This is a genomic window from Williamsia sp. Y844, assembly GCF_056786475.1.
Map to the genome: position 1 here is coordinate 114,966 of NZ_JBXCJB010000001.1, position 229,615 is coordinate 344,580.

The 229,615-nt window shown below is 63.8% G+C and carries 220 protein-coding genes, 2 tRNA genes, 3 pseudogenes and 1 riboswitch (2 of these 226 only partly in view); of the genes and pseudogenes, 86 read left to right on the forward strand and 139 right to left on the reverse strand.

Annotation, left to right across the window (positions count from 1 at the left end):
- Positions 1 to 66: the 5' portion of a circularly permuted type 2 ATP-grasp protein gene (locus tag AC1TQG_RS00570; protein ID WP_482135018.1), read on the reverse strand. 1,722 nt of this gene lie to the left of the window's left edge; 66 of the gene's 1,788 nt are visible here — the first part of the coding sequence; the start codon lies at positions 64 to 66; the stop codon falls past the left edge of the window.
- 169 nt (positions 67 to 235) lie between these two features.
- On the opposite strand from AC1TQG_RS00570, the gene rpsT reads away from it, so the two are divergent.
- Positions 236 to 496: a 30S ribosomal protein S20 gene (gene rpsT, locus AC1TQG_RS00575; protein ID WP_482135019.1), complete on the forward strand. Its 261-nt coding sequence runs from the start codon at positions 236 to 238 to the stop codon at positions 494 to 496.
- A gap of 158 nt (positions 497 to 654) precedes the next feature.
- On the opposite strand, the gene holA is transcribed toward rpsT, so the two are convergent.
- From holA to AC1TQG_RS00640, 13 genes are all read right to left on the reverse strand, one after another.
- On the reverse strand, positions 655 to 1,626 hold the full coding sequence (gene holA / locus AC1TQG_RS00580) for a DNA polymerase III subunit delta (protein ID WP_482135020.1): 972 nt from the start codon (positions 1,624 to 1,626) through the stop codon (positions 655 to 657).
- Positions 1,627 to 1,763: 137 nt separating this feature from the next.
- Positions 1,764 to 3,176, reverse strand: a complete 1,413-nt coding sequence (locus AC1TQG_RS00585; RefSeq protein WP_482135021.1) for a ComEC/Rec2 family competence protein — start codon at positions 3,174 to 3,176, stop codon at positions 1,764 to 1,766.
- Entirely contained in the window at positions 3,173 to 4,210 is a 1,038-nt protein-coding gene (locus AC1TQG_RS00590) for a ComEA family DNA-binding protein (RefSeq protein WP_482135022.1), read from the reverse strand. Before AC1TQG_RS00590 ends, AC1TQG_RS00585 begins: the two co-directional genes overlap by 4 nt.
- A 188-nt stretch (positions 4,211 to 4,398) precedes the next feature.
- Positions 4,399 to 5,247 (reverse strand): DegV family protein, encoded by an 849-nt coding sequence (locus tag AC1TQG_RS00595; RefSeq protein WP_482135023.1) that lies wholly within the window; start codon positions 5,245 to 5,247, stop codon positions 4,399 to 4,401.
- Positions 5,244 to 6,026 carry a diglucosylglycerate octanoyltransferase gene (gene octT / locus AC1TQG_RS00600; protein WP_482135024.1) on the reverse strand — a complete coding sequence of 261 codons (783 nt, stop codon included), beginning with the start codon at positions 6,024 to 6,026 and terminating at the stop codon, positions 5,244 to 5,246. The genes AC1TQG_RS00595 and octT overlap by 4 nt, the downstream gene beginning before the upstream one ends.
- Positions 6,027 to 6,036: 10 nt before the next feature.
- Positions 6,037 to 6,753 (reverse strand): histidine phosphatase family protein, encoded by a 717-nt coding sequence (locus tag AC1TQG_RS00605; RefSeq protein WP_482135025.1) that lies wholly within the window; start codon positions 6,751 to 6,753, stop codon positions 6,037 to 6,039.
- A complete protein-coding gene (gene rsfS / locus AC1TQG_RS00610; RefSeq protein ID WP_482135026.1) occupies positions 6,746 to 7,165 on the reverse strand; it encodes a ribosome silencing factor in 420 nt (139 codons plus the stop codon). The genes AC1TQG_RS00605 and rsfS overlap by 8 nt, the downstream gene beginning before the upstream one ends.
- Entirely contained in the window at positions 7,162 to 7,818 is a 657-nt protein-coding gene (gene nadD, locus AC1TQG_RS00615; protein ID WP_482135027.1) for a nicotinate-nucleotide adenylyltransferase, read from the reverse strand. The genes rsfS and nadD overlap by 4 nt, the downstream gene beginning before the upstream one ends.
- A gap of 23 nt (positions 7,819 to 7,841) precedes the next feature.
- Entirely contained in the window at positions 7,842 to 9,239 is a 1,398-nt protein-coding gene (locus AC1TQG_RS00620; RefSeq protein ID WP_482135028.1) for a vWA domain-containing protein, read from the reverse strand.
- A gap of 5 nt (positions 9,240 to 9,244) precedes the next feature.
- On the reverse strand, positions 9,245 to 10,126 hold the full coding sequence (locus tag AC1TQG_RS00625) for an AAA family ATPase (RefSeq protein ID WP_482135029.1): 882 nt from the start codon (positions 10,124 to 10,126) through the stop codon (positions 9,245 to 9,247).
- Positions 10,127 to 10,185: 59 nt separating this feature from the next.
- Complete coding sequence (locus AC1TQG_RS00630) at positions 10,186 to 11,451, reverse strand: glutamate-5-semialdehyde dehydrogenase (protein WP_482135030.1); 1,266 nt, start codon at positions 11,449 to 11,451, stop codon at positions 10,186 to 10,188.
- A gap of 71 nt (positions 11,452 to 11,522) precedes the next feature.
- Complete coding sequence (locus AC1TQG_RS00635; RefSeq protein WP_482135031.1) at positions 11,523 to 12,314, reverse strand: crotonase/enoyl-CoA hydratase family protein; 792 nt, start codon at positions 12,312 to 12,314, stop codon at positions 11,523 to 11,525.
- A gap of 43 nt (positions 12,315 to 12,357) precedes the next feature.
- Complete coding sequence (locus AC1TQG_RS00640) at positions 12,358 to 12,852, reverse strand: urease accessory protein UreE (protein ID WP_482135032.1); 495 nt, start codon at positions 12,850 to 12,852, stop codon at positions 12,358 to 12,360.
- A 318-nt stretch (positions 12,853 to 13,170) separates the two neighbouring features.
- Here AC1TQG_RS00640 and AC1TQG_RS00645 point away from each other — a divergent pair, with 318 nt between their 5' ends.
- The 10 genes and pseudogenes from AC1TQG_RS00645 to AC1TQG_RS00690 all read left to right on the forward strand — a co-directional run bounded on the left by AC1TQG_RS00645 (position 13,171) and on the right by AC1TQG_RS00690 (position 23,943).
- Positions 13,171 to 14,214 (forward strand): Dyp-type peroxidase, encoded by a 1,044-nt coding sequence (locus AC1TQG_RS00645; protein ID WP_482137212.1) that lies wholly within the window; start codon positions 13,171 to 13,173, stop codon positions 14,212 to 14,214.
- A complete protein-coding gene (locus tag AC1TQG_RS00650; protein WP_482135033.1) occupies positions 14,211 to 15,017 on the forward strand; it encodes a family 1 encapsulin nanocompartment shell protein in 807 nt (268 codons plus the stop codon). The genes AC1TQG_RS00645 and AC1TQG_RS00650 overlap by 4 nt, the downstream gene beginning before the upstream one ends.
- Positions 15,018 to 15,466: 449 nt before the next feature.
- A complete protein-coding gene (locus AC1TQG_RS00655) occupies positions 15,467 to 16,768 on the forward strand; it encodes an acyl-CoA dehydrogenase family protein (protein WP_482135034.1) in 1,302 nt (433 codons plus the stop codon).
- Positions 16,768 to 17,784: a phosphotransferase family protein gene (locus AC1TQG_RS00660; RefSeq protein WP_482135035.1), complete on the forward strand. Its 1,017-nt coding sequence runs from the start codon at positions 16,768 to 16,770 to the stop codon at positions 17,782 to 17,784. The genes AC1TQG_RS00655 and AC1TQG_RS00660 overlap by 1 nt, the downstream gene beginning before the upstream one ends.
- Positions 17,781 to 18,557, forward strand: coding sequence for an enoyl-CoA hydratase-related protein (locus tag AC1TQG_RS00665; protein ID WP_482135036.1), 777 nt, complete (start codon positions 17,781 to 17,783; stop codon positions 18,555 to 18,557). Before AC1TQG_RS00660 ends, AC1TQG_RS00665 begins: the two co-directional genes overlap by 4 nt.
- Positions 18,558 to 19,067: 510 nt before the next feature.
- Positions 19,068 to 19,247, forward strand: a pseudogene (locus AC1TQG_RS00670) (ferredoxin); the annotation flags it as partial.
- A gap of 65 nt (positions 19,248 to 19,312) precedes the next feature.
- Positions 19,313 to 20,662 carry a cytochrome P450 gene (locus AC1TQG_RS00675; protein ID WP_482135037.1) on the forward strand — a complete coding sequence of 450 codons (1,350 nt, stop codon included), beginning with the start codon at positions 19,313 to 19,315 and terminating at the stop codon, positions 20,660 to 20,662.
- Positions 20,663 to 20,744: 82 nt separating this feature from the next.
- On the forward strand, positions 20,745 to 22,013 hold the full coding sequence (locus tag AC1TQG_RS00680; protein ID WP_482135038.1) for an amidohydrolase family protein: 1,269 nt from the start codon (positions 20,745 to 20,747) through the stop codon (positions 22,011 to 22,013).
- A gap of 65 nt (positions 22,014 to 22,078) precedes the next feature.
- Positions 22,079 to 23,053 (forward strand): NADPH:quinone oxidoreductase family protein, encoded by a 975-nt coding sequence (locus AC1TQG_RS00685; RefSeq protein WP_482135039.1) that lies wholly within the window; start codon positions 22,079 to 22,081, stop codon positions 23,051 to 23,053.
- Positions 23,054 to 23,160: 107 nt separating this feature from the next.
- Positions 23,161 to 23,943, forward strand: coding sequence for an enoyl-CoA hydratase/isomerase family protein (locus AC1TQG_RS00690; RefSeq protein ID WP_482135040.1), 783 nt, complete (start codon positions 23,161 to 23,163; stop codon positions 23,941 to 23,943).
- Between the two features lie 67 nt (positions 23,944 to 24,010).
- Here the strand turns inward: AC1TQG_RS00690 and AC1TQG_RS00695 are convergent, their stop codons facing one another.
- From AC1TQG_RS00695 to AC1TQG_RS00705, 3 genes are all read right to left on the reverse strand, one after another.
- Positions 24,011 to 24,286 carry a hypothetical protein gene (locus AC1TQG_RS00695; protein WP_482135041.1) on the reverse strand — a complete coding sequence of 92 codons (276 nt, stop codon included), beginning with the start codon at positions 24,284 to 24,286 and terminating at the stop codon, positions 24,011 to 24,013.
- A gap of 88 nt (positions 24,287 to 24,374) precedes the next feature.
- Positions 24,375 to 25,136, reverse strand: a complete 762-nt coding sequence (locus AC1TQG_RS00700) for an SDR family oxidoreductase (RefSeq protein ID WP_482135042.1) — start codon at positions 25,134 to 25,136, stop codon at positions 24,375 to 24,377.
- 14 nt (positions 25,137 to 25,150) lie between these two features.
- On the reverse strand, positions 25,151 to 25,909 hold the full coding sequence (locus tag AC1TQG_RS00705; protein WP_482137213.1) for an SDR family NAD(P)-dependent oxidoreductase: 759 nt from the start codon (positions 25,907 to 25,909) through the stop codon (positions 25,151 to 25,153).
- A gap of 472 nt (positions 25,910 to 26,381) precedes the next feature.
- Between AC1TQG_RS00705 and AC1TQG_RS00710 the strand changes: the two genes are divergently transcribed.
- From AC1TQG_RS00710 to AC1TQG_RS00730, 5 genes are all read left to right on the forward strand, one after another.
- Positions 26,382 to 27,959 (forward strand): ABC transporter substrate-binding protein, encoded by a 1,578-nt coding sequence (locus tag AC1TQG_RS00710; RefSeq protein ID WP_482135043.1) that lies wholly within the window; start codon positions 26,382 to 26,384, stop codon positions 27,957 to 27,959.
- A gap of 192 nt (positions 27,960 to 28,151) precedes the next feature.
- On the forward strand, positions 28,152 to 28,943 hold the full coding sequence (locus AC1TQG_RS00715) for an SDR family oxidoreductase (RefSeq protein WP_482135044.1): 792 nt from the start codon (positions 28,152 to 28,154) through the stop codon (positions 28,941 to 28,943).
- Positions 28,944 to 29,040: 97 nt separating this feature from the next.
- Positions 29,041 to 29,976, forward strand: a complete 936-nt coding sequence (locus AC1TQG_RS00720) for a TIGR03619 family F420-dependent LLM class oxidoreductase (RefSeq protein WP_482135045.1) — start codon at positions 29,041 to 29,043, stop codon at positions 29,974 to 29,976.
- Between the two features lie 34 nt (positions 29,977 to 30,010).
- Complete coding sequence (locus tag AC1TQG_RS00725) at positions 30,011 to 31,498, forward strand: aldehyde dehydrogenase family protein (protein WP_482135046.1); 1,488 nt, start codon at positions 30,011 to 30,013, stop codon at positions 31,496 to 31,498.
- Positions 31,495 to 32,700, forward strand: a complete 1,206-nt coding sequence (locus tag AC1TQG_RS00730; protein ID WP_482135047.1) for a CaiB/BaiF CoA transferase family protein — start codon at positions 31,495 to 31,497, stop codon at positions 32,698 to 32,700. Before AC1TQG_RS00725 ends, AC1TQG_RS00730 begins: the two co-directional genes overlap by 4 nt.
- 49 nt (positions 32,701 to 32,749) lie before the next feature.
- Here AC1TQG_RS00730 and AC1TQG_RS00735 read toward each other — a convergent pair whose 3' ends face one another.
- From AC1TQG_RS00735 to AC1TQG_RS00750, 4 genes are all read right to left on the reverse strand, one after another.
- On the reverse strand, positions 32,750 to 33,484 hold the full coding sequence (locus AC1TQG_RS00735) for an alpha/beta fold hydrolase (protein ID WP_482135048.1): 735 nt from the start codon (positions 33,482 to 33,484) through the stop codon (positions 32,750 to 32,752).
- A 157-nt stretch (positions 33,485 to 33,641) separates the two neighbouring features.
- Entirely contained in the window at positions 33,642 to 34,310 is a 669-nt protein-coding gene (locus AC1TQG_RS00740; RefSeq protein ID WP_482135049.1) for an HNH endonuclease family protein, read from the reverse strand.
- 22 nt (positions 34,311 to 34,332) lie between these two features.
- The gene (gene recG, locus AC1TQG_RS00745) at positions 34,333 to 36,636 is read right to left on the reverse strand and encodes an ATP-dependent DNA helicase RecG (protein ID WP_482137214.1); all 2,304 of its coding nucleotides are present in this window, start codon (positions 36,634 to 36,636) and stop codon (positions 34,333 to 34,335) included.
- Complete coding sequence (locus AC1TQG_RS00750; protein WP_482137215.1) at positions 36,633 to 38,285, reverse strand: DAK2 domain-containing protein; 1,653 nt, start codon at positions 38,283 to 38,285, stop codon at positions 36,633 to 36,635. Before AC1TQG_RS00750 ends, recG begins: the two co-directional genes overlap by 4 nt.
- Positions 38,286 to 38,524: 239 nt before the next feature.
- Between AC1TQG_RS00750 and rpmB the strand changes: the two genes are divergently transcribed.
- Together rpmB and AC1TQG_RS00760 are read left to right on the forward strand one after the other, a co-directional pair.
- Positions 38,525 to 38,716, forward strand: a complete 192-nt coding sequence (rpmB, locus tag AC1TQG_RS00755) for a 50S ribosomal protein L28 (protein WP_036517975.1) — start codon at positions 38,525 to 38,527, stop codon at positions 38,714 to 38,716.
- 2 nt (positions 38,717 to 38,718) lie between these two features.
- Complete coding sequence (locus tag AC1TQG_RS00760; protein WP_482135050.1) at positions 38,719 to 39,537, forward strand: enoyl-CoA hydratase/isomerase family protein; 819 nt, start codon at positions 38,719 to 38,721, stop codon at positions 39,535 to 39,537.
- A 96-nt stretch (positions 39,538 to 39,633) separates the two neighbouring features.
- On the opposite strand, the gene AC1TQG_RS00765 is transcribed toward AC1TQG_RS00760, so the two are convergent.
- Genes AC1TQG_RS00765 through AC1TQG_RS00775 form a run of 3 tightly spaced genes read right to left on the reverse strand, consistent with a single transcriptional unit; the run spans position 39,634 to position 41,862 of the window.
- The gene (locus AC1TQG_RS00765; RefSeq protein ID WP_482135051.1) at positions 39,634 to 40,314 is read right to left on the reverse strand and encodes a uracil-DNA glycosylase; all 681 of its coding nucleotides are present in this window, start codon (positions 40,312 to 40,314) and stop codon (positions 39,634 to 39,636) included.
- A 6-nt stretch (positions 40,315 to 40,320) separates the two neighbouring features.
- A complete protein-coding gene (locus tag AC1TQG_RS00770; RefSeq protein ID WP_482135052.1) occupies positions 40,321 to 40,842 on the reverse strand; it encodes a gamma carbonic anhydrase family protein in 522 nt (173 codons plus the stop codon).
- A 42-nt stretch (positions 40,843 to 40,884) separates the two neighbouring features.
- Positions 40,885 to 41,862 (reverse strand): thiamine-phosphate kinase, encoded by a 978-nt coding sequence (locus AC1TQG_RS00775; protein WP_482135053.1) that lies wholly within the window; start codon positions 41,860 to 41,862, stop codon positions 40,885 to 40,887.
- Between the two features lie 124 nt (positions 41,863 to 41,986).
- On the opposite strand from AC1TQG_RS00775, the gene AC1TQG_RS00780 reads away from it, so the two are divergent.
- Both AC1TQG_RS00780 and AC1TQG_RS00785 read left to right on the forward strand, forming a co-directional pair.
- Positions 41,987 to 42,235: an Lrp/AsnC ligand binding domain-containing protein gene (locus tag AC1TQG_RS00780; protein WP_482135054.1), complete on the forward strand. Its 249-nt coding sequence runs from the start codon at positions 41,987 to 41,989 to the stop codon at positions 42,233 to 42,235.
- A complete protein-coding gene (locus tag AC1TQG_RS00785; protein ID WP_482135055.1) occupies positions 42,232 to 42,774 on the forward strand; it encodes a DUF3515 domain-containing protein in 543 nt (180 codons plus the stop codon). The genes AC1TQG_RS00780 and AC1TQG_RS00785 overlap by 4 nt, the downstream gene beginning before the upstream one ends.
- Positions 42,775 to 42,859: 85 nt before the next feature.
- On the opposite strand, the gene AC1TQG_RS00790 is transcribed toward AC1TQG_RS00785, so the two are convergent.
- Complete coding sequence (locus AC1TQG_RS00790) at positions 42,860 to 43,855, reverse strand: NAD(P)H-dependent glycerol-3-phosphate dehydrogenase (RefSeq protein ID WP_482137216.1); 996 nt, start codon at positions 43,853 to 43,855, stop codon at positions 42,860 to 42,862.
- 124 nt (positions 43,856 to 43,979) lie between these two features.
- On the opposite strand from AC1TQG_RS00790, the gene cofC reads away from it, so the two are divergent.
- Genes cofC through AC1TQG_RS00805 form a run of 3 tightly spaced genes read left to right on the forward strand, consistent with a single transcriptional unit; the run spans position 43,980 to position 47,789 of the window.
- Positions 43,980 to 44,675: a 2-phospho-L-lactate guanylyltransferase gene (gene cofC / locus AC1TQG_RS00795; protein WP_482135056.1), complete on the forward strand. Its 696-nt coding sequence runs from the start codon at positions 43,980 to 43,982 to the stop codon at positions 44,673 to 44,675.
- Between the two features lie 7 nt (positions 44,676 to 44,682).
- Positions 44,683 to 46,884 (forward strand): RNA degradosome polyphosphate kinase, encoded by a 2,202-nt coding sequence (locus AC1TQG_RS00800; RefSeq protein ID WP_482135057.1) that lies wholly within the window; start codon positions 44,683 to 44,685, stop codon positions 46,882 to 46,884.
- Positions 46,881 to 47,789 (forward strand): NUDIX hydrolase, encoded by a 909-nt coding sequence (locus AC1TQG_RS00805; protein WP_482135058.1) that lies wholly within the window; start codon positions 46,881 to 46,883, stop codon positions 47,787 to 47,789. Before AC1TQG_RS00800 ends, AC1TQG_RS00805 begins: the two co-directional genes overlap by 4 nt.
- A 78-nt stretch (positions 47,790 to 47,867) precedes the next feature.
- Here the strand turns inward: AC1TQG_RS00805 and AC1TQG_RS00810 are convergent, their stop codons facing one another.
- From AC1TQG_RS00810 to leuC, 3 genes are all read right to left on the reverse strand, one after another.
- On the reverse strand, positions 47,868 to 48,488 hold the full coding sequence (locus tag AC1TQG_RS00810) for an HU family DNA-binding protein (protein WP_482135059.1): 621 nt from the start codon (positions 48,486 to 48,488) through the stop codon (positions 47,868 to 47,870).
- A 130-nt stretch (positions 48,489 to 48,618) separates the two neighbouring features.
- A complete protein-coding gene (leuD, locus tag AC1TQG_RS00815; protein WP_482135060.1) occupies positions 48,619 to 49,245 on the reverse strand; it encodes a 3-isopropylmalate dehydratase small subunit in 627 nt (208 codons plus the stop codon).
- Positions 49,246 to 49,270: 25 nt separating this feature from the next.
- Positions 49,271 to 50,713, reverse strand: a complete 1,443-nt coding sequence (gene leuC / locus AC1TQG_RS00820; protein WP_482135061.1) for a 3-isopropylmalate dehydratase large subunit — start codon at positions 50,711 to 50,713, stop codon at positions 49,271 to 49,273.
- Between the two features lie 71 nt (positions 50,714 to 50,784).
- On the opposite strand from leuC, the gene AC1TQG_RS00825 reads away from it, so the two are divergent.
- Positions 50,785 to 51,504, forward strand: coding sequence for an IclR family transcriptional regulator (locus AC1TQG_RS00825; protein WP_482135062.1), 720 nt, complete (start codon positions 50,785 to 50,787; stop codon positions 51,502 to 51,504).
- An 86-nt stretch (positions 51,505 to 51,590) separates the two neighbouring features.
- Positions 51,591 to 52,091, forward strand: coding sequence for a pyridoxamine 5'-phosphate oxidase family protein (locus tag AC1TQG_RS00830; protein ID WP_482135063.1), 501 nt, complete (start codon positions 51,591 to 51,593; stop codon positions 52,089 to 52,091).
- Between the two features lie 506 nt (positions 52,092 to 52,597).
- Here AC1TQG_RS00830 and AC1TQG_RS00835 read toward each other — a convergent pair.
- The 5 genes from AC1TQG_RS00835 to AC1TQG_RS00855 all read right to left on the reverse strand — a co-directional run bounded on the left by AC1TQG_RS00835 (position 52,598) and on the right by AC1TQG_RS00855 (position 56,033).
- Positions 52,598 to 52,670 (reverse strand) — tRNA-Glu (locus tag AC1TQG_RS00835).
- 29 nt (positions 52,671 to 52,699) lie between these two features.
- Positions 52,700 to 52,771, reverse strand: a tRNA-Gln gene (locus AC1TQG_RS00840).
- A 101-nt stretch (positions 52,772 to 52,872) separates the two neighbouring features.
- Positions 52,873 to 54,345 carry a glutamate--tRNA ligase gene (gltX, locus tag AC1TQG_RS00845; RefSeq protein ID WP_482135064.1) on the reverse strand — a complete coding sequence of 491 codons (1,473 nt, stop codon included), beginning with the start codon at positions 54,343 to 54,345 and terminating at the stop codon, positions 52,873 to 52,875.
- 47 nt (positions 54,346 to 54,392) lie between these two features.
- Entirely contained in the window at positions 54,393 to 55,220 is an 828-nt protein-coding gene (locus AC1TQG_RS00850; RefSeq protein WP_482135065.1) for an alpha/beta fold hydrolase, read from the reverse strand.
- Positions 55,221 to 55,223: 3 nt separating this feature from the next.
- The gene (locus tag AC1TQG_RS00855) at positions 55,224 to 56,033 is read right to left on the reverse strand and encodes a fumarylacetoacetate hydrolase family protein (RefSeq protein WP_482135066.1); all 810 of its coding nucleotides are present in this window, start codon (positions 56,031 to 56,033) and stop codon (positions 55,224 to 55,226) included.
- Positions 56,034 to 56,161: 128 nt separating this feature from the next.
- Between AC1TQG_RS00855 and AC1TQG_RS00860 the strand changes: the two genes are divergently transcribed.
- Positions 56,162 to 57,367 (forward strand): MFS transporter, encoded by a 1,206-nt coding sequence (locus AC1TQG_RS00860; protein WP_482135067.1) that lies wholly within the window; start codon positions 56,162 to 56,164, stop codon positions 57,365 to 57,367.
- Between the two features lie 110 nt (positions 57,368 to 57,477).
- On the opposite strand, the gene AC1TQG_RS00865 is transcribed toward AC1TQG_RS00860, so the two are convergent.
- Positions 57,478 to 58,491 (reverse strand): 3-isopropylmalate dehydrogenase, encoded by a 1,014-nt coding sequence (locus AC1TQG_RS00865; RefSeq protein ID WP_482135068.1) that lies wholly within the window; start codon positions 58,489 to 58,491, stop codon positions 57,478 to 57,480.
- Positions 58,488 to 60,083: a phosphoglycerate dehydrogenase gene (gene serA / locus AC1TQG_RS00870; protein ID WP_482135069.1), complete on the reverse strand. Its 1,596-nt coding sequence runs from the start codon at positions 60,081 to 60,083 to the stop codon at positions 58,488 to 58,490. The genes AC1TQG_RS00865 and serA overlap by 4 nt, the downstream gene beginning before the upstream one ends.
- A 271-nt stretch (positions 60,084 to 60,354) precedes the next feature.
- Here serA and AC1TQG_RS00875 point away from each other — a divergent pair, with 271 nt between their 5' ends.
- Complete coding sequence (locus AC1TQG_RS00875; RefSeq protein WP_482135070.1) at positions 60,355 to 61,017, forward strand: S1 family peptidase; 663 nt, start codon at positions 60,355 to 60,357, stop codon at positions 61,015 to 61,017.
- 177 nt (positions 61,018 to 61,194) lie between these two features.
- On the opposite strand, the gene ilvC is transcribed toward AC1TQG_RS00875, so the two are convergent.
- The 3 genes from ilvC to AC1TQG_RS00890 form a co-directional block, all read right to left on the reverse strand.
- Positions 61,195 to 62,196, reverse strand: coding sequence for a ketol-acid reductoisomerase (gene ilvC / locus AC1TQG_RS00880; protein WP_482137217.1), 1,002 nt, complete (start codon positions 62,194 to 62,196; stop codon positions 61,195 to 61,197).
- Positions 62,197 to 62,279: 83 nt separating this feature from the next.
- Positions 62,280 to 62,783, reverse strand: coding sequence for an acetolactate synthase small subunit (gene ilvN / locus AC1TQG_RS00885; protein WP_482135071.1), 504 nt, complete (start codon positions 62,781 to 62,783; stop codon positions 62,280 to 62,282).
- Positions 62,780 to 64,726 carry an acetolactate synthase large subunit gene (locus AC1TQG_RS00890; RefSeq protein WP_482135072.1) on the reverse strand — a complete coding sequence of 649 codons (1,947 nt, stop codon included), beginning with the start codon at positions 64,724 to 64,726 and terminating at the stop codon, positions 62,780 to 62,782. Before AC1TQG_RS00890 ends, ilvN begins: the two co-directional genes overlap by 4 nt.
- Positions 64,727 to 65,050: 324 nt before the next feature.
- Here AC1TQG_RS00890 and AC1TQG_RS00895 point away from each other — a divergent pair, with 324 nt between their 5' ends.
- Both AC1TQG_RS00895 and ilvD read left to right on the forward strand, forming a co-directional pair.
- A complete protein-coding gene (locus AC1TQG_RS00895; RefSeq protein ID WP_482135073.1) occupies positions 65,051 to 65,497 on the forward strand; it encodes a PH domain-containing protein in 447 nt (148 codons plus the stop codon).
- Positions 65,498 to 65,601: 104 nt separating this feature from the next.
- Complete coding sequence (ilvD, locus tag AC1TQG_RS00900; protein WP_482135074.1) at positions 65,602 to 67,449, forward strand: dihydroxy-acid dehydratase; 1,848 nt, start codon at positions 65,602 to 65,604, stop codon at positions 67,447 to 67,449.
- Between the two features lie 103 nt (positions 67,450 to 67,552).
- Here ilvD and AC1TQG_RS00905 read toward each other — a convergent pair whose 3' ends face one another.
- Both AC1TQG_RS00905 and AC1TQG_RS00910 read right to left on the reverse strand, forming a co-directional pair.
- Entirely contained in the window at positions 67,553 to 69,136 is a 1,584-nt protein-coding gene (locus AC1TQG_RS00905) for a succinic semialdehyde dehydrogenase (protein WP_482135075.1), read from the reverse strand.
- 168 nt (positions 69,137 to 69,304) lie between these two features.
- Entirely contained in the window at positions 69,305 to 70,336 is a 1,032-nt protein-coding gene (locus AC1TQG_RS00910) for a DoxX family membrane protein (RefSeq protein WP_482135076.1), read from the reverse strand.
- A gap of 106 nt (positions 70,337 to 70,442) precedes the next feature.
- Between AC1TQG_RS00910 and AC1TQG_RS00915 the strand changes: the two genes are divergently transcribed.
- Positions 70,443 to 71,585 (forward strand): PQQ-dependent sugar dehydrogenase, encoded by a 1,143-nt coding sequence (locus AC1TQG_RS00915; RefSeq protein ID WP_482135077.1) that lies wholly within the window; start codon positions 70,443 to 70,445, stop codon positions 71,583 to 71,585.
- A gap of 82 nt (positions 71,586 to 71,667) precedes the next feature.
- On the opposite strand, the gene gatB is transcribed toward AC1TQG_RS00915, so the two are convergent.
- Positions 71,668 to 73,170 carry an Asp-tRNA(Asn)/Glu-tRNA(Gln) amidotransferase subunit GatB gene (gene gatB, locus AC1TQG_RS00920; protein WP_482135078.1) on the reverse strand — a complete coding sequence of 501 codons (1,503 nt, stop codon included), beginning with the start codon at positions 73,168 to 73,170 and terminating at the stop codon, positions 71,668 to 71,670.
- 191 nt (positions 73,171 to 73,361) lie between these two features.
- Here gatB and AC1TQG_RS00925 point away from each other — a divergent pair, with 191 nt between their 5' ends.
- Genes AC1TQG_RS00925 through AC1TQG_RS00935 form a run of 3 tightly spaced genes read left to right on the forward strand, consistent with a single transcriptional unit; the run spans position 73,362 to position 76,398 of the window.
- Positions 73,362 to 74,591, forward strand: a complete 1,230-nt coding sequence (locus AC1TQG_RS00925) for an ABC transporter substrate-binding protein (protein WP_482135079.1) — start codon at positions 73,362 to 73,364, stop codon at positions 74,589 to 74,591.
- Entirely contained in the window at positions 74,588 to 75,610 is a 1,023-nt protein-coding gene (locus AC1TQG_RS00930) for a FecCD family ABC transporter permease (protein ID WP_482135080.1), read from the forward strand. The genes AC1TQG_RS00925 and AC1TQG_RS00930 overlap by 4 nt, the downstream gene beginning before the upstream one ends.
- A complete protein-coding gene (locus tag AC1TQG_RS00935) occupies positions 75,607 to 76,398 on the forward strand; it encodes an ABC transporter ATP-binding protein (RefSeq protein ID WP_482135081.1) in 792 nt (263 codons plus the stop codon). Before AC1TQG_RS00930 ends, AC1TQG_RS00935 begins: the two co-directional genes overlap by 4 nt.
- Positions 76,399 to 76,474: 76 nt before the next feature.
- Here AC1TQG_RS00935 and AC1TQG_RS00940 read toward each other — a convergent pair whose 3' ends face one another.
- The 3 genes from AC1TQG_RS00940 to AC1TQG_RS00950 form a co-directional block, all read right to left on the reverse strand.
- Positions 76,475 to 77,509: an ATP-dependent 6-phosphofructokinase gene (locus AC1TQG_RS00940; protein ID WP_482135082.1), complete on the reverse strand. Its 1,035-nt coding sequence runs from the start codon at positions 77,507 to 77,509 to the stop codon at positions 76,475 to 76,477.
- Positions 77,510 to 77,631: 122 nt separating this feature from the next.
- Positions 77,632 to 78,285 (reverse strand): response regulator, encoded by a 654-nt coding sequence (locus AC1TQG_RS00945; RefSeq protein WP_482135083.1) that lies wholly within the window; start codon positions 78,283 to 78,285, stop codon positions 77,632 to 77,634.
- A gap of 28 nt (positions 78,286 to 78,313) precedes the next feature.
- Positions 78,314 to 79,573, reverse strand: coding sequence for a sensor histidine kinase (locus AC1TQG_RS00950; RefSeq protein WP_482135084.1), 1,260 nt, complete (start codon positions 79,571 to 79,573; stop codon positions 78,314 to 78,316).
- Positions 79,574 to 79,737: 164 nt separating this feature from the next.
- Here AC1TQG_RS00950 and AC1TQG_RS00955 point away from each other — a divergent pair, with 164 nt between their 5' ends.
- Positions 79,738 to 80,352: a hypothetical protein gene (locus AC1TQG_RS00955; protein ID WP_482135085.1), complete on the forward strand. Its 615-nt coding sequence runs from the start codon at positions 79,738 to 79,740 to the stop codon at positions 80,350 to 80,352.
- Between the two features lie 11 nt (positions 80,353 to 80,363).
- Entirely contained in the window at positions 80,364 to 81,578 is a 1,215-nt protein-coding gene (locus AC1TQG_RS00960) for an alpha/beta-hydrolase family protein (protein WP_482135086.1), read from the forward strand.
- Positions 81,579 to 81,637: 59 nt separating this feature from the next.
- On the opposite strand, the gene gatA is transcribed toward AC1TQG_RS00960, so the two are convergent.
- Together gatA and gatC are read right to left on the reverse strand one after the other, a co-directional pair.
- On the reverse strand, positions 81,638 to 83,131 hold the full coding sequence (gene gatA / locus AC1TQG_RS00965; RefSeq protein WP_482135087.1) for an Asp-tRNA(Asn)/Glu-tRNA(Gln) amidotransferase subunit GatA: 1,494 nt from the start codon (positions 83,129 to 83,131) through the stop codon (positions 81,638 to 81,640).
- Positions 83,128 to 83,427 (reverse strand): Asp-tRNA(Asn)/Glu-tRNA(Gln) amidotransferase subunit GatC, encoded by a 300-nt coding sequence (gene gatC, locus AC1TQG_RS00970; RefSeq protein ID WP_482135088.1) that lies wholly within the window; start codon positions 83,425 to 83,427, stop codon positions 83,128 to 83,130. The genes gatA and gatC overlap by 4 nt, the downstream gene beginning before the upstream one ends.
- Positions 83,428 to 83,602: 175 nt before the next feature.
- Here gatC and AC1TQG_RS00975 point away from each other — a divergent pair, with 175 nt between their 5' ends.
- Together AC1TQG_RS00975 and AC1TQG_RS00980 are read left to right on the forward strand one after the other, a co-directional pair.
- Positions 83,603 to 83,944 (forward strand): YbjQ family protein, encoded by a 342-nt coding sequence (locus tag AC1TQG_RS00975; RefSeq protein WP_482137218.1) that lies wholly within the window; start codon positions 83,603 to 83,605, stop codon positions 83,942 to 83,944.
- 74 nt (positions 83,945 to 84,018) lie between these two features.
- Positions 84,019 to 84,687, forward strand: a complete 669-nt coding sequence (locus tag AC1TQG_RS00980) for an ACT domain-containing protein (RefSeq protein WP_482135089.1) — start codon at positions 84,019 to 84,021, stop codon at positions 84,685 to 84,687.
- 49 nt (positions 84,688 to 84,736) lie between these two features.
- Here AC1TQG_RS00980 and AC1TQG_RS00985 read toward each other — a convergent pair whose 3' ends face one another.
- The 8 genes from AC1TQG_RS00985 to AC1TQG_RS01020 form a co-directional block, all read right to left on the reverse strand.
- Positions 84,737 to 85,288 carry a YdcF family protein gene (locus AC1TQG_RS00985; protein WP_482135090.1) on the reverse strand — a complete coding sequence of 184 codons (552 nt, stop codon included), beginning with the start codon at positions 85,286 to 85,288 and terminating at the stop codon, positions 84,737 to 84,739.
- 123 nt (positions 85,289 to 85,411) lie between these two features.
- Positions 85,412 to 86,746 carry a cation:proton antiporter gene (locus tag AC1TQG_RS00990; RefSeq protein ID WP_482135091.1) on the reverse strand — a complete coding sequence of 445 codons (1,335 nt, stop codon included), beginning with the start codon at positions 86,744 to 86,746 and terminating at the stop codon, positions 85,412 to 85,414.
- A 304-nt stretch (positions 86,747 to 87,050) separates the two neighbouring features.
- On the reverse strand, positions 87,051 to 87,866 hold the full coding sequence (locus AC1TQG_RS00995; RefSeq protein WP_482135092.1) for a metallophosphoesterase: 816 nt from the start codon (positions 87,864 to 87,866) through the stop codon (positions 87,051 to 87,053).
- Positions 87,866 to 88,588, reverse strand: a complete 723-nt coding sequence (locus AC1TQG_RS01000; RefSeq protein WP_482135093.1) for an HAD family hydrolase — start codon at positions 88,586 to 88,588, stop codon at positions 87,866 to 87,868. Before AC1TQG_RS01000 ends, AC1TQG_RS00995 begins: the two co-directional genes overlap by 1 nt.
- A gap of 2 nt (positions 88,589 to 88,590) precedes the next feature.
- Positions 88,591 to 89,709, reverse strand: a complete 1,119-nt coding sequence (locus AC1TQG_RS01005; protein ID WP_482135094.1) for an ABC transporter ATP-binding protein — start codon at positions 89,707 to 89,709, stop codon at positions 88,591 to 88,593.
- Entirely contained in the window at positions 89,706 to 90,584 is an 879-nt protein-coding gene (locus AC1TQG_RS01010) for an ABC transporter permease (RefSeq protein ID WP_482135095.1), read from the reverse strand. The genes AC1TQG_RS01005 and AC1TQG_RS01010 overlap by 4 nt, the downstream gene beginning before the upstream one ends.
- A complete protein-coding gene (locus tag AC1TQG_RS01015; protein ID WP_482135096.1) occupies positions 90,581 to 91,459 on the reverse strand; it encodes an ABC transporter permease in 879 nt (292 codons plus the stop codon). The genes AC1TQG_RS01010 and AC1TQG_RS01015 overlap by 4 nt, the downstream gene beginning before the upstream one ends.
- 8 nt (positions 91,460 to 91,467) lie before the next feature.
- Positions 91,468 to 92,463 (reverse strand): extracellular solute-binding protein, encoded by a 996-nt coding sequence (locus tag AC1TQG_RS01020; RefSeq protein WP_482135097.1) that lies wholly within the window; start codon positions 92,461 to 92,463, stop codon positions 91,468 to 91,470.
- Positions 92,464 to 92,866: 403 nt separating this feature from the next.
- Here AC1TQG_RS01020 and AC1TQG_RS01025 point away from each other — a divergent pair, with 403 nt between their 5' ends.
- From AC1TQG_RS01025 to AC1TQG_RS01035, 3 genes and pseudogenes are all read left to right on the forward strand, one after another.
- The gene (locus AC1TQG_RS01025; protein WP_482135098.1) at positions 92,867 to 93,715 is read left to right on the forward strand and encodes a DeoR/GlpR family DNA-binding transcription regulator; all 849 of its coding nucleotides are present in this window, start codon (positions 92,867 to 92,869) and stop codon (positions 93,713 to 93,715) included.
- 33 nt (positions 93,716 to 93,748) lie between these two features.
- Positions 93,749 to 94,670: pseudogene (locus AC1TQG_RS01030) on the forward strand (alpha/beta hydrolase fold domain-containing protein).
- A 96-nt stretch (positions 94,671 to 94,766) separates the two neighbouring features.
- Positions 94,767 to 95,078 (forward strand): hypothetical protein, encoded by a 312-nt coding sequence (locus AC1TQG_RS01035; RefSeq protein WP_482135099.1) that lies wholly within the window; start codon positions 94,767 to 94,769, stop codon positions 95,076 to 95,078.
- A 30-nt stretch (positions 95,079 to 95,108) separates the two neighbouring features.
- Here AC1TQG_RS01035 and AC1TQG_RS01040 read toward each other — a convergent pair whose 3' ends face one another.
- From AC1TQG_RS01040 to ligA, 9 genes are all read right to left on the reverse strand, one after another.
- Complete coding sequence (locus AC1TQG_RS01040) at positions 95,109 to 95,786, reverse strand: HAD family hydrolase (RefSeq protein ID WP_482135100.1); 678 nt, start codon at positions 95,784 to 95,786, stop codon at positions 95,109 to 95,111.
- Entirely contained in the window at positions 95,783 to 96,538 is a 756-nt protein-coding gene (locus tag AC1TQG_RS01045) for an ABC transporter ATP-binding protein (RefSeq protein ID WP_482135101.1), read from the reverse strand. The genes AC1TQG_RS01040 and AC1TQG_RS01045 overlap by 4 nt, the downstream gene beginning before the upstream one ends.
- Positions 96,538 to 97,512 carry an ABC transporter ATP-binding protein gene (locus tag AC1TQG_RS01050; protein ID WP_482135102.1) on the reverse strand — a complete coding sequence of 325 codons (975 nt, stop codon included), beginning with the start codon at positions 97,510 to 97,512 and terminating at the stop codon, positions 96,538 to 96,540. The genes AC1TQG_RS01045 and AC1TQG_RS01050 overlap by 1 nt, the downstream gene beginning before the upstream one ends.
- On the reverse strand, positions 97,509 to 98,318 hold the full coding sequence (locus AC1TQG_RS01055; RefSeq protein ID WP_482135103.1) for an ABC transporter permease: 810 nt from the start codon (positions 98,316 to 98,318) through the stop codon (positions 97,509 to 97,511). The genes AC1TQG_RS01050 and AC1TQG_RS01055 overlap by 4 nt, the downstream gene beginning before the upstream one ends.
- Before the next feature lie 98 nt (positions 98,319 to 98,416).
- Entirely contained in the window at positions 98,417 to 99,352 is a 936-nt protein-coding gene (locus tag AC1TQG_RS01060; RefSeq protein WP_482135104.1) for an ABC transporter permease, read from the reverse strand.
- A gap of 112 nt (positions 99,353 to 99,464) precedes the next feature.
- Entirely contained in the window at positions 99,465 to 101,045 is a 1,581-nt protein-coding gene (locus AC1TQG_RS01065; RefSeq protein ID WP_482135105.1) for an ABC transporter substrate-binding protein, read from the reverse strand.
- Between the two features lie 122 nt (positions 101,046 to 101,167).
- Positions 101,168 to 102,532 carry a metallophosphoesterase family protein gene (locus AC1TQG_RS01070; RefSeq protein ID WP_482135106.1) on the reverse strand — a complete coding sequence of 455 codons (1,365 nt, stop codon included), beginning with the start codon at positions 102,530 to 102,532 and terminating at the stop codon, positions 101,168 to 101,170.
- Between the two features lie 183 nt (positions 102,533 to 102,715).
- A complete protein-coding gene (locus AC1TQG_RS01075) occupies positions 102,716 to 103,708 on the reverse strand; it encodes a MurR/RpiR family transcriptional regulator (protein WP_482135107.1) in 993 nt (330 codons plus the stop codon).
- 40 nt (positions 103,709 to 103,748) lie between these two features.
- Entirely contained in the window at positions 103,749 to 105,899 is a 2,151-nt protein-coding gene (gene ligA / locus AC1TQG_RS01080; protein WP_482135108.1) for an NAD-dependent DNA ligase LigA, read from the reverse strand.
- Between the two features lie 91 nt (positions 105,900 to 105,990).
- Between ligA and AC1TQG_RS01085 the strand changes: the two genes are divergently transcribed.
- Positions 105,991 to 106,395 (forward strand): MmcQ/YjbR family DNA-binding protein, encoded by a 405-nt coding sequence (locus tag AC1TQG_RS01085; RefSeq protein ID WP_482135109.1) that lies wholly within the window; start codon positions 105,991 to 105,993, stop codon positions 106,393 to 106,395.
- Between the two features lie 88 nt (positions 106,396 to 106,483).
- Positions 106,484 to 106,744 carry a GlsB/YeaQ/YmgE family stress response membrane protein gene (locus tag AC1TQG_RS01090; RefSeq protein ID WP_482135110.1) on the forward strand — a complete coding sequence of 87 codons (261 nt, stop codon included), beginning with the start codon at positions 106,484 to 106,486 and terminating at the stop codon, positions 106,742 to 106,744.
- A gap of 120 nt (positions 106,745 to 106,864) precedes the next feature.
- On the opposite strand, the gene AC1TQG_RS01095 is transcribed toward AC1TQG_RS01090, so the two are convergent.
- The 7 genes from AC1TQG_RS01095 to AC1TQG_RS01125 all read right to left on the reverse strand — a co-directional run bounded on the left by AC1TQG_RS01095 (position 106,865) and on the right by AC1TQG_RS01125 (position 113,941).
- The gene (locus AC1TQG_RS01095) at positions 106,865 to 107,878 is read right to left on the reverse strand and encodes a uroporphyrinogen decarboxylase/cobalamine-independent methonine synthase family protein (protein ID WP_482135111.1); all 1,014 of its coding nucleotides are present in this window, start codon (positions 107,876 to 107,878) and stop codon (positions 106,865 to 106,867) included.
- On the reverse strand, positions 107,875 to 109,014 hold the full coding sequence (mnmA, locus tag AC1TQG_RS01100) for a tRNA 2-thiouridine(34) synthase MnmA (protein ID WP_482135112.1): 1,140 nt from the start codon (positions 109,012 to 109,014) through the stop codon (positions 107,875 to 107,877). The genes AC1TQG_RS01095 and mnmA overlap by 4 nt, the downstream gene beginning before the upstream one ends.
- Complete coding sequence (locus AC1TQG_RS01105; protein WP_482135113.1) at positions 109,014 to 110,225, reverse strand: cysteine desulfurase family protein; 1,212 nt, start codon at positions 110,223 to 110,225, stop codon at positions 109,014 to 109,016. The genes mnmA and AC1TQG_RS01105 overlap by 1 nt, the downstream gene beginning before the upstream one ends.
- Positions 110,144 to 111,199, reverse strand: a complete 1,056-nt coding sequence (locus tag AC1TQG_RS01110) for a lysophospholipid acyltransferase family protein (RefSeq protein WP_482135114.1) — start codon at positions 111,197 to 111,199, stop codon at positions 110,144 to 110,146. Before AC1TQG_RS01110 ends, AC1TQG_RS01105 begins: the two co-directional genes overlap by 82 nt.
- Positions 111,196 to 112,005 (reverse strand): GNAT family N-acetyltransferase, encoded by an 810-nt coding sequence (locus tag AC1TQG_RS01115; protein ID WP_482135115.1) that lies wholly within the window; start codon positions 112,003 to 112,005, stop codon positions 111,196 to 111,198. Before AC1TQG_RS01115 ends, AC1TQG_RS01110 begins: the two co-directional genes overlap by 4 nt.
- A 142-nt stretch (positions 112,006 to 112,147) precedes the next feature.
- Positions 112,148 to 113,104, reverse strand: a complete 957-nt coding sequence (locus tag AC1TQG_RS01120; protein ID WP_482135116.1) for an electron transfer flavoprotein subunit alpha/FixB family protein — start codon at positions 113,102 to 113,104, stop codon at positions 112,148 to 112,150.
- A gap of 51 nt (positions 113,105 to 113,155) precedes the next feature.
- Complete coding sequence (locus AC1TQG_RS01125) at positions 113,156 to 113,941, reverse strand: electron transfer flavoprotein subunit beta/FixA family protein (protein ID WP_482135117.1); 786 nt, start codon at positions 113,939 to 113,941, stop codon at positions 113,156 to 113,158.
- Positions 113,942 to 114,166: 225 nt separating this feature from the next.
- Between AC1TQG_RS01125 and AC1TQG_RS01130 the strand changes: the two genes are divergently transcribed.
- Genes AC1TQG_RS01130 through AC1TQG_RS01140 form a run of 3 tightly spaced genes read left to right on the forward strand, consistent with a single transcriptional unit; the run spans position 114,167 to position 117,871 of the window.
- On the forward strand, positions 114,167 to 114,970 hold the full coding sequence (locus AC1TQG_RS01130; protein WP_482135118.1) for a class I SAM-dependent methyltransferase: 804 nt from the start codon (positions 114,167 to 114,169) through the stop codon (positions 114,968 to 114,970).
- Between the two features lie 41 nt (positions 114,971 to 115,011).
- Positions 115,012 to 116,547 carry a 1,4-alpha-glucan branching protein domain-containing protein gene (locus AC1TQG_RS01135; RefSeq protein ID WP_482137219.1) on the forward strand — a complete coding sequence of 512 codons (1,536 nt, stop codon included), beginning with the start codon at positions 115,012 to 115,014 and terminating at the stop codon, positions 116,545 to 116,547.
- 31 nt (positions 116,548 to 116,578) lie between these two features.
- A complete protein-coding gene (locus AC1TQG_RS01140; protein ID WP_482135119.1) occupies positions 116,579 to 117,871 on the forward strand; it encodes a glycosyltransferase family 4 protein in 1,293 nt (430 codons plus the stop codon).
- A gap of 28 nt (positions 117,872 to 117,899) precedes the next feature.
- Here AC1TQG_RS01140 and AC1TQG_RS01145 read toward each other — a convergent pair whose 3' ends face one another.
- Positions 117,900 to 118,655 carry an acyltransferase gene (locus AC1TQG_RS01145; RefSeq protein ID WP_482135120.1) on the reverse strand — a complete coding sequence of 252 codons (756 nt, stop codon included), beginning with the start codon at positions 118,653 to 118,655 and terminating at the stop codon, positions 117,900 to 117,902.
- A 102-nt stretch (positions 118,656 to 118,757) separates the two neighbouring features.
- Here AC1TQG_RS01145 and AC1TQG_RS01150 point away from each other — a divergent pair, with 102 nt between their 5' ends.
- Positions 118,758 to 120,095, forward strand: a complete 1,338-nt coding sequence (locus AC1TQG_RS01150; protein ID WP_482137220.1) for an outer membrane protein assembly factor BamB family protein — start codon at positions 118,758 to 118,760, stop codon at positions 120,093 to 120,095.
- 17 nt (positions 120,096 to 120,112) lie between these two features.
- On the opposite strand, the gene AC1TQG_RS01155 is transcribed toward AC1TQG_RS01150, so the two are convergent.
- The gene (locus AC1TQG_RS01155; protein ID WP_482135121.1) at positions 120,113 to 121,303 is read right to left on the reverse strand and encodes a class I SAM-dependent methyltransferase; all 1,191 of its coding nucleotides are present in this window, start codon (positions 121,301 to 121,303) and stop codon (positions 120,113 to 120,115) included.
- Positions 121,304 to 121,339: 36 nt separating this feature from the next.
- Between AC1TQG_RS01155 and AC1TQG_RS01160 the strand changes: the two genes are divergently transcribed.
- Complete coding sequence (locus AC1TQG_RS01160) at positions 121,340 to 122,074, forward strand: HNH endonuclease family protein (protein ID WP_482135122.1); 735 nt, start codon at positions 121,340 to 121,342, stop codon at positions 122,072 to 122,074.
- A gap of 68 nt (positions 122,075 to 122,142) precedes the next feature.
- On the opposite strand, the gene AC1TQG_RS01165 is transcribed toward AC1TQG_RS01160, so the two are convergent.
- A complete protein-coding gene (locus AC1TQG_RS01165) occupies positions 122,143 to 123,108 on the reverse strand; it encodes a class I SAM-dependent methyltransferase (RefSeq protein ID WP_482135123.1) in 966 nt (321 codons plus the stop codon).
- A 46-nt stretch (positions 123,109 to 123,154) separates the two neighbouring features.
- Entirely contained in the window at positions 123,155 to 123,943 is a 789-nt protein-coding gene (locus tag AC1TQG_RS01170; protein WP_482135124.1) for an enoyl-CoA hydratase/isomerase family protein, read from the reverse strand.
- 46 nt (positions 123,944 to 123,989) lie between these two features.
- Here AC1TQG_RS01170 and ligD point away from each other — a divergent pair, with 46 nt between their 5' ends.
- Positions 123,990 to 124,955 carry a non-homologous end-joining DNA ligase gene (ligD, locus tag AC1TQG_RS01175; protein ID WP_482135125.1) on the forward strand — a complete coding sequence of 322 codons (966 nt, stop codon included), beginning with the start codon at positions 123,990 to 123,992 and terminating at the stop codon, positions 124,953 to 124,955.
- A 291-nt stretch (positions 124,956 to 125,246) separates the two neighbouring features.
- The gene (locus AC1TQG_RS01180) at positions 125,247 to 125,642 is read left to right on the forward strand and encodes a hypothetical protein (RefSeq protein WP_482135126.1); all 396 of its coding nucleotides are present in this window, start codon (positions 125,247 to 125,249) and stop codon (positions 125,640 to 125,642) included.
- 41 nt (positions 125,643 to 125,683) lie between these two features.
- Here the strand turns inward: AC1TQG_RS01180 and AC1TQG_RS01185 are convergent, their stop codons facing one another.
- The 9 genes from AC1TQG_RS01185 to ctaD (AC1TQG_RS01225) form a co-directional block, all read right to left on the reverse strand.
- Complete coding sequence (locus tag AC1TQG_RS01185; RefSeq protein ID WP_482135127.1) at positions 125,684 to 126,499, reverse strand: NUDIX hydrolase; 816 nt, start codon at positions 126,497 to 126,499, stop codon at positions 125,684 to 125,686.
- On the reverse strand, positions 126,496 to 127,326 hold the full coding sequence (locus tag AC1TQG_RS01190) for an ABC transporter ATP-binding protein (RefSeq protein WP_482135128.1): 831 nt from the start codon (positions 127,324 to 127,326) through the stop codon (positions 126,496 to 126,498). The genes AC1TQG_RS01185 and AC1TQG_RS01190 overlap by 4 nt, the downstream gene beginning before the upstream one ends.
- Before the next feature lie 70 nt (positions 127,327 to 127,396).
- Positions 127,397 to 127,861 (reverse strand): cupin domain-containing protein, encoded by a 465-nt coding sequence (locus AC1TQG_RS01195; protein WP_482135129.1) that lies wholly within the window; start codon positions 127,859 to 127,861, stop codon positions 127,397 to 127,399.
- Between the two features lie 92 nt (positions 127,862 to 127,953).
- Positions 127,954 to 128,661 (reverse strand): SDR family NAD(P)-dependent oxidoreductase, encoded by a 708-nt coding sequence (locus tag AC1TQG_RS01200; protein WP_482135130.1) that lies wholly within the window; start codon positions 128,659 to 128,661, stop codon positions 127,954 to 127,956.
- A 160-nt stretch (positions 128,662 to 128,821) separates the two neighbouring features.
- Positions 128,822 to 129,613, reverse strand: coding sequence for an aminoacyl-tRNA hydrolase (locus AC1TQG_RS01205; RefSeq protein WP_482135131.1), 792 nt, complete (start codon positions 129,611 to 129,613; stop codon positions 128,822 to 128,824).
- Positions 129,614 to 129,615: 2 nt separating this feature from the next.
- Complete coding sequence (serB, locus tag AC1TQG_RS01210; protein ID WP_482135132.1) at positions 129,616 to 130,878, reverse strand: phosphoserine phosphatase SerB; 1,263 nt, start codon at positions 130,876 to 130,878, stop codon at positions 129,616 to 129,618.
- 1 nt (position 130,879) lies between these two features.
- Positions 130,880 to 132,649, reverse strand: coding sequence for an aa3-type cytochrome oxidase subunit I (gene ctaD, locus AC1TQG_RS01215; protein WP_482135133.1), 1,770 nt, complete (start codon positions 132,647 to 132,649; stop codon positions 130,880 to 130,882).
- A 39-nt stretch (positions 132,650 to 132,688) separates the two neighbouring features.
- Positions 132,689 to 134,470 (reverse strand): aa3-type cytochrome oxidase subunit I, encoded by a 1,782-nt coding sequence (gene ctaD, locus AC1TQG_RS01220; protein ID WP_482135134.1) that lies wholly within the window; start codon positions 134,468 to 134,470, stop codon positions 132,689 to 132,691.
- A 186-nt stretch (positions 134,471 to 134,656) separates the two neighbouring features.
- Positions 134,657 to 136,438, reverse strand: a complete 1,782-nt coding sequence (gene ctaD / locus AC1TQG_RS01225; RefSeq protein WP_482135135.1) for an aa3-type cytochrome oxidase subunit I — start codon at positions 136,436 to 136,438, stop codon at positions 134,657 to 134,659.
- A gap of 258 nt (positions 136,439 to 136,696) precedes the next feature.
- Here ctaD (AC1TQG_RS01225) and AC1TQG_RS01230 point away from each other — a divergent pair, with 258 nt between their 5' ends.
- Positions 136,697 to 137,674 carry an ABC transporter substrate-binding protein gene (locus AC1TQG_RS01230; RefSeq protein WP_482135136.1) on the forward strand — a complete coding sequence of 326 codons (978 nt, stop codon included), beginning with the start codon at positions 136,697 to 136,699 and terminating at the stop codon, positions 137,672 to 137,674.
- A 103-nt stretch (positions 137,675 to 137,777) separates the two neighbouring features.
- Entirely contained in the window at positions 137,778 to 138,269 is a 492-nt protein-coding gene (locus AC1TQG_RS01235) for a beta-class carbonic anhydrase (protein WP_482135137.1), read from the forward strand.
- Positions 138,270 to 138,282: 13 nt separating this feature from the next.
- Here the strand turns inward: AC1TQG_RS01235 and AC1TQG_RS01240 are convergent, their stop codons facing one another.
- Both AC1TQG_RS01240 and AC1TQG_RS01245 read right to left on the reverse strand, forming a co-directional pair.
- Entirely contained in the window at positions 138,283 to 139,656 is a 1,374-nt protein-coding gene (locus AC1TQG_RS01240) for a DUF2252 domain-containing protein (protein WP_482135138.1), read from the reverse strand.
- 123 nt (positions 139,657 to 139,779) lie between these two features.
- The gene (locus tag AC1TQG_RS01245; RefSeq protein ID WP_482135139.1) at positions 139,780 to 140,733 is read right to left on the reverse strand and encodes a GlxA family transcriptional regulator; all 954 of its coding nucleotides are present in this window, start codon (positions 140,731 to 140,733) and stop codon (positions 139,780 to 139,782) included.
- A 143-nt stretch (positions 140,734 to 140,876) separates the two neighbouring features.
- Here AC1TQG_RS01245 and AC1TQG_RS01250 point away from each other — a divergent pair, with 143 nt between their 5' ends.
- Complete coding sequence (locus AC1TQG_RS01250) at positions 140,877 to 141,509, forward strand: isochorismatase family protein (protein WP_482135140.1); 633 nt, start codon at positions 140,877 to 140,879, stop codon at positions 141,507 to 141,509.
- A gap of 221 nt (positions 141,510 to 141,730) precedes the next feature.
- Here AC1TQG_RS01250 and AC1TQG_RS01255 read toward each other — a convergent pair whose 3' ends face one another.
- The 8 genes from AC1TQG_RS01255 to zapE form a co-directional block, all read right to left on the reverse strand.
- Positions 141,731 to 142,309, reverse strand: a complete 579-nt coding sequence (locus tag AC1TQG_RS01255) for a hypothetical protein (protein WP_482135141.1) — start codon at positions 142,307 to 142,309, stop codon at positions 141,731 to 141,733.
- A gap of 63 nt (positions 142,310 to 142,372) precedes the next feature.
- Positions 142,373 to 143,722: a DUF2252 domain-containing protein gene (locus AC1TQG_RS01260; RefSeq protein WP_482137221.1), complete on the reverse strand. Its 1,350-nt coding sequence runs from the start codon at positions 143,720 to 143,722 to the stop codon at positions 142,373 to 142,375.
- A gap of 106 nt (positions 143,723 to 143,828) precedes the next feature.
- Positions 143,829 to 144,623: a DUF427 domain-containing protein gene (locus AC1TQG_RS01265; RefSeq protein ID WP_482135142.1), complete on the reverse strand. Its 795-nt coding sequence runs from the start codon at positions 144,621 to 144,623 to the stop codon at positions 143,829 to 143,831.
- Positions 144,624 to 144,736: 113 nt separating this feature from the next.
- Positions 144,737 to 145,735: a class 1b ribonucleoside-diphosphate reductase subunit beta gene (gene nrdF / locus AC1TQG_RS01270; protein ID WP_482135143.1), complete on the reverse strand. Its 999-nt coding sequence runs from the start codon at positions 145,733 to 145,735 to the stop codon at positions 144,737 to 144,739.
- 55 nt (positions 145,736 to 145,790) lie between these two features.
- On the reverse strand, positions 145,791 to 147,995 hold the full coding sequence (nrdE, locus tag AC1TQG_RS01275; RefSeq protein ID WP_482135144.1) for a class 1b ribonucleoside-diphosphate reductase subunit alpha: 2,205 nt from the start codon (positions 147,993 to 147,995) through the stop codon (positions 145,791 to 145,793).
- A complete protein-coding gene (nrdI, locus tag AC1TQG_RS01280) occupies positions 147,971 to 148,501 on the reverse strand; it encodes a class Ib ribonucleoside-diphosphate reductase assembly flavoprotein NrdI (protein WP_482135145.1) in 531 nt (176 codons plus the stop codon). Before nrdI ends, nrdE begins: the two co-directional genes overlap by 25 nt.
- An 84-nt stretch (positions 148,502 to 148,585) precedes the next feature.
- Positions 148,586 to 148,837: a glutaredoxin-like protein NrdH gene (nrdH, locus tag AC1TQG_RS01285; protein ID WP_482135146.1), complete on the reverse strand. Its 252-nt coding sequence runs from the start codon at positions 148,835 to 148,837 to the stop codon at positions 148,586 to 148,588.
- A 304-nt stretch (positions 148,838 to 149,141) separates the two neighbouring features.
- Positions 149,142 to 150,089: a cell division protein ZapE gene (gene zapE / locus AC1TQG_RS01290; protein WP_482135147.1), complete on the reverse strand. Its 948-nt coding sequence runs from the start codon at positions 150,087 to 150,089 to the stop codon at positions 149,142 to 149,144.
- A gap of 41 nt (positions 150,090 to 150,130) precedes the next feature.
- On the opposite strand from zapE, the gene AC1TQG_RS01295 reads away from it, so the two are divergent.
- Positions 150,131 to 150,694 carry a TetR/AcrR family transcriptional regulator gene (locus tag AC1TQG_RS01295; RefSeq protein WP_482135148.1) on the forward strand — a complete coding sequence of 188 codons (564 nt, stop codon included), beginning with the start codon at positions 150,131 to 150,133 and terminating at the stop codon, positions 150,692 to 150,694.
- Between the two features lie 104 nt (positions 150,695 to 150,798).
- On the opposite strand, the gene AC1TQG_RS01300 is transcribed toward AC1TQG_RS01295, so the two are convergent.
- Positions 150,799 to 151,395 carry an NADPH-dependent FMN reductase gene (locus tag AC1TQG_RS01300; RefSeq protein ID WP_482135149.1) on the reverse strand — a complete coding sequence of 199 codons (597 nt, stop codon included), beginning with the start codon at positions 151,393 to 151,395 and terminating at the stop codon, positions 150,799 to 150,801.
- A gap of 220 nt (positions 151,396 to 151,615) precedes the next feature.
- On the opposite strand from AC1TQG_RS01300, the gene AC1TQG_RS01305 reads away from it, so the two are divergent.
- Positions 151,616 to 152,221 carry a TetR/AcrR family transcriptional regulator gene (locus AC1TQG_RS01305; protein WP_482137222.1) on the forward strand — a complete coding sequence of 202 codons (606 nt, stop codon included), beginning with the start codon at positions 151,616 to 151,618 and terminating at the stop codon, positions 152,219 to 152,221.
- Between the two features lie 16 nt (positions 152,222 to 152,237).
- Here AC1TQG_RS01305 and eccB read toward each other — a convergent pair whose 3' ends face one another.
- Positions 152,238 to 153,674 (reverse strand): type VII secretion protein EccB, encoded by a 1,437-nt coding sequence (eccB, locus tag AC1TQG_RS01310; protein WP_482135150.1) that lies wholly within the window; start codon positions 153,672 to 153,674, stop codon positions 152,238 to 152,240.
- A 100-nt stretch (positions 153,675 to 153,774) separates the two neighbouring features.
- On the opposite strand from eccB, the gene eccE reads away from it, so the two are divergent.
- Positions 153,775 to 155,448 carry a type VII secretion protein EccE gene (gene eccE / locus AC1TQG_RS01315; protein WP_482135151.1) on the forward strand — a complete coding sequence of 558 codons (1,674 nt, stop codon included), beginning with the start codon at positions 153,775 to 153,777 and terminating at the stop codon, positions 155,446 to 155,448.
- Here eccE and manA read toward each other — a convergent pair.
- From manA to AC1TQG_RS01330, 3 genes are all read right to left on the reverse strand, one after another.
- Positions 155,442 to 156,674, reverse strand: coding sequence for a mannose-6-phosphate isomerase, class I (manA, locus tag AC1TQG_RS01320; RefSeq protein WP_482135152.1), 1,233 nt, complete (start codon positions 156,672 to 156,674; stop codon positions 155,442 to 155,444). The two genes, eccE and manA, sit on opposite strands and share 7 nt — an antisense overlap.
- A complete protein-coding gene (locus AC1TQG_RS01325; RefSeq protein ID WP_482135153.1) occupies positions 156,674 to 157,774 on the reverse strand; it encodes a hypothetical protein in 1,101 nt (366 codons plus the stop codon). Before AC1TQG_RS01325 ends, manA begins: the two co-directional genes overlap by 1 nt.
- A gap of 98 nt (positions 157,775 to 157,872) precedes the next feature.
- Positions 157,873 to 159,267 carry a phosphomannomutase/phosphoglucomutase gene (locus tag AC1TQG_RS01330; protein ID WP_482135154.1) on the reverse strand — a complete coding sequence of 465 codons (1,395 nt, stop codon included), beginning with the start codon at positions 159,265 to 159,267 and terminating at the stop codon, positions 157,873 to 157,875.
- Between the two features lie 128 nt (positions 159,268 to 159,395).
- Between AC1TQG_RS01330 and AC1TQG_RS01335 the strand changes: the two genes are divergently transcribed.
- Positions 159,396 to 160,613 (forward strand): phosphatase PAP2 family protein, encoded by a 1,218-nt coding sequence (locus AC1TQG_RS01335; RefSeq protein ID WP_482135155.1) that lies wholly within the window; start codon positions 159,396 to 159,398, stop codon positions 160,611 to 160,613.
- Here AC1TQG_RS01335 and AC1TQG_RS01340 read toward each other — a convergent pair.
- Positions 160,534 to 160,959, reverse strand: coding sequence for a DUF3499 domain-containing protein (locus AC1TQG_RS01340; protein ID WP_482135156.1), 426 nt, complete (start codon positions 160,957 to 160,959; stop codon positions 160,534 to 160,536). The two genes, AC1TQG_RS01335 and AC1TQG_RS01340, sit on opposite strands and share 80 nt — an antisense overlap.
- 75 nt (positions 160,960 to 161,034) lie before the next feature.
- Here AC1TQG_RS01340 and AC1TQG_RS01345 point away from each other — a divergent pair, with 75 nt between their 5' ends.
- Positions 161,035 to 161,541 carry a metallopeptidase family protein gene (locus AC1TQG_RS01345; RefSeq protein WP_482135157.1) on the forward strand — a complete coding sequence of 169 codons (507 nt, stop codon included), beginning with the start codon at positions 161,035 to 161,037 and terminating at the stop codon, positions 161,539 to 161,541.
- A 175-nt stretch (positions 161,542 to 161,716) separates the two neighbouring features.
- Here the strand turns inward: AC1TQG_RS01345 and AC1TQG_RS01350 are convergent, their stop codons facing one another.
- Complete coding sequence (locus AC1TQG_RS01350; protein ID WP_482137223.1) at positions 161,717 to 161,950, reverse strand: WhiB family transcriptional regulator; 234 nt, start codon at positions 161,948 to 161,950, stop codon at positions 161,717 to 161,719.
- A 488-nt stretch (positions 161,951 to 162,438) separates the two neighbouring features.
- On the opposite strand from AC1TQG_RS01350, the gene cofD reads away from it, so the two are divergent.
- Genes cofD through AC1TQG_RS01365 form a run of 3 tightly spaced genes read left to right on the forward strand, consistent with a single transcriptional unit; the run spans position 162,439 to position 165,384 of the window.
- On the forward strand, positions 162,439 to 163,461 hold the full coding sequence (gene cofD / locus AC1TQG_RS01355) for a 2-phospho-L-lactate transferase (protein WP_482135158.1): 1,023 nt from the start codon (positions 162,439 to 162,441) through the stop codon (positions 163,459 to 163,461).
- Positions 163,454 to 164,821 (forward strand): coenzyme F420-0:L-glutamate ligase, encoded by a 1,368-nt coding sequence (locus AC1TQG_RS01360; RefSeq protein ID WP_482135159.1) that lies wholly within the window; start codon positions 163,454 to 163,456, stop codon positions 164,819 to 164,821. The genes cofD and AC1TQG_RS01360 overlap by 8 nt, the downstream gene beginning before the upstream one ends.
- A complete protein-coding gene (locus AC1TQG_RS01365) occupies positions 164,818 to 165,384 on the forward strand; it encodes an NUDIX hydrolase (protein WP_482135160.1) in 567 nt (188 codons plus the stop codon). Before AC1TQG_RS01360 ends, AC1TQG_RS01365 begins: the two co-directional genes overlap by 4 nt.
- A gap of 25 nt (positions 165,385 to 165,409) precedes the next feature.
- Here the strand turns inward: AC1TQG_RS01365 and glgC are convergent, their stop codons facing one another.
- A complete protein-coding gene (glgC, locus tag AC1TQG_RS01370; protein WP_482135161.1) occupies positions 165,410 to 166,627 on the reverse strand; it encodes a glucose-1-phosphate adenylyltransferase in 1,218 nt (405 codons plus the stop codon).
- A 158-nt stretch (positions 166,628 to 166,785) separates the two neighbouring features.
- Between glgC and glgA the strand changes: the two genes are divergently transcribed.
- A complete protein-coding gene (gene glgA, locus AC1TQG_RS01375) occupies positions 166,786 to 167,955 on the forward strand; it encodes a glycogen synthase (RefSeq protein ID WP_482135162.1) in 1,170 nt (389 codons plus the stop codon).
- Here the strand turns inward: glgA and AC1TQG_RS01380 are convergent.
- From AC1TQG_RS01380 to dapE, 11 genes are all read right to left on the reverse strand, one after another.
- Positions 167,928 to 168,764 carry a putative RNA methyltransferase gene (locus tag AC1TQG_RS01380; RefSeq protein ID WP_482135163.1) on the reverse strand — a complete coding sequence of 279 codons (837 nt, stop codon included), beginning with the start codon at positions 168,762 to 168,764 and terminating at the stop codon, positions 167,928 to 167,930. The genes glgA and AC1TQG_RS01380 overlap by 28 nt on opposite strands.
- Before the next feature lie 41 nt (positions 168,765 to 168,805).
- Complete coding sequence (locus AC1TQG_RS01385) at positions 168,806 to 168,973, reverse strand: DUF3117 domain-containing protein (protein ID WP_023963302.1); 168 nt, start codon at positions 168,971 to 168,973, stop codon at positions 168,806 to 168,808.
- Positions 168,974 to 169,105: 132 nt separating this feature from the next.
- The gene (locus AC1TQG_RS01390) at positions 169,106 to 169,426 is read right to left on the reverse strand and encodes a DivIVA domain-containing protein (RefSeq protein ID WP_482135164.1); all 321 of its coding nucleotides are present in this window, start codon (positions 169,424 to 169,426) and stop codon (positions 169,106 to 169,108) included.
- Positions 169,427 to 169,444: 18 nt separating this feature from the next.
- Complete coding sequence (locus AC1TQG_RS01395; RefSeq protein WP_482135165.1) at positions 169,445 to 170,203, reverse strand: acetoacetate decarboxylase family protein; 759 nt, start codon at positions 170,201 to 170,203, stop codon at positions 169,445 to 169,447.
- Complete coding sequence (locus AC1TQG_RS01400) at positions 170,200 to 171,099, reverse strand: SDR family oxidoreductase (RefSeq protein ID WP_482135166.1); 900 nt, start codon at positions 171,097 to 171,099, stop codon at positions 170,200 to 170,202. Before AC1TQG_RS01400 ends, AC1TQG_RS01395 begins: the two co-directional genes overlap by 4 nt.
- A 135-nt stretch (positions 171,100 to 171,234) precedes the next feature.
- Positions 171,235 to 172,251, reverse strand: a complete 1,017-nt coding sequence (locus tag AC1TQG_RS01405) for a glucosyl-3-phosphoglycerate synthase (RefSeq protein WP_482135167.1) — start codon at positions 172,249 to 172,251, stop codon at positions 171,235 to 171,237.
- Entirely contained in the window at positions 172,248 to 173,126 is an 879-nt protein-coding gene (gene folP / locus AC1TQG_RS01410) for a dihydropteroate synthase (RefSeq protein ID WP_482135168.1), read from the reverse strand. The genes AC1TQG_RS01405 and folP overlap by 4 nt, the downstream gene beginning before the upstream one ends.
- Before the next feature lie 64 nt (positions 173,127 to 173,190).
- Positions 173,191 to 174,909 carry a long-chain-acyl-CoA synthetase gene (locus AC1TQG_RS01415; protein WP_482137224.1) on the reverse strand — a complete coding sequence of 573 codons (1,719 nt, stop codon included), beginning with the start codon at positions 174,907 to 174,909 and terminating at the stop codon, positions 173,191 to 173,193.
- Between the two features lie 156 nt (positions 174,910 to 175,065).
- Positions 175,066 to 175,605 (reverse strand): LOG family protein, encoded by a 540-nt coding sequence (locus AC1TQG_RS01420; RefSeq protein WP_482135169.1) that lies wholly within the window; start codon positions 175,603 to 175,605, stop codon positions 175,066 to 175,068.
- Positions 175,602 to 176,381: an LOG family protein gene (locus AC1TQG_RS01425; protein ID WP_482135170.1), complete on the reverse strand. Its 780-nt coding sequence runs from the start codon at positions 176,379 to 176,381 to the stop codon at positions 175,602 to 175,604. The genes AC1TQG_RS01420 and AC1TQG_RS01425 overlap by 4 nt, the downstream gene beginning before the upstream one ends.
- Before the next feature lie 62 nt (positions 176,382 to 176,443).
- Complete coding sequence (gene dapE, locus AC1TQG_RS01430; protein WP_482137225.1) at positions 176,444 to 177,541, reverse strand: succinyl-diaminopimelate desuccinylase; 1,098 nt, start codon at positions 177,539 to 177,541, stop codon at positions 176,444 to 176,446.
- A gap of 103 nt (positions 177,542 to 177,644) precedes the next feature.
- Here dapE and AC1TQG_RS01435 point away from each other — a divergent pair, with 103 nt between their 5' ends.
- Positions 177,645 to 178,055 carry a VOC family protein gene (locus tag AC1TQG_RS01435; protein ID WP_482135171.1) on the forward strand — a complete coding sequence of 137 codons (411 nt, stop codon included), beginning with the start codon at positions 177,645 to 177,647 and terminating at the stop codon, positions 178,053 to 178,055.
- Here AC1TQG_RS01435 and AC1TQG_RS01440 read toward each other — a convergent pair.
- Positions 178,037 to 178,765, reverse strand: a complete 729-nt coding sequence (locus AC1TQG_RS01440; RefSeq protein ID WP_482135172.1) for a helix-turn-helix domain-containing protein — start codon at positions 178,763 to 178,765, stop codon at positions 178,037 to 178,039. The genes AC1TQG_RS01435 and AC1TQG_RS01440 overlap by 19 nt on opposite strands.
- A gap of 121 nt (positions 178,766 to 178,886) precedes the next feature.
- Between AC1TQG_RS01440 and dapD the strand changes: the two genes are divergently transcribed.
- The gene (dapD, locus tag AC1TQG_RS01445) at positions 178,887 to 179,885 is read left to right on the forward strand and encodes a 2,3,4,5-tetrahydropyridine-2,6-dicarboxylate N-succinyltransferase (protein WP_482135173.1); all 999 of its coding nucleotides are present in this window, start codon (positions 178,887 to 178,889) and stop codon (positions 179,883 to 179,885) included.
- A gap of 93 nt (positions 179,886 to 179,978) precedes the next feature.
- Here the strand turns inward: dapD and dapC are convergent, their stop codons facing one another.
- On the reverse strand, positions 179,979 to 181,106 hold the full coding sequence (dapC, locus tag AC1TQG_RS01450; RefSeq protein ID WP_482135174.1) for a succinyldiaminopimelate transaminase: 1,128 nt from the start codon (positions 181,104 to 181,106) through the stop codon (positions 179,979 to 179,981).
- Complete coding sequence (fdxA, locus tag AC1TQG_RS01455; protein ID WP_482135175.1) at positions 181,103 to 181,429, reverse strand: ferredoxin; 327 nt, start codon at positions 181,427 to 181,429, stop codon at positions 181,103 to 181,105. The genes dapC and fdxA overlap by 4 nt, the downstream gene beginning before the upstream one ends.
- 351 nt (positions 181,430 to 181,780) lie before the next feature.
- On the opposite strand from fdxA, the gene AC1TQG_RS01460 reads away from it, so the two are divergent.
- Together AC1TQG_RS01460 and AC1TQG_RS01465 are read left to right on the forward strand one after the other, a co-directional pair.
- Positions 181,781 to 182,323: a cysteine dioxygenase gene (locus tag AC1TQG_RS01460; protein ID WP_482135176.1), complete on the forward strand. Its 543-nt coding sequence runs from the start codon at positions 181,781 to 181,783 to the stop codon at positions 182,321 to 182,323.
- 52 nt (positions 182,324 to 182,375) lie between these two features.
- On the forward strand, positions 182,376 to 182,765 hold the full coding sequence (locus tag AC1TQG_RS01465; RefSeq protein WP_482135177.1) for a rhodanese-like domain-containing protein: 390 nt from the start codon (positions 182,376 to 182,378) through the stop codon (positions 182,763 to 182,765).
- 34 nt (positions 182,766 to 182,799) lie between these two features.
- Here AC1TQG_RS01465 and AC1TQG_RS01470 read toward each other — a convergent pair whose 3' ends face one another.
- The 6 genes and pseudogenes from AC1TQG_RS01470 to typA all read right to left on the reverse strand — a co-directional run bounded on the left by AC1TQG_RS01470 (position 182,800) and on the right by typA (position 190,199).
- Positions 182,800 to 183,555 carry a hypothetical protein gene (locus AC1TQG_RS01470; protein ID WP_482135178.1) on the reverse strand — a complete coding sequence of 252 codons (756 nt, stop codon included), beginning with the start codon at positions 183,553 to 183,555 and terminating at the stop codon, positions 182,800 to 182,802.
- Between the two features lie 26 nt (positions 183,556 to 183,581).
- A pseudogene (cofG, locus tag AC1TQG_RS01475) lies at positions 183,582 to 184,874 on the reverse strand (7,8-didemethyl-8-hydroxy-5-deazariboflavin synthase CofG); the annotation flags it as partial.
- 92 nt (positions 184,875 to 184,966) lie between these two features.
- Complete coding sequence (locus AC1TQG_RS01480; RefSeq protein ID WP_482135179.1) at positions 184,967 to 185,392, reverse strand: hypothetical protein; 426 nt, start codon at positions 185,390 to 185,392, stop codon at positions 184,967 to 184,969.
- A complete protein-coding gene (gene mshB / locus AC1TQG_RS01485; protein WP_482135180.1) occupies positions 185,392 to 186,264 on the reverse strand; it encodes an N-acetyl-1-D-myo-inositol-2-amino-2-deoxy-alpha-D-glucopyranoside deacetylase in 873 nt (290 codons plus the stop codon). Before mshB ends, AC1TQG_RS01480 begins: the two co-directional genes overlap by 1 nt.
- Before the next feature lie 17 nt (positions 186,265 to 186,281).
- Positions 186,282 to 188,183: an ABC transporter family substrate-binding protein gene (locus AC1TQG_RS01490; RefSeq protein WP_482135181.1), complete on the reverse strand. Its 1,902-nt coding sequence runs from the start codon at positions 188,181 to 188,183 to the stop codon at positions 186,282 to 186,284.
- 105 nt (positions 188,184 to 188,288) lie between these two features.
- The gene (typA, locus tag AC1TQG_RS01495) at positions 188,289 to 190,199 is read right to left on the reverse strand and encodes a translational GTPase TypA (RefSeq protein WP_482135182.1); all 1,911 of its coding nucleotides are present in this window, start codon (positions 190,197 to 190,199) and stop codon (positions 188,289 to 188,291) included.
- Between the two features lie 174 nt (positions 190,200 to 190,373).
- On the opposite strand from typA, the gene AC1TQG_RS01500 reads away from it, so the two are divergent.
- A complete protein-coding gene (locus AC1TQG_RS01500) occupies positions 190,374 to 190,556 on the forward strand; it encodes a hypothetical protein (RefSeq protein WP_482135183.1) in 183 nt (60 codons plus the stop codon).
- A 26-nt stretch (positions 190,557 to 190,582) separates the two neighbouring features.
- On the opposite strand, the gene AC1TQG_RS01505 is transcribed toward AC1TQG_RS01500, so the two are convergent.
- The 4 genes from AC1TQG_RS01505 to AC1TQG_RS01520 form a co-directional block, all read right to left on the reverse strand.
- Entirely contained in the window at positions 190,583 to 190,975 is a 393-nt protein-coding gene (locus tag AC1TQG_RS01505) for a (deoxy)nucleoside triphosphate pyrophosphohydrolase (RefSeq protein ID WP_482135184.1), read from the reverse strand.
- Complete coding sequence (locus AC1TQG_RS01510) at positions 190,968 to 192,047, reverse strand: ABC transporter ATP-binding protein (protein WP_482135185.1); 1,080 nt, start codon at positions 192,045 to 192,047, stop codon at positions 190,968 to 190,970. Before AC1TQG_RS01510 ends, AC1TQG_RS01505 begins: the two co-directional genes overlap by 8 nt.
- Positions 192,048 to 193,631, reverse strand: a complete 1,584-nt coding sequence (locus AC1TQG_RS01515) for an ABC transporter permease (protein WP_482135186.1) — start codon at positions 193,629 to 193,631, stop codon at positions 192,048 to 192,050.
- A 65-nt stretch (positions 193,632 to 193,696) separates the two neighbouring features.
- Positions 193,697 to 194,722, reverse strand: a complete 1,026-nt coding sequence (locus tag AC1TQG_RS01520; protein WP_482135187.1) for a thiamine ABC transporter substrate-binding protein — start codon at positions 194,720 to 194,722, stop codon at positions 193,697 to 193,699.
- 378 nt (positions 194,723 to 195,100) lie between these two features.
- Here AC1TQG_RS01520 and AC1TQG_RS01525 point away from each other — a divergent pair, with 378 nt between their 5' ends.
- The 4 genes from AC1TQG_RS01525 (at position 195,101) to AC1TQG_RS01540 (ending at position 199,016) form a co-directional block, all read left to right on the forward strand.
- Positions 195,101 to 195,922, forward strand: coding sequence for an Rv1157c family protein (locus AC1TQG_RS01525; protein WP_482135188.1), 822 nt, complete (start codon positions 195,101 to 195,103; stop codon positions 195,920 to 195,922).
- A gap of 250 nt (positions 195,923 to 196,172) precedes the next feature.
- The gene (locus AC1TQG_RS01530) at positions 196,173 to 197,072 is read left to right on the forward strand and encodes a hypothetical protein (protein WP_482135189.1); all 900 of its coding nucleotides are present in this window, start codon (positions 196,173 to 196,175) and stop codon (positions 197,070 to 197,072) included.
- Between the two features lie 34 nt (positions 197,073 to 197,106).
- Positions 197,107 to 198,291: a lipase family protein gene (locus tag AC1TQG_RS01535; protein ID WP_482135190.1), complete on the forward strand. Its 1,185-nt coding sequence runs from the start codon at positions 197,107 to 197,109 to the stop codon at positions 198,289 to 198,291.
- Between the two features lie 8 nt (positions 198,292 to 198,299).
- Positions 198,300 to 199,016, forward strand: coding sequence for a lysoplasmalogenase family protein (locus tag AC1TQG_RS01540; RefSeq protein ID WP_482135191.1), 717 nt, complete (start codon positions 198,300 to 198,302; stop codon positions 199,014 to 199,016).
- An 18-nt stretch (positions 199,017 to 199,034) separates the two neighbouring features.
- On the opposite strand, the gene AC1TQG_RS01545 is transcribed toward AC1TQG_RS01540, so the two are convergent.
- The gene (locus AC1TQG_RS01545; RefSeq protein ID WP_482135192.1) at positions 199,035 to 200,507 is read right to left on the reverse strand and encodes a sugar porter family MFS transporter; all 1,473 of its coding nucleotides are present in this window, start codon (positions 200,505 to 200,507) and stop codon (positions 199,035 to 199,037) included.
- A gap of 257 nt (positions 200,508 to 200,764) precedes the next feature.
- Between AC1TQG_RS01545 and AC1TQG_RS01550 the strand changes: the two genes are divergently transcribed.
- The gene (locus AC1TQG_RS01550) at positions 200,765 to 201,349 is read left to right on the forward strand and encodes an HhH-GPD-type base excision DNA repair protein (RefSeq protein WP_482135193.1); all 585 of its coding nucleotides are present in this window, start codon (positions 200,765 to 200,767) and stop codon (positions 201,347 to 201,349) included.
- Positions 201,350 to 201,405: 56 nt separating this feature from the next.
- Positions 201,406 to 202,143, forward strand: coding sequence for a hypothetical protein (locus AC1TQG_RS01555; RefSeq protein WP_482135194.1), 738 nt, complete (start codon positions 201,406 to 201,408; stop codon positions 202,141 to 202,143).
- A 14-nt stretch (positions 202,144 to 202,157) separates the two neighbouring features.
- Here AC1TQG_RS01555 and AC1TQG_RS01560 read toward each other — a convergent pair whose 3' ends face one another.
- Positions 202,158 to 203,501, reverse strand: coding sequence for a WS/DGAT/MGAT family O-acyltransferase (locus AC1TQG_RS01560; protein ID WP_482135195.1), 1,344 nt, complete (start codon positions 203,499 to 203,501; stop codon positions 202,158 to 202,160).
- Positions 203,502 to 203,763: 262 nt separating this feature from the next.
- Between AC1TQG_RS01560 and AC1TQG_RS01565 the strand changes: the two genes are divergently transcribed.
- Together AC1TQG_RS01565 and AC1TQG_RS01570 are read left to right on the forward strand one after the other, a co-directional pair.
- On the forward strand, positions 203,764 to 206,031 hold the full coding sequence (locus tag AC1TQG_RS01565; protein WP_482135196.1) for a carbon starvation CstA family protein: 2,268 nt from the start codon (positions 203,764 to 203,766) through the stop codon (positions 206,029 to 206,031).
- Positions 206,028 to 206,213, forward strand: a complete 186-nt coding sequence (locus tag AC1TQG_RS01570; RefSeq protein ID WP_482135197.1) for a YbdD/YjiX family protein — start codon at positions 206,028 to 206,030, stop codon at positions 206,211 to 206,213. The genes AC1TQG_RS01565 and AC1TQG_RS01570 overlap by 4 nt, the downstream gene beginning before the upstream one ends.
- A gap of 26 nt (positions 206,214 to 206,239) precedes the next feature.
- On the opposite strand, the gene AC1TQG_RS01575 is transcribed toward AC1TQG_RS01570, so the two are convergent.
- The 3 genes from AC1TQG_RS01575 to AC1TQG_RS01585 all read right to left on the reverse strand — a co-directional run bounded on the left by AC1TQG_RS01575 (position 206,240) and on the right by AC1TQG_RS01585 (position 209,138).
- Complete coding sequence (locus AC1TQG_RS01575; RefSeq protein WP_482135198.1) at positions 206,240 to 207,034, reverse strand: CPBP family intramembrane glutamic endopeptidase; 795 nt, start codon at positions 207,032 to 207,034, stop codon at positions 206,240 to 206,242.
- A gap of 77 nt (positions 207,035 to 207,111) precedes the next feature.
- Positions 207,112 to 208,197, reverse strand: coding sequence for an NADH:flavin oxidoreductase/NADH oxidase (locus tag AC1TQG_RS01580; RefSeq protein WP_482135199.1), 1,086 nt, complete (start codon positions 208,195 to 208,197; stop codon positions 207,112 to 207,114).
- On the reverse strand, positions 208,194 to 209,138 hold the full coding sequence (locus AC1TQG_RS01585) for an SDR family NAD(P)-dependent oxidoreductase (protein WP_482135200.1): 945 nt from the start codon (positions 209,136 to 209,138) through the stop codon (positions 208,194 to 208,196). The genes AC1TQG_RS01580 and AC1TQG_RS01585 overlap by 4 nt, the downstream gene beginning before the upstream one ends.
- 118 nt (positions 209,139 to 209,256) lie before the next feature.
- On the opposite strand from AC1TQG_RS01585, the gene AC1TQG_RS01590 reads away from it, so the two are divergent.
- A complete protein-coding gene (locus tag AC1TQG_RS01590) occupies positions 209,257 to 209,829 on the forward strand; it encodes a TetR/AcrR family transcriptional regulator (protein ID WP_482135201.1) in 573 nt (190 codons plus the stop codon).
- A 35-nt stretch (positions 209,830 to 209,864) separates the two neighbouring features.
- Here the strand turns inward: AC1TQG_RS01590 and AC1TQG_RS01595 are convergent, their stop codons facing one another.
- A complete protein-coding gene (locus AC1TQG_RS01595) occupies positions 209,865 to 210,761 on the reverse strand; it encodes an SDR family NAD(P)-dependent oxidoreductase (protein WP_482135202.1) in 897 nt (298 codons plus the stop codon).
- A 171-nt stretch (positions 210,762 to 210,932) separates the two neighbouring features.
- Positions 210,933 to 211,000: riboswitch (guanidine-III (ykkC-III) riboswitch) on the forward strand.
- A gap of 21 nt (positions 211,001 to 211,021) precedes the next feature.
- On the opposite strand from AC1TQG_RS01595, the gene AC1TQG_RS01600 reads away from it, so the two are divergent.
- Positions 211,022 to 211,336, forward strand: coding sequence for a DMT family transporter (locus tag AC1TQG_RS01600; RefSeq protein WP_482135203.1), 315 nt, complete (start codon positions 211,022 to 211,024; stop codon positions 211,334 to 211,336).
- Positions 211,337 to 211,361: 25 nt separating this feature from the next.
- Here AC1TQG_RS01600 and AC1TQG_RS01605 read toward each other — a convergent pair whose 3' ends face one another.
- Positions 211,362 to 211,982: a TetR/AcrR family transcriptional regulator gene (locus AC1TQG_RS01605; protein WP_482135204.1), complete on the reverse strand. Its 621-nt coding sequence runs from the start codon at positions 211,980 to 211,982 to the stop codon at positions 211,362 to 211,364.
- 83 nt (positions 211,983 to 212,065) lie between these two features.
- Between AC1TQG_RS01605 and AC1TQG_RS01610 the strand changes: the two genes are divergently transcribed.
- Positions 212,066 to 213,412 (forward strand): cytochrome P450, encoded by a 1,347-nt coding sequence (locus AC1TQG_RS01610; RefSeq protein WP_482135205.1) that lies wholly within the window; start codon positions 212,066 to 212,068, stop codon positions 213,410 to 213,412.
- Here AC1TQG_RS01610 and AC1TQG_RS01615 read toward each other — a convergent pair whose 3' ends face one another.
- Positions 213,413 to 213,850 (reverse strand): hypothetical protein, encoded by a 438-nt coding sequence (locus tag AC1TQG_RS01615; protein ID WP_482135206.1) that lies wholly within the window; start codon positions 213,848 to 213,850, stop codon positions 213,413 to 213,415.
- A 241-nt stretch (positions 213,851 to 214,091) separates the two neighbouring features.
- Between AC1TQG_RS01615 and AC1TQG_RS01620 the strand changes: the two genes are divergently transcribed.
- Positions 214,092 to 215,504, forward strand: a complete 1,413-nt coding sequence (locus tag AC1TQG_RS01620) for a family 43 glycosylhydrolase (protein ID WP_482135207.1) — start codon at positions 214,092 to 214,094, stop codon at positions 215,502 to 215,504.
- Positions 215,505 to 215,513: 9 nt separating this feature from the next.
- On the opposite strand, the gene AC1TQG_RS01625 is transcribed toward AC1TQG_RS01620, so the two are convergent.
- Positions 215,514 to 217,523, reverse strand: a complete 2,010-nt coding sequence (locus AC1TQG_RS01625; RefSeq protein WP_482135208.1) for an MDR family MFS transporter — start codon at positions 217,521 to 217,523, stop codon at positions 215,514 to 215,516.
- 269 nt (positions 217,524 to 217,792) lie between these two features.
- On the opposite strand from AC1TQG_RS01625, the gene AC1TQG_RS01630 reads away from it, so the two are divergent.
- The 5 genes from AC1TQG_RS01630 to AC1TQG_RS01650 are packed head-to-tail and all read left to right on the forward strand — an operon-like array spanning position 217,793 to position 222,115.
- Positions 217,793 to 218,941 (forward strand): ABC transporter substrate-binding protein, encoded by a 1,149-nt coding sequence (locus AC1TQG_RS01630; protein WP_482135209.1) that lies wholly within the window; start codon positions 217,793 to 217,795, stop codon positions 218,939 to 218,941.
- Positions 218,922 to 219,995 (forward strand): FecCD family ABC transporter permease, encoded by a 1,074-nt coding sequence (locus tag AC1TQG_RS01635; protein WP_482135210.1) that lies wholly within the window; start codon positions 218,922 to 218,924, stop codon positions 219,993 to 219,995. Before AC1TQG_RS01630 ends, AC1TQG_RS01635 begins: the two co-directional genes overlap by 20 nt.
- A gap of 58 nt (positions 219,996 to 220,053) precedes the next feature.
- A complete protein-coding gene (locus tag AC1TQG_RS01640; RefSeq protein WP_482135211.1) occupies positions 220,054 to 220,779 on the forward strand; it encodes an ABC transporter ATP-binding protein in 726 nt (241 codons plus the stop codon).
- Positions 220,776 to 221,444, forward strand: a complete 669-nt coding sequence (locus AC1TQG_RS01645; protein ID WP_482135212.1) for a hypothetical protein — start codon at positions 220,776 to 220,778, stop codon at positions 221,442 to 221,444. Before AC1TQG_RS01640 ends, AC1TQG_RS01645 begins: the two co-directional genes overlap by 4 nt.
- Entirely contained in the window at positions 221,441 to 222,115 is a 675-nt protein-coding gene (locus tag AC1TQG_RS01650) for a hypothetical protein (RefSeq protein WP_482135213.1), read from the forward strand. Before AC1TQG_RS01645 ends, AC1TQG_RS01650 begins: the two co-directional genes overlap by 4 nt.
- 9 nt (positions 222,116 to 222,124) lie before the next feature.
- Here the strand turns inward: AC1TQG_RS01650 and AC1TQG_RS01655 are convergent, their stop codons facing one another.
- Positions 222,125 to 222,802, reverse strand: a complete 678-nt coding sequence (locus AC1TQG_RS01655) for a response regulator transcription factor (protein ID WP_482135214.1) — start codon at positions 222,800 to 222,802, stop codon at positions 222,125 to 222,127.
- Between the two features lie 20 nt (positions 222,803 to 222,822).
- The gene (locus AC1TQG_RS01660; protein WP_482135215.1) at positions 222,823 to 224,247 is read right to left on the reverse strand and encodes a sensor histidine kinase; all 1,425 of its coding nucleotides are present in this window, start codon (positions 224,245 to 224,247) and stop codon (positions 222,823 to 222,825) included.
- A gap of 102 nt (positions 224,248 to 224,349) precedes the next feature.
- Here AC1TQG_RS01660 and AC1TQG_RS01665 point away from each other — a divergent pair, with 102 nt between their 5' ends.
- From AC1TQG_RS01665 to AC1TQG_RS01675, 3 genes are all read left to right on the forward strand, one after another.
- On the forward strand, positions 224,350 to 225,090 hold the full coding sequence (locus tag AC1TQG_RS01665; protein ID WP_482135216.1) for a phosphatase PAP2 family protein: 741 nt from the start codon (positions 224,350 to 224,352) through the stop codon (positions 225,088 to 225,090).
- A gap of 61 nt (positions 225,091 to 225,151) precedes the next feature.
- Positions 225,152 to 225,946 (forward strand): COG4705 family protein, encoded by a 795-nt coding sequence (locus AC1TQG_RS01670; protein WP_482135217.1) that lies wholly within the window; start codon positions 225,152 to 225,154, stop codon positions 225,944 to 225,946.
- Entirely contained in the window at positions 225,943 to 226,680 is a 738-nt protein-coding gene (locus AC1TQG_RS01675) for a DedA family protein (RefSeq protein ID WP_482135218.1), read from the forward strand. Before AC1TQG_RS01670 ends, AC1TQG_RS01675 begins: the two co-directional genes overlap by 4 nt.
- Positions 226,681 to 226,738: 58 nt before the next feature.
- Here the strand turns inward: AC1TQG_RS01675 and AC1TQG_RS01680 are convergent, their stop codons facing one another.
- From AC1TQG_RS01680 to AC1TQG_RS01690, 3 genes are all read right to left on the reverse strand, one after another.
- Positions 226,739 to 227,176, reverse strand: a complete 438-nt coding sequence (locus AC1TQG_RS01680) for a carboxymuconolactone decarboxylase family protein (protein ID WP_482135219.1) — start codon at positions 227,174 to 227,176, stop codon at positions 226,739 to 226,741.
- A 19-nt stretch (positions 227,177 to 227,195) separates the two neighbouring features.
- The gene (locus AC1TQG_RS01685; protein ID WP_482135220.1) at positions 227,196 to 228,443 is read right to left on the reverse strand and encodes an amidohydrolase; all 1,248 of its coding nucleotides are present in this window, start codon (positions 228,441 to 228,443) and stop codon (positions 227,196 to 227,198) included.
- 164 nt (positions 228,444 to 228,607) lie between these two features.
- A protein-coding gene (locus AC1TQG_RS01690; protein ID WP_482135221.1) for a glycoside hydrolase family 31 protein crosses the window boundary here: on the reverse strand, positions 228,608 to 229,615 show its final stretch. It continues 1,419 nt past the right edge of the window; the window shows 1,008 of its 2,427 coding nt (coding positions 1,420-2,427); the start codon falls outside the window, past its right edge; it ends in the stop codon at positions 228,608 to 228,610.

The following is a 229,615-nucleotide window of genomic DNA, read 5'->3' on the forward strand; positions in this document are numbered from 1 at the left end:
TGGCTTGGTCCCGTTACCCCGAGATGCTCCCGCACGCTTCGAACCTGCTGATGTTGCCGCCGTCATCTGACATATGGTGCCGTAAGTGATCAATATCGGCTGACCACGGCGCGGTATTGGCTGCGTCACTATCTCTGGCCCGGTCGACAATTTGGGTCACAGTGGCCCGGCTGGTAACGTGGCTCGCTGGTGCTGACACCGAAACGACCATCTTTGAGCTAAGGAAAATACACGCGTGGCAAACATCAAGTCTCAGATCAAGCGGAACAAGACCAACGAAGCTGCACGACTGCGTAACCAGTCGACCAAGTCGGCCTTGCGTACCGCGATCCGTTCATTCCGCGAGGCCGTTGCGTCCGGCGAGAAGGACAAGGCTTCCGATCTTCTGGTTGCCACCGGCAAGAAGCTGGACAAGGCTGCCACCAAGGGTGTCATCCACTCGAACCAGGCCGCCAACAAGAAGTCGGCAATGGCATTGGCGCTGAACAAGCTCTGATGTGCCCCGCCCTTAACCGGGCATCATAACTTCAAGCTAGACGCGATCACCCTGGCGGCTCCCACGCAGTCGTCGGGGTGTTTGTTGTATCCGAAAGTTGCGTCTGACAGGCCTGAGGTGGAGGGGCTGTGGCGTGGGGCTGCTCTGCGGTGGACGCGCTAGCGACGCGGCGACGGTCGCAGATCAGCGATCTCGGCCACGGCCCGCTGCAGACTGAAGTCGGCGTCGGCAGCCTGACCTTTCACATCGCCGTTCAGCGTGGCGATCACTGACATTGCCCGCGCGATCGACGGTGCGTCCCATCCGATTGCCTGCGCCTGGACACGCTTGGCCCGGCCCTGCGTCATCCCCAACTCCGAGGCGATGGCATTCGGATTGGATTTACCCATCCCGTACACCCGCGCGATCCCGTGGATGGATTCACCGAGCGCATCGGCCACGAGCACGTGCGCAACGCCGTGATGGTGTGCCCACTGCAAGGCCTCCAGTGCTCCGGCCCGATCTCCGCCGACAGCCAGGTCGGCGACGTCGAAGCCCTTGATCTCCGGACGACCCGAGTAGTACCGCGTAATGGATTCGACGGTGACCTTGCCACCGGTGTCGGCGACCAGCTGTGCACACGCCGCCGCCAGATCGCGCAGGTTGGCACGGACCGACTCGACGAGTTTGTCGACCACGTTGCGGTTGGCCTTCACACCGAGCCGCAGGAACTCGCTGCGCACGAACGTGCCCATCTCCCACGGCGGTAACTTGGCACATTCATGGATCTCGGCCCCTGCTTTACGCAGCGCCGGAACCATCGACTTCGCGCGCCCACCACCGGAATGGCAGACGACGAGCGTGACACCGTCTGGCGGATTCTCACCCACCTCGGTGACCAGTTTCGCCGGCTCTTTCCCGGCCTCACCGGCAGCATCCAGGATGATGATCCGGTCTTCGGCAAACAGCGAAGGACTCAGCAGCTCAGCCAGTTCCGGAGCCGTCGCATCACCGGCCCGCAGCCGCGTGATCGGGATGTCCTCGGGGTTGTCGACCGTCGCACGGACTTCTGCTATCACCGCGGACGTCGCTCGTTCGGCCAGGAATTCGTCATCACCGAGGATCAGATGCACGCTGTTCACACGCCTCATCGTGCCAGACAGCTGCGACACCTCCCGACTTCCCGTCCCCGCTCACTGCTCTTGCTCCCGCGCGCTGATCTCACGCCCGCGTGCTCTGCAGACCGCGCGGGCGTGAGATTTGTGAGCGGGAGTCTGAAACGGGTTGACTACCAGAGCGTCAACGTCGCGAACGGAACGCGGCTGAGGTTTTCGGCCACCCACACCATCCACCAGAGTTCGGGGCCGGTGAACCGCGCGAGGACCGCCGCGACCGGTGGCCACATCATCGCCACCACCGCCGCGCAGGTACCCAGCACGGTGATCGGTGCCACCACCAGCGCCACCGCCAGATTTGCCACGATCGCGATCATGCTGATCTGTCCACTGATCAGCAGGACGACCGGAGTGGTCACCACCTGCGCGACCACCGCCACCGCGAGCAGTTCGGCAACACCGACCGGAACATGATGATTCCGCAGCCATTCCGCGACAACAGGTGCCAGCACGATGAGCCCGGCAGTGGCGATCACCGACAGCAGGAAGCCCGGCTGTACCGCGAAGGCCGGCCAGATCATCAGCAGCGTCATGATCGCCGCACAGAGCGCAGGCATGGCCTGCGAGCGTCGACGGATCAACAGCGCCGACAACCCCACCCCACCCATCACCGCCGCCCGGACGACGCTCGGGCTCGGCCGGACCAAGATCACGAACACCACGATGGCAATGGCTGTCAGTGCCACCGCAAGACGCGGACCGGCACCGAGCCAACGCACCCCCAGTAGCAGTGCGCCAATGATGATCGCGAAGTTGGCTCCGGACACAGCCGTCAGGTGGGTCAGCCCGCAGGCCCGGAAACTGTCTTTCAAGTCGTCACTCAATGCCGAGGTGTCCCCCAGCACCAAACCCGGCAACAGGCCTGATTCGGGCTCCCCCAGCGCCTGCGACGACACCTGCTGAAACTGCGCTCGCACCGCACCCGCCCAACGCTGATGGGCCGGTGGGCCACGGACTTTCGTCGGCGCGCCAGAGGTGGTGAGTGTGGCGACGGTCAGATCTGGCCTGCGAGGCTTCGACACCGTGAACACCGCAGATACCTGTTGCCCCGGAATCAATTCCAGCCATCCATCGATCGGGGCCAGCACGGTGGCACCGACTGTCGGGACCGAACGACCACGCACACCGACCACTGTCACCGCCACGACCACCCGGTCGGTGCGTGCGATGATCTTCGGATCGTCGGAGATCCGCACCGTGGCGGTTGCCTTGCTCCCCCGCACGCCATGATCTGCCAACGGATTCGACGCGATGTGATGCTGCCGGAGGACCATCGCCCATCCGAACCCGGCCAGAGTTCCGGCGAATCCGATCAGCAAGGGCAGCATCACCATTCGCGAGCCACGCATCATCGCGACGATCATCACGATCACGCTCAGCGAAGCCGTACCTGCCGCAGCGGCGGTGACCGGGATCGAACTGAGCACTCCCAGAGTCGAAATCAGCCAACTCCCGGCCGCAGCGGGCGCCAACCGCATGTCGAGCCGGGTGCGCATCCGACCAGTCGATGCCACAGAACCCGTCACACCGTGACCTTGCCCCGGAGTTTCTCCAGACGCCCGGGCCCGATCCCGTCGACCTCCGCCAGTTGGTCAATGGAAGCGAAGTTGCCGTTGGCCTGCCGCCAGGCGATGATCGACGCCGCGGTCACCGGTCCCACGCCGGGCAAGGTGTCCAGCTCGATCTCGGTCGCGGTGTTGATGTTGACCAGTCCCCCTGCTGCAGGTGCGGTCCCAGCCGGCGCGGAACCGGTTGGTGCAGGCGCCGCTGTCGTGGCACCGGTGCCCCCGGAACCGTCGACCGGAATCACCGCGCTGCGCATCTGCACTCCACCCTCCGGATCGGCGAACCCGACCAGGATCTGATCGCCGTCGCGAAGCGGCTGAGCCATGTTCAGCGACAACAGATCTGCGCCGTTCTTCGCACCGCCTGCCTTGCTGATGGCATCGGCCACCCGAGACTGCGGAGACAGACGGACCAGACCTGGCCGATGCACCAGACCCACCACACTGACCACGAGTTCGACTGGGGCCTGCGCACTTTCAGGAGCTGCCACACCTACACTCGCACTGGTGATCGGTGCGGCCACCCCGGCAGTTGCGGGAAAGTTCACCGGAACCTGCGGACCCGTATCGCCACTGGCAAAGGCCGTGTACAAGGCGATGGCGGTGGCGCACAGCCCCACCGCAACCAGCGCGATGGCAGCCGCCGGTGTCGAGCGCCACCGACGCTTCAGTGGCCCTTCGGGGTCAAGGTAGTCGCCCTCCTCGGCCCACCGTGGCCGATACCCGTCATCGACCCCATCGGGATCAGCGGGCTCAGGCTCGTACGACTGACTTCCATGCAACCACTGCGCCGACCCCAACCAGTCGGGCGCAGCAGGTTCAGACCGTGCCCCTTCAAACCGGGGCGCATCGATCTGCGCCGGTTCCGACGGCATCGGTTCCGACTGGGTCGGTTCGAACTGGGTCGGTTCGAACTGCCCCCACGGTGACTGCAGCGGTTCGGGTGGCGCCGCGGGTGAATCCGGTCCCGTCAAGCGATCGAGATTGCTTCTCATGGCCGAACCGTAGGAAACCGGCCCGCCACTTCACCTCGACAAAGCTGCCCCGACGCCGATCCTGTGGGCACAGCATCGAACTGTGGACAACCTCGGCATCAGCCTCCAGACGCTCCACCTATACGAAGACGCTCCACATATTTGTGGAGCATCTTCGTACAGTTGGAGCGTTTGAGAAAGAGGGAAACTCAGGGGAGGTCGATCGGGTCCAGTGATGTCGCCACCGCGATACCCACGGCCCCGCTACCCACATGCCGCGACAACACCGGACCGAAATCGGACTGCACCAGCGAGGTGATGGTCAGCTTGGACTGCAGCGCTTCGATGATCTGCGCCGCGAGATCCGGTGCCTCACAATGCTGTACACCGAGGGTCACCGGCCGCTGGTCGGCGATCTCGACACCGGAATCGATGATCTTGGCGATGGCCTTGGACGTGGTCCGCTGCTTCTCCTTGAGGACCAGCGTCCCGTCGACCACTCTCAGAATGGGCTTGATCGCGAGCGCCGAGGCAAACAATCTCGTGGTGGCGCCGATCCGTCCACTCGACCGCAAATTCTCCAGTTGCTGCACGCACAGCAGGCACTCTGTCGTCGACCCGACCCGGATCGCCGCTTCGTAGACACGGTCCATATCGGCGCCGGCTTCGGCAGTCTGCGCCGCGGCAAGGGCAGAGAACCCGACCCCGAGCCCGACCGTCCGTGAGTCGACCACCCGGATGTGGCCCTGGAACTTCTCGGCAACCACACGCGCCGAACCCCACGTGCCACTGAACCGCCGGGACAGGTGAACCGCCACCACTCCGTCGCCGTCGCTTTCCTCGACGGCACGCGCGTACGCGGCCTCGAGGTCGGCGGGTGTCACACCCGAGGTGGTCGTCTGCGGGTTGTTGTAGATGTCGGGACCGATCTCGTCGACGTCTTCCCGCAGATCGAGATCCCCCGACAAGACATGCAACGGCACCTGCCTGATGCGGTACCGCTCGCGCAGCGCATTCGGCAGGCGTGCCGAGGAGTCGGTCACTATGACAACGGTCACAGGGACACGTTAGTCGTCGGTGCATCGGGAATCGTGAGGGCGTCGGAAGTCGTGAGGGCGCCGGACACGGCGGCCTGAACAAGATCAGCCACCTCGCGGTGACAACTGAAGCCCCAGTGAATGCCGTCCGGATTTCCTTCGCCGCGGTCGAAATGCGCCGCGGTCGGCGGCATCAGATCAACGAGCGGCACCTGCGCCGCCTGCGCCCAGTCGGTCATTGCGGCCACCGTTTGTGGTCGCCCCTTGTGGACGTTGCCGTAGTAGGGACTGCGATGCGTCGACGGCAGGCAGGCCACCACCGGCAGGTCGGGCCGGATCGCGGTCAGGGCCTCGTGGATCTTGCCGAGATAGTCAGCTGTCAGCGCCGGTGGCAGTGCCAACGGCCAGCCGGTCCGGGCCAGCCGCGGCTGAAGCCACCCGTAGCCGTCACGGACGTACTGTCGCAACCACGGCGGCCGCACGTAGCGGATCTGCTCGCGCAAAGCGGTCGGCAACGGCGACGGCAGCGAATCCATCCCGCCGAAAGCAAAGACGACCGCGCTCGCCCTCGGGACCGCAGCCCAGATGTTCGGATCCTGGGTCAGTGCCCACCAGACGTCGCGGCTGGTCCAGCCGATCCGTCCGAACAGTTCGAGCTCCAGGCCCAACTCTTTGGCGACCAAGGTCGGCCAGATCCGCGGATCGTTGGCAGGCAATCCGCCCTTGGGCCCGTAGTAGGCCAGCGAATCCGACAGCACCAACAGACTGCCGCCCCCCGGCGACGCGATGTCCAGGCTCATTGCAAGCCGCTCACTGGACTGCCAGATCGGAGACCTCGGCGGACGCATTCCACACGTCGAGCCGCCAGGTGGTGTCGTTGTCTTCACCGTGCCCGCTGAGCTGGACCCAACTGGTGTTGGCCAGTCCTCCGAACAGCGGCCAGTGGCTGATGGGTAGTCCGAGCAGCCCGGCGGTCAGGGCCGCGATGGCCCCACCGTGTGCCACCAGGACAACCGGTGCGTCAGCGTTGTCGCCGCGACCCCAATCACCAAGTCCGGCAACGAGTTCCTCCACCAGAGGCATGCTCCGGCGGGCCACGTCGACGCGGCTCTCGCCACCGGGCGGGGTCCAGGTGGCGTCGTCGCGCCAGATGCGGCGGGCACCGGGCAGCAGTGCATCGACCTCGTGGTGGGTCAGCCCCTGCCACTCGCCGAGGTGGGTTTCGCGCAGCCGCTTGTCCAACCCGACCTCGAGGCCGACCTGCTCGGCCAGAGCAGCCGCGGTGTCGCGCGCCCGCCGCAGGTCCGAGGAGATGATCAGACGCGGTTCTCTGGCGGCGAGCACCTTGGCCGCGGCGGCGGCCTGCCGGATACCGAGTTCGGACAGATCGGTGTCGAGCTGTCCTTGCATCCGGCTTGTTGCGTTGTAGTCGGTCTGCCCGTGCCGAAGCAGCACGAGCCGACGCACGACCGGCGTCATCCGTTCAACGCTGGAGTCGTGTCCGTCCGGACGCAACAACTCATTCATTGTTCGAGCTTTCGGTGTCTTCGTCGTCACCGCCGGTCGCGATCACGGGGGTGTCGAGCCCTGGGATGTCGAGGACCGGGCAGTCCTTCCACAGACGTTCGAGGGCGTAGAACTCGCGCTCCTCTTCATGGAGTACGTGGATGACCACGTCGATGTAGTCGAGCAGCGTCCAGCGCCCTTCACGGGTGCCTTCACGCCGGACCGCCTTGTGGCCGGCTTCGCGCAGTTTTTCCTCGACCTCGTCAACGATGGCGCTGACCTGTCGTTCATTGTCGGCCGATGCGATGACAAAACAGTCGGTGATGACCAACTGCTCGGAAACATCGAGAACGATCACATTGGCGGCCAGTTTGTCGGCGGCCGCATGGGCGGCGACGGCGGACATGGCGACCGCCTCGGGTGACGCTGTCACAGAGTGCCTTTCGATTGGTAGAGCTTTCTCTTACTGATGTACTGCACCACTCCGTCCGGTACCAGGTACCAGACCGGCCGTCCGGCCGCCGCACGCTCGCGGCAGTCCGTTGACGAAATCGCCAACGCCGGTATCTCCATCAGATGGAGGGTATCGGGAGGGAGCTTCTGCAGATGCCTGTCCAGATGTGCTGCGCCGAGTTCGTAGCCGGGACGGGAAACCCCGACAAAGCTCGACAACTCGAACAACACTTCCCAGTCCTGCCAAGACAAGATCGATGCCAGCGCGTCCGCACCCGTGATGAAGAACAACTCCGCGTCGGGGTTCATGCGGCGCAGATCACGCAGCGTGTCGACCGTGTAGGTGTCGCCTTCGCGGTCGAGGTCCACCCGGCTGACCGAGAACCGTGGGTTGGACGCGGTTGCGATCACGGTCATCAGATAGCGGTCTTCGGGCGGGCTGACCCCGGCGTCGGTCTTGAACTTCTGCCAGGGCCGGCCGGTGGGGACAAAGATGACCTCGTCGAGACCAAAGCGGTCCGCGACCTCGCTCGCAGCGACCAGGTGGCCGTTGTGGACGGGGTCGAAGGTGCCGCCCATGACACCGATCTTCCGACCTTTGGAGGCGCGGGAGATGGGTGTCGTTTCGGGCATGAGGATTGAGTCTACTGATCAGCTCATACGGGCAGCAGGTTGGCGATCACCTTTGCCAGTTGAGAGGCGTTCCGGCATTCATGCATGTCAATCACATCCGAGTAGGTTGCGGCGATCGAGTCCCCCGAATCCCAGTTGACAGCGGCCTCCGGATTGAGCCAATAGGCATGCCTGGTGTGATCGACCATCTTGGTCAGCGCGTCGAGCTTCGGGTCGCGATAGTTGTTGCGGCCGTCCCCCAGGATGAGCAGCGCACCGCGTCGCGTCAGTGCGTCCAGATGCCCGTCGGCGAAGCCTGCGAACGCATGGCCGTAGTCGGAGTGACCGTCACGGGTGATCAGCCGGGCGTTCTTCACCATGTCGTGAATCGCAACGGCGACGTCGAGGTCGGGGCCGTCGAAGAACTCGGTCACCTCGTCCACGGTGTCGACGAACGCGAACACCCGGACCTTCGAAAACTGTTGCCGCAAGGCATAAACGAGCTGGAGAGTGAACTGGGAGAACCCGGCGACCGAGCCCGATACATCGCAGAGCACCACCAGTTCGGGGCGGCCCGGACGCGGCTTGCGTCGCACCAGATCGATCGGGACTCCCCCGGTGGACATCGATGCGCGCAACGTTTTGCGGACGTCGATCGCGCCGCGGTGGGCACGCCGCCTGCGGATCTCCAGTCGGGATGCGAGTAGGCGCGCCAACGGTGCGACGGTACGACGGACCTCGGCGACCTCGGCCGCGCCTGCGGACAGGAAGTTGATCCGTTCGGGCAGGTTCGGCACCGCGTACTGCGACACCCGTTCGCGCCCGTTGCGCTCGGCCATCCGGCGTTTGGTCTCGTTGTCGATCAACGTCCGGAACTGCCTGACCCGGTCGGCGGCGGCCTTGCGGAAGACCGGATCTCTGCCGTCGGCCTCGGTGCCGCCGCCCGCGACGGCCATCGCCGCGGCGATCCGGGCGATCAGCGTCTGCGGATCAACCGCCGACATCGCCTGATAGGTGGAGTAGGCCGAATCCCGGGTCGCCTGATATTTGCCCATCTCCGCGACGATCATCGCCGCGAATCTGGCCAGCTCCGCCTCGGATTCCGGTGAATCGTCGGCCAGGAGTTCGGCGAGGCGGTCACGTACGGCCTCGGTCTTGATCTTGCCGTCGGCGTCCCGGGTGAACGCCTCGTCCAGGTCGCCGCTGCGGTCACCGGCGCCGAGCGGGAACCACAGGTTGAAGACAGAATCGAAGACCCTGCGGTGCCCGTTGTCGTGGAGCAGCGTGCAGGCCATCCCCTCGCGGAAGCTTTCGCGGTCGAGAAGATCGAGGACCGCGGTTGCCTCCCCGGCATCGATCAGATTCGCAGGCCCGACCACGATCCCGCGGGCCCGGAGGTCGTCGACGAACCCGGTGAGCTGGGTGATGAAGGGGGCGGTCACGGCACTCAGCTCAGCTTCAGTTCCTTGAGGGCGGTGGCCACGTCCGGACGGTGCTTGAGGACGACCCCCAGGGTTTGCGCGATGAGCGCGTTGTCGATCTCTGTTCCCGGCTTCTCGCCGACGCCCAGGGCCAGCAGCGTGTTGGCCCAGTCGATCGTCTCGGCCACCGACGGCTTCTTGCGGATGTCGAGGGTGCGCAGGACCCCGATGATGCGGACGAGTTCCTTCGCGACCGACTCGGCGAGCTGGGGCACCCGGCTGGCCAGGATCTCCCGCTCACGCGCCGCGTCGGGGAAATCGATGAACAGGAACAGGCAGCGGCGCTTGAGGGCCTCGGACAGCTCGCGGGTCGCATTGGACGTCAACAGCACGATCGGTCGCCGCGCGGCGGTGACCGTGCCCATCTCGGGGATCGTGATAGCGAAATCGCTGAGGACCTCGAGGAGCAGGCCTTCGATGTCGACGTCGGCCTTGTCGACTTCGTCGATCAGCAACACGGTCGGTCCGGGCTGGGTGATGGCTTTCAGCAGCGGACGCGGCAGCAGGAACTCGTCGGAGAAGATGTCGGCTTTGGTCTCGTCCCAGCCGCGCTGGCCGGTCGCCTGGATCGCCAGGATCTGCTTGGCGTGGTTCCACTCGTAGAGCGCGCGGGCCTCGTCGATGCCCTCGTAGCACTGCAATCGCACCAGATCGGCGCCCGTGGACTGCGCGATCGCACGCGCCAACTCGGTTTTGCCGACACCGGCGGGGCCTTCGACGAGCAACGGTTTACCCAGCCGGTCGGCCAGGAACACCGACGTCGAGGTTGCCTCGTCGGCCAGGTACCCAACGCCGGCTAGCGTCTCGCGTACGCCGGGCACGTCGGTGAAACTGGGCTCTACGGCCATCGTTTTTGCTCCTGGGTATCTGGTTGGACGGGCAGCGGGTTCAGGGCCGGCGGCTTGGGCTAGCGGGGCCGGGTCTGGCCGTTGCCCCAGGCGATCCACTTGGTGGACGTCAGTTCTGGGAGACCCATCGGGCCACGGGCGTGCAGCTTCTGGGTGGAGATGCCGATCTCGGCACCGAATCCGAACTGCTCGCCGTCGGTGAACGCGGTGGAGGCATTCACCATGACAGCTGCGGCGTCGACGCGCTGGGTGAACTCCGTGGCCGCAGCCAGGTCGGCTGTGACGATCGCCTCGGTGTGGCTGGTGCCGTATCGATCGATGTGGTCGACGGCCTCGTCGATACCCGCGACGATCTTCACGGCGATGTCGAGCGTCAGGTACTCATCGGCCCAATCGGTTTCGGTGGCCGGGACCATGCCCGGTTCGTCGCCGTGGATGATCACCCCGGCGCTCTGCAACGCCTGGGTCAGTCGGGGCAACGCGGCCGGGGCGATCGCCTGATCGATGAGGACGGTCTCGGCGGTGTTGCAGACACTGGGCCGCCGGGTCTTGGAGTTGAGGACGAGGTCCTCGGCCATGTCGAGATCAGCCGCCGAGTGAATGTAGATGTGGCAGTTGCCGGTTCCGGTTTCGATGGTCGGCACCGTGGCGTTCTCGACCACTGCCTTGATCAAGCCGGCACCACCGCGTGGGATCACCACGTCGACGAGCCCGCGGGCCCGGATGAGGTGGGTGACGCTGGACCGGTCTTCCGACGGCAGCAATTGCACCGCATCGGCAGGCAGACCGGCGGCGGTCAGGGTGTCGCGCAGGATCCGGACGAGTTCGGCATTCGAACTGGCCGCCGACGACGAGCCACGCAGCAGCGCCACATTGCCCGACTTGAGCGCGATGCCGAACGCGTCGACGGTGACATTGGGGCGGGCTTCGTAAACCATGCCCACCACACCGAGCGGTACCCGCACCTGCCGCAACTGCATGCCGTTGGGCAGGGTTTTGCCCGCGATCACATCGCCGATCGGGTCGGGCAGTCCGGCCACCTGGCGCAGTCCGGTGGCGATGCCGTCGATCCGATCGGCCGTCAAACGCAGCCGATCGATCAGGCTGGCCTCGGTCCCGGCGGCCTCGGCCCTCGCGACATCTTCGGCGTTGGCGGCCAGGATCGAATCAGCCTGCCTGAGCAATGCCTCGGCGGAGTCGTGCAGAACCCGGTTCTTCTGATCGGTGGTCAGGCCCGCGAGCACGCGAGATGCGGCTTTGGCGGCGGTCGCCTGGCCGCGCACGATCTGTTCGATGTCGGCCGGAGTCGTGGTGGTGGCACTCATTTATCCAGAATAGGTGGTGATGAGATCGACGTTCTCGCCGACCGACACCTCACCGGCTTCGATCCTTGTCCTCACTCTTCGTCGAACGACCCGTGTCGACCCGCTCCCCCGGCGAACCGGGTCGCGCCTGCAAAGGTCTCTGTCGACAGTGACCTCACGCCATGGCCGTACTCGTTGAGGATGGCGTCCTCTTCACAGAGCCCTTCCTGTTCGAGCACGGAGAGCCGGTCGTGGCGCATGCAGGTCTGTGGGAACGCGGCCAGTTCGTGGGCGAGTTGCCGGGCCGCCGACACCGCTTCGCCGGCCGGCACCACCCGGTTGACCAGCCCCATCTGACCGGCTTCGCCCGCTGACACCGGGCGTCCTGTCAGGATCAGGTCCATGGCCCGCGACATTCCGATCAATTGCGGTAGCCGCACGGTGCCGCCGTCGATGAGCGGTACACCCCATCGACGGCAGAACACTCCGAGAACGGCGTCTTCGTCGGCGACCCGGAGGTCTGCCCACAACGCGAGTTCCAAACCGCCTGCCACCGCATGCCCGTCAATGGCCGCAATGACGGGCTTGGACAATCGCATTCGAGTCGGCCCCATCGGACCGTCGCCATCGGCCGCCACCCGGTTCACGTTGCGACCGGATGCCACGGCCTTGAGATCGGCGCCGGCGCAGAATGTTCCGCCCTCACCGTGCAGCACCGCCACCGACGCATCGGGATCGACGTCGAAGGCCCGGAAGGCGTCGGCCAGGGCCTGCGCTGTCACGCCGTCAACGGCGTTCCGAATCTCAGGCCGGTTGATGCTGATCATGGTCACCGGACCGTCTCGGTCCACCTTCACCGGCATAGATATCGGCGTGGATGTCATCTCGGCCACCTCCCGGGGTCGGGTCACCCCCGAACGTAGCCGGTTACGCAGTCGGCGAAAAGACCTCTGCCGCCAATCCTGCGGGCCGGTCGGGCAACCACAACTGCAGTGGCATCTCACAGGGTGCGGCCAGCACGTCACCGGGCAAGATATCCGCCGGGCGCGGCAGGGTGAGCGCGCATTCTCGCCCCTTCGAACCGATGTCGGTCGACTCCACTCGTGCAGTCGATACCCGGCCGATCAAGCGGGCCTCGGACCAGACCAGCTGCACTCGTTCGGCAGCGAAATCGACGCAGATCATCCGACGGCGTGGACCGATGGTGCGGGCTTCCACCACGCGCATCATCACCACGCCTCGCCCCGGAGTGCGACTCGGATAGACCGCGGGCGTTCCCGACAATTCGATGAGGTGTGTCATCGACAGACCGTCGACAAGAACGTCCGTCACGGTGGTGGTTGTGTGGTCGGGCCACAAAGAACTGTTGATCGGGTCCGGGATGCTCGCGCGCAGGGTCGGCAAGATCGTCGTGAGCGTCACAGATCCACCTGCTGGAGTGGGTCGGGATCGAATTCTGCACTGGGACGCGGCTTTTGATGTGGTCTCACGTCTATCGTTCTACCCATCGTCCCGGGGCTTGAATACATCGCGCACCAAGTTCTAACGATATCTTTGCGCGCCATCCCCACACGGGACATTCGACTCATGTATTCGGGACGCAGTCCGTGCACAATTGTCAGGTGGGGTGTCAACGCACCCAACGGCTCCGAGGAACGCTAACGTAATTCGGATAGGTCCATCAGCAGGCGGAAGGCAACGATCATCATCGATTCTGAAGGCCCGACACCGCAACCCATTCTGACGCGGCTACCGGAAACCTCCATCTTCCTGGTTGCCACTGTCAACGAGGGCGCCGAAGCGCAGGTCTGGGATTTCCTTTCCGGTGTCACCGGGCTCATCCGATCGGTCGCCACACGAGTTCCCGATTCCCAACTGACGTGTGTGGTCGGCATCGGGTCAGACGTCTGGGACCGACTGTTCACCGGTCGGCGGCCCGCCGGCCTGGCCCCCTTCGTCCCGCTGCAAGGTGCGGTGCACACGGCACCGGCAACAGACGGCGACCTGCTCTTCCACATCCGCGCCAGGCCCATGGACACCTGTTTTGAGATGGCCAAGCAGATCACCGATGCACTCCAGGGCGCCGTGACCGTGGTCGACGAAGTCCACGGATTCCGGTTGTTCGACATGCGCTCGATGGTCGAGTTCGTCGACGGCACCGAAAACCCTGATGGTCCCGCGGCCGTGCGGGCCGTGATCGTCGACGCCGATGATGACCCGGACTTTGCCGGTGGCAGCTATGTCTTGATCCAGAAGTATCTGCACAACATGACTGCCTGGAAGGCGGCAGGCACCGCCGAGCAGGAACGAGTCTTCGGCCGGACCAAGTGGGACAACATCGAAATGGACGACGACACCAAACCGTCCAATTCCCATACCGCGCTGACTGTCATCGAAAACGAAGACGGTGAGCAGGTGCAGATCGTGCGCTACAACATGCCATTCGGCACGGTGGGCCAGGACGAGTTCGGAACGTTGTTCATCGGCTACTCGGCCGGTCCTGAAGTGACCGACGAAATGTTGCGCAACATGTTCATCGGTAAGCCCGAGGGCAATTACGACCGGCTCCTCGACTTCTCCACCGCCGTCACCGGCAGTCGATACTTCACGCCCACCATCGAGTTTCTCGACGATCCGCCGGAGCTCCCGGCCGGCGAATCCCGGGCAACTGAAGACGAAACGAACGATCCCGAAACGATCACCACCGACACGGTCCCCGACTTGGGGTCACTTCGGATCGGCGACCTCTCCCGGCGCCGGCAGTTGACCACGGAGGAAAAATGAACAACCTGCACCGCGAACTCGCACCGATCTCTGCTGCGGCCTGGAAAGAGATCGAGGAGGAGGCGACCCGAACATTCAAGCGCAACAGTGCCGGTCGTCGACTCGTCGACGTCAACGGTCCGCACGGGTTGGAACTCGCCGCGGTCACCACCGGACGCCGCCTCCCCATCGATGCACCGCACGCTGGTATCGAAGCCAGTGCCCGGACCTCGCAGTCGATCATCGAATTGAAGGTTCCGTTCACGGTCAGCCGCCAGGCAGTCGACGACGTCGACCGCGGTGCGCAGGACTCCGATTGGGATCCGGTCATCGAGGCGGCGCGCAGCCTTGCCCAGGCCGAGGACCGCGCGATCTTCGAAGGCTATTCCGCTGCAGGCATCGCGGGCATCCGCAGCCAGGCCCCGGGCGATCCGATCAAGCTACCCAGCGATGTTCGCGAATACCCCGAGGCGATCAGCCAGGCGTTGAGCCGGCTCCGCCTGTCGTCGGTGAGCGGTCCGTACTCGTTGGCACTGAGCGCCGACGTGTGGTTGAAGGTCAACGAGACCTCCAATCATGGCTACCCGATCATCCAGCATCTGCAGCGCGTGATCGATGGCGACATCATCTGGGCCCCTGCCATTGATGAGGCGTTCCTGCTGAGCACCCGTGGCGGCGACTTCGATCTCACCATCGGACAAGACGTTTCGATCGGCTACGACTCCCACGATGCGAACGGAATCAACCTGTACTTCCAGGAGTCCTTCACCTTCCTCGTCTACACCGGTGAGGCAGCGGTTCCGTTTGTGACCACCGGTATCTGAACGGCTCCAACTCGGGCCGGCGCCGCTTCTTCGACCCGCGGCGTCGGCCGAGGTCGGTGTTGAACACCCATCGCCTCCACAGGTCTAGATCTCTGACGATTTCGGCGATCCATAATCCCTGAAATCGGTCCTCTCAAGCGGTTTCAAGATCACATTCTTGCGCCCCCATCGCTGCGTGCACGCCACTGTCCGACCACGCCGATACCGCGCAGAAACCGTGACCGCCTCAACGAGGCTCCGCGACTCGGCTCGGCTCGGCGCACGAACTTCACGTGAACGCTGCCGACCCCTTGCGAACACACAAATCACAGCAGACCGCCTGGTCCAGACCTTGCCGGTCGCTCCCGCGTGCCCATTTTCTCAATCACCAATGGAACACTCTTCCCAACTATAAGAATTGCATTCCGAACGAGCAGAATGCTATTCTCGCACGGAACGAGGAGGCCTCTATGGCATGGGATTTTGAGACCGACCCGCAGTACCAGGCGAAACTGGACTGGGCCGATGAATTTGTCCGCGCAGAAGTCGAACCACTCGATCACGCGTGGCCGCATATGCAGTTCGTCCCGCTCGACGGGGGACGTCGCAAGGCGATCGACCCTCTCAAGCAGCAGGTTCGTGATCAGGGTTTGTGGGCGACCCATCTGGGCCCGGACCTGGGCGGTCAGGGCTACGGCCAGCTGCAGCTGGCCCTGCTCAACGAGATCCTGGGCCGTTCGTCGTGGGCGCCGATCGTGTTCGGCTGCCAGGCGCCCGACACGGGCAACGCCGAGATCATCGCCCACTACGGCACCCCGGACCAGAAGAAGCAGTACCTGCAGCCGTTGCTCGACGGCGAATGCTTCTCGAGCTACTCGATGACCGAGCCGCAGGCCGGCGCCGATCCGACGCAGTTCAAGACCAGCGCGGTCCGCGACGGCGATCACTGGATCATCAACGGCTACAAGTACTTTTCATCGAACGCCAAGACCGCGTCGTTCCTCATCGTCATGGTTGTCACCAACCCTGAGGTGAGCGCGTACAAGGGCATGTCGATGTTCCTGGTCCCCACCGACACCCCGGGCGTCATCATCGAACGCAACGTCGGACTGTTCGGCGAGCCGATGGATGAAGGCACCCACGCCCTGATCCACTACGACAACGTCCGCGTCCCCGACAGCGCACTGCTCGGCGGCGAAGGTCAGGCGTTCGCGGTGGCGCAGACCCGGCTCGGCGGTGGCCGGATCCATCACGCGATGCGCACGATCGGGTTGGCGCAGAAGGCGATCGACATGATGTGCGAGCGGGTGCTGAGCCGCGAGACCGCCGGCAGCCGGCTGGCCGACAAGCAGTTCATCCAGGGCTACATCGCCGACTCGTACGCCCAGTTGGCACAGTTCCGGTTGTTCGTGCTGAACACGGCCTGGAAGATCGACAAGTACAACGATTACAAGAAGGTCCGTAAAGACATCGCCACCGCGAAGGTGGTCATGCCCACGGTCCTGCACGACATCGCTTGGCGGGCAATGCAAGTACACGGCGCCCTCGGTGTGACCAACGAGATGCCGTTCCTGACCATGGTGCACGGCGCCGCGGTGATGGGTCTGGCCGACGGCCCGACCGAGGTCCACAAGATGACCGTCGCCAAGCAGGTATTGCGCGACTACACCGGCACCGACGACCTGTGGCCCACCGAGTGGATCCCTCGCAAACAAGCTGCAGCCAAAGCCAAATACGCCGAATTTCTCGAACTCGAAGTGGGGAACCTCTGATGGACCTGATTAAGCTCGCGGACTGGATGGACGAGGCCGGACTGCCCGGCAAGGGCGAACCGCTCGAGGCCAAGTTCCTCTCCGGCGGAACGCAGAACGAAATCTACAAACTCACTCGCGGAGAACATGTTTCGGTGATCCGGATGCCGCCGACCGCCGCGCCGGCCGACCGCGATGAGGGCATCATGCGCGAATGGCGCATCATCGAGGCCCTCGAGGGCACCGATGTGCCGCACACCGAAGCGATTGCTGCTTGCTCCGACACCTCGGTCCTGGGGCGCTCGTTCTACCTGATGGGCTACGTCGACGGCTGGTCGCCGATGGACAACAAGCAGTGGAAGGAACCCTTCACCTCCGACCTCGAATTGCGAAAAGGCCTGGCATATCAGCTGGCCGAGGGTATCGCGCTGCTGTCGAAGGTCGATTGGAAGGCCCAGGGCCTCGGCGATCTGGGCCGGCCCGACGGCTTCCACGAACGCCAGGTGTCGCGGTGGACCCGATTCTTCGATCGGATCAAGGGCCGTGAACTCGAGGGTATGAGCGAGGCCACCGCCTGGCTGAACGCTCACAAGCCGATCGACTTCATCCCCGGAATCATGCACGGCGACTACCAGTTCGCCAATGTCATGTTCAAGGAAGGCGCCCCGGCCCAGCTCGCCGCTATCGTCGACTGGGAGATGGGTACCGTCGGCGACCCGAAGCTGGACCTGGCCTGGATGGTTCAGGGCTGGCCCGAGGACACCAACGCACCCGAGGCATCGAAGGCGAGCTATGTCGACCTGTCCGGGATGCCCTCGCGCGATGAGATAGTCAACCACTACTCCAAGGTGTCGGGCCGCCAGGTCGACGATCTGGACTACTACCTGGTGCTGGCCAAGTGGAAACTCGCCATCATCCTCGAGCAGGGTTTCCAGCGTGCCGGTGACGACATCAAGTTGCAGGCCTACGGCCCGGTCATCACCAAGCTGATGCGGGAAGCAGCCGAGTTCGCAGCATCGAGCGACTACAAGTCATGATCACCAGGACCGGGACAAGCGCTGACGAACTCATCACAGAGCGGCGCGGGGCTGTCCTGGTCCTGCGTCTGAACCGACCTGAGGCCCGAAATGCGATGACCAGCAGCCTGCTTCGCGGTATCGGCAGCGCCGCGCTCGAGGCAGAAGCCGACCCGGAGATCCGCGCCATCGTCCTGACCGGGACCGGCGACCGCGCCTTCTGTGCCGGAATGGACCTCCGCGACTTCGCCGACGGTGGCAACTTCACCTCCGAAGGCTTCACCCGCCTCGCTGCCGGCGGCCTTTCCGTGCCGGTGATCGGTGCCGCCAACGGCACCGCCATCGGCGGTGGCCTCGAACTGCTCCTCGGCTGCGACATCATCGTCGCGTCGTCCACAGCCGAGTTCGGGCTACCCGAGATCAAGCGCGGCCTCTTCCCCGCCGGCGGCGGGACGTCCCTCGGAACCCGCATCCCGCTGGGTATCGCCTTCGAGATGACAATGACCGGCGACTATTTCACCGCCGACCGGGCATACCAGATCGGCCTGGTCAATGCCGTCGCCGCACCGGAAGACGTGCTGGACAACGCCATTGCCTACGCCGAACGCGTCGCGGCCAACGCTCCTCTGGGCCTGGCAGCCTGCAAAGAGCTCGTCCGACTCTCGGTCACCGACGCCGCAGCCGCCGAAAAGCGGCTCGCCCAGCAGCGCGAGATCGTCTTCCGCAGCGACGACGCCAAAGAAGGCGCCCTGGCATTCATCGAGAAACGCGAACCGAACTGGCAGGGACGGTAGCACTGCGATGTGTACCGGCGTGCCCGGATAGGAACCGGCAAACAACGAACGCACCTGAGTACATGCGTCCCGTTCCCCGTGCTCCAGACAACATTTGATGACACGCAACGGGTCCGGATCAGCCATGCCCTCCCAGGCATCATCATCGCGAAACCATCGCCCGGAAATCCCTCGTCGTTTCACCAACTCTCTTGCGGTAGAGCATCTCTCGCCGAAAACAATTTGGATCGATTTCTCCGGAAACCTTCACATTCCACCCTTCCAGCGGTATGGTCTTCTCCAGATCAGTGATTTGCGTCACGGGTGCCGCGAATCCTGGCGCGTTCCCCACCATCTGAAGACATCGACCACCATGGTCCGACACAGGTTCCCTGCAAGACTGTTGCACTACAACGTTTTTCGTGTTCAGGCCCGCACCGACAGCGTCTACCGCCAGTCAACCGATGAAACCGAACGGGAATCGTAACGGTCTGAAATCGCACAATGATTCAGCTACGAATTGAGGCAATCGTGAAGGTAAAGGTCGACCCAGAACTATGCCAAGGGCACACGTTGTGCGCGATGGTCGCACCTGACGTGTTCGATCTGAGCGATATCGATGGTCATGCGACGGCAATCGACGGTGATGTTCCTGCCGATCTCGAGGAGAGTGTGCGAGAGGCTGTCCGTTCCTGCCCGGAGCAGGCAATCAGCGCCTTTTCGGGCGATCCCCAATCCGCAAACGCCGCCGGCAAGACACCAGAGAGGACAGCGCGATGAGCACCGACAACGTTGCAGCACAGACCAATCGCAGGGCACCGGTATTCCAGTTCGACCGGCACGCAGCGGACTATCGCGACAACTTCTCGAAGATCACCGAGGAGATGCAGTCCAAGTGCCCGATGGCCTGGTCTGACACCTACGACGGCCACTGGGTTGCCGCAGGTGCCGAAGAAGTCTTCACCCTCGCCCGATCGGTCGGATTGTCAAACGACAACGACATCAAGGGAGTCCGCCGCGGATACAAGGGGATCATGATCCCGACTGCGATCAGGTCGGCAGGCCGCATCCGTGGCGGCATCCTGGAAATGGATGATCCCGAACATCGCGAATTTCGCGCGATCCTCAACCCCTATCTGTCGCCCGCTGCCATCAAGAAGTGGGTCCCGATCATCGATGAGGTGATCCGAGCCAGCATCGACGAGAAGATCGAAACGGGCAGCATCGATTTCATCGATGATCTGGCGAATATCGTTCCGGCAGTCATCACGCTGGCCATGCTGGGCATCCCGGTTGTGAAGTGGACCGCCTACTGCGAACCTGTGCACGCGGCCATGTACACCCCGCCTGATTCGCCCGACATTCAGCGGATCAGTGCCCTGCACCAAGCCATGGGTGCAGACCTCCTGCTCAATCTCCATGAAATCCGGGAGAACCCGCGGCCCGGGCTCGTCGACGCGATTGTCCGCGCCACCATCAACGGCGAGAAGCCGGACGATGCAGAGCTTCTCGGCGTCATCAGTCTGCTCATTGGCGGAGGGTTCGACACGACCACAGCACTGACGTCCCACTCGATTGAATGGTTGTCACAGAATCCCGACCAACGCGAGATCCTCAGCCGGGAGCGGGACACGATGTTGGACTCGGCGACGGAAGAGTTTTTACGCTTCTTCTGTCCGACACCCGGTGACGGCCGCACCTTCTCCGAAGACGGTGAAATCAACGGCATCGAGTTCAAGGAAGGTGAGCGCCTGTTCCTCTCGTGGGCGATGGCCAACCGGGATCCATCGGTCTTCGACGAGCCCAACAAGGTCGATCTCGAACGTACAGCCAACCGGCACTTGAGTTTCGGACTGGGCGTCCACCGCTGCATCGGGTCGAACCTGGCGCGAACAGTGTTCAAGCGCATGCTCGTGGCAGTGCTCGATCGGATGCCGGACTACCACTGCGACCCAGAAGGCGCCGTGCACTACGACTCCATCGGCATGATCCAGGGCATGCGTCAACTCCCGGCCACCTTCACCCCCGGCCCGCGAATCGGCGCCGGACTCGACGAGACGCTGGTGAAAATTCAACGGATCGTCGACGAGCAGGGGCTCGCCGCACCGATCACGGCACAGAAGTAGGACCGACACAGCTCTAAGTCCACCACCTGAATTGACGAGGTTGCCGACATCTCTGCGCAACCATGGAGAGGATCGATCCCCGATGAACATTGACGACATGGTGATGGTCAGCATCGACGACCACGTGGTCGAACCTGCCGACATCTTCGAAAAGCACTTCCCCAAGCACCTCATGGACCAGGCGCCGAAACTGACCGCCAATCCACGGAACCCGCGGGTCCAGGCCTGGCAGTTCCAGGACAAGGTGGTCGGCAGCTCCGGACTCAACGCCGTCATCTCGTGGCCGAAGGGTGAATGGGGCATGGACCCCACCGGGTACGCCGAAATGCGACCGGCCGTCTACGACATGGACCTGCGCGTTCGGGACATGGACGCCAACGGCATCCTCGCCTCCACATTGTTCGCCACCTTCCCCGGCTTCGCCGGCACCCACCTGGCGAGCCTGCCCGACAAGGCCCTGTCGCTGGCGGCCTGCAGGGCGTTCAACGACTGGGTGGTCGGCGAGGTCCCCGACGCCCATCCCGGCCGCTTCATCCCGCTGGGCATCCTCCCCTTCTTCGACATCGACGAGTCGGTCCAAGAGGTCCACCGCCTGGCCGCCATGGGATGCCGGTCGATCAGTATCCCGGAGACGCCCTACGGGTCGGGCTACCCCGACTTCGCGTCCGGCTACTGGGACCCGATCTTCGCCGCATGCGTGGAACACGGAATCGTCCTGAGCCTGCACATCGGTGGCGGCTTCAGCCTGATCCAACGGCCGGAAGGGGCCAACATCGACAGCATGATGGTGTTGACACCGCTGATCTCCACCATCGCCGCAACCGACATAATGCTCAGCGGAGCCTTCCAGAAGTTCCCTGAACTCAAGATTGCCATGAGTGAGGGCGGCATCGGATGGGTCGCACCGTGGCTCGACCGGCTGGAGCGCAATATCGTCAATCAGTCGTGGACCGGATTCACGTTCCTACCCAGGGGTAAAACACCTACCGACGTGTGGCGAGACAACTTCCTCGCCTGCTACATCACCGAGCCCAGTGGTCTCAGCAACCGCAACAAGTTGGGCATCGACACCATCGCCTGGGAGTGCGACTACCCGCACTCGGACTCCACCTGGCCCCGGTCACCGGAGATCCTGAAGGCCGAGCTCGACGATTCCGAGTGCTCGGACGACGAGATCAACAAGATCACCCATCAGAATGCCGCGAACTTCTTCGGCTGGGATCCGTTCAAACACATTGCGCGCGAGGACGCCACAGTGGGCGCACTCCGTGCTCGCGCTACCGACGTCGACATCCGCGAGACGTCCAAAGAGGAATACCGCCGCCGCTACGAACTCGCTGCCACGCAGTAGCGGCCACGGCAACAGGCAATTCCCGAGCGTCGCGACGCCCCAACCGTCCAGGAAAGTGATTTCATATGCGCGCTGCAATCTGTTCGGACTACGGGACCCCCGAGACCATCACGATCGAAGCACTCCCCTCACCCCCATTGGAGGCAGGGCAGGTACGGATCCGCATCGAGTCCGCAGCCGTCAACTTCTCGGACGTACTACTGGTGGCCAACAAGTATCAGGTCACCGTCCCGACGCCATTCACTCCCGGCAGTGAGTTCGCCGGCGTGGTGGCCGAAGCCGCCGACGGAGTCGACTCGGTCGCCGTGGGCGAGCGCGTTGCGGGTACCGGGTTCGTCGGCGCCTTCGCCGAGGAGATCATCATCGCCTCCGACAAGCTCACGCTCCGCCGGATCCCGGACGGTGTAGAGACGCGCGTCGCCGCAGCCTTCGGGGTGGCCCACCGGACGGCGTACCACACGCTCCGATCGGTGGCTCACCTCAAGCCTGGCGACGAATTGATCGTTCTCGGTGCCGGTGGTGGCGTCGGAATCGCAGCCGTTCAGCTCGGCGTTGCACTCGGCGCAACGGTCACCGCAGTAGCGTCGAGCACCCAAAAGCTCGACGTGGCAGCGTCGTACGGCGCAAGCAACCTCATCAACCATCGCACCGACGATCTGCGAACGGCATTGAAGGCTGCGCTCCCCCAAGGTGCCGATATCGTTGCTGATCCGGTGGGTGGCGATCTCTCAGAGCCTGCTCTGCGGGCACTACGCCCGGGCGGTCGCTTCATCACGATAGGGTACGCATCCGGTGTCATTCCGAAGATTCCGCTCAACCTGATATTGGTAAAAGGTGTGCAGGTCAACGGTTTCCAATTCAAAGACATCCCGCCGGAAGAGTTCCGCCGAAATGAGGCCGAGCTCACCGATCTACTCGTCTCCGGGCGTGCGGTCCCGCACATCGGCGCCGAGTTCCCACTCGACAAGACCGCAGACGCTCTCCGGATGGTCGCAGATGGTCAAGCGATTGGAAAAGTGCTCATCGACCTGACTGCCTGACGTCAGTCCACACCAACAACAGTTTCGGGAAGCCCGGGAACGGTGTTCCCGGGCTTCGCCTTTGCGAGATCATCGTTCTCAAACCCAAGAATGGAGTAGGTGTACCCATGGGAGATGACTTAGGAGCCAACGGTTTACGATTCGAGCGCGACGGTTCCATCGGATGGTGCACCATCGATCGGCCGTCGGCTCGAAACGCATTCACCCCTGCGATGTATTACGGCTTGAAACGAGCGGTTCGCCTCGTCAACTCCGATCGGGACCTGGCCGCGCTGATCATCACCGGAGTCGACGACGTATTTGCACCCGGCGGCGATCTGGGTGGACGCACCGAGCCTGGTGACAACCTGCCGGAGGGCCTTTCGGGCAGCGATGTCGTACCCTTCCTGACCATCCGGGACAGCCGCGCACCAGTGATTTCCGCCGTCAACGGAATCTGTCAGGCCGGCGGACTACTGGTTGCGATGATGTCCGACATCGCCGTCGCCAGCGACCGGGCCACGTTCCGCGTGCCCGAACTGTTGCGCGGAATCCCGGACGCGACCTTCGCCGCCGCTTTGCCCGCACATGTCGGACTCGCGGCAGCACGCGATTTGATATTGTCCGCACGCAAATTCGATGCGGCGGAGGCACTGCGACTCGGGGTGATCTCCAGGGTGGTGCCGCACGAAGACCTGCGGTCGGCCGCACTCCAGGCAGCACGTGAGATATTGCAATCGGCGCCGATCGCACGAGCTCAGGTCAAACGAATGCTCAACGAGCGATACGGGCTGTTCGACTACGAGACGATGTTCGGCGCGCTCGAAACGTCGCAAGAGCCGCGCGAGGGAATGCGAGCATTCATGGAAAAGCGTGATCCGAATTGGATTCCGGCGAACCTGCCGAGCTGACACTAGAAAAACATTCGAGGCCGTCATCCGGAGATGACGGCCTCGAATACTTTTACCCTTTACCCAATCAACGCGGCTTGGAATACTCCGACTTCACAGCCATGATCCGCATTGTCGGGATCGGTCCATAACTCAGCGAATCCGACATGTTCAACTGCTTCGCCGCCGCCGCGAGATGTACATTTTCCTTCGCCTTGTGGGGATCACCCTCGAGTTCGTAGAGCGTCACCGACGGACCGCCGTCTGGATCCGCCGCCACGAGTCGAGTTCCGGCGACAAAACCGTCAAGCGCCACCACCTCCGGTATGTGGACCTCGTCGTACCATTTGTTGAATTCGTCCAATCGATCAGGATGGGAAGGATGTGATTCAACCAGCAAGTAATGCTTCATGCGAATTCCTGACTGTTAGAAGTGTTGTGAAGAAGCGACTTCAGACCCGTACAACCCAGCCGCCGTCAATGTTGAGAGTGTGGCCGGTCACCCAGTCACTGCCCGACGAAACGAGGTACAGCAGACCCGGATTCAGCTCCTCCGGTTCTCCGAAGGGGAACGGAATTGCGTGTTTGACCATTTCCTTGAGCTCCGGGGGCGATGCGATCGAGCCGGCTTCCGTGTTGACCATGCCCGGCGCGATCGCATTCACCCGAATCCCGAACGGCGCCAACTCCCGCGCCAGTGACACCGTCATGCTCACCAACCCCAGCTTGGTAACGCCATATGCCTGTGCGGCCATGAATGCACCACTCGACGACTGGTTCACGATCTTGCCGTAGCCGCGCTCCTTCATGTACGGCACCACTGCACGACTACAAAGGAGCGGACCGGTGAGATTCACTGCGAGAGTGCGGTTCCAGAGTTCGAGATCCATCATGGTGAGGGACCCTTCACCGACCACCTCTGCCATCAACCCCGCATTGTTCACCAGGATGTCGACCGACCCGAAATGATCGGCCGCGGTGGCCGCCATCTCTTTTGTACTGGCTTCGTCGCTCACATCGACACGAACAGGGAGGACGCGATGGCCTGCCGCGGACAGCTTCTCAGCTGCCGCGGTCGCGGCTTCGAGATTCACGTCAGCCAAAACCACGGCTGCACCCGCCTCGGCGAGCCCCTTCGAATACGTACTGCCAATCCCTCCTCCGGCTCCGGTGACGATGGCCACTTTGCCTTGCAACAGCTGATTATCGGTCATTGATTCCTTCTTCATCAGACTTTTCGGGTGACTCCACCGTCGACACGAATGATCGCCCCTGTGGTGAAACTTGATGCAGCACTGGCCAGATGGAGTGCTAGTGGACCGATCTCTTCCGGTCGTCCCATGCGCCGAAGTGGCACGAACGGCGCATCTTCCCCCTCGGCCGGCGCCCAAGACTTGGAGATATCCGTCCGGAAGGGACCGGGCAGAATGGCGTTGACCCGCACTGTCGGCGCAAATGCATCGGCCAATCCAACTGTCAGGGCATTGAGACCGGCCTTGGCACATGCGTAGGGCAACTCCCTGACGCTGGCGACGAGGGATCCGGCAGTACCGATATTGATGATGGAACCGCCGCCGTTCTCGGCCATGTGGGTTCCGGCGCGGACGGCCAATCTGAAGGGCCCCTTCAGATTAACTCCGAGCGTCTTGTCGTACAAGTCCTCGGTGATGTCATCGAGATTCTTGTAGGGCGGTGACATACCGGCGTTGTTCACCAGCACGTCGAGTCTGCCGAAGTGTTCGAGTGTCCGGTCGATCAGACGCTCACAGTCATCCCAATGTCCGACGTGACACGCAATCGGAAGTACCTTGCGCCCAGTCGATGCCATCACTTCGTCGGCGGCGCGCTCGCATGAGTCGAGCTTCCGGGACGCGATCACGACGTCTGCTCCCGCTTCGGCAAGAATTTGGGCAACCGCTCTACCAATGCCACGGGATCCACCCGTGACGATCGCAACTTTTCCGGCCAGGTCGTGGAGATGTTCCAAAGTGTTCACAGAGGTCAATCATGCCCGATGTGAACACGTTTTGAATAGCCCCTTTTCGGTTTTGAGAACGGAATTTACAACATCGTTCCGCCGGCCTCAGATCCCCGAAGAACCTCGCCGGTGAATTGCGTATACTAGCCATACACAACTCGATTCGGCGTCTTATCGAAACAGTTCTGTCAACGATTTCGATCCGGAATTATCGGACGAAGCAGAAAAGGCCACCTGGTACGCCGAAGTCTCGGAAAGTTTCGACTCCGCTGTTCTTTTTTTTCGAGAGTTGTGTTCTCCTACTAGGGTCACGCGCTTGATTCGGATGGTCGGCGGAGCGCACGGTTCACAGAAGAGAACCGTTGGTTCCCAGGCCCTCCCAACGAATCGTCTGTGTGGAGACTCCGCCTCACCAGTCACACCTCACACTTTTCTAGTCCGCGGTTCCTGTGGTTTCCCAACCTTTCCCGAGAGGTCGATGATGTTCCGATCCAGATACGTTGTTACTGCAGTTGCGGCGGCATGCGCCGCCACGCTGCTCCTGAGCTCTTGCGCCGGCACGGATTCCGAGAATTCTGGCTCCGGATCGGCGGCCGACGTCGGCGATCCGGTGGCGGGCGGAACGCTGCGCACGATTCAGATGGGTGAACCGCGCAGCCTGGACCCGGCCGCCTTGTCGAACACCTGGGCGCATCAGCCGATACTCGGAAACGCCCTCTACGGAACGCTGATGATCAACAATCTCGAGACACTCGAGGTCGAATACAACATGGCAACGGGCTTCGCCACCACCGATGGCGGCAACACTTTCAACCTCACGCTGCAGCCCGGACTCACCTTCACCGACGGCACTCCGCTCGACGCCGCGGCCGTCAAGTTCAACTGGGACCGACTGCGCGACCCCAACCTGGGCTCCACCGCCGTCCGACAGGCGGCACAGGTCAGCAACTCCGAGGTGGTCGACCCCACCACACTGAAAGTGACATTGGCAGCACGCAATCCACATTTCGCGCAGGGCATCTTGACGACCGCGATGAACTGGATCGCCTCGCCGGCGGCTCTGCAGAAGGGTCGGAAGGCCTTCGACGAAAACCCAGTCGGTGCAGGCCCATTCACCCTGACCAGCTGGAGCCGCCAAAACCAGATCGAACTCGAGAAGAATCCCGACTACTGGGATGCACCCAGGCCCTATCTCGACAAGATCAACATCCGCACCGTGGCCGACACCGAGCAGCGTTTCAACGCGATATCGACAGGCGGCACCGATCTCAGCATGGAGGCCAGCTGGTCCACCCTGGACAAGGCCGAAGCCGCCGGAATCTCCACCGAGATCGTGTCCGCCGGTGGCGGTCAGCTCCTCGTCATGAACTCTGCTCGCGCGCCGTTCCAAGATGAACGGGCTCGCCGGGCAGTCGCACTCGCCCTCGATCCGGAAGTGATCAACTCAACCGTCTACTTCGGTACCGGCCAGGTTCCTCAGACACTGTTCCCTGAAGGATCCCCCTATTACGCTGATATCCCACTCAATGAGCAGAACAAAAAAGTTGCCCAGGAGCTGTTCAATGAGCTTGCAGCAGAGGGAAACCCGGTCTCCTTCTCGTTCCTCGCGTACCCCACAACGGAAACGAAAGGGGCCGGCGAATCAGTGCAGGCCCAACTGAGCGAGTTCGACAATGTCAACGTCGAGGTCGAGGTCGGCGACTACGGTGCTGTCACCGCACGGGCCGGCGCCCGCGACTTCGACATGATCGTCTCGTCCGCGGTCACCCAAGATCCGGATTACGCGTTGTGGACCGCCTTCCACGGCGACTCCCCCGGGAACTTCTCCGGCCTCGATGACCCGGAACTCAACGACGCCCTCGATGCCGGTCGCCTTGCTGAAGGGACAGACGAGCGCAAGGCGGCGTACGAAACCGTTCAGGAGCGTCTCACCACATTGGTGCCGGCATCGTGGTACATCAAGGCGGCGCCTTCGGTGATGTACGCCAAAAACGTGCACGGAGTTCAGCTGTACACCCTGGGTTCACCACTGCCCGAAAAGATCTGGATGACAAACTAGCGCCCAACGCGGCACCGACCGCTCGCCACGACATCCAACTCGGTTACTCCCGCGCATTGACACTCGACGTGGGAGTAGCCGAGTTCCGGAGAGCACCACGAAGCCTTCGTGGCGATCGAACAGCGTGTCCAATCCATCAGATTCCCAGTAGTTTTCATGACACCGATGGACATCTCGAACGGAGTTCAAAGCATGGATCTATCCTCTGCGCGTCACGCATTCATAACCGGTGGCGCAAGCGGTATCGGCCTCGGAATCGCCGGTGCACTGGCCGATCGCGGCATCTCGATCACCATTGCCGACATCAACCGGAAATCGCTGGAAACGGCTATCGGATCGCGTGGGTCCGGGTTCCAGGGAGTTGCGCTCGACGTACGCGATCGCGCGGCATGGGCGGTGGCCAAGTCCAAATCCGAAGCTGCCTTCGGACCAGTCGACATCCTGGTCAACAACGCTGGAATCGGTTTCAATGGGTGCGATGTGATCGACATGGACCCGGAGACTTTCGACATGCTCATCGCCATCGATCTGACCGGAGTGTTCAACGGCGTCGCAACATTCGGCCCGGACATGCGCGCACGCGGGCGCGCACACATCGTCAACACAGCGTCGGTGATGGGGTTGCTCTCGGGCGCCCCGGGCCGGGGCGCGTACAGCGCGGCGAAGAGCGCTGTCATTGCCTTATCCGAGGCTCTGCGTACCGAAATGGCGCCGCACGGTATCGGGGTATCCGTGCTGTGCCCTGGTTTGGTGGTGTCGAACCTCGATCAGAACACGGCAACCTTGGGTGGCCATGTCACGGATGTCGGTCACAACAAGGGAACTGGGAACAGCGCCATGGATCCGGCAACAGCGGGCGACCATGTGGCCCGAGGCATAGCGCAGAATCTGCCCTACATCATCACTCACCCGCATTACCTCGACACCATCGAGAGCCGGATGGACACCATACGCACAAGTGCCGAAGCAACAAACCAGCTTTAATGAAGTCGATCCTCCACCAGGACAGCGTGTTTCGAGCCCACAACCGAATCCGGCACACGCAGCCGCTTCGCCGGAGCCCAGACAGGAAGGTACTGCGATGAACAGCGCTGCCCGCGCGTCACACGACGGCAGCAGGTCCGGTCGGCGAAGCAACGGAACTGACGCTTTCCGGCCTGCGGTCGGACTGCACTACGGTGGCACCGACCAGTCGATGCCTCTTGTCGATCTGGCCCTGGCCGCCGAGGAGCGCGGGTTCGATTCCCTGTTCTTGCCTGAACACTCACACATTCCCAGTGCGCGCCGGTCACCGTTCCCCGGTGGCGGAGAAATGCCGGAGCGTTACTTTCGTTTGTGGGATCCGCTGGTCGGACTCGCGCAGGTGGCCGCGACAACAAATCTCGTCATCGGCACCTGCGTCGCGCTTCCCGGTGGCCATGATCCGATCTCCTATGCCAAGGCGATCGCCACGCTGGATGTGATGTCGGGGGGCCGATTCGTGATGGGTGTCGGGTTTGGTTGGAACAACGACGAATCCGAGGATCACGGCTTCGCTGCGGAGGCCAAGTACGCGGTTGTCACCGAGAAGATCGAACTCATGAAGACGCTCTGGACAGCGGACGAAGCCACTTACGCGGGTGACCATGTTCGGTTGTCGCCGAGCAGGGTGTGGCCCAAACCACTGCAAGACCCGCATCCACCGATACTGCTGGGATCGCGGGCCAGTCCCATCAACTTTCGGCGCATTGCCGAATGGGGCGACGGCTGGATCCCGATGGGTAACGATGTGGTCGACACCCTCGGAACCCAACTCCCCCAGCTGCATTCGGCGTGGAATGGAGCCGGCCGGGACCTCGCGGACCTGCAGGTGGTCGTACTCCAGAAGATCCGGCCGAGCATCGGTGAGATCATCGACCGGCTCGGAGAACTGGGCGTTCACAGAGTACTCATCGACATCCCCACAGCCGGTGCGAGCACCATACTTCCGCTCCTCGACGAGGTCGCAGAAGCGGCTGCAACACAGCTTCGACAGTGATCAACCGAATGCTCGAATCCACCCAGGAGAACGTATGACATCTCAGAACATCTCAGTTCCCGACAACCCTCAGTCGGGCACTCTCGATCGGCGCCTGCTCATCAACGGAGAGCTCGTCACGACCACGCAGACGTTTGCGTCGATCAATCCCGCTACCGGCGAGCTCCTCGGTCACGCGCCGGACGCGGGTGTCGACGAGACTGAACAAGCCATCGCTGCGGCGCGGAAGGCGTTCGAAACCACCAACTGGGCCACCGACGTCGAGTTCCGCATCACGTGCCTCGACCAGCTGCACCGAGCACTGCTCGACAACATCGAGGAATTTCGCGAATTGACGATCGCCGAAGTCGGCGCGTCCCACCTCAGTACGCTCGGTAGCCAGCTCGACACACCTGTCGGGATCGTCCGCTACTACGCCGACCTGCTGCGCACGTACCCGCTGACCGAAGAGCTCGGCGAAGTCGAGATCAAGGGACAGAAGCACAACCGCTGGATCGAGAAAGAAGCCGCCGGCGTCGTTTCGGCGATCATCGCGTACAACTACCCGAACCAGCTTGCGCTGGCCAAGGTGGTTCCTGCGCTCGCTGCCGGATGCACGGTGATCCTCAAGGGAGCTCCGGACACACCGCTCATCACGCTGGCCTTGGGCGAGCTGATCGCCGAGCACACCGATATCCCGGCAGGCGTGGTGAACGTCTTGTCCTCGACTGCGGTGGAGGTGGGTCAGATGATGACCACGCACCCTGATGTCGATGTCGTCACCTTCACCGGGTCCACACCCGTTGGCGCTCAGATCATGGCGGCAGCGAGCGCGAGTCTGAAGAAGGTGTTCTTGGAGCTGGGCGGCAAGTCGGCGCTGATTGTGCTCGAAGACGCAGACTTTGCCACGGTCGCACAATTCGCGGCGTTCACAATCTGTTCCAACGCCGGGCAAGGTTGCGCGCTCACCACCCGGCTGCTCGTGCCGCGGGCCCATCACGACGAAATCGTTGCCAGGGTGGCCGGTCTGCTCGAGCATGTGCCCTACGGTGATCCGTCCGATCCGGCGACCTACATGGGCCCGCTCATCAGCGAACGCCAACGGGACAAGGTGGACGCCTTGGTCCAGCGGGCAATCGAGGCCGGCGCGACACTCGTGACCGGTGGCAAGCAGGTCAATCCCGGATACTTCTACACGCCGACACTGCTCGCGAATGTCGACCCGGACAGCGAACTCGCACAGGAAGAGGTCTTCGGCCCTGTCCTCGCAGTCATCCCGTTCGATGACGACGAGCACGCCGTGCAGATTGCCAACAATTCGAAGTACGGACTCTCGGGTGGTGTCTTGGGCGCCGACGACGACCGGGCGATAGCCATCGGCCGCCGGATCCGGACCGGGACCTTCAGCGTCAACGGCGGCAGCTACTTCTCTCCCGATGTTCCTTTCGGCGGCTACAAACAGTCCGGCATCGGCAGAGAGATGGGTACCGCCGGACTGGAAGAATTCCTGCAGATCAAAGCCTTTGCGACGGTGACCAAATGAAGCCACTCGAAGGTTTCCGTGTTCTCGAGGTAGCGATGTACGGCTTCGTTCCTTCAGCGGGCGCAGTGCTCGCCGACTGGGGGGCAGACGTCATCAAAGTCGAACACGCGGTCACCGGAGATCCGCAGCGTGGCCTTCGTCAGATCGGACCGATGAAGGTCGAGGGTGACCCCAACCCCAATGTCGAACATGCCAATCGAGGTAAGCGCAGCATCGGCCTCGACATGGGCCGACCGGAAGGCAAGGAGGTGCTGAACGAGCTCATCCGCACCTCGGACGTGTTCCTCACCAGTTTCCTACCGCAGGCCCGGGCCAGGTTCGGAATCGACGTGGACGATGTGCGCTCCGTGAACCCGAAGATCGTCTTCGCACGGGGCAGCGCACTGGGCCCGCGAGGTGTGGAGGCAGACAAGGGCGGATACGACATGACCGCCTTCTGGGCCAGAGCCGGTGTCGCCGCCACGCTCACACCTCCAGATATGGAGGGGATGGTCTTTCCGCCGGGGCCCGCGTTCGGAGACACGATCTCGGGCACAAACCTCGCGGGCGGCGTTGCCGCAGCCCTTCTCAAACGTGAACGCACGGGTGCTACGTCCGTCGTCGACGTATCTCTCTTGAGTAGCGGCGTCTGGGCCATGGGACACGGGCTCGCATTGTCGGCACACGTCGGCGAAGCGATGGTTGCTCCTGTGCCCGGTGAGCATGGCGCCCTTACCAATCCACTGTCCGGACTGTACGCCACGGCCGATGGGCGCTACCTGACCTTCGTCATGTTGCAGCCTGCCAAATTCTGGGCCGATGTGTGCCACCATATCGACCGTCCCGATCTCGCGGACGATCCCCGCTTCGCCGACGCCGCGCTGATCGCCGCCAATACCGATGTGGCAGTGACTATTCTTCGTGAAGTCCTCGCCGGCCGAACCCTGGCAGAATGGACGGAGCGTTTCGCCACCTTGGCGGGCCCGTGGGCACCGGTGCAGGATTCGTTGCAGGTGTCCAACGACGCGCAGGTCGTGGCCAATGAATATATGCTGCCGGCGGGCGAACTGACACTGGCCGCCAACCCGGTGCAGTTCGATGTCACTGCACCCGAGCTCGGCCCCGGACCCGAGTTCGCCGCCCACACCGACGAAATTCTCGCCGAGCTGGGCTTCGATTGGGATCGCATCGTCACGCTGAAAATCGCGGGCGGAGTGACCTGACCGCCCGCTCGACGACGACTTCGGCACGGTCGACGGCGGGCTGCCCCGGTCAGTCGCGGCCCGCCTCGACGATCTTTTCCGCAAGCCGAGCAGGGGCGGTGAACATCAGTTCATGGCTCCCCGGCGTCTGCACGATCCGGCACAGGCCCAACCGGCTGGAGAACCTGGGATGCCATGCGAACTCGCCGTGAGGCATGGCGGTGTCGTCGGTGCAGTTCAAGTAAGAGGCGCGTAGTTGACCGGCCGCGATGAGTTCGTAGAACTTGCTCAGCTCGAGCTTGTCCTCCAGCATCCTGACAGGGGTCGCGCAGATGGTCTCGTAGGCTCGCAACGCGACATCACGATCGGCATCATTCAGGAATGCTTCCCGCCACACATCCCACGGAAGCATAAACATGCCGTCCACCGCGAACGCTTGAGTCATTTCTCCATAATGCGCCGGAGATTCATCGTTGATGCTATTTCCGTCCGCGAGGACGAAAGCGTTCCAATAGACAAGACGTCGAATGCGTTCGGGAATCTGTTCGGCGACCTTCGAGATGATCGTGCCGCCAAAGCTGTGTCCGAGGAGAACAAAATCTGTTAGTTCACGATCATTGATGTACTGCAGCACCGAATCAACGCCATCTGCGTGCGAAGCAGTCGATTTCTCCTCGCCGAAACCGGCGACTGTCGGAGTATGCACCCGATGCCCGGCCTTCTCCAGAAACTCCACCACTGGGGCCCAATGTTTTCCGGTATGCCACGCCCCATGTACCAGCACGAATGTGTACGACTGCGCCATTGTCTTCTCCTGAACGGTTGTTTCCGGAAGAGTAAAGCAAATTTCTCTTTTGTTCCAATGAACAATCTGTCGGCGATAGACAATTTCCTACCGATTGCATTCTGCAATTCATCTATAGCAATGCAATAAATCGGCGCCGCCCGATCGCGACACCACGTCAGCAACGACGCAGTGCCGACTTCAACACCGGCACGGACAGGGCATCGAGATACAGCCCGTAGGTCCGCATCACCACCACGAACTGGGCCGCATATTGACAGTGAAATGACTCGTTCTCCGGCATCCACCGCGACGGCTGTTTGTCACTCTTGTCCTGATTCGCGTCGCCATCGACCGCCACCAGATTCGCCGGATCATTGGCAAAGCGTTGCCGCACTCGCGAACTCCAGTTCCGGGCACCCATATCCCAAGCAAAAGACAGCGGGACGATGTGGTCGATCTGAACCTTGGCGCCGGTCCCCTGCCCACGCCGGAAGACCACCCACCGACCGCTGTAGGGGCTACGGAACTCGCCGGTGGCGACTGCGCGAACGCAACCACTCGTCACCGCAAAGGTCTTGTCCTGAAGATCACGGTCAAGGATGTCGTTGCGGGTGTCGCATCCGTTGCGTGAACCACCCGCATCGGTGTCGTCCGTCCAGGCGGTACCAAAGGCGCTGCGGTCGTAGTCCGGCGCATCCGGCCGGGCGGCGAGTGCCGGAATCAGCGTCAGCTCACCGAGCAGCCGCTGCGCGTCGGGTGAGATGGCTTGCGGGCGGTTGATCGCAATCCCGACACCGGCGACCACAACAGCCGAGGCAGCAAAAACAACCAGTAACGCCCACACCCGGGCCGAGAGTTGCCCTCCGCTAGGACTTGTCCAAAAACGCCAGCCGGACCGGCCCCAGAATCGAATCGACAAGCGCTGCCATCGGTTTGTGCTCGACCAGGGTGAGGTCCGAGCTGACCACCTCGTCGGCCAGGGCCCTCGTGTCATCGATGAGGTCACCGTCGGTGAGGAGCGAGAGGAAGCGGAGCGAGGAGGTCTGACCGGACTGGAGCGAGCCAAGCAGATCACCCTCCCTTCGCTGAGCCAGATCCACGAGCGACAATTCGAACCCGTCGTTGGACGCCGCGACAGCACGCAAACGTTCCATGGCCGGCGACATATCTGCCGCACCGGTCATCAACAGACACAGGCCGGGCAACCCACCACGACCGACACGACCACGGAGCTGATGCAGCTGGCTCACGCCGAACCGTTCGGCATCGACGATCACCATGGTGGTGGCGTTGGGGACGTCGACACCGACTTCGATCACGGTGGTCGAGACCAGGATGTCGATATTGCCTGCCGTGAAGTCGGCCATCACCTGAGCTTTGTCATCGGCGTGAAGCCGCCCGTGCAGCAATTCGATTCGATACTTGCCCAGTGGACCCGTCGACAACGTGTTGAACATGTCGACCGCTGCGATGGCCGGCTCGCCACCCGCCTCACTCGATTTCTGCGCCGACTTCTGGCCGGCGGCGGTCCCGTCATCGCCGATCCGCGCACACACCACATAGACCTGGCGGCCGGCCTGCACTTCCTCGTCGACACGTTCCCACGCCCGCTGTACCCACTTCGGGTTGCCCTTGGGCACCACGCTGGTGGTGATCGGCTGACGACCCCGCGGCAGTTCCCTCAGTGTGGACGTCTCCAGATCACCGAACACGGTCATCGCGACGGTGCGCGGGATCGGGGTCGCGGTCATCACCAACAGATGCGGAACGATGTGGTCGCGGCCCCGCGATCGGAGCGTATCCCGTTGTTCCACACCAAATCTGTGCTGTTCGTCGACGACAACAAACCCCAGGTTGAAGAAGTCGACATGCTCTTGCAACAGGGCGTGGGTGCCGATGAGGATGCCCACCTGGCCGGTGACCGTCTCGAGGAGTGCGGTGCGTTTGGCCGCGGTCTTCATCGAGCCGGTGATGAGAGCGATGCGGGTGGCGCCCTCCTCCCCTTCGAGTTGACCCTCTTTGGCCAATCCACCGAGCATGTTTTCCAGCGTCCGGAAGTGCTGCGCGGCAAGAACTTCGGTAGGTGCGAGCAGCGCGCACTGGTACCCGTTGTCGATCACCCGGAGCATGCTGAGCAATGCCACCAGGGTCTTACCCGATCCGACCTCGCCCTGCAGCAGTCGACTCATCGGCGCGACCTTGGTCTGTCCCTCGGACTCCGGACGTGCCATATCTGCGGTGATCTCGTCGATGACCTCGTTCTGTCCGTCGGTGAGAGTGAACGGAAGACGTTTGAGAAACCGGTCTTCGAGCCCTCCGTCCACGTGGGGGCAGGAGGGCCCTTCCGCTCCGCGATCCACATATCTGCGCTGCGCCAGCGCCAGTTGGAGGGCCAGCGCTTCGTCGAACTTCAGGCGCGCCGATGCCTGGTCGATGTCGTTCTGTCCTTCGGGGATGTGGATCTTGCGCAGCGCCTCGTCGGCACCGATCAGTCCGCGGGCCTTGCGCTCGTCGTCGGGCAAGGAATCCTCGATCGGATCGAGATAACCCAGTACCGCGCGCACGCACTGCCAGATCGTCCAGGCCTGCAGCTTGGCAGTGGCCCGGTACACCGGTATGACGTCGCGCAGGAACTCGGAGAAATCGATTGTGCCGTCGACTTTTTCACCGCTACCGGCATCGGTCGCCAATGCCTTCGCGATGCCCTGCATCAGGGCGGAACCCACCGCGTCGTCTGCTTCGATCGACGTACCGTCTTCCGGCAGCTTCAGCCAGTTGGGGTGGGTGAGCTGCAACTCTTTGTTAAAGTACTTCACCTCGCCCGCCATCATCACGCGGGAACCCTTCGGGAGTTTCGACGCGATCCACGGCGAGTTGAAGAACGTCACCGAGATACGGAAATTCCCGTCGAAGACAACAAGTTTGGTCATCTTGCGGCGCGAGTTCCGGATCGGAATGGTTTTGCTGTCCTCGACCCGGGCGACCACCGTCAGACGTTCCCCCGGCTCGGGTTTACGTTCGCCGGACAGATCTCCCTGTTTGACGTAGCGATCCGGCACATACCGCAACAACTCGCCGACGGTGTTCACGTTGATCTGCTCGGCCAGCAGATCGGCAGCCTTCGCTCCCAACACGACATCGAGCGACTCCGACAATGCCACCACTGCTATTCGACTCCCACCTGAAGCAGTTCGCCCACCTGCCCACCAGGAAAGCTCACGAACTCGACTCCGGGGTGCACGGTGTTCACATGATGCTCGAGCTGCTCGAGCACCTCGGGATCGAGATTACGCCCGGCGAGCACACTGACCATCTCACCACCGGTACTCAGCAGGAGATCGATCAAACCGGCAGCCGCGCCGATGATCTCGGGATGGATCACGAGCACGCCATCGCCGATGAGACCCAGGTGGTCGCCGGGTTCGCAGGTTCCGGCAAATGTCAGGGTTCGTTCGGTGGCCGTGACCACGGCGCCAAATCGGGTGGCAGCGGCGGCATCGGCCATCGCGTACGCGTCGTCGTCGGCCAATTCGCCGGGATCATGCACGGCCATCGCCGCCAGGCTCTGCACCATCGAACCGCCGGGCAAGATCACCACAGACCGTTCCCGGGAGCGCGCAGCCGCAGCCACGGCAACCAGGTCCTGGGCCGGTAGCGCTCCGTTACCCATCAAGATCACGTGCGCACTGTCGACGTCGATGATCGCCTTCGCCAGCACCTCGGCATCCAACTCGCCCTCGCCACCGGTGTCGGCCCGGACAACCACGGCTCCTTCTTGCTCGAACAGCTCCGCGGCCTCGTCGCCGGTGACAACCGCGACGACCGCACGCCTGCGACGCGGTGGACGCGAGGCCTTGTCCTCTTGTCCCCGGTGCGCATCGAGCAGGAAGCAGCTGATCCTGATGTCACTCACGCGGCCGAGCGCCACGCCCGCTTCGACCGCGGCACCGGGCTGGCAAGTGTGGACGTGGATGGAAAAACGCTCGCCCGCACCGTCGTCGGCACTGTCGCCGACGATCACCACGGCATCGCCGATGTCGCCGAGTTTGGTGCGCAGTGTCGAGATCTGGTCGGCGGCGGCACCGTTGAGCAGGTACATCACCTCGAAGTCCATCTCGTCGTCGCTGTCACACGACTCACCGACCTGGTGCCCGATCCAATCCCCACCGCCGACCAACGCGCCCTGGTACCGACGGCGGCGGGTCGACACACCGGTCAGCACCTTGACGAGCTCATCGAAGATCACCAGAAGTCCCCGACCACCGGCATCCACCACCCCGGCCTGGGCCAGGACATCCAGTTGCGACTGTGTGAGCTCGAGGTCGTCGGAACAACCGTCGGCGATGGCGCGCGCCAGGTCGGCGGGGGTGGACTCGGCATGGTCGGCAGCGTTCTCCGCCGACCGCCGCAGCAGAGTCAGCACTGTGCCCTCACGAGGTTCGCTGACGGCCCGGGTCGCGGCCAACGAGCCCAGCCTCAGGCCCGCAACCCACAGTTTGTTGAAGGAGACCCGGCCCCCGATGGCATTGATCTCGGCCGCATCGGCCAATCCGACCAGAACCTGCGACAGGATGATCCCGGAGTTACCCCGGGCCTTCGCCACAGCGCCCTCGGCCATGGCCCGGGCGACGGCCGGGGTGTCGGCATCGTCGTCGAGCGCGTCAACTGCCAGAGCAGCCGAATGCATCGTGTGCAGCATGTTGCTGCCGGTGTCGGAGTCCGGAATCGGGAAGACATTCAGATCGTTGATCTCGGCACGCACCAGATCGAGGCTGGTCACGGCACCACGGATCCAATCCCGCAACACACCTGGGTCCATTGCAGGCGCCCCGACCGGATCCACCACGTGCCGCACCTCCATCTTGTGGTCTGACACACAGACTAATCTGAGAGGCCGACAGAGTCGTTCGGTGACCATCTCTGGCCAGGGGTTTGACCACCATTTGGATCACGGGCCCGGTGACAGCTATCCTTGCAGGGTTGCCCATTGGGCGTCGGCATCCGTGTCGACAACTCTGGGCCGATGACCACCTAATTTCTCATTGAAGGAGTTCGACGATGGCTGCCGTCTGCGACGTATGCGCCAAGGGCCCCGGCTTCGGTAAGTCGGTCTCGCACTCACACCGGCGTACAAACCGGCGCTGGAATCCCAACATCCAGTCCGTGCGTGCGCAGGTTGCCCCCGGAAACCGCAAGCGGATCAATGTTTGCACCTCTTGCCTGAAGGCCGGCAAAGTCGTTCGGGGCTGAGTGTGACCGAGTTGCGGTCCACTCCGACCGATTCCGACTCAGTTCAACTCATCGATGGCGTGCTCCGCATTGCCATCGCCTCAGACAAGGCCGGTAACTCGCTGGACCGGGTCTACTTCGATCGTGGCGCTGTTGCGCTGCGTCAGTTGGCCCGCGGCGAGATCAAGGCGGGTGCGGTGCTGCTCGTCGGTACCGGAGCGAATTTCTGCGCGGGCGGCAACGTCCGCGACTTCGCTTCTGCCGACGATCGTGCCGAGTTCCTGGCCGGACTGGCCGGTGACTTCCACGACTTCATCCGCGCGCTGAACTCTGCGAACGTACCGATCGTTGCCGCGGTGCACGGCTGGGCCGCAGGTGCCGGAATGAGCATCGTCACGCACTGTGACGTTGCCATCGCCGGTACCTCGACGAAGCTCCGTCCGGCATACCTCGGCATCGGACTGACCCCCGACGGCGGCCTCACCTGGACGCTGCCGCGGGTCATTGGTGCCGCACGTGCACGCGACATCATCTTGACCAACCGCGCGGTCGACGCCGCCGAGGCACTCGACCTCGGCCTGATCTCGCGTGTGGTCGAAGACGATCAGGTGCTGGTCACCGCCGAGGCTGCTGCAGCCTCGATCGCGGCCGGCCCGTGGCGCACGCTCACGGCCACGCGCAAGCTCCTGAACGCATCGGCGACCCGCTCGCTCACCGAGCAGCTCGACGCCGAAGCAGAGTCGATCGCTGCACTGTCCGCATTGCCGGACGGCATCGAGGGTGTCAACGCGTTTGTCGGCAAGACCAAGCCGGACTACGCGTCGGTCAACGCCAACAGCTGAGTCTTTGAACTGAAGCACATTCACACCTGAAAATGGCCACCTGCTTTCCGCGGGTGGCCATTTTTGTATTCGGATGCCGCCAGATCTCGGATCCGGTCAGGGTAGGCGCCAATCGATTTCGGTGCCACCCTGCTCCACCAGTGCGGCGTTGGCCCGGGAGAACGGCTTCGAACCGAAGAATCCCCGACGGGCCGACAGCGGCGACGGATGCGGCGAGATGATCGTCGCGACCCCGGGTAGCCACGGCTGCAACGACGCGGCATCCTTGCCCCACAAGATGGCAACCAACGGTTGGTCGCGGGCCGCCAATGCCTTGATGGCGCACTCGGTGACCGATTCCCAACCCTTCCGACGATGGCTTCCCGCAGCCCCCGGCGCCACGGTGAGCACCCTGTTGAGCAGCAGGACACCCTGTTTCGCCCACGGTGTCAGGTCGCCGTTCGACGGCCGCGGAAGTCCGAGGTCATCGCAGTATTCGGTATAGATGTTGCCCAGGCTCCGCGGTACCGGTTTCACATCGGGCGCCACCGAGAAGCTCAGGCCGACAGCGTGACCTGGCGTCGGGTAGGGATCCTGCCCGACGATCAGGACGCGCACCTGGTCGAACGGGTCCGAGAAGGCACGCAGCACGTTTCCGCTTTCCGGCAGATACGTGCGGCCTTCCGCGAGTTCGGCCCGCAGAAAGGCTCCCATTTTGGTGACATCGTCGGCGACCGGCGCGAGTGCGCGGGCCCAGCCCGGATCCACCAGGGCCGAAAGTGGTTGTGCGTCAGACATGGCCGTCTAGTCCAGGCGGCGCAGCGCGGTGCGGTAGTACGCAGCGTTGGCGGCGTAGTTCTCGACGCTCATCTCGATATGGTCCTCGGCAACCTCGTAGCCCTGCCGGACCTTCGCCGGAACACCCAGAGCCATCGAGCGTTCGGGAAGTTCGAAGCCGTACGCGACCACCGCGCCTGCACCGACGATCGACCCGGCCCCGATCCGAGAACCGTTGAGTACCACCGAACCTGATGCGATCAGGCAGCTGTCGCCGATGGTCGCACCTTCGATGTGCGCGTTGTGCCCGACGACACAACGCGCGCCGATCACCGTCGGATGCACGGGTGTGCAATGGATTACGGTGCCGTCCTGAATGTTCGTCTTCTCACCGATATGGATGGTCCCGTAGTCACCCCGCAGCACCGCGCCCGGCCAGACAGAGGCACCGGCCGCGAGGGTCACCGCGCCGATCACCACAGCATCCGGATGTACGTAGGCGCCTTCGCCCAGCTCGGGTTCGCGATCATCGAGTGCGTAAATAGCCATGAACGCCACAGTATCGGTAGTGCCGAACCCCACACGCACCCGTCAGAACGTATGCCAACCCGCCTCGAGATCAACCGTATCCATGCCGTGAACGGTGACCGGGGGCTCAGCGGGCCCGGCATGCACCGAACCGATCGCGGTCCACCCGACCGGAAGCTCTCCGGCAGCGAACGTGGCCAGCAGCTCGTGATCTTCACCGCCGGTGCTCGTCCAGACATTCATGTCCACACCGAGCCTGGCTGCGGCAGCCGGCAATTCAGGCACCACCGGGATGGCGGCAACATCGATCTCGATCCGCAGCCCACTGGCCCGCGACATCGTATGGAGCTCCCGCATCAGCCCATCAGAGATGTCGGTCATCGAATGGACGCCTGCCTCCGCGGCGACGACGCCGAGCTCCAGGTGCGGCTCCGGCGCGCAATGTGCCTGCACCAGACCAGCGAAATCGCTGATACCGGCCGACAACAGATCCATGCCTGCGGCCGACGACCCGAGCGGCCCCGAGACAGCCACCACGTCGCCGACCTGAGCCGTCGACAGCCGGACCGGGGTGCGGGTGTCCATGGCGCCGATCGCGGTCACCGCGAGCACGAGTTGATCGCCTGCTGTCAGGTCACCGCCGACAACGTTCGCCCCGTATCGCCGGGCAGCCTCACGCATCCCGTCGCGCAGACCCACCAAGGTGGCTACCGGAATGTCTTTCGGACAGGTCACCGAAGCAAGAAACCCGGTGACCCGGCCGCCCATCGAGATGACGTCGGCGGCGTTCGCGACCACCGCCTTGAACCCGATCTGTTGTGGACTGCTCCAGTCCATCCGGAAGTGCCTGCCGTCGACCAATGCGTCGGTGCTGACCACCACCGGGCCGGCGCCGACGAGCACGGCGGCGTCGTCGCCGGGACCGACCAGCACCATGTGATCACCCCGGGCGTCGTCGTCGGGGGTGGTGAACAGATCGATCAGCACTTGCTCGCCGACCTCACTGACCGTGGGAACCGGATCGGTGGACAGCGTTCTCACCGCGCCTTTCGTTTGGATGTCGGCCTGCTTGATTGGCCACTCGGCACCGTTGTCGGTGACAATATGTGCCAGTCTATTTGGGTCAGCCGCTCCGCTGATCGTCGTCGTGAACGAAAGGAACGCCGTGGTTCAGGCTTACATACTGATCCAGACCGAGGTCGGTAAGGCTGCGGTAGCCGCAGCAGCGATCTCGGATATCGCCGGCGTTGCCTCGTCCGAGGAGGTCAGCGGACCGTACGACGTCATCGTGCGGGTCGACGCGACCAATGCGGCCCACCTCACCGAAGAGGTGGTTCCGAAGATTCAGCAGGTGGATGGGATCACTCGAACCCTGACGTGCCCGGTCGTGACAGGCATCCCGAGGCTGGTGTGAGCGAGTCAACCCCCAGTCGCCCCGGTCGCCTACATCCGGCGATCATCGCAACCATCATCACGATCCCGGTGATGGTCATCGTGGCCTTCATCACCTATGCGGTCGTCAAGACCGACGACAGCACCTCCGCCGACACACCCCTGAAGTCGATGGCGGCACCCGAGCAGTCATCACCGGACTGCGCGGCACTCATCGCCGCGCTGCCCGAGACCTTCGACGGATTCGGCAAGAAGACGGTGTCCGACGACGGCATGGTCAGCTGGCCGCCGGGAGATCAGGTGCCCGGACCGGTTCAGCTGCGCTGCGGCGTCGATCGACCCGAGTCACTGTCCCCCACCTCGGGTCTGCAGGTGGTCGATCCGGTGCAGTGGTTCCTGGTCTCGGCAACCACCGACGCCCCGGGCTTCCTCTGGTACGCCGTCGATCACCGCCCCTACGTGGCGATCTGGCTCCCCGAGAACGTGGGAAACGGTCCGATCCAACAGTTTTCACAGTTGATCGACGAATACCTGCCGACAGCCCCGATCGATCTTGGGTGACTGAACCCCGACCGTTACCCGGTTTCGCGTGACGGAGTCACTCGGGTTTCGCGTGACGGAGTCACTCGGGTTTCGCGTGACGGAGTCACTCGGGTTTCGTCCGCCTGCCGAGCAGTGAGTAGATGGCGTCGGTGACGGTCAGACCCTCGTGACAGACCTGATGTACCGCATTGGTCAACGGCATGTCGACGTCATGCTTCTGGGCGAGGGCACGCACCGATGAACAGGACTTGACGCCTTCGGCGACCTGGCCGTGGGTCGCCTCCTGTGCCTCTGCGAGTGTTTTACCTTCGCCGAGGCGGCTGCCAAAGGTACGGTTGCGCGAGAGCGGCGACGAGCAGGTGGCCACCAGATCGCCGATACCGGCCAGTCCGGCCAACGTCTCCGGGCGCGCTCCCAGTGCAACACCGAGTCGAATGGTCTCGGCCAGCCCGCGGGTGATGATCGAGGCGCGGGTGTTGTCGCCCAGCCCCACGCCCGATGCCATGCCGCAGGCCAGTGCGATGACGTTCTTGACTGCCCCACCGATCTCGCATCCGACCACATCGGTGTTGGTGTAGGGACGGAAATACATGGTGCTGCAAGCCTTTTGAATCTCTCGAGCGCGAACCTCGTTCTCGCATGCCACCACGGTGGCCGCAGGTTGTCCGATGGCGATCTCCCGAGCCAGGTTCGGTCCCGACAACACCGCAACCCGATCCGCGGTCGCTCCGGTCACCTCGGTGATGACCTCACTCATCCGCAGCAGGGTGCCCGTCTCGACGCCTTTGGCCAGCGACATCAGCGTTGCCGTGTCACTCAGATACGGCAGCCACGTCTGCATACTCGTGCGCAGCGATTGCGACGGCACCGCGCACACAACCAGATCCGCGCCATCAAGCACCTCCGCCAGATCGGCACTGGCGCGCAGGCCCTCCGGCAGCGCCACGTCGTCGAGGTAGTCGGGGTTGGTGTGCGTCTGATTGATCGCGTCGGCCAGCTCGGCCCGCCGCGACCACAGGATCGTCTCTGTACCGGCGTCCACCAACACCTTGGCCATCGCTGTGCCCCATGAACCCGAGCCCATGACGACCGCCCGCATAACGCCACCCACCATCTGTCTCCACGACTGCGTGCGGTCTCTCCGCGACGCTCCAAGCCTAGAGGTCGGTGCCAAGGTGGGGTACCTTTTCACCCCGGCGGGGGCGCCGACCATGATGGACCCCATGGAAACGCGGCCGACCGCAGTCGTCATTGCGGTCAAAGAACTGAGCGGGGCCAAAACGCGGCTGGCTCCGGCCATCGGCCGCGATGCGCGCCGCGCCCTGGTTCTGGCGATGCTCGAGGACACCCTCACCGCGGTGGCCGGCACCGGACTCGATCGTGTCGTCGTGGTGTCGCCGGACCAAGCCGTGGCAACCACCGCCGACGCATTCGGAGCCGAGACCGTTGTCGACAAGGGCGACGTCCTCAACCAGGCGTTTGCGATGGGGATCGATCACGCGCTGGCCCGATGGCCCGGTAGCCGAATCCTGGTGCTGCAGGCCGATCTGCCCGCCGCGACCCCGGCCAGTCTGATCGCGGCCGTCGCGGAGTCGGCACCGCTGACGTCGTCGTACATCCCCGATCACGCCGGGACCGGCACCACCGCACTGTTTCTCGACCTCGAAGGTCCACACACAACCGACTTCTTGCGGTTCGGGGCCGACTCCGCGCAGCGCCATTCCGACCACGGCGCCGTCGATCTCATCAACGACTCGGACCGCTGGCCGGACCTTCGGATCGATGTCGACACAGTCGACGATCTGCTGACCGCCGCGCGGTTCGGTCTGGGTCCGGCGACGTCCGCGGTCGTCTCTCGCCTGCGCTTGAGTGAACAATCACAATCTCGCGATTCCACAGCCCGGCCCGATGGGCCATGATGGTCACGTGAGCACAGCAGATGCGACAGGCCAGTCGTCGACCCCACCCTCTATGCCGACAGCACCACCGGCAGCGACCGCTCTACCCACCAGCACCGCGGATCTTCCCGAAGATCGTTACCTCAACCGCGAACTGAGTTGGCTCGACTTCAATGCCCGGGTCCTGGCACTGGCCGAGGACACCTCGCTGCCGCTGCTCGAACGTGCCAAGTTCCTGGCCATCTTCGCTTCCAATCTCGATGAGTTCTTCATGGTCCGGGTGGCCGGGCTCAAGCGCCGTCACGAGACGGGACTATCGGTTCGCTCCGCCGACGGCCTTTCGCCGCATGAACAGCTGTCACTGATCGCCCAGCGCACCCAGGTATTGGCCGACAGGCACGCCCGCGTGTTCCTCGACTCGGTCCAACCGGCTCTGGCAGACAACAACATTCACATCGTCACCTGGGAAGCGCTGTCGGACGACGAACGCAGCCGACTGAGCGAGTACTTCCATGAAGTGGTTTTCCCGGTGCTCACCCCACTGGCCGTCGACCCGGCTCACCCATTCCCGTACATCTCGGGACTGAGCCTGAATCTGGCCGTGACGGTGAAGGACGTCGGCAAGGGCGGCGAACATTTCGCCCGCGTGAAGGTCCCTGACAACGTCGACCGTTTTGTCCGAGTCGACCGCCTGATGCCTGCCGAGTTCCGGCATCTGTACGCGAAAACCGATACCGCACCGGCAAAACCGATACTCCTTCCGATGGAGTATCTGATCTCCGCGCATCTCGACCATCTGTTCCCTGGCATGGAAATCGTGGAGCACCACGCATTCCGGATCACCCGCAACGCCGACTTCGAGGTCGAGGAAGACCGCGACGAAGACCTGCTCCAGGCACTCGAACGCGAACTCGCCCGTCGGCGTTTCGGTTCACCGGTCCGCTTGGAGATCGCCGGCGACATGACCGAGCACATGCTCGAACTGCTGCTGCGCGAACTCGATGTCGATCCGGCCGACGTGATCGAGGTGCCCGGGCTGCTCGACCTGTCGTGTCTGTTCCAGGTCGCAGGCATCGACCGGCCTGCGCTCAAGGACCCACCCTTTGTCCCGGCCACCCACCCGGCTTTCGGCGAACGCGAAACCCCCAAGAGCATCTTCTCCACGCTGCGTGAGGGCGATGTACTGGTGCATCACCCGTACGACTCTTTCTCCACCAGCGTGCAACGGTTCATCGAACAGGCGGCCGCCGATCCCGATGTCCTCGCGATCAAACAGACGCTTTACCGGACCTCCGGCGACTCCCCGATCGTCAACGCCCTCATCGATGCGGCGGCGGCGGGCAAACAGGTGGTGGCGCTCGTCGAGATCAAGGCGCGCTTCGACGAGCACGCAAACATCAAGTGGGCCAGGCAGCTCGAGCAGGCCGGCGTCCACGTGGTCTACGGGCTCGTGGGACTGAAGACACACTGCAAGACCTGTCTGGTGGTCCGGCGTGAGGGCTCGACCATCCGGCGCTACTGCCACATCGGAACGGGCAACTACAACCCCAAAACCGCACGGCTCTACGAAGACATCGGTTTGTTCACCGCTGCGCCGGATATCGGTGCCGACCTGACCGACCTGTTCAATACGCTCACCGGCTACTCGCGAAAGGTCGAGTACCGCAACCTGCTCGTCGCACCACACGGTGTGCGGGCGGGCATCGTCGATCGCATCCGCGCCGAGATCGAGCGGGCGCAAAGCGGACACTCCGATGCCCGAATTCGCTTGAAGGCCAATGCGCTCGTCGATGAACAGGTGATCGATGCGCTGTATCGAGCATCACAGGCCGGTGTCCCGGTCGATGTCGTGGTCCGCGGTATCTGCGCTCTCCGCCCGGGGGTTCCCGGCCTCAGCGAGAACATCACGGTGCGGTCGATCCTCGGCCAGTTCCTGGAGCACTCCCGGGTCTTCCACTTCCAGTCGATCAACGAGTTCTGGTTCGGCAGCGCAGACATGATGCACCGCAATCTCGATCGACGGGTCGAGGTGATGGCTCAGGTACGCGACCCGCGACTGACACGCGAACTCGACGACGTGTTCGCCTCCGCGATGGATCCGACCACCCGTTGCTGGGTACTCGGGCAGAACGGCAGCTGGACGGCTTCACCCGCTGCGGGTGAAGAAGTGCGGGATCATCAACGTCAGATGATGCGGCGCAACCGTCGTCGGGCTGACCTGAGCCAGTGAGCAAAACGGCAAGCGGCAACGGCGCGGTGGTCTACGCGGCCGGTGGCGTGGTCTGGCGCGAGGATCCGGCCGGGGAGATCGAGGTCGCCATCGTCCACCGACCCCGGTACGACGACTGGACCCTGCCCAAGGGCAAGGTCGAACCCGGGGAAACCTTTCTCAGCGCGGCGGTCCGTGAGATCGCCGAGGAGACGGGCTACCGCGTTCGGCTCGGCAGGCATGTGCGGATGGTCAGCTACGACCTTCGTGGTCCCGGCCGCAAGCACGTCCACTATTGGTCGGCCGAGGTCGTCTCAGGCGAGTTCACGCCCAACGACGAGGTTGACGAATTGCGTTGGCTTTCAGTGGAATCAGCAGAATCGGCGATCTCGTATCATCTCGACCGAAAGGTCCTGAAGTCCTTTCGGACCCTACCGGCAAAGCTTGATGTCCTACTGTTGGTGCGCCATGCCAAGGCAGGCCGCAAGTCCCGCTACAAGGGTGACGACCGGTTCCGCCCCCTGGAGAAGGTGGGCCAGGCTCAAGCCGAGGCATTGATGTCGCAACTGCTGTTGTTCGGCCCCACTGACGTTCATTCGGCAGACCGTGTGCGTTGCGTGCAGACGGTGGCACCGCTGGCCGACGAACTCGGCGTCGAGGTCGAGGCCGAGCCGTCACTGTCAGAAGAGTCCTACGCCGACGATCCGAAGGCCGGGCGCCGCCGGATTCGAGAGATTGCGCAGTCACCCGGGATTCACGTCGTGTGCAGTCAGGGCAAAGTGATCCCCCCGCTACTCAAATGGTGGGCTTCACAGGACGAGCTGAAACTCCCGGCGTCGCGAAACCGGAAGGGAAGTTTCTGGGTGCTCTCGCTGCACGACGGAAAACTCGTTGCCGCGCACCACGTCGACAGCCCGATGGGTTAGCGGCCGGTAACCGAAATGCCTTGAACGCAAAACAAACCCCGGTGGAGGGAAGGTCCACCGGGGTTTTGTTTGTCTGCGTCAGCGCTTCTTGGCCGGAGCCTTCTTCGCCGGAGCCTTCTTGGCAGGTGCGGCCTTCTTGGCCGGAGCTACCTTCTTGGCTGCAACCTTCTTGGCAGGTGCGGCCTTCTTGGCCGGAGCTACCTTCTTGGCTGCAACCTTCTTGGCAGGTGCGGCCTTCTTGGCCGGAGCTACCTTCTTGGCTGCAACCTTCTTGGCGGGAGCGGCCTTCTTGGCCGGAGCCACCTTCTTGGCTGCAACCTTCTTGGCCGGAGCCGCCTTCTTGGCTGCGGTCTTCTTGGCCGGTGCCGCTGCGACAGTTGCACTGCCACGCTTGACGGCCGGGCCCGATGCGCTCAGCTTCTGCTTGCCGGACACAACGAGTTTGAACTGTGCGCCCGGACGGAATGCCGGCACCCAAGTCGGTTTGACCTTGACGGTTTCGCCGGTGCGCGGGTTGCGAGCAACCCGAGCGGCGCGACGCCGTTTTTCGAAGACACCGAAACCGGTGATCGTCACGCTCTCACCCTTGTTCACCGCCCGCACGATTGTGTCGACGATGTGCTCGACGGCGTCAGTAGCCGTACGGCGATCGGTCCCCAACTTCTTTGTTAGTTCTTCGATGAGCTCTGCCTTGTTCATGGATTCAACCTCCGCAAACTGTTGACCCACTTTGGGCCATCTAAATGAACACGGTAAACGTCAAATCGCAAAACGTCCACGATCGACGCCAAATTCGCTCGGCGTGGCGAAAGGTATGCCGTCTAACAGGTTACGGCCGTGGCCTCGCTGCGCTCCCCGAAGCGGGCTCCGGCAGGGTCTTCGGTTTCCATACGGGCCTTGCCTTTTCGAACTCAGAAATGGCTTCGACCTGCCGCAATGTCAATCCGATGTCGTCCAGACCCTCCATCAGACGCCACCGGGTGTACTCATCAATTGCAAAGGGCACCACTAGGTCCGCTGCTGTGACCGTCTGATCTTCAAGGCTCACCGTCAATTCCAACCCGGGCTGCTCCTCGAGCCGCTTCCAGATCAGCTCGACGTCCGCCTGGTCCACCTGCGCGGCCACCAACCCGGCTTTTCCGGCATTGCCGCGGAAGATGTCAGCGAAGCGCGACGAGATCACGACCCGAAAACCGAAGTCAGATAACGCCCAGACCGCATGCTCACGGGACGATCCGGTGCCGAAGTCGGGGCCCGCCACCAGGACAGATCCGTGGTTGTACGGCTCGACATTGAGAATGAAGCCCGGGTCCGCGCGCCAGCCGGCGAACAGTCCGTCCTCAAATCCGGTGCGAGTCACCCGCTTCAGAAACTCCGCCGGGATGATCTGGTCGGTGTCGACATTGCCCTGGCGAAGCGGCACGCCGATTCCGGTATGAATGCTGATCGGTTCCATCGTCAATACTCCTTCTCGTCCGCGCTCAGACCGCGGGAACTGAATCGGTCAGGTCGGTCGGGGCACTGAGGCGTCCTCGAATTGCAGTGGCAGCAGCCACAGCTGGGGACACGAGGTGAGTTCGGCCTCCCTTTCCCTGCCGCCCTTCGAAATTGCGGTTCGAGGTCGACGCGGACCGTCCGCCGGGTGCGAGCTGATCCGGGTTCATTCCCAGGCACATCGAACAACCGGGCTGCCGCCACTCTGCGCCGGCTTCCTCGAAGATGTCGCCGAGTCCCTCTGCTTCGGCCTGCAGGCGCACCCGCCCCGATCCGGGAACGATGAGCATCCGAATGCCTTCGGCCACGTGATGACCGGACAAGACCTCGGCCACCGCACGCAGATCCTCGATACGCCCGTTGGTGCACGAGCCGACGAACACGGTGTCGACCTCGATCTCGCGCAGCGGCATGCCAGGCGTCAAATCCATGTACCGCAGTGCCTTCTCGGTCGCCTCGGCCTCTGCTGCATCGGCGATCTTGGCGGGGTCGGGCACAGAAGCACCCAGGGGCAACCCCTGCCCCGGGTTGGTTCCCCAGGTGACAAACGGGGTCAGCTTGGTCGCATCGATATGGACCTCTGCGTCGAAGACCGCACCGTCGTCGGTACGGAGCTGACGCCAGTTCTGCACCGCGGCATCCCAGTCGGCGCCGGTCGGCGTATGCGGACGGCCCTTGACGTATTCGAAGGTTATGTCATCGGGTGCAATAAGTCCGGCGCGAGCACCGGCCTCAATCGACATGTTGCACACGGTCATTCGGGCCTCCATCGAGAGCTTCTCGATGGCCGGGCCGCGGTACTCGAGCACATAGCCCTGTCCGCCGCCGGTCCCGATCTGCGCGATGACCGCCAAGATGAGGTCTTTGGCGGTGACGCCGGGCGGCAATTCGCCGTCCACATTGATCGCCATTGTCTTGAACGGACGCAACGAAAGTGTCTGCGTCGCCAGCACATGCTCGACCTCGGAGGTACCGATGCCCATCGCAATAGAGCCGAAAGCACCATGCGTGGCGGTATGACTGTCACCACAGACGACTGTCATACCCGGCAACGTCAGACCGAGTTCCGGTCCGATGATGTGGACGATGCCCTGATTGGCATCACCCATGGAATGCAACCGGATTCCGAATTCTTCGCAGTTCCTGCGAAGGGTATCGACCTGCAGACGCGAGATGGGATCGGCAATTTCCTTGTCGATATTCATCGTCGGCACGTTGTGGTCTTCGGTCGCAATCGTCAGGTCGGGTCGTCGCACCGGACGATCCGCCAGGCGCAGGCCGTCGAACGCCTGCGGGCTCGTCACCTCGTGGACTAGATGCAGATCGATGTAGATCAGGTCGGGGTTGCGTCCCGATCCCTCACCTTCACCACGCACCACAACATGTTCTTCCCAAACCTTTTCGGCCAAGGTCATTGGACGTTCGGTCATCATGATCACCAAGTTTCTTCTTCTGACGAGATGGGCTGGCATCTCAGTATGCGAGAGCATAGTATCGGCTTGTGAGAAATGATACCGCATCGGCAGTGGCCAGTGGGATCGGTGTTCTGGATAAATCCGTCGCCGTTCTGCACGCCGTCTCCGAAGGCCCGTGCAACCTGAACCAACTGTGTACGCGGACCGGATTGCCGCGTGCGACCGCGCACCGGCTCGCCGTCGGACTCGAAACCCACCGACTGTTGGCGCGCAATACTTCCGGCCTGTGGTGCCCGGGCCCCGCACTCGGCGAACTCGCCGCCGGAGCCACCGACACCGTGCGCGAGGCCGCAGCGCTGATCCTGCCCAGACTGCGGGAGATCACCGGCGAGAGCGTGCAGCTCTATCGCAGAGAGGGCGCCGACCGGATCTGCGTCGCCGCCATCGAGCCGCCATCCGGACTCCGCGACACCGTCCCCGTCGGAGCCCGGCTGCCGATGAACGCCGGCTCAGGGGCCAAGGTCCTCCTCGCCTGGGCCGACCCCGCGACCGCCCGGCTCCTGCTGGGTGAGAACGGTTTCAGCGAACGCACACTGCTCGAGGTCCGCCGCCGGGGATGGGCGCAGAGCATCGGTGAGCGCGAGCCCGGCGTGGCCAGCATCTCGGCTCCGGTACGCGACAACGCCGGCGAGGTCATCGCCGCGATATCGGTCTCCGGTCCGATCGACCGGATGGGACGGCGTCCGGGATCACGCTGGGCCGCCGACCTACTGGCCGCGGCGGATGCAATCAACAAACGACTCTAGGGTGGGGTATCGAAAGTCACATCTTCGAACGACAGTGACCTGACCGGCCTCCGTTGGCGCCCGGCAGGAGAACGAAAGGACACCCGATGGGAACGAACGAGCGCGGCAAAATCGTGATGGGCGACGACGAGATCGACGAATTCATCGTTCGCAGCCGCACTGCCACGATGGCAACGGTGTCCGCCACGGGCCGTCCCCACCTGGTGGCCATGTGGTACGGCGTCATCGATGGCGAGATCTGGTTCGAGACAAAGGCGAAATCACAGAAAGCCGTGAACATTCGCCGCAATCCGATCTGCACCGTGATGATCGAAGCCGGCCTCACCTACAACGAGTTGCGCGGCGTATCGATCGACGGGACCGCCGAGATCCTCGACGACCCGGACTCGATCCTGATGTGCGGCATCAGTGTGTGGGAACGCTACAACGGCCCGTACACCGACGAGATGCGCCCCTACGTCGATCAGATGATGAACAAGCGGGTTGCGATCCGGATCAAGACCGACCGCGTCCGCAGCTGGGACCACCGCAAGCTCGGACTCCCCGAAGTCCCGCTCGCCGGAACCACGGCGGAGTTCGTGAAGTAGTAGACACACCCGCGACGGCCTCCACATCGATTCGATGTGGGGGCCGTTCTACGTCGCGGGGGTCAGAAGCTCGACGACTTCAAATCCGATAGGCGCGATCGGCGGATGCCGAACTCAAATCAGGCGTAAGCAGCAATCGCCGCTTGTGATTCATGCCACACTCAGGCGTCCGCCGCGGCACAGCTACAAGAATCCCTCTTTTGCCGGCCACAGCGGGTCCCCCCGCTCAAACCAGGTGGAGGGTTCACCGAAGGAGTATCAACAGTGGGTTCAGCCGATTTTGTCGGACTTGCTTTCGGAATCTTGGGTAGCGGAATCCAGCTGCTCGGGGTGTATCTCGCCGCCGCCCTCGCAGCGTTTGGCCTATAGCTCCCAACAAGATTCGAAGGCCCCTACCGGACATCAGTTCCAGCGGGGGCCTTCGCTGCTGCGTGGAAGCCGACCGCCTTGGTCCGGACAGAGAAAAACCCTCCCCCTGCATGGCAGGAGAAGGGTTGATCTTGTTGTAGCCCCGACGGGATTCGAACCCGCGCTACCGCCTTGAGAGGGCGGCGTCCTAGGCCGCTAGACGACGGGGCCAGAACTGACACAGTATTACGCTGTTGTCGCTGGGGTACCAGGACTCGAACCTAGAATGGCGGTACCAGAAACCGCTGTGTTGCCAATTACACCATACCCCATTCGCTGCTCTCCCAGTCGCTTGTGGCGGCTGGAAAAGCAACGAGAAAGAGATTATCAAACCCTGCGCCCTAACCTGTAATCGCCAGGTCAGAGGCACTTTTTACACGATCGTTGCGCGAGCAGCGCGCAGTCGGGCGAGGCTGCGCTGCGCCCCGAGGAGCTCCAACGACTCGAACAGCGGAGGGCTGATGTGCGACCCCGTCACCGCAACACGAACCGGACCGAACGCCTTGCGCGGTTTGAGCTCGAGTCGCTCCACCAACGCTTCCTTGAGGGCGCTTTCAATGGCCTCAGTCGTCCACTGAGGCAATGCCGCCAGCGATTCGATGGTCGCGTCCAGAACGGGCGCCGCGTCGGCTCCGAGGTTCTTACGGGCCGCTGCTTCGTCGATCGCGAATTCGTCGTCCGCCACGTAGAGGAATGCGATGAGTCCCCACGCGTCCCCGAGGACCTGGATGCGCGTCTGGACCAGATCGGCGACAACCGCCCACTGGGCCTCGTCGACCGGTTCGGTCAACTTGCCCGCCTTGACGACGAAGTCCCGCAACCGCCCGGCAAAGTCCTCCGGGGTGAGCCGGCGAATGTGCTCGGCGTTGATCGAGTCGGCCTTCTTCTGGTCGAACCGGGCGGGATTGGAGTTCACCTTCGAGATGTCGAACGCGGCGATCATCTCGTCGAGGGTGAAGATGTCGTGATCGTCGGCGATGCCCCAGCCCAGGAGCGCCAAGTAGTTCAGCAGGCCTTCGGGGATGAACCCGCGATCGCGGTGGTGGAACAGGCTCGACTGCGGGTCGCGCTTCGACAGCTTCTTGTTGCCCTCCCCCATCACAAACGGAAGATGCCCGAATTCGGGTGTCCGGCTTGCGATTCCGACCCGGATGAGCGCTTCGTAGAGTGCGATCTGACGCGGTGTCGACGACAGCAGATCTTCACCGCGCAGGACGTGGGTGATCTCCATCAACGCGTCGTCGACGGGATTGACCAAGGTGTACAACGGATCTCCGTTGCCGCGTGTCAGCGCGAAATCCGGCACCGTCCCGGCCGGGATGGTGGTGGTGCCGCGCACCAGGTCGTCCCATGAGATGTCGCGATCGGGCATCTTGAGCCGGACGACGGCGCGGCGGCCCTCGTCGCGAAATGCCTGCTTCTGCCCTTCGGTGAGGTCGCGGTCGAAGTTGTCGTAGCCGAGCTTGGGATCACGGCCTGCGGCCTTGTGCCGCGCCTCGACCTCTTCTGCCGTCGAGAACGCCTCGTAGGCCTCACCGGCATCGAGAAGCTTTGCGACCGCATCGAGATGCAGCGGTTTGCGTTGCGACTGGCGGTAGGGCTCATGCGGGCCACCGACCTCCGGGCCCTCGTCCCAGTTCAGGCCGAGCCAGCGCAGCGCATCGAGGATCGCGGCGTACGACTCCTCGGTGTCGCGCGCGGCGTCGGTGTCCTCGATCCGGAACACGAACGCACCACCGTTGTGCCGGGCGTAGGCGTAGTTGAACAACGCGGTACGCACCAACCCGACATGTGGTGTGCCGGTCGGAGATGGACAAAAACGGACGCGGACCTGCGATTCACTCATGCGCCCAGATTACGCGGGGGTAACAGTGCCGCTGTCCCCTGGCATCCTCAGGCGGTGTGCTGCCCCAAGAATTCGATCAGGAGCGCGTTGACCTCGGCCGGCTGCTCGAGGTAGCCGTAGTGACCGGCCTTGACCACTTCCTCGTACCGCGCACCGGGTATCGCGTCTGCGACCTCACGAGCCAGATGTGGTGGCAACGTACGGTCGTCGGCGAAACCGATCACCAGCGACGGCCGGGTGATCCCGGCATATGCGGCAAGACGATCACTCTCTCCGTCGTGCAGCCCGAGTTGTGCCCGCATACCCGGCGTCACCGTTTGCCCAGAGAACTCGATCACATCGAGCCAGTCCCGCACCGCGGTGTCGTTGTCGAGGGTGTGCCGAGACAGATTGAGGTGCGCGGTGATCGCCGCGTGGAAGCGAGGAGGCAACGTGATCTTCTGGTCGTAGAGCGCCCGCTCCCCTTCGGAGATCCATTGCTGCAGTGGCCCACTGCGACCGTACGTCGCGATCATGACGGCGCACCGGACGAGATCGGGTCGCGCCAACGCCAACTCCTGGGTCACCTTCGCGCCGAGCGAGGTTCCGATCACAACCGCAGGCTCACCGCCGAGAAACTCGATCAGAGCGGCGGTATCGGCCACCATGTCGGCGATGGTGAACCCTTCGGGACATTCACTCGACGGTGCGATGCCGCGATTGTCGAACATGACGACGCGGTAGCCCGCCTTGACCAGCGCCGGCTGCTGGTGCGCTTTCCAGACCCGGCCCGGACTGCCACTACCCATCACCATGACAACCAGTGGACCTGAACCGGAGTCCTCGTAGCTGAGCGAGATTCCGTTGACCTGAGCAGTTTTCGGCTGCGGACGCATCTGCTACCCCCGCTCGGCGACCGGGTTTGTCAGCGTGCCGAGGCCTTCGACGGTGACACTGACCGTGTCGCCGGCGGCCATCGGACCGATGCCTTCCGGTGTGCCGGTGAGAATCACGTCGCCGGGCAGCAGTGTCATCACGGCGCTGATCCATTCGACGATCTCGCCGACGTCGTGCAGCATCAGGCTGGTGCGGCTGCGCTGCTTGACCTCTCCGTTGAGCTCGGTGCGGATCTCGAGATCACTGGGGTCGAGTTCGGTTTCGATCCACGGCCCGAGCGGACAGAAGGTGTCGTGGCCCTTGCCGCGTGTCCACTGCCCATCGGCCTTCTGCTGATCGCGGGCCGTGACGTCGTTGCCGATCGTGTAGCCGAGGATCACATCCTTTGCCGCTGCCGCCTTCACATCGCGGCAGGGGCGGCCGATCACGATCGCGAGCTCACCCTCGAAGTCCACGCGGTTCGACGATTTCGGTCGCAGGATCGGCACGTGGGGCCCGATGATCGAAGTGTTCGGCTTTATGAAAATCACCGGATTCTCCGGTGCCTCAACAACCCCTGGGGTCGAGCTCCGCTCCGCTTCGTCTTCGGCCATTTCAGCCACATGAGCCAGATAATTTTTACCAATACAGATCACCTTGCTGGCCAGGATCGGCGCCAGCAGGCGGGTATCGGCCAGCGGCCAGCTCCGGCCGGTGAACGTGGGCGTACCAAAAGGGTGTTCGGCAATTTCACGAGCCGTGGCGGCGTCGCCGTCGCCTTCGATACTGACAAAAGCAACCCCGTCAGGGCTGGCAATTCGACCTAGTCGCATGGTCGCCAGACTATCGCACCCGGACCATCTCAACTGTCGGGAGCCGCCCTTGGCACCATCCCCAGCGGCGTTCTACTATATGGACATTCTATTTCATATGTTGAGAACACGATCGAGGAGGTCCTGATATGCCCACCAATGCCCGCCGCTGGGCAATGCTCTGCGCCTCCCTGCTGTCCGCGATGGCAACGACCTGCGTCGTCAGCGGTGTCGCCTTCCTCATCCCCGAACTGCACCGCTCAGAAGGGATGTCACTGACCGAGGCGTCAACCCTGGCAGCGGCGCCGACCTTCGGGCTGCTGTTGTCGACCTATGCCTGGGGTATCGCCCTCGACCGGTTCGGCGAGCGCCGGATCCTGCTGCTGTCACTGGGCTCGACCATCGTCACAATGTCGACGGCATGTTTGGCCAACATGTGGGACGCACCCAAGGCCGTCCTGGGCCTGGCACTGTTGGTGGCAGGCGTCACCTCGGCCGCAACCAACGGGGCCGGTGGCCGCATCGTCGTCGGATGGTTCTCGCCCGAGAAACGCGGCACCGCGATGGGTGTCCGGCAGACGGCGCAACCGCTGGGCATCGGTGTCTGCGCCCTGACGATCCCGGTTCTGTCCGAAAAGTTCGGTGTCACAACCGGTCTGGTGGTCCCCTTGGTTGTCACGGTGATCGCGACAGTGTTCGTCCTGGTTGTGGTCGCCGACCCGCAACGACCATCGACATCGGCCACCCAGACCGCCATGTCGTCGAATCCGTATCGCGGAAGCCAGTTCCTGCCACGTGTCCATGGGGTGAGCATTCTGCTGTGTGTCCCCCAGGGCATGCTGTGGACGTTTGTGCCGGCCTGGCTGATCGTGCAGCACAACTGGTCCCCGATGACCGCGGGCATCCTGGTGACGATCAGTCAGATCCTCGGCGCCGCCGGTCGCATCGGCGCCGGCCGATGGTCCGACGTCTGGGGATCACGCACCAAACCGATTCGGTTGATCTCGATCGGCGCCACCGCATCGGTGGGATTGCTGGCCTTCACCGATTGGCTCAACAGCCCCGTCGCGGCGGCCGTCATGGTTATCGCGAGCGTGATCACGGTGGCCGACAACGGATTGGCGTTCACCGCGATCGCCGAGTTCTCCGGGCCGCAATGGAGCGGTCGTGCACTGGCGGTCCAGAACACGGGCCAATACCTGTGGATGGCCGCGTCCACACCGCTGTTCGGCATGGCCATCGGTGCCTTCGGCTACCCGGCCGCGTTCCTGATCGCCGCGGCAGCCCCGGCCGCCGCGATCGGATTGGTCCCACCGGACCAAAAGCGCGACGCGTTGGTGACCACTCCGTCTTGACGGCCGGTGGCCACAACGACAAACCCCACCCGTTTCAGTCAAAACCACATGGTGCAACGTGTGGAAATGCCTGGAACGGGTGGGGTTTGTGAGTGTGCCCGGCCGGCGGGTCAGCCCAGGGCTGCCCGGATCCGGGTCCCGATCTCCTTGGTGTCGACCGGAAGTTCTCCGCGGCTCGCCAGGTCGGCGGCGACCGCCTGCGAGATCCGGTCGGCCTCGGCCTCGTGGCCGAGATGACGCAGCAGGAGTTCCACCGACAGGATGGCAGCCGTGGGATCGGCGACGCCCTTCCCGGCGATATCCGGAGCACTTCCGTGGACCGGCTCGAACATCGACGGGTTGGTGCCGGTCGCATCGATGTTGCCCGACGCCGCCAGGCCGATGCCACCGCTGACCGCGCCTGCGATGTCGGTGATGATGTCGCCGAACAGGTTGTCGGTGACGATGACGTCGTAACGACCCGGGTTGGTGACCATGTAGATGGTCGCCGCATCGATGTGGTTGTAATCGACGGTGACCTCGGGGTACTCAACCGCAACCTCGTCGACGGTGCGCTTCCACATCGATCCGGCAAACGTGAGCACGTTTGTCTTGTGGATCAGTGTGAGGTGCTTGCGACGGGCCTGAGCACGCTTGAAGGCATCGCGGACAACGCGTTCGATGCCGAACCGGGTGTTGACGCTGACCTCGGTGGCGACCTCGTTCGGGGTACCGACGCGGATGGCACCACCGTTGCCGGTGTACGGACCTTCCGTGCCTTCACGGACCACAACGAAGTCGATGTCGGGGTTGCCCGCCAGCGGCGAGGTGACGCCGGGGTAGAGCTTGCTCGGGCGCAGGTTCACATGGTGATCGAGCGCAAAGCGCATGTTCAGCAGCAAACCGCGCTCGAGGATGCCCGGGGTGACCGACGGATCGCCGATCGCGCCAAGCAGGATCGCGTCGTGGCCGCGAATCGCGGTCAGATCCTCATCGGTCAGCAGTTCGCCGGTGCGGTGGTAGCGATTGGCGCCGAGATCGAACTCGGTGGTCTCGACGCCCGGCAGGACGTGTTCCAGTACCGCCAGAGCTTCGGAGATGACCTCAGGGCCGATTCCGTCGCCGGCTATGACAGCGAGTTTCATGACAGGTCGACCTGCTTGATGAGCGTCGCGCCGACTGCCTCACCGATGGCGGTGAGGACGGCCTCGGGGATCTGCTGGCTCACGCGCAGCAGGATGGTCGCGCCTTCACCCTCGGCGTCCTGCGAGAGTCCGGCGGCCGCGATGTCGATGCCGGCGTTGCCGAGCAGGGTGCCGATCTTGCCCAGTGATCCCGGCTGATCTCCATAGGAGACAACAAGATTGAGGCCTTCGGCCCGCAGGTCGAAGTTGCGGCCGTTGATGTTGACGATCTTCTCGACCTCGGCAGGCCCCGACAGGGTGCCACCGACATTGAGGACGGTTCCGTCACCGAAGACCGCACGCAGATCCACCAGGTTGCGGTGATTCGGGCTCTCCGATGCGGTGGTCACCTCAGAGGTGACACCACGCTCGGCCGCCAAGGCGGGAGCGTTCACGAAGGTGACCGGATCCTCGATGACGGCGGAGAACAGACCACGCAGCGCGGACAGTCCGAGGACGTCGACATTGCGCGACGCGATCTCGCCGCGGACGTCAACGCTGAGGTTGGCCGGAACCTGACCCGACAGGGCGCCGACCAGGACACCGAGCTTGCGGACGAGTTCGAGCCACGGGGCGACCTCGTCGTCGACTGCGCCACCGGTGATGTTCACGGCGTCGGGGACGAAGTGTCCGGCCAGGGCCAGCCGCACGCTCTTGGCGACGTCGGTGCCTGCGCGATCCTGCGCCTCCGAGGTGGAGGCACCCAGATGCGGGGTCACCACTACCTGCGGGAGCTCGAACAGCGGCGAATCAGTGCACGGCTCGGTGGCGTAGACGTCGAGGCCTGCGGCGAACACATGACCGGTCTTGATGGCATCGGCCAGTGCCTGCTCGTCGATCAGCCCACCGCGAGCGGCGTTGACGACGATGACGCCCTTCTTGGTGCGGGCCAGCTCGTCGGCGCCGATGAGGCCGAGGGTCTCCGGAGTCTTGGGCAGGTGCACCGAGAACATGTCGGCGCGCTCGAGCAGCTCGTCCAGGGTGACCAGCTCGATACCGAGCTGTGCGGCGCGAGCCGGCGACACGTAGGGGTCGTACGCGATGATGTTGGTCTCGAAGGCGGCCAGGCGCTGTGCGAACAGCTGTCCGATCCGGCCGAGTCCGACAACACCGACGGTCTTGCCGAAGATCTCGACACCGTTGAACTTCGACCGCTTCCACTCGTGCTCGCGCAGGGTGGCATCGGCGGCCGGGATCTGCCGGGCAGCGGACAGCAACAGGCTGACGGCGTGCTCGGCGGCGGTGTGGATGTTGGACGTCGGTGCATTGACCACCATCACGCCCCGCTCGGTTGCGGCCGCGACATCGACATTGTCGAGTCCGACGCCGGCGCGGGCGATGATCTTCAGGTTGGGTCCGGCGGCGAGGACCTCGGCATCAACCTGAGTAGCCGAACGCACGAGAATGGCGTCGGCATCCTTGACTGCCTCGAGCAACTTCGGGCGGTCGGGGCCATCGACCCAGCGCACCTCGACATCTTCGCCGAGGGCAGCAACCGTGGACTGTGCCAATTTGTCGGCGATCAACACGACTGGGCGGCCGGTGGGGCTCACAGTAAAATTCTCCTGGGGTCGGGTAGCGCCCGGCGCTTACCGGGAGCCAGCGAAGTGGCAACTCCAGCGATCAGCTTAGTGGCCGCCCACAGCGATCCGTTCCCGGGTATATCGACGAACCCCGGCGCGGACCTGCATGAATCGGATCAGTCGGCCCGATGACCTGGGAAATGCCGCCCCGAAGATCGATTGCGACTATCTTTCAAGGAGGATATTCCGGCTTCGGGGGAGACACACCGGGATAGACCACGGCCGATGATTGGGGAATCCGATGCTGAAGAAATTGCTTGTGGCCTGCATGGCCCTGGCATCCGCCGCACTACTTGTGACCGGGGGCGGAGCTGCGGTCGCGGCACCGGCGAAGGTCGCCTTGGGCGGCGGTTCGGGAATCCTGATCCTCAAAGGCGGCAACAGTGCCTCGGCGTGCACGCTGACCACCATCGGCACCGACAACACCGGCACGCTCTACGGGTTGACCGCAGGCCACTGTGGTGAGGGCGGACAGCGGGTCGCCTCCGAGCAAGATCAGGATCGCGGCGTCCTGGGCCGGATCACGTTCTCCAATCACAAACTCGACTACGCGATCATCGCGTTCGATCCGGAGAAGGTCGCACCGACCCGCACGGTCGGGAACGTGACCATCCGCAGCGTGCAGACGACTCCCCCGCAGTTCCCGGACATCGCCTGCAAGGAAGGCCGGACCAGCGGCAACACCTGTGGTGTCACGTGGTTCGCCGACGGCGTCGAGCACATCAGTCAGATCTGTGTTCTCGAGGGCGACTCGGGCAGCCCGGTGGTCATCGGTGACCGACTCATCGGCATGGTGAACGCCTACTACTACGTCGGCTGCATCGGACCCGAGACGGGCACCAACATCAAGCCGATCCTGGACGACCTGCCTCTGCGCGGGGTCAACGGATTCAAGGTGTACTGACCCGCTCGCTCGTGATGTCCCCCGCCTCGGAGACTCAGGGGAAGGTCCCGCTCGGCGGTGGTTCGGGCATCGCGATCCTGCAGATCGACGAATCACCGGATTTCGCCTGTCCTGAGACGGACAACAGAAAGGCCCCGAACCAATGGTCCGGGGCCTTTCTATGAATTCGCTTGAATATCAGGCGGTTTCGGTGATCGGGCGATCAACCCAGCTCATCAGGTCGCGCAGCTTCTGGCCGGTGACCTCGATCGGGTGCTCGGCGTTCTGCTTACGCAGACCTTCGAGCTCCTTGTTGCCACCCTCGACGTTGGCAACCAGACGCTTGACGAAGGTGCCGTCCTGGATGTCCTTGAGGATGGCCTGCATGCGCTCCTTGGTACCCGCGTCGATGACCCGCGGGCCCGACACGTAGCCACCGAACTCAGCGGTGTCGGACACCGAGTAGTTCATGCGGGCGATGCCACCCTCGTACATGAGGTCGACGATGAGCTTGAGCTCGTGAAGAACCTCGAAGTACGCCATCTCGGGCGCGTAACCGGCCTCGACCATGACCTCGAAGCCGACCTTGACGAGTTCTTCGGTGCCGCCGCAGAGCACGGCCTGCTCGCCGAAGAGGTCCGTCTCGGTCTCTTCCTTGAAGGTGGTCTTGATGACGCCTGCACGGGTGCCACCGATGCCCTTGGCGTAGGACAGCGCGAGCGCCTGGCCCTCACCCTTGGGATCCTGATCCACTGCGATGAGCGCGGGAACGCCCTTGCCGTCGACGAACTGACGACGCACGAGGTGGCCGGGGCCCTTCGGTGCGACCATGCCGACGGTGACGAACTCCGGAGCCTTGATCAGGTCGAAGTGGATGTTCAGGCCGTGACCGAAGAACAGCGCGTCGCCGTCCTTGAGGTTGGGCTCGATGTCATTGGTGAAGATGCTTGCCTGAGCGGTATCCGGTGCGAGCACCATGATGACGTCCGCCCACTCGGAAACCTCTGCCGGCGTACCGACGGTCAGGCCGGCTTCCTCTGCCTTGGCACGAGACTTCGAGCCTTCTTTGAGGCCGATGCGGACCTCGACGCCCGAGTCGCGCAGGCTCAATGAGTGCGCGTGACCCTGGCTGCCGTATCCGATGACCGCAACCTTGCGGCCCTGGATGATCGACAGGTCGGCATCGTCGTCGTAGAACATCTCGACTGCCACTTGACTTCCCTTCATTGGTGAATCTCCCGGCCATCATTGGCCAGGGATCAGTTTTGTTTGTCTAGATTGTGTCAGCGAGCCGCGGACATGCTCTTGGGGCCACGGCCAAGGGCGACGATGCCCGACTGGGCGATCTCCCTGATGCCGTAGGGATCGAGCATCTTCAGCAGCGCGTCGAGCTTGTCTTGCGTACCGGTCGCCTCGACGGTGATCGAGTCGGGTGAGACGTCGATTACCTTGGCGCGGAACAGGTTGACCACTTCGATCACCTCTCCGCGTGCAGATGCGTCGGCGCGCACCTTGACCATCAGGAGCTCGCGGGCCACCGAGGTGTCGGGGTCCTGCTCGACGATCTTGATGACGTTGATCAGCTTGTTGAGCTGCTTCGTCACCTGCTCCAGCGGGAAGTCCTCGACGGAGACCATGATGGTCATCCGCGAGACACCCTTGAGTTCGGTGGCACCGACGGCCAGCGACTCGATGTTGAAACCGCGACGCGAGAACAGCGACGCCACCCGGGCCAAAACGCCGGGACGATCTTCGACAAGCACGCTGAGCGTGTGGTGGGTGGTCACTTCTGCTCGCCCTTCTCGACGCTACGGGTCATCGCCTTGTGGATCTCATCGGGATGGGTGGACGCGGCCTCGTCGTCGTCGAACAGTGGACGAATGCCCCGGGCCGCCATGATCTGGTCGTTGCCGGTGCCGGCAGCGACCATCGGCCACACCTGCGCGTCGGCGCCGACGATGAAGTCGATCACGACCGGCCGGTCGTTGATCGCACGCGCCTGCGCCAGCACGGCGTCGACGTCTTCTTCACGCTCACAACGGAGTCCGACACAACCGAGGGCGTCCGCCAGTTTGACGAAGTCCGGGATGCGCTGCGACGGATCGGCATTGTGCGTCGACAGGTTGGTGTTGGAGTACCGCTCTTCGTAGAAGAGGGTCTGCCACTGCCGAACCATGCCCAGGTTGCCGTTGTTGATCACGGCCACCTTGATGGGGATGCCTTCGATGGCACACGTGGCCAGTTCCTGATTGGTCATCTGGAAGCAGCCGTCGCCGTCGATGGCCCACACCTCGGCGTCGGGCATGCCCTGCTTGGCACCCATGGCCGCCGGAACGGCATAGCCCATGGTGCCAAGGCCACCGGAGTTCAGCCAGGTACGCGGATTCTCGTACGAGATGAACTGTGCTGCCCACATCTGGTGCTGACCGACACCGGCGCAGTAGATCGCGTCGGGTCCGGCAGTCTTGCCGATCGCCGAGATCACGAACTCGGGCGACATCGAGCCGTCCGAGGGCCGGTCGTAGCTCAGCGGGTACGTGCGACGAACCCCGTCGAGGTAGGTCCACCACGTGCTCAGATCCGGCGCGCCGGTCGTGGTGGCCCGCTCATCGCGCACCGCCTCGATCAGTTCGGTGATGACCGCCATGCAGTCGCCGACGATGGGGACGTCGGCATGACGGTTCTTGCCGATTTCGGCGGGATCGATGTCGGCGTGGATCACCTTGGCGTCCGGCGCAAACGAGTCGAGCATGCCGGTGACCCGGTCATCGAAGCGAGCGCCGAGGGTGATCAGCAGATCGCTGCGCTGCAAACCGGCAACCGCCGCGACGGTGCCGTGCATTCCGGGCATTCCCAGGTGCTGCTTGTGGCTGTCTGGGAACGCGCCGCGGGCCATGAGGGTGGTGACCACGGGAATACCGGTGAGTTCTGCCAATTCGAGCAGTTCGGCAGATGCATTGGCCTTGATGACCCCGCCGCCGACGTACAGCACCGGTGCCTGGGCCGCGGCGATCATCCGCGCGGCCTCACGAACCTGCTTGCCGTGCGGCTTGGTCACCGGACGGTAGCCGGGCAGATCGATCTGTGGCGGCCACGAGAATGTGGTCTGCGCCTGCAGGATGTCCTTGGGGATGTCGACCAGGACTGCGCCCGGACGGCCGCTCTCGGCGATGTAGAAGGCTTCGGCCATCACCTTGGCGATCTCGGCGCCACTGTTCACCAAGAAGTTGTGCTTGGTGATCGGCATGGTGATACCGGAGATGTCGGCTTCCTGGAAGGCGTCGGTGCCGATCAGCGCCCGACCGACCTGCCCGGTGATCGCAACGATGGGAACCGAATCCATCTGAGCATCGGCCAACGGGGTCACCAGGTTGGTGGCGCCGGGTCCGGACGTCGCGATACAGACGCCGACGCGGCCCGTGGCCTGGGCATAACCGGTGGCCGCGTGACCCGCACCCTGTTCGTGACGAACAAGAATGTGGCGGACCTGCTTCGAATCGAACAGCGGGTCGTAAAGAGGGAGTACGGCTCCACCCGGAATGCCGAAGACCGACGTGACACCGAGTTCTTCGAGTGAGCGCACTACTGCCTGTGCTCCACTGACACGCTCGGGCGCGACCGTGCGCCGCTGTTGCGGCGAAGGTACGGCCGGGGCGCCATTGCCCGTGTTGCGCGATCCCGTTCCGCGGGGGCCTGGCCCCGGCTGGGTGCGTGCTGTTGGTGCGCTCACTGCACTTTCCCTCTACTCAGACGCTCGGCCCGATGGCCGCAACGTAGGTGGACAACAAAAAACCCCCGACAGCGGTGCTGTGCGAGGGTGGCGCGTCGATGCTTTGTGAGTACTTCGTGTACCCGGTCAGGCGGAGACGCGCCGGCCGAGTACGAGAATCTGTTTCTGCATCACAATTAAAGAGGCTAGAACTGCGGGTTCAAGGAGTCAAACTCATGCCATATCGATCCCACATGATGGGATCAGGGGCTCAGTCAGCAGGCCATCGATGGGCGGCGCACCGGACTGTCGAAGGCCACTCCCAAGGGATGGAACAATGTAGGAGTGTCTGAGCCAGAAGCAATCGAGTTGCCCGCGGAGTTCCGCATCCATCCCATCTCTTATTTTGCCGTCTTCATGATGGTGGTGTCCGCACTCGTGCTGGCCGGGGTATCACTGCCCTACCTGGGCTGGACACTCGCCGTACCCGTGGTCGTCGCGGTGTGGGTACACCGTCTTCGCACCACGGTCACCGAAGAAGGACTCACCACCCGGACACTGCGCGGTCAGCACAGCGCAACGTGGGATCAGATCACCGGACTGCAGTTCCCGCGTTGGGGCGCGGTGCGGGCGGTACTGCAGGACGACTCGACGTTGACCCTCCCCGCGATCAGCTTCCGGGACCTGCCCCGACTCTCTGCCGCCAGCAAGGGCCGCATCCCGGACCCGTATGCGGCCTCGGACGCCGCGGCCGCCGAGTCCGAGAGCGGCTCAGACAAAAAGGCCTCGTGACCACCGTTTTGAAACCGCGCCGCATAGCGGCGTAGCGTAAACCGCGCAACTCTCCGCACCGCAGCCCCGGTCGGAGCTGGTCGATAGGCGAGGAACCAATAGTCATGCCGCAGTTGAGGTCACGGAAAACCACCATCGGACGCAACGCCTCGGGCGCACGCTCACTCTGGCGCGCCACCGGCATGACCGATGACGACTTCGGTAAACCGATTGTCGCCATTGCCAATTCGTATACCCAGTTCGTACCCGGCCACGTGCATCTGAAGGACGTCGGCGAAATCGTCGCCGCCGCGGTCCGCGCTGCCGGTGGAGTGCCCCGCGAGTTCCACACCATCGCCGTCGACGACGGAATCGCGATGGGCCACGACGGCATGCTCTATTCCCTGCCGAGCCGCGAGATCATCGCCGACTCCGTGGAATACATGGTCAACGCGCACACCGCCGACGCACTCGTGTGTATCTCGAACTGCGACAAGATCACTCCCGGGATGCTCAACGCCGCGATGCGCCTGAACATCCCAACCGTGTTCGTCTCCGGTGGGCCGATGGAGGCCGGTAAGGCCGTCGTGGTCGGTGACACGGTTCATCCGTCGTCCGATCTGATCACCTCGATCTCCGCGTCCGCCAACGACTCCGTCGACGACGATGCACTGCGCGAGGTCGAACTGGCCGCCTGCCCGACCTGCGGTTCGTGCTCGGGCATGTTCACAGCCAACTCGATGAACTGCCTGACCGAGGCTTTGGGCCTGGCGCTGCCGGGCAACGGCTCGACGCTGGCCACGCACGAGGCACGGCACGCCCTGTTCACCCGCGCCGGAACCGTCGTCGTCGAAGCCGCCAAGCGGTATTACCACGAAGAAGACGAATCGGTGTTGCCGCGAAATATCGCCACCCCCACCGCATTCCGCAACGCAATGGCCCTCGATGTCGCCATGGGCGGATCGACCAACACGGTCCTGCACGTGCTGGCCGCCGCACAGGAGGGTGAGGTCGACGACTTCGACCTCACCGTCATCGACGAGATCAGCCGCAAGGTTCCCTGCCTGTCGAAGGTCTCCCCCAACTCGGATTACCACATGGAAGACGTGCACCGGGCCGGCGGAATCGCCGCGATCCTGGGTGAATTGCGCCGCGCCGGACTCATCGACTACACCGCGAGCACGGTTCACTCCCCCACCATCGGGACCTTCCTCGACGACTGGGACATCCGCGGCGGCAAGGCGATCGACGAAGCCTTCGAACTGTTCCACGCCGCCCCCGGTGGCGTGCGCACCACCACTCCGTTCTCGACGGCCAACCGGTGGAGTTCACTCGACACCGATGCGGCAGACGGTTGCATCCGCGACCTCGCGCACGCCTACACCGTCGAGGGTGGGCTCTGCGTCCTGCGGGGCAACCTCGCCGAGGACGGCGCCATCCTCAAGACCGCAGGCATCGACGAAGATCTCTGGCACTTCCAGGGCCCGGCGCGCGTCGTCGAGTCCCAGGAGGACGCCGTGCAGACCATCCTGAGCAAGACCATTCAGGCCGGTGACGTCCTGGTGGTCCGCTACGAAGGTCCCGCCGGTGGTCCCGGAATGCAGGAGATGCTCCACCCGACAGCCTTCATGAAGGGCACCGGCATGGGCAAGAAGTGCGCCCTGATCACCGACGGCCGGTTCTCCGGTGGTTCCTCGGGTCTGTCGATCGGGCACATCTCACCCGAAGCCGCCTCCGGTGGCGTGATCGGGCTCATCGAAGACGGCGATCAGATCCTCATCGACGTCAAGACGCGCAAGATCGAGGTCCTCGTCGACGACGAGACCCTGGCCGTGCGTCGCGCCAAGATGGATGCCTCCGAACGTCCGTGGCAGCCACGTGAGGTTCGCGAGCGCAAGGTCACCACCGCACTGCGCGCCTACGCGAAGCTCGCGACGTCGGCCGACAAGGGCGCCGTCCGCAAGGTCGACTGACCCCCGTTCACCAAATGCTCCACCTATACGAGGACGCTCCACATCTTTGTGGAGCGTCCTCGTATAGGTGGAGCGTTTGCGGCTGGTTGGGTTGCGCTGCAAGTCATTTGATGTGCAACTTCTTCATCGCCCGATAGACCCCGGCGATGAAAGCGACGTATCGCTCGGGGCTGATCTGGGGTGGGCGATCGAACTCGATGACGTGCTGGCTGGCCACCGTCTGCAGGTCGACGAACTCGAGAATGCCGACCTCACCGTGCCGACGGCCTTGACCTGACGCCTTCATCCCACCCATCGGGGCATCGTTCGACGCGTGGGCCGAGCCATATCCTTCGTTGATGTTGACCACCCCGCAACGGAGCTGCGCACCGATGCGAAGCCCCTTTGACGTATCTTTTGTCCACACACTGGCATTGAGCCCGTATTCGGTGTCGTTCGCGAGCCGGATCGCTTCGTCTTCGTTTGCCACTTTGTACACCGATACCACCGGTCCGAATGTCTCGTTGGCAAACACCTCCATCTCAGGTGTGACACCGTCGAGGATGGTCGGTTCGTAGAAGTACGGACCGAGGTCCGGTCGCGGACGTCCTCCGACGAGGACCTTCGCTCCGAGGTCAGTGGCCTGTGAGACGTGACGGCCCACTGTGTCGAGCTGACGTTTCGAAGTCAGGGAACCGACGTCGTAGCCGTATCCGGCGCCTTTGCCGAGTGTGAGCGCGCGAGTCCGGGCGATCAACTTCGCAAGGAACTCGTCGTACACCTCCGCTGCCACGTAGAGCCGTTCGGTTGACAGACATAGTTGCCCAGTCGTTGAGAAGCACGCTCGCGCAGTACCTCTGGCAGCTTTGTCCAGATCGGCATCGGCGAGCACCAGCATCGGATTCTTCCCGCCGAGTTCGAGTGTGCAGCCGATCAATCGGCGCCCCGCGGCTTCGGCGATACGGCGTCCGGCGGCGCTCGAACCGGTGAACAGGATGTGGTCGCAAGCGTCGATCATCGGCTGGCCGACAGTTTCGGGTTCACCGACGACGATCTGCCACAAGTCGGCGTCGAGTCCGCATTCAATCAGCAATTCCCGGCCTCGCAGGGCGCTGAGAACCGTCTGGGTGTCGGGCTTGTGGACAACGGCATTGCCGGCAAGGAGCGCCGGGACAATATCGCTGACCGCCAGGGCGAGTGGGTAGTTCCACGGGGTGACAATCGCGACCACACCTTTGGGATGGCGGAACTCGGTGGTCCGGGTCGCCCCGGGGATCGCGCCGGCACGTCGACGCGGTGCGAGGAAGCCGGGGGCGTGACGCCCGTAGTACAGCGCGACCCCTGCGACGTCGATCGTCTCTTCGAAGGCACTGATCCGAGATTTGCCGGTCTCGGCTTGCACGATGTCGAGGAGCTCCCGTTTCGCGAGCACCTCATCGTGCAGCCGCAAAAACGGCGCCACCCGGTCGCGCGGGGAGGTCTGGGCCCACCGCTGCTGAGCCAGGCGGGCTTTGCCGAAGGCGTCGGCCACATCGCCGGCGGTGGACGAAGTAAACGTCGCCAGATGCTCCCCTGTCGCCGGAGAGTATGTGGACAGTTGCGGTCCGGTTCCGGTGATCGAAGCCGTCAGTCGATCGGCCTCGCCGGGTCCGAGGAACACGTCGGTGGTGCCGTCAGCCGTCTCGGGGAGTCTGGTTTCTGCAGTCATGTCTTCACCGTTCGTCGACCTCACCAGTCTTAGCCACCCGCGCAGGCCCCCATGGGGTAGTCGACTACCTCACCTCCCCGTTCACCAAACGCTCCACCTATACGAAGACGCTCCACATATTTGTGGAGCGTCCTCGTATAGGTGGAGCGTTTGTGGTGGGGCCAGAGGTCAGGGTGCGGGGTTGCCCGGGGATTCGAACGGGTTGGTTCCGTTGAACAGGAACCAGATGGTGATCGGCGCGGCGATGCCGATCACCAACCACGCCACCGAACCGATGAATGGCCGGGTGGCCCAACCTCGTCCGAAGTCGAGAGAAATACGGCCGGGACCGGTCAGGATGATCGCCGCAGCGGCCAATGCCAGGAACAACTCGAATTCGATGCCGCCGCCTGCGTAGTCCGGGTCGGAGGCGAAGAACCAGACACCGCCGGCAAGTGTTGCCTTGTAGGCCGACGCCACCAGCATCACGCCAAGCACCGCAGAGCCCGCGACCGGTGTCAGCAGACCGAGCACCAACATCAGGCCACCGATGGTCTCGGAGAGCGCCCCGAGGACCGCGAGGGGTTTGGCGGCGTCCGAGTTGAAGCCGATCGCGGGATCCGGTGCATTGATCAGGTAATCCTCGAAGCCGGACAGGCGCGGACCGTTCCACCACCCGAACAACTTCTGGCTGCCGTGCGCCATCGCGATCAGGCCCACACCGAGCCGGAGCACCAGCAGGCCGAGATCGAGCGTGCCGCGACGGGCCGGAAGCTCGGTCACCAGTGGAGCCACCGGTTCCGGTTCGGCCGGGCCGCCGGACGCGAAGTCGTCATCGTCGTCATAACGCGGCTGCGGGCCGTGCTCACGGTGGAAGTCGTCCCGGTCGATGGCCGCGACCGGGATCCGCGTTGTCGCGTTCGACGGCGGCGCATCGGCAGCCGGGGTCATCACCACGTCGGTGTCCTGGTCGGCGATGTCGGCCGGGACCGACTCGTTCGACTGACGTTTGCGCATGGTGGGTATCTGCTCGGTTTCCTCGAGCTCGGCCTCACCGTCGGAGAAACCGGCGGATCGGTAGGGCTCATAGCCGTACGCGCCGGTATCCCCCTCGTCCTGCGCCCCGCGCGGGTCGTGTGCCCGCGTCAAGGGCAACTCGATCTGTTCGGTGGGCTCGTCGTATGGGCTCGACCCTTGGCCGTCGGGATCTCGTTCGGTCACACGATGACCTTAGAGGTTGTGTCGAGGATGGTCGCGATCACCGGGCCCATCGCGGTCGACCAGTTCGGGGGTCAACCAGTTCGAGGCGATCAGTAGGGTGGACGCCATGACATTGCGCCACCGGCCTGCGCTTGCCCGCCTTGTGGTCTCGCTGGTGGCGGCGGCCCTGGTGGTGACCGGCTGCAACGACGGTTTTGCCGAGCAGGACCGCAACCGCGAAGCCGGGGATTTCTCTGCGAATCAGAACCCGCAGATGCAACAGCCCTCCCAAACCCAGCCCAGTGTTCCGTCGACCGACCCCGGAGCCGACCCCGGCCCGTGCCCCGATCCCGACCCGGCGGTCATCGCAACCTGCCTCGGTGCCACCAGCGGGGTCCTCGCGGCCAGCGCCGACGCCACCTCGACGGTGGTTGCTGAGCGTGTCACCGGCAGGATCGTGCGCACCAAACGTGGCGGCCCGACGACGGAGGTCGCATCGCTGGACGTCGATGCCTCCGGCGACGGCGGTCTACTCGACTTCGCACCCTCCCCCGACTACGCGCAGGATCAGCTGGTCTACGCCTACATCACCACCGCCACCGACAACCGGGTCGTCCGGATCGCCGAGGGTGACATCCCCAAACCGATCGTGGTCGGTATCCCCAAGGGCACCACCGGAAATATGGGCACGATCTACTTCAAGAGCCCTACCGAACTGCTCGTCGCGACCGGTGACGCCGGCGATCCGCAGGCCGCTGCCGATCCGGATTCGCTTGCCGGAAAACTACTCTCGGTCACCGACCTCTCGTCGGGTGGCACCACGCCGCCGCGGGTGCTGACCTCCGGGCTCGGCGCCAACCCGGCGCTGTGCCCCGACGTCGTCACCGGCGCGCTGTATCTCACCGACCGCGCACCCGCCGAGGACCGACTGCAGATCATCAGCCCCACCGGGGTCGGACGCACGCTGTGGACCTGGCCCGACAAGCCGGAGACCGCGGGCTGCGCTGCCGTCGGCGGGATGATCGTGGTGTCGCAGACCCGAACTCAGGCGTTGCAGTTCCTGAACGCACCGACCGAGGAAAAGCCGGGCATCGAGGCGCCGGTCACGTTCCTGGACAAGAAGTACGGCGCCCTCGGTCGTCTCACCGCGGTCCCGGCCGGACTACTCCAGGTCGGAACGGTGAACAAGCAAACCGGTACGGCCGGTCCGACCGACGACCGCGTGGTGATCGTTCCGCTACCGGCAGGCAGCGCAAACACGAACATGTAAGGCAGACACCAATATGTGAAAACGGGCCCGGTCCGGGGTTTCAATGCCCCGGGCCGGGCCCGTTCACGTGACCATCAGACTTCTACTGGCAGGCCGCGAGCACCAGTTCTTTGACCCGGCCTGCGTCGGCCTGGCCACGGGTGGCCTTCATGACGTCGCCGACGATCTTTCCGGCAGCCGCGACCTTGCCGCTGCGGATCTTGTCGGCGATGTCGGGGTTGTTGGCCAGTGCCTCGTCGACCGCCTTCTGCAACGCCGAATCGTCCCGGACGACCTCGAGGCCGCGATCGGCGACGATCTGTTCGGGCTCACCTTCACCGTCGAGAACCGCCGTCAGCACCTGCTGGGCCAGCTTGTTGGTCAGCTTGCCGTCCTCGACAAGCTTGATGACCGTTGCGACCTGCGCCGGGGTGATCGACAGATCCGCCAGGTCGGTACCGCGGGAGTTGGCCTGCTGCGCCAGGAACGACACCCACCAGCTGCGGGCCGCATCGACCGGTGCACCGGCGTCGACGGTCGCAATGATCAGGTCCACGGCACCGACATTGACGAGGTCACGCATCACCGCGTCGGAGACGCCCCACTCTTCCTGGATCCGCGCCCGGCGCAGCCACGGAAGCTCTGGCAGGGTGGCCCGGATCTCCTCGATCCACGCGGAATCCGGTTGTACCGGAGGCAGATCCGGTTCCGGGAAGTAGCGGTAGTCCTCGGCGGTCTCCTTGCGGCGACCGGCCGACGTCGACCCGTCGGTCTCCTGGAAGTGCCGGGTCTCCTGGATGATCTCGACACCGGCCTTGAGCAACGCGGCCTGACGGCGCATCTCGTAACGCACCGCCACCTCGACACTCTTGAGCGAGTTGACGTTCTTGGTCTCGGTGCGGGTTCCGAACTCGGTGGCGCCCTTGGGCATCAACGACAGGTTCGCATCGCAGCGCATCGAGCCCTGGTCCATCCGGACGTCGGAGACATTGAGCGACTTGAGCAAGTCACGCAGGGCCGTGACGTAGGCGCGGGCCACCTCGGGTGCACGGGCGCCTGCGCCTTCGATGGTCTTGGACACGACCTCGATCAGCGGCACGCCGGCCCGGTTGTAGTCGAGCAGCGAATGGCTGGCACCGGAGATACGTCCGGTTCCGCCGACGTGCAGCGATTTGCCGGTGTCCTCTTCCATGTGGGCGCGCTCGATCTCGACCCGCCAGGTGGTGCCGTCGTCCAGCACCACATCGAGGTAACCCTCATAGGCGATCGGGTCGTCGTACTGCGAGATCTGGTAGTTCTTCGGCTGATCCGGGTAGAAGTAGTTTTTCCGGGCGAAGGTGCTCGATGGCCGGATGGAGCAGTTGAGGGCCAGCCCGATCCGGATAGCCGATTCGATGGCTTTCTCGTTGACGACGGGCAGCGAGCCCGGCAGTCCGATGCACACCGGGCAGACCTGCGTGTTCGGTTCGGCGCCGAAGGTCGTGGGGCAACCACAGAACATCTTGGTCTCGGTGCCCAGCTCGACGTGCACCTCCATACCCATCACCGGGTCGAAGTCGGCGATGACGTCGTCGTAGTCGAGCAGTTCGGTGGTCACAGCAGTCATGACACGTAGTTTAAACCGGCTCGAACCTGCAGGTTATAGTCGGTTCGCCGTGCGAGTGGGAAATCCGGTTTCAATCCGGGACGGTCGCGCCACTGTGAGATCACCGAGAGGTGATGAGTCAGAACACCGCAGCACGGTAGATATCCATCGAGTGCGGGACGCGTATATCCCGCAGAGGAGACGCCGTGCCCGTGCCATCGCCATTCCGATCCATTTCATCGTCTGCGCGCAGCGGCCGTGCCCGCAAGGGTCCGCAAGCCCTCATCGGTGTCGCCGCACTCGTCGCGACACTGCTCACCGCCTGCTCGGACGGTGGCAGCGACGACGATCAGGCCGTCGACGACCGCGATTGCATCGTCGACTTCGACGCCGACACCGACTACTACCCGGAGAAGTTGTCGATCGAATACGCCGACAACTTCGATCTGGACTACCGCGACTCGTACATCGTGGCGACCGTCAACGGGACGAGCACGGATCAAAAGGACACGTTCGTGTTCACCAAGTGCGGCGCGCCCACACCCGAGCTGACCGAAGACCTCGCAGGCGCCACGGTCATCGACTCCCCCGCGTCCAGCCTGTTCCTCGGGTCGACCACGCAGCTCGCCGCTTTGGCAGAGCTCGATCAACTCGATGTGGTGACCGGTTTCGCCAACAGTGACTACGTCTACGGCGAGGCGGAGACCAAAGCGGTTGCCTCACTGCCGCAGTACGCGCCGACCGGTGAGATCGACCCGGAAATGGTGGTCTCGGCCAAACCGCAGCTGTTGATCACCGACTATCCAACCGACCGATCGCTGGCACAGATCGAAAAGGCCGGAGTGCCGGTGATGATCAACAGCGACTGGCTCGAGGTCGATCCACTGGGCCGTGCGGAGTGGATCAAACTGTATGCGGCACTGACCAATACCGAAGAAGCCGCCAACGAGTTCTTCGACGGGGTCGCCCAGAACTACAACGACACCAAGGCGATGGTCGGGGGCTCGTCACCGGTGGAGGCCGTGCTCGGACTGCCTTACCAGGGCACCTGGTACATCCCCGGCGGTGGTAGCTACGGTGCGACGCTGATGAAGGCGGCCGGAATCACCTACGCCTGGGTCGATAATCCCTCGACCGGCAGCATCTCCGAAGACATCGACACCGTGTACTCGCGCGCAGGCACTGCGCCGCTGGCCCTGAGCAGCGAAAGCACCGCGACGCTGGCCGACGCCATTACCACCGATCCGCGGATCGCACAGTTCGCCGCCTACCGCGACAACAACGCCTGGTCCGCGTCCGCACAGGTCAACGACGCCGGCGCCAACAACTACTTCGAACTCGGCGCCATCCGGCCGGATCTGACGCTCGCCGACCTGATCGCGATCGCGCACCCGGATCAGATGCCCGACCACACGTTCACCTTCTACAAGAAGCTGAGTTGAGCCGGACCTCCTGGACCATCGCCGGCCTGCTGCTGGCGGTGGTCGCCGCGCTGATCGCGGCGATGTCGGTCGGGTCGACGATCATCCCGATCGGCAACTGTTTTCAGTATCTGTTCACCGGGGATGCCGGCGCCACCGAGTACACCACGCTGCTGCACGAGTTCCGGATGCCACGGATCGTCACCGCGATCCTGGCCGGTCTGGCGATGGCTCTGGCCGGCCTGCTGATGCAGGCGATCTTCGCCAATCCCCTTGCCGAGCCCTACATTCTCGGTGTCTCGGCAGGCGCGAGCTTCGGTGTCGCGGTGGTGACGCTCGGTGCCGGTGGCGCCTTCCTCACGGTCGCCGACGATCACCAGACCTCGGTGACGGTCGCGGCAGCACTCGGAGCGGCCGCCGTGATGGGCGTGGTTGTGATTCTCTCCCAATGGATCACGTCGTCGTCGTGGCTGCTGATCACCGGTGTCATGCTGGGTTCTGTGGTGAGTTCGATCGTGTCGTTCATGCTCGCCTACGCCAGCCCCGGCGACATCCGCGAGTTCGTGATGTGGGGCCTCGGATCGTTCTCCGGTGTGTTGTGGGAAGACCTACAGATCCTGGCCCCGGTCGTGGCCGTCGGCGCCGTCGTGACGATCGCCATGATCCCGGCGTTGAACGCGCTCCTACTCGGCGAGGCCTACGCCAGGACCATGGGCATCCGGATGAACCTGACGCGGGTCGGCGCAGTGGTCGCCACCGCGCTGCTGGCGGGTTCGGTCACCGCCTACTGCGGGCCCATCGCATTCATCGGTATCGCGGCGCCACACGTCGCCCGGATCGCGCTCGGCAAGTCCGACCATCGGGTGGTGCTGCCGGTTGCCGCGCTGGTGGGCATCGTCATCGCCCTGATCTGCGCCGCACTGACAACCATGCCGGGCCGCGACGGCATCCTGCCGATCAACGTGCTGACCGCATTCTTCGGCGCACCGATCGTGGTCCTGGTCCTGGTCCGGTCACTGCGATCGGGGGCAACCCGATGACCTCACTCGAACTGTCGAAGCTGCGGGTCGGATATCGCAGACACCGTTTCGGCGGCAACGACAACCAGATCCTGCAGGCGGCCGACATCACTGCCGAACCCGGTGTGGTGACCGCGGTGATCGGTGCCAACGGCACCGGCAAGTCGACGTTGCTGCGGACCCTCGCCGGACTGCAGCCGGCCCTGGGTGGCACGGCAAACCTGGGCGGCCACCACCTGCTGACGATGAGCCCGGCGTCCCGCGCCCGCGAGGTTGCGGTGGTGCTCACCGACCGCGTCGACGACAGCGGTCTGCTGACCGCCCGCGCCCTCGTCGAACTCGGCCGCACGCCCTATCACTCCTGGATTCCGGGCCGGTCGTCACAGGTCGCACCCATCGTCGACGAAGCCCTCGCCCGGATGGGAGCCTCGGCGTTCGCCGAACGCCGGATCGGTGAACTGTCCGACGGCCAACGCCAGCGGGTGCTGATCGCCCGTGCGCTGGCCCAGGAACCACAGCTGCTGATCCTCGACGAACCGAGTTCCTTCCTCGATGTCGCCGCCCGCACCGAATTGCTGTTGGTACTGCGAAAACTGGCCGCCGAGACCGGAATCGTGGTGGTGATGTCGACCCACGACGTGGAGGTTGCACTGCGGATCGTCGGACCGGTCTGGCTCGCCCGCCGAGACGGGAACCTGGTGGCCGCCACCGCCGATCAACTGGTCGACGACGGTACGATCGCCACCGAATTCGACTCCCCCACAGTCCGTTTCAACAGTGAAGCGAGACTCTTCGAACCCCGCGTCTGACCCGAAAGTGTGCCCTTTTGGCGACACCCACCTGGGGTTTTGTTCGCCAAAAGGGCACAGAATCGGGGGTTGGGGGTCAGCCGAAGAAGGCGGCGGCGTCCTCGTAGCGGTTCTGGGGAACGAGTTTGAGTTCTTTGACGGCGTCGCCGAGTGGGACGAGCCCGATGTTCTGGCCCTGCAGGCTCACCATCTGCCCGGTGTCGCCGTTGTGCGCGGCGTCGGAGGCGTTGACTCCGAAACGGGTCGCGAGGACGCGGTCGAAGGGGGTCGGTTTGCCGCCGCGTTGCACATGGCCGAGCACCGTTGTCCGGACTTCTTTGTTGATCCGGCGTTCGATCTCCACGGCCAACTGCTGTGCGACCCCGGTGAAACGTTCATGACCGAACTCGTCGGTCCCGCCCTTGACCATCTCGAAGGCGTCCCCCTCCCGGGGTTTTGCGCCTTCGGCGACCACACAGATGAAATGCGAGTCACCACGCTGGAACCTGCGCTTCACCAGGCGGCAGACCTCTTCGACGTCAAAGGGCTGTTCGGGGATGAGGATCATGTGTGCGCCGGACGCGATGCCGGAATGCAGCGCGATCCATCCGGCGTGACGGCCCATCACCTCGACGAGCATCACCCGCTGGTGCGACTCCGCGGTGCTGTGCAGGCGGTCGATGGCGTCGGTGGCCACGGTCAGAGCGGTATCGAAACCGAAAGTGACGTCGGTGCAATTGATGTCGTTGTCGATGGTTTTCGGGACACCGACCACCGGCACCCCTTCGTTGGACAGCCAGCTCGCCGCGGTCAGCGTGCCCTCGCCACCGATCGGGATGAGTACGTCGATACCGTTGTCGTCCAACGTCTGCCGGATCTGATCGAGTCCGGCGCGCAACTTGTCGGGATGGGTGCGGGCGGTACCGAGCATGGTGCCGCCCTTGGCCAGCAGCCGGTCGTTGCGGTCATCGGCGGCCAGATGGATCCGCCGGTCTTCGAGTAGTCCCCGCCAGCCGTCGAGAAATCCGACCACCGCCGAACCGTATCGGACCTCGCTGGTTCGGACCACGGCACGGATGACTGCGTTCAATCCCGGGCAGTCGCCGCCACCGGTAAGCACTCCAATGCGCATCAGGTGTCCTGCTCCTCGTCTGACGGTTGTCACAACGGCGGGCGTTTGTCCCGCCGTTGTCAATTGTGCTACCGATCTCCGAGTCTGGCTGGACTACGGTTGCACGACGTCATCCAAGGAGGTCAGCGCACTCCGTTTTCGAAGGCGTAGACAACGGCCTGCGCCCGGTCGCGCAGATGCAGCTTCGAGAGCACGTTGCTGACATGGGTCTTGACGGTCTGTTCGGCGACAAACAGATGGCCGGCGATCTCGGCATTCGACTTGCCCTCGGCAACCTGCTCGAGCACCTCGCGCTCGCGCGGTGTCAGAGCCGCCAACTCCCCCGGTTCTGCCTTACGCGGCCGATGTCGGCTGTTCACCTCCGCGATGAGACGACGCGTCACCGACGGCGCCAACAGTGCCTCACCGGCAGAGACCACGCGAACCGCACGCACCAACTCTTCGGCGGGTGCATCTTTGAGCATGAATCCGGACGCCCCGATCCGCAGCGCCTGGTAGACGTAGTCGTCGATGTCGAAGGTGGTGAGCATCAGGATCTTGCTCGGCACCCGCAGCGGGCCGGTGAGCAATTGTTCGGCCGCGGCCAACCCGTCGAGGATCGGCATGCGGACATCCATCAGCACCACATCGGGATGCAACGCGCGGACACCTTTCACCGCGGCCTGACCGTCAGCGGCATCACCCACCACCGAGATGTCGGGCTGCGCGGCCAACAGCGCGCCAAAACCCTGACGCACCATTGCCTGATCGTCTGCGATGAACACCGTGATCGACACCCGGCCAACCCTACTTTCACTCGGGCAATCAGACGTTGTTCGGCCCGGGAAGTTCCGGCGCACCGACCACTCGGAGCGGCAGAGCAGCACGGACCACAAACCCACCACCCGGTTGCGGCGCTGCCGACAACACCCCACCGACCGCCTTTGCCCGCTCGATCATCCCCGGAATCCCTTGCCCACCTGACGACTCCAGATTGATCGGCTGCCCGGTGGATGCGGTGTTGGCAATCGTGACGTTCAGATCGTCACCGCGTACCGACAATTCGACGGTGACCTGGGCGCCGACGGCGTACCGGGTGGTGTTGGCCAACGACTCCTGAACGATGCGGTAGGCAACCAGCGCACAGGTATCTCCGACCTGCTCACCGGTCGACAACGGGTGATACGTGACATCAACACCGGCTCCGCGGGTCGCCGCGACGATCCCGCCGATCTGTTCCAATCCGGGGTTGGGATTGCGCGCATACGCCTCGGCGCCCGGCGAATCATCCTCCAGTCGAAGCACTCCCAACATCATCCGCACCTCGTCGAGAGCTTCCCGGGCCACATCGGCGATGGCATCGAACTCCGCAGCCGCCTCCTCCCCGACTCCGTCGACGCGATACTTGGCGGTCTGCGCCTGCACCACCACCACCGACATCCGGTGTGCAACAACGTCATGGAGGTCGCGGGCGATCCGGGTTCGTTCGGAAAGCACTGCATTCTTGGACTTCTCGGTGTCCTTCAACACTGTCTGCTGCGCCAACGCGACCCGCGACCGGACGATGATCCGGATCAAGATGCAGATGACGGCCGCGATGCTGAGCCCCACCACCCAGCCGACCTGGGCTTCCGGCGGTGTCGCCTGATACATCACAAAGCTGGACACCGCCCAGAAGACCGGAAGCAATCGCAACGGCGCCCGCAGATACGCCAACACGGTCAGGACGAGGATCTCGATCAGGTGCACCACCGAAATCGTGTAATTCCAGTCGTTGACCGGATCGATGGTCAGTCCGATGAGCTGTGCCGACACCACCGAGATCGCCCAGCCCAGGGTCGGATTGGACCAGCCGAGCATGATCGGGAACGCGGCAAACGCCGCGACGATCGGCATGACGGCAGGCCGCACATCGTGTGTCTGCGACAACGTCGGCCAGGCAATCGAATACATGATCAACGCGACCAGCGTGAGGAATATGTTGATCCGGTGCCCCAAGAATCGAGCGACCGCAGGGTCGGCTGCGATCGGCAATTTCTTGACCTCGCCGACCACGTAGTCGGCAGGCGCTGTCCACAGTTTCACCTCTACCACGCTAGCTCCCCTTTCCTGGTTGGGCCTCATACCTGAGAGTGAGATCGAGACGCCCCCGCAGTAGCGGACGGCGGCGCAACTCACCCGAACACGGCGCACGCATACACCCCGGTCGACCGATGTGTCGCAGTGCCTGCGATTTCTAGGTTGATCTCATGCGAGCTGCCGCAAGTCGAATCTTCCTGTCCAGCATGGTGATCAGCACAGTCCTGGCGGTGGGTATGTGGCCCGCCGCAGCGAACGCCACCTCGGCGCCCGTCGGCATGTCCGCAACCGAGATCGCCGAACGTCAGAGCCCGGCCGGAATGGTTGTCACTGCACTGACAGGACCCGACCCGCAGCAGGCGATCACGTCACTGCCGGACGATTTTGCGGCGCTGCTCGACTATCGGCCGCAGTTGACAGGCGGGCTGCCGAGCAACCCAGAAGGAGCATGTTCGTCTCCCATCCCCCTCCCCGATCGTTTCGAAGATCTCTGCAAGGCACATGACTTCGGCTACGACCTCTTGCGCTACGCACAGCGCCACGGTCAACCGCTGGGCCCCTGGGCACGAACGTCGCTGGATCGCATGCTGATCGAGGCGATGCACGACTCCTGCAGCAACCCGTCCTGCCACTGGGCCGCGGACCTGGCGCGAATCGGTTTGGCGTTCAACACCTGGCGCCAGCATGCCGGTGCGCCCGTGAGCAAAGAATCATTGCCATCGATTGTGGTGACCTCGGTTCAGCGCGGCGGCGAATCCCTCGCCTCGCTGGTGGGTCTGGCATGAGAACGCCACGTGTGAGTACGCGAGCGCGCAGAGCACCGAGCTGGCCCCGTCCACTGACCAGCATCGGCGCATTGAGCGGAGCCGCACTGGCACTCGCGCCGGCATCTCTGCCGCGCGGGGCGTTGGTGGCCGGACTGCTCCTGGCCGCATTCGGCGGACTGGGCGCGTTGTTCGGCCGGGTCGCCGGAGGGAGGTGGCCGGGCAATATTCGATCGCGGCGGTACACCGGATGGATCTGCGCCGGACTGTTCACCGGCCTGTTCGGCCATATGCTCTGGTGGCAGAACGGATTACGTACACACCTCGACATGTCTCCCGTCGGCTTCTGGTGGATCCTGGGCGCACTGGGTCCGTCAGCGCTGATTGCAGCCGCCTGTTACGTCCGCGCCCGGACGCGGGCAATCGTCGCCGCACTCGCTGTGGTGGCGGTACTGCCGCTGATGCCGTCACCCGCCGGCGCGGCCGGATCCACCCACAGTCCCGCGCAGGAGTTCGTCAGCACGGATGCCACTTCCTCGTCCCTGCGGATCTACGGCGAACTCGACGACCGCGATGTGCAGGTCCGGGCGACCGAAACCGTACGGCACTGGCAGGAGTCCGGCGGATTGCAGCGGCGCGCGGTGGTGATCGCGGTTCCAACCGGATCGGGGTGGGTGGATTCCGATGCCGTCACCGGATTCGAAACCCGTTTCGCCAGCGACGTCAGTGTGATCACGTTGCAGTACAGCGACATTCCGTCATGGCAGGCGTTTGTCTCGTCCCCGCAACCGGCGCGGGACAGTGCCGTGGCGCTGACCGAGGCGGTGGTATCAGCCGTCGAACGATCCCCGACGGAGGACCGCCCCGAGATCTACCTCTACGGCCAGAGCCTGGGCGCGATCGGTGCCGACGCCGCCCGGCGCCACCTCCTCGATGTCGCACCCGACGCGATCTGCCACACGGTTCTCGCCGGCGCACCGGAGGGTTCTGCCACCATCGCCGCACCCGACACCACGGTGCTGGCCAACGGTTCCGACCCGGTCATCCGATGGTCGCCGCGACTGCTCTGGGAATCGCCGCAGCTACCACCCGACCTGCGTTCCGACATGCCCATCCCGCCATGGATCCCGATCGCGGGTTTCGTTCAGGCCAGCGCCGACCTCATCGGGGCACTGTCATTCCCCGCCGGATTCGGTCATCAATATGGCACCGAGCAGGGTCTACTAGCGCCCGGGTGCCACCAATGATGTGCCCTTCTGGCGCACCCCACCTGGGGTTTTGTTCGCCAAAAGGGCACAGGATCGGGCTAGACGATGGGGCCTCGGGCGGCTTCGTAGGCGGCACCGACACGGTAGAGACGTTCGTCGGCCATCGACGGCGCCATGATCTGCAGACCGACGGGCAGTCCGTCGTCCACCGACAGTCCCGACGGCACCGACATGGCGCAGTTGCCCGCCAGGTTGACCGGCAGGGTGCACAGGTCGAACAGGTACATGGCCAGCGGATCGTCGACCTTCTCACCGATCGCGAACGCGGTGGTCGGTGTGGTCGGCGAGATCAGTACGTCCACCGATTCGTAGGCCTTGGCGAAGTCGCGGGCGATGAGCGTCCGAACCTTCTGTGCCTGGCCGTAATACGCGTCGTAGTAGCCCGACGACAGGGCGTAGGTACCGATCATGATGCGGCGCTTGACCTCTGCGCCGAAACCGGCGTCACGGGTCATCGCCATCACCTGGTCGGCGCTGTTGGTGCCGTCGTCGCCGACACGCAATCCGTAACGCATCGCGTCGAAGCGAGCGAGATTGCTCGACACCTCCGACGGCAGGATCAGGTAGTACGCACCCAGTGCGTAGGTGAAGTGCGGGCAGGAGACCTCGACGATCTCGGCGCCGCGCTCTTTCAGCGTTGTCACGGCCGCGTTGAACGATTCGAGCACACCGGCCTGGTAGCCATCACCCTGAAGCTCGGTGACGATGCCGATCCGGACACCCGAAAGATCTTCGGCGGCACCGGCTTTGGCAGCGGCCACCATGTCGGCGATGGGCTTGTTGATCGACGTCGAATCGCGGGGATCGTGTCCAGCGATCACCTGATGCAGCAGTGCGGTGTCCAGGACCGTTCGGGCACAAGGCCCACCCTGATCGAGTGAGGAGGCGCAAGCGACCAGCCCGTACCGCGACACCGTGCCGTACGTCGGCTTGACGCCGACGGTGCCGGTGACCGAAGCCGGCTGCCGCACCGAACCACCGGTGTCGGTACCGATGGCGAGCGGAGCCTGGAACGATGCGAGCGCGGCAGCACTACCGCCGCCCGAACCACCGGGAATCTTGGTGGTGTCCCACGGATTCCGGGTCACGCCGTAGGCGGAGTTCTCGGTGGACGAACCCATCGCGAACTCGTCCATGTTGGTCTTGCCCAGAATCGGGATACCGGCCGCGCGCAGCTTGGCGGTGACCGTGGCGTCGTACGGCGGAACCCAGCCTTCGAGGATCTTCGAACCGCACGTCGTCGGGGCATCGGTCGTGGTGAACACGTCCTTGAGCGCCAACGGAACGCCCGCCAGCGGCGAGGCCGGGGCCTGACCGGCGGCGACGGCCTTGTCGACCTCGGCCGCGGTCGCCAGTGCCTGCTCGGCACCGACGTGCAGGAAGGCATTCAGCTCACCGTCAACCGCCTCGATCCGATCGAGGTGGGCCTGGGTGACCTCGACCGCGGACAGCTCACCGGCGTGGATCTTCGCGGCGAGATCGGCAGCGGACTGCCCGGTGATGGCACCGGACTCTCTGGTGGGGGCGCTCACGCTTCTTCTCCGAGGATCTGGGGGACGGCGAACCGTTGCTGCTCCACTGCGGGCGCACCGGACAGGGCTTGCGCGGGGGTCAGCCCGGGCACGACAACATCCGGACGCAGCACATTGGCCAGGTCGGCGGGATGTGCGGTGCCGGGGACGTCAGCAGCGGCGACCTCGGAGATGTTCGCGACGTGCGACAGGATCGAATCGAGCTGACCGGCGTAATGGTCGAGTTCGTCGTCGGTCAGCGCCAGCCGGGACAGCCGGGCCAGATGCGCTACTTCATCACGCGAGATGGCAGACACGCAGATGCACCCTTTCTTGTCGGTGTGGGCGGCTCACGAACTGTGGGCCAAACCCTTGGGCCAGAGTAGTCGGCCGCCGACCGGTGACAGGCACGGCCGTCCGGTCGCCCGACCGACGATCACACGTGTGGACTCAGAACTGCGCCGCCACAACACCAACCAGTTAGGGTTGCGCATGATCATCGTCACATCCAATGACATCCCGGGCTACCAGATCGCCAATACGATCGGCGAGTGTTTCGGCCTCACCGTTCGTTCACGCCACCTCGGATCGAACATCGGCGCCGGCTTCAAGTCGATGGTGGGTGGAGAACTCAAGGGCATCACCCAGTTGCTGCACGATTGCCGCCAAGAGGCACTCTCACGTCTGGCCACCGAAGCTCAACATCGGGGCGCCAATGCTGTTGTGGCATTCCGATTCGAGACGACCGAGTATGCAGGCACCGGCATCGAGGTCTGCGCATACGGCACCGCAGTCGTCGTCGAACCGCTCGCCGGGAATCCCCCTCAGAACTGACCCTTCCTCCTATCACGCGCCCTGGACCTCGATGTCCGGCGCCTGAACAGCGCCGGACCAACTCCGGTGGGAGAATGACCGGCGTGTCCTACCTGTTGCGCGTCTACCTGCAAGATCGTCCCGGCTCACTCGGTCTGCTGGCCGTGTCACTCGGTTCCGTCGGCGCCGACATCCTCTCGCTCGACGTCGTCGAGCGAGGTGAGGGTTACGCGGTCGATGACATCGTTGTCGAGGTCCCCCGCAGCGCATTGCCCGACACATTGATCACGGCAGCGGAGAAGGTGGACGGGGTTCGCGTCGACTCGATCCGGCCGTATACCGGTCTGCTCGAAACCCATCGCGAACTCGAACTGGTCAACGACATCGCCCGCGCAGGCCGCGATCGCCTGCAGGTGCTGGTCGATTCCGCACCGCGAGTGCTCCGAGTCGACTGGGCGACCATCATCACCGCTGGCGGTGGCGGCGGCGCAATCCAGTTGTTCGGCAGCTCGAGTGCTCCCGAGACCCAGCTGACCGACGCCAGCTGGCTGCCCATCGCCGAGACCGCCGAGCTAAATCCCGAAGCGCCCTGGGTCCCCCAATCGTGGCGCGACATGGACATTCGGCTGGCCGCCGCTCCGATCGGCACGCCCGGCAAGGCGCTGTTGCTCGGACGACCGGGCGGCCCAGACTTCCGGCCGTCCGAAATCGCCCGAATCGGCTACCTGGCGAAAATCGTCACCACGGTGCTCTCGCAGAGCTGACGCCACAGCCGCGAGAAGGCGGGTCGCGGGGGTGCGGGCGGCGCCCCGGTCAGGCGTACGCGGGTTCGACCGCGATGTTTGTATTCTGTTCGGCCACTTGAGTTCTGAACGCTTTCATGGCGCGAGGCATATGAAAGCCGTTGGTCACGATGACCGCGCCGGTGGCTCCGAGGCCTTTGAGCATCGCAACAACTCGGATCGCGTTGTCGTTGGTACTCATGGCTGCGTGCTCGTCAATGACCTGCCAGGGCGCAACTCCCCGTTCGACGAGCTGGAGGTGCATGAAGGTGGCCTCTGATATCGGCAGCGTCCAGGTGTTTCCACCGGTGACGATGATCCGGTTGAGTGGGTGCGCGCGAGCGAGCGCCGCGGCCCGGTCAAGGCGATCCTGCAGGATCGGCGGCGGGTCCCCGCCGGGATCCATGCGCGCACCGAGGACCACGATGTAGCGACCTATCGGATCGGCCGCGAGGAATGCGTCGGTCGAGGCTCCCGGTTCGGCCTCGGCGGGCGGCGGTGTGATTGCTGCAGGCGCCAGAAATGCAGTAAACGCTGTGACAGTCGCGGCCAAAACCACGAATCCCCTCCGTGCAGATTTCATAACCTTCACCATCCTGGAATGTTTTTGTTATTTCTCCGTCCCTCCATCGCAACATTTGAGATGCTTTATGTCGAGTAAATGACAATGTCCGTGTCGTGAATCCGCCCAACCGGCCCGTTCGGTTCACGGTTGATCAGAGGGTGAACCGCGGTGGGCACCGCGGGGGGCGAGGTGCAGCATCACCCTTCGGGTCGAAACCGCCGTCACCGCCACCCGCTCAGGGGCATCGTCGGGCAGGGCCGAAGCCCACCGCCCGTATCGCCCCGCCAGCGGGAACGCACTGAGGCCGTGCGCGAGGATCGAGAACACAACCGTCAGCGAGGCGACCTCGATCAGGTGATCGGAGACCGCGGTCGTCCCCAGTTCCTGCGCCGCGATCATCACGAAGATCACCGTCGCCAGTCCCCGCGGGCCGAACCATCCGACGAACAGGATCGTCTGCCATCCCCACCGACCGCCTGCCATCGCGATGGCCACCGGAACCATCCGGACCACCGTCAACGCACCGACCGCGACCACCACGGTCCGCACGGTGGCGTGCTCGAGCGCCGTCCCGACCATGGTGGCGCCGAACGCCATCCACACCACATAGGACGCCAACAACCCCATCGTCTCGGTGAACTCGGACCGCACGCGCAGCGACGGCGGCGTTGCGAATCCGAAGACCATCCCGCCCACGAACGCCGCGACAAACCCGTTGCCGTCGATCTCGGTCGCGGCCAGATAACACAGCAGCGCCATCGTCAGCACGGCCACCTGCTCCGACAACGGTGACGTCCACCCGCGGCTGCGACACCAGCGGAGCACCCAGCCGCCACCACCGCCGACGACAATCGCGACCACCACGGCAACCGACATCGCCCAGGCGGCATCGAGGACCCAATCGAGAGAACCGAGCTTGCCCGCCTCCGACGCGACCACCGTGATCAGCACCATCACCACCGGCGTGGCCATGCCGTCGTTGAGTCCACTTTCGACATTCAGCATCCGGCGTATCCGGGCGGGGATCCGGGTGTCACTGACCACCACGGCACCGAGTGCGGCGTCGGTCGGTGCGAGTAGTGCGGCGATCAGCGCGGCCACCACCCAGCCACGATCGGGGAACATCCAGAATGCGAGCAGGGTGCCCGCGAGCAGAGTGAGCGGCAAGCCGATCAGCAGCAACCGGGTCGGCGGTCCCGAATCGCCCTCGACGTCGCGCAGTCGCAAGTGCGAGGCGTCCGAGAACAGCAGCAGGGCAAGGGTCAACTCGGCGACCGTCAGCAACCAGTGGCCACCCGGATCCACCTGGACGAGCCCGAGACCGGAGGCCCCGATCAGCACCCCGATCGCCACGAACACCATCGGCGCACTCACCCGCGCCCGATCCAGTCGCGCCGACACGATCGAATAGACGAACACCGAACCAACGAGCACCAGCGGAACCGCCGAATGGATGGTCTCCTGGTGGTCGCTCATGACTGCGCGCCCCGACACCACACGACAGCCGCTCGCCGATCACTCACCGAGCCGCGGATATCGATTGCCGGACCCCCGAATCGGTTGGTATGCCCCGACGCCCAGAACGCGCCCGACTACCAGCATCGGCAGCGGCGGCGCCGCGCGCATCACCCGAAACGGGTGACCACCAGCCGCGATTTCCTCGCCAACATCGAACGTTGCGGGCCTGGTGTCCGCCCAGAATCGATTGATGATCGAACGCCCGCCCTGACCGCCGTCGACTGCCCGCCCTGACTGCCGAACGCGCGCGAGAGGTTGTCCCCTACTCGCTCGACATCGTGTAGACCGGCGCCTCCGTCAGCAACGGATGAGCCATTCCGAAAGCGGTGTCTGGATGCAGTTGAATCTTCGAGATCATCGGCATGCGTAGCCCCTGATGCAGCCCGCTCGGAGCAAAGGCGCTGCCGGTGTATGACACTGCGCCACCTGCCCAGAGAGGGATTCCGGCGAGCACAGCGCCGACCGGCTGGTGGTAGTGACCGGAGACGATCATTCGCACATCCGAGTCGCGAACAAGTTCGCCAAGCTGTTCCCGATCGTCGGGATCGAGGATGTAGTCCTCGAGATACGGCGAAGTGGCAGGCATCGGCGGGTGATGGATGATCAGCACCGTACCGTCGGCGGCCTTGGTGCTCAACGTTTCTGCCAACCATTCGAACTGGTGGGGACGGATCTCCCCGTGTCCGGCGCCCAGCACGTTGCTGTCCAATCCGATCACTCGCAGATCCCGGACGTGTGTGGTGAAGTCGAGTGTTCCCTGAGCTGAAACCGGCGTTCCCAGCTCTTCGGCGAACAGGGTGGGATCATCATGGTTGCCGGACAGGTAAATCGCGGGTACACCCAGGTCCGCACTCAGATCACCGATGAGGGACGAGAGTCGTTGGTAGGCTTCGCGTCCGCCTCCATCCACCAGATCGCCGGTCAGTAGGATCGCGTCGAACGTGGTCTCGGCTGCGCGGATCGCGTCGCAGGCAAGTTCGAGGTGGGCCTGTGTGTCGAGCCCTTCGAGCAATTCGCCCGAAGCGAGCAGATGGGTGTCGCTGATCTGAACCAGTTCGTAGCAATTGTCGTATGGCATTACAGAATTCCATCCAATGTTGGGGTGTTACGAACGGTGTTGCAGAGATCCTCCAGGCTGGAGACGACCAGATCCGCTCCGGCGGCGGACAACGATTCTGCATCAGCGGTTCCGGTGCTGACAGCCACGACCCGGGCACCGTTCCGTCGAGCCGCCTCGACGTCGAGTACGGTGTCGCCGATCAAGAGCACGTCAGCAGGATCGACGCGCCGACCCAATCGACGTTCCGCCTTGGCGATGGCAATGGGAACCAAGTCAGGTCGTTTCATCGTGTCCTTGCCAAAGGCTCCCTGCTCCAGGTCGAGTCCGTCGAGCAGTCCGTACGCCGCCAATTTGATTTCGGCTACTTCGATCTGATTTCCGGTGAGTGCTGATTGATATATGTGCGAGTAGCGCGAAAAGGCCTCGATCGCCGACTTGGCGCCGGGCAATGCGCGGCCTCGTTGCACCAGCAACGCACGGCGTTCTCGGAGGAGTTCGACCTCTCGGGCCAACGCCCGGGGCAGGAGTTGGTCAGCCTCGGATTCGGGGACGTCGAACTGTTGCAATATCGCGCGCAGCAACCCTCGGATGGTGCTTCCCTCGATGACCTTTGCGTCGGCGATGGGGCGGCCCACTATTTCGGAACACAGTTCGAACCAGACTTCGCGGTCCACGCCCCCTACGTCGAGCAGCGTGCGGTCGAGGTCCCACAGGATCAGCGTCTCCCGGCCGCCCTGCACCTCTAGTGTGGTGGTAATGATGAAACCCTCTCGTCGGCAATAGAATTGACTGTGATCGATCCGGGAACAGGTACGAGTCCGATCCAGTCGGTGACAGCAATCGATGACGGCAACTCCACTGTCAGCGCAGTGTCGGAGAGACCGATCCGGCCGTGCACCCGCACGAGATCCCCGAGGTACTCACTCTGGACAACGCGCAGCGGCAGGCCGGCCCCCGGCTCGGTGCAATGAGTGAAACTGCGTGTCCGGAGGACGAGTTCGCAGTTCTGACCGGCGACCAGGCCACTGGAGGCAAGCTGGTCGATGGGGATCTCCCAACCGCCGTGGACCGCTATTGTCCGGTTCCGTGTGACGCTGCCGCTCACCAGTGCGGCGCGTCCGAGGAAGGCCGCGACGAATGCGTTGGCAGGCTGCTGCCAGAGTTCTCGAGCCGTGGCGCACTGCTCCATTCGACCGTCGCGCATGACTGCGATGCGATCAGCGAGGGCCAGTGCTTCTTGCTGATCGTGTGTGACCAGGATCGTCGCGCGCCCCGAAGCGCGCAGGATCGTGGCAAGTTCGAGGCGCAATTCATCGCGAAGTTGCGGGTCCAGCGCGGCCAGGGGTTCGTCGAGAAGTAGCACTCGCGGATCGGTGGCGAGGGCTCGCGCCAGTGCAACCCGTTGGCGCTGACCGCCGGACAGCTGCCGCGGGGACCGCTCGGCCAGCTCCGAGACACGGGCCAACCTCAGGGCCTCGGCGACGGCAGCGACACGTTCGCCTTTGGAGACGCGACGGGCGCTGAGTCCGTAGCCCACGTTGGCAGCCACACTCATATGCGGAAACAATCCGTAACTCTGTGGAACCCAACCGATTCGACGGCCTTCCGGACGGGTTCCGGTGGCATCGGTACCGTCGAGCGACAACGTACCGCCGTCGAGTGGCTCCAGTCCGGCGATCATTCGCAGAGTGGTGGACTTGCCGCAGCCCGAGGGTCCGACCAACGCCAGTACCTCTCCGGAGGAGACATTGAAGCTCACTCCACTGACTGCGTCGCGATCCGATTTGGGATAGCGCCGGACCAGCGCGGCGGCCTCGACGGCGGGTACCGAGGATTCGGATCCTTCTGTCCTTGAGGTCATTTCGATCTCCTAACCGTCAGTGTGCCGAGAATGTGAAGGGCGATCGCCATCGGAATCACCGCAGCGCAGTACCAGAGCGTCAACGCCGCACCAGCGGAGGTTTGGCCGTAGACGAAGGAGCTGAACAGCACGACCGGCAGTGTCTGCTGTGCCGGATTGACGAGGAAGTACGTCAAGTTGAACTCACCAAAACTCAACGTGAGCACCATCAGCGCCGCCGCAAGCAACGACGGCCGGATGTGCGGCAGCGTCACGGTACGCAGTCGGCGTAGCACCCCTGCCCCCAGCGTCGCCGCGGTCTGTTCGAGCTCACGCAGGTCCGGGTCTCGCAGGACCGGGGTGAGGGCGGCGACCAGGAAAGGCATCGTGACGACCACGTGGCCGCAAATCAGCAACCACCCCGACCGCTGCATCTGTGGATACATGGCACTCAGGGCCAACCCGACCGCAATTCCGGGAACGGCCAACGGGAGACTTGTCACCCATCTGACGATCCCGATGCCGGGTAGCCGACTGCGGGCAAAGAGCAACGCCAGCGGAATCCCGAGTGGTATGCCGATCACCAGCGTGTAGAGCGCCACCTGCAGGCTGATCGACAGGGCCGGAACGAATGTCGTCAGCGCCTCGTCGACCCACTTGGTGGTGAGACCACCGCTGAGCGGACCGTTGTTCCAATTGTCGGTGAATGCGACGAGAACGGTTACCACGATCGGCAATATCGAGAAGACGACGCAGAACCAGGCCGCGGATCCGGTGACCCAACGGCGCCGGGCACGCTGTGCTCGGCGTGGAGCCGGGCGGGGTGATCGGCGATCGGATGGAGTAGTCGAATCGACGGGGTCGACCGGCGCCGTCAGAGTTGTACGCATACTCATGTTGCACGCTCCGATTTCGCGATGAGACGCTCGCCCACCGTGTTGAGGAGCGTGAAGACGAGGGCGACCGCCGCCAGAGTGATGGACATCGCGCCGGCCAGCGCAGTGTTCTGCAGAGCTGTTCCCTGCTCCGCGATTTCCAGCGGCAAGACCCGGAAACCCTCGGAGAGCGCGGCCACGGTTCCGTAAGCCCCCAGCGAACTTGCGACCGCAAGCCCGGCCGCGGACAGGATGGCCGGCCACAACGCAGGCAAGACCACCGTTGTGAATATCCGCACCGGTGACGCACCCAAGGTGCGGGCGACCGCACTCAGGTCTGTATCAAGGCCGCTGGCCGCACCGCGGAGAATGCCCAGGGTACGAGGTAGCTGAAAGTAGAGATAGGCGATCAGCAGACCGGGCATCGAGTAGGCGATGACCAGCATCTGCTGTCCGGTCAACGCGGTCCCGGCGGCTTGCGCCAAACCGGCGCGGCCGAACAGCACGATGACGAAGAATCCGATCACCAGCCCGGGTAGCGAGAGCGGGAAGGTCAGGATCGCGTCGAAGCCCGCCGCCCGGCCACCGCTGAGTCGGGCGAGATGAAGCGCGGCCGGAAGGGCGACGATCAGGGTGACCACGGTGGAGGCGATCGCAAGCCACAGTGAATTGACCAGGGCGGTACGGTAATTCGCCACCGTGAAGATCTCCGTGTAGTACTGCCAGGTGAATCCCCCACCGGATCCCGTGACGCTGCGGACCAGAAATGATGTGAGTGGAGCCACCATGAACAGCACCAGAAAGGCGACTGCGGGAAGGGAACACACCATCACGCCGAGGCCACGCGGGACGCGCGACCTCGGCCGGCCGGTGCGGTTGGGGCTCGGGCCGGTCATGAGCATGGTCAGCCCGAGATTGCAGCGGTGTATTCGGCGACGAAATCGGTCTGCGCCGCCGCGAGTTCGGTCATGTCAAGCGACTGCGCCGCGTCGTACGCCTCACTCGGAGCGATCTTCGCCGCGATGTCGGCAGGCATCTCACCTCGAACGGGATGCACGTAGAACTCAGCGAAGAGCTTCTGCCCCTCGTCCGAGAACTGGAAGTCGATCCACTTCTTCGCGCCGTCCGGGTTCGGCCCGTTCTTGACCAGGCTCAACGCGTAAGCGACCTTGACGGTTCCGTCCGAGGGAAGGACGACCTCGATGTCGGCATTCTGGTTGTACTTCTGTGCGTAACCGTTGAAGTCAGCGTCGACGAGAATCGGATACTCACCCGAAGCTGCCTTGCTTGGCGTGGTGTTGACGGGCGCCTGACCACCGTTCGCCTTCAGTTTCGCGAAGTAGTCGAGAGCCGGCGACCAGTCGGTCATGGACCCGCCGCGAGCAAGATTGACCGCCGCCGCCGTGTAATACCCGATCGCTGCCTTTCCCGGATCGGCGTAGAACACCATGTCCTTGTACTCGGGCTTGAGAAGATCTTCCCAGCTCTGCGGCACGGGAAGCCCGCCGAGCGCCTTCTTGTTCACCAGGAACGACACCACGCCGTAGTGCGCGACGTTCCATGAACCATCGGCGGCCTTCAGATCGCTCGAGATCTCGTCGGCCCCGGCCGGCACATAGGGTTCCAGCAGACCCTGCTGATCTGCAGAGACACCGAAGGTCGGTCCCCAGTAGGCCACATCGGCCTGCGGATGGTCCTTCTGCTCTGCCAGCGCGGAGAGACTCTGCCCGCTGTTCTTGACATCGGCGGGAACAGTGATGTCCGTCTGCTCGGCGAATGCCGCTCGGACGTCCTTGTAGTTTGCCCACTCGTCCGGGCTGTTGTACTGGACCACCGTGCCTGCGGCTGAGCCGCTGCCACCGCCTCCCACGGCACCGGAACATCCAGCGGTCGACATCATGGCGATAACTGCAAGCGCCCCAGCATATTTCACAACTTTTGAACGTGAACGAACGAGACCGCGCATTGCGGAGCCACTCCTCTTTTAGGGGATGAATTTAGGCCTTGAGCAGACCGGCGAGAGGCGGACACCAGGGTCCGCCGTCCCAGTATGTCGCACGAAAATGGGTAGTTTTCACCAAATCATGAAGATTTAACCATTAGTTACGCTAACGGACTTCGCGCGTCTGGCTACCGGACTCCTTCGCGCACATCGGCACGAAAGCAGCTGTACTGCAATCACATTGCGGTCGTCGTCGGGTAGAGAAGCATCCATGGACGAACGTTGAACAATGCTACGGTCATGGAGATCGGCTCGGTGTATCCCCAATCCATCCCCTGTGTCCAGATCGAGGAGACCGTCAGTGAGCTCGAGCAGAGCCGCCCCGCCGGCACGACGCCAGCAAGCCATTGCCGATCATCTGTTCACACACAACACGTCCACCGCACAAGAACTCGCGGAACTGTTCGGTGTGAGCCTGGTGACCATGCATCGAGATCTGGATGCGCTGGCGAGAAAGCGCGTTGTCCGGAAGTTTCACGGCGGCGTCACCGCGCAACCTTCCAGTGTGTTCGAGAGCAGTGTCGAGTTCAGGATGAGCCATGCGCTGGAAGAGAAGCGGGCGATTGCACGGTTGGCCGCGCAGTACGTCGAGCCAGGAATGTCAGTGCTACTGGATAATTCGACGACCAATCTCCACGTGCTGGATCTCCTCGAGGAGATCCGCCCGCTGACCCTGATCACCAACTTCGTCCCGATCATCACCACTGCGTCGCAGTGGTCGGACGTGGTCCTGGTTGTACTCGGAGGCGAGTACAACAGTCGGCTCGCCTCGCTCCTCGGCGTCGATTGCCAGGCTGCGGCGAGGCGTATCCGCGCCGATATCGGGTTCTTCTCGTTCTCCGGAATCGATGCCGGTGGGATGTACCACCAAGAGCAGGACGTCGTCGCGTGCAAGCAGGCCATGCTCGCTTCATCGGGCCGACGGATCGCCCTCGCCGATCACAGCAAACTCGGCCGAACCGCGTTGCATTGGGCTGCGTCCCTGACTGATTTCGAGCAACTGATCACCGATCCCGGCGCACCGAAGGACGTGCTGCGCGAACTTCGTGAGCACGACGCACGTGTCACCGTCTGCACCGATGTACTCGGGCAGGATGCGCCCGTGGGCCCTCAGGCAGCGGGTAAGATCCCTGCAGCGCAAGTAAATTGACGAGAACATTCCAACGAACGGCTGGGTGAATAGTTGAAACTCGCACTGGCAGATCTACTCGAACCAGCTTCGGTTTGACGATGTGGCAACCACGCGAGCGTTCTATGAGACGCGGGTGGCCGGCGCCGGCCCGGCCTCCTTACCGGAGTTGCTTGCGGTACGAGCCGCCAGGACCGTAGATCCCACCTCGACAACCCGGTCCGTCGAGCACGCGCTCGAGGTCGACGGCCGAGAACTGTCCGTGCGCATCATCATCTCGAAAGACGGGGACGTCACCGGGTTCTACCTCACATACCCGGTGGCGGCTTCTACATGGCCTCAGCCGCCCAGGCTGACGCAAGAAACACACGACTCGCGGACGCCGTCGGCGCGGCAGTGGTCAGCGTCGACTACCGGCTCGCACCCGAGTCCCCTTGGCCGGCAGCGCCCGAGGCCTGTGAAGCCGTCGCCGTCTGGCTACTCGACGTCGCGGCCGAACGGTTCGGCACCACAAAGCTCGCGATAGGCGGCATGTCCGCGGGATCAACATTGGTCATGACAACGCTGCTGCGCGTTCGTGATCGAGACCGGGCGAAGTCATTTCTAGGCGCCGTCTTGGAAGCAGACACCTACGACGTGAGCGCCCACACCCCGCCGGCCGCACCATCGCCGACGAATATTCATCGAGGCGTACGTCGGCCATGTCAACGATCGCACGATCCCTGACATCTCTCCGACGTTCGCCGACCTGCGCGATCTGCCTCCCACCCTGGTGGTGATCGGATCCGAGGATGTGTTGCTGGCCGAGAACCTTGCGATGGTGGCCCGACTGTCGGCAGCAGGCAACGACGTCGACCTACGTCTCTACCCCGACGTCCCACACGGATTCACGAACCATCCCACACCTATCGGCCGGCGCGCTGTGCTCGATAGCGATTCGTGGCTCCGGCGCTGCTTTACAGTAGAGCCACGGTGAGGAGAATCGGCAGACCGAGGCCCCACACCGAACGCAGTTGAATCACCATCGCCGAATTTAGGACCGCCGTACAACCAAGTCGCACAAGGAGAGTCAATGCAGATGGACGATGACGGCACCGAAAGTGTGTGCTCTCGCTTCGATGGCACCATCACGATTGACGAGCACACGACGGTGATCCCGGTGTCCGGTAGGAGCCGACGAGGCAAGCCGGTGGCAGTCGGGGTGTTCACGGTGACAAACGGAGCCACCACGTCGACCCCGGTCATCGACAGTGGACGCATCGCCCTGATCGGCGTGATCACCGGCCTGATCGCGGCAACCCTGGGTTCTGCCGCAGTACTCAGACAACCACCCTGGCCGCGCCTGACGATCCACCAAGACCATGGTGAGCCTTCAGCTGATTGATGCGGTTGTGCGGTCTGCCCTGCCCTCATGTCATCGACGATCACGGAAGAGGTGCGGTAGCACCCGAGCGTCATCGAGTCGAGGAACCGTGAGAACAGACAGTGCCGGGGCGGGCCAAACCGTTCTGGTGGATGCATCCGGGACCTTTGTTACCAACACAAGGCTCATCCCGGCGCCGATGACAGCACGAGCTCCGATGGGCGAGTCTTCCAGTCCTGTCGACGAGCGCGGATCTACTTTGAGTTGCTCACACGCGGTCAGATAGACACTCGGATCGGGTTTCGGTGCGGCCGCCATGTCTGCGGTACAAACTGCGTCGAAGGCCGGTTGCAATCCAGTCTTTTCGAGCACCAGATTGACAATCTCTGTAGGTCCATTCGATGCCACAGCCATCGGGAGTCGTCCGTACAGGGAGTCGATCAGACAGTGGACGCCCGGCAGTACGACCGGCGGTTGCGACGTGACGGAGGCGGAAAGTGCCGACAAGATCACGTCGGCGAGCATCGACCGTGATGTCGGATCGTGCGCCAGCCCGGCAATCAACGCAGCGGCGCTGCCGACTGAGCTGCCCAGCAGCCGAACATGATCCACGGCAGAGAGTTCATACCCAACCTGAAGCGCTGCAGAATCGAACGCACTCGTCCACGCGGCTGAACTGTCCACCAGTAGGCCGTCACAATCGAATACCAAACCCGGTGCGCCGCTCATGTGGTCGACATCCAAGGCATCCCGGAGACGAGCTGTCGCGTATACGGGTGTGTGGGATTCTCGAGTACCTCCCGTGTCGGCCCCTGTTCCATGATCCGCCCGTGCTGCATGACAACCACACGGTCGGTGAGGTGCCGGATGACTCCCAAGTCATGTGAGACAAGGACCAGCCCGAGGTTCTCGGTGAGATCAAGCAAGACATTCAGTACCTGAGCCTGTATCGAGAGGTCGAGTGCGGAGGTCGGTTCATCTCCTACCAGCAATGACGGGCGCGCGGCCAATGCGCGGGCGATCGCGACCCGCTGGCACTCGCCACCGCTGAGCGCCGTCGGCTTCTTGACGGCCAGCTGCGGCCCGATACCTACGGAGTCAAGAAGCACGCTTGCGAGCTCTTTGGCCTCGCGACGTCCAATTCGCTGCGTCACCTGCGCCGCTTCGGTAACAGCACTGATCGCAGACAGATGTGCGGTCAACGATGCGAACGGATCTTGCTGGATGACCTGGACACAACGCCGCGTATCACTGCGGCGCGAATAGGTGCGCCATGGGCGTCCGTCCACTGTCACGCGATCGGAGTGCATAACGCCCACAAGGAGTTTGGCAAGTGTGGTCTTGCCACTACCCGACTCCCCGACAACGCCGAGACGGTCTCGTGACGACACCCGAAGATCGATGCCATGCAGCACAGGTTTGTTCCCGTAAGCGAAATCAAGGCCCTCGACGACGATTTCGGTCTCGTGTGCGGTTCTCATCATAGTTCGCTGAACTTTCCGGGCTTGGCGAGTACGCAGGAAGCGTTGCGGGACGGTGTGATCGTGATCGTCGGGGGATGACTGCCACGGCATGCCGGTGAGACGAATCTGCACCTCGAAGCGAAAGCACAGCCTGGCACAAGGTCTGCAAACCTGGGGGTGTGGCCTGGAATGACAGGCAATGGCAAACCTGGCTCTGTGCGCGAGGGCATCGCCGACAACAGAGCCGATGTGTACGGGTGAACAGGAGCTGCAATCACTTCGGCAGTGGGGCCCGATTCGATTGAACGACCCGCGTACATCACAACTGTCTTATCTGTTGCGCCGGCGATGGCCTCGATGTCGTGCGAGACCATGATCATGGCCAAACCGCGTTCTCTGCGAAGCGTAGTGAGCAGATCGAGAATGGAGGCGCGCACAGTCGCGTCGAGCGCGGTTGTCGGTTCGTCCGCAACAAGGATTCGAGGTTTGGTCGCGAGCGCGAGCGCGATCATGATCCGCTGGCGCATACCACCCGACAGCTCGTGCGGGCGGCTCCGCAAAGTGGCTTCGTCCGGGTCGAGGTGCACGGACTCGAGGAGCTCGGTGACTTGCTGTCCAACACCGGACCGTCGATCGGATATCCGGATGGTTTCGACGAGTTGCTGTCGAATGGACATCATGGGATCAAGACTGGACATACTCGCTTGCGGTACAAACGCGATCGTCTTGCCTTGCCAGCGTCGCCAACGACGCGCAGTGGCGTTGGTGGCATCCTCCCCATCGACCGTTACGCGCCCGCCGGTGATTTTGCCGTTGATCATCGGCAGGAGCCCGGTGACTGTACGCACTGTCATGGTCTTACCTGAACCGCTTTCACCAACAATGCCGACGGCCTCACCGGGGTGTACAGCAAAATTGACACCGTGGAGTATTCGGACATTCCCGACGGTCACTTGAAGGTCATCGACTGCAAGGGCAACAGGTTCGGTCATCGTTTATCTTTCGTCGTGTACGAATCAGCAATCAGCCCGAAACCAATCCCGATTACCAGAATGACGGCCCCAGGGATCAGCGATATCCAGGGTGCGGTCGGAAGCAGCCCGATACCCCGCTGCATCATCTGCCCCAGCTCTGGACTGGGCTCCTGCACGCCGACACCGAGCACCGCCAGGCTGGCGAGAGCACCGACATTGGCAACGGCCTGTGTTGCGGCGTACGAGATGTTGACCGGCATCACAGCCGGTGCAATATGGCGGCGCAGGATGCGGAGTTCCCCGAAACCCAGTGTGCGTACCGCGATCACCGATTCTCGCTGACGCACGGATAGTGCTTGGACGATTGTGAAGTTGGCGAAGGGCGCCCAGCCGCCGATGATCAGCGCGATGACGATACCCACAACACCGGAAGGTATCCCCGGAATAATCTGTTGGGTCCGAAAGAGCGCTGCAATACCAAGCACGAGAACAAGATAGGGAATCGAAATCGCCGCCTCGATGACCCGCATCGCGCACTCTCGAGCGAATCGAGGGAGTATCGCAACGACGAGGCCGATGGCGATCCCGACGACCAAAGCTCCCGCGACGCTGACCACTACGATCGAAAGGTCTAGTCTTCCGGCCACCAGTACTCGTGCGAGGATGTCCCGGCCGAGTTCGTCGGTGCCGAATAAGTGCTTGGCAGACGGTGAAAGCATGGGCGTACCGATGGCGGTGGGACTCGTCGAATAGAGAATCGGGCCGAGTACAAAAATACCGGCACAAAGCAGCAGCAGTGCTCCGCCGATCGTCCCTTCGGTCACGCGCACGCGCCCGCGGAGGCGTGAGCCCGATTGCAGCCGGTTGCCTTCGGGCGGTTGGTTGTTGGCCTGCGTGGTTGGAGTGAGAGTGCTTGTTGCCATCAGCGCGTCCTCGGGTCGATCACCTGGGTGATGATTCGGGCGACGGCCAAGCACACGACCACAACAAGTCCGGTGATCATCGCGCAGGCCTGAATGACTGGAAAATCGTTTGTCGTGAGGGCTGATGTCAGCGTCCGTCCGATCCCGGGTATACCGAAGACCACCTCGATCACCACGGCACCACCGAGCAAACCGGCAGTGTTGAGTGCAACGAAACTGAGCAGCGTCGGCAGACAGTTCGGTAGAACATGTCGGAACAAGATGCGCGAGGTGGGCACGCCGCGGGCTTTCGCAGCCTCGATATGAGGTTCTGCCAGCACCGCATTGGCACGCTCACGCACGATACGAAAGATGGCTGCAATAAACCACACTGACAGGGCTATGACGGGAAGGACCATGTACCGGAAATTGTCTGGATATCCGTGGCCCCATCCCCCGGCTGGGAATGGGCTGCCGACCGTACTACTGAGCCAAATCAGTACAAACCCAACAAGTGCGGCGGGCGCTGCGATCCCCGCCATCGCACCGATGCGCAGTGAGTGATCGAAGAACGGTGAACGCCCAGCAGCTGAAGCCAACCCCAACGCCGTGCCCACGAGAACGGACACGACGATGGTGATGATGGTCAGCACGATGGTGGTGGAAAACCCGCTCCACACCAGCTCACCGACAGGCTTGCGCGCACCTTGCAAGGAGGTCCCGAGGTCGCCTCGTGCCAAACCGCTGACAAAGTCCCAGAACTGGACGAGCACCGGCGTGTCGATGCCGAGATACCGTCGCGCGGCTTCCACTGCTTCTGGCTGGGGTGGGCGGCCGCCGTTCTGCGCCATCGCGTACTGATACGCGGGATCGCCCAGCAGCACGCGAAGCAGGAAGAACGTGACCACCACTACGCCGACCGCGACGGCGACGGCGTTCGCCACTATCTGGATCACGCTACGAATGGCTCGCCTACTTCCCTCTCCTATGTCGCTACGGACGGTGCGCCCGCGAAGAGTTGCTGTCGTCGTCACGGTCTTTCCCCTGTCTCGATCAGCAGTTGAGTCGTCACGGAATGTCGAAGTACGCGGCTTGAATGTTGGTGAGCATGCTCTCCGGATACGACGAACCGGCGAGATAGGTGAGGGTTGTCAAGGGAATCAGCGGGAGATTTGCAGCAAAAAGTCCATTGGCCTCTTCTGTGAGCGCTGGAAGCTCAGCCGAGTCGGCCACTGCCATGCGCTTGCCAAGAGCTGTCATTTCAGGTGAGACGAACCCACTTGAGCTCTCGAGCCAGGCACCAGTGATGTAGTAATCGCTGAGATAGTTCGCCGAATCATCGTAGAAGCCAGTCCAACCCATGTTGAGGTCACCGCCTTCGTCCTGCCATGTGTCTCCGCCCTCTGCGAGGGTCACGCTCCGCAGCTTGACGTCTATGCCGATTGCATCGAGCTGTTCGGCTACCACCTGCACTGTCACCGGAAGCTGCCACACCGCGTCACTGAAGTAGTAGAGGCTCAGTTCGCAGCCGTCCTGGCACTTCGTTCCTTTCAGCAATTCGGTGGCTTCAGCTTGATTGGGTTCAGACGAAACGACGTTCGGGGATTCGTTGGTCTGGTTCCACGGCACACCGAACAAGGGCTTGCCGGCCACCTCACCGCCGAGTGCGGTATCGGAGATCTGCTGCCGATCCAGAGCAAGGTCGATCGCACGGCGCACCTTGTAGTCGGACAGGATTGCTCCCTCACGCACATTCGGTAGCAAGTACAAAGATCCCCCAGCCCAGGGCGCCTCGTCGACGCGGAGATCTCCGGTGATCTGTGGCAGAAGGTTGCCCGGCAGGTTCTCTGCGTAGTCGATCTGGTTCTGGGAGAGCTGCGCAATACGGGTAGCAGCTTCCGGAACACTTGTCATTTCTATGTTCGTGACTTCCTGCGGCCCATCGAGGTACGTGGGATTGGCCGAAAAATTCACGTTCCCGTTGATCAGGTCGGCCGAATCGATGACGTAGCGACCAGCCGAGATCGGGGCCTCCCAGAACGATTTACCTTGTGCGAGACCGGCTGCGGGAACAATGACCATCTGCGGCATCGCGACCTGCTTGGCGAAGTTCGGGAGCGGGTCTGCGAACTGAAAAGTGACGCTCGCGGCGTCATTTGCGGAGATGGATTGCAGATTCGCAAAGAAGGGGCCCGCGAACCCATCGGCTTCAATTTGATCGCGGTCATCGAGTCGCATAAGGCTGGCGACGACATCGTCCGATGTGATCGGCGATCCGTCTGAGAACACCAGACCTTCTTTCAGAGTGACTGTCCACGTGGTGAAGTCATCCGATGGGGTTACGGTCTCGGCGAGCAATGGCCGGCCCCCGATGTCGCCGCTACCGTAGGTCGTCAGGTACGCGCCCCAGAGATATGTGACCTGAACCATTTGGTAGCTGGCATTTTCGATCGGATCGAGCGTTTTGACAATGGAGTCGTTCGCAATGCGGATGACGCTTGGGCTCTGACCGCCTTCGCTCGTCTCAGATTGCCCGCCACAGGCAGTCAGTGCGAGTGAAATCGCAAGTGCTGCCGTGACGTACTTGGTTGGCCGCCAACGCTTCCGTGGCACGTTTGGTCCTGCGTGGTTCTGACTGGCTGTGAACATGACTCACTCCTTGGATTGGTATGGGTTTGGTTCAGGCGTGGATGGATCGAGACACGGTTGTTCGGATGTGGAAACCGGAATCTCTGACACGGGTCAGGCGTTGAATTGTGCGCTGCGCTGGTCTATTGTTCGGCGGCGAGGTCTAGCCCACACGCGGTCAGCGTGAGCCGTGGATGCAGAGGCAAGACTTCATCTGGCCAGCGATAGCTCTCGAGACCGCGGGCCGAACAGCTGCTCATGGATGTCCATTGGCATTGCCCCGAAAGGCGATAGAGCACACCGCCAGGACCCATATGCGGGTGAAACGCAAGCTGGACGTCGTTTGCGTCTGACATAACAAGCATTGGGCCCCACCATGTTTGAGGTCCTATGTCGTCAATATCCAAACGCACGAATAATTGTGATGTCGCCGAATCGATTCCTGCCAGAAATCTTCCATCGCCTGAGCCGAGCCACGGGATCTGCGAAAAATTGGGCTCGGGACGAAGTCCGGTGAAGTCGTATGGCGCGTCCTGCGGTTCGGTCACGTTGAGGTAGAGAATGCTTTCAGATCCGTGGGTACCGGTCCCGACAGCGGACAATCGCTGGGGCTCAGGCTGCGGCGGAGGTGGCCACTGGAGGTGCTCGCGGACCACCCCCGCCCCATCAAGAACCTGATACCGCATTCCGGCGCCGTCCAATGCGATCTGGACCGCGTGTAGGAATTCTTCTGGACCGGGCATGAAGCCACCCGGCCCGAAAGTGGTGCCCGCGCCACCTGTGGTGATCTGTAAAACGCCCTGATGAACCTGGACGTCGAAGGCTATGACGTGACTGCACAGGTACGCCGTCACTCCGTGACGGACCAGAATCTCCCAAAAATCGTTACGCGCTTCTGGGATGAAGCACCACATAGGTGACTGGATGTACCCGTTCACCGGAAAAACCGGGTAGTGACCGGCCACAACAATGTGGGTTGCGTCGGCGTTGGTGGTGAGGACCTCCTCCAGCCACTGACGTTCCACCGCGGAGATCCCGTTCTGCATGCATGACTCGACGCGCGGATCTGGTTGGTGCAGTGTGACGTAGAGAAGCGAGCCCCGCCGTACCCAGTACGCGAGGCCCTGCTGACTCATGGGCCCATTCTGTGGGAGGTCGCACCAACGGCGCCGAAACTCATCGATACCGTCTTGATCGACAATGTGGTGGTTGCTTGTGGCCTGATATACCTCCAGCCCCGATTCGAAGGCCCACTTCATCTCGTCGAACCAGGTATCCCATTGTTCGGCGTCGCTGCCTGTTGCTACGGCATCGCCGGGGAAAGCAATGAAACTCGGGGCTGGTGAAAGTCGACGAATCACGTCGACAACAGTGCGGTGGCGCTCGATCTCTCTGTCGCCCATTCCAATACATGAATCTGCGTATGCGACAAAATGAACGCCGGGGCCTCGGGGCGTCAGCGCTTTAATCGGTCCGGGCTCCGCATGGATCTGCTGCGTTTCAGGCATCGGGTCCGCCGCCACTCGAATGTTGACAGCGGCTCGGCGGGATTTCGAGAGCAGTTTCGAACAGGTCCACGCTGCGCCCACGTTCGGTGAGGTTGCTGAATTGGCTTGCCTGCGTTCCGTTGGACGCGCGAGGAGACTCGGTGAGCGCATCCAGGCGAAGGCAGATTGATACGTGATCGGACATCAGATGCGATGCTCGATGATTACATCAGCGGCAAGTTTTTGGTGGGCCGCGGCAACCTCGTCGTGCAGCGACAGCCCAACAAAAATCGCGTCGATCACAGTGATATGGACAATTCGGCTGGCCATTGCCTCCACGCGATAGGCAGTTTCAGCACTCCCGGCGACCAATACCTGATCGGCGATCTCGGTCAACGGCGAGGCCGCGAAGCTGGTGAGTACGATCACTGTCGCTCCAGCGTCACGGGCTGCACGCGCCGCTGCGAGTGTCTCGGTGGTCGAACCGGTATGACTGATCGCGAAGAAGACATCGACAGGGGTGAGCATGCGCGCGGCCACGTGTTGGGCGTGCACGTCGGGTATGAATCGTGCGTCCACCCCCAGGGTGACCAAGCGTTGCGCGGCGTCGGCGGCCACCGGCGAAGACGTTCCGACCGCACCGAACTGGACGCGCGCGGCGGCGCGAAGTGCTCCGACTATTCGGGTGATCCGCTCGACGTCGATCACTGACGCAGTTTGCTCCAATGCGCAAGCCGTACCAATGATCACTTTGCGTGCCGCTTCGGCGATCGTGTCGTCCGGGGTGATTGCTGCGAGCATCTGTTTCTCGGCAGGAAAGGACTCCTGGGCGAGAAGGATCTTCAGTTCTTGGAAACCGCGCAGTCCCAAACCTGTGCACATCCGCACCACTGACGATCCAGATGAGTCGGCCAACGCTGCGAGCTCGCTTACCGACAGGTGGATGACCGCCACTGGGTCGCGAAGCACCACATCGGCCACCTTGCGTTCCGCCGGCGAGAGCGAACCCAGATTTGCGCGGATCAGCTCAGCGGTGCGACCTGCCTGTTCGGTTTCAATCCCGATGTCCGTCATACCAATGAACCTAGGGTCCGTATACGAACGAAACCAGAATCCAAGGTTGCCGGTGGATTGAAATTTCATGACAAGTTCAAATCTGCAATGAAATTTCAGAGGGCTCCGTGGGTGGTCGGCCATCCCCTAGAGCGTTCCAGGGAGCGGCACCTCGCCGAGTGGTTCAGCTCGGTTCGACCGGCGCCTCACCGCTCGGACCGGCGTCATTCGCTACTTCGATGTCATCCGTCGCCGGAGGACCCTGCGCCAAGAGCTTTTTGAAACCGTCCTCATCGAGGATCGGGACACCGAGTTGTTCGGCCTTGGCCGCCTTGGTGCCGGGTGCATCACCGATGACCACAAACGCGGTCTTCTTCGATACCGACCCCGACGCTTTGCCGCCGCGGACGAGGATCGCCTCTTTGGCACCGTCGCGGGAGAAATCCTGCAAAGATCCGGTGACCACAATGCTCAGCCCCTCGAGATTGCGTGGGATCGAGTCGTCGCGTTCGTCCTCGAGTTGCACACCGGCGGCCCGCCACTTCTCGACGATCTCGCGATGCCAATCAACGGTGAACCAGTCGGCAACACTCTGCGCCAACGTATTTCCCAAACCTTCGACGTCGGCAAGTTGTTCAACCGTCGCCGATTGGATGGCTTCGAGCGTCCCGAACTCGGTGGCCAGCGCGCGTGCGGCGCTGGGCCCGACATGCCTGATCGACAACCCCACCAGCACCCGCCACAGCGGTACCTTCTTGGCCGCATCGAGGTTGGCAAGCAGTCGTTTTCCGTTGGCCGACAACGCTCCGGCCTTGGTGGTGAACAGCTCGGTCTTGAGCAGGTCGTCCGCGGTCAGGCTGAACAGGTCGCCCTCGTTCTCCAGCACGCCAGAGCTCAGCAGGGCCCCCGCTGCCTCGTAGCCGAGCGCCTCGATGTCAAAGGCGCCCCGGCCGGCGAGGTGAAACAGCCGCTCCCGCAGCTGTGCCGGGCACGAGCGGCTGTTCGGGCAACGGATATCGGCGTCGCCCTCTTTCTGGGGTGCGAGTTCTGTGCCGCATTCGGGGCAGTGGGTGGGCATCACGAACTCACGCTCGGTGCCGTCACGCAGATCGACCACCGGTCCGAGGACTTCGGGGATCACGTCGCCTGCCTTGCGGATGGTGACGGTGTCACCGATCAGGACACCCTTGCGTTTGACCTCGGATGCGTTGTGCAGCGTGGCCATTGCCACGGTCGAGCCGGCCACCAGCACCGGTGTCATCGACGCGAACGGGGTGACCCGGCCCGTCCGGCCGACGTTCACCAGGATGTCGAGCAGCTTGGTGGTGGCCTCTTCCGGCGGGTACTTGTAAGCGATGGCCCAGCGCGGCGCACGGGAGGTGGAGCCGAGGCGACGCTGCAATCCGAAGTCGTCGACCTTCACGACGATGCCGTCGATCTCGTGTTCGACATCGTGGCGGTGCACGCCCCAATAATCGATCTTCTCCAGGATCGCATCGGCGCCAACAAGTTTGGTGGTGTGCTTCGAAACGGGAAGGCCCCACTCCCCCAGCGCGAGATATGCGTCGTGGAGGGTCTTGAATGTGGCTCCCTCGACCCGGCCGAGCCCGTGGCAGATCATGCCAAGCCGACGGCGCGCAGTGATCTGTGGATTCTTCTGGCGCAGCGAACCCGCCGCGGAGTTGCGCGGGTTGGCGAACGGCGCCTTACCGGCCTCGACCAACGACGCATTGAGCGCTTGAAAGTCATCGACCCGGAAGAACACCTCGCCGCGGACCTCCAGCAGATCCGGGATCGGGTACTTCTCCGATTCGGTCAGACGATGCGGGACGTCGTTGATGGTTTTCGCGTTGAGGGTGACATCTTCACCGGTGCGGCCGTCGCCACGGGTGGTGCCGCGAACCAGCACACCCTTCTCGTAGACCAGGCTCAACGCCACGCCGTCGATTTTCAGCTCGCACAGGTATTCCAGGCCGACGCCGGCATCGGCCTCGACGCGACCGACCCAGGCCCGCATCTCCTCGGCGTCGAAGACGTTGTCGAGCGACATCATGCGTTCGAGGTGATCAACCGCCTTGAACTCGGTTGCGAATCCACCACCGACGAGCTTGGTCGGCGAGTCGGCCACCGCCAGCTCGGGATACTGCTCCTCCAGGTGCTGCAGCTTCTGGAGAAGGGCATCGAAATCACCGTCGGTGATGATCGGGGCGTCTTTGACGTAGTAGCGAAACTGGTGGTCACGCACCTCTTCGGCCAGCCTCGCCCACTGCTCGCGCACATCCGAGGGGGTGGGCTTCGCGGGCGTCGGCTCTTCGATATCTGCACTGTCGGACACACTGTTGAAGATAGTCGAGGGTCCTGACAGACCATTCCGGCTACGGCCGAATAGTCGAAACGCCCCACCCACTCGTTCTACCCTTGTCACCATGGCGCACCCGATCATGTTCTCCGACGATGACCCGGTCCTGAATCGGCTGCGCGGTGTCGCCCTGGCATTTCCCGACGCCACCGAGGTCGTCGCACACGGCAGGCCCACATTTCGTGGCGGAAAGATGTTCGGCACGTACGGCGGGGGCGTCAAGGGCGGACCGAGGTTCGACACGTCGATCCTCTTCAAGGTCGACGAATCCGAACGTAGTGCACTGGAACAAGATCCCCGGTTCTTTTATCCGGCCTATGTGGGGCCCTACGGATGGCTTGGACTCGATCTGTCGAAGAAGCCCGATTGGACCGAGGTGGCCGAATTACTCGACGCCAGCTACCGCATGATCGCTCCGAAGAAACTCGTCACACGCCTCGACGACGGCGAACGCCCGGCCGAACTGGACTGACGCCGAGACGTCCGTTGTATCCGGACGCGTGAGACCAAAACCACATCCAATGTGCGATCTGGGTCTCCGCACTGCATATACTCCGCACATGCTTCTCATCGGAATCATCCTGTTCGGCATGCTCATCGGCGCCGGAGCTCAGCTCATCCTCGGCAAGCCCTCCGGTGGCATCGACTGGACGCTGGCGATCGTCGCCGGCCTGCTCGGATCATTCGTCGGCGGACTGCTGATCAGCCTGGTCACGGGCCACGGGATCCAATTCCACATCAGCGGCGTCATCGGCTCGCTGGTCGGCGCCTTGATCGTGACCGCGGGATGGCAGTTGTGGACGCGTAAGCGCACTGCCTGATCTGCGTCTGCGTCGGTTGCTGCGCGTGGGGTGCTCACACACCCGCGCGTGGTGATTGCTCATGTAGATCAGAGTCGCGTGCGATCCGAAATGTTCCCGAACCCCGTCCGACCTCGGGGGTCAGACAGATGTGGGATCGGCGTGTAGGCCTTGAGCTGCCTTGCCACACAACGCGAGCGCGGTCTTCGCCCATTCGGCGTCGGCCTTGGCCAGACCACATCCGGGACTGATGACGATCTGCTCGGCCAACACTTTGCGGGACAACCCGATTCGGTCGATCAGCTCCGCGCAGTTGGCGGCCACCTGCTCGGCAACGAGTTCTTTGTCCGGCGCGGTGGACGGTACGGCGCCCAGCACCACCTCGCGGCCCTCGTCGAGCAACAGCCCGATCCCGTCGAGATCCGCTGTCCGGATCTGCGCAAGATCAACGCTGATCGCGGCAAAGCGGCTCCGCGCCAGCAGATCCCACTGCACTGCGGATGAGCAGTCGTGCATGATCACCGGGCGGTCCACCACGGTGATGAAGTTGTCGTAGTGCTCGGCGACCGTCTGCACCGGGATCGGGTTGATGATGTTGAACCGGGTCAGCGGCTCGATCGAACCCTCGACCACCCGGCCGATCAGCGGTTCGTCCACCTGGACGACAACCTTTGCGCCTGTTCGCCTGCTGACATCATTTGCGTGTACCCGGAGGCCTTCGGCCATCGATTCGACCAGATCGGACCACGCGCCCACGTCGCGGAGGATCTTGTGGCCACCGGCGAGTTCCACCGATGCGGCCAGCGTGAACGGCCCGCACGCCTGCACTTTGACGGTGCGGTCGGTACCGGTCAGACCGGCCCGCTCCCAGGCTTCTTCGAAGGCATCGAGATCGGCGGCCAGGAAGTCCCGGGCCCGGCGGCTCAGACCCGATGGGCGTCCCGAGAGCCGATAGCCCGACGGTACGACGTCCATCGGCATGTCCACCAGGAGCACTGCGGCCCGGCCGACCATGTCGGCACCAAGCCCACGAGCAGGCAATTCCGGAAGGAATGCGAACTCTGTTTCACCGACACTGATCTCGGCGGCAACCCGCGGATCGGTGCCCGGCATCGAGCCGACCCCTGTGCCCGATCCGACTGGCAGGATGCTCACGCGCCGGAACTGCTGACCAGGTCGCCGCGGACCGAACCGGTCACCACGATGCGGCCACTGCCGACCACCAGGTCGCCGTTGACAGAATCCGGTAGATAGACAACCGCCGCCTGCCCTCGGGCCACACCGGTCAGTGGGGCCTGCAGTCGGATCCGGATTCCCGGACCCTCGACACCGTCGGTGCCGTCGTCGATCGCCTCGACCGTCGCAGGTGCCAAACCGCCGTGGGCCCGCACCTGAACCATCGCCTCGAACGGCCCGGCCGGCGTCTCGCCGGATGTCCAGATCGCGCGGTTGGCGGTGATGCTCCATACCTGGAGGTGTTCCGAAGAACCGACCGTCACCGTGCCCGAATCGGGATCGATCTCGGTGACGTACCGTGGCTTGCCGTCGGTCGCCGGCGCCTCGATACCGAGGCCCTTGCGCTGACCGATGGTGAATCCGTGGACGCCCTCGTGGTCGGCGAGCTCGGCGCCGGAATCGGCGTCGACAACCTTGCCCGGCCGCACGCCGATGGTGGCGCCGAGGAAGGCCCGGGTATCTCCGGTGGGGATGAAGCAGATGTCGTGTGAATCCGGCTTGTCGGCCACGGACAGGTTTTTCGCGGCGGCTTCGGCGCGGATCTGATCCTTCGGGGTGTCGCCCACCGGGAACATCGCATGCGAAAGCTGCTCTGCGGTCAGCACTGCCAGCACGTAGGACTGGTCTTTGTCGTCGTCGACGGCCCGACGCAGCTGCCCGTTCTCGAGCCGGGCGTAGTGGCCCGTGGCCACCGCGTCGAATCCCAATGCGATCGCCCGCTCGGACAATGCGGAGAACTTGATCTTCTCGTTGCAGGTCAAGCAGGGATTGGGTGTCTGCCCGGCGGCGTAGGCGGCAACGAACTCGTCGATGACGTCGTCCTTGAACCGGTCGGCGAAGTCCCAGACGTAGAACGGGATCCCGAGGACGTCGGCGGCACGGCGCGCATCGTCGGCGTCCTCACGCGAACAACATCCGCGAGAACCAGTACGCAGGGCGCCGGGTGCGGTCGACAACGCCAGGTGCACCCCGACGACCTCGTGTCCGGCCTCGACGGCGCGAGCCGCGGCAACTGCCGAGTCGACACCACCGCTCATGGCAGCGAGTACCCGCATCAGCGATCACCCGCCATCGCCGTGGCCATACCGGCAGCCTGTGCGCGAGCGACGACCTCGCCGATCACCGCACCGACCGCCTCGATCTCGTCGACCGTGGTCGACGGTGCCAGCGAAAAGCGCAGGGAGCTACGGGCATCGGCAGTGGAGACACCCATCGCGGTCAGCACGTGGCTCGCCCGCGCCACACCGGCGGTGCAGGCCGAACCGGTCGAACATTCAATACCGTTGGCGTCGAGCAACATCAACAGCGAATCACCTTCACAGCCGGGGAAAGAAACATGAACATTTCCGGGAAGTCGCTGCGGCCCGATCGGTCCGTTGATGACACATCCGGAGCTCGATTCGGCGAGCACCTCGAACAGTCGATCACGCAGCGCGGCGACCGCAGGCATTGTGACATCGAGTTCTCGCACCGAAACATCCAGCGCCACAGCCATACCCACCGCGGCCGGTACGTCGGGGGTGCCAGAGCGAACATCGCGCTCGTGTCCGCCGCCGTGCAGCAGCGGTACACAATCGACGTCGCGGCCGAGTAGCAACGCGCCGACACCGTAGGGGCCACCGAACTTGTGTCCGGTGACACTCATCGCCGACAGGCCACTGGCACCGAAGTCGATGGGCAGATGCCCGGCGGCCTGAATCGCATCGGAATGCATCGGCACCCCGAACTCGCGGCAGATGGCGGCCAACTCCGCGATGGGCTCGATGGCACCGATCTCGTTGTTGGCCCACATCACGCTGACCAGTGCGGTCTGCTCGGCATGGGCTGACAGCTCGGCGCGAAGGACTGCCGGATCGACGAGTCCCTGGGCATCGACCGGGAGCCATGTCACGTCGGCGCCCTCGGAATCGGCGAGCCAGAGCACCGGATCGAGGATCGCGTGGTGTTCGATCGACGAGGCGATGATCCGCTTGCGCGGAGTCTCCGGATTCTTGTTGCGCGCCCAGAAAATGCCCTTGACGGCGAGGTTGTCGCTCTCGGTGCCACCACCGGTGAAGATCACCTCGGAGGGCCGTGCACCCAGTGAGGCCGCGATCGATTCGCGTGATTCCTCCAGGCGACGACGGGCCCGGCGACCGGATCCGTGCAGTGACGAGGCGTTGCCCGCGATCCCCAAGAGCTCATTCATCGCCACGACGGCGGCGGGGACCATGATGGTCGACGCGGCGTGGTCGAGGTAGATGGGCGTGCGATCAGCGGAGAACATAACCAACCAAGGATAACCGCATCATCGCCCTCGATATTTCCACCGTCCGAGCTGCGGTCGGCGCGATCACTCAGATTCGGCAACCCGAACACGATGCGCTCGCAGCGGGCCGCGAGTTCACGCCGATCACCGCCGGAAAACTGCAGCTCACAGAGTCGAACCCGCACGGTCAGGCCTTTTGCGAGCAGCACCCGGCGCAGCGTGTCGGCAATGGTGTCATCGCCGATGAAGCAGGGTGCGGTGCTGACGTCGCCTGTCGATGTGTGGAAACTCACCACCATCGGGCGCACCGGCGCCTGTGCATCGATCGCGGCCTGGAAGAACGCCGGCCGGAATCGGCCGCCGCCGCGACCGCACCAGGTGGTTCCTTCGGGGAACACCCCGACGCTGTCCCCGGCAACGAGTTCGGCCCGCACCTCGTCGACCACCGCGGGCAATTCCCGCAAGGATTCACGCCTCAGGCCGATGACACCGATACCCCGGGTCAGCCATCCGATCACCGGCCACCCGGTCACCTCGGACTTGGCGACAAAATGTGCCGGACTGACCGCGGCCAGCGCCAGGATGTCGAGGAACGAAATGTGGTTGGCCACGATGAGGCCGCCACCTGAAATCCTTCCCGCCGTCTCGTCGGCCGGATTGTCGATGTCCAAGGCCAGCCCGAGTGCGGCGAGCAACCGGCGCGCGGCAAACCGCAGATACGGGGTGCGTAGCGCTCTGGGCAGGAAGGTCACGACAACACCGACCACCAGAACCAATCCGATGGTCAGTGGCAACGCCACGATCCGCCGGGTCTGCCGAATCCGCCCGGCCTGGTGCTCGCCTGGGCGGACGCAGCTGTTGTCGCAGCCACTGACCGGGAACCAGCCGTGCCGCAGCGATCCGGTCACCGCGGGTTCGGAGACAGTGGGCTCGGAAACACTGGGCGCAGCCGCTGGGGGCGCGGCCACGATGGCCGTACCGGCGGTGGTCATCGCCCTGTTCCGGACGTCGCCTGCCTCAGGCGGTCCAGGTATCTGCGGTTGGCGAGTCGGCCGTCGAGGACCGTCACGAAATCGGCGACACCGAAGTCCGGGTCGTGGGCGGGCTCCCCGCAGATCCACGCACCCATTCGGAGGTAACCGGTGAGCAGTGGCGGCATCTGCAGCCTCGGTGACGGGTCGATGTCATCGAGACGCACTCCGTCGATTTCGACGCGGCGGTGTGGAAAGGCCTGCCACGGTCCGGCATGCCGGTTGCGCACGTGATCGCGGATCCGGCGGACCTGGGCGCCCGGACGGTCCCGCGACGGATCGCCGGAGATGGGAACCGAGGTGGCGCCCATGAGATAGCGATATCCGCTGTGCTCGAGGTAGGCCAGGATGCCCGACCACATCAATGCCAGCACCGCGCCGGATCGGTGGGCGACGTCGACGCAAGCGCGCCCCATCTCGACGGTTTGTGGTGCGATGCCGTCGAGTTCGGTGATGTCGAATTCGGTTGCGAGATAAGGTCCGCCCGCGGCAATCGCGCCCGGCGGCGGCAACAGGCGGTAGCTGCCGACCACGTGCCCGCTCAGATTGTGTCGGACCACCAGGTGATCGCAATGTTCGTCGAAGCGATCGGTGTCGCGTTGATCCGCGATGGCCGACGCCGGCGCGGTGAAACCTGGTTCGCAGGCGAAGACGCGGTAGCGCAGGGCGGCGATGGTGTCGACGTCGGAGGGGTCGTTGCTCAGATACAGGCTGTAGGTGGGGCCGGAGACGAGTGCGGTGTCGCGCAGTGCGGCAGATGTCCTCATGGGCATAGGTGTATCGACCGCGCCGTACCGGGCGGCTGCGCACACGTTAGGTGTCGGTGCAGAGTGGGTGAACAGCAAACGACCCCCCACCCGAAGGTGGAGGGTCGTCTGTTTGTCTGCGAAGTGCGGCGGCGCTATGCGCTCACTTACGAGCCTTGACAGCCTCGGTCAGCTGCGGGGCGACGTTGAACAGGTCGCCGACGATGCCGAAGTCGGCGATCTCGAAGATGGGTGCCTCTTCGTCCTTGTTGACAGCGACGATCGTCTTCGAGGTCTGCATGCCGGCCCGATGCTGGATCGCACCGGAAATGCCAAGTGCCACATAGAGCTGGGGCGACACGGTCTTACCGGTCTGACCGACCTGGAACTGTCCCGGGTAGTAACCGGAGTCGACGGCCGCACGCGAAGCGCCGACAGCGGCACCCAGCGAATCGGCGAGATCTTCGACAACGGAGAACTTCTCGGCACTGCCGACGCCGCGGCCACCGGAGACCACGATGGTGGCCTCGGTCAGCTCGGGGCGATCGCCACCGACGTTCGGCTCGATCTTGGTGATCTTGACGGCGTTTTCGGGAACCTCGGGAACCTCGATGTCGACACGCTCACCGGCGCCGGGCGCGGGAGCGGCCTCGACACCACCGGGGCGGATCGAGAACACGGGGACGTCGCCGCCGGCCTGAGCCTCAACGGTGTACGCGCCGCCGAAGATCGAGTGGACGCCGATGCCGCCCTCTTTGACGTCGATGACGTCGGCGAGGACACCCGAACCGAGACGGGCAGCAAGACGGCCCGCGATTTCCTTGCCGTCGACCGTGGCAGCCACGATCACGCCGGCCGGAGCGGCCTGCTCGACGAGGGTGCCGAGGATGTCGACCTTTGGGGTGACGAGGTAGCCGTCGACTGCGTCGGACTCTGCGACGTAGACCTTTTCAGCGCCGGCTTCTTTCAAACCGTCGATGACGGCGTCGGCGGTTCCGGGCTTGCCGGCGACAACCACCGACGGGCTGCCCAGTGCGCGGGCAGCGGTGATGAGCTCAGAGGTGACCTTCTTCAGGGCCCCTTCGGCGTCCAGCTCAGCGAGGACAAGTACTTCAGCCATGGCTTTTACTCCTTGGATGGTGGTCGATGTGGTGGGGTGTGGCGGAAAAGATCAGATGATCTTCTGGCCGACCAGGAACTCGGCGACCTTCGTGCCGCCGTCACCCTCATCGACGACCTTTTCGCCTGCGGTCTTCGCAGGCTTCGGGGTCGAGGCGGTGACTGTCGATCCGGCGTTGGCCAGGCCAACTTCTTCGGGTTCGACGCCGATGTCTGCAAGCGAAAGAGTGAGAACCTCTTTCTTCTTCGCCGCCATGATGCCCTTGAAGGACGGGAAGCGGGGTTCGTTGATCTTCTCGCCGACGCTGACGATCGCGGGCAGAGCCGACTCGAGGTGGAAGATGCCGTCGTCGGTCTCCCGCTCACCGGTCAGCTTCTCGCCGTCGACGGTCAGCTTGCGCAGGTGGGTCAGGTGCGGCAGTTCGAGGTACTCGGCGATGATCGCGGGCACGGCGCCGACGCGGCCGTCGGTGGCCTCGTTACCTGCGATGACCAGTTCGACACCTTCGACAGTGCCCAGCGCACGGGCGAGAACCCATGCGGTCTGGATGGCGTCGCTGCCGTGCAGTGCATCATCTTGGACGTGGATGGCCTTGTCAGCACCCATCGACAGCGCCTTGCGAATCGCATCGGTGGTGCGGGCGGGGCCAACGGCCAGCACGGTCACCTCGCCACCGTTGGCTTCCTTGATCTGCAGAGCCTCTTCGACGGCCTTCTCGTTGATCTCGTCGAGCACAGCGTCGGCAGCTTCGCGATCGAGTGTGTAGTCACCATCGCTGAGCTTCCGCTCGGAGTACGTGTCAGGGACCTGCTTGATCAGAACGACAATATTTGTCATGGGTCTACGTCGACCTCCTGCGTAGGGTTCTGGACAACTTACCCGTCGGTAAGTACGCCTTGTTCTGTACCACCTTAGCGCGCACTAACAGGAGGTCGACCACCCGATTCTGTCACAATGACCTCCGTCACATTCCGACGGTCATGACGGATCCGCGCCGAAGATCTGAACTCCGGTTCCAAGTCGCCCTTCAGGTCCGACTCCGCGACCACTAGGCTCCCCTAAATGGCCAACCGCACGCGTGGATCGCAGGACACCGTCACCCAGCCCGACACGGGTGCATCGGCGGCGCCCACGCTTGCCCTCACCGGCGAACGAACGGTTCCCGGGATCGACGAGGAGAACTACTGGTTCCGCCGTCACGAGGTGGCCTATGAATTCATACTGCAACGTTGCAGCGGTAAAGACGTGCTCGAAGCCGGATCCGGGGAGGGCTACGGCGCCGACCTGATCTCGACTGTCGCCACCGGTGTCACCTGTGTCGACTACGACCTGTCCGCAGTGCAGCACACCCGCGCCCGCTATCCGCAGCTGACCATCCATCAGGCCAACCTGATCGAGTTGCCCATCGCGGCCGAATCGGTGGACACGGTCGTGAACTTCCAGGTGATCGAACACCTCTGGGATCAGCCCGCTTTCATCGCCGAATGTCTGCGCGTCCTACGTCGCGGCGGCGAACTCCTGATCTCGACCCCCAACCGGATCACCTTCTCCCCCGGCCGCGACACCCCCCTCAATCCTTTCCATACCCGCGAACTGAATCCCGCCGAGCTGCGCGAACTCCTCGAGGACGCCGGTTTCACGGTCACCGAAACACTCGGGGTCTTCCACGGCGCCGGGATGCGCACCCTCGACAGCAAGTGGGATGGTTCGTTCATCGACGCCCAGATCGAACGCGCCCTGTCCGGGCAGCCATGGCCGCAGGAGCTGACCGACGACGTCGCCGGGGTCGGGACCTCCGACTTCGACATCACTGCCAACGACCTCGATGCGAGTCTCGACCTGCTGTTCATCGCGGTGAAGCCTTGAGAGACAACGCCTTGCCAGACAAGGCGAGTCCGGCACCGGGCATGTTCAGTCTGGTGCTGCACTCCCATCTGCCCTGGCTGGCCAATCACGGTCGCTGGCCGGTCGGCGAAGAGTGGCTCTACCAATCGTGGGCCGCGTCGTACCAGCCGGTGTTCGCCGCGCTCCGACGGCTCGCCGCCGACGGCTTCACCGACCAGCTGACGCTGGGCATCACGCCGGTCCTGGCCGCCCAGCTCGACGATCCACACTGCCTGACCTCGATGTACGAATGGCTCGCCGATTGGCAGCTCCGCGGCGCCGAGGCCGCGATCTCCCGCGCCGACACCGGCAGCGCAGCACGTCCCACCGCATCGATCAACGAGCTCGGTACCCGCGAATACCGCAGTGCCGCAGCTGCATTGACCGACTTCGAAACACATTGGCGCCACGGTGGTTCCGCGCTGATCCGGTCAGTGGTCGACTCCGGCACGATCGAGTTGCTCGGCGGACCGCTGGCCCACCCGTTTGCGCCACTCCTCGATCCCCGACTGCGAGATTTCTCGCTCCGCGAAGGTCTGTACGACGCGCAGCTACGGTTCAACACTCGCCCAGAGGGGATCTGGGCACCGGAATGCGCCTACGCGCCGGGCATGGAGACGGACTACCAGGCCGCCGGTGTCCGGCACTTCATGGTCGACGGACCGGCCCTGCACGGCGACACCGGCCTGGGCCGCACAGTCGGCGACAGCAATGTGGTCGCCTTCGGCCGCGACCTGCAGGTGTCCTATCGGGTGTGGTCACCGAAATCGGGCTACCCGGGCAATAGCGCCTACCGCGACTTCCATACGTACGACCATCAATTCGGCCTGAAACCGGCGCGGGTCACCGGACGGACCGTCGCAGGCCCCGACAAGAAGCCCTACGAACCGGCCCGCGCACAGGCCGCGCTTCGCCGCCACGTCGACGACTTCGTCACCTGCGTCCGCGAACGATTGATCAGCGAGAGCGAACGCATCGGCCGTCCGGCACATGTGGTCGCCGCGTTCGACACCGAACTGTTCGGTCACTGGTGGCACGAGGGACCGCAGTGGCTCGAAGCCGTCCTGCGCGCCCTGCCCGAGGCCGGGATCACCGTCGGCACACTGAAAACCGCACGCGACGAGGGTTATGTCGGGGCGCCGGTGGAGCTGAGCGAGTCGTCCTGGGGTTCCGGCAAGGACTGGCGGGTGTGGAACGGTCCGGTCGTCGAAGACCTGGTGAGGATCAACGCCGAGGTGGTGTCGGCGGCACTGGCCACCGTCCAGAAGCGCCGCGATCAACAGCCCATGCGTGATCATGTCAGCGATCAGATCCTGCGCGAGACACTGATGACCCTGTCATCGGACTGGCCGTTCATGGTGTCCAAACAGACCGCGGCCGATTACGCCCGCAATCGTCTCTACACCCATGCCCACGCGACACGGGAGATCTGTGATGCCGCCGACCGAGGGCGGGAATCGGTTGCGGCACAACTTTCGTCGCAATGGAACCGGGCCGACAACCTGTTTGCCGGACTCGATGCACGTCGATTGAATTTTGCGGGGCGGGAATCACTATGAGATTGCACGAGATTCGGATGGCGGGGGCAGCATGAAGGTTCTGATCGTGTCGTGGGAGTACCCACCCGTGGTGGTCGGGGGCCTGGGCAGGCATGTGCACCATCTCGCCGTCGAACTCGCCCGCGCCGGACACGACGTGGTGGTGCTATCGCGGCAACCCGGCGGCAGCGACGGACTGACCCATCCCGGCACCGACGCCGACAACGAGGGTGTTCGCGTGATCGCCGTGGCCGAGGATCCGCCGCACTTCGTCTTCGGCGACGACATGATGGCCTGGACCCTCGCGATGGGGCACTCACTCCTGCGCGCCGGGCTCAGGTTGGGTGACTGGAAGAACCTTGACGCCGAAGGCCCATGGATTCCCGACGTGGTTCATGCCCACGACTGGCTCGTCGCCCACCCGGCGATCGCGCTGGCCGAACACTTCGATGTCCCGCTCGTCAGCACCATCCACGCCACCGAGGCCGGCAGGCACAGCGGCTGGGTCAGCGGTCGGGTGAATCGACAGGTCCACTCGGTCGAATGGTGGCTCGCCGCCGAATCCGATGCGTTGATCGCCTGCTCACAATCGATGCACGACGAGGTGAACCGCCTGTTCGGCCCGGAACTCGCGGAGATCCACACCATCAACAACGGCATCGATGTGCAGGCCTGGCCGTTCGCTCAGCGCATCCCCAACAGTGGGCCGCCGAGCCTGCTCTACGCCGGACGCCTCGAGTACGAAAAGGGTTTGCAGGACGCGATTGCCGCGCTGGCCCGCATCCGCCGGACATACCCCGGCACCACACTGACTGTCGCCGGCGACGGCACACAGCTCGACTGGCTGCAGGAGGTCGCGCGCAAACATCGTGTGTCACGGGCCATCCGGTGGGTCGGAAGTGTCGACCGGATCGGCCTGACCACGCTGATGCACGACTGCGATGCGATCGTCCTGCCCAGCCGATACGAGCCGTTCGGACTGATCGCCCTCGAGGCGGCCGCGACCGGCATCCCGCTGGTCACGTCGACCGCCGGTGGGCTCGGTGAAGCCGTCACCGACGGTGTGACGGGGCTGAGTTTCGCACCCGCCGACGTGACGGGTCTGACGGCCGCGATCCGCGGGGTCCTCGGCGATCCAGGTGCCGCACAGCAACGTGCCATCGCCGCCCGCGCCCGGGTGGCCGACGGTTTTGCCTGGAACCAGGTCGCCGAACGCACCGCCGGGGTCTACCTCGCTGCGAAACGCCGCATCCGGCGTCCAATGGGCCGACCCGACATCGTCGAACGTCCACTGCCCGAACGTGACCCGGCGGTCCCCGTGGTCGCCGCACTCCCCGTCGACTGACGCCGACGCGCGCCGGGTTCCTGCCCGACTAGTGTTTCCGGGATGCCTGCGCGGCAGCCTTTTTGCGTTCGATATCGGCCAGGGCGCGCTCGAGTTCGGCACGCTCCTGCGCGTTCGACGCCCAATCATCCTTGCGGTTCTTGACCACGCGGGCCGGTGATCCGACGGCGATGGAGAAGTCCGGGATAGTGCCCTTCACCACGGCGTGGGCTCCCAGGACGCATCCGCGTCCGACGATCGTGTTGCGCAGGACGGAAACCTTGGTCGCGATCCAGGTGTCCGGGCCGACCCGCACCGGGCCCTTCACGATGCCCTGGTCTTTGATCGCCACGGTGATGTCGTCCATCTTGTGGTCGAAGTCGCAGATGTACACCCAGTCGGCAACCAACGTGGATGCCCCGATCTCGATGTCGACGTAGGCGTTCACAACGTTGTTCTGACCGAAGACAACCTTGTCACCGATCCGCAACGAACCCTCGTGACAGCGGATGGAATTGCCGTCGCCGATATGGACCCAGCGACCGATCTCCATGCGGGCGAGCTCGGGAGTCGAATGGATCTCGACGTTCTTGCCAAGAAACACCATGCCCCGCAGGATGATGTGCGGATTGGCCATCTTGAACCGCAGCAACCGGAAGTACCGGACCAGGTACCAGGGGGTATAGGCCCTGTTCTGCACCACCCAGCGCAGCGAATCACGGGTCAGGAAGCGGGCCTGCCCGTCATCGCCTCGCAGACCTGCACGCCACCGGCGACGCAGTGGCGCATTCCACATGCTCGTCATGGCTACGAAGACTAACGGGGGACGCCGATACCCGAGGTCGTGGGTCCCGCGCGATAGGCTCAGGCCCGATCAAGGCGAAGGGACGCAAGAGTCACGATGAGGATGATGGAGACGCGGCGGAGCTCGACCACCAAACGGTCCGGGCGCCGGGTGATTGCGCGGGCTGCCGCGGTGTTGGTGCCGATTCTCGCCGTACTCCTGAGCTCTTGTTCGGACGGTGTGGACGATGTCCGGTCCGTGGCCAGCGCGGGCTGGTCGAGCTACGGCGGCAACGCGCAGAACTCCAACTTCGCCTACCCCGAGATCCGCAGTGACCTCACGTTGTCGTGGTCGCGGCCGGTCGGTGGCCAGATCAGTGCTCCCCTGACGATCTCCGGGCGTTCCAATGTCAACGTCACCGCCACCACCGACGGCGGCTGCAACACCTTCCAGTTCGACCAGCGTGCCGGTCGCAAGAACTTCTGCAAATACCTCGGAGACGGTGTCGACCTGAACTCGATGCTCGTCGATCAATACGAGAACATCTACATCGGCCGGGCCGGGACGTTCTTCGGTCTCACCGGTAGCGGCGACACCAGATGGCAGTTCGGGGTCGTCGGGGTCCCGGTTTCGGCCAAGTTCGCAGGCCCCGGTTCGGTACTGATGGTCAGTCACCTCGGACAGGTCCTGCTGTTCGACTCGCAGACCGGCAAATTGCAAGCCCCCGGGATCGCGTTGGTGCCCGGCGTCGACCCCACCAAACCACTCGAGGGTCTCGGAGACTGCATCACGGGCGGGCCTGCGTGCCCCGTTCAGGCAGCACCTGCCGTCGACGACAACCGCGATCGCTTCTACCTCAACTTCTGGCCGAAAGGCGAGATCGCTTCCGGCGTCCGTGCTTTCGATTACGGCGAGCAGGACGGCAGTCGCTCCATCCGCGAAGCCTGGAGTGCAGAGATCCCCGGTGGCGTGATCGGGCCGCCGACTCTGTCCATCGACCGCTCCACGCTGTACGTGTTCAACCGCCTCGGCAGCATCTACGCGCTGGACGCGCAGACCGGTGAGCCGAAATGGGATTACTTCGTCGGCAACTTCGGCTTCGCCACGATGACGGTGGCCCCGGACGGACTGTTCATCCCGACCGGGCCGCTCAATTCCCCCGTCCGGGCCTTCCGCGACGAAGGCGACAAGGCCGTTCCGGTGTGGGAGCGCACCGATCTGCGATCGGTCAGCCTGGCAACGCTGACCAACTCGGGGACCGCGTGGACCGTGGTTCGTGAGCCCGGCGAGGACAACCTCACCCTGACCGAGCTGAACTCCCGTGACGGCACCACCAAACGCACCCTCGACATTCCGGGCGCAGTCGGTTTCACCACCGGTGTTGCCGTATCCGCATCGGGCCAGGTGGCCGTTGCCACCCATCTCGGCGAGGTCTTCTTTTTCGACTCCCCCAAGAACTGACCCACCCTGCCAGCGCGTCAGGCGCGGCGGAGGCCTGCCTCGCAGATGAACATGACCCCGCGACGGCCGATACGGGTGATCACCACCGCCAGCGACTGTGAACCCTTGAGCTTCAGCCGCTTCCGCAGGGCATCGGGGTCGACGTCGATGCCGCGCACCAGGATCTCCACTGCGCCGCAGTCGAGTTCGGCCAGTCGGCGTTTGAGCTGTTTCTCGGAGTAGGAAAGCTGTTCCAGCACCCGCCAGCCCCGCTCCCCGACCGGTAATTCGTCGCCACTGAGGTACGCGATCTGGGGATCGAGCTGCCACAGATCATGGGCTTTGCCGTAGTGCCGCACCAGACCCGCGCGGACCACTGCACCGTCGGGATCCATGATCCAGGTGCCGGCATCATCGACACCGGCACTGTCATCGGCAGCATCCGTGACCTCAAAGCTGTTGCCTTGTGTGCGGATCACGGTGGCGCGGCGCGTGACGCCAGGTGTCGGCTCGGTCCACAGGCAGGCCTCACGGACTCCCCCGTCGAGCGAAACCACTTGCACCTCACCGGTGAATCCATGGCGCTCGCGCAACAGGTCGTAGTCCAGGCCGGGTGCCGACTTCACCACCAGTGGTTTGCCGGCATAGACGTCGAGGACGTCCAGCAGCGGCGGTTCGGTGTCCTCGATACGGAAGCTGCGCCGGCCGCCGCTACGTCGGGCCGGGTCGGCGATGAACACGTCGGCATCACTACTGGGCACCAACGCATCTGCCCGACGCAGCGTCGCTGCGGGGACGTTGTTCTCGGCCATCGCCAATCGCACCTCGTCGAGGTCGCTGCCGATGACCTCGCCGAGGCCGTCCTCTCGGGCCAGTGCGGCGAGGTCAGCGCCGATGGAGCAGGTGACGTCGTGAACTGTGGCCCCCGGATAGCGCGCTGCGAGTTCGGTCGCCCGGTGATCGGCCACCGGATAGGCGGTCGCCTGCTGCAACGCATCCACGGTCAGCAGCAGGCGCTCGGGGTCACGAAGTTTGCCAACGGCCTTGCGCCGCAACGTGACCGTCTCGACCAGCACTGCCTGATGTGGCGAGAAACTCCGTGCAAGTTTGTCGATGTCACCGAGCATCGTGTCGGGTTGCAGCACAAGCGAATCAGCGAACGCCAGGGCGCTGCGTCCGGCATCGGAACGCAGATATGCAACGTCGTCGATCGAGAAGTCGTAGCCCACGGGTATAACTGTAACGATGTCGAATTCGAGGAGATCGTGAGTAGTAAATCTCGGGGCGCGGGAATCCTGGCAGTTGTGATCGCGGCCGTGATCGGAGGAGTCGCCTGTACGGAAATATCCGGCGACACCCTCGTATCAGCCCCACCTTCAGCCACACCGCAGCTCACCCCAATAGAAGCCGCCGCACCGGTATCGAGTGATTTCGACGCTGCCCGTACCCAATTGGAGATGCTGGCGGTCAAGGGCCGGGCACCCAAAACCGGTTACGCCCGTGACGAGTTCGGACAATCCTGGACCGACGACGTGAATGTGGAGTTCGGCCACAACGGATGTGACACCCGCAACGACATCCTGCGCCGCGACCTCACCGAGGTCACCGCCAGGCCCGGCACCCGGGAGTGTGTGATCCTGACCGGAGTGCTCTTCGATCCGTACACGGGCAGGACCATCGACTTCGTCCGCGGCGAAAAGACCTCTACCGCAGTGCAGATCGATCATGTTGTCGCATTGTCAGATGCCTGGCAGAAGGGTGCGCAGCAACTGACTCCCGAGCGGCGCACCGATCTCGCCAACGATCCGATGAACCTTCAGGCCACCGACGGTCCCACCAATTCACGCAAGGGTGCCGGCGACGCCGCCACCTGGCTACCGCCGAGCAATGCCTATCGGTGCACCTACGTCGCCCGCCAGATCGACGTGAAGGCCCGCTACGACATCTGGGTCACCGCTGCCGAAAAGGAAGCGATGACCCAGATCCTGACTACCTGCTGACCGAAGTTGGTGGGTTCTGGTGAGCGCGACCTGCGCATTTACTCGCCAGAACCCACCACTTCCGGTTTTTACTCGGGCTTGGTGCCGGTGATAATGACGTTGTAGAAGAACTTCGGGGGGACGACCTTGCGGAGGACGTTCTCGTCCAACCAGGTGAGGTTCTTCCAGCCACCGAAGGCGAAACGCGCCCAGCCCCAACCGAGCTTTCCGGGCGGGACCGCTGCCTCGAAGGTACGCACCGGCCATCCGAGCATCGCTGCTGCGAACTCTTCGGTTGCGGTCTTGACGTTCACCGCACCGGCCGAGCGCGACATCTTCTCGAGGTCACTCGGATCGAACGTGTGGATGTCGACAACCGCTTCGAGTGCTGCGGCCCGCGACGACTCATCGAGCTCTGCCTGCGGCCGGCGCCAGCTCTGCAGTGGACCGAACTTGGTGACGGTGGTGGTGGCAGCCCAGGTGGCCCGGGACAACCAGCGTGCGTAGAAGTCACCGATCGTCGACGGCTCGCCGGCGAAGATGAATCGGCCGCCCGGCTTGAGCACCCGGACGACCTCGCGTAGCGATTTCTCGACGTCCGGAATGTGGTGCAGCACAGCGTGCCCGACCACGAGATCAAACGTGTTGTCCTCGTACGGGATCGTCTCGGCGTCGGCGACCCGGCCGTCGACGTCCAGACCCAGGTGCTCGGCGTTACGCAGGGCGACCTTGACCATGCCCGGTGACAGGTCGGTGACCGACCCCTTCTTGGCGATACCGCCCTGCATCAGGTTCAGCAGGAAGAATCCGGTGCCACAACCCAATTCGAGGGCGCGCTCGTACGGCAACGGCTCGTCACCTGCCACCGCGTCGAAACGTCCACGGGCGTAGTCGATGCAGCGCTCGTCGTAACTGATCGACCATTTGTCGTCATACGACTCGGCTTCCCAGTCGTGGTAGAGCACCTGGGCGAGCTTGCTGTCGTGCAATGCCGCCTGCACCTCGTCCGCGGTTGCGTGCGGGTTGGGCGCGGGATCGTTGGGAGACGAAGTCATAGCTCTACAACCACTTTCGCATCGATGTGCTGATTTACCGAGGTGCCTATTTACCGAGGAACTTTGCTTTGCCCGGCCCGTTCTCGATGAACGAAGCCATGCCGATCTTGCGGTCCTCGGTGGCGAACAGCGCCGCAAAGACGTGCTCTTCGATCTTCAGGCCGGTGGTCAGGTCGGTGTCCAGGCCCTCGTCGATGGCAGCCTTGGCGGCCGCGATCGCAACACTGGCCGCACCGCTGAACTGGGAGGCCCACTTGAGGGCTGCGTTGTATACCTCATCGGGTGCGACGACCTCATCGACCAGACCGATCTCCAGGGCTTCGGCGGCACCGACGAAACGTCCGGTGAAGACGAGGTCCTTGGCCTTGGCCGGTCCGATCAGACGTGCGAGACGCTGTGTGCCACCGCCACCGGGGATCAGGCCGAGCAGGACCTCGGGCACGCCGAGCTTCGCGTTGTCGCCAGCGATCCGGCGGTCCGCGCCGAGCACCACTTCGAGTCCGCCACCGAGCGCGTAGCCGGTGATGGCCGCGACCGTGGGCTTCGGGATGGTCGAGATCGAACCGATGTCGCGCTGCAGCCGACCGGCCACCTTGCGCATCTCGGCGTAATCCATGTCGTTCATCTCTTTGATGTCGGCACCGGCCGCGAGGACCTTGGGTCCGCCGTAGACAACCACGGATTTGATGTCATCGCGCAGGGTCGCCTCGCGGGCGGCCTCGGCCAATTCGGTCTGGACCTGACGGCTCAGCGCGTTCATCGGCGGGCGATTCAGGAGGATGGTTCCGACCCCGGGAAAGTCCTCGGAGGTCTGCAACGATACGAACTCAGGCATGCCTGGCAGGCTACCGGGTCCACCGCCGATACCCTACTGTCGGGTAATGGCAACAAGCTCGCACGGCGAGCCGGTTGAGGTCCAGGTCGGTGAGCGCCTCGTCCGCGTCTCGAGTCCACAGCGCGTGTACTTCCCGGCGCGCGGTGAAACCAAGCTCGACCTCGTCCACTATTACCTTTCGGTCGGCGACGGCATCGTGCGCGCATTGCGGGATCGACCCTGCATGTTGCACCGGTATCCCAAGGGGGTGGCCGGCCAGAAAGTCCATCAGAAGCGGATCCCCGCCGGTGCCCCCGACTGGCTCGAAACCGTCAACATCTACTTCCCCCGGTTCGGCAGGACCGCCGACGAAGTCTGCGTGACCGAACTGGGCAGCGTGATCTGGGCCGTGCAGATGTCGACCGTCGAGTTCCACCCATGGAACTCCCGCCGCTTCGACACCGAGAAGCCCGACGAGTGGCGGATCGACCTCGATCCGATGCCGGACTGTTCATTCGACCGGGTCCGCCGCAGCGCACACGTCGCCCATGAGGTGCTCGACGACCTCGGGATCCGCGGCTTCCCCAAAACCTCGGGGGGTTCGGGTCTGCACATCTACGTCCGCATCGAACCCGAATGGGGTTTTGCCGATGTCCGTCGGGCGGCGCACGCGTTTGCCCGTGAGGTCGAGCGTCGCGCGCCCTCCGAGGTCACCACCACGTGGTGGCGCAAAGACCGCGACCCGACAACTGTTTTCGTCGACTACAACCAGAACACCCGCGACCACACCATCGCCGGCGCCTATTCGGTGCGCGGCAACCCCGAGGGCACTGTCTCGACACCGATCACCTGGGACGAGATCGACGACGTCGAGCCTGCGGGGTTCACGATCGCCACCGTCCCGGCCCGCTTTGCCGACCTCGGCGATCTACACGCCGAGATCGACGACAAGGCGTATCGCCTGGACACGCTGCTCGAGTGGGCCGACCGTGACGAGCGTGAAGGCGCCGAACCCATACCCGATCCCGAATGACCGACGATCGCGTCGGTTTCGGCCCACTCGGCATTGAGTAGAAGCCACTGCCTGAAGATAGTGGTTCGTTCGTCCGATTGACCCGATCGGCGCGATTCCGATGGGATTGCGGGAATGGCGGCGACGCTTACATCCCGATCGAGAGTGAGTTCCACGATGGCGTCTGCCAGCGACATTTACCTGATGCCCGGCGAGGATGTAACACACTCTGCCGACTTTCCCGTTGAATCGACTTTGGTCTCTACCATCTTTCCCAACCTGAAATCGACACTGGTGGTGACCGATTGCCGTGTGATCGTTCGCCATCCGCAGATCGTTCTTGGCGTCTTCCCCGCGGGATACACCGAGACTTTCTGTCCGCTCGCCGACGTCAGTGAGGTGGCCAGCGGCGTGGCGGTCAATGCGCGCAGATTCACTGTCGGTGTCCTGGTCTTGATTGCCGGGCTCTTGTCGGTGTTGTCGGTGCCGACGGCGGGCCCGGTCGCCTACGTACTCACTCCGGTCCTGCTTGTCGTCGGAGCATTTCTGGTCACGTCCGCCTACACGCTCGGTTTGTCGATTCGGAACAGTGGGGGCGGCGTCATGGCAATCACGACACCGAAGCGAACTCGCGATGCGGTCGAGGCCTCGCGGAATGTCATCGCAATGCTAATTTTCGACACAGCCGACGATTTGGAAGAAATCTGACCGCTCTGAGGTGATGCGCGCCTATCGATCGACCGGTCAGGTCACTTCAGGAACGTGCGCTCGACGCCGTAGACATCTTCTTCATCGAACACGATCCGGACGCGTTCGCCGGTCGAGACGAGGGTGGGCTCGATGGCCTGGATGGTCCGCTCACGGGTGAGTGCTTCGTCGACGCTGCCGCATTCGGTCAGGTCGCGCAGTTGCGCCCAGGTCGGCGGCAAGAGCAGCGTGTTGCCCGCCTCCCAGTCCGCGAGCGCCGCCGCCGGTGTGCTCCAGCCACTCTCGGACGCCTCGGTGGTCTCGCCGTCGGCGTGCTGCCCCTGCGGGAGTACCGCGAGGAAGAAGCGGGTGTCGTAGCGCCTGCGCTCTCCGAGCGGGGTGATCCAGTGCGCCATCGGACGCAGCAGATCGGCCCGCAGCAGCAACTGATGGTCGCGGAGGAACTGGGCAAACGACAGCGACTTGTCGACCAGCGCCGCACGGTCCGCGCTCAGCGCCGAGGTGTCGGGAAATGTTCCGTCGGCGTCGGCGGCCAGCAACACACCGCACTCTTCGAACAGCTCCCGGACCACCGCGCACACCAACTCTTGTGCGGTCGCCGCATCGGTGTGGAACTGCTCTGCCCACCAGTGCTCATCCGGACCGACCCAGGCAAGGTCGGCCTCGGCATCGCGAGGGTCGACGCCGCCGCCGGGAAAGACGGTCACGCCGCCTGCGAAGTCCATGGCTTTGACCCGGCGCATCAGAAATACGTCGATCGGGGTCTCGGGTTGCGGATTCTCGCGAATCAGCACCACGGTCGCGGCACCGCGGATCGGGACCGATTCCGGATCCTCCGCGAAGGTGAACCTACTCATTCTGCACGCCGCCGGTGCCCGCCCGCGCGACGCGATCGCCTGGCGAAGTAACGGCCACCCGACCTGGTCAGGACGATCGACTGGCTGAACGCCGCCGACAGGTTCGCCGACGTCACGACGTCTTCCACCAGTCCCTGTGCCACCACCACGCCCTCCTTCAGCAGCATCGCGTGTGTGAACCCGTTGGGGATCTCTTCCACATGATGTGTCACGAGAACGGTCGCAGGAGCATCGGGGTCGGCGGCCAGCACCTCCAGGCGCGCCACCAGTTCTTCACGACCACCGAGGTCGAGTCCGGCCGCCGGTTCGTCGAGCAGGAGCAGTTCGGGATTGATCATCAGCGCCCGCGCCACCAGCACTCGCTTGCGCTCGCCTTCGGACAGCGTGCCGAACTTCCGGTTCGCCAGATGCTCGGCACCCATCGATTCCAGCATCTCCAGCGCCTGATCTCGATCGACCTGGTCGTAGACCTCTTTCCAACGACCCAGGACCGCGTAACCGGCGGAGACCACCAGGTCACTGACCACTTCGTCGGCGGGGATGCGATCGGCGAGCATCGCCGACGTCACGCCGATCCGCGCGGTCAGCTCCCGCACCTCGGTGCGCCCGACCGGCTCCCCGAGCAGAAACGCACTTCCGCTGCTCGGATGGGTTTCGGCGGAAGCCATCCGCATCAGCGAGGTCTTGCCCGCGCCGTTGGGTCCGAGGATCACCCACCGTTCGTCGAGTTCCACCTTCCAGGTGATGGGCCCGACGAGGTTGTTTCCCTCACGTCGCAGCACCACATCTTCAAAGTCGATCAGCAGGTCCGGATCCGTTTCACGCACCCCCCTATCGTGCCGCACGGCATCGGCTCACAGGGCGCCCAGGTTGGAGTGTCGGGAAACGAAACGAAAATCAGTTCTGCCCGGAATCGGGCTCGACCATCGCAAAATCAGCAAAGTCGAAGCCGGGCACCACAATACAACTCACCAACGACGCCTCATCGCCGTGCGGCGAAGCGCGCTGCCATTCGCCGGGTATCACCACATATTGGGGATGTTGACCGGCAAGCACGTCCGATCCGACGTACACCGTGTGCTCACTCGCCGGCGCCGTTCCCAGACCTCCCAGGCCCAACGCGACCGGAGCACCACGGTGATGCAGCCAGATCTCGGATCCGCGCACGGTATGCCACGCCGATTGTTGTCCGGGCATGAGCAAGAAGAGGATCGCAGTGGCGCCCGGCCGCCCGGCGGGATATCCCTGCGGTAGCACCGATTTCGGGATGGCCAGATCACTGATCCAGGTCTGACGATAGAAGCCACCCTCCGGGTGAGGTGCCAGATCGAGGTTCGCGGCCCAGTCCGGAAGTTCAGTCATGGCACGAGACTAATCAAGCACGGCACATGCCGCAGGCCAGGGACATCGGGGGCGGTAGGAAGAGCGCAGGTCGAGTCGAGGGCCGAAAGCGCTCACCACGGAATCAGCCCGGATGTTCCGGCAAAGGTGGCCGTCTGGGCGGCCGGTCCGGCTGTCGCAGCAGCCACGATCACCGCCGCACCTACCTCTACGCTCTGGGTACCTTGATGTCCGTTCAAATCGGTGGCGGTGAAACCCGGATCGACCGCAGTGACGGTGAGTTGCGGATATGCCTGCGCGTACAGGATGGTCAGCATGTTCAATGCCGCCTTGGAGGAGTTGTATGCCGGCAGGGGCGCCCAGGCTTCGAGGATGTGCGTGTACGCGGCAGGATCGGCGTTGATGGCCAGCGAGCCCAAACTGCTGCTGACATTGACAACGGCCGGCGCATCCGAAGCCACCAACAGCGGCAGGAACGCGCGCGTGGTGCGGACAGCGCCGAAGACGTTGGTGTCGAACACTTCTTGAAGGTCCGCTGCGGTCACATCCCCGGTCGCTGCGGTCGGGCCGGCGATGGCGGCGTTGTTGATCAGCACATCGATATGCCCGACCTCGGTCCGCACAGCATCCGCCGCAGCGGACACCGATGAGTCGTCGGTGATATCGATCAGCAGCGGCCGGGCACCGAGTGTCTTCGCGGCGATCGAACCCCGCTGCCGATCCCGCGCCCCGAGAAACACTGTGTGGCCCAGATCGATCAGGCAACGGGCTGTTTCGAAGCCGAGACCCTTGTTCGCCCCGGTGATCACATAAATTGTCATTGCCCCAGCCTGCCGGGCAGATCCCGAAACAGACAGGGCCCTCATCAACAGGAGGTCCGCCAGTACCAGGCTAACCTGCGGGCCGAAACCCCCAGGAGCGGGCGCTTACGCTACTGATCTCCTAGATCCGCAGCGCCAGTGCAGGATTCATGAGCTTGCGCTAAACCCCGCCGGTCTCCGCGATCACGGTCATCGAACCCGGTGCGATCTCGGTGAACCCGGCGTCGCGGACCGCGACCGCCGTTCCGCCGGCATCCGCGGACACCAACTGTTCCCACCGCGATTTCGACGACATCCGGACGCGCACCGGGCAGCCGTCAGAAAACCATTGCGCCGCTTGACCGAGATCCATCAGTTTGACCGCCAGCATCGACGCATGTCCGACCTGTGCCGCCAGCTTGCCCACCGACATCTCCAGCGTCGGGTTGACCCACAGGGTCGGACGGAGGGCAGCAGTGTCGACGTCGACATCGGATGGCGGGTTGTCGCCGCGATCGTCGACCTCGGTACCACCGATCTGCAGTCGTGCGATCCGGCGATCGGTCTGACCCACCGGGCCCGGCACGATCGCCCTGGCCTGCGCCGACCCATACGTGGCGGTGACTCCCGGAACGTCCTGAGCTGCTTCCCAATGTGCGCCGCGGGCCCGACGGGCGATCTTCCGGATCCTGGCATCGCACCAGTTGTCCATCGCCGCCGCCCACGGCCCACCCGACCCGCTGCGCTCATCAAGACACAACAGCGCCACCGCGGATGCGGCCGCGGTCAGCAGGTCAATCCGGCCGACCGGCTCAGACTTCGGGATGTGCAACACCATCTGCATGGCCAGCACCTGCCCGGGATCGTCCGGATCGCTGTGTCCGCCAACGTATCCGACCAAGCGTTGGTAGCGCTGCTCGAAAATGTCGGGACGTTCGGCGTCGTCCGGATCCTCCGGCGCTTCGGGTTCCATGGTCAATTGAGTGGTACGCGACGCATGACACCATCGATGGCGTCTGCCGCTTCGATCTCGTCGCGCGTGACGCCGAGGATGAAGAGCACCGCATCGAGGAACGGATGCGACAGCGCCGCGTCGGCAACTTCCTTCAGAGCTGGCTTGGCGTTGAACGCGATCCCCAATCCGGCGACCGTCAGCATGTCGATGTCGTTGGCCCCGTCGCCGACGGCGATGGTCTGCTCCATCGGGACACCCACGCTGTCGGCAAAGGCCCGCAGCGCCGTGGCCTTTCCGGGCCGGTCGACGATCTCACCGATCACCCGGCCGGTGAGTTTGTTGTCCGGACCGATCTCCAGGGTGTTCGCCTTCACGAAGTCCAATTCGAGTTCGTGCGCCAGCGGCTCGATCACCTGACGGAATCCACCCGACACCACGCCACAGTGGTAACCCATCCGGTGCAGCGTGCGAATGGTGGTACGGGCACCCGGTGTCAGCTCGAGTTCGTTCGCAACCTCATCGAGGACGGACACATCGAGACCGGCGAGCGCCTTGACGCGCTCGTGCAGCGACTCGGCGAAGTCGAGTTCACCGCGCATTGCAGCCTCGGTCACGGCAGCAACCTCGGCCTCACGCCCGGCCCGGGCAGCGAGCATCTCGATGACCTCGCCCTGGATCAGCGTCGAGTCGACATCGAAGACGATCAGTCGTTTTGCGCGTCGGGCCAGGCCACCACGTTCGACGGCCACGTCGATGCCGTGCTGACTCGCGATACTGGCCAGGCCCTTGCGGAGTGCGGCGTCGGCAGCAACACTGTCGCGGTCGACGCTGATCAGGAGTTCGAGTCCGGTGACCGGATAGTCGGCGATGCCGCGGATCGAGTCGATGTTGCCGCCCTGGCGGGCCAACTCTCCGGCAAGTGCACTGAAACCCTTTGCACTGACCGGACTTCCGAGAACAACCACCGCGTGGGTCGAGAGCCGCCGGGTTGCGTTTTCGGCGCCGACCTCGACGGTGACGTCGATGCCCACCGAATCCATCGCCTGCTCGATGACCTCTTGGAGTTCTTCGCTGTCGCCGAAGCATTTCACCAGGACACCGAGCGTCAGACGCGCTCGGATCACGACCTGCTCGACGTCCAGAATGCTGACCTGCCGAGTGGACAGCGCTCCGAAGAGCACCGAGCTGACACCCGGTTTGTCGTGTCCGGTGACAGTGATGAGGACAGTGGTTCCTTCGGAACCCGCGGGCGCGCCTGCACCGGGGTTGATGTTGCTGGTCACGTCAGTTCTGATCAGATTCTGTGGAGGATTCGTGGCTACCGACCTCGAGCGGCCCGTGCTTGGCCGCTTCGGCTTTCTCACTGGTGTGACCCACATGGGCTTCGTCGCGCATACGTCCAACCATATGCGGGTAGTGCAATTCGAATGCAGGCCGCTCCGACCTGATGCGCGGAAGCTCGGTGAAGTTGTGGCGCGGCGGCGGGCAGCTGGTGGCCCATTCGAGCGAGTTGCCAAAGCCCCACGGGTCATCGACCGTGACGACCTCGCCGTAGCGGTAACTTCGGAAGACATTCCACAGGAACGGCAACGTCGAGACACCGAGGATGAACGCACCGATCGTCGAGACCACATTCAATTCGGTGAATCCGTCGGTACTCAGATAGTCCGCGTAACGACGCGGCATACCTTCACCGCCGAGCCAGTGCTGCACCAGGAACGTCATATGAAAACCGATGAATGTCAACCAGAAGTGGATCTTGCCCAGCCCCTCGTCGAGCAACCGTCCGGTCATCTTCGGGAACCAGAAGTAGATGCCCGCGTATGTGGCGAACACGATCGTCCCGAACAGCACGTAGTGGAAATGCGCGACCACGAAGTAGCTGTCGGTGAGTTGGAAGTCTAGCGGTGGACTCGCCAGGATCACACCGGTCAGACCACCGAACAAGAACGTGACGATGAAGCCGACAGCAAACATCATCGGCGTCTCAAAAGTCAGGTGACCCTTCCACATCGTGCCGATCCAGTTGAAGAACTTCACACCCGTCGGCACCGCGATCACAAACGTCATGAACGAGAAGAACGGCAACAGCACCGCACCGGTGGCGTACATGTGGTGCGCCCACACCGCCACCGACAGCGCCGCGATCGCAAGGGTCGCGTAGATGAGCGTGGAGTAGCCGAAGATCGGCTTGCGGCTGAAGACCGGGAAAATCTCCGAGACGATGCCGAAAAACGGCAGCGCCACGATATACACCTCGGGATGTCCGAAGAACCAGAACAGGTGCTGCCACAAGATCACCCCACCATTGGCCGGGTCGTAGAGAACCGCATCGAATTGACGGTCGACCTCAAGTCCCATCAGAGCCGCGGTCAACAGCGGGAACGCCATCAAAATCAGGACGCTGGTCACCAAAATGTTCCACGTGAAGATCGGCATCCGGAACATCGTCATACCGGGTGCGCGGAGGCAGGCAACGGTGGTGATCATGTTGACCGCACCGAGAATGGTGCCCAGCCCCGACACCCCCAACCCCATGATCCACAGGTCGCCGCCCGGCCCGGGCGAATGGATCGAATCAGTCAACGGCGTGTACGCCGTCCAACCGAAGTCAGCTGCACCACCGGGGGTGATGAAGCCGAGCAGCGCAACGGTGGAGCCGAACAGGAACAGCCAGAAGCTGAACGCATTCAGTCGCGGGAACGCAACGTCGGGAGCACCGATCTGCAGCGGCAGGACAACGTTGGCAAAACCGATCACGATCGGGGTCGCATACATCAACAACATGACGGTGCCATGCATCGTGAACAGCTGGTTGTACTGCTCGGTCGACAAAAATTGCAGACCGGGAACGGTGAGCTCGGCGCGCATCAGCAGCGCCATCAGGCCGCCGATGAGGAAGAACGCAAAACAAGCGACCAGATACATGATGCCGATCAACTTGTGATCGGTGGTCGTGAGCATCTTGTAGATGAACGACCCCTTGAGCCCCGTGCGCTGAGGGTAGGGCCGCACCGGCAGAATCGAGGTGTCGGGCTTGTCTACTGCGGTCACGGGTTCCCCCTACCTGCACGGTGTGTTGAAGACCTGAGGTCAGCTCGGATCCGGATCGGTGGACGCCTCGTGAGTGCCGACCGTCAGTACATCGCGACGCGCTTTCTCTGCGTGGTCACTGCTCTTCCCGTGGCCCGGTCCCACATGTGCCTCGTCGCGCATGCGATCGATCATGTGCGGGTAGTGCAACTCGAATGCAGGCCGCTCCGAACGAATCCGGGGAAGCTCGGTGAAGTTGTGTCGCGGCGGCGGGCAACTGGTGGCCCATTCGAGCGAGTTGCCAAACCCCCACGGGTCATCGACGGTCACAACCTCGCCGTAGCGGTAGCTGCGGAACACATTCCACAGGAACGGCAACGTCGATACCCCGAGGATGAACGCACCGATCGTCGAGACCACGTTCAGTTCGGTGAACCCATCGGTACTGAGATAGTCGGCATAACGACGAGGCATACCCTCAGCACCGAGCCAGTGCTGCACCAAGAACGTCATATGAAACCCGATGAACGTCAACCAGAAATGGATCTTGCCCAGCCGCTCGTCGAGCATGCGGCCGGTCATCTTCGGGAACCAGAAGTAGATGCCGGCGTAGGTGGCGAACACGATGGTGCCGAACAGCACGTAGTGGAAATGCGCGACCACGAAGTAGCTGTCCGTGAGTTGGAAGTCGACTGGTGGGCTCGCGAGCAGCACACCGGTCAGACCACCGAACAAGAACGTGACGATGAACCCGACCGAGAACATCATCGGCGTCTCGAAGGTCAGATGACCCTTCCACATCGTGCCGATCCAGTTGAAGAACTTCACACCGGTTGGCACTGCGATGAGGAATGTCATGAACGAGAAAAACGGCAACAGCACCGCACCGGTGGCGTACATGTGGTGCGCCCACACCGCCACCGATAATGCCGCGATCGACAGCGTGGCGAAGACCAGACCGCTATAACCGAAGATCGGCTTGCGACTGAAGACGGGGAAAATCTCCGAGACGATGCCGAAGAAGGGCAGCGCCACGATATACACCTCGGGATGTCCGAAGAACCAGAACAGGTGCTGCCACAAGAGCACGCCACCATTGGCCGGGTCGTAGAGAACAGCATCGAACTGGCGGTCGACCTCGAGTCCCATCAGAGCTGCGGTCAACAGCGGGAACGCCATCAAAATCAGGACGCTGGTCACCAAAATGTTCCACGTGAAGATCGGCATCCGGAACATCGTCATCCCCGGAGCGCGGAGGCAGGCAACGGTGGTGATCATGTTGACCGCACCGAGAATGGTGCCCAGCCCCGACACCCCCAACCCCATGATCCACAAGTCGCCGCCCGGTCCGGGCGAATGGATCGAATCAGTCAACGGCGTGTAGGCCGTCCAACCGAAATCTGCCGCACCACCAGGAGTGATGAAGCCGAGCAGCGCAACGGTGGAGCCGAACAGGAACAGCCAGAAGCTGAACGCGTTCAGTCGCGGGAACGCAACGTCGGGGGCACCGATCTGCAGCGGCAAGACAACGTTGGCAAAGCCGATCACGATCGGGGTGGCATACATCAACAACATGACGGTGCCATGCATCGTGAACAGCTGGTTGTACTGCTCGGTCGACAAGAACTGCAGACCGGGAACGGTGAGCTCGGCACGCATCAGCAGCGCCATCAAACCGCCGATGAGAAAGAACGCAAAACAGACGACGAGATACATGATGCCGATCAATTTGTGATCGGTGGTCGTGAGCATCTTGTAGATGAACGACCCCTTGAGCCCGGTGCGCTGGGGGTAGGGCCGCACCGGCACAACCGACGTCGTGGGCTTGTCTACTGCGGTCACGGGTTCCCCCTACCTGCACAGGTCGGCCGCGACATCAACGATCCTTGATCAGTGACCGCGACTCACGAGCTCGGCACGATTCTTGGATCTGATCGTAAACCCAAACGACGACAGAAACCGGCCATCTCCTACGAACTGTAGGAGATGACCGGTTTCAGTGTGTTAAAGAGTGTTCGAGACCTGAGGTCAGCTCGGATCCGGATCCGAGGACGCCTCGTGAGTGCCGACCGTCAGTGGTTCGCGACGCGCTTTCTCTGCGTGGTCACTGCTCTTCCCGTGGCCGGGTCCCACATGTGCCTCGTCGCGCATGCGATCGATCATGTGCGGGTAGTGCAGCTCGAACGCGGGCCGCTCCGAACGAATCCGGGGAAGCTCGGTGAAGTTGTGGCGCGGCGGCGGGCAGCTTGTGGCCCATTCGAGCGAGTTGCCAAAGCCCCACGGGTCGTCAACCGTGACAACCTCGCCGTAACGGTAGCTACGGAAGACGTTCCACAGGAACGGCAGGGTCGAGGCACCGAGGATGAACGCACCCACGGTCGAGATCACGTTGAGCGTGGTGAACCCGTCCGTACTCAGGTAGTCCGCGTAACGGCGAGGCATGCCCTCGTTGCCCAGCCAGTGCTGGACGAGGAAGGTCATATGGAAGCCGATCATGGTCAACCAGAAGTGGATCTTGCCCAGCCGCTCGTCGAGCATGCGTCCGGTCATCTTCGGGAACCAGAAGTAGATGCCGGCGTAGGTGGCGAACACGATCGTCCCGAACAGCACGTAGTGGAAGTGTGCAACCACGAAGTAGCTGTCAGAGAGATGGAAGTCGAGCGGCGGGCTGGCGAGCAGCACACCGGTCAGACCACCGAACAAGAACGTGATGATGAAGCCGACCGAGAACAGCATCGGCGTCTCGAAGGTCAGATGACCCTTCCACATCGTGCCTATCCAGTTGAAGAACTTCACACCGGTTGGCACTGCGATGAGGAATGTCATGAAGGAGAAGAACGGCAACAGCACCGCGCCCGTGGCGTACATGTGGTGCGCCCACACCGCCACTGACAGAGCCGCGATCGAGAGCGTCGCGTAAACCAGACCGCTGTAACCGAAGATCGGCTTACGGCTGAACACCGGGAAGATCTCCGAGACGATGCCGAAGAATGGCAGCGCGATGATGTACACCTCGGGATGCCCGAAGAACCAGAACAAGTGCTGCCAGAGGATCACACCACCATTGGCCGGGTCGTACAGGTTCGCACCGAACTGACGGTCGACCTCGAGCCCCATCAGAGCTGCGGTCAGCAGCGGGAACGCCAGCAGGATCAGGACGCTGGTCACCAGGATGTTCCAGGTGAAGATCGGCATGCGGAACATGGTCATACCGGGTGCGCGGAGGCAGACCACGGTGGTGATCATGTTGACCGCACCGAGGATGGTGCCCAGACCGGACACGCCGAGTCCGAGGATCCACAGGTCGGCGCCGGCGCCGGGCGAATGCACTGCGTCGGTCAGCGGCGTGTAGGCCGTCCAGCCGAAGTCAGCTGCACCACCGGGGGTGATGAAGCCGAGCAGCGCAACGGTGGAGCCGAACAGGAACAGCCAGAAGCTGAACGCATTCAGTCGCGGGAACGCAACGTCGGGGGCACCGATCTGCAGCGGCAGGACAACGTTGGCAAAGCCGATCACGATCGGGGTCGCATACATCAGAAGCATCACGGTGCCGTGCATCGTGAACAACTGGTTGAACTGCTCTGTCGACAAGAACTGCAGGCCGGGAGCGGCGAGCTCGCTTCGCATCAGCAGGGCCATCAGGCCACCGATGAGGAAGAATGCGAAACACACAACCAAGTACATGATGCCGAGCATCTTGTGATCAGTTGTCGTCAGCATCTTGTAGATGAACGACCCCTTTGGCCCCGTGCGCTCGGGGTAAGGCCTCACCGGAACCACCTGCTTGGTGGGCTGGTCTACCGCGGTCACTGATCCTCCTACCTGCGTGGCCACTCCGGTCCGCCGCGGCGAAGAATCTTCCGCTCACGACATGAGGGCACGGCGATGAATGTGCGCTGTGAAGATGGTAAACCCTCTCTTGCGAAGCAGCCGCGCGGGCTCCTACGAAGTGTCGTATTTCGATGCGGTGCTCTCGATCCGGCGCACCGAGGGCAACCTTTACCAATCGGGTCAGTGCTAGTTTGGTCGGGAATTCGACCACCTCCAGACGACATCGAAAGAGTGGCAGTGAGCGATGTGATCCGCGCTCGGCGCGGTATGGCGGTCTTGGCATTGGCAGCGTTGGTCAGCGTCGGCATGACCGGTTGTATCGAGTCGACGGTGCCCGGTGGCGAGGGTTCGGTCGACCGGACCACCTCACGCGTTGCCGCGGTCAATCTGGTCGACCCGGATCGGGACGCCAACACGACCTGTCAGCCGACTGCCGCGCTCGACCCCGGCGCACCGGATCCCCTACGGATTCTGGTTGCCGATCCGAGCCTGCTCGACGCGCTGTGCGCGCTCGGGCTCCAGGACCGCGTGGTCGCCACGACAACTGCGGACGGCACACTGCCGACCTATATGGGCGATACGGTGCATTCACTGCCCACCATCGGCGACGTCCGAGATCCTGATACTGCCAAGGCCGCTGCCGCCGATCCCGATCTCGTTTTGACCGTCGGGAACTCCCCTCTCACCGCCTCGCTCCGTGACGTCCCGGATACGACCATCGATCCGGAAGCGGACTGGAAGCAGCGGTTCGTCGCCGTCGCGGCCGCAGTCGGCCGGACCGAGGCCGGGGACGAACGACTGCAGGGATATCTCGACACCGCCGCGACCATCGGCAAACGTAACGGCGCGCGATTCACCCAGGTCTCCCTGGTGCAGTTCACCGCAGATTCCACGATCGTCATGGGCACCGACACGTTTGCCGCGCGGGTCCTGACCGATGTCGGCGCGCAGCGGCCCCCTGGTCAGCGTGAACCCGAACCAACGGTGCTCGACGACAAGAACTTCGAGATCGCCGACGGCGACATCGTCTACATCGGCTTCGACGGCCCCGAAGGGCAGGACTACGGCACATCGGTCCTCGAGACAGATCGCTGGCTCGACATGGGTGCGCCCGCTTGGGGACGCTCGCGGATCGTCGAAGATCAGGTGTGGTTCGGCACCGGTGGACTCTGTGCCGCCAACATCGTCCTACTCAACCTCCGCGGCTCCCTCTGAACTCTCCAGACACGGGGTTCATACAGGTCAGCGCCATGAATCGAGTTGCGATCACGATGACCGCAACCTTGTGCCCGGCGCATGCGGCGATCAGCATGAGTGCATGACTGTTACCGACGAATACCTGGAGAACAACCGCACATACGCGGAAACATTTTCCGGACCACTACCGCTGCCGCCCAGTCGCCACGTCGCGGTGCTCGCCTGCATGGATGCCCGACTCGACGTCTACCGCATCCTCGGACTCGGAGCCGGTGAGGCCCACGTCATCCGCAACGCAGGCGGCGTGGTGACCGATGACGAGATCCGATCCCTGGCCATCAGCCAGCGACTGCTCGGGACCACCGAGATCATCCTGATCCACCACACCGACTGCGGAATGCTGACGTTCACCGACGACGAGTTCAAACGCGGCATCCAGGACGAGATCGGCGTCAAGCCGCCGTGGTCGGCCGAGTCCTTCCCCAACCTGGACGAGGACGTCAAGCAATCACTCGCCCGGATCGAGAACTCGCCGTTCGTCACCAAGACAACGTCGTTGCGTGGCTTCGTCTTCGATGTCGCCACCGGCAAACTGAACGAAGTCACGCGCTGACGCCGACATTCCTTCAGGGGATGTCCGGCCAGCCCTTCTCCGACGGAATGTCACCGTTCTCGACTGCCCGGGCCAACTGGGCGTGGTCGGCGGCATTCTGGTCGGCGTAGGCGCTGGCGAAGGCGACGAGCGCGTCTTCGGCCTTGATGCTGTGGCCCAGGTAGTTCGCGATCGCCGCCGCGTCCCCGCTCCGCGCATGCGCACGCGCCAGCGCATGTCCGCAGGCAGCGGCGAATCGCGGTAGGACCGGGGCGACACCCTCGCCTTTCGGTATCACCTTGCCGTCCCGGTACTGCCGGACGTAGAAGTCGAGATCCAAGTTCAGCTCGGGATACTGAAACGACGTCCATCCCACGAACATGTCGGTGGCACTTTGAATCAGATGCTGCCCCTGCACAACTCGGGCACCGTGATTGTCGTACTTGCTCTTGCCGAGGAACTGTTCGTAGACCGATGGCCCGGCTTGCTTGATCTGGAGGAACAACGGGTCCCCGGTGCGCTGCTCTTCGAGGAGGGTCAAGAACACCCGCATCCCAACGCTGCCGACACCGACCACCTGCCGCACCGCGTCGACGGCGTCATATCGGGCGAGGAGGCTTTCGAGGTGGTCCGGGACCGACTTGTGGTATTCGGCGAGCACGCTCCGCAGAATCTGCTCGGCGGCATCGCCGAAGCGGTGGGTGCGGTACGGCGGGTCTTCGGTGATCCTTCGCCGGCCTTCGACCGTAGTGACGAGCTTCTTCGACGCACCCCGACTGCTGCGCTTGCGCGCCCGGCTCTCGATCAGTTGGTCGAGAGCCTCCTCGTTTTCCTTTTTCGCATACTGGAGTAGCTGCTCGACCTCGATCCGGTCATACCAGACATCGATCTGCGGCATCTCGGAGTAGTGCCTGATGTTCTTGCGATAACTGCGGTAGGCCCGTCGAACCGCCTCTTGCCCAGCCGATTCCGTCAGCCCGTTGTCCCGGGCCAGCACGATCACGCTGGCGAGATAGCGCTTGAGATCCCATTCGAACGGCCCCGGCAGGGTCTCGTCGAAGTCGCGGAGGTCGAAGACCAGATGCCGCTCGGGCGAGATCCACATCCCGTAGTTGAGGATGTGGGCGTCACCGCACATCTGGACCATGATCCCGGTGTGCGGTGCGGACGCGAGATCAGCAGCCATCACCGCAGCAGCGCCCCGATAGTAGGTCCATGGCGAGTGACTCATTCGCCCATGCCGGATCGGCAGCAGATCAGGGGCGCGAATGTCACTCTGCGCCAAGATCGTTGCCAGTGCGTCGTGCCCGCGCTTGGCGGGGTCCCACTGCCCCAACTCGCGCCGGGGAACAAGCGCCCGGGAGTCGCGGCCGACCTGTGAGTCTTGGGAAACCTGAGTAATCGTCATCTCTGCACCTCGCTGTACCTGGGTCACAGCCAAGTATTGCAGCCAGACGCTGTCAATATCGGAAAGATTCCAGACCCACCCAGGGCGATCGAATGATCGAGAATCTGAGTCGGCTTGTGGGAATCACCCACCGATATTCGCGAACTGCCGACGGTAGGCCGTTGGTGTTGTGGCGTAAGCGGATCCGAAGTTCTGCCGAAAAGTGACTCCACTACCGAATCCGCACGCCGATGCGATCCCGTCGATGCCCCAATCGGTTGTCTCGAGGAGTACTCGGGCCTCGTTGAGCCGTTGCTCGAGAACCCAGCGCGCCGGAGTGGTTCCGGTCGCCTGATGGAACTGCCGCACGAAACTCCGCCTACTCATCCGGGCCTGCTCCGCGAGCCGGTCGACCGACAGGGTCTCGTCGAGCCGTCCCAGCGCCCATTCCTGTACTACCGATATCGCCGTGTCCTCGGCGGCTCGCGCCAAGGGCCGCTCGATGTACTGCGCCTGCCCGCCGTCGCGATGCGGTGCGACCACCAGACTGCGGGCGACGCGCGTCGCGACCGCCGATCCGAGATACCTGCGTACGAGGTGCAGGCAGGCATCGATCGACGACGCGGTTCCCGCCGACGTCATCACATCGCCATGATCGATGTAGAGCACCGAGGCGTCGATCTGACTACCGGGACTGCGCTGCGCCATCTCCGGCATCATCTCCCAGTGCGTCACCGCCGAACGTCCATCGAGCACGCCGGCATCAGCGACCGCAAACGCACCGAGACACAAGCCGGCGATCACCGCACCACGCTCATGCGCACCCACCACGTCGCTTCGAAAGGTGTCCGTGAGTGGCCTGAGCGGCAGCGGCCATGACGGGATGATCACGATGTCGGCCCACCCGACCGTACTCGGATCCGCTACGTCCCCAACCGAATAGCCCTCGGCCGTCTGCACCGACCCGGGCTTGTCTGACCACAACCTCGTCTCCCAATCCGACGCCAACCCGAGACGCCCGAGTTCACCGAACACCATCAGCGGTGCTGCGAGATGGAACATCGTGATGCCGTCGAAGGCGTAGATCGCGATCCGCATATGCACTCCCAAGTTGGCCTGAACTCATCGAGATTATGCATCTATGCCACTCACGGATGGTACTGAATCGGCGGAACAATCTAAGGCGTCCCCTTTCACCGAGTTCCGATCCGGAGAATTGCACCCGAGATTCAGGAGTCACCATGACCGCACCGCACCGCGCCCTCGTTGTTGTCGATGTCCAGCAGGAGTACTTCGACGGACCGCTTCAGATCCAGTACCCACCACGCGAGGAATCGCTGGCGAACATCGTCGGCGCCATCGAGGTCGCCGACGCACACGGGATCCCGGTGGTCATCGTTCAACATCACATGCCCGAGGGCGCCCCGGTCTTTGTCGAAGGGACGCCGGGATGGTCACTTCATCCGGACATCGAAGCGGCAGGCAACGGGTCCCGGAAAGCGGTCCACAAGCAGTACGGCAGCGTCTTCGCCGGAACCGACCTCGCAACATGGTTGCGGGACAACAACATCGACACGGTCACCCTGGTCGGGTTCATGACCAACAACTGCGACCTGGCATCAGCCGTGGAAGCCGAGGGCCTGGGCGTGGCCGCCGAGATCCTCTCCGACGCCAGCGGCGCGATCAACCTGGCAAACGAGGCGGGCAAAGTGTCGGCCGAGACCTTGCACAACACCCTCATGGTGCTGTTGCAGTCCAACTTCGCCGCAGTCGGCACCACTGCAGCGTGGACTGAGGCTGTCTCCGCCGGCACCGGATTGCCCAAGAGCAACCTGGTGGTCTCTGCCATCGAAGGCAGCGCCGCTACAGCCTGAGGAATCACCCTCGGCGCGACCTCAACTCATGCGGCAATCCGAAACACAATGGTGCAGAGGCATTTTACCGTCATCGGCGCGGACTCACCCGCCACTCTCTTGCGCCGGTGATCGATTTCAGCCTGCCGCCGTTGTTGTTCCGCACGCGTGTATCAATGACTTTCGTTCTTCAGACGTTGGTCATCGGTAGTGCGAAAAGCTCCCTGTCGACATGGTATTTCTCAGAAGTCAGGCTCAAGGGAGCCAATCCTGGCAACGACTTCATTCGAAGACGGATCCACCCACACCGCGACACTGTCCTGAATTCTCGGCTCCAATAACCTCCAGCCATCGGATGGCCATTGGACGTATTCGTAGCCACTCAAGTCATCCTGCACAGTCTCGGCCACCCACACACTCGCCTGGGCCAAGGTTGTGTCGAAGCGAAAACCCTGACCGATCGAGAATCCGCCGATATCGGCGTCCGGAGTCGAAACCATGCCGATGGACACCCAATACTCGTTGTTGAGTCGCAGCTCCCAGTCGACCTGATCGAGCGTGATCTTCCTGCCGTGTCGCCGATGCTTGAGATCGCGTCCAACCGCCCTGAATGCATCTGTCCAATGCGCGGGCAGATCAACCGGTAGATCCTCGCCGAGCACCGAGAACCGCCAAATCAGCTGGTCCGTATCGAACTCCCATGGGATCACCCCTTCACGGTCGCAAGAACTCGCCCGGATCGCCAACCCTTTTCCCACGATCGAGGCGACCGCCTTGGCACATATGTCTACAGCGCCGAAGGCTACAACCTGTTGACTCAACTCCCTGTCATCGAACAGACCACGGTGCAATAGAACTCGCGACAGCCGGCCCGTTCAAGTCACTCATTCCGGCCAGCCCTCGACCGCCTCCACCCGACCGTCGTCGATGGCCTTCACCAGTTGCGCGTGATCGCGATCGTTCTGGTCGGCATAGGCAAAGGCGTATGACACAAACGCCTCTTCGACCTTGTCCGACGTTCCGAGGTAGTCGGCGATCGCGGCTGCGTCACCGCTGCGGGCATGCGCCCGGGCGAGCACGTGCCCGCATGCCGAGGCGAACTGCGGCAACCGGGAGGCGATGACCTCACCCTTGGGGATCACCTTGCCGTCACGGAATTGCCGGACGTAGAAGTCCATGTCGTTGATGGTCGTCCAGCCGACGAAGGAGTCGGTGGCACTCTGAATCATGCGCTGGCCGTGTACAACCCGTTCACCATGATTGCCGTAGTGACTCGCGGGCAGGAACTGTTCGTATACCGACGGACCGGCCTGTTTGATCTGCAGGAAAAGCGGATCACGGGTTCGGCGTTCCTCGATCAGCGTCAGGAACACCCGCATGCCGACGCTGCCCACACCCACCACCTGACGGACCGCGTCGACAACATCGAAGCGTGACAGCAGGCTCGAGACGTGATCGGGTACCGAACTCTGATACTTCCCGATGATCTGGTCGAGCATCGCCGCATGCTCGGCGAGCGCGTGGGTACGAAACGGTGGATTTTCACTGATCATCCGTTGTCCGTCAACCACATTCGTGAGCTTCTTCGACGCACCGCGACTCGATCGTTTGCGCGCCTGCTTGTCGATCATCGCGTCGAGGCGGTCTTCGTCGTCCTGCGCGGTGTATTCGATGAGCTGTCCGACGTCGACCCCGTCGTACCAGACATCGATCTCCGGCATCTGCGCGTAGAGGTCGATCCATTCGCGATAACCGCGGTACGCCTCCGACACCGCCAGCTTGGCATCGGCATTCGAGACATTGTTGCTGCGAGCCAACACCACAAGGCTGGCCACAAACCTCTTCACGTCCCATTCGAATGGCCCCGGCAGGGTCTCGTCGAAGTCACGCAGATCGAAGGCAAGATTGCGTTCCGGGGTGTTCCACAGTCCGAAGTTGAGAACGTGCGCGTCTCCGCACAGTTGCACGGTGATACCGGTGTTGGGCGTCGAGGCCAGATCCGCCGCCATCACCGCTGCTGCGCCCCGGTAGTACGTCCACGGCGAATGACTCATACGTCCGTGCCGGATCGGCAGCAGGTCGTCGGCGCGGATCGTGTTCTGCGCCAGGATGGTCTCGAGTGAGTCGTGTCCTCGCGTTGCCGGGTTCCACTCCCCCAGCGACCGCCGCGGCACGAGTTTGCGTGAGTCGCGTCCGGCGCCCCGATGCTCCGGAACCCGGGCACGGCCGATCAGAGTGCCGTCACCGCCCTGCCAGAGAATGTGTCCCGAATGATCCTGGGCGGCAGGGCCGGTTGCCGCGCTGGTGGTGGTCGTCACTCCGAGATTATGGCAGGTGGACTCACGCAGACCACGGTGTCACCGGGCGGTCACCCCGGATTCCGTCGATGACGAAGTCGACTTTCTCCTGATAGAAACAGATCCGCCCCGTGATCTGATGCATCTCCGGCGGCGGATTCTCATAGCTCCACGCGATGTCGATGCCGGCGTCGCCGAGGCTGGGCGCGGACCAGTGGGTGGCCTCACCCTTGTACGCACATGTAGTCGACGTGTCGCTGCGCACCAGATCTGCCAAAACGTCCCCGGGTGAGAGATAGAACCGCGGGGGCAGGTGGGTCTCGAACAGCATCAGTGGATGCCCGGATTCGGCGAGGATGTCACCACCGGACACCACGTGGACGACGCGGGCACTATGCCGGATATCTATGCGTGAGAAAGGATCTCGAGGATGTCCGAATATCCGTTCGTCCTCCTCGAACCAATCGAAGGGATTGAAGTCGAGCACGGCGTACCCGTCGAGATCGTCGGGCAGGAACGCGCCACCTGGGCCGGCCTCACCCCGAACGACTGCGGTGCGACCCGCACAGGTGTGCTGCGCAAAGCCGTTGCTCGGATCGAGCATCCCGGTGGGCATCTCCCCGACGGTGAATGGACGGATCTCTTCCAACGGCGTTCGCAGGGCCGCGACCGGGACGGCATACGAGGGAACGATGCGTTGCGGTTCCCAGACGAGGATGGCCTGATCGGTGCGCGCGATGCCGTGATCCGCCGACGAGACCGTCACCATTTTAGCCGTGGGTTCGTACCGCAGACTCCCGAGCTCCGACATCAGGTACTGCCGCATCATGGTCGCCATCCTGACCACCTCCGCTCACCACCATACGACTGATCGTCGGCCCACTCGATGGAAAGAGACAACCTCCGTACCGAGTCGGTACGGAGGTTGTTTGTCTTACACGTCTGCGACGGTCAGAAGTCCCAGTCGTCGTCTTCGGTGTTGATTGCCTTGCCGATGACGTACGAGCTACCCGACCCCGAGAAGAAGTCGTGGTTCTCGTCGGCATTGGGTGACAGTGCCGAGAGGATCGCCGGGTTCACGTCGGTCTCGTCCCGCGGGAACATCGCCTCATAGCCCAGGTTCATCAGGGCCTTGTTCGCGTTGTACCGCAAGAACTTCTTCACGTCTTCGGTCAGGCCGACATCGTCGTAAAGCGCTTCGGTGTAATCGATTTCGTTGTCGTAGAGCTCGAACAGCAGCTCGAAGGTGTAGTCCTTCAGCTCCTGCCTGCGCTCGGGTGTCTGCGTCTCCAGTGCCCGCTGGTACTTGTACCCGATGTAGTAACCGTGCACGGCCTCGTCGCGGATGATCAGCCGGATCAGGTCCGCGGTGTTGGTGAGCTTTGCCCGAGATGACCAGTACATCGGCAGGTAGAAGCCGCTGTAGAAGAGGAACGACTCGAGCAGGGTGGAGGCGATCTTGCGCTTGAGCGGGTCGTCGCCACGGTAGTACTCCATGACGATCCTAGCCTTGGCCTGGAGCTGTTCGTTCTCCTCCGACCAGCGGAACGCCTCGTCGATCTCCTTGGTGGAGCACAACGTGGAGAAGATCGAGCTGTAGCTCTTGGCGTGCACCGACTCCATGAACGCGATGTTGGTCAGCACCGCCTCTTCGTGCGGGGTGCTCGCATCAGGGATCAGGCTGACCGCGCCGACCGTGCCCTGGATGGTGTCGAGCAAGGTCAGACCGGTGAACACGCGCATGGTGAGCTGCTTTTCCAGCTCGGTGAGGGTGCCCCACGACGGGATGTCGTTGGACACCGGCACCTTCTCCGGCAGCCAGAAGTTACCGGTCAGGCGATCCCAGACCTCGGCGTCCTTCTCATCGGGCACCCGGTTCCAGTTGATCGCCGAAACCCGGCTGACCAACTTGATCGGCGCTCCGTCTGCGGGGCTATGGGTGGAGGTCATCGTACTCCCCTGATGTTCAAAAGTGATGTGGCCAAAGGTGTTGTGTCACAGGTATTTACAGCATGCACGAAACGCAATTTTCCACCTCGGTCCCCTCGAGGGCCATCTGACGCAAACGGATGTAGTAGAGCGTCTTGATGCCCTTGCGCCATGCGTAGATCTGCGCCTTGTTCACGTCGCGTGTGGAAGCGGTGTCCTTGAAGAACAGGGTCAGGCTCAGACCCTGATCGACATGCTGCGTCGCCGCGGCGTAGGTGTCGATGATCTTCTCGTAGCCGATCTCATACGCGTCCTGGTAGTACTCCAGGTTGTCGTTGTCCATGAAAGGCGCCGGGTAGTAGACGCGGCCGATCTTGCCCTCTTTGCGGATCTCGATCTTCGCCGCAACCGGGTGGATCGAACTCGTCGAGTGGTTGATGTAGCTGATCGAACCGGTCGGCGGGACGGCCTGCAGGTTCTGGTTGTAGATCCCGTGCTCCTGCACGCTCGCCTTCAACTCGATCCACTCGTCCTGCGTCGGGATCGTGATCCCGGACTGCGCGAACAACTCTCGGACTTTGTCGGTCTCCGGCGCCCACACGTTCTGGGTGTACTTGTCGAAGAACTCACCGGTCGCGTACTTCGACCGCTCGAAGCCACCAAACGCCTTGCCCCGCTCCTTGGCGATCCGGTTCGAGGCGCGCAGCGCGTAGAACAGCACCGTGTAGAAGTAGATGTTCGTGAAGTCGATGCCCTCTTCGGACCCGTAGTAGACGCGCTCCCGCGCCAGGTACCCGTGAAGGTTCATCTGCCCGAGACCGATCGCATGCGAGTCGTCGTTGCCCTTCTGAATCGAGGGCACCGAGGTGATCGCGGTCTGATCCGACACTGCGGTGAGTCCGCGGATCGCGGTCTCGATGGTCTGCGCGATATCCGGCGAATCCATCGTCTTGGCAATGTTGAGCGAACCCAGGTTGCACGAGATGTCTTTGCCGATGTGCTCGTACGAGAGGTCGTCGTTGAACGTCGACGCGGTCGAGACCTGCAGGATCTCCGAGCACAGGTTGGAGTGGGTGATCTTGCCGTCGATCGGGTTGGCGTTGTTCACCGTGTCCTCGAACATGATGTACGGGTAGCCCGACTCGAACTGCAGCTCGGCGAGGGTCTGGAAGAACTCGCGCGCCTTGATCTTGGTCTTGCGGATCCGACGGTCGTCGACCATCTCGTGGTACTTCTCGGTCACGTTGATATCGGCGAACGGCACGCCGTAGATGCGCTCGACGTCGTACGGACTGAACAGGTACATGTCGTCGTTCTTCTTGGCCAGCTCGAACGTGATGTCCGGGATGACCACACCCAGCGAGAGGGTCTTGATGCGGATCTTCTCGTCCGCGTTCTCACGCTTGGTGTCGAGGAAGCGGTAGATGTCGGGGTGGTGAGCGTGCAGGTACACCGCGCCTGCACCCTGACGAGCACCGAGCTGGTTGGCGTAGCTGAACGAATCCTCGAGCAGCTTCATGATCGGGATGACACCGGAACTCTGGTTCTCGATCTTCTTGATCGGCGCACCGTGTTCACGAATGTTGGTCAGCAGCAAGGCAACACCGCCGCCGCGCTTGGACAGCTGCAGCGCGGAGTTGATGGAACGGCCGATCGACTCCATGTTGTCTTCGATACGCAGCAGGAAGCACGACACCGGCTCGCCGCGCTGCTTCTTGCCCGAGTTGAGGAAGGTCGGGGTGGCCGGCTGGAACCGTCCGTCGATGATCTCGTCGACCAGCGCCCGCGCCAGGATGGTGTCGCCGTCAGCCAGCGTGAGCGCGACCATCGAGACCCGATCCTCGAAACGCTCGAGGTACCGCTTGCCGTCAAATGTCTTGAGCGTGTACGAGGTGTAGTACTTGAACGCACCCAGGAAGGTCGGGAACCGGAACTTCTTGCTGTACGCGTGGTCGAACAGACCCTTGACGAACCCGCGGTCGTATTTGTCGAGAACCTCTGGCTCGTAATAGTTTTCCTTCACCAGGTAGTCGAGCTTCTCGTCCAGGTTGTGGAAGAAGACCGTGTTCTGGTTGACGTGCTGAAGGAAGTACTGATTGGCCGCTTCACGATCCTTCTCGAACTGGATCTTGTTGTCGGCGTCGTACAGGTTCAGCATCGCGTTGAGCGAGTGGAAGTCCATCTCCTCCGGCTGGTGGCCGGAGGGATCTGCGTGGACGCCCGACTTGCTGGCCGAGGTCCCTGACCTTGAGTCGGTTACTGGGGTTGCGGTTGGCGACACTGTGAAAACTCCTGTGATTGCGCAAATTCGTGGAGACCGGAGCGGACCCGGTCGACGTCGTCGGCGTCACCCATCAGTTCGAACCGATACAGATAGGGCACCTGGCATTTAGTTGAGATGATGTTGCCGGCGAAACAGAACTCTTCGCCGAAATTGGTGTTGCCGGCGGCGATGACGCCGCGGATCAGCGAACGATTGTGTTTGTTGTTGAGGAACTTGATGACCTGCTTCGGCACAAACCCGGAGTTGCGTCCCGGCTGGCCGACTTCCGCGCCATCCGATGCCTTGCCGCCACCATAGGTGGGACTGATCAGAATGTACGGCTCGTCGACGGTGAAGGATCCGTCGTGATCGATGAGTGGAATTCGTCGTGCCCGCATCCCGAGCTTTTCGACAAATCGGTGCGTGTTCTCCGAGACGCTCGAGAAGTAGACGATCAGCGGGGTCTCGGAGAGCTCAGCAACGGCGAACTCAGCCGCGGCGGCATATTCGGGAACCTTCCCCATGTCCCGACCTCCACGAAATTGCTGACAGGTGATGCTTGAACCAACTAGAACTACGGACCGCCTCGCGGGCGGGGTCCGGGTAGATCAGGCAGCCGCTGCGACCAGAGCCTTGATGCGGTCCGGACGGAATCCCGACCAGTGGCTGTCACCGGTGACGACAACCGGAGCCTGCAGGTAACCGAGCGCCATGACGTAGTCGCGGGCATCGGAGTCCTCGGTGATGTCGACGATGTCGTAGTCGAGGCCGTTCTTGTCGAGGGCCTTGTACGTGGCGTTGCACTGAACGCAGGCAGGCTTTGTGTAGACGGTGATCGTGGCGGTTGTCGCAGTGGTCATAATTCCCCAGAACTCCTTTGTGACGGAACCGATGAATGCTACCCACACCAGCACCGGATAGCGGCAAGACTTGACTTTCAAATAGTTATCCCGGCGGCTCTGCGGTGGAGAACTTCGTTGCACTTTTAGTTCCAACGCCGTAGTCCCGTTCGGTGTTCCAAACACTACACCTAGTGTCTGACAAACTGTACCGACACAACACGTTGCGAATGACATTCGTGAAAGTCCCAGGTCACGGGAACTACACCAGCATGAATTTCGGCGTGTCTCGGCGCGTCGGGCGTGTCCCCACAAGTCCCATCCGTCACTGCGCGGTACCGGGCACCCTGATTGAACACCGCAACCCCGACAATCGGCTCCGCAGTCGTGCGCCGTCACGCACGCCAGAGCACGAAGCCAGCAGTTCGGCGACCGGGTACGGGGTCGTCAGCCACAGCGAAATGGAGCGGTCGGCTGCCACGTCGACCAGATGGGTGAAACGCACCGACCAATCCGGGGCGCATCGGTCGAGCAGGGGTATGTCGCGGATATGCCAGCCACTCGTGGAACCACAGTCGGCCATCCGATCCGCCTGGAACAGGTAATCCCGCGCCGACAGCGGCTGCCCACACACTTGATCAAAGGCCCGGGCATCGACGGCAGGGATATCGACGAAGCCACCGGCGAGTCGCCCGGTCTCACTCAACCGATAGTCGCGATCTCCGGCGAGTTCGACCACCACAGCCATCTCTCTCAAGAGCGCAACACCAGGCGCGAATACCGGACGGAACAACGGATCGGGCAGTAGTTCCTCCGGCACCAGGTTCGATGTCGCCACCAGGACGATGCCGCGCGACCGCAGCTCACGCAGGAGCCGAATGAGCAGCGTCGCGGTCCCGGGATCGTGGACATGGAACTCGTCGAACACCACGATCCGAACACCGTCGCCGACCACCTGGCGGCAGGCGATCTCGATCGCACCCTGGCGTCCCGAATGCATGGTGACAGCCGACTGCAGATCGTCAAAGAAGGCGTGAAAATGCCAGCGCACCAGTTGAATCGACCCCAGCTGATCGATCATCCGATCCACCAACATCGTCTTGCCGCGGCCAGGCGCACCCCACAGATAGAGACCCGCGACCATCCGAGGTCGACGATGCCGAAAGCGGTGAGGAGGTTCCCGAAGTTCGGCAAGCAGACGCATCAGTTGCGCATCCACGACGCGCTGCTCGGGATCGAGCTCATCCTCTACAGTCGTAGAGTCACCGGACATGCGATGAGCATATCTCTACAGAAGTAGAGGACACTGATCGTGTGACGGACCAGACAAACGATCGCCGCGAGCTCATCGCAGACGCAGCGATCCAACTCATCGCCGAGGCAGGAACCAACGGACTGAGCCATCGCGCAGTCGATCGGCGACTCGAGCTCCCGAACGGATCGGTGTCCTATTACTTCCGCACGCGGGCTGCGCTGATCGACAGCGCCATCGAGGCAATCACCCGGCGCGCGCAATCGGCGTTTACGCAAGCGGCACCAAAGCCAGACGGCAGGGATGCCGCACAGACCGTCGCCGATTACCTCGACGATCTACTGACGCACCGTGACGCGGATGCACGGGCACGATACGCACTGCTCGCCGAGGTGGCGGGCGACCCGGATCGGGTACGAACGCTGCGTGATTGCCTGTTTTCCGAACAGGACTCGCTGACGCTGATGCGGGCGATCGGATCGTCAGAGCCGGAGGCGGACGCCGCCGATCTGATCAGCCTGTGCGAAGGCCTGGTGTTCGACGGCATCACCGGTAGACGCGACAAAACCGGGCGCCGGGACACGATGACCCGCACAGTGGACCGATTCCTGCGCGGCCTCCGGTAGAACCGACCCACAGCAAAGGCACACGTTCCAGTCATAAGCACACGTTGCGACGTGTGCTTATGACTGGAACGTGTGCCTTTGCCGAGATTTAGATCTTGTCGAGCTCAGGCGTCGACGGTTGCCGCCTGGTTGGCCAGTACGGCAACGGCCGCGCGAAGGATCTCGACAACCTCAGGGACGTCGGCGACGGCCTTGCCGCCGAGGCTGCCGGTCGAGAGATGCAAGTTGACGTCTTCGACGATCTTGCCGCCGGCAATGCCGACCGCGCGGGCGGTGTCGTCGTGCGACCACTTGCCGCCGTACTGCCCCATCGCCACTCCGAGCACACCGACGGGCTTGCCGCTGATCGCGCCGGAACCGTAGGGACGCGAGAGCCAGTCGATCGCATTCTTGAGGACGGCGGGGATGGTGCCGTTGTATTCGGGCGTGGCGATGAGCAGGGCGTCGGCGTCAGAAACCGCCTCGCGCAGCTGCGTCACGGACTCATCGACCTGGTCGGTGTCGAGGTCTTCGTTGTAGAAGGGCAGCTTCTCCAGGCCGCTGTACACCGCGACCTCAACACCCTGCGGTGCATTGTCGGCCGCCACCTCGGCGAGCACCCTGTTCACGGAATCGCGACGCAGGCTTCCCACCAGGGCCAGCACCTTCGCGGTTGCGCCAGATGTCTCGTTCGTGCCAGTAGCTGTACCGGTCAAGGTCAACCTCCTTGTTGCTTCGCATCACTAATAGATATGTCTGCATCATTTAACCGGACCCTGGTCCGAACGTATTCCCGATGTGGCTACCGTTACAGTCATGGCTGTGTCCAAGCCCCCCGCGCACTCGAATCCGAGTGAAGACCAGTCGCGAACCGGCACATCCGACGCCGCACTACCTCTCCTGACCTCACCCACCACGCCACGCCCGGCTCACCCTGCGCCGATGTCACTCGTCGTGCCCGCCGAGTCCGAACGCGCGGACGCCGCCCGCAACCGTCAACTCTTGCTGGAAGCCGCCACCCGCCTCATCGACCGCCATGGCGCATCCGCGGTCACGATGGACGCCGTGGCTCGCGAGGCCGGAGTCGGCAAGGGCACCGTTTTCCGCCGCTTCGGCAATCGGTCCGGCCTCATGATCGCGCTGCTCGATCATTCGGAGTCCGCGCTTCAGCAGGCCTTCATGAGTGGGCCACCGCCGCTCGGGCCCGGTGCACCCGGCGACAAGATCGATCCCCTCGATCGGCTCATCGCATACGGACGCGCTCGCCTGACCACCACTGCCGCGCACCTCGACGTCCTGCTCGAAGCCGAAGACAGTGGGCCACAACGCTTCCTGCATCCCACCCGCATAGTTTCGGTCATCCACACCCGAACACTGCTCGAGGCCATGGGCTTTTCGGGCGACCTCGAGTTGATGTGCATCGCGGTACTCGCACCGCTCGACCCACCGGCAATTCATCACCTGCACAACCACAGGCACATGTCTTTCGACCAGATCGCAGATCAGTGGGAATCACTGGTTCGGTCGCTGAAGCCACCGAAGGCCTGACCTCGCCTCGGGCGGTTCAGTTCTCGGGTGCCCCGATCTGGGTTCCGGTCAGATCCGGTGACATCCCGTCGTGCGAGATCAGCGCATTGCCCTGCGAGAGAGTCGGACCCGCGGCCAGCAACGAGATGATCGACCAGGGTGCAGGCACCGGACTCTCGCCCAGTCCCAGTGCAATCGCAGTGTTCTGATCCGGGATACCGAACCGAACACCCGAATCACTCACGTAGAACAGCGATTCGGCCCGGGTACTGTCTGGCTCCGAGCCGGTGACCCGGATGTAGTGCCCGCGGCCCGGTTCGACGAACACTGCATCGAGTCCAGGTCCGGGCCCATCGGCGCCTGCGAGCACCACCGGTGCCTCTTTCGAACCGAGCGGCAACGTCGATCCGAGCAGGACACCGCGGACCGCCTGATGATCGTCCTTCGTCCGCGACCACGCACTGCACAACACTGGGTCCACATCCACATCGGTCAGTACCGGTGTGACCGCCGGGAAGTCGGTCACCGGCAACTCCTCGATGGTGTCGACACCGGTCAAAGCACCTGGGCCCACCGTCGGAACGCTGCCACCACCGGCGGTGTCGGCCTGCCTGATCACCTCGGCAGCGACCTCGCCGATCTGTTGAACGCCCTTCGCCAGTGCTACGTAATAGGTCGTCCCACCGGACAGACCGGTCACCTTGATCACCGATCCGACGGGTATGTCGCCCCCCAGCGCCGATGGTGCACCGGCACCGGAAATCGTCGGAACCACAACGGGTTCGACTTCCGGGATCGCGTTGAGCAGACCGGGACTCACCGTCCGCACCGACGCCTCGTCGATGCCAAGCGCGCGCCGCACCGGAACGCTGTCGGTATCGACCCGGGCCCGCTTCCCCTCGAAGATGAGATAGATGTCCTCGCCGGCGGTGACCAGGGTGGCATCACCCGCTGTCGCCTCCCGAATCCGGTCGCCGAGTGCGGGTTCGCCGGCGACGACCGTGGTGACGACATCATCACCGGACACCGTGTCGCAGACCGTCCACTGCGAGACGTCGGTCGACCGCGGTCCCGGCAACGCCACCGGCGCACCGGGTATCCCGAGCAAGGGGCCCCGCGGGTACCCGGTCAGCTTCTTCTCGGCGATCGACTTCGGTGATTCGTCGCTGCCGCTGATCAGCCGCGCAGAGGCGAGGTTGAGAACCGGATGCAATCTGTCGTCGACCAAGACATACATCGCGCCGGCCTTCTTGCTCACGATGATTTTCGAATCACCAACGGTGCCTTGCGGTTTGATGAGTCCGTACACGCCAAATCCGGCCAGCACCAGCAGCGCGAGCACCAGCCCGACCAGCAGTGAACGGGCCTGTGACCGCATCGGGTCGTGCAACATCCTCACGTCGCGCCGAATCAGCGCGTGCTCGAGTCGGCGTAGCAGAAAGCGATAGCCGTTGACCTGAGCTTTCGTCGTCAATTGAGCAGGCAAAACATTCCCCCCATCCTCCCGCGGTGTAGCGTATAGCAGCATTGAGCCCCGGGGTACCGCCCGGAGTTCGACCATTGGATCGGGGCCGATGGCTGTGGGGGGATTCATGATTGTTGTGGTTGCGATCGAGCTGTTGATCGCAGGCGCGCTCGTGCTGTCATATGACAACGGCGCGCTGTGGTGGATTGCGCTGGTCGGCGCCGTTGTCCTGTCGGCGCTGTTGGTCGCATTGCCCGGCCGGACGTCGGTGGCACGGTTGTCGATGTTGCGGCTCGGCCTCTGGCGTCGCCGCCTGCTGCGCGGCTCCGAACCGGACGGATCGAAGCCGGATCAGGCACCATTCGACATCCCGGTTCCCGACGAGTCGCCCATCGGAGCCCGATGGGACGGCACCTCCCTGGTCACTGTCCTCCGGATCGACACACCGCCTCCGGCAATCGGACTGCTCGACCCCCGTGGATGCACCGGAATCCCTGGTGTCCCACTGTCTGCGCTCGCCGAGAGCGTTCGCCAGTTCGACATCGAACTCGAATCGATCGACGTCGTCAGCCATGGCATCCGGTCGCACGGCACCGGCCGCGTGGCGCAGGTCTACCTGCGCACACTGGGCCCGCTCCCGGCCACGGCCTACCGATCGGTCCTCGTGGTCCTGCGACTCGATCCCTCCCGGTGCCCGGAGGCGGTCGCCCGCCGCGGCGGCGGATCCGAAGGCGCGCTGCGCACCGCGATCGTCGCCACCCGCCGGGTCGCCAACCGGATCGGTGGTCGCGGACTGTCCGCGACCGCATTGACCGCAGCGGAGATCACCTCCGCAACAACCCAACTCGCCCATGGCGCCGGCGGTGCAGAGGTGTCCGAGAGCTGGGAGTCGGTCTCGATCGGCCGGTTACAGATGTCAACATTTGCGGTCTCGCCCGAACACCTCACGTCCGCGCTGGACGCGGTGTGGGCGGTCCCGTCGGTGTCGACGACCGTCACGTCGCGACTTCGTTCGACACCGGACGGAGAAATCTCGCTACGCACCCTGGTCAGGTTCAACGCCCTGGCCCCCGAAGGAACCCAGCGCGGCGGGCAACCCCAGATCGCCGGGCTGCTCCCCCTCCATGGCCGCCAGCGCGCCGCCCTCGCCGCCAGCCTGCCCGTCGGTGCCGCCGACCGCCTGCCCCCGATCGCCGAACACACCATCTCCGGTGACGATCTGGCGCAGGTCTTTCTGGCCGCAGCCGGATGTGGCCAGCTCATCGGCGCCGACCACAGTGGACGCGCGGTGGCGGTCGACCTACTGGGCGGCCGACCGCATCGGGTCTCGATCGCCGGCGGGTTGCACCTGGCCCAGCAGGTACTGCTGCGCGCGATCGGAGTCGGCGCCCGGGTGCTGATCTACAGCGACCGCCCCACTGACTGGCAGCAGTTCGTCACGGCGGTAGGCGATCCCGGGCTCGTGGCGCTGGCCGGTGGACGGGTCTTCCCGGGGCATTTCACCGTGGCGATGTTCGACGGCCTGACCCCGACCACTGTCGATGCATCGACGATCATCTCGTTGGCACCTCCCGGAACCCACACCGAAGCCGCCGACGTGAGGCTTGTCCAGAATCATGCTGCACCCCAGGACATCTGGATCTCGACACCCGGAGGCTCGGCGATGGTCACCATGGTCGCAACGGGCGATGAGATCAGCTTCATCGGTAGCAGCCTGCCCTCGACCAACGGCGCCCCGGTGCCCGGCCGGCATACTGCTGCCGGGGCCTCCCCGGTCTACTGAACAGGGACCAGGGCTCGGAAGAACACGCTCCGCGCGCTGGCCGCATGCACCACGACGTCGGGATCACTGTCGGCAAGCCAGACCGCGTGTCCTTGCGGGACCAACAGACTGGTGCCTGTCCCCCTCAATTCGATCGCACCGGACGTGCACAGCAGGATCTGCGGCCCGGGGACGTCGAACAGGATCGATGACGGCTTGCGAATGCCGGTGCCGTCGAGTTCCACCATCGACAGCCGGAACTCCGAAATCGGTGTCTGATAGATCAATTCGGCATTGAGGGTGCGCAGCGTCGGGGTGACGTCGGACGCGGTAACCGGCGTGAAATCGAGCACCCGGAGCAACTCGGGCACGTCCACATGCTTGGGGGTCAGTCCACCACGCAGGACGTTGTCGGAGTTGGCCATCACCTCGACAGCGGTACCACCCAGGTAGGCGTGCAGATTGCCCGCAGGCAGGAACAGGCCCTCGCCCGGACGCAGCGAAATCCGGTTGAGCAGCAATACCGCCAGCACGCCGGAGTCTGCCGGGTAACTCTCGCCGATCTCCAAAAATGTTCGGACCTCGGCCCCGAAGTGGCCGTTGCCGTCCGACAGATAGCGGATGGCTCCGTCGAGTACTGCCGGGATCAGGGTTGTCAGCGCCGATTCCGGAAGCGTGATCCAGGTGGTGAACAACGCCCGCAATCCTTGCGAATCAGGTTGTCCCGCCAGCATTCCCAGGTACGCGTCGAGCTCGGGCACCTGTAGCGCCCGCAGCAGGTCGACGGTTTCGCCGACATCGCGGAAACCCGCCAGCGCCTCGAAATCGGTGATGGCCACAACCAATTCGGGCTTGTGGTTGTCGTCCCGGTAATTGCGGTGCGGCGCACCGACCTCGATCCCCTGGGCATTCTCCCTGGCGAATCCGTCTTTTGCCTGCTCCAGACTGGGATGCGCCTGCAACGACAAGGGCTCTTCTGCCGCAAGGATTTTCATCAGGAACGGTAGTCGCCCCTGGTACCGGTCAGTGCACGCCGCACCGAGCTGACCCCGCGGGTCGGCATCGACCACGTCGAGCAGGGTTTCACCCTCTGCCCCACCGTCGACCGGTGCCGGAGCCGCCGGATGTGCACCGAACCAGAGTTCGGCCTCCGGATGCGGGCTCGGCGTTGGCAACCCCCGAAGCTCTGCCAGCGCAGTTCGCGAACCCCAGGCGTATGGCCTGATCACACCGTCGAGCAGGTGCATCAGTGGCTGCCCACCAGCCGCAGGTACGCACCGGCCATATCGGCGCGTAACGCGAGAATCATCAGAGGCACAAGGTCTTCCATACCCGAAGCCCGGCCAGTTGGCTCGGCGGTTGACTGCTCGGCAGGCCCGCTCGTCCGGATGTCGACATCGGCCAGCGATGCGGTGCGCCGACGGAGCAACCATTCCCGATCCGGGGTGGTCAGCAACTGCACACGAACAGGTTCGCTCGGTATCGGACCATCGATCGCAGCGTCATGAAATATGGGATCGTAGTCAGCCGGCATGGTGCCACCGTACCCCGCCAGCAATGCGCCCGCAGCGAGTACTTCGCCCAGATCCGTTGCGGTACTGACCACTCCGGCACCTGCGAAAACCGTCCGCGACGCATGAACCGCGACAACCATCCCGGCTGCCGTATCCCCTGTCCACACCGTTCTACGATCCGCAACACGAACCGCCAGTTCCTTTGCCGCGTTGTGGAACAGCTCATGTCCGGGATGGTTTCCGGCAGCTTCGGAATCCAACTCGTCGGCCATCGCCGCCAGATCCGGATGCCTGCCCTCGAACCGCACCGCACGCAACCCGTCGAGCACCGCGAACATCGCCGCCACATAGTGCGCGAACCGATACGGCGCAGGGACATGTACGCGCGGTGACAGATCCACCACCGGACCGGACAATGCCTCGCGCAACGGTCCCTCGACCGGCCCGGCGACGACGACCTCGGCGCGGCGCCTGCCCGCCCGGGTCGCCGCATCTGCCAAACGAGGATCACCGGCGTCGTCCCCGGCGATCACCACCACATCCAGCGGCCCGATCCAGGACGGCACCGCTCCGCACTTGATCAGTGGGACATCGATGTGCGGGCCTGCCAGTGCCATCACGAGATCCACGGCCCGACCGGAAGTGCCGTCACCACAGACCACGACCACTGCGCGGGGCAGCAGTCGTTCGAGCGGCTCGAGCACACCTTCGGCCCGGGCCGCGGCCATCGCGCGACACTGGGCACCGGCCAAGGCCGAAGCCGGCAGCAGGCCATCGACGTCGGCGTCGAGCAGCGCGGCGACGTCGTCGATTTCAGGCGCTCCGGTCAACATGGCTCCAGCCTAGTGCCGCGAGTCGAAAGTTTCTTGCAGGTATCCGGTCGAACGCCGGAGACAGCAAAAGGACTTTCGACTCGCGGCAGTAGTGCTCATCAGCCCCGAACGACCCCCAGGATTCGTTCGGTCAGTGCATTGACCCGCTCAGTGGTCGCGGCCTCGACATTGAGCCGCAGCAGCGGTTCGGTGTTCGACGCCCTCAGGTTGAACCACGAACCGTCGGTGAGATCGACAGTCACACCGTCCATCTGCGTCGTACCGGCGACCTCGTCGGCAAAATCGGCCAGCACCGCTGCCGTACGCGCTGCCTGATCGTCGACGGTCGAGTTGATCTCACCGGAACTGGCGTAGCGCTCGTACCGGGCCATCATCTTCGACAACGGCTGATCCGACGCCCCCAGGGCCGCGAGCACATGCATCGCCGCGAGCAGGCCCGAATCAGCACCCCAGAAGTCCCGGAAGTAGTAATGGGCCGAATGCTCACCACCGAAAACCGCACCGGTTTCCGCCATCTGCGCCTTGATGAACGAATGACCAACTCGGGTCACCAGTGGCTCGCCACCCAGCTCGCGGACGAGTTCAGGGACCGCCCGGGAGGTGATCAGGTTGTGGATGACGATGCTGCCGGGGTGCTTCGCGAGTTCACGCTCGGCCACCAACGCCGTCACTGCGGACGGAGACACCGGATCTCCCAGTTCATCGACCACAAAGCAACGGTCGGCGTCACCGTCGAAGGCCAGGCCGATGTCCGCGCCGGTCTCCTTCACATAGGCCTGCAGATCCACCAGATTCTTGGGATCGAGCGGATTGGCTTCATGGTTGGGGAATGTTCCATCGAGCTCGAAGTACAGTGAACGCACGGTGAACTCCTCGGAACCACCCAGGACCACCGGAACTGTGTGACCACCCATGCCATTGCCCGCATCCACGGCGACTGTCAAATGCCGCAGACCGGAAAGATCGACGAGCTTGTGCAGAAACGCCGCATAGTCCTTCAACACGTCGCGTTCGTCCAGCACGCCCCTCGCGAGGGGCGTGCTTGCATCGCCGTCGGGTCCTTCGACCAATTCACGCGAGATGGTCGCCAGCCCACTGTCCTGGCCCACCGGCTTTGCGCCGGCCCGGCACAGCTTGATCCCGTTGTAGCTCGCCGGATTGTGGCTTGCGGTGAACATCGCGCCCGGCCGGTCGAGATCTCCGGAGGCGAAGTAGAGCTGATCGGTGGACGCCAGGCCGATCAGGGTCACGTCGAGTCCCTCGTCCAGGGCACCGTCAGCAAACGCCGCAGCGAGTTCGGGGGACGACTCCCGCATGTCGTGTCCGACCACCAGCGCCGATTGGCCCTCGCTCTTCATCAGACGTGCGAACGACCCACCCACAGCGCGGACGAAATGGACATCGATCTGCTCTCCGACAAGCCCTCGAACGTCGTAGGCCTTGATGACGGCACTCACCAGCTCGCGGCTGAAGAGTTGCGCGGGACGATCCACGGATTGGCTCCTTCTATGTCGGTACAGCATCACGATCTTGCATACACACGATGGCCGGTGCGACCGTTCACTGACGATCGGACCGTGCCACCGGCTGGGTCGGTCGACAACGGGGTCAACGCCTAATCATGACCGATCTACACAGCCCGAAGACCGACGCCCCTCCAACATCTTGGTACTCCCGGCTGCGTTTCGCTGAGTTCAAAGCTGCCCGCCTCGGCGCGGAGCGATTGAATCTGGTGCTGATCCGGCGCGTGACCGTGACGATCTGGGCGCTGACGCTGCTCGTCATGCTCGGCACCCGGACCATGTCTTTTGGTCGGTCCTACGTGCTCGTCGCAATGGCCATCGGCCTGGCTGCCGCGTCCATCGGCAGGCGCAACCTGCTGTCGGTGATCCGCGACTGGCTGCCGTTCGGTGTATTGCTCGCGGTGTATGACTCCACGCGCGGTCTCGCGGCATTCCTCGGTATGCCCACCCAGTGGCATTTCGCGGTCGACGCGGACCGCTGGATGTTCCATGTGGTGCCGACCGTGTGGCTGCAAGAACACCTCAAGATGGCCGACGCCCAGTGGTGGGAGGTGTTCACGAGCTTTGTGTACATGTCCTACTTCATCGTTCCCTACGCGGTCGCCGGTTTCCTCTGGCTCCGCGACCGTTTGCAGTGGCGCCGATTCGCCTTGCGGCTCATCATGATCTTCTTCCTTGGTCTGATCGGCTACGTGCTGGTACCCGCGGCTCCCCCATGGGCCGCTGCCAAGTGCACCTCGGCCGAGTTGGTCGGCGGGCCGGCCTTCCCGCATTGCATCACCACACCCGAACAGATCGTGCCCGACAACATCCTCGGTCAGGTGGAGCCCGAACACGAAGGTGCTGCCCCCTACATCGAGCGGATCTCCAGCCGCGGCTGGGACGTGCTGCACATCGGTCCGGTACGGGACGTGATCGAGGTCGGACAGGACAAGTCCAATCAGGTCGCCGCGATCCCGTCACTGCACGCCGGGGTCACCGCGTTGCTCGCGATGTTCATGTGGGGCCGGACAAGAGCGTTCGGGCGCACCATCTTCACCGGCTACGCGCTGGTGATGGCGTTCACCCTGGTGTACTCCGCCGAGCACTACGTGATCGACCTGATTTTCGGGTGGGGTCTGGCCACGTTCGTGATGGTGATCTGCCACTACGGCGAAAAGGCCTGGGACAGGCGCAAAGGACGCGGTTCGGAGAACATCACCGAACCGCCGGTGGCCGAACCGAAGACGGTGGAGCTCAGTCCACGGGATCAGGCAACACTCGGAGGTGTCCACGTCGACCCGGCCGCGGGCGCGGAAGCGGGTCGGGACCGCTGACCGGGGTCTGCGCCCGGCTCAGATGAGGTGCAGAGTCGGCGCTGGGCACGGCGGACACGTGCGAGACAAGGGAGCCACCAGAGGCTTCGCGAACGGCCTCGGCCAGCGCCGTCAGATCGTCCTCATCACGTCCCGGCGCGGCGAATCCACCCGCGCTGCGCAGCATCTCCCAGCCACGCGGAACGGTGATCCGGGTCGCATGGGTATCGCACAGATCCCACGAGTGGGGTTCGGGAGACGTCGCCAACGGCCCGACCACCGCGGTCGAATCTGAATACACAAAAGTCAGCGTCGCGACCGCCGGGTTGGCGCAGACGGGCCTGGAACACTGACGTGGAAGCCTCACGGGTGGAAGATTATCCCTATCCCCCGGCGGGTCGAAGTAGGACACACCGCACAGACCTGCCTAGACTTGCGACTTATGGCACCCATTCGTCCTCCGCTGGTCCGACCACGGCGTCGACGATCGGTTCGAGGCGTCCCCCGGGTCCGCGATCGTCGTGGTCGCGGCCTGCGATCATCCCTGCTCCCGGTCCATGTGCCGGCGTGGACGAGCCGGTCCCAGTCGTTTGATGCGGTGGTTCTGGAAGCCTTTGCCGAGATCGATGCCCGCTGGCACGACCGGCTCACAGGACTGGACATCGCAGTCGACGAGGTCCCGCGGATGCTTCCCCGGGATCCCGACACCGTGCAGTGGCCCGCCGAGGTCACCGCCGACGGCCCGATCCCGCTGGCCCGACTGATCCCACCGGGCATGGACGCGGACGGCCGGGCGACCAAGGCCCGCATCCTGCTGTTCCGGCGACCGCTCGAAAGTCGCGCCAAGAAGGGCGCAGACCTGTTGGACCTGCTCCACGAGGTACTCGTGCAGCAGGTTGCCGCGCACCTCGGCGTCGACGAAGACACAATCGACCCGCCGCCCCAATAGGGACAACGGGTCGCCATGTGCCATATCCGTGACCAGGGGTCGCGGCGTGCAGAAATTGTCTTGCAAGTGGTTTTGTACTGAAAAATCCTGTGCCGCAACAGTTCACACTGCGCAGCCATCCCCTGTTATCACCCCGTCGAACATCACCGACGATCGGTGACCGAACCCCGCCGAACTAGACGATGCCGCGCTTGATGCGCCGGCGCTCACGCTCCGACAAGCCGCCCCAGATGCCGAACCGCTCATCCTTGTGCAGCGCGTACTCGAGACACTCCGCGCGTACCTCGCACCCCTGGCAGATCCGCTTTGCCTCGCGGGTCGAGCCACCCTTTTCAGGGAAGAATGCTTCGGGATCGGTTTGGGCACAGAGCGCCCGGTCCTGCCACTGATCTTCGACGAAGTCGAACATGTCGTCGAATGCAGTGGTGACCAAGCTCAGTCTGGGACGTTCGTTCTGACGGTCCTCGGGTGCGTTCAATTGCGAATCGACTTGCGGTTCAAGGCTGTTGGTAGCCATGTGTTCCAGAGCCATCGCCCCGCCTCCTCATCTGGACTTCGAATTGTGCAGTTGGTCAGTCATATTCGAACAAGTGATCGATTCCTATGCCCCGCAACAATTCTCGTTGTCAAAACTGGGAATGACACTGATGTGATTAGACACGGTTTTGGGGGTCCAGGTCAAGCCGCGAGCGAAATTGCTTTACCACCCCATCGGGTGATTCCTGAGCCTCGACACGGCGTGATGACCAAAAAGACACTCGTCACGATTCGAACAGTTCGAACGCCGCACAACCGCTGTGGCCGACCCACTCGATGCTACGTGCCCGCAGCGGCGATGCGGGAGCGATAGCGGCGGGCAATCCGAGTCCCGGGGAGGAAGAACTAGGGTGGTTCCTTGTGAAGGTGACCGTTCTTGTTGGTGGCGTCGGTGGCGCCCGATTTTTGCAGGGTGTTCGCGAACTCCTTGGACACACGTCGTTCCCCGACGTCTTAGCGGAGGGTCGACCTCCCTCGGAACATGAAGTGACGGCGGTGGTCAACGTCGGCGACGACGCCTGGATGCACGGCGTGCGCATCTGCCCGGACCTCGACACCTGCATGTACACCCTCGGCGACGGCATCGACACCGATCGCGGGTGGGGCCGACGCGGCGAGACCTGGCATGCCAAAGAAGAACTGGCCGCCTACGGCGCCGACCCCGACTGGTTCGGGCTCGGTGACCGCGACCTGGCCACCCACCTGATCCGCACGCAGATGCTCGACGCCGGATACCGGCTCAGCGACATCACCGCGGCCCTGAGCAAGCGGTGGGATCCGGGCGTACGTCTACTGCCTGCCACCGATGACCGACACGAGACCCATGTGGTCGTCACGCGTACGAGCGCGATCGGGACCGAGGTGTCGGAAGAGAAGGTGGCGATCCACTTTCAAGAATGGTGGGTTCGCCACCGCGCACAGATCCCGACACACGGGTTCGCGCAGGTGGGTTCCGACGATGCCAAGGCCGCTCCCGGGGTGCTCGAGGCGATCGCCGAGGCCGACATCATCCTGTTCGCCCCGTCGAATCCCGTGGTCAGCGTCGGCGCCATCCTCTCGGTGCCGGGCATCCGCGGAGCCCTGCGCACCGCATCGGCACCGGTGGTCGGCATCTCCCCCATCATCGGCACCAGTCCGTTGCGCGGCATGGCCGATGAATGCCTGTCGGTGATCGGCGTCGAGACGACCGCCGAAGCCGTCGGCAGGCACTACGGAGCCCGCAGCGCCAACGGTGTGCTCGACGGCTGGCTCATCGCGCCCGGCGACACCGCCGACGTCCCCGGCGTGAAAGTCGCATCGGTGCCACTGTTGATGACCGATCCCGCCACCACCGCGCAGATGGTCCGCGACGCCTGCGATCTGGTGGGTGTGTCGTATGAGTGAGTCACCGCAGACCGCGCCGCAGGATCATGCGGCACCGGGCAGCATCGAGATCATCCCCATCCCGGGTCTGCCCCGGTTCAGCCCAGGCGACGATCTCGCCGCGGCGCTGGCCGAGGCCGCCGGATGGATCCGTGACGGCGACATCCTGGTCGTCACGAGCAAGATCATCTCGAAGATCGAGGGCCGCATGGTCCCGGCGCCCACCGATCCCGACGAACGGGACGCCGCGCGCCGGGCTCTGGTCGACTCCGAGGCCGTCCGGGTGGTCGCGCGCAAGAACCGCACGTTGATCACCGAGAACAAACTCGGCATCATCCAGGCGGCCTCCGGCGTCGACGGATCGAATGTAGGCAGCGACGAATTGGCATTACTCCCTGTCGATCCCGACGCCAGTGCGGCCGCCCTACGGGCGTCACTGCGTGAGCGGCTCGGCGTAAACGTGGCTGTGTTGATCACGGACACGATGGGACGCGCGTGGCGCATCGGACAGACCGATGCCGCAATCGGGGCCGCAGGAATCGCAGTCACGCACCCTTACGAGGGGGCGGTCGACGAGTACGGGAACCCACTCATCGTCAGCGAGATCGCGGTCGCCGATGAACTGGCCGCCGCAGCCGACCTGGTCAAGGGCAAACTCGGTGAGATTCCGGTGGCCGTCGTCCGCGGGCTGGACCCTCGCGAAAATGGGACCACGGCAAGGGATCTCGTACGTCCAGGTGAGGAAGACCTGTTCTGGCTCGGCACCGCCGAGGCCCTCGATCTCGGGCGCAGGCAGGCATTGTTGATGCGACGGTCGGTGCGCACCTACACCGACGAGCGGGTTCCGGAGCAGATCATGCGGGCCGCTTTTGCCGAGGCGCTGACCGCACCGGCGCCGCACCACAGTCACCCGGTGCGGTTCATCTGGCTACGCGACGATGCTCGCCGCATCGCACTACTCGATGCGATGGCCCGCCGCTGGCGTGAGCATCTGACCGACGACGGCAAAACCGATGAGTCGATCGGCAAGCGCGTGGCCCGCGGCCAATTGCTCTACACCGCACCCGAAGTGGTGATCCCGGTCCTGACCGGCGACGGCCGTCACGACTACCCCGACGATGAGCGCACAGCGGCCGAGCACACCATGTTCACCGTGGCAGGCGGCGCCGCGGTCCAGGGTCTGCTGGTCGCGCTCGCAACACGGTCGGTGGGTAGCTGCTGGGTGGGGTCGACGATCTTCGCTCCCGAAGTCGTCCGCAGCGAGCTCGACCTGCCTGCCGACTGGGAGCCGCTGGGCGCCGTCGCGATCGGCTATCCCACCGACCCCACCGACCGGCCCCGCCCGGCCGCGGCCATCGATTCACTGGTGGTGGAACTGTGAGCGGAAAAACCCTGCACTCCTCGGCCACCGACCTCCTCACCCGCTGGCAAACACCTGATCCACACCAGGATTCGCTGCGGCACACGATTCTGGCGTTTCTGGCGGCCGCCCCCGACGGGTGTCTGCGTGAATCCGCTGCCGGCCACATCACCGCTTCGACGATCGTCTTCAACTCGGCGCGCACCCACGCACTGCTGACGCTCCATCCGCGGGTCGGCAAGTGGATCCAGCTCGGTGGTCATTGCGAAGAGGGCGACACCACGATCACCGACGCGGCCACCCGCGAGGCCCGGGAAGAATCCGGTATAGGCGACCTGCAGGTCATCGATGAGCTGGTGCAGATCCACACCCACCCGATCACCTGTTCACTCGGCGTTCCGACCCGGCATCTGGATCTGCGTTTCGCGGCGTTCGCCGACGACCTGCCGGATGGCTCACTGCCCGAGTTCGTCCAGAGCGACGAATCGGTCGACCTGGCGTGGTGGCCGATCGACGCGCTGCCGGACAACACCGAACTTCCGGCGATACCGGAGCTCATCACCGCGGCCCTGAACCGGTTCTGACCGCCCGACCCACGGGTCCTGCGGATCAGACCCTGATCCCTTTTCCGATCGCGACCACGCCGCCGGCGCTGAACGCGAAACGTTCGCGGTCGCGTTGTTCGTCGACGCCGACGATCTCGCCGTCGGTGACCACAACGTTCTTGTCCAGGATGGCTTTTCGGACCACTGCGCCTTTGCCGATCCGAACACCAGGCATCAGCACACTGCCTTCGACGGTGGCGCCGTCCTCGATGATGACGTTGGAACTGAGCACCGAGTTGCGGACGGTGGCGGCGGAGATGATGCTGCCTGCCCCGACCATCGACTCCTGTGCGAGTCCGCCCTGCACGAACTTCGCAGGTGCCACCAGGTAATCGGCCGACCCGTGGATGGGCCAGCGCCGGTTGTACAGGTTGAAGATCGGGTGCACCGAGACCAAGTCCATGTGCGCGTCGTAGAACGCGTCGAGGGTTCCGACGTCGCGCCAGTACCCACGATCCCGGTCGGTCGCGCCGGGTACCTGATTGTCTTTGAAGTCGTAGACGAACGCCTCACCACGCGCGACGAACGCCGGGATGATGTCGCCGCCCATGTCGTGATCGGAGTCGCTGTTGTCGGCGTCGAGCTTGATGGCCCTGACCAGAGCGTCGGCAGTGAAGACATAGTTGCCCATGGACGCAAACGTGGCGTCGGGGTCGTCGGGGGTGCCGGGCGGATTCTCGGGCTTCTCGAGGAACCCGGTGATCTTGCCGCTGTCATCGGAATCGATGCATCCGAACGCGGTCGCCTCATCACGCGGGACCCGGATTCCGGCAACCGTGCACTCCGCACCGGAGGCGATGTGCGCCTCCACCATCTGCTCCGGATCCATCCGGTAGACGTGATCGGCACCGAAGACCACGATGTAGTCGGGTTGCTCGTCATAGACCAGGTTCAACGACTGGAAGATCGCGTCGGCGCTACCGGTGTACCACCGTGGACCGAGCCGCTGCTGGGCCGGGACCGGCGTGATGTATTCACCGTTGAAACCGGACGGCCGCCACGTCTGGGAGATGTGCCGGTCGAGTGAATGCGACTTGTACTGGGTGAGCACACAAAGCCGCGAATACCCGGCGTTGACGAGGTTGCTGAGCACAAAATCGATCAGACGATATCCGCCACCGAAGGGGACGGCAGGCTTGGCGCGGTCCATCGTCAGGGGAAAGAGCCGTTTGCCCTCGCCGCCCGCAAGAACGATCCCAAGGACGTGGCGCTGAGAAATCACCCTCTCAACCTATCCGCCAACCGACTGTGCGGCCATAGAGAGGTGCAGATCTTTTCGAAATCGTTTGGCCCCACCTGATTACACTTGTCGGCCCCGGGCTCTGTGATCTTTCCTGCCACCGATGGCGTACCTCTGTCCACCCGGCTAGCGTCAAGGTCATGCGCGTGGCAATGATGACCAGGGAATATCCGCCTGAGGTATACGGCGGGGCCGGAGTTCACGTCACCGAACTGGTCCGGCACATGCGCACGCTGGCCACCGTCGACGTGCACTGCATGGGTGCGCAGCGCCCCGGCGCCGAAGTCCACGGCGTCGATCCGGCGCTGATCGGCGCCAATCCGGCCATCACCACACTGTCATCGGATCTGCGGATGGCGGTTGCCGCCGAAGGCGCTCAGGTCGCGCACTCCCACACCTGGTACACGGGTCTGGCCGGACATCTCGCCGCGCAATTGCACGGAATACCCCATGTACTGACGGCACATTCACTGGAGCCACGGCGGCCGTGGAAAGCCGAACAACTCGGCGGCGGATATCGGGTGTCGAGTTGGGTCGAGAAGAACGCCATCGAGTACGCCGACGCCGTGATCGCGGTGAGTTCGGGTATGCGCATCGATGTCTGCGACGCCTATCCTCGCCTGGATCCGGAAAACGTGCACGTGGTTCGCAACGGCATCGACACCGAGAACTGGCACCCGGTGGATCCGGCGGAATCGGATGCCGCACTGGCCGCGCTCGGTGTGGATCCACATCGTCCGATTGCGGCGTTCGTCGGCCGGATCACGCGACAGAAGGGGGTGCGCCATCTGGTCGCGGCCGCCCATCACATGGACCCCGATCTGCAGCTCGTCCTGTGCGCCGGCGCACCCGACACCCCTGAGATCGGGGCCGAGATCGCCGCGGCCGTGGAACAACTCTCGCAGGCACGCTCGGGGGTGTTCTGGATCCGGGAGATGCTGCCCACCGACAAGATCCGCGAAATACTCTCTGCAGCAACAGTTTTTGTCTGTCCATCGATTTACGAACCGCTGGGCATCGTGAACCTGGAGGCCATGGCCTGCGGGACTGCGGTGGTCGCCTCGGATGTCGGCGGGATTCCCGAGGTGGTGCGTGACGAAATCACCGGCCTGCTGGTGCACTACGACGAAGACAGAACCCGCGACTTCGAACGAGATCTCGCCCATGCAGTCAACCGGGTGATCGCCGATCCCGAACTGGCCCGGTCGATGGGTGAGGCAGGACGAGCGCGTGCGATTGCCGACTTCTCCTGGGATTCGATCGCCGAGCAGACCCTGCGGATCTACGAATCCGTCTGCAAGACCGTCTGATACACCGCAACGGTCACCGACGCGGTGACTGTCACCGGATCGGGCAACGCGGCCAATTTCGTATCGACATCGGCCCTGGTGAGGTGAAAGGCCGACGGGCCCATCAGCACCACGTCCGCGACGTCGTCGTGCGTGAGTTCGATCTGGTATTCCACAAGCGATCGGTCGGTGCGGACGAAATGCCCGGACATGCTGTTGCCGATACGTTCCGACTTGTCCTTGTCGACGCCGATCATCCCGACCTCCGACACCAATTCACCCAGGTGCCGGGGCGTCGGGGACACAACCACCAACATTCCGCCCTGGCGCAGTACCCGCGCGAACTCGGCGACGTTCCGGGGCGAAAAGATCGACAACGCAACGTCGATCGAGTCATCGGCGATCGGAAACCGCTGCCATCCGTCGGCCACCACGGCTCCGATGGAATCGGATAGACGACTCAGCTGACGTGCAGCCGATTTGGAAAGATCAAGTCCCACACCGCGTCCGCCACAAGCTTTGACGGCGGCGGCCAGATAGTGGCCGGTGCCGGCACCGACGTCGAGAATTGTTGCCGCCGGAATGCATTGCCGCGCGACGGCCGACATGATCGGATCGAAGAATCCTTTGTCGAGGAATCGGGTTCGCGCGGCCAGCATGTCGGTGGTGTCTGAGCGAAAATTGCTACCGGCCCCGCCCAACAGAGTGACGTACCCCTGTCGAGCGAGGTCGAAGCTATGCCCCGCCGGGCACCACAGGGTGCGGTCGGCGAGTTCTAGCGATCCTCGGCATACCGGGCAACTCAACAGATCGACCACAGTGGTCAACACGCGTTCGATCGTCTCCTTCAGTTGCCTTTACGGCGTGGTACTCAGGCGGTCACCCCGCGCAATTCTTCACCAAGTGCTGCCGCCTCGTCCGAGGTCAGCTCGACAACCAGTCGGCCACCGCCCTCGATGGGGATGCGAACAACGATTCCTCGCCCCTCCTTGGTTGCTTCAAGGGGACCGTCCCCGGTCCGTGGCTTCATCGCCGCCATTTCTGCTCCCTTCAGATTCGCTGCCGCAGTCGGCGTCGAAGTCTGATCTTATTAGGTCGATGCCAGTGTTTGCTGACACCGCATGTTTTCGGTGCTGCGTGGTCGCGCTCCATACTACGGACCACGGAGCCGTTATTCTTCCCGTTGCGCAGGGCTTTCGGCCTCTTCACGAGCTTGAAGATCGTGCAGTGCGTTTCGGAGCTCGTCGATTTCACGCGCGAGTTTCTCGAGCGCCCAGTCGACCTCACCGGTTTTGTAGCCACGGGTCACCTGTGCAAAGCGCAGTGACCGCACGTCCTCACCGGTGATTCCGGCTCGGGGTAAACGGGTCAGGGTGGTCCCCCGCTCCAGCGGGGGAAGATCCTCCGAACGACCGAATACCAACCAGACGACGGCGAACACCACACCGATCACCACAACCATGATCAGCAGGTACAGCAGAAGTGTCAGCACGTCATCCACTATTCCAGGTCATCCGAGGTGGTGTCGCGGGCCGCTACGCTCCTGGGCATTCTCGAAGGTCATCTCGATGTGACCGACCGACGAAGTCATCAGCGCATGCCGACCCAGCTGCAGCTGCCGTAGCTCGTCTGCAATCGGATGTGATCCGAGTTGCAGCCTCGCACCCCCGGGCCGGGTTCGCGTATCAGCGGTCCGATTGAGCACCCAGGGCGTCTCGCGCGTCACACCGCCGATGTGCGAGTACGCCCGAAGCACCGCCGTCGCATCGGAATCCGGAACCTTGAACCCCGGCTGGACCGTGAGCGCGACAATCAGTTTTCCCGCTTCACTCACGGCACCCCGCTTCGTTGCCGACGAATGGTCGACGTCGAAGTCTGCCAACGTTTTCGGAAAACCCCAGATCGCACGGCCTGCGGCGAGTGTGAAGTCTCCGTCGACCGGGAGACGATGCACCAGGGCGCGGGCCTGCCCGGTCGCCAGCGCCCGGAGATTTCCCAAAATTGTCGACTGCCCGGGCGTGTCGGGATCCTCGAGCAGCATGCACACCCCAAACTCGTTGTACGGGCCGAGATCTCCGTCCACATAGTCGACGAATACCAGCATGCACATCGTCCTACCCGGCCTGACCTGCATCACCCGGAGCCCGGTGTCGTCGATCATCGCCTGTGCCGCAACGGCAGACGCTGTGAACCCGGCCACAAAACAGCTCGCATGACGGATCCGGACCGGCATCTGCACCTCGGTACCGAGCACCTCATACGTCGTCATGAGGTCACCGCACTTTCAGAATTGGTCGAGCTCCGCTCCGCTTCGTCTCCTGAAGCGGTCGAAACTTCGACGACGCCACGCAATCCTTCAGTGCCGAAGAGTGGTTCGAGCATCGAACTGAAGTCTGGCCCACGACGCAACATCTGGCCGCCGTCGACATTGATCACCTGGCCGGTGATCCAGGTCGACTCGGCGCCGAGCAAGAACAGAGCCAGCCCGGCAACGTCCTCGACCTCGCCCACCCGCTGCAGCGGCGTACTGATCCGATAGTCCTCACTGAGTGCGGGATCCTGCGTGACGAGCCCGACGAGCTCGGTCCGGGTCAATCCGGGGCGGATGCCGTTGACGCGAACATTGCTCGCGCCCAATTCGTCTGCGGCCAACGCGACCAGATGATCGACCCCGGACTTGGTGACCCCGTAGGCACCGAACCATCGGTGCGTATTGCTCGCAGCGATCGACGAGATCGCGACGATGGAACCGCCACCACCCCGAACAAGTTCGCGCGCACCGTGTTTGATCGTGTACATCGTGCCGTTCAGATTGAGGTCGACGGTTCGCTTCCAGGCCTCGGTGTCCATCTGGGTGATCGGCCCGATGGTCTCACTGCCACCGGCACAGGCGACGATCCCGTCGAGGCGGCCGGTGCGTTGTGTTGCCGCGGCCACCGCCCCGGCGACCTGCTCCTCGGACGTGATGTCCGCGGGGTGCGCGAACACGGCGCCGTTTTCGGCGCCCGCGTTGAGCGTGGCGGCCACCCTCTCGAGGCGCTCGGCGCCGCGGCCGACGATGGTGACCTGCGCACCGCGCTCGCAGAGCAGTGCTGCGATCCCCTCGCCGATCCCGCTGCCACCACCGGTGACCAGAACTGATTTACCCACCATTGAATCCGACATCGACCCACTCCCCGTAGAACTAGAACATGTTCTAACTACGGTAGCTGGCTCAGCTGGCAAACGAGCCACATACACGAAGACGAGCCACGTAAATGTGGCTCGTCTTCGTAGTACTGGCTCGTCTTGTGGGCGGCGCTATGAGGCCCGGCGACTGCGGACAGGGACCCGTGGGCGCAGCGTGTTCATCGCAGGCCGATCGGTCAGGTGGACATCGGTCGTCTTCGGGATGAAGGTGCCATCGGGCTGGATCTTGAACTGTGTCAGACCCACGCCGGAATCGGCGATCCCGCAGCGACCCATCAACGTGCCGACGATCTGACGGCTCATCACTCCGAGCTCCACCAGTGGACGATTGCGGTGTGTCCGAACGCCCAGGTTCACCTGGCCGATACCCGCCATGCCGTAACGGTCGTAGGTGTCGACCAGCAGGCCGATCTCCACGCCGTAGCCCGGCGCGAACGGCACCGCACACAACAACTCGCGGGTGCCTGCGTACTCCCCGCCCAGCGGCTGCAGCACCGCGGTCAGTTCGGGTTTGAACGAGGCCAGCAGCGGACGGGCGACGAGTTCGGTGACCCGCCCACCCCCATTGGCGTCCTCACCCGTTCCGGTGCGCAGCGGGCGACGGTAGAACCCCTTCACCAACTGGATCTCGGGGTTGATGAGAAGTGGTCCGAGCAGCTTGGGTACGAACATCGGATCGGGATCGATCAGATCGGAGTCGACAAATGCGATCAGGTCGCCGGTGGTCGCGGCCAGCGAGCGCCAGAGCACCTCACCCTTGCCACGCACGGGCTCGATCTCCGGGACCGCTTCTTCCCGGCTGACCACCCGGGCACCGGCGGCGGTCGCCCGCTCAGCGGTGGCATCGGTGGATCCGGAGTCGAGCACGATCAGCTCGTCGACGAGGGTGCCGACCAGCGGGCGAATCGAGGCGATCACGTCCGCGACGGTGTCTTCTTCGTTCAATGCCGGCAGTACAACCGACACGGTGCGGCCGTTCTTGGCCGCGATAAGTTCCTCGACGGTCCAATCCGGACGGTCCCAACTGTGGTCGGCGGCCCAGCGGGCCGAAGGTGAGTCCTGCGGTGCCGATGCGATCGGCGACCATGCACGTTCGGTTTTTCCGGTGACTTGCTTCCCAGCGGTCATGCCAAACCCCTTACTGTTCGGGCAGGTGGCCTGGTGCCCACTATCGCGGCCACCATGTCGACCACCCTTCGTGTAGCGGCTACCTCATGAACGCGAAACACCCGGGCCCCCGAGGAGGCTGCCAGTGCCGTCGCGGCCAGAGTCCCCTCCAACCGATCTTCCAGGCCTACACCCAGAGTCTCCCCTACAAAATCCTTGTTGCTGAGCGCCATCAGGACAGGCCAACCGGTATTAACGAGAACGTTCACGTGACGTAACAAAGCGAGCCCGTGATGGGTATTTTTCCCAAAATCATGAGTCGGATCAATAAGAATCGAATCGCGATTCACGCCGGCCGCAAGTGCTCGATCGGCGGCGCCGGTCACCTCGGCGAGGACGTCGGCCACCACATCGGGGTACCGCACGCGGTGCGGGCGGGTGCGCGGAACAGCGCCCCCGGTGTGGGAGCAGACGATCCCGACGGACAGTTCCGCTGCCACCGACACCAGATCGGGGTCGGCTCCGGCCCACGTGTCATTGATCAGGTCCGCGCCTGCCGCAACCGCCTCGCGGGCCACGTCGGCCCGCCACGTGTCGACGCTGATGATGAGGCCGGGATGAGCGTCGCGGATCCAGGCGATCATCGGCAGCACGCGCCGAATCTCTTCTGCGGCGTCCACGAGGTCGCCCGGACCGGCCTTGACACCCCCGATGTCGACGATGTCGGCGCCCTCGGCGACCACCTGATCGACCCGCGACTTGGCGGCGTCGTCGGTGAAGCTCGCGCCACGGTCATAGAACGAGTCCGGAGTGCGGTTGACGATGGCCATCACCAGCGCGCGATCGGTGGCGACCGGACGGCCACACAGAGTCGGTGACACCGCAGCCTCCGACATCGGTGCCCCCGATATCGGTGTCCCGGGCAGGCCGGAACCCGCCCCAGCATCACTGGGACGCAAGCTAGCCTCTGGGTACTTTCGCTCCGGCGACATCATTTGGATAGTCATCGTAGAACTTGACATACCCTTCGCCGCGTCCGGTCAAAACATAGAGATCGTCATCGCCCACGTCGGTGAATCCCTGCTCACGCAGCTCGACCTTCCGGTTCTTGAAGGTCGACGTCTGTTCGAGTTCCGGCACGACCCGCATGAACAGCGGAATCGCATACGACGGCAACTGCTCGTACAGATAGGCGCCCAATTCCGTCGGGTCGAGTTCCGCGCCGTCACGCAGGGTGATGGCCGCCATCCCGGCTTTGCCATCGCAGCCCGGGACCTCGACGCCGTAGACCACCACGTGCTCGATCGAGCTGACGCCACCAAGTGCGGCCTCGATCTCGGTGGTGGCCACGTTCTCACCCTTCCAGCGGAAGGTGTCGCCGAGACGGTCGACGAATGCGATGTGACTCATCCCGAGGTCGCGGACCAGATCACCGGAGTTGAACCAGCGATCCCCGGATTTGAAGGCATTGGTGATGATCTTCTTGTTCGAAGCGTCGGAGTCGGTGTACCCGTCGAACGGAACCTTGGAAGAGATTTCCGAGATCAGCAGGCCCGCTTCGCCTTTGGCAACCTTGGTCAACCGGCCCTTCGCATCCTGCGCGGGTTCACCGGTTTCGTGATCGTATTCGACGATCTTGAAGGGCAGCGGACAGAACCCGGCCGTCCGGTCGATGTTGAAGACATTGATGAAGGCCAGGTTCAGCTCTGAGGCGCCGTAGAACTCGACCACCCGCTCGATCCTGAAACGCTTGGCGAAGTCGTCCCAGATCTCCGCGCGCATGCCGTTGCCGACAATGGTCTTGATCCCGTTGGTGGCGTCGGTGGGTTTCTCCGGCTGCGCCAACAGGTAACGGCACAACTCGCCGATGTAGCAGAACGCGGTGGCCCGGTTGAGTTCGACGTCGTCCCAGAAGCCCGAGGCCGAAAACGACTTGCCGATCGCCAGGCAGGCACCAGAGGCCAGCACCGATGACAGCGCGACCGTCAGCGCATTGTTGTGATAGAGCGGCAGCGGCGAGTACATCGTGTCCGTGTGCCGCAGGCGGACGCCCATCCCGCCGATACCGTCCATGCTCGTCATCCAGCGGTAGTGCGACATGATGCTGGCCTTCGGCAAACCCGTTGTGCCGGAGGTGAAGATGTAAAAAGCCTTGGTCGACGCCGGGAGCTCGGCCGTGATCTCGGGGTTGCTCTCATTCAAACCCTCGGATTGTGCATCGAGTTCGGTGAAGTCGACTGTGACGGAGGGTAGTTGCGCCTCGTCGACCGAATCGAGCACGTCGGCAACCTGCGGGTCGACCACCAGCACGACCGCATCCAGGATCCCAACGCTGTGGGACAGGACCTGCCCGCGCTGGTTGTAGTTGAGCATCCCGGCGACAGCGCCGAGTTTCACCGTCGCCAGCATCACCATCAATGTCTGCGGATGGTTCTTGGCCAGGACCCCGACCACATCGCCGACACCGACACCTTTGCGGGAGAGGAAGTCTGCGTACCGATTGATCTGACGGTTTGCCTCACCGTAGGTGATCGATGCGCCCTCGAACCGGACGAAGGGACGGTCCGGGCGCTTGGCGACCACCTTGTTGAAGACCGAGCCGATGGTGTCCTGCGCCTTCGGCCGTCGCAGAACCAGACCCGGCGCGTGCCGGATGACGCCAGGAAGATCCGGGACCATCGCCAGTGCCCCCTTGGCCACGTCGACTAGTCCAACACTGGTCCGGTTCTCGCTGACCACATAAGCTCCGATGCTCGTGATTTGTCCTGGGCCCAACTGTCGGGGTGCTCGCTGAACTATCACGGTAAGACCCCCGGTGATGAAGGTTACAGATAATCAGAGATGAATCGCACAACCTGCCAGGGCCTCGGTCACCGTTGTGGTCCGCACCAATCGGTTCAGCGCTGATCTCGAGACAAACCCCGGTTCGATCAGTGTCTCCAGCCAGCCGAGCAGCGGCGCGTAGTGACCGTCGGGATCGAGGAGTACCACCGGTTTGGTGTGCATCCCGAGGTAGCCGGCGGTCCAGGTTTCGAACAGCTCTTCCAGCGTGCCGATGCCACCGGGCAGCGTGATGAAGGCGTCGGCTTTGTCCTCCATCAGCTGTTTGCGCTGGCGCATCGTGTCGGTGACCACCAATTCGTCGGCGTCGACATCTGCTACTTCCCTCTCCACCAACGCCTTTGGGATGATCCCGATGGTGTGTCCACCGGAAGCGCGGGTGGCATGGGCAACCGCACCCATCATCGAGACGTTGCCACCACCGGAGACCAGGGTGTGCCCGCCTGCACCGAGTGCGGTGCCAAGTTCGGTGGCCAGCGCCAGATGGTGGTCGGCGACCGGGCCGGATGCGCAGTACACACAGATCGCGCTCATGTCGGGTCCTCCGGGATGCCGGTCTGCTTCTGCACCTCGTGTTCCCGCTGCCGCGACGCCATGACGATCTCCACCGCTTCGGCGACAGAATCGGTCACCTGCAGCAATTCGACGTCCGCCGCGGATACGAAGCCCTGTTCGGTCAGCGTTCCCTTGATCCAGTCGAGCAGTGGACCCCAGAATTCGGTGCCCAGCAATACGATCGGGAACTGGGTGACCTTCCTGGTCTGCACCAATGTGAGAGCCTCGAACAGCTCGTCGAGCGTGCCGAAGCCGCCCGGCAGACAGATGAAGGCCTTCGCATACTTCACGAACATCGTCTTGCGGACAAAGAAGTATCGGAAGTTGACCCCGAGATCGACCCATTCGTTCAGCACCTGTTCGAACGGGAGCTCGATGCCCAGACCGATGGACAGTCCACCGCCCTCGCAGGCGCCCCGGTTGACCGCCTCCATCAGGCCCGGTCCACCTCCGGTGATCACCGGATATCCGGCCTCGGCCAGAGCGGCACCGAGTTCACGGCCCAGGTTGTAGTACGGGGTGTCGCGCGCGGTGCGGGCCGACCCGAACACCGTGACGGCCGGCGGCACCGTCGACATGTTGTCGAAACCCTCGACGAACTCGGACTGGATCCGCAGCACCCGCCAGGGGTCACGAGCAGAGTCCGCCGACCTCAGCAAACGCTGGTCGGTGGTCTGGGTCAGCGCGTGCGGATCTTCACGGATCCGCGCCGCGCCGCGATAACTCAACCGGGTGTCGCGATCGGGAGGTGCCATGACAAAGACGCTAGCAATGTGCAATGTACCGCGCCCGACAGGCAACCCCGGCGCAGCAGACCTCAGCCGAGCAGATACCGCCGCAAGATGTCGGTGACCTCGGTGATCTGCGCGGTGGGCACCCGTTCGTCGCGCTTGTGCGCGAGGTTCGGGTCACCGGGCCCGAGATTGACCGCCGGGATACCCAGCGCCGAGAACCGCGAGACATCGGTCCATCCGTACTTCGCCCGGAACCGGCCGCCTGCCGCATCGACAAGTTTCGCGGCCGCCGGATTCGACAAACCGGGCAGCGCACCGCCTGCAGCGTCGGTGATCTCGAACGTGACGGCGCCGGAATCGATTGCGGCGGCGAAGACTTCACGAACGTGCGCCGTGGCCTGTTCCACCGAGCGGTCCGGCGCGAACCGGAAATTGACGTCCACGCTCGCTGCGTCGGGCACCACGTTGCCTGCGACTCCGCCGTCGACGCGAACCGCGGACAGACCCTCGCGATATTCGCATCCGTCGATGTCGACCCAGCGCGGCGTGTAGTCGGCCATCGTCTGCAGTACCGACCCGAGTTTGTGAATGGCGTTGTCCCCCAACCACGAACGGGCCGAGTGCGCGCGGGTGCCCGATGCGGTCAGCCGGGCCCGCAAGGTGCCCTGGCAGCCGGCCTCGATCTGACCGGCCGTCGGCTCACCGAGGATCGCTACGTCGCCCGCGAGCCAGTCGGGTAGTTCGCGTTCGATGAATCCCAGGCCGTTGTACTTGGCCGCGATCTCCTCGCAGTCGTAGAAGATCAGCGTGAGGTCGGCGGTTGGTTCGTCGAGCGTGGCCGCCAGATGCAAGAAGACCGCGTCGCCGGATTTCATGTCGACGGTTCCGCAGCCGTGGAGCACATCGCCTTCGGGGCTGTCACGGTCGCGCCGGCTCGGCACGTTGTCGGCGATGGGCACGGTGTCGAGGTGACCGGCCAGCACCACGCGCCGATCGAGACCGCGGTTCGTACGCGCCAAAACGCAGTTGCCGTGGCGTAGCACCTCAAAACCCTTGGTCTGCTCTCGCAGCGCCGCCTCGACGGCATCGGCAATCGCGGCCTCGTCGTGGCTTTCACTGGCGATGTCGACAAGCGCTGCAGTCAGTTCGATCGGATCGGCATGCAGGTCCAAGGCTGAGATGGTCACGGTGAACACCGTAGTCGCCGACCCGTGGCGGTCACGAGTCCCCCAATGTCCGAAATGTTCATGACCCGTCACCGGGGGCACGGATAACGTCGGTGACATGACGTCCTCCACATCACCTGTGCCGACCCTCAACGCGATCTCGATCATTGTCGACGACATGGCCGCGACACTGGCGTTCTACCGCGCCTGCGGCCTCGACTTCCCCGACGACGCCGACACCGCCCCGCACGCCGAGACCACTGCCGCCGGCGGATTCCGGATCCTCTTCGACACCGCGGCCAGTGTGGCCACATTCAACCCCGGCTGGTCGGCTGCTGCCGGCGGCCAGCGCATCTCTCTGGCCTTCGAGTGCTCCGGCCCGTCGGAAGTCGACGCCAGATACGCGGCGTTGACCGCGGCCGGTCACACCGGCGAACTCGAACCGTTCGACGCTTTCTGGGGTCAGCGGTATGCGTCCCTCAAAGACCCGAACGGCAACGGCGTCGACTTCTACGCCGCGCTCGGCTGATCACCGAACTCCGCGGGTGATCGGTGCGTCACCGCCCGGAAGTCGCGGAACATGTGGGCATAGTCCGCGTATCCGCAGTGGTGCGCGGTGTCTGACAGAGCGTGGCCGCCGCGGATCCGCGCCATCGCAGTGTTGACCCGCAGGATCCGCTGCAATGACTTGGCGCCGAAACCGTAGTGATGTCGCGACCAGCGTTGCAGCTGGCGGGGACTGGCGTCGATCCGCTGCGCCACCTGCGTGATCGGGGCACCCGCCACCAGCAGCGCCGTGGCCGGCCACAACCAGCGCGGCGGTGGCCTCAACTCGAGTTCGGCGGCCGCATGACGTTGCAACGCGGCGGCCCGATCGGTGGCTTCCGCCACCCGCTGGTGCAGACGCCGCGCCGGACCAGCTCCGGCAAGGGCGGCCAGATCGATCCGACTGTTCACCAATTCGTCTGCGGCACAACCGAGAACAAGTGGCGCGATTCCGGGATCAAAGCGCAGCGCCACCATCTCACCGGCGCCGGACGCGGTCACCGGGGACGTATCCGGGCCGGCGACGAGCAACCCACCTGGTGTCCAGATCAGGTCCATGCAGCCGTCGGGCAAGATCTCCGCCACCGGCAACACTGGTCGAGCTCCGCTCCGCTGCGTCTCCGCGGATCCACCGGTCCGCGACCACACCGTCGCCGGGACCAGCATCGATCGCCACTCCTCATAGGTCGCCACGGAATCGCCAACTACTGGTCGAGCTCCGCTCCGCTGCGTCTCCGGCGCTACTGGTCGAGCTCCGCTGCGCTGCGTCTCCGGCCCGACTGGTCGAGCTCCGCTGCGCTGCGTCTCCGGCGACATGCTCTCCAGTATCCCGCCACCAAGCGCCACGCGTAAACTCCTGCGCGTGACCAATGCATCTGGAGCCTCCGCAATCGGCATCGCCACCATCACCGACTCGGGCGCTGTGCTCGACACCTGGTACCCCTCACCCGAGCTGGGTGAAGTTGCCACGTCCGGGACCACCGAGCTCGCCGCCGACGAGACCCCCGCCGAGTTGACCTCGCTGGTCGGCACCGACACCGACCGCGGTGTGCGGACCGTCGCCGTCCGCACGTCGATCGTGCTCACCGACGCCCCGGCCGACGCCCACGACGCCTACCTGCGTCTGCACCTGCTCTCGCACCGGCTGGTCATCCCGCACGGCCTCAACATGGACGGCGTCTTCGGAAAGCTGTCGAACGTGGTGTGGACCAATTTCGGTCCGTGCGCGGTCGAGGGCTTCGAAGTGACCCGGGCCAAGCTGAAGGCCCGCGGCCAGGTGACCGTCAACGGCATCGACAAGTTCCCCCGCATGGTCGATTACGTTGTGCCGAGCGGAGTTCGGATCGCTGATGCCGGCCGGGTCCGCCTCGGAGCGCATCTCGCCGAGGGCACCACCGTGATGCATGAGGGTTTCGTGAACTTCAACGCAGGCACCCTGGGTGCGTCGATGATCGAGGGTCGCATCTCGGCCGGTGTCATCGTCGGCGACGGTTCCGATGTCGGCGGTGGCGCCTCGACGATGGGCACCCTGTCCGGGGGCGGCAAAGAGATCATCTCCCTGGGTAAGCGCTGCCTGCTCGGCGCAAACTCCGGCTGTGGCATCGCCCTCGGCGACGACTGCGTCATCGAGGCCGGCCTCTACGTCACCGCAGGCAGCAAGGTCACCGGCCCGGACGGCACCGTCATCAAGGCGCGTGACCTGTCCGGCAAGAGCAATCTGCTGTTCCGCCGCAACAGCACCACCGGTGCCGTCGAGGTCGTGCCGTGGAAGGGCGACGGCATCGAGCTCAACGCCATCCTGCACGCCAACTGATCGCCCCACCCAAATTCACTGCGCCCACCGGCAATTGCCGGTGGGCGCAGTGAATTCAGGTGGGTGTGGCCGCAGATCCGGGAACGGTGCGGGTCAGGCGGACAGTCGCTCGGCCGCCGCAGCGATCCGTTCGTCGGTCGCGGTGAGCGCCAGCCGCACGTGGCGGGTGCCGCGGGGACCGTAGAACTCACCCGGCGCCGCCAGGATGCCCCGATCGGCCAGCCAGTCGACGGTCGCGCGACTGTCTTCATCGCGGGTGGCCCACAGATACAGGCCGGCCGCTGATTCGTCGATGCGCAGTCCGGCACCGAGCACTGCCGCGCGCAGGACCTCGCGGCGGGCCCGGTAACGCTCACGCTGCGCTGCGGTGTGGGTGTCGTCATCCAGTGCCGCGGCCATCGCACCCTGCACGGGGAACGGCACGATCAGGCCCGCGTGCTTGCGGACTGCGAGCAGTTCACCGATCAGGGCCGGGTCGCCTGCGAGGAAACCGGCCCGGTAGCTCGCCAGGTTCGAGGTCTTCGACAGCGAGTGAACGGCCAGCAACCCGGTGAAATCACCGTCGGTGACCCGTGGATCGAGGATCGACACAGGCTCGTCATCCCAGGCCAGGCCCAGGTAGCACTCGTCGGAGACGACGATCGTGCCGCGTTCGCGCGCCCACTGCACCACTTTGCGCAAATGCTCGACGGGCAGCACCTTGCCGGTGGGATTGGACGGCGAGTTCAGATAGATGAGTGCGGGGGTGCTCGGTCCGAGCTGGGTCAGGGAATCGGCACGAACCGGTCGAGCGCCGGCCAGCAACGCCCCGACTTCGTATGTCGGATAAGCGATCTCCGGAATGACAACGTCGTCACCGACACCGATGGCGAGTGCGGCAGGCAAACCGGCGATGACCTCTTTGGTGCCGATCACCGGCAGAATCATCGAGTTGTCGAGGCCGGTGACCCCGTGCCGTCGCGCCAACGATTCGCAGGCCGCGGTCCGGACCATGGCGGTACCGATGGTGACCGGGTAGCCGGGGAAGTCCGAGGCCGCGTACAGCGCATCGCGAATCAGCGGGTCCACCGGATCGACCGGGGTACCCACCGAGAGATCAACAATGCCGCCGGGATGCCTACTGGCACGTTCCTTGGCCTCGACGAGGGTGTCCCACGGAAACACGGGCAACCGCGACGACACCGGGGTCCGGCCACGCATCGACGGCATCGCTGGTGTCATTCCTCGGTGTTCATGGGTGGCAGAGCCTTCACAAACGGCGAGTCGTAGGCGACCTTGCCCAGTTTGGCGGCACCACCCGGTGAACCGAGATCGTCGAAGAAGTCGACGTTGGCGTTCACGTACGGCTCCCACTCATCCGGCACATCGTCTTCGTAGAAGATCGCCTCGACCGGGCACACCGGTTCGCAGGCACCACAATCGACGCACTCGTCGGGCTGGATGTAGAGCATCCGTTCACCCTCGTAGATGCAGTCGACGGGGCATTCCTCCACGCAGGCCTTGTCCAGGACGTCAACGCAAGGCTCAGCGATGATGTATGTCACCGACAACCCCTCCTCACCATTCAGTTCAGTGCGCGTGGGCTGTACGCGCTCAAAAGCGGGCACGCCTTACGAACTCGAAGGACGACGGCTGCCCGCTTGTCGCCTTCCAGTATCCGGGTCGCCGATTCCAAGTCAAAACCGGCCCCACCACCTCAGCACCGGGCGACGATGTTTGCCGCCGTGGACGGGCGTTGGTTCAAATCAGAGAGGGCGTAAATCTCGACCGGAACATGTTGAAAAGGCACTGTGGTGAGCGTGACCATGCGACCGAATCTCCAGTGGAACCGAATGTGTTGTTGCTGACTGCAACATCTCCCCTCATTCGAACCTCTTCCAGGAGCCCAGCACCGCATGACCTCCACCCTGTCCCGGCCGTCTGCCGCCGGATTACCCAACCACCACCTGCCGACGCGGCTGCGACCCGCTGACCTGCTGCGTCTGACAGATCAGAGTGCCTCCGACGTGCTCGACGGCACCTACGACCATCTCTTGCCGAAACGCTGGGACCGCGAGAATCGCTGGGCCACGCGATTGCACTACGACGACGACGTCGACGTCTGGCTGATCAGCTGGACCCCGGACGAGTCGACGGACCTGCACGACCATGCCGGCTCCCTCGGTGCGTTAACCGTGCTCTCCGGCGCACTGACCGAATACCGCTGGACCGGCAGCCAACTGCGGGCCCGCACGCTCGACGAAGGCGATCAGGCCTCATTCCCGCTCGGCTGGGTGCACGACGTGGTCCGCAACCCGAACCTCCCGGTCACCAGCGAGCCCACCCTGAGCGTCCACGCCTACTCCCCGCCGCTGACCGCGATGTCCTACTACGAGGTCACCGACGCGCAGTCACTTCGCCGGACCAAGACGGTTCTCACCGATGGCGGCGCGGCATGAATGTGCAGTCACTTAGCCGCACGAAGACCGTTCTCACCGACGGTGGGGCAGCATGAGCGCTGTGACCACCATCGACGATCTCCTGCTCCGGGCCCGGGCCGGTCTCGACCGGATCAACGCCCCGGATCTACCGGCCGCACTCGCGGGCGGTGCACTGGTCGTCGACATCCGCCCTGCGGCGCAGCGGGCCGCCGAAGGTGAGTTCGACGGCGCATTGGTGATCGAGCGCAACGTCCTGGAATGGCGCCTCGATCCGGCATCCGATGCGCGGATCCCCGAAGCCGTCGACCACGACGTCCCGTGGGTCGTGATCTGTTCTCAGGGCTACACCTCGAGTCTGGCCGCGGCGTCGCTGCAACTACTCGGACTACACCGTGCCACCGACGTGATCGGCGGCTACGAGGCGCTGGTCGCCGCGGGCATCAGCGGAATCTCGCGGTAGTCAAACACTCGCGGTAGTCAAACACTCGCGGTGGTCAGACCACTTCGCGGACAACGGCATCCGATGCCCGTCGGAGAGCGCCGGACTCCCCGATGTAACTGGCGACCGCACCGACCAGGGGCAGTCCGGACAGCAGCCGCCACGGCTGTTTCGACGACGGCCGTCGCTCCAGTTCACCGAGAACCGCACGCGATTTCTCGAGACCGGTCCACATCTCCTTCACCAGCGCGTCGTTTTCGGCGCTGCGATCGCTGCCTTCGGTCTCGCCGGTCAGCAGCGTCCGCGAATTCAGGGTTCGGCGGCACAGAACCTCCGCCAGCAGGTCGGTCTGGCGATACCGGTCGTCGATGCCGTAGGCGCGGGCGACCGCACACAGCAGGATCGCCTGGTGACCGAATCCGAGCACGGTCTGAATCGGCAAGCGGTTCACCAGCGCACCGAAGACACCCGGGTACGCCACTCCAACAGTTGTGATGGCCCCGACCCGGCCGATCCACCAATTGCGACGCTGGTCCGGCGTCCAGTCGGCCCACTTCGAGGTACCCGGTAATCCGGTGGCATCGGCTGCCCACACCAAGGGTCCGTCGATGGTGCCGATGACCTTGGCGACCAGCGCCTCGTCAGATTCGTCAGGTTCTCGCTGGGCACTGTCGAACGTTCGCCCTTTGATGCCGAGCGGGTCACTGTCGACCGCATCGAGGAGCAGATCGATCACTCCGGCGGCTTGGTAGAGCATGCGCGCAACATCGTTGTCCGAGAGCGCTTTCACTGGCGGCAGCGGAAGTTTCATGCGGTATGCAGACCTTCGTCGACCGGCTCCCGGTCGTCGCCCGATTCGTTCCACGGACGACCGGTCGGCAGCACATCGGCAGCCAACCCGGTCACCGGATCAGCCAGTGCCCACACGTGGTCGCTGATCCGCTCGTCGATCCACGGGGCGCCCGCCAAGACGTATCGGGGTTGGGCCGCAACACGTTCGGTCAGGACATAACCTGTCTCGGCGGTGATCGTGGCCAGCGAATCCAGATGAGGCCAGGGCCGTTCCGGATTGACGTGGTCGGGGGTCAGTGGCGACACCCCACCCCAGTCGTCGACGCCTGCACCGACCAGCGCCGCACATTCGGCACGCGACACCAGGTTCGGAGGGGCTTGAATCCGCATTCCCGGGCCCAGGATGATCCGGGCCACCGCGACCGCTGCCAGGAATTCGTCGAACTCGGCATCGGCGACGCCGCGCATCGCGGTATCGGGTTTGGCCCGAAAATTCTGGACGATCACTTCCTGGATGTTGCCGAAAGCCTGCTGCACCTTGTGCAATTCGATCAGAGAATCAGCACGTTCGGTGAGGTTCTCCCCGATGCCGACAAGGATGCCCGTGGTGAACGGGACCGAGAGCCGGCCCGCGTCGACAAGCACCTGCTTGCGGACCTCGGGGTCTTTGTCGGGGCTGCCGTAGTGCGCATTGCCCTTGTCGGTGAAGAGTCGCCGCGCGGTGGTCTCGAGCATCATGCCCATCGAGGGTGCAACCGGTTTGAGTAGGGCCATCTCCTCCGCACTCATCACACCGGGATTGAGATGCGGCAGCAGCCCCGTCTCCTCGAGCACCCGGATCGAGGCGGCCCGTACATAGTCCAGCGTCGAGGTGTACCCACGCTCGGTGAGCCATTGCCGGGCTTCCGGCCATCGCTCCTCGGGACGGTCACCGAGCGTGAACAACGCCTCTTTGCAACCCATCTCGGCGCCGCTGCGGGCGATCTCGAGTACTTCCTCGATCTCCAGGAACATGCCGTGGCCGTCGCGGGCCAGCTTGCCCGGCACCGTGACGAACGTGCAGTAGTGGCACCGATCCCGGCACAGCCGTGTCAGCGGGATGAACACCTTGCGCGAGTAGCTGATCTGACGCTCGCGGCCTTCGGCGATCAGTCCGGCGTCACGGATACCCGCCGCGATCGCGCAGAGTGCGGCCAGTTCGTCCCCGCGGGCCGCGAGCAGGGTCGCAGCCCGGTCGACATCGAGTTCGATGCCCTCCTCCACCTGGGCGAGCACCTGCCGGATCGCATCGCCATCAGGGCGCACCTCCTCCGCGGCTCCGGTGACGCGCGGCGGCATGGCGGGATCAGGCAGCAATATCCGATCCGGTGTCTCGAGGACTTCGGGGATCTTGGAGGTCACGCTTTAGATAATGCGTCATCGGCGCCGGATCATTCCCCCGACCCCTTCACCACCGGCTTCGTAGCGGCCGTGGCATCGGACTCTGGGTCGGGAACCAAGCCGGCAAACGCGGCGAACACCGGCACCACCAGCCCCAGGCCGAGGAGCAGGAACACCGTCAGATCCTGCGGCACCACGATGTCACCCCCGGGACCTCCCGCGGCCAACACAAAGAACGCGATCATGAAGGCGATCAATGCGCCGAAGCGGGCGAACCCTTCGACCAGGGTGGCGCTGCACCACAGCAGGATGTAATTGGCGATCGCCGCGAGCACCGCGCTGATGGGGAACGGCACCGACCCGATGTGCAGCGGCAGAAACGCGAGGGCGAGGACGCCGACCAGGAAGCCGTCGACCCACAGCAGACCCAGCAGGGCCCAGCGCATCCCGACTGAATTCATCACGGTCGTGGCCATCACAGACCACCGAAGAGGTCTGTTTCCCGCCCGGACTCATCGGTCGGTCCCTGCTCCCCGGCGACCAGCATGAAATGTTCCTCGGCAAAAATCGGCTGGATGATGTTGTTCGACAGCGCATATTCGGTGCCCGACGCGGACACCGTCACCTGCGTTGCGTGGGCGCTCAGCGCCCGCACCTTGCGATCGTAGACCTCACGGACGTCGATGGCGGTGGTGATCTCCGCATCCGAATGACTGGGCAGCTCCCCCGGTGCCGGCATCCGCCAGCCCTTCGGGACCCGCGCGGCGGCCGCGGCCAGGCCGTCATCGAGTGCGGATTTCTCGGTGACGGTCCAGTAGAGCTTCGACACCGACCAGCCCTGCTCACCGGTGGCCGCGAGTTCAACGGCCGCGTGAGCGATGGCGTGGACCTGGATGTGGTCGGGATGACCGTAGCTGCCAACGGGGTCGTATCCGACGACCACCTGTGGACGCAGTTCGCGGATCAGGTCGGCCAGCACCTGCGCCGGCTTCTCGGTGCCCGCGGCGATGAAGGCACGCTTGTGCTCGTTCGATGGTGCGCCCGACATCCCGGAGTCCCGCCAGCGACCGGCGCCACCGAGGAACTTCGGTTCCACCGGGGCAAACGGATCAGGGCTCAGTTCGGCCAACGCGTCGGTCAGCTCCATGATCCGGTAGCCACCGAGCTGATCGGCGCCGCCGTCGGCGACCAGTCCACTCCACCGGTCACCGATCACCTCGCCCTCCTCGCCCAGCGTGCAGGTGAGCACGGTGACCTCGGCGCCGGCGTCGAGATATGTGGCGATCGTGCCGCCGGTGGTGATGGTCTCGTCATCCGGGTGGGCATGAACGAGCAACAGACGATTCATGGATTTCGGGTTCGCTTTCAGTTACCGGTCTGCTGGCGCCAGAGGGCGGAGTCACCGTAGATGCCGGTCTGCACCGGACCGGTGACCGGGACGCCGGCGACAAGAGGAGAGACGGCGGTGGTCAGAACATCCTGATACACCGGCAGATACACCGAGCGTTCATCGAGCAGGCGCTGAGCGGTGCGCAGATCCTCTGCCGGATCCTCCGCCGAGATGGCGCGGGTCGCGATCTCCTGCAATTCGGGGTCACACAGGCCCGAGACATTGCTCGTGTAACGCGGTTCGTTGCGTTCGGCCTCTTCGGTCTCCGACGGCGGGGCCTGTGAAGAGGTGGCCGATGGCTCCGGGGCCGACGTGTTCGACGGCTCGCTGTCCGAGTCCGGCGATGCACTCGTCTCGGTGGATTCTTCGGTGCTCAGACATTCGGTGTTCGACGCGAGCGCGGTGGCCGGTGATTCACCGGCCCGGCTCCAGCCCACCACCAGATCGACGTCTCCGCCGGTCAGGCTCGAGCTGTACAACTCGGCGGTCGACATCGCGACACTCGTGGCACGGATTCCCGCGCGGTTCAGTTGGTCGACGATGTTGGCCGCCGCAGCGCCCGTCCGAAGATCGCCGGTGACCGATCCGACCCGGACCACCAGCGGCTGCCCGTCGCCCTGCTCGACCGGCTGTGTGCCGGCGGGCAGCGTCGGCAGATCGCTCGGCGCGGTCGTCGATGTCACCTCGGTGGTGGTCGTCGTGGTCGTGGGCGCCGCGCTCGTGCTCGGTGCGCCGGAAGAAGTGGGCGGATCGGGTTGCGGTGTCGCCGGGCCGCGCTGGTATCCCGCTGCGGCCAGCCACCCTTCGATCTGCTCGGGGGAAACCGCCGGACGCGCCACCGGGTAGTAACCCGGGTCGGACGGCGCATAGACGGAGTTGGTGTCCGGGAGTACCTCGGTGTCGTCGGCGGCGGCGAACGTCACCAGTCTGGTGTCGATGGTTCCCAGAACCGCACGGCGCAGGTCGATGTTCGACATCGACTCCGTGCGGGTGTTGACCGTCATGCCCAGGGTTCGGGATTGCGCGACGCGGCCGGTCAGTACCCCACCGATGCTGCCGAGGGTGGCGCCGAGTGCCTCGCCGGCGCTGACCGCCACGACCCGGGTGTCGCCGGAGCGCATCGAATCGGCCAGTTGGCTGGTGGTTCCCGCGCGGCGCAAGGTCATCCGGTCGACGCCGGCCGGTGTCAGCCAGAACCTGTCGTTGCGGATCAGCCGGACCTCGTCACGACTGTGGTCGATGCCGCTGATCGTGAAGGGCCCACCGGAGGCCGGGAAACCGCTGTCCATGCCGGTCTGGAAGCCACCGGGCGCGCCTTTGAGGACGTGCGAGGGCAGCAGGTCGTTGAACAGTTCACGCCACGCCGGGTACGGCGCCGCGAACGTCGCGGTGACCTCTTTGCCGCCCGCGGAGCTGCGGACGTCGGTGATCATGCGGTAGCCGGCAGGTGCGGTCACGTTGGGTTGCCGGGACATCTGCTGCCAGAGGTAGATGAAATCCTCTGCGGTGATCGGCAATCCGTCCGACCACTGCGCGTCCTCGTGGATTTTGTAGGTGACCGCGAACGGGTCGGTACCGGTGACCTCGGCGCTGGTCAGCAACGCCTCGTCCATCAGCCACGCGACCCGGCCGTCCTGCGCTGTCGGCCGAAACGAACTCGGCAGGGTCATCGCCGCGACTGCGGTGGTGGCCGCCGACTGGTCGGCGGCCAGATGCGGATTGAACCCGTTGCCGATCGAGTCGGTTGCCACGTAGAGCACCCGGCCCGAGGGCTCGGCGGGCTCCGGCGGGACCGAGTTCGTCTGCTGCACCGGCGGCGGCGGATCGGCGACGCATGCTGTCAGGAACAGCAGGCAGGACAGCGCGACCGCGGCCATCGGAGTCGCTGTTGTCCGTCGTCTACCCAAAACCCGATTCCTCTGTCCGCCGGTCAAGATCAGTGCGCCATCGGCGGTCGGTACTCGACCGCCGATGGCGTCCTTCTAGCTCACGCTCTGGTTACGAGACTTCGTCTTTGACCGCTCGCGGGCGCGGGTGTTGGAGTCGAGATTGACCTTGCGCACCCGGACCACCTCAGGGGTGACCTCGACACACTCGTCGTCGGTACAGAACTCCATCGCGGCTTCGAGCTCGAGCTTGATGGGCTTGGCCAGGGTCTCCATCACGTCGGCGGAAGACTGACGCATATTGGTCAGCTTCTTCTCCTTGGTGACGTTGATGTCGAGGTCTTCCATACGCGGGTTGATACCGACGACCATGCCCTCGTAGGTGTCCGCGCCCGGCTCGACGAAGAACGTTCCACGATCGGCGAGCTGGATCATCGCGAACGGGGTGACCGTTCCGGACCGGTCGGAGACCAGCGAACCGGTGTGGCGGGCGCGGATCTCGCCGGCCCACGGGCCGTAGCCGTCGAACACGGCGTTGGCGATACCGGTACCGCGGGTCTCGGTGAGGAAGTCGGTACGGAAACCGATCAGGCCACGCGACGGAACGATGAACTCCATGCGGACCCAGCCACTGCCATGGTTCGCCATGTCGCCCATACGGCCCTTGCGGGCGGCCAGCAGCTGCGTGACCGCACCGAGGTACTCCTCGGGGACGTCGACGGTGAGGTGCTCGAACGGCTCGTGCAGCTTGCCGTCGACCTGCTTGGTGACCACCTGGGGCTTGCCGACGGTCAGCTCGAAGCCTTCACGACGCATCTGCTCGACGAGGATGGCCAGCGCCAGCTCACCACGGCCCTGGACCTCCCAGGCGTCCGGACGACCGATGTCGAGGACGCGCAGCGAGACGTTACCGACCAGCTCGCTGTCGAGGCGGTCCTTGACCATGCGCGAGGTGAGCTTGTGGCCCTTCACGCGGCCGACCATGGGCGAGGTGTTGGTGCCGATGGTCACCGAGATGGCCGGCTCGTCAACGGTGATACGCGGCAATGCGATGGGATGGTCGATGTCGGCGAGGGTGTCACCGATCATGATCTCCGGCATACCTGCCACAGCCACGATGTCGCCGGCAACGGCGACTTCCGCGGGGGTTCGCGCAACGCCGACGGTGACAAGCAGCTCGGTGATCTTGGCGCGCTCGGTGACGGGCTGGCCGTCGACCTCACGTAGCCAGGCGACGGTCTGGCCCTTCTTCAGGGTGCCGGCGTAGAGGCGGACCAGCGCGAGCCGGCCGAGGAACGGCGAGGCGTCGAGGTTGGTGACGTGGGCCTGCAGGGGCGCGTCGAGATCACCCTTGGGGGCAGGCACATACGACAGCAAAAGATCGAACAGGGCGTCGAGGTTCTCGGCATCGGGAACCTGACCGTTCTCGGGAGCAACGGTGCTGGCGACTCCGGCACGGCCCGATGCGTAGAGAACCGGCAGATCGAGAGCGAGTTCGGCAGCTGCGGCGGCCTCGTCATCGACGTCCGACGCCAGGTCGAGGAGCAAGTCGTGGCTCTCTTCGACAACCTCGGCGATGCGGGCGTCGGGACGGTCGGTCTTGTTGACCAGCAGGATCACCGGCAGCGACGCGGCCAGGGCTTTACGCAGCACGAAGCGGGTCTGCGGCAGCGGGCCTTCAGAGGCGTCGACCAACAGCACCACGCCGTCGACCATCGACAGGCCGCGCTCGACCTCACCACCGAAGTCGGCGTGGCCGGGGGTGTCGATCACGTTGATGACAACCTCGGTGCCGTCGGGCTGCCGACGGTGCACCGCGGTGTTCTTCGCGAGAATGGTGATGCCCTTCTCGCGCTCGAGGTCGCCCGAGTCCATGACCCGGTCGACGAGTTCCGCTCGTTCTTCGAACACTCCCGATTGCCGCAGCATCGCGTCAACCAGGGTCGTTTTCCCGTGGTCGACGTGCGCAACAATCGCAACGTTGCGGAAATTGGGGGCAGAAGTCACTGAAGTTCTCCGGACGTGAAGTGGGCATGTCAAAACAGTCGAGCCTGGTGCTCAAACCACACAAGGATACGTGGTCCCGCAATGAGAGCGGCGTCACAATCCACTGAAGCCCACAAATTAAGGTGGTGCTAACCTAACTTTCCACTAGGTGCGGGACCTTTGGAAGGCGGATACATGGGCAAGAAGAAGGCGGCAGATGTCTGCGAGATGAAGCCGAAAAAGAAGTGCTGCCGCAGTTCAACCCGTTGCCTTCGCTGCCCGGTTGTGATCCACAAGATGCAAAAATACTCCTCTGCGGGCCTGTCGAACAAAGAGCTGACCAAAGCCCTCAAAAAAGTTCGATCACGCGCCGCCTGAGCCCCTCGCCACCACATCGGACCTCATCAGCGGAGCAGCGCGATCAGGTCGTCCAGCCACACCGCATCGGCAGGTACCAGCTCCCCGGCGCCGGCCATCCGCCGGAGGTCGTCGGCATCCACCCAGCCGACGGCAGAGTGTTCATGCGGATGCGGCCGGCCGGCGAGCAGTGTCGCGGCCATCGCGACCAGAACCAGATCTGTACGCAGCGGTACGGGCTCTCCGATCTGGCCGGCGACCGCGACCGTGATCCCCAACTCTTCGGCGAGTTCACGCTCGAGCGCCTGGGCCCGGGTCTCCCCTACCTCGACCTTGCCCCCTGGCAGCTCCCACAACCCGGCCACCTCGGCCGGATACGTGCGCTGAGCAAGTAGCAACCGACCTTCGCTGATGACCGCACCGGCCACGACCTCACGCATTGCGGCCCGCTGTTCCCTGTTCCTCGGCCGTCTCGATGAGTGATTTGGCGGGCGGACCGGAGATGATGGCGATCCGGCTGCGGTCGAGCGCGATCGAGACCTGATCGTCGACCGCGAGCCGCGGATCTCCGACAGCATCGACATCCAGACCGGCGACCGTCACCCGCACCCGGGTCCCCTCGGGCAGTGATGCCACATGCCGGACGACGCCGCCGACGCCGCCTGCCCCGTCGACGAACGGTGTGGCCAGGACCGCCTCTGGGCGCAGTCCGACCCGGACGGCGCCGTCGGGCAGATCGACCGCAACACGACCGAGCGGGCTCTGCAGAACACCCGCGGAGATGTTTGCTTCGCAGACCGTCGTGCAGCCGATGAACTGCGCGATCCGCTCGGTCCGCGGTGCACGCCAAAGCTTTTCGGGATGATCGTCCTGGACGATCCGGCCGCCGTCCATCACCGCGATGCGATCGGCCATCATCGCGGCCTCGGAATGGTCGTGGGTCACCATGATGGTCGGAGTGCCGGTGGCACCGATGATCGCGGCGATCTGCAGCGCGAGGCGATCACGCAACTGCCGGTCGAGCGCAGAGAGCGGCTCGTCCAGTAGGAGCAGCCGGGGTCGTGGAGCCAGCGCCCGGGCGAGCGCCACCCGCTGTTGCTGACCACCGGACAGCTCGGCCACCTTCCGGTTGCCGAGGCCGGGCAGGTCGACCAGATCGAGTAGCTCGGCCACGCGGCGTGCGATGACGGGCTTGCGCCAGCGTCGGACCCGCAGTCCGTATCCGACATTGTCGGCGACGCTGCGCCCGGGGAGCAGCTGACCGTCCTGGAACACCACCCCGAAGTCGCGACGGTGGGTCGGGGTCGGCGCGAGATCGATCCCGTCGAACGTGATCGTTCCCGCGGACAACGGCTCCAGACCGGCGATGGCACGGATCAGTGTCGACTTGCCACATCCGGACGGCCCCAGCAACGCCGTGATGGTCGCTCCCCCGGTCCCGATCGAAAGATCCAGATCGTCGATGATCACTTCTGATCCATAACTCACTGTCACAGAGGATAATTCGAGCATCTAGAACTCACCTCCCTCGTCCCGGCGGACGACCTCGATGAGGGCCACCACCACCGCGGTCACCACCAGCATCATCACCGAACAGGCCATCGCAGTGCCGAAGTTACCCGCTCCGGGACGCGACAGTGACGTGCCGATCAGCACCGGCACCGTGGTGGTGTCGGGCCGCGCCACGAAGCTGGTGGCGCCGAACTCACCGATCGCGATCACAAACGCGAAACCGGTCGCCGCACAGAGCGCTCTGGAGATGATCGGGAGATCAACGGTGCACCAGACCCGCAGGGGCCCGGCACCGAGGGTTGCCGCCGCCTGCCGAAGCCTCAGATCGACCAGACCCATCGCCGGTACCAGGATGCGGATCACAAGCGGCGTCGCGATCAGCGCCTGCACGGCCGGAACAACAGCCGGCGAGGTCGCGACCTCACGAGGCATCGAGGTCAGGATCACCAGATAGCCCAGACCGACCGTGACGGCGCTGACGCCCAGCGGGAGCATCGCAACCCCCGTCGCGACCCCACCGAACACGCCACGGGCACGGGAGAGAGCCAGTGCCCCGAGCAGACCGAGGACCAGCGCGATCACGGTCGCCCAGAGCGCGCTGATCAGGGAGTACTGCATGGTCTCCCAAGGGGTTTCACCGTTGATCGGTTCCGTCAGCGCCCGGTAGCCGTCCAGATTCCAGCTTCCACCGACGGTGGGCCGGACCGAACGCCAGACCAGGACGGCAGGCGGGGCCAGCAGTACGACCAGGACGAACGCGACGATGGCGCCGACCACCACGCGCTGCGCCCCTTGCGGTCGGCGGCGACGACGGGGGGCACCGACTCCCCGGGCCCGCCTGCTCAACACCGCGCTGATCGCGACCACCACCGCGACCACGAGGATCTGGATCATCGACAGGGCCACGGCAGCAGGCAGTTTGAAGAATCCGATGGCCTGCCGGTAGATCTCGGTCTCGATGGTGTTGTACCGGCCGCCACCGAGGATGAGGACCACGCCAAAGCTGGTGGCGCAAAACAGGAAAACCACCGACGCTGCCGACGCGATCGCCGGGGCGAGGGCCGGGAGCGTGACCGTTCGCAGCACGTGCAGACGGTCGGCACCCAGCGTCCGAGCGGCCTGTTCGGCACGCGGATCGAGCTGACCCCAGACCGAACCGACGGTGCGCACCACAACCGCGACGTTGAAGAACATGTGCGCCAACAGGATCGCCCACACCGACGATCCGATGTCGAGCCAGCCGAGCGGGCCACGGTCGCCGAGTAGTGCGGTGAACGCGACCCCCACCACCACGGTGGGCAGCACAAAGGGAATGGTGACGATGACCCGTATCGCCAGCGCTCCCCGCAGTTCGAAGTTTGCCAGAACCCAAGCCACCGGCAGGCCGACGATCAAGGTGAGCACGGTGCTCGCCGCGGCCTGGGCAACGGTGAACCACAACAGATGTGCGGCATTGGCATCGTCGAGCAACCCGATGAGATCGATGCCCGAGCCATCGCCGAACGCACGGACGGCCAGAGCGACCAGCGGCCACCCGAACATCACCCCCACGAACACCAGCGGAAGCGCGCCCGCGGCGGCCACGATGCCCGTTCCGGACCCCCACCTTGAGGGTGGGTGCCGGGTGGTTGCGCGAAGGGGCACCGCGGTCAGCGACCCATGACGGTGCGCCACTCCTGCTGCCAGGCTTCCCGGTTCTCGGCGATGACCTCCAGCGGCATCGTGGCAGCAGACTCGGGCTGGGGTGCGAATTGCGCCCAGTCGGCAGGCAGCGGCGTTCCGGTACGGACGGGGTAGACGTACATCGATTCGGGCAGAGCTGCCTGTACCGGTTCGCTGAGCAGGAAGTCGACCACCTGCTGGGCGCCGTCGACGTTCTCCGCGCCGCGCAGGACGCCTGCATACTCGATTTGCGCGAAGCACGTGTTCAGCAGGGCCTTGGTGGTCGGCAGGAAGGCAGGCGACGACGCATACGACACCACGATGGGTTTGCTGCCCTGCCCCTCCCCGGCGGTGAACTCCTGGTTGTAAGCCTCGGTCCAGCCGGGGGCCACGCTCACGTCGTTGGCGCGCAGGCGCTCCCAATATCCTTCCCATGCACCATCGGCCGGATAGGCGGCGATCGTCGCGAGCAGAAATGCCATGCCGGGTGACGAGGTGGCCGGGTCCATAACCACGGTCAACCCCTTGTACCGGGCGTCGGTCAGATCTTCGAGGTTCGCGGGTGGTGCGACGTCGCGTTCGGTGAACCAATCGGTGTCGACGTTGACACACACGTCGCCGCGGTCGATCGCGGTCAGCCGATTGGGTTCGCCGAGCGCGTATTGCTGCGGTCCGAGATTGTTGTCCGGACTCGTATAGGGCTCGATCGCGTCGGCGTCGAGGACCCGGGAGGCAAAGGTGTTGTCGATGCCGTAGACGACATCACCCCGGGGTGAGCCGGCGGTGAGCGCGATCGACGACGACAGCTGTCCGGCGTCTGCTTCCCGGACCACCTTGAGGGTCAGCCCGGTCTCGTCCTCGAACGAGGCCAGCAGTTCGTCCGGTAGCGCGAAGGAGTCGTGGGTCAGCAGGACCACCTCGTCCGAGGAACCGGAATCGCCACATGCAGTCAGGACACCGGCCCCGACCGATAATGCAACGAGCGCTGCGGCGAGCTGTATTCGTCGAAGCATCGACCCTCCAAGTGGGTTTGTTCAGTGAGAACAGCGGGCCTGGTTCCCTGCATCGCGTGTTCGTTCTGTCTTCGTGAATCTAAGCAGGCCCGGGGAGGTTGCCCGGAAGCGGAGCGTGACGATCACATCTGATGCGCCATCAGCGACTTTCGGATCAGGCCGACTCTTCCTTCGTGCCCTCAATGTGACATCACAATTGCATCACCGGCACCACTGGCAACTCCAGTCACACGGTATGGTCCCAGGGCGACGAGAACAGGTCCGCCTACTGGCTAGGGCTACTGGCGGCAGAAGAATGAAACGGTTACCGTCAGCACGGCGATAGAGATGTTGAGCCGTGATCAGTCGGGCTCCACGCGAGATGGGACACCACGAACAGTGCTTTTGAATCAGCAGGCAGACCGCAGCCGCGGGCGCTTCCGCAAGGCCTCGACAGGCCTGAATGTCCGCCGCGCGGTCACGACCGTGGCCATCGCCGCCACAGCGGCGCTGACACTGCCCGCTGTCGCATCCGCTGACGAAGCCGCGTTCCCGCCGATACCCGCCAACCTCGAGATCGACGAAGCCACCTTGCAGTCGCTCGGCGCGTTTGTGCCCGCCATCATCGGTTCGGTCGCCACCCCCGGTGCCGACGGCAAGGTCGATGCCAGCCTGCTCTCCAACGCCAAGGTGCTCGCGGCCGATCCGGCGCTACCGCCAGAACTCGCCGTGATCTGGGACAAGGTCGTCAGCTTCCTCGACGGCTCCGGCGGCGGCGGCCCGGACATCCCGTCCGGCCCGGGCGCACCGGTCATCCAGCAGTTCCTCTACCCGACCATCGGCCAGGGCTGCATCCCCGGCGGCAACTCCATCGGTTCCGCACTGGTGACCGCCGGACCGCAGCAGGCGCCGGCCCCCGGCCCCAAGAAGGGCGAGGCCGGATACGTCTACACCAGCCTCGGCACCGGGCCGGCACTGAACAACGACGCTGCCCCGCTGACCGTTGCCTGGATCAACATCGACACCGGCCAGACCGGACAGCAGAACCTGCGCCGCAATGACCGGATCAATGCCGCAGACGGCCCCGGAACCTTCACCACGGTCGTGAAAACCGGTCAGGGCCGCGTGATTTCGGCAATCTACGGCAACGTGACCACCAAGACCGAGGACAAGACCGTGAGCTGCACGATCGTTCCCACAGTCGGACTGGCCGTCATCTAGCCACCGGAGTACTCCACAGCAGGCGTCGACCTTCGGGTCGGCGCCTGTTTTTTGTGGCCCGTCACACTCCACCGGCCACACCAGATCTGTTGATGCACAGCCGAACACCGGAACGGTCGCGGTTGAGTCACAGGTTGAACTCGCAACTTGCACAGAGCTCCCACACCGTGGTCTTGTGTAACAAGAGCACCATTGGTCACACCTGTCACAGACGTAACAGGTGCGACCCCGCGTCTGTCCAAGGAGATCCATGCCCAGCTCAACGATGTTTCGCCGCAGCGCCGCCACACTGGCGGTTGTGGCGTTCGCCGCCCTGCTGTCCCCGGCCGTAGCCGGCGCAGAACCGGTCGCACCCGAGACGGCCACGCTGACCGCGCCGAACCAGATCCCCGGCGACGACGCACTGACGGCCGCGATCGCCGAGCTCGGAAAGTCTGCGGGCGATCCCGCCGCCCTGGCCGCTGCGAAGGCACTCCTGGGAGGCACCTCGCAGATCGAGTCCACACCGGCCGCCGAGCTCACCGCGACGCCGGTCGCAGACGCCACCGACATCGCCGGGTCACTGGCAGCGGCCGATGAGGCCCTGCGCAAACTGGGCATCCAATCCTTCATCAACCCCACCGTCGCCTTCAACTGTGTCGAGGCCACCGAGGACAACCCATTCGGACTCGTGCCCGCCGTCGGCGGCGCCGCACCCGGCCCGTATGTCATCCCCGGAGTGAAGATCCCGGACCTGTTCAAAAGCCTGATTCCCGCGACCTTCTCACCCAACATCGTGGACGACGGTGAAACGCTGTTCGGCTTCTTCCCGTCCGGGATCACCGCCGACGGCGAAGCCACCGGCATGCAGGTCGCCTGGTTCAACGTCAACACGCTCCAGGGCGGGTTCGAGGACATGGCCCCGGTGGGCACCACGATCGTCGACAAATTGATCGAACAGGTCAAGAAGGTCCGAAACCTGACCCCCGGCGAAGAAGCAACGGTTCGCGCTTTCATCAACCCTGCGGCAAAGGCCATGAGCCTGCCCGGTTCACGACTGGCCCCGGTCGAGACCGGCAACGGCACCGTGCTTTCCGCCGTATTCGGCACCGTGCAGAACGGTAGCCGCAGTTGTTTCTTCCTCCCGATGATCGGGATCACGCAGGTTTAGTCCGCGTACGCGGACCTTGGTAGGAGAAGTAGTCATGAAGAGTGTTCACAAGCAAGCACTACGCCGGATCGGTACCCGCAGCCTCACCGCCACCGCACTTGCCGCGGTGGTCGCCGGAGGCCTCGGTGCCGCCGGTATCGCAACCGCAGACCCGGTTCCGACGGGTGGAACCGCAGGCAAGGTGTTTGCCAACATCGGCCTGCCCGACGATCGTTGGGTGACCGGCGCGGGATCCGCCGACCGCTTCACCTATTGGACGAATGCCGCCACCGACCGCACCGAGTTGAGCAGTGCCGCTGTCTATCTCCCCCGCGGCGAAGCACCAGAGGGTGGCTGGCCGGTGGTGGCCTGGGCACATGACACCGTCGGATTGGCGGACAAGTGCGCACCGTCGTGGTCGGGTAAAACCGAATCGGCCGCCAACTGGAACGACATCACGCCGTGGCTGCGGAAGGGCTATGCGGTTGTCGCCTCCGACTACGCCGGCCTCGGCGTCGAGGGTGCACTCCCCGACCTGCAGACAACCATCAAGGCCCACAACATCGTTGATGCCGTGAGGGCTGCCCACGACATCACCGACGATCTCTCTGATCAGTGGGTTGTGAACGGGAACGGCAGCGGCGCAACAGCTGCGCTGGCCACGGCCCGCAGCGCAACGCAGATCCAGGGTCCGGAACTGGATTTCCGCGGCGCTACGGTCACCAGTGTTCCGGCCAACCTCGGCGAACTCGTGCTCAACGCCGGCCCCGAATTCATCCCGGTGCCACTGCCTTCCGACCTGACCGCCGAGGTGCTGTACGCCATCGCCGGTATCCGCGGGTCGCATCCCGAGCTGAACCTCGACTCGTACCTGACCGCAGCGGGTAAGTCGCTGGCCGACAAAGCTGTGACGATGTGTTCGGCCGAGTTGCAACGGGATGTTGCAGGAACAAGTTTGAACGAGCTGTTCAGCCGGCCTGTGCTGTCGGTCCCGAATCTTCGTCCCATCGTCGAGGCCTACCTCGGAGTGCCCGACACCGGGTACGTCAAGCCGGTGTTCTTCGGCCAGGGCCTGCTCGATACCCAGGTGATCCTGCCGTACACGCTGGACTTCCTGGGCCGGGTCGAGACGTCGAGCCAGTCGACAACCATCCGTACCTACCCGGTGGACGGACAAGGAACGGCCGCGGCAGCATTGCCTGACGCTTCCGCCTTTGTGACCGCACTGTTCGCCAGGTAGACAGGCACATGCGCCTACCGGCTTGGGAGCTCCCCGAGCGAAAAGTGTTCGTCGCTGCGACGCTGGCGGTTTCGGCCGCCGGCGCCGCGGGATGGCGGCCCGGTGTGGCCGTCGCCAAACCCGCTGCCCTGGCCGCGTTGGCCGTGGGTGTAGCGCGCGGTGCACGTGAGCGGTCCGGGGTCGACAATGCACTGTTGAGCGCTGCGATCGCCGCGTCGGCCGCAGGTGATTACTTCATGTACCGCGAGGAGTTCGCAACCGGTCCCGAGAAGGATCGGCAGATCCAAACCGGTGCAACGATGTTCGGGCTCGCGCATCTGTCCTATCTCGGTTTGCTGACGCGGCACGGAGCCCGGCCGGACAAACGCCGACTGCTCGCGCGCTTCGGGCTGATGAACGAGGTCACCGCACTGCTGGTACTCAACTCCCCCCGCCTGCTCCCGGTCTTGGGAACATACGGCGCGGCGTTGGCGACCATGGCGGCGACCGCAGGCGATCCGGTACTCACCGGTGGAGACTCGAATGACCCCACACGCCGACTGGCCATGGGCGGAATCACGTTCATGGCTTCCGATGCGATCCTGATGAATCGTCGATACCTGCTGCGCAACAAGGGCCTTCGTGCAGTCGCAGAGGCATCGGTCCTGTCGACATATTTTGTGGCACAGATGTTGCTCCTCGACGGCCTGGACAGCGTCAGCCGACGCGCCCACGCCGCCAGGTGAACTCACGCCGGGGCGGCGCTATTGTGCCTTCTTCTGTCTCTTGAGAGCTGCCTCCACCTCTCCGAGTGTATCCATGTCTTCGAGCTCCATCCCCTTGGTTTCGGGCACCTTGCTGTGCACATAGAACCAGGACGCGAACGCGCAGAATGCAAAGAATCCGTAGATCCATGCCAGTCCCAGCACGCTGTTGAGTTCGGGGAAGAGCAGCGAGATGGTGAAGTTGGCAAGCCAGTTCACGCCCGTGCACACACCCAATGCCACACCGCGGATGCGGTTGGGGAACATCTCTCCGAGCATCACCCACATCACCGGGCCCCAGGTGGCCGCGAATGCGACCACAAACAGGTTGGCACCGATGAGTGCGACAACACCCCATGGGTCGGGCAGCGAGATGTTGTCACCGGACCCGATCTGCTGCGTGAACGCGACACACGCCATCACGAGTCCGATGAACATGCCCACAGAGCCGATCAGCAACAGCTGTCGCCTGCCGATCCGGTCGACGAACATGATCGCAACGAAGGTCATCACCACGTTGATCACGGCCGTGATGACCGAGGTCCGGAACGATTCGCTTTCGCTGAATCCGACCGACTGCCACAGCGTCGTGGAGTAGTAGAAGATTGCGTTGATCCCGACGAACTGCTGCAGCACAGCAATCCAGATACCCACCCACACCAGCGGATGCAGGCCGAACGACGGGCCACGAATGTCCTTGATGGACACCGCAGATTCGCGTTTGAGGGTCAACCGGATCTCTTTGACGCGGGCCAGTGGATCGACCTCCCCCGTCACCTCGGTCAAAATGCGCGCGGCCTCTTCATCGAGATTGCTACCCACCAGATAACGCGGTGACTCCGGGATGAGGAGCGCCAGCACCCCGTAGACCAGTGCCGGGATGACGCCGACTATGAACATCCATCGCCAGGCCTCGAGACCCAACCAGAAGTCGTTGGAGGCATTGCCTGCGCTGTCGGCGATCAGTGCGTCCGAGAGCAGGGCAACAAAAATGCCCATGGTGATGGCCAACTGCTGCAGTGATCCGAGTGCACCGCGGTAACGGGCCGGGGCGATCTCCGCGATATAGGCCGGGGCGATCACCGACGCGATACCGATCCCGAGGCCACCGATCACACGCCAGAACAACAGGTCCAGGACCGCAAACGCCAGACCGGTGCCGATCGCCGACGCGATGAACAACGCCGAGCCAAGCAACATCACTTTCTTGCGACCCCAGATGTCTGCCAGCCGGCCCGCGAACCAGGCACCGAGGGCACATCCGAGCAGCGCGATCGCGACCGCGAAACCCTGCATGAAGTGATTCAGCTCGAACTGGTCGCGGATGGAGTTGACGGCGCCGTTGACCACAGAGCTGTCGAAGCCGAAAAGAAAACCACCCACTGCAGCGGCCACGGTGACCCCGATGACCTTGGCCACGTGGGCTTCTCCGGCCGCCGCCGACCTTGGGTCCTGCGCAGCACCAGTGGACATAGGAATCACACCTACCTTCCGGGCGGCGGCTGCCGGCTCTGACAGGTTTCGCCACCAGCTGACGTTACGCCCTCAGTCCCCTACGAGTCCGTAAGTCGGTAGAAGACAATCCATCTCTGGCTCGACCACCACCGACCGAGCACTGCGGATTGACCCAACTCTTGTGCATCCAACCGGTTCGCCGGGACGCTCTGGGCCGCTCGCAGCACTGCCGATAAGCTGGACTGGCAGAATTTTCCCGGCCACCGGAGGTCCGCATGACCCGCCACATCTGTATCGCGCAAGAACCAGAAGCCGACAAGCTCCTGTCCGTCGACGACTTCGCGCTGGTTGTCGGTATGACCCTGGATCAGCAGTTCCCGATGGAAGCGGCATTCAAGGGCCCGCAGAAAATCGCCGAGCGGATGGACGGCTTCGATCTGCAGAAGATCGCTGCCTCCGATCCGGATGAGTTCGTGGCCCTGTGCTCGCAGACCCCGGCCATCCACCGCTTCCCCGGTTCGATGGCCAAGCGCATCCATGATCTCGCGGTTTTCATCGTCGACAACTACGACGGCAACCCTTCGGCCATCTGGACTGAGGGCGATCCGGACGGCAAGACGGTGCTCAAACGCCTCAAATCGCTGCCTGGCTGGGGCGACATGAAAGCCCGCATCTTCCTCGCACTGCTCGGCAAGCAGGTGGGTGTGGAACCGGAGGGCTGGCGCCAGGCTGCCGGGGACTACGGCAACGACGGCGAACGCCGATCGGTAGCTGATGTCGTCGACAATGTGAGCCTGCAGGAAGTCCGCGAGTTCAAGAAGAAGGCGAAAGCTGCAGCCAAGGCGGCAAAAGCCGACTGAGCCGGCCAAGGCGGTGAATGTGTCCGCGAGTTATGCCGAACCCCTAGGGTGAAGTCATGGATGCCAGATTGGTGATCGAGATCCCGACGCGGCTGGGCTTTGCGGTGGCAGGCGCCGCGCTCAGCGCCGTCGAGGCCACCGTTGCGCTCAGCCGGATCGCCGTAGAGAACGCACACCACGAAATCGCCGTCACGATGGGCATGCGGGAGACACCTGCGTTCCGCAGCCCGTTGCAGCTGCTCAACCAGCTCGGTGAACTGCTCGAAGAAGACCGCTCACTCGGACGAATCCTCGCGCGCGGCGGCCCACTCGACCGCCTGCTCGCCGAGGACGGCCTGGTCGAACGCGTCCTGGCCGACGATGGGGTGCTCGACCAGATGACCGAGGCCGGCGGCCCACTCGACCGGCTGCTGTCGCGGGGCGGGCCGGTGGATCGCCTGCTGTCCGAGGACGGGGTGCTCGCCAAACTCACCAAAGAGGGTGGTCTACTCGACCGGATCTCCGAGGACGAAGGTTTCCTCGATCGGCTGACCGTCGAAGAGGGCCTGCTGGAACAACTCGTCGGCGAGGGCGGCGCCCTGGAACGGGCCATCGTCCCGGGCGGCCCCATCGACCGCCTTTCCGAACTCGTCGAGATGCTGGCTCAGCTGCCCCCGAGTATCGCGAGCCTCCAGGAGACGGTGCTGGAACTCAATTCTGCCGCTGAGGCGCTCAATGACGCCGTCGCACCGCTCGGAGAACTCGTCGGACGGTTGCCGAAACGGTTGGTGCGCAGCAAGAACGGCCACGAATAGAGCGGCTCGCAGCACTAGCGGCCGGAAGCCCTGACGATCTGATTCCAAGCGATCGAGGCCTGCAACATATCCATGTAGCCGTCGATGTCGTCCATCGCCGACCCAGCGGCATGGACACTGATCGCGACTGTGTCGCCGATGCCGTGCACACCGTGCGTCACACTCATCACCGGCGAGAGCGCCGGATAGCCTGCGGTGAACGCGACTGGTCGCCCCCCGAATCTCAGGTCGGCGCCACCCCGATTCACACTCGACACCACGGTGTTGCCATTGACCCTCTTCGGGACCACGGCCGGATCGAATTGCGCCACACCCCAACGCAGTAGCGGTGCGGGTATCGCCGCGAAGGCTTCGTCGGAGGCCCGCAGTGCCGGATGGCTGTTACGCAGCTGCCGCTCCCCCAGTGCCTGCGCAATGCGCGCCGTCCGATCATCCAGCGCGGCCGTCCCCGAGAACAATCCGATACCGACGTTTCGAAAGTGGTTGCGCGCCATCGGTTTCCCGAACTTCTCCATCGTCACCTCGGCGCCGAGAGTGGTGGGATCCTCGCCGATCGAACGCAAGTGATCGGACAGAGCCAACGAGATCGCGGTGAGCGCGCTGATGGTCACCGTCGGACCGGGGAAGTCGTCGCGACGCAGCACCAGGGTGCGGATCGCCCGGTCGCCGTCCGGACGGGTGTTGGTCGACAGCAGCGGTCGACCTTCCGATGGCGGAGGCACGGCCCCGGCGGCGACGTCGTCGACCAGCCGGCGATGGGTACGGGTGGCCTCCACCGCCCGCAGGCCCAGCACCCCGAGCTGTTGGGGTAGGCGGACGGCCGCAAGCACGGCAGCGTGCACCACCGAATAGGGCGTATCGACCTCGGCGGTGACCGATTCGCCGGGATCCTGCGGCGCAAAGATCGCACGGGCCAGGTCAGATGATCGGCGCCCGTCGGCCAGCGCGTGGCTCACCTGCAGCACTGCCACGGTGGCCGCGAGGCCACAGTTCGGCACTCTTTCCACGGCCTCGAACAGATGCAGCCGCCAGGTGCACTCCCGTGCGTCGAGCTGGTCATCGGCCAGTCCCGCCACCACCCGTAGACAATCGGACCACTCGGTGGATCCTTCGCTGTGCACCACGATCTGGTCGCGGTCGACGCCGCCGCGGACCCAGTACGGGTAGTCGAGAGCGCAGTCGACGTCGGCGATCCGAAGACCCAGATCTGCCACCGCCCGCGCCCGCTCGAGGACATCGTCGATCGCGGCATCGATCTGGCGCGGCACGCCAGTGAAGGCGTAGAGCAGGAACTGGTCGTTGGGGATCTTGTCCGACATCCAGTACATCTGGGCGTCGACCGGCGCCATTCGCTCCATGAGGAGAACCTACCGAAGCCGTGAGGCACGCACACGAGGTTCCGCGCTCCCTGATCCGGCCACCCGACAATCCGCCTGGGGCTCAGTCCCGGGACCCACCGACACCCGCGTCGCGGGCGCTCGGCAAGAGCACCATCACCCGATGAGCGCAGCGACCATCGATCGGAAGGGTGAAGATCACTGATCTGGACCGAGCATTGTGTGATGCGCGTCACAATGGGGAGGTAGCCTCCTACCGCCCACAACGCACCCAGGAGTCACGGTGACCGACACCCAGGAACGCCGACCGGACCCAAACATCGATCTGATCCGCACCGACCCCGATCTACCGCCGGTGGCGGTCATCGATCGCAGCCCGATGACAGTCGGAAAGCGGGTCATCTTCGCGGTGATCGCCATCGTCGGCGCGTTCGCCTGGGCGATCATCGCGTTTGTGCGTGGCGAGTCCGTCAACGCCGTCTGGTTTGTCATCGCCGCGATCTGCACATACATCATCGGCTACCGGTTTTACGCGCGGCTCATCGAGATGAAGATCGTCCGTCCGCGCGATGATCACGCCACCCCGGCCGAGGTCCTCGACAACGCCCAGGATTACATGCCCACCGATCGACGGGTGTTGTTCGGCCACCACTTCGCGGCCATCGCCGGCGCCGGGCCGCTGGTGGGACCGGTGCTGGCGTCGCAGATGGGCTACCTGCCCGGCACCATCTGGATCATCATCGGCGCGGTGCTCGCCGGGTGCGTCCAGGATTACCTGGTGCTCTCGATCTCGGTGCGGCGACGAGGCAGAAGCCTCGGGCAGATGGCCCGCGACGAACTCGGAGATATCGGTGGATTTGCAGCATTGATCGCTGTCTTCGCCATCATGATCATCTTGATCGCGGTGCTGGCCCTGGTGGTTGTCAACGCGTTGGCCGAAAGTCCTTGGGGTGTCTTCTCGATCGCCATGACCATCCCCATCGCACTGTTCATGGGTGTGTATCTGCGCGTTCTGCGGCCGGGCCGGGTGTCAGAGGTCTCGCTGATCGGCTTCGCGCTGCTGATACTGGCGATCATCTCAGGACGCTGGGTTGGTGAATCGGGCTGGGGCCGCGACCTTTTCAGCCTTTCACCCGTGGTCCTGAGCTGGTGCATCATCATCTACGGATTCGCCGCGGCGGTGTTGCCCGTCTGGCTGCTGCTGGCACCGCGCGACTACCTGTCGACCTTCATGAAGGTCGGCACGATCGTGCTGCTGGCACTGGGCATCGTGATCGCACGACCGGTGATGCAAGCACCGGCGGTCAGCGAGTTCGCGAGCAACGGTGAGGGTCCGGCTTTTGCCGGAGCGTTGTTCCCGTTCCTCTTCATCACCATCGCGTGCGGCGCACTCTCGGGCTTCCATGCGCTGATCGCCTCGGGGACAACACCGAAGATGCTCGAGAAGGAAAGTCAGGCGCGGATCATCGGATACGGCGGCATGCTGACCGAGTCGTTTGTAGCGATCATGGCGTTGATCACCGCCTGCATCCTCAATCAGCACCTGTACTTTGCGATGAACGCACCGGCGGCGGTCACCGGTGGAACCCCGGAAACCGCTGCGGAATACGTCAACGGCCTGCCGGGCCTGCGGGGTGAACCTGCCACCGCCGCGCAATTGGAGGAAGCGGCCAGAGCAGTCGGCGAACAGTCGATCATCTCCAAGACCGGTGGCGCACCAACACTGGCGATGGGCATGGCCGACACCATGCAGAGTGCGTTCGGTGGAGAATCGTTGCGGTCCTTCTGGTATCACTTCGCGATCATGTTCGAGGCATTGTTCATCCTGACAACCGTGGACGCCGGGACCCGCGTCGCCCGGTTCATGCTCTCGGACGGGCTCAGCAATGTGAAGGGCGGCAAGCGTTTCAAAGATCCTTCGTGGCGTCCCGGCGCCTGGTTGTGCACCCTGATCGTGGTGGGCCTGTGGGGGTCGATCCTGCTGATGGGTGTGACCGATCCCCTCGGCGGCATCAACACCCTGTTCCCGCTCTTCGGCATCGCCAACCAGTTGCTGGCCGCAATCGCGTTGACGGTGGTGCTGGTGATCGTGCTCAAACGCGGACTGTTCAAATGGGCGTGGATCCCCGGTGTTCCGCTGGTCTGGGATCTGGTCGTGACCATGACCGCATCGTGGGAGAAGATCTTTTCGAACAATCCGGCCATCGGCTATTGGCAACAGCATCAAGATTTTGTCGATGCGAAGGATTCAGGCCTGACCGTCTTCAAAAACGCGAAAACATCCGGAGAGATCGATGCCGTGATCCGCAATACGTTCATCCAGGGCACGTTGTCGATCGTGTTTGCGGTGCTCGTCCTGATCGTCGTCATTGCGGCAATATTCGTGTCCATCAAGGCGATTCGCAATCGCGGCCTCCCCACCACCGAGGACGAACCGACCGAGTCCAGCATCTTCGCACCCAGCGGGATGATCGCAACACCGGCAGAAAAGGAGGTGCAGCGAGAATGGGACGAGTACCTCAAGGAGAAGCCACCACCAGTGGTTCGATGACGCGGCGCGGCATCCGGGCGGTGCGTTGGTACATCGGGTCGGTCATGGGCGACAACGACTATCAGCGCTACATCGCATACCACCGCTCACGACATCCGGACACGGCGCCGTTGACCGAGCGTGACTACTGGCGACATCGCTACGCCGCGCAGGACAACAATCCGCAAGGCCGCTGCTGCTGATTCGTCGGCGACCGCGAGAACGCCTGCTACGCGGCAGACGTGACCGCGGTACCGTCGCGGCGGGATGGTTCGATGTCGTGCCGTTTGACGAACAAGATGATGGCCAGGATCGGGTACACGAGGATGGGGGCGAAGGCCCCGACGTAGCTCTGCTGGTCCAGGAGGATCGCTGACCCGCTGAGTAGTGCGAAGTCGAAGAGTCCGTGCAGTATCGAGTTGAGGGCGTTGTTGCCCGAGACCCGGCGGGTCAGATAGAAGAAGTAGCCGGCGAAGCTGACCATGATCGCCTGCGGGATCGCGGAGGCACCATTGCCGAAGACGTTTGTCAGGTGGACTGCACCGAAGATGAGGCTGGACCACAACGCAACTCGGCCCTCTCGCAGGCCGTGGTTGCGCAGCATGGTCACACCGATACCGCGGAACATACCTTCCTCGCCCCACCCGACGAATTGGGTCGCAACGAGCAGCACAACGATGAACAGCCACCCTTTGTCGGCGAGCGCGCTGTAGTCGATGCCGATCAGGATGGCGACAAGCAGAACGATGGGCACCACCCACACCCAGCGGCTGACCGGGCGGTCGTCCTTGATCACCGGTCGCCACCAACCCAACGCTGCGACAACGGCATACGTGAACGCCAGGGCGAGCCCGAGTGGGATCACCATCGTGAAGACGACCCCGCGGGTGGTCAGGGTGTCGTCCTCGTCACCCCAACCCGCGATGAGTCGGCCACCGAACTGGATGATCACCAGGTACGCGATGACGACGACCGCGAACGCAATGTAGGAAAGTTGTCGCCCGCCGATTCGCGGTGCAGTCATGGGTTTCGGTGTTTTCACTACGCAAGGCTAACGGTGCGCCGCCGATAAACGTCAGGTCCGGTGCTGACCGACCTCGGTCACCGCCACGCACCACGGACGTACTGGGGCGCGTAAGGCGCCTGGGCCGTATCGAGTCCGAGTTCGTGCGCGGCGCGCAGTGGCCAGGCCGGCTCGCGCAGGGCGGCGCGAGCGAGCAGGACCGCGTCGGCGGCTTCGGAGGTGAGGATCTTTTCAGCCTGTCCGGGCTCGGTGATCAAACCGACCGCGGCAGTCGGCACCCCCGACTTCTCACGAATGGTCCGGGCAAACGGCACCTGATAGTCCGGGCCCACCGGGATGTCCGCCGCGACGTTGCCCCCCGATGAGGTATCGATGAGGTCCACACCCCGGGTCTGAAGGATGCCTGCGAGCTCCGCACTGTCCTCGGGTGTCCAGCCGCCCTCGGTCCAGTCGGTGGCCGAGAGCCGGACGAACAGCGGCTTGTCCGGCGGCCACACCGCGCGCACCGCCTCGACGACCTCGATCAGAAAACGTGTGCGTCCGGCGAAGTCGCCGCCGTACATGTCCTCGCGGTGATTGGACAACGGTGAGAGGAACTGGTGGATCAGATACCCGTGGGCCGCATGGAGTTCGATGACGTCGAACCCGGCCTCGTCGGCGCGGCGGGCCGCTGCGGCGAATGCCTGGACCAGGTCATCGATCCCCTTGCGGCTCAGGGCCTCCGGGGTGCTGTGTCCGTCAAACGCGATCGCCGACGGGGCGCTGGTCACCCAACCTCCATCGGCGGGCGAGATCGACCCACCGGCCTCCGCGAACGGAGCGTACGTCGACGCCTTGCGTCCGGCGTGCGCGAGCTGCATCCCGATCGCCGATCCCTGATCGTGGACGAAGTCGACGATCCGTCGCCACGCCTCGGTATGTCGACTACTCCATATCCCGGCGTCCTGCGGACTGATCCGGCCCTCCGCGTTGACGGCCGCTGCCTCGGTCATGATGAGGCCGAACCCGCCGGTCGCCCGGCTGCCCAGATGGACCAGATGCCAGTCGGTTGGCAGGCCGTCCCCTGCAAAGCAGCTGTACTGACACATCGGCGCCAGCCACACGCGGTTGGCAATCGTCAGTCCGCGGAGTGTGATCGGTGTGAAGAGCGCGGGGAGGGTCATACGGTCCACAACGATCGAGAGTCTTCATCGATTCCGACGGCAGACAGCCGGGTCCACAGTTGCTGCGCGAGCGAGACATCCAGGCCTGCGCCGACGAACTCATCGCTCCAGATCCGCTTGTCCGACCGGCGCAGATGCCACCCGATGAGACGTTCGACCTGTGCGTCCTCACTTGTCGCGGCATACAGGATCGGGAGGGCGCCCTCGCCGGCATCTCGGGAGATGGTCGCGTGCGCGAGCGCCATGACCGTCTTCTGCAGGATGCCGGTTGCTGCGTCATGCATGGGTGTGGTGCTCAGGCCGGGGTGTGCGATGAAACTGCGGACCGACGAATTCATCCCACGCAATCGCCGCTCGAGTTCGGCGGCGAAGAGCACGCTCGCAACTTTCGAGCGGACGTACGCACCGTTCGGTGAGTGGTCATGACCGAACGTCAGGTCCCCGAACTCGAGGTCGGCCCGGAACCGGCGATAGAGGTTGGAACCCACGCTGACCACGCGGGCATCATCACCGCGTTCGAGCAGTGGCAACAGCCGGTCGGCCAGAACAAAGTGTCCGACTACGTTGGTGGCGAAGGTGCTCTCGATGCCGTCGACGGTGACCACATGCGGCTGGTTCGCGATGCCCGCGTTGAGGACGAGGACGTCCAGCGGGATGTCGTCATCCAGCATCCGGGCAGCGAATGCGTCCACTGAAGCGAGGTCGGCCAGATCCAGTTCGTCGACCCGGCAGCGCGCTTCCGGGTGCGCAACGCGTACCGCAGCTGCCACCCGCTCCCCTTTGTCGAGATCACGGACCGCCAACACCACTTCTGCCCCGCGTGCCGCGAACTCCCGGACCACGATCGCGCCCAGACCGCTACTGGCTCCGGTGACGATCACTCGCCTGCCGGTCTGGTCGGGCATCTGATCCAGCGTCCAGTGGGTGGTGTTCTCGCTCATCGCTTCTCCTGGTCGTGGAATCGAGATCGAACTGATTCGGATAATTGATCCGCTTCGGCAACATTAGCAGAAGTGGATAGATCATCCGAATGGATTTCTCCTCCGGTACACTCGGCCTGTGGACGACATCCAGCACGCACATCGAGGCGAAGGCCTCCGCGCCGACGCGGTGCGCAATCGCGACGCGTTGCTGGCCGCGGCCCGCCACTGCCTCGCGTGCGGCGACGACACCCTCGCGATGAACGCACTGGCCAAAGACGCCGGAGTCGGGGTCGGGACGGCGTACCGACATTTCCCCAACCGGCAGGTGCTCCTCGAGGCCCTGGCCGTCGACTCCTTCGACAAGCTGGTGCTGATCGCCCGCGAAATCGCCGAGGATCCCGACACCGTGCACGCCTTGGCGCAACTGATCGGATCCGCGATCGAGTTCCAGCTCGACGACCCCGGCCTGGCCGCGGTGCTGGCATCGGAAACCCCCGCCTGCCCGGACACCAAGGAGCTGTTCGGCGAACTGGGACAACTGATTTCGCAGGTTCTCACGCGCGGGGTGCAAGAGGGTGTCATATCGGCGACACTCGATGCCGCCGATATCAAACATCTGATCTGCGGCACCGCGTTTGCGGTCCGGACCGCCGGCCGTGACTCACTGGACAACTACGTCCAGGTGCTCGTCAAAGGGCTACGCGCCTAAACGTCGCTGCCGGACATCGACCCCCGCCCGGCACGTCATTCATCCTGGGCCGAGCCCGCGGTCACCGCCTCGATCGCTTCCCACATCTGCAGCGCCAACTCACGATCGAGGCCGACGCCCCTGATCTCGTCGCTCCAGATCCGCTTGTCACCCCTTCGCAGGTGCCAGCCGATGAACCGGTCGGTCTCGGCCTGCTCGCTGGTCGCGGCGAAAAGGAGCGGCAGGACACCTTCCTCCGGCTCACGCGCCACTGTCGCATGCGCCACCGCCATCGCCGCCCTCGGCAGAACACCGGTCACCGTGTTGTGCATGGGGGTCTTGGTGAACCCCGGGTGTGCAACGAAACTCCTTACCGACGAACCACTTTCGCGTAGTCGCTTCTCGAGTTCGACAGCAAACAACACCGTGGCCACCTTCGCCCTGACGTAGGCACCGTGCGGCGAATGATCATGCTCAAAGGCCAGGTCGCTGAAGTCGACCTCCATCTTGACCCGGCGATAGAGGTTGGAGCCGACGCTGACCACCCGCCCCGCGCTTGCCCGTTCGAGAAGCGGCAACAGTTTGCCGGTCAGCTCAAAATGTCCGACGACGTCGGCCGCGAAGGTGCTCTCGATACCGTCCGCAGTGACGACGTGGGGCTGGTTGCCGATGCCTGCGTTGAGGATGAGACAGTCGATCGGCTTGTCCGAGGGGGTCATTCGATCCGAAAAGGCGCGGACCGACCGCAGGCTGGTCAGATCGATCTGCCCGACCTGCACCCTCGCATCAGATCGCGTCGCCCGAATTGCCTCCGCCACCCGTTGGCCTTTGACGACGTCTCGGACGGCCATCAACACCTCGGCGCCCCGCTTGGACAGCTCCCGGGCCATGATCGCGCCGAGCCCACTGCTGGCGCCGGTGATGACCACCCGCTTGCCGGTCTGATCCGGCATCGAACGCAGGTTCCAGTTGCAACAGGTGTCCGGCATCACAGCGCACCCTTCCCGGTGGCAGACGAAATCCGGTGTCCCCCGAATCTAACCTGTGGCGGGGTCGCTGCGGGCAGAAGTCGCCGGTGGTGATCGCGGCCATGGCGCACGCCGCGCAAATGTGGGTATGGTCGATCGGAGATCAACGACGATCAATACCGGACGATCGAAACCGTACCCGGGCAGCGACAAGACGGTACTTCCTCGGGGAGGTCCGAAACGTCATGGCATGGCTCGTATTGATTGCATCCGGTGTGTTCGAAGCAATTTGGGCAACAGCACTTGGCAAGTCCGAAGGGTTCACCCGACTGCAGCCGAGCATCGTCTTCGGGATCGGACTGATCATCTCGATGGCCGGACTCGCGTACGCGATGCGCACACTCCCCATCGGTACGTCTTACGCGATCTGGGTGGGCATCGGCGCCGCCCTCACCGTCGCCTACGCGATGGTCACCGGCACAGAGACCGCGTCTTTACTCAAGATCGCGCTCATCCTGATCATCGTCGGCGCCGTGGTCGGCCTCAAACTGGCACATTGACCTCGATCGCGCATCGCGAGTGCGTTCAGCCGACCCGGTTGAGCGCCAGTTGGCGGGTGACCACATCGACGATCCGGTCCGGTGTCGCGTTCAAGCCCCCCGACACCCACTCGGCGGTCAGTTCCGCGATCCCGCCGACCAGCAACAGCGCCAAGGGCCGGCGATCCTGCACCGGTACCGCGTCGTCGCCGAAAATCTCCGGAATCCTGGCCGCGAGCAGGCCTGCAAACTCGTTGACGATCGCGCGGCGATGTTCGCGGGTGGCGGCCAGGCCCAGAGACTCGGTGAGCACCACCCGCCCCTTGCGCTGATCTTCGGTCATGATTGCGATGAAAGCGCTTATCGCCGAACGAATCTGCTGCTCGGGCGCGGCATCCGGGTCGTCCGACAAGGCATCCAGGACCGCCGCCCGGACCTCTGAGGCGAGCTCGTCGAGCAGATCGCCCATCAACGCATCGAGTCCACCGAAGCTCTCGTAGAAGTACCGCTCACTCAGCCCCGCCGACCGACAGACCGCGGTCATCGTCGCCCGCTCCGCTCCCACGGACGAGACGACCTCCAATGCGGCATCGAGCAATTGCCTGCGCCGACGGCTCACCCGCTCGTGCGCGCTTGCGCCGCCGTACTTTCGCTCTGATACCGCCACCGCACAATGTTGACACCCCACCCCCATGTGATGCACGCTACGTAATCAGGAAGGCATGCCTGTCAGATAGGAAAGTGATTCATATGACCCATCGAACATCGCCCGCGCCGGTCGGCACCAAACCCATCGCCGGTAGTCGCAGCGTGCCGTTTCTGGGGCATTCCTACGCCTATTTCCGCAGGCCACTGGAGTTGATGGACAAGCAATATCGAACCATCGGTCCGGTGTCGGAGCTGTCGTTCCTTGGCCAGAAATGGGCGCTCGTGCTCGGCCCCGACGCCCTCGGGGAAGCCCTGATCAACCGCGACGGCGCACTGGTCAACGGGGCCGGTTGGCGCAGTCTGATCGGTCCGTTCTTCGATCGTGGCCTCATGTTGCTCGACGGCGACGAACATCGCAGCCACCGACGCATCCTGGCGAAGGCGTTCACCCGGGAGCGGTTGGCCGCCTACACCGAACTGATGCAGCCGACGATCGCCGAACACGTACGCACCTTGCCCGAGTCGGAGCACCACCTCGCGTACCCGACCCTCAAGGAACTCACCCTCGACATCGCGACCGAACTGTTCATGGGCGGCGCAGAGGACCTGCAACCCGGGGAAATTGACCGCGTCAACCGGTCGTTCATCGGTTGCGTCCAGGCAGCGACCTCGATCGTGCGCTATCCACTCCCCTTCACCCGCTGGCGCCGGGGCGTCCGTGGCCGGGCAACGCTCGAGGAGTTCTTCGCGAGGTATCTGCCGTCGCGTCGAGAAGGCCTCGGCGACGATGTGTTCAGCGTGTTGTGCCGGGTCGAGGCCGACGGTGAGCGACTGTCGGAACGCGACGTCATCAATCACATGATCTTCCTGATGATGGCCGCCCACGACACCTCCACCAGCACCCTGAGCACGGTCCTCTTCGAACTCGGGAAGCATCCGGAGTGGCAGGAACGCTGCCGCCAGGAATCGATGGCGCTGCAGACCGACTCCCCCAACCCGGACCAGCTCGGCGAACTGCGTTCGGCGACGCTCGTGATCAAAGAGTGTCAACGGTTGATCACCCCGGTCCCGGTGATCGTGCGACGAGCCCGCGCGGACACCATCATCGCGGGCCATCACATCCCCAAGGACACGCCGGTCGCACTGGGTTTGCATCACAACCATCACCTGCCCGAACTATGGACCGATCCGGACCGCTTTGATCCCGAACGCTTTTCAGACGAGCGGCAGGAGGACAAGGCGCACAAGTTCGCGTGGAACCCGTTCGGCGGTGGCGCGCATCGATGCCTCGGTCAGGTGTTCTCGGATCTCGAGGTGCGGTCGGTGCTGCACCACTACCTACTCAACTTCCGGTGGACCGTGCCCGCGGACAGGCCCGCACAACTCAGCTGGGTTTCACTGCCTTATCCGACCGACGGCATGCCGGTCGATCTGCGCCGGATCAGCTGATCACGAGCGGTCTGCGGCCGCTGCAAGCGCCAGGTCGGCCAGGAAGTTGTCGGCGAGGATGCGGACCCGCGTCCACTCCGGCGCCGACTCGAGCGCGTCGAAGGCCACCAGGTGAGAGTTGTCCGGCGAGGAGATCTCCGCCAGGAGTCGATCAAGGGACGTCAGATCGCGACCACAGGCCTCGCTGAGCCCCCACGGCATCGAGGTGGTGAGCTCGGTGAACTGCAGGGCGAGTTCGTCGACGCCAACGTCCAGGCGCTCGAGGAACGCGATCTGATCGGCCGCCGGTGATGCCAGGCGGCGAATGACCGATACCAACGCTCTCGTCCGCAGTTCGCCACCGCGCAGGTCCACCGATTCCGGCCGCCACCTATCACCCCCACTGCTCTCGATACGCGTCAGCGAATCAAAGCCTTGGGGGCCATCCCCTTCGAACATTAGTGACCATCCTCCGGCGGTTGGCGATCCCTCAGATGAATTAGCTATGCGCTGCATTCTTTACCAAAGTGTGCCATCTTGTCACCCACACAGCGAAGGGGGCCACAAAAAAGCCCGGACATCTCGGACTTCGCACGTTTTGATCACAGCCCGGCCTCATCGGGCGTCGCAAACTCTCAAGTTCGGGTTCAGACTTATATGTTTGCCGGGACCTGCGCATCGCGCGCTGAAGAGGAGCACCATGCACAAGTCCGGGCACGTAGGTATCTCGATTCGCGCTCGGCAAGCTGTGGTGGTGGCGATCGCAGCCCTTCTCGCCCTGGTATTGATGCCGGTCTCCCCGGCAAGCGCACAGTCCATCGTCCAACCGGTTGCCGCCGATCCGAGCGTGATCCACGCCGACGACGGCCGGTACTACATGTACGCAACCGCCGATGACTGGGGCGACGGTCAAGGCGCACACAACATGGCGATGTTCACCTCGTTCGACCTCGTCGACTGGGCCTACGTCGGCGACGTCTTTCCAACCGCGCCCTCGTGGCATCCCCCCGGCAATCTGGGCTGGGCTCCGTCGATACACAAGTCAGGCGGCACGTACACGCTGTACTACTCGCTGTATGACGTGACCAATCCGTGTATCGGCATGGCCACCTCCGAATCCCCGATCGGGCCATGGGCCGATCTCGGCCGACCCGTGTTCTGCGCGAATGATGTCGGCATCAAGGGCACCATCGACCCGTTCCTGTGGGACGACGGAACGTCGAAGACGTTGTTTGTCGGAAACTTTCACGGCATCTACGGTGTCCCGCTGAACGCCGACGGGACCGCACCGTCAGGTACTCCGGTCAAGGTCGCCGACGAGCGTTTCGAAGGTCCCGAGATCGTCTTCCGCGATGGCTACTACTACCTCTTCGTCTCGGCAGGCAACTGCTGCAACGGCGCCGACACCGCGTACCGGGTCCTGGCCGGCCGGTCCCAATCGCCGGCGGGCCCTTATCTCGACCGCAAGGGCGACGACCTCAACACCGGTGGCGGTGCTCTCCTGCTCGCCGGAAACCAGGCCTGGGCCGGCCCCGGGCACAACTCCGTCGTCACCGACGATGGCGGTACCGATTGGATGATCTACCACGCGGTGCCACGCGCGGATCTGAAACTGCCCAGTGGCGCTCAGCGGCGCGAGGGCATGATCGACCGCGTCGTGTGGGCGAATGGATGGCCCGAGGTCGGCGACGGTTCGCCGAACTCCACCGGGCCGGCATCGCCGGACGTCAAACTTCCCGTCCGCGTGACACTCACGCCGCAAACCCCCACCCGACTGCCCGAGGCCGGTGGCCCGGTCAACGCCAAGCTGATGATCACCGCACCTGCCGACCAGGCCTACACGGGGCAGGTCTGGGTCAACGTCCTGACTCCGGGCGGTACCACTGCGACAACGATTTTCGGCCCCGAGACCGTCGACGTCCCGGCCGGCCAGACCATCGAAAGGGCGATCTCCTACACGGTGCCTGCGGAATCCCCCGGCGGCATCTACGGCGTGTTCGGCTTCGCCGGCCCGACTGTCGAGGCACCTGCGGAGATGGGGACGATCACCCTGGTGAAGGACGGGCAGGCCCTGCCTCCGAACCCGGGCGGGACGAACTCCTCGCTCGCCTGACGGCGCGGCTCAAGCGGGTGCATGTTCAGGTTCAGGTGCCTCGGCTTGCAGGCGCCGGGCTATCTCGTCGAGCAACTCGCCGACGTCCGCGTTCTCGCCACCCGGATAGTCGGCAACGAACTCCGCAAGTCGTTGCCGCTGCGCCGCCAACAGTCTTTCGGCTTCCTTCACCCCGGCCGGGGTGATCACCGCCAGGCCGTGGCCCACGGTGATCAGTCCGCGTTCCTCCAGATGACGCGCCGTCTCCTCGACCTTGGGCAGCGGGGTCTGCGAGACCTCGGACATCGAACGGATGTCGCGGGTACCTTCCTCTGCGACCCTGCTGACCATCCACGCCTCGCCGCGCGACAACGGGCTGTTCGCGGCATCGACCACCACCTCCCACGCCCGCAGCTTGTCCTCACGGGCGAGTGTGCGCCAGATCTGCAGCCGCAACTCCTCCAGGGATGATCTCTCGCCGGACATGCCGAACGATGTCCCGGCATCCGGCATCTTGGTGACCTCACGCAGTGGAACCTCCGGCAACAGCCAGGAGAGCGCGAACGCCAGCGCGCCGATCGGAACGGCCACGATGAACACCGTTCCGAACGCGTCGGTATAGCCATCCAGGAACCAATTCTGAACGCCTGGTGGACAACTGCGCAGCGCCGACGACGATGCTTCCAGAACCTCTCCCGAACATCGGCCCACGGCACCTTCGGGCGAGCTGCCTGCCAGCTCCGAACTCAATCGGGAGTTGAAGACCGCGCCGAAAACGGCCACACCGACCGCTGCGCCGATCGTGCGGAAGAACGTCGCGCCGCTGGTCCCCGTCCCGAGATCTCGATATTCGATCCCATTCTGAACTGCGAGGATCAAGACCTGCATCACCATGCCGAGGCCGAGACCGAGCACGAACAGGTACAGCGCGATCGCGATATCCGATGACGAACGCTCCATCGTGGACAGCAGGTACAGACCAACGGTGAAGACGGCGGTGCCGAGGATCGGGAACACCTTGTAACGTCCCGTCCTACTGATGATCTGACCGCTGCCGATCGAGGTGATCAACAAGCCGATCATCATCGGGATCATGTTCAGACCCGACTCGGTCGGCGATTCCCCACGCACGGTCTGCAGGAACAACGGCATGAACGTGATGGCTCCGAACATCGCGAACCCGACCACGAAGCTCACCGACGACGCCACCGCGAACACCCGATTGGCGAACAGTCGCAGGGGGATCACCGGCTCCGTCGCGTACTTCTCGGTATATACAAATGCCGCAATACACACGACCCCGAGTGCACTGAGTCCCAGTATCAGCGCCGACGTCCAACCCCAGCGGTCACCGAAACTGGTCACCAGCACAATCGAGGTCGCGGCAGAAGCGAGCAGGAACACCCCGAGATAATCGATCTTCGGCTTGACCTGGGCTGTCGTGTTCGGCAGGACGAAGAAGACTGCGACCAGAGCGATCGCGCCGATCGGCAGGTTGACGTAGAAGACCCACCGCCAGCTGAGACTGTCGACGAAAAAGCCGCCGAGCAATGGTCCGGCGACACTGGCCAATCCGAAGACCGCGCCGAACATGCCCTGATAGCGGCCACGTTCACGCGCAGAGACCACATCACCAATGATGGCCTGCGCCAGCACAATCAGGCCGCCGCCGCCGACACCCTGCAGTGCCCGGAAGCCGATCAGCTGCCACATGGAGCCGGCGAGACCACACAGAGCCGAACCGACCAGGAAGATCACCACGCAGAGGATGAACAGAGGCTTGCGTCCGAGCAGGTCTCCGAGCTTGCCCCACAGCGGTGTGGTCACGGTGGTGGCGAGCATGTACGCGGTCACGACCCAGGTGAGGTGGTCGGCTCCACCGAGATCATTGACGATTGTCGGCAGCGCGGTCGACACGATTGTCTGGTCAAGCGCCGCCAGGAGCATCGCCAACATCAGTCCGCCAAAGATCGCGTAGATCTTCCGCTTCTCGAGTTCACCAGTGGGCGCGTCCGCGTCCGCACTCTTGGCTTCGGTCATGTTCCGGTCCTGTCCTCGTCGACCCGGTATTGACCTCTTGAGTCTCGCAGGTAGCCGCGGCGCATATGCCAGAAAACCGATTCCAAACCCGGTACCGGACCAACGGCGTCGAACCCCCACTTGTCCCTGCGGCCCCCACCCAGTAGCGTAGGCTCACCTAAGTTATGGTTGCCTAACAACTGCTGGGTTGCCCCAGCCCCACCACGGTAAATGCCGCGGGGACAACACGTTCCGGAGAACAAATTCGCCTGTCGGAGAACACTCCCAGTATGGGCGGCGCGATGTCGCGTCGCCAGATGATCAAATCGCTGGGTGTGGCGGCCACCGCACTCGCGGCCTTCGGCGCGACGGCTGCATGCTCCAATCGGACACCGGTCAACGAGGCCGCGGCCTCGAGTGGCGCGGGCGGGCCCTTCACACCCTTCACAGTGGTCGATCAGTACCAGAACACCATCGCCTTCGATACCCCGGTCGGACGCATCGTCTCGATCATCATCCCGGTGCCGTCCATGATCGCCGGTTCCGATCAGTCGATCGCCCGCAACGTGGGTGTGAACTCGAGCGCGATCGCGTTGGCCAAGAACGGCATGCTCGCCACCATGTTCCCCGGATTCCTCGACACACCAGTGGTTTCCGGCCCCGACTTCGTTCCCAACGTCGAGCAGGTGCTCTCGCTCAACCCGGACGTGGTGATCCAGTGGGGCGACAAAGGCGATGACATCGTGGCGCCGCTGCGCAATGCCGGGCTCAAGGTCATCCTGCTCAAATACGGCACCCAGGAAGACCTCGAGGCCTGGATCAACATCTTCGGCGACCTACTCGACAAGAAGCCGCAGGCCCAGGCGATCCTCGCGGCCATGGCCACCGACCGCAAGACCATCGAGTCCATCGCCGCTGCGAACACCGCCAAAGCGCCTCGCGTCATGTACTTCTACAACACACCCGAGACCAAGGTGTCGGCAGACAACACCTACATGGACTTCTGGATCACCTTGGCCGGCGGAAAGAACGTCGCCCTCGGAGCCGGCAAGGGCACCAGCGTCGCCGTCACCAAGGAACAGATCCTGACCTGGGATCCGGAGATCGTCGTCCTCGGCAACTTCGACCCCACAACACCCCAGGACATCTACAACGACTCCACCTGGGCGTCGCTGACGGCGGTCAAGAACAAGCGCGTCTACAAGGCACCCATCGGCGGCTTCTCATGGGACCCGCCATGCAACGAGTCGAACCTGATGTGGCTGTGGGTGGCTCAGGTCTTCTACCCCGACACCGATCTCGACCTGAACCTCCGCGCCCGTATTCGCGAAACATACAAGTCGCTCTACGCATTCGACGTGTCCGAAACCCAGATCGACGGCATCTTGCACCTGGAGACGAATTCGGTGAGCACGGGCTATGACACGTTCCACGCTTGAGGCCCGAGCTCCTGAATTCACACCGAATAGGGCGCGCAATCTCAACACCGTCGTGGTACCGGTTGTCCTGACCGTCGGCCTCATCACTGTTGCGCTGGCCGCACTTGCACTGGGCCGCTACACAATTCCGGTCAATGAGGTCGCGCGCATCCTGATCAATGAGGTCGTCCCGCTGGATCAGACGTGGACCGCGGTCGAGGAACAGGTTGTCCTGGGCGTTCGATTCCCGCGCCTGCTCCTGGGGATGCTGGTCGGAGGTGGACTGGCACTGGGCGGTTCGGCACTACAGGCCGTATTCCGCAATCCCCTGGTCAGTCCGCAGGTACTCGGCGTCTCGTCGGGTGCATCATTCGGCGGCGTCCTGGTGATCATGCTCGGCCTGGGTTCGGTGTTTCTCGTCGGTGGCGCATTCCTGTTCGGCATGGCCGCCTTGATGATGGTCATGGCGATCGGGAAAACCCGCACGGGCAGTTCCGTTCTCATGATCGTGCTCGGCGGCGTGGTGACCAGTGCATTCTTCGCAGCGCTCGTCTCGCTGGTCACCTACCTCGCCGACCCCTACAGCACCCTGCCGTCAATTGTGTTCTGGCTCATGGGGTCACTGGCCACCGCCGATATGGGCAAGGTGGTCATCGCGGGCATCCCGATCCTGCTCGGCAGCGCGGTCATCCTCGGCTTGCGATGGCGCGTGAACGTGCTCTCACTGGGCGACGACGACGCCGAAACACTCGGGGTCAATCCACACCGGATGCGCATGCTGCTACTGGTCATGGTTGCCCTGATGACCGCGGGAGCGGTGGCAGTCTCCGGCGTCATCGGATGGGTCGGACTGGTCATCCCCCACCTGGCCCGGCTCTGGGTCGGACCCGATCACCGGATCTCCATGCCGACAACCTTTGTGCTCGGCGCCGCATACCTGACGATCATCGACACACTGTCACGCACCATCAGCCCCAGCGAAATCCCCCTGGGGATCCTCACCGCGGTCATCGGTGCGCCGGTCTTTGTTGTCCTCCTCCGCAAATCGAACAGGCAGGCATTCATCAGTGCTTGAGCTACAAGATCTCGGATTTCACTACCCCCAGCAAGATTGGGTGTTCCGTCATACCAATGTGACCATCGCGTCCGGTGCGATCACCTCGATCCTGGGTCCCAACGGCAAGGGAAAGACCACGCTGCTCCGGTGCATCGCCGGTCTCGCCCGCCCGCAGGAGGGCAGCGTGGTCCGTGATGCGAATATCGGATACGTGCCGCAGGCGACACTGTCGAATGTCGGATACACGGTCTTCGACATGGTGCTGATGGGGTGCGCCAAGAAGGTGTCGGTATTCGGCACGCCCAGCAAGGCTGATCTGGCGCTGACCAGCCAATCCCTGCAACGGGTTGGGATCGAGCACCTCGCCGACTCGAGCTTCGCCGAATTGTCTGGCGGACAACGACAATTGGTACTCATCGCGCGCGCCCTGACCACCGGGTGCACTTTCATGATCCTCGACGAGCCGGTCTCCGCGCTCGATCTGAAGAACCAAGCCCGGGTTCTGCAACTGCTTCGCGAACTCGCGACAGAAGGAATGGGGATTCTGCTGACCACCCATCACCCCGACCATGCGCTGCATCTGCGCGGCGACGCCATCGTGATGTACAGCGCCGAAGAGATCGAACTCGGCACCGTGGAAGATCTGGTGACCGGCGAAAACCTCTCGCGGCTCTACGACATCGACGTCGCGACCGAGACCATCATCGACCGGGGCAACCCGCGGACGGTGGTGTACACCCGCTACGACAACATCGCGGTGGCCGACAATGGCCACCGCACCAAGGAAAGTGCACTGCAATGACAGCCGAAAGTCTGACGGCCCCTGATTTTTCAGCCGATTCCGACGCCCTGACCACCACCCCCGTCCTACATCTGGTGATGGGATCCAATACCGGGATGTCGGGGGGACCCACCACCTCCGGACTGACGTCCAACATCGACATCTACTCACTGGGGTCGGTCGACCTGAGTTCGGTACGCGGACTGATCATCAACGGCAACTGCGATCAGATCTTCCTCGAACGCAAGCGGGACATCCTGATCGACTTCGTCACCACCGGCGGCCGCGTTGCCGTGATGGGCCATCCACTGACCGATTTCCTTCCCGGGCTCGGACAATGGCGCAAGTTTGAATATTCCGGCCCGAAAGACCTCGCGATCCACGCCGGTACCCCCCATCCGGTCTGGGCAGGTGTGGACACTGCCGACCTGAGCTTCCGGCGAGAGGTGTCCGGATTCTACGGTCGCGGATACAGCCAGAAACTGCCGGAAGGTGCGATCGTTACGAACTTCATCGGCAGGCACCTCCTTCCGGTCGACTACGTGTACCCACTCGGCGACGGCGAGGTCCTGGTCCACGGCGGCATCGATCTCGCTGTCTACCAGGATGATCCGAACACATCGTCGCGTGTGTTCGGCCAACTGCTGACCTGGCTTGCCCGACTTGATGGAAAGGACAACCGATGACCACCGTCGAACCCTTCAACCGCACCGACCGCGCTCCCCTGTCGACCGGCACGCTGGCGATCGTCCACGGCGGATCCCATTTCCATCTGCAGACGATCAAAGACCCGGCGGTCAAGGTATTTCAGCCGGAATTCCATTATCTACCGGACATCAAGCCAGGCGACCTCGACGGCGTCACCACGCTGATCCTGGCCGACCGTCTGCATCCGGAACTCCTGCGGGCGCACGCCGACGAGTTCTTGGCCGTCGCACAACGTGGCGGAACCCTCGTGGTCCTCGGTGAGAATGCCGCGCACACATGGTTGCCCGGTGTCTCGTGGAGTCCGCGCCCCACCAACTTCTGGTGGTGGCGCACGGGTGAAGATCCGTTGATCCGTACCCGCAGCCACGACCACGAAGCGTGGAAGTTCCTGACCACCAAGGCGGTGATCTGGCACCACCACGGACTGCTGCACACCGATGCCGATGTGGTGCCGCTACTGGTCTCCGAAGAACCCGATGCACAGGGTGATTCACACGACGCCGGGATGATGCTCTTCGAGGACACCACCTCCACCCGCGGCCGCATCATCGCCACCACGTTGGATCCGACCTACCACCACGGCAACAACTTCATGCCTGGCTCGACGCGGTTCCTGTACGCCCTGCTGCGCTGGGTCGACCGCACCTGATCGGTGTCCTCATTCACCGGATGCGGAGAGTCGATACCCGACACCCCGAACTGTTTGAATTGACTTGCAGCCGAACGGCGTATCGATTCGACGTCGCAGATACCCGGCGTAGACCTCCACCACGTTCTCATCGCCCCGATAGTTGACGTCCCACGCCGCCTGCAGGATCTCCGCTTTGCTCACCACCGAACCCCTGTTCCGCATGAGGAACTCGAGCATCGAGAACTCTCGCGGCGTCAGCGTGATCTCGGTGTCGCCGCGTCTGACCACATGTGCGGCCGGATCGAGCGACAGGGTGCCCGCTGTCAGCACGGTGGGGCGTTCCGGCGCACCCCGCCGAACGAGGGCACGCAGCCGCGCCACCAGGACCGCGACGGAGAACGGTTTGACGATGTAGTCGTCGGCGCCGAGGTCGAAGGCATCGACCTGGTCGTACTCCCCGTCTTTGGCGGTGAGCATCAGTACCGGAGTCCACACGGATTCTCCACGGAGGCGGCGCACCAGTTCATAACCGTTGAGTCTGGGCATCATGATGTCGCAGACCACCGCATCGTAGGTTCCCTGCATCGCCAGCGCGAGACCGTCTTCGCCGTTGTGGGCCACCTCGACAACCCAGCCTTCGGCGACCAATGTCCGCCGAAGTGTCTCGGCGCCGTTGCGATCATCTTCGACCACGAGCACTCGCATGTCATCGTCTCCTGATTCGGCTAGAACGACTCCGGGGCCGCGGGCCAATCACGGTCTGGACGGTCGATGTCGAGGGCAATGGTCACCGTGGTGCCGCCCCCGGCGGTATCGCTGATCTCGACGGTCCCATGGTGCGCGCGGACGATCTCGTCGACGATCGCGAGCCCAAGCCCGCTTCCACCACGCGACCGATCCCGATCGGTATCGAGCCGGACGAACCGATCGAACACGGTGGCCTTGTCCGAATCCGGGATACCGGGTCCGTCGTCGATGATTCTCAGCAGACCCCGACAAGACTTCTCATCGATCTCCATCTCGAAGCGGACCACCCCGTCGGCGTGCCGGGCAGCGTTGTCGGCGATGTTGCGCACCGCGCGGGTCAGCTTGTCGGCGTCACCGCAAACCCTGATGGGCGTGATGTCGACCTGCACATCAAGCGAGGTGAGAGCTTCCAGCCGGGAAGCTTCGGCGTCCACGATCTCGTCAAGATCAACGTCTTCGGCACTGACCGGGACGCCGTATTCGTCGGATCGGGCCAGCAACAACAGATCGTCGACCATCTGAGAAAGCCGTCTCGCCTCGGGCAGCAAGATGTCTTCCACGGTGTCCGGATCTATCGAATTACCCGTGGTCCGTGAGAGATCGAGTAGGCCAACCAGCGTCATCAACGGACTACGCAATTCGTGAGAGGCGTCGCCGATGAACCGGAGCTGCTGCTGTCTGGCGTCCTCGAGACCACCGAGCATGTCGTTCATCGTCGTCGCCAAGGTCGAGATCTCATCCCTGGTACCCGGAACCCGCACTCGTTTGCGCAGATCGGTACTGGTGATGGCGGCGACCTGCGCCCTGATCTCTTCGACGGGGCGAAGGGTTCGGCCGACCAGATAGTAAGTCGCAACGCCGATCAACAACAAGAGGAACGGAAACACCAGGCACAGCAGAATTGCCACGGTTGCCAGAACCTTGTGGATCGGACCTTCGGCCGCACCGACCACCACGGTCACGTCACCACTGCCGGACGCGACACCCATCGCCGTGACCCGATATTCGGCATCGCGCCCCGGAAAGGTCACACCGTCGGCGGTGCGGCGGACGTCGACGGCCAGCGGCGAGACCAGCGGCACGTGCGGAGTGCCGGGACTGACCGCGACCACCCGCCCGCTGCTGTCGATCACCTGGATGACGTCCAGGTTCTCGGTCGGCAGAAGGACCGACTCGTCCAAGCCCGCAAGGCCTTCGTCCTCGATGGTGGTTGCGACTTCATGTGCGCGTGCCGACGTCGCGGAATCTGCGGAGTTCAGCAGCGTTTGATAGAGGACGAACAGCAGGATGGCAGCTGCCAATGCCAGAGCGAGCGCCAGCAATGTGGTGGCCAGGATGGTCAGCCGACCCCGAACGCTGGCCACAGCGGATGCGGTCCAACCGAAGATCCGCCGGGCATCCATTCCCGAAATCTATACGTGCAGCGGTGATCGACGGAACCGGACTCAGCGTCTGCTCAGGAGATCGCAGCGTCCTCACAGGACCACACCGCCACCCTTGGCCCTATGCACCGCAACCATTCGCGTTCGGCGACCAGCCTGCTGCTCTTCTGCCTGACCCTTGTTCTGGGTGTTGCCATCGTGACCACACACCACAACCCGTTGAGCTGGATCGACCGGACGGTGCTCGATGCGATGGTCGCTCATCGCACGCCCGCACTGACCAGTGCGGTCGCGGGCGTGACCAATCTGTTCGGACCGATGTGGGTGTTCGTCTGGACCGCGGTCACCGTCATCGCCTTCATCCTGTTCGACAAGAACGTGCGTCGTGGAGCGGCGGTGGCCGCAACGGTGGCGATCGCAGGGATCTTTGGATGGACTCTGAAGTTGGTTTTCAACCGGCCACGACCACCTTTTTCCGATCAGGCAACCGCATACGAGGCCGCGCACTCGTTCCCGTCGGGTCACGTGATCGGCACCGCCGCATTGGTTTTCGCGATCGCGCTGGCTCTCACCGCGACCTCGACCCGGCTACTTCAGAACATTGCATTGGCTGCGGCCCTTGCCATCTCGGTGATCGCCGCGACGACACGACTGTATCTCGGTGTCCACTGGCTCTCGGACACGCTGGCCGCAATCGCACTGTCCCTATCGGTTGCCCTGGTCGTTGCGATGTTGGTGCCTCGCGCATTGGACGGCATCCAAGGTCGGCTACCGCCAACTTCGCGCAGGTACATCGCTTCCGCCGATGCAGCCACAATTCCGCAGCACCAACCGGAAGGCAAGCACCATGCAACTCCGTCATAGAAGTGCGCGGGCATCGACACCAGAGGCCGCCTCACACAATTCCGTTGCATCATCGGACAACATGACACGGTTGCGTTGTGCATGGAGCAAGGTTCCCGAGGTCACGATCTATTTTTGGATCATCAAGATCCTGGCGACCACCGTCGGGGAAACGGCTGCCGATTACCTCAACACCACCCTCGGGTGGGGCCTGACGTCGACAACGATCATCACCGTGGTGCTGTTGATCGCGAGTCTCGTCGCGCAATTCTCGGTCCGCCGCTATGTGCCGGTCATCTACTGGTGGACCGTAGTTGTCATCAGCGTCACGGGAACGCTCATCACCGACAATCTGACTGACAATCTCGGCATTTCGTTGGTGGTGACCACCACGATCTTTGCCCTCGCGCTGATGGTTGTCTTCACAGCCTGGTATCTCGTCGAAGGCACCCTGTCGATCCATTCCATCCGGACTCCCCGCCGGGAGATGTTCTACTGGCTCGCAGTCCTGATGACCTTTGCCCTCGGTACCGCCGCCGGCGATCTGATCGCCGAGAAGCTCGCGGTCGGCTACACCGCGTCGCTTGTCATCTTTGCCTCCGTCATCGCGGTTATCACCGTGATGCACTATGGCATTCGACTGAACGCCGTCTTCGCGTTCTGGGCTGCGTACATCGTGACCCGACCGCTGGGCGCCTCGCTTGGCGATCTGTTGACCCAGCCCACCGAGAACGGCGGACTCGGCATCGGGACTGCGGCGGTCAATCTGGTATTCCTCGCGGTCATCGTGGCCCTCGTGGGATACCTGTCATTCAGCAAGGTCGATCGGCTCGAACAGGACGGTGACCGTCCATTGCTCGCCGGACAGCAGTCATGACGGACCCACTGCTGACATTCGTCGATGCGGCGATTGAGACGGCCGCCGCGAAATCGAATGCGGTGGCGTTGCTTCCGGGGTTTCTCGATCCGTTCACGCTGCTCGGACACTTCGGCGCATGGGCCCTGGTCGGCCTGCTTGTTGTGGTCCTGGTCGAATCCGGCGTTCTCTTCCCGATGTTGCCAGGGGATTCATTGCTGTTCGTCGCCGGAATGTTGGTGGCATCCGGAGGTGCCCGAGGCATCGACTCCTTTGCCGCCCTGTGGCAGTTGTTGATATTGGTACCCCTCGTTGCCGTCATCGGTGGCCAGATCGGCTACTGGATCGGCCGGTACGCGGGTACGACGATGTTCACCGAGAACAGTCGCATCCTGAAGAAGAGGTACATCAACGAGTCCCATGAGTTCTTCGACAAGCACGGCCCGACAACCGTGGTCGTGGCTCGATTTGTGCCCGTCATCCGGACGCTCGCACCACTGGTCGCCGGTGCCGCACAGATGAAGTACCGCGTGTTCTTCCTGTACAACGTCGTGGGGGCAGTCGTGTGGGGCTGCGGGATCACGCTGTTGGGATACTGGCTCGGTCAATTCGGTTTCATCCAGAACCTCATCGAACCCATCTTCATCCTCATCGCGGCGATCTCGATACTGCCCTTCGCCGGGGAGGCCGTCGCACGTCGGCGCTCGCGCCGGGACAGGAAGGAGGCGGACGGGGTATTGCCCGACAGTCGGTGACGATGTGATGGCAGACCAACTGGGGCAGTGCGGATCTCGTGAAGCGACTGCCTGAACGTCAGGGCCTCACCGGATAGTGGCTTCGAATTGCGATGCGATTCCACGCATTCATCGCGATTGCCAGCCAGCTGACGGCAGAGATCTGTTCGTCGTTCAACGCCCCGTTGTCCCAATCATCGCGCGCCGGAACAGACAGCCTGGTGACTTCCTCGGCCAGACCCAGGGCCGCCTTCTCCTGGTCGTTGAAGTACTGCGACTCCCACCATGCCGCGATGACCGCGAGGCGATCGGCGGTTTCACCTTTCGCGAGTGCATCCCGGGTGTGCATCCGCAGGCAGAACGCGCACCCGTTCAGTTGTGAGACACGGATTTTCACCAGTTCGATCAGCAGCGGATCAAGGTCTGCAGCGGCTGCCGCCCCGACGGCGGCCTTGTCGAGTTCGGCGACGAGCGCATACGCGTCCGGGTGCTGCTTGCTCAGATTCACGTTGCCCATCGCGGTACCCTCCTTCCGCCTACGCCGCGGCCGGCAACCAGGTACGAGCGGCCACAACCAGCGCCTTGACCCCGATCGACAAGGTGGGATCGATGACGGGAGCATAGTGCGGCGAATGGTTGGACGGCACTTTGAGCAGCGCGGGATCCGTCATGTCGCCCGTCGTGAACAACGACGGATCGGACCCGCCGAGTAGCCAATAGGACAGCGGCGCACCTGAACTCGTGGCTAAGATCCCCACATCCTCGCTGCCCGCACCGGCTCCGGGATCGAGAATGTTGCTCGCTCCCAGCCAGTCGGCGAACACGTCCAGGGTCTTACCCAATGCAGCCGCATCGTTGGTGACAACGGGGAATCGTTCGATCTCCGTGATCGTCGGTTCCTTCGGTGCCCCGGCAGCCGCAGCCTCACCTTTGACGATCCGGTCGACACTGTCGAGCACGCGTTGTCGCACCGGTTCGGCGTAGGACCGGATGTTCAGCTGCAATTCGGCGTCGCCGGGGATGACGTTCGCAGCGTCACCGGCGTGAATGGAGCCGACCGTCAGGACTGCGGTCGCGGTGCTCGGGATCTCCCTGGAGATGATCGTCTGCAGCCGAAGCACCGTTGCGGCGGCCAGGACCACCGGATCGACGGAGGCCTCCGGCATCGACCCATGCGCGCCTTTGCCGACGAGATGGACTCGAAGCGAATCCGATCCGGCGTATGAGGCCCCGGCATGACCGGCTATCTTCCCTGCAGGCAGCGGGGCGACATGCTGGCCGAGAACGACATCCGGTTTCGGGATCTTGTCGAACAACCCGTCGTCGACCATGGCCTGCGCGCCGGCACCCAATTCTTCGGCCGGCTGGAAGACGAGTACCAATGTGCCTCGCCACGTGTCGGTTCCGGTCGACAAGACCTGCGCCGCGCCCAGCAGGCACGTGGTGTGCAGATCATGCCCGCAGGCATGCGCAACCGGAACGGTTTTGCCGTGCTCGTCGGTCGCGGTGACAGTGCTCGCGTAGTCGAGCCCGGTATCCTCTTTCACCGGAAGAGCGTCCATGTCGGCTCGGAGCAATGCCACCGGGCCCGACCCGTTCTTCAGCACCCCGACGACCCCGGTCCCGCCGATCCCGGTGGTGACCTCAAAGCCCAGGGCGCTGAGCCGATCCGACACGATCCCGGAGGTACGCTGCTCCTGGAAACCGAGTTCTGGGTGGCTATGGATATCCTTGTACAGGTCCTGTAGCGCCGGATCGATCGCGATGTCGTCGTGGATGGCCATGGGATGGTCCTTCCCTGTTTGCCCGACTACGGGTTCACACCCGGGCGCCGTCGGCAGCGGCGTTGCTACCACACAGACCCCGTGAAACAACCCTACGACCGAACCACACTTCGGAAAGCAAGATTTGAGAAACCGGCTGCGGCTTCGCTGTGAAGAGAAAGCGTTTACAGCACAGATCTGAGATCGGCAGTGTCCGGAATGCCCACCTCGGCAATGGCGGTCCGTCTCTCTGGCAAGTGGCGCCACCGCCCGTTCGCGACCGCAACTCCGTTGACCCGCACACCCGTCGGCGCCGCGTCGACGCCGATCAGTTCGATTCGGCGGATCGTCGGCCTGGGTGTCCGAGTGCCGGATCCCGGCGACGACGTCTCGACGGTGAGTTCACGGGTGGTATCGTCCCAGCTGAACATTGTCCAGGAGTACCCTTCCACGAGATGCTCGTTCGAGTGGCCGTCGTCTTGATACAGCCGCGATGAAGCGTTGGCACCGGCGAACACCCTCAGCGACAACGGTTCCGCACTGTCGGCCGCCGGAGCCGCGGCATTGGCCAGTGTCGGGACCGTGGCCCCGGCCCGCGCGTACACCGGGATGTCGAACAGCGTGACGGCAACATCTCGGACCGCGGGACCTTCGATCACTGAACCATCGAAGATGTTGACCCAGTCACCCTCCGGGAACCAGATGCGTTTCACCCCGCCGCCGACGCTGCGCGGCCGCACCACCGGGGCCACGAGAAGGTCATCACCGAGCATGTACTGATGACGGAACTCATACGCCTGCTGGTGTTTTGGCCAGTCGAGGTACATGCCACGGGCCATCGGCAATCCGGTGTCGTGCATCACCCGCGCCGCGGTGTAGAGATACGGTACGAATGCCGACCGTATCCGCAATGTCTCCGCAGCGGCATCGTTGAAGGGCTGCGCGAACTCCCACGGCAGGCGTGGGGTGCCGATGTTCTGGGAATGGATTCGCATGATCGGCGAGAATGCGCCGAATTGCATCCAGCGAACGTATCTCTCGGGATCGGTGTCGCCTTTGAAACCGCCGATATCGTGCGACACGTAACCCATACCGACGTTGCCCTCGGCGTGGGTGAAGACCACTTCAAATGCGAGGGTCTCCCACGTCGAATAGGTGTCGCCGGTGAAATGGATTGTGTGCCGGTGCCCGCC

Bases quoted from the DNA above. Each gene is read 5' to 3' on its own strand.
- holA (WP_482135020.1), bottom strand. From the start codon at position 1,626: ATGAGGCGTGTGAACAGCGTGCATCTGATCCTCGGTGATGACGAATTC.
- AC1TQG_RS00590 (WP_482135022.1), bottom strand. From the start codon at position 4,210: ATGAGAAGCAATCTCGATCGCTTGACGGGACCGGATTCACCCGCGGCG.
- octT (WP_482135024.1), bottom strand. From the start codon at position 6,026: ATGAGCCTGGACATCGCGTCGCCGGGGGGCGGCAGTCTGTTGGTGCTG.
- AC1TQG_RS00605 (WP_482135025.1), bottom strand. From the start codon at position 6,753: ATGAATGAGTTGTTGCGTCCGGACGGACACGACTCCAGCGTTGAACGG.
- nadD (WP_482135027.1), bottom strand. From the start codon at position 7,818: ATGCCCGAAACGACACCCATCTCCCGCGCCTCCAAAGGTCGGAAGATC.
- AC1TQG_RS00625 (WP_482135029.1), bottom strand. From the start codon at position 10,126: ATGGCCGTAGAGCCCAGTTTCACCGACGTGCCCGGCGTACGCGAGACG.
- AC1TQG_RS00630 (WP_482135030.1), bottom strand. From the start codon at position 11,451: ATGAGTGCCACCACCACGACTCCGGCCGACATCGAACAGATCGTGCGC.
- AC1TQG_RS00635 (WP_482135031.1), bottom strand. From the start codon at position 12,314: ATGACATCCACGCCGATATCTATGCCGGTGAAGGTGGACCGAGACGGT.
- AC1TQG_RS00650 (WP_482135033.1), top strand. From the start codon at position 14,211: ATGAACAACCTGCACCGCGAACTCGCACCGATCTCTGCTGCGGCCTGG.
- AC1TQG_RS00655 (WP_482135034.1), top strand. From the start codon at position 15,467: ATGGCATGGGATTTTGAGACCGACCCGCAGTACCAGGCGAAACTGGAC.
- AC1TQG_RS00660 (WP_482135035.1), top strand. From the start codon at position 16,768: ATGGACCTGATTAAGCTCGCGGACTGGATGGACGAGGCCGGACTGCCC.
- AC1TQG_RS00665 (WP_482135036.1), top strand. From the start codon at position 17,781: ATGATCACCAGGACCGGGACAAGCGCTGACGAACTCATCACAGAGCGG.
- AC1TQG_RS00675 (WP_482135037.1), top strand. From the start codon at position 19,313: ATGAGCACCGACAACGTTGCAGCACAGACCAATCGCAGGGCACCGGTA.
- AC1TQG_RS00680 (WP_482135038.1), top strand. From the start codon at position 20,745: ATGAACATTGACGACATGGTGATGGTCAGCATCGACGACCACGTGGTC.
- AC1TQG_RS00685 (WP_482135039.1), top strand. From the start codon at position 22,079: ATGCGCGCTGCAATCTGTTCGGACTACGGGACCCCCGAGACCATCACG.
- AC1TQG_RS00690 (WP_482135040.1), top strand. From the start codon at position 23,161: ATGGGAGATGACTTAGGAGCCAACGGTTTACGATTCGAGCGCGACGGT.
- AC1TQG_RS00700 (WP_482135042.1), bottom strand. From the start codon at position 25,136: ATGACCGATAATCAGCTGTTGCAAGGCAAAGTGGCCATCGTCACCGGA.
- AC1TQG_RS00710 (WP_482135043.1), top strand. From the start codon at position 26,382: ATGTTCCGATCCAGATACGTTGTTACTGCAGTTGCGGCGGCATGCGCC.
- AC1TQG_RS00715 (WP_482135044.1), top strand. From the start codon at position 28,152: ATGGATCTATCCTCTGCGCGTCACGCATTCATAACCGGTGGCGCAAGC.
- AC1TQG_RS00720 (WP_482135045.1), top strand. From the start codon at position 29,041: ATGAACAGCGCTGCCCGCGCGTCACACGACGGCAGCAGGTCCGGTCGG.
- AC1TQG_RS00725 (WP_482135046.1), top strand. From the start codon at position 30,011: ATGACATCTCAGAACATCTCAGTTCCCGACAACCCTCAGTCGGGCACT.
- AC1TQG_RS00730 (WP_482135047.1), top strand. From the start codon at position 31,495: ATGAAGCCACTCGAAGGTTTCCGTGTTCTCGAGGTAGCGATGTACGGC.
- AC1TQG_RS00735 (WP_482135048.1), bottom strand. From the start codon at position 33,484: ATGGCGCAGTCGTACACATTCGTGCTGGTACATGGGGCGTGGCATACC.
- AC1TQG_RS00750 (WP_482137215.1), bottom strand. From the start codon at position 38,285: ATGGACCCAGGTGTGTTGCGGGATTGGATCCGTGGTGCCGTGACCAGC.
- rpmB (WP_036517975.1), top strand. From the start codon at position 38,525: ATGGCTGCCGTCTGCGACGTATGCGCCAAGGGCCCCGGCTTCGGTAAG.
- AC1TQG_RS00765 (WP_482135051.1), bottom strand. From the start codon at position 40,314: ATGTCTGACGCACAACCACTTTCGGCCCTGGTGGATCCGGGCTGGGCC.
- AC1TQG_RS00770 (WP_482135052.1), bottom strand. From the start codon at position 40,842: ATGGCTATTTACGCACTCGATGATCGCGAACCCGAGCTGGGCGAAGGC.
- AC1TQG_RS00790 (WP_482137216.1), bottom strand. From the start codon at position 43,855: ATGCGGGCGGTCGTCATGGGCTCGGGTTCATGGGGCACAGCGATGGCC.
- cofC (WP_482135056.1), top strand. From the start codon at position 43,980: ATGGAAACGCGGCCGACCGCAGTCGTCATTGCGGTCAAAGAACTGAGC.
- AC1TQG_RS00810 (WP_482135059.1), bottom strand. From the start codon at position 48,488: ATGAACAAGGCAGAGCTCATCGAAGAACTAACAAAGAAGTTGGGGACC.
- leuD (WP_482135060.1), bottom strand. From the start codon at position 49,245: ATGGAACCGATCAGCATTCATACCGGAATCGGCGTGCCGCTTCGCCAG.
- leuC (WP_482135061.1), bottom strand. From the start codon at position 50,713: ATGACCGAACGTCCAATGACCTTGGCCGAAAAGGTTTGGGAAGAACAT.
- AC1TQG_RS00830 (WP_482135063.1), top strand. From the start codon at position 51,591: ATGGGAACGAACGAGCGCGGCAAAATCGTGATGGGCGACGACGAGATC.
- gltX (WP_482135064.1), bottom strand. From the start codon at position 54,345: ATGAGTGAATCGCAGGTCCGCGTCCGTTTTTGTCCATCTCCGACCGGC.
- AC1TQG_RS00850 (WP_482135065.1), bottom strand. From the start codon at position 55,220: ATGCGTCCGCAGCCGAAAACTGCTCAGGTCAACGGAATCTCGCTCAGC.
- AC1TQG_RS00855 (WP_482135066.1), bottom strand. From the start codon at position 56,033: ATGCGACTAGGTCGAATTGCCAGCCCTGACGGGGTTGCTTTTGTCAGT.
- AC1TQG_RS00860 (WP_482135067.1), top strand. From the start codon at position 56,162: ATGCCCACCAATGCCCGCCGCTGGGCAATGCTCTGCGCCTCCCTGCTG.
- AC1TQG_RS00865 (WP_482135068.1), bottom strand. From the start codon at position 58,491: ATGAAACTCGCTGTCATAGCCGGCGACGGAATCGGCCCTGAGGTCATC.
- AC1TQG_RS00875 (WP_482135070.1), top strand. From the start codon at position 60,355: ATGCTGAAGAAATTGCTTGTGGCCTGCATGGCCCTGGCATCCGCCGCA.
- ilvC (WP_482137217.1), bottom strand. From the start codon at position 62,196: ATGTTCTACGACGACGATGCCGACCTGTCGATCATCCAGGGCCGCAAG.
- ilvD (WP_482135074.1), top strand. From the start codon at position 65,602: ATGCCGCAGTTGAGGTCACGGAAAACCACCATCGGACGCAACGCCTCG.
- AC1TQG_RS00905 (WP_482135075.1), bottom strand. From the start codon at position 69,136: ATGACTGCAGAAACCAGACTCCCCGAGACGGCTGACGGCACCACCGAC.
- AC1TQG_RS00915 (WP_482135077.1), top strand. From the start codon at position 70,443: ATGACATTGCGCCACCGGCCTGCGCTTGCCCGCCTTGTGGTCTCGCTG.
- gatB (WP_482135078.1), bottom strand. From the start codon at position 73,170: ATGACTGCTGTGACCACCGAACTGCTCGACTACGACGACGTCATCGCC.
- AC1TQG_RS00935 (WP_482135081.1), top strand. From the start codon at position 75,607: ATGACCTCACTCGAACTGTCGAAGCTGCGGGTCGGATATCGCAGACAC.
- AC1TQG_RS00940 (WP_482135082.1), bottom strand. From the start codon at position 77,509: ATGCGCATTGGAGTGCTTACCGGTGGCGGCGACTGCCCGGGATTGAAC.
- AC1TQG_RS00955 (WP_482135085.1), top strand. From the start codon at position 79,738: ATGCGAGCTGCCGCAAGTCGAATCTTCCTGTCCAGCATGGTGATCAGC.
- AC1TQG_RS00975 (WP_482137218.1), top strand. From the start codon at position 83,603: ATGATCATCGTCACATCCAATGACATCCCGGGCTACCAGATCGCCAAT.
- AC1TQG_RS00980 (WP_482135089.1), top strand. From the start codon at position 84,019: ATGACCGGCGTGTCCTACCTGTTGCGCGTCTACCTGCAAGATCGTCCC.
- AC1TQG_RS00985 (WP_482135090.1), bottom strand. From the start codon at position 85,288: ATGAAATCTGCACGGAGGGGATTCGTGGTTTTGGCCGCGACTGTCACA.
- AC1TQG_RS00990 (WP_482135091.1), bottom strand. From the start codon at position 86,746: ATGAGCGACCACCAGGAGACCATCCATTCGGCGGTTCCGCTGGTGCTC.
- AC1TQG_RS00995 (WP_482135092.1), bottom strand. From the start codon at position 87,866: ATGCCATACGACAATTGCTACGAACTGGTTCAGATCAGCGACACCCAT.
- AC1TQG_RS01005 (WP_482135094.1), bottom strand. From the start codon at position 89,709: ATGACCTCAAGGACAGAAGGATCCGAATCCTCGGTACCCGCCGTCGAG.
- AC1TQG_RS01010 (WP_482135095.1), bottom strand. From the start codon at position 90,584: ATGAGTATGCGTACAACTCTGACGGCGCCGGTCGACCCCGTCGATTCG.
- AC1TQG_RS01015 (WP_482135096.1), bottom strand. From the start codon at position 91,459: ATGACCGGCCCGAGCCCCAACCGCACCGGCCGGCCGAGGTCGCGCGTC.
- AC1TQG_RS01020 (WP_482135097.1), bottom strand. From the start codon at position 92,463: ATGATGTCGACCGCTGGATGTTCCGGTGCCGTGGGAGGCGGTGGCAGC.
- AC1TQG_RS01035 (WP_482135099.1), top strand. From the start codon at position 94,767: ATGCAGATGGACGATGACGGCACCGAAAGTGTGTGCTCTCGCTTCGAT.
- AC1TQG_RS01040 (WP_482135100.1), bottom strand. From the start codon at position 95,786: ATGAGCGGCGCACCGGGTTTGGTATTCGATTGTGACGGCCTACTGGTG.
- AC1TQG_RS01045 (WP_482135101.1), bottom strand. From the start codon at position 96,538: ATGAGAACCGCACACGAGACCGAAATCGTCGTCGAGGGCCTTGATTTC.
- AC1TQG_RS01050 (WP_482135102.1), bottom strand. From the start codon at position 97,512: ATGACCGAACCTGTTGCCCTTGCAGTCGATGACCTTCAAGTGACCGTC.
- AC1TQG_RS01065 (WP_482135105.1), bottom strand. From the start codon at position 101,045: ATGTTCACAGCCAGTCAGAACCACGCAGGACCAAACGTGCCACGGAAG.
- AC1TQG_RS01070 (WP_482135106.1), bottom strand. From the start codon at position 102,532: ATGCCTGAAACGCAGCAGATCCATGCGGAGCCCGGACCGATTAAAGCG.
- AC1TQG_RS01075 (WP_482135107.1), bottom strand. From the start codon at position 103,708: ATGGCCGACCACCCACGGAGCCCTCTGAAATTTCATTGCAGATTTGAA.
- AC1TQG_RS01085 (WP_482135109.1), top strand. From the start codon at position 105,991: ATGGCGCACCCGATCATGTTCTCCGACGATGACCCGGTCCTGAATCGG.
- AC1TQG_RS01090 (WP_482135110.1), top strand. From the start codon at position 106,484: ATGCTTCTCATCGGAATCATCCTGTTCGGCATGCTCATCGGCGCCGGA.
- mnmA (WP_482135112.1), bottom strand. From the start codon at position 109,014: ATGCGGGTACTCGCTGCCATGAGCGGTGGTGTCGACTCGGCAGTTGCC.
- AC1TQG_RS01105 (WP_482135113.1), bottom strand. From the start codon at position 110,225: ATGTTCTCCGCTGATCGCACGCCCATCTACCTCGACCACGCCGCGTCG.
- AC1TQG_RS01110 (WP_482135114.1), bottom strand. From the start codon at position 111,199: ATGACCACCGCCGGTACGGCCATCGTGGCCGCGCCCCCAGCGGCTGCG.
- AC1TQG_RS01115 (WP_482135115.1), bottom strand. From the start codon at position 112,005: ATGAGGACATCTGCCGCACTGCGCGACACCGCACTCGTCTCCGGCCCC.
- AC1TQG_RS01120 (WP_482135116.1), bottom strand. From the start codon at position 113,104: ATGGCTGAAGTACTTGTCCTCGCTGAGCTGGACGCCGAAGGGGCCCTG.
- AC1TQG_RS01125 (WP_482135117.1), bottom strand. From the start codon at position 113,941: ATGACAAATATTGTCGTTCTGATCAAGCAGGTCCCTGACACGTACTCC.
- AC1TQG_RS01130 (WP_482135118.1), top strand. From the start codon at position 114,167: ATGGCCAACCGCACGCGTGGATCGCAGGACACCGTCACCCAGCCCGAC.
- AC1TQG_RS01135 (WP_482137219.1), top strand. From the start codon at position 115,012: ATGTTCAGTCTGGTGCTGCACTCCCATCTGCCCTGGCTGGCCAATCAC.
- AC1TQG_RS01140 (WP_482135119.1), top strand. From the start codon at position 116,579: ATGAAGGTTCTGATCGTGTCGTGGGAGTACCCACCCGTGGTGGTCGGG.
- AC1TQG_RS01145 (WP_482135120.1), bottom strand. From the start codon at position 118,655: ATGACGAGCATGTGGAATGCGCCACTGCGTCGCCGGTGGCGTGCAGGT.
- AC1TQG_RS01150 (WP_482137220.1), top strand. From the start codon at position 118,758: ATGATGGAGACGCGGCGGAGCTCGACCACCAAACGGTCCGGGCGCCGG.
- AC1TQG_RS01165 (WP_482135123.1), bottom strand. From the start codon at position 123,108: ATGACTTCGTCTCCCAACGATCCCGCGCCCAACCCGCACGCAACCGCG.
- AC1TQG_RS01170 (WP_482135124.1), bottom strand. From the start codon at position 123,943: ATGCCTGAGTTCGTATCGTTGCAGACCTCCGAGGACTTTCCCGGGGTC.
- ligD (WP_482135125.1), top strand. From the start codon at position 123,990: ATGGCAACAAGCTCGCACGGCGAGCCGGTTGAGGTCCAGGTCGGTGAG.
- AC1TQG_RS01185 (WP_482135127.1), bottom strand. From the start codon at position 126,499: ATGAGTAGGTTCACCTTCGCGGAGGATCCGGAATCGGTCCCGATCCGC.
- AC1TQG_RS01195 (WP_482135129.1), bottom strand. From the start codon at position 127,861: ATGACTGAACTTCCGGACTGGGCCGCGAACCTCGATCTGGCACCTCAC.
- AC1TQG_RS01200 (WP_482135130.1), bottom strand. From the start codon at position 128,661: ATGACAATTTATGTGATCACCGGGGCGAACAAGGGTCTCGGCTTCGAA.
- AC1TQG_RS01205 (WP_482135131.1), bottom strand. From the start codon at position 129,613: ATGGAACCCGAAGCGCCGGAGGATCCGGACGACGCCGAACGTCCCGAC.
- AC1TQG_RS01235 (WP_482135137.1), top strand. From the start codon at position 137,778: ATGACTGTTACCGACGAATACCTGGAGAACAACCGCACATACGCGGAA.
- AC1TQG_RS01240 (WP_482135138.1), bottom strand. From the start codon at position 139,656: ATGACGATTACTCAGGTTTCCCAAGACTCACAGGTCGGCCGCGACTCC.
- AC1TQG_RS01245 (WP_482135139.1), bottom strand. From the start codon at position 140,733: ATGCGGATCGCGATCTACGCCTTCGACGGCATCACGATGTTCCATCTC.
- AC1TQG_RS01250 (WP_482135140.1), top strand. From the start codon at position 140,877: ATGACCGCACCGCACCGCGCCCTCGTTGTTGTCGATGTCCAGCAGGAG.
- AC1TQG_RS01265 (WP_482135142.1), bottom strand. From the start codon at position 144,623: ATGGCGACCATGATGCGGCAGTACCTGATGTCGGAGCTCGGGAGTCTG.
- nrdF (WP_482135143.1), bottom strand. From the start codon at position 145,735: ATGACCTCCACCCATAGCCCCGCAGACGGAGCGCCGATCAAGTTGGTC.
- nrdI (WP_482135145.1), bottom strand. From the start codon at position 148,501: ATGGGGAAGGTTCCCGAATATGCCGCCGCGGCTGAGTTCGCCGTTGCT.
- nrdH (WP_482135146.1), bottom strand. From the start codon at position 148,837: ATGACCACTGCGACAACCGCCACGATCACCGTCTACACAAAGCCTGCC.
- zapE (WP_482135147.1), bottom strand. From the start codon at position 150,089: ATGTCCGGTGACTCTACGACTGTAGAGGATGAGCTCGATCCCGAGCAG.
- AC1TQG_RS01305 (WP_482137222.1), top strand. From the start codon at position 151,616: ATGTCACTCGTCGTGCCCGCCGAGTCCGAACGCGCGGACGCCGCCCGC.
- eccE (WP_482135151.1), top strand. From the start codon at position 153,775: ATGGCTGTGGGGGGATTCATGATTGTTGTGGTTGCGATCGAGCTGTTG.
- manA (WP_482135152.1), bottom strand. From the start codon at position 156,674: ATGCACCTGCTCGACGGTGTGATCAGGCCATACGCCTGGGGTTCGCGA.
- AC1TQG_RS01325 (WP_482135153.1), bottom strand. From the start codon at position 157,774: ATGTTGACCGGAGCGCCTGAAATCGACGACGTCGCCGCGCTGCTCGAC.
- AC1TQG_RS01335 (WP_482135155.1), top strand. From the start codon at position 159,396: ATGACCGATCTACACAGCCCGAAGACCGACGCCCCTCCAACATCTTGG.
- AC1TQG_RS01345 (WP_482135157.1), top strand. From the start codon at position 161,035: ATGGCACCCATTCGTCCTCCGCTGGTCCGACCACGGCGTCGACGATCG.
- AC1TQG_RS01350 (WP_482137223.1), bottom strand. From the start codon at position 161,950: ATGTTCGACTTCGTCGAAGATCAGTGGCAGGACCGGGCGCTCTGTGCC.
- AC1TQG_RS01360 (WP_482135159.1), top strand. From the start codon at position 163,454: ATGAGTGAGTCACCGCAGACCGCGCCGCAGGATCATGCGGCACCGGGC.
- glgA (WP_482135162.1), top strand. From the start codon at position 166,786: ATGCGCGTGGCAATGATGACCAGGGAATATCCGCCTGAGGTATACGGC.
- AC1TQG_RS01385 (WP_023963302.1), bottom strand. From the start codon at position 168,973: ATGGCGGCGATGAAGCCACGGACCGGGGACGGTCCCCTTGAAGCAACC.
- AC1TQG_RS01395 (WP_482135165.1), bottom strand. From the start codon at position 170,203: ATGACGACGTATGAGGTGCTCGGTACCGAGGTGCAGATGCCGGTCCGG.
- AC1TQG_RS01400 (WP_482135166.1), bottom strand. From the start codon at position 171,099: ATGTCGGATTCAATGGTGGGTAAATCAGTTCTGGTCACCGGTGGTGGC.
- AC1TQG_RS01405 (WP_482135167.1), bottom strand. From the start codon at position 172,251: ATGACCGCTGGGAAGCAAGTCACCGGAAAAACCGAACGTGCATGGTCG.
- folP (WP_482135168.1), bottom strand. From the start codon at position 173,126: ATGTCGGAGGCTGCGGTGTCACCGACTCTGTGTGGCCGTCCGGTCGCC.
- AC1TQG_RS01415 (WP_482137224.1), bottom strand. From the start codon at position 174,909: ATGGTCCCGGATCTTCCTGGCGTCATCCGGCACGCGCCGGGTCTGGTT.
- AC1TQG_RS01420 (WP_482135169.1), bottom strand. From the start codon at position 175,605: ATGAGCGCGATCTGTGTGTACTGCGCATCCGGCCCGGTCGCCGACCAC.
- AC1TQG_RS01425 (WP_482135170.1), bottom strand. From the start codon at position 176,381: ATGGCACCTCCCGATCGCGACACCCGGTTGAGTTATCGCGGCGCGGCG.
- AC1TQG_RS01435 (WP_482135171.1), top strand. From the start codon at position 177,645: ATGACGTCCTCCACATCACCTGTGCCGACCCTCAACGCGATCTCGATC.
- dapD (WP_482135173.1), top strand. From the start codon at position 178,887: ATGCTCTCCAGTATCCCGCCACCAAGCGCCACGCGTAAACTCCTGCGC.
- dapC (WP_482135174.1), bottom strand. From the start codon at position 181,106: ATGACACCAGCGATGCCGTCGATGCGTGGCCGGACCCCGGTGTCGTCG.
- AC1TQG_RS01460 (WP_482135176.1), top strand. From the start codon at position 181,781: ATGACCTCCACCCTGTCCCGGCCGTCTGCCGCCGGATTACCCAACCAC.
- AC1TQG_RS01465 (WP_482135177.1), top strand. From the start codon at position 182,376: ATGAGCGCTGTGACCACCATCGACGATCTCCTGCTCCGGGCCCGGGCC.
- AC1TQG_RS01470 (WP_482135178.1), bottom strand. From the start codon at position 183,555: ATGAAACTTCCGCTGCCGCCAGTGAAAGCGCTCTCGGACAACGATGTT.
- AC1TQG_RS01480 (WP_482135179.1), bottom strand. From the start codon at position 185,392: ATGGCCACGACCGTGATGAATTCAGTCGGGATGCGCTGGGCCCTGCTG.
- mshB (WP_482135180.1), bottom strand. From the start codon at position 186,264: ATGAATCGTCTGTTGCTCGTTCATGCCCACCCGGATGACGAGACCATC.
- AC1TQG_RS01490 (WP_482135181.1), bottom strand. From the start codon at position 188,183: ATGGCCGCGGTCGCGCTGTCCTGCCTGCTGTTCCTGACAGCATGCGTC.
- AC1TQG_RS01500 (WP_482135183.1), top strand. From the start codon at position 190,374: ATGGGCAAGAAGAAGGCGGCAGATGTCTGCGAGATGAAGCCGAAAAAG.
- AC1TQG_RS01505 (WP_482135184.1), bottom strand. From the start codon at position 190,975: ATGCGTGAGGTCGTGGCCGGTGCGGTCATCAGCGAAGGTCGGTTGCTA.
- AC1TQG_RS01510 (WP_482135185.1), bottom strand. From the start codon at position 192,047: ATGCTCGAATTATCCTCTGTGACAGTGAGTTATGGATCAGAAGTGATC.
- AC1TQG_RS01520 (WP_482135187.1), bottom strand. From the start codon at position 194,722: ATGCTTCGACGAATACAGCTCGCCGCAGCGCTCGTTGCATTATCGGTC.
- AC1TQG_RS01530 (WP_482135189.1), top strand. From the start codon at position 196,173: ATGCCCAGCTCAACGATGTTTCGCCGCAGCGCCGCCACACTGGCGGTT.
- AC1TQG_RS01535 (WP_482135190.1), top strand. From the start codon at position 197,107: ATGAAGAGTGTTCACAAGCAAGCACTACGCCGGATCGGTACCCGCAGC.
- AC1TQG_RS01540 (WP_482135191.1), top strand. From the start codon at position 198,300: ATGCGCCTACCGGCTTGGGAGCTCCCCGAGCGAAAAGTGTTCGTCGCT.
- AC1TQG_RS01545 (WP_482135192.1), bottom strand. From the start codon at position 200,507: ATGTCCACTGGTGCTGCGCAGGACCCAAGGTCGGCGGCGGCCGGAGAA.
- AC1TQG_RS01550 (WP_482135193.1), top strand. From the start codon at position 200,765: ATGACCCGCCACATCTGTATCGCGCAAGAACCAGAAGCCGACAAGCTC.
- AC1TQG_RS01555 (WP_482135194.1), top strand. From the start codon at position 201,406: ATGGATGCCAGATTGGTGATCGAGATCCCGACGCGGCTGGGCTTTGCG.
- AC1TQG_RS01560 (WP_482135195.1), bottom strand. From the start codon at position 203,501: ATGGAGCGAATGGCGCCGGTCGACGCCCAGATGTACTGGATGTCGGAC.
- AC1TQG_RS01570 (WP_482135197.1), top strand. From the start codon at position 206,028: ATGACGCGGCGCGGCATCCGGGCGGTGCGTTGGTACATCGGGTCGGTC.
- AC1TQG_RS01575 (WP_482135198.1), bottom strand. From the start codon at position 207,034: ATGACTGCACCGCGAATCGGCGGGCGACAACTTTCCTACATTGCGTTC.
- AC1TQG_RS01580 (WP_482135199.1), bottom strand. From the start codon at position 208,197: ATGACCCTCCCCGCGCTCTTCACACCGATCACACTCCGCGGACTGACG.
- AC1TQG_RS01585 (WP_482135200.1), bottom strand. From the start codon at position 209,138: ATGAGCGAGAACACCACCCACTGGACGCTGGATCAGATGCCCGACCAG.
- AC1TQG_RS01595 (WP_482135202.1), bottom strand. From the start codon at position 210,761: ATGCCGGATCAGACCGGCAAGCGGGTGGTCATCACCGGCGCCAGCAGT.
- AC1TQG_RS01600 (WP_482135203.1), top strand. From the start codon at position 211,022: ATGGCATGGCTCGTATTGATTGCATCCGGTGTGTTCGAAGCAATTTGG.
- AC1TQG_RS01610 (WP_482135205.1), top strand. From the start codon at position 212,066: ATGACCCATCGAACATCGCCCGCGCCGGTCGGCACCAAACCCATCGCC.
- AC1TQG_RS01615 (WP_482135206.1), bottom strand. From the start codon at position 213,850: ATGTTCGAAGGGGATGGCCCCCAAGGCTTTGATTCGCTGACGCGTATC.
- AC1TQG_RS01620 (WP_482135207.1), top strand. From the start codon at position 214,092: ATGCACAAGTCCGGGCACGTAGGTATCTCGATTCGCGCTCGGCAAGCT.
- AC1TQG_RS01625 (WP_482135208.1), bottom strand. From the start codon at position 217,523: ATGACCGAAGCCAAGAGTGCGGACGCGGACGCGCCCACTGGTGAACTC.
- AC1TQG_RS01630 (WP_482135209.1), top strand. From the start codon at position 217,793: ATGGGCGGCGCGATGTCGCGTCGCCAGATGATCAAATCGCTGGGTGTG.
- AC1TQG_RS01635 (WP_482135210.1), top strand. From the start codon at position 218,922: ATGACACGTTCCACGCTTGAGGCCCGAGCTCCTGAATTCACACCGAAT.
- AC1TQG_RS01645 (WP_482135212.1), top strand. From the start codon at position 220,776: ATGACAGCCGAAAGTCTGACGGCCCCTGATTTTTCAGCCGATTCCGAC.
- AC1TQG_RS01650 (WP_482135213.1), top strand. From the start codon at position 221,441: ATGACCACCGTCGAACCCTTCAACCGCACCGACCGCGCTCCCCTGTCG.
- AC1TQG_RS01655 (WP_482135214.1), bottom strand. From the start codon at position 222,802: ATGCGAGTGCTCGTGGTCGAAGATGATCGCAACGGCGCCGAGACACTT.
- AC1TQG_RS01660 (WP_482135215.1), bottom strand. From the start codon at position 224,247: ATGGATGCCCGGCGGATCTTCGGTTGGACCGCATCCGCTGTGGCCAGC.
- AC1TQG_RS01665 (WP_482135216.1), top strand. From the start codon at position 224,350: ATGCACCGCAACCATTCGCGTTCGGCGACCAGCCTGCTGCTCTTCTGC.
- AC1TQG_RS01670 (WP_482135217.1), top strand. From the start codon at position 225,152: ATGACACGGTTGCGTTGTGCATGGAGCAAGGTTCCCGAGGTCACGATC.
- AC1TQG_RS01675 (WP_482135218.1), top strand. From the start codon at position 225,943: ATGACGGACCCACTGCTGACATTCGTCGATGCGGCGATTGAGACGGCC.
- AC1TQG_RS01680 (WP_482135219.1), bottom strand. From the start codon at position 227,176: ATGGGCAACGTGAATCTGAGCAAGCAGCACCCGGACGCGTATGCGCTC.
- AC1TQG_RS01685 (WP_482135220.1), bottom strand. From the start codon at position 228,443: ATGGCCATCCACGACGACATCGCGATCGATCCGGCGCTACAGGACCTG.